The organism is Streptomyces sp. NRRL S-87, assembly GCF_000719335.1.
In the GTDB taxonomy this organism is placed as follows: domain Bacteria; phylum Actinomycetota; class Actinomycetes; order Streptomycetales; family Streptomycetaceae; genus Streptomyces.
Map to the genome: position 1 here is coordinate 1 of NZ_JOGB01000001.1, position 230686 is coordinate 230686.

Consider the following 230686-nt stretch of genomic DNA (forward strand, 5'->3'; position numbering starts at 1 on the left):
GCCCAGACCGCCGCCTACGGCCACTTCGGCCGCGAGCTGCCCGACTTCACCTGGGAGCGCACCGACCGCGTCGACGCCCTCCGCACGGCAGCCGGTCTGCGATGAAGGCGTCCATCCGCTGGGAGGACGGCGCGATCCTCACCACCGATCAGCGCGCCCTCCCGCACGAGCACCGGCCGCTGCGCCTGAGCACCGTCGACGAGGTGATCGAGGCCGTCCAGAGCCTGGCCGTCCGGGGCGCACCGGCCATCGGGCTGGTGGGGGCCCTGGGCGTGGCCCTGTCCGCCCACGCCCATCAGCACGGCGGCGCTGGCGACGGCGTCGACGAGCCGGCCGTACGGGCCGACGCGGAGCGTCTGGCGAAGGCCCGGCCCACCGCGGTCAATCTCGCCTGGGCCGTGCACCGGGTCCTCGGCCACCTGCCCCAGGGTCCGCGCGCGGTGCTCGACGCGGCGCTGGAGATGATCTCCGAGGACGTGGCGGTAAACCGGGCCATGGTGGCCCGGGCGGCGGAGCTCGTCGAGTCCCTGACGCCGGACCGGCCCCTGCGGATCCTCACGCACTGCAACACCGGCCGGTTCGCCACCGGCGCCGTGGGCACCGCCCTCGGCACGATCGTCGAACTCGCCGCCCGCGGCCGCGTCCTCGAGGTGCTGGCCGACGAGACGCGCCCGCTGCTCCAGGGGTCCCGGCTCACGGCGTGGGAGCTGGGCGAGGCCGGTGTCCCGTACCGGCTGTGCGTGGACGCGGCGGCCGCCGCGGCGATGGCGCAGGGCCTGGTCGACTGCGTGCTGGTGGGCGCGGACCGCATCGCCGCCAACGGCGACACCGCCAACAAGATCGGTACGTACGGTCTGGCCGTGGCGGCCGCCCGCCACGGCATCCCCTTCGTCGTCGTGGCCCCCGAGGCCACCAGGGACCCCGACCTCGCCGACGGCGGCGGCATCGTGATCGAGGAGCGGCCGGCGGCGGAGGTGACGTCCCTGGCCGGCCGTGCCACGGCGCCCGCGGACGCCGGGGTCTACAACCCCGCCTTCGACGTCACCCCCGCCGAACTGATCACCGCCGTCGTCACCGAGCGCGAGGTGTTCCGACCGGGTGCCGCCGGCGCCGAGCCCGGGGACGAGGCCCCGGCCCGCGAGCTGGCCACGTTCTCCCGCGTCCTGTACGAGCGGGGTTGGATGCCGGGCACCTCCGGCAACCTGTCGGTCCGCACGCCCCGGGTGCCCGGCTCGGCCCGGGACCGGGCCCTCATCACCGCCAGCGGCCTGGACAAGGGCGGGCTGACGGAGCGGGACATGGTCCCGATCGACGCCGGAACGGGTGCCCCGCTGGCCCCAGGTCCCCTGCGCGCCTCGGCGGAGGCCGCGATCCACGCCGCCGTCTACCGCGCCACCGGCGCCGGCGCCGTCATCCACGTGCACTCGCCCTACGCCACTGCGGCGGCCGTCCTCGCCGGCGTGCCGGAGCAGGGACCGGCCGAACAGGGCCGCGCCGAACAGGGCCGCGCCGGGCACGGCCCGGCCGAACAGCACCGTGCCGAGCACGGCCCGGCCGAGCTCGTCCTGGAGCGGTACGAGCTGCTCAAGGGCCTCGGGCTCGACGATCCGAGCCGCACGGCGCTCCCGGTCTTCGCCAACGACCCCGACGTCACCCGCATCGCCGCCCGCGTCCACGACCACCTCGCCGACCGGCCGGGAGCCGCACCGGCGCTGCTCATCACCGACCACGGCGTCACGGTCTGGGGCCGTGACCTGGCCCAGGCCCGCAACCGCCTGGAGTGCGTCGAGGCGATCTGCCGACTCCACCTGCTCGTCGGTCCCACGCCCCCGGCCCCCCGCACCGCCGTCCCCCACCCCACTGGAGCGACCTCATGACCCTGCTCGTCGTCATGCCGGACGACGACCCGGCCGACGTGGTCCTGCGCAGCCGCGACGCCGGGCTGATCCGTACCGAACTGGCCGCCCTGGGCATCGGTTTCGACCGCTGGCCCGTGCGCGGCGCCGTCACCCCGACGAGCACCGCCGACGAGGTCCTGGCGCTCTACCGCGGCGAGGTCGACGCCCTGTCGGCGCGCTCGGGGATGCGGGTCGTGGACGTGGCGCAGCTGCTGCCCGAGCCCGGCGCCGCCTGGGTCGAGCGCGCGGCCGCCGCCCGCAGCACCTTCCTCGCCGAGCACCGCCACGCCGAGGACGAGGTGCGGTTCTTCGCCCACGGGCGGGGCTGCTTCTACCTCCACGTGGGGGAGCGCGTGTACGCGGTGGTGTGCGAGGCCGGCGACCTCCTGTCGGTCCCGGCGGGCACCCGCCACTGGTTCGACATGGGACGGACACCGGAGTTCTGCGCCGTCCGCTTCTTCCAGGAGGCCGACGGCTGGGTGGGCGACTTCACCGGCGACCCCCTCGCCGCGGCCTTCCCCGACCTCGACGCGCTGCTGGCGGGGGAGCGGTGACCGCCGTCGCGGCGGTGGTGCTCGACATCGAGGGCACCGTCGGCTCCGCCTCACACGTGCGCGACGTGCTCTTCCCGTTCGCCCGGGAGCGCTTCGACGGGTGGTTCGCCGCACACCGGGGCACCCCCGAGTGGTCCGCCGTACTCACGGCGACGGGGTTCCCGCCCGGCGCGGGCGACCCCGGCCCGGCGGAGGCCGCGGCGGTCGCCCGGCTCACGTCCTGGACGGACGCCGACGTGAAGGCGCCGGCGCTCAAGACGCTCCAGGGGCTGATCTGGGCCGAGGGGTACGCCGCCGGCGCGCTGACCGGGCACGTGTACCCCGAGGTGCCCGGGGCCCTGCGGCGCTGGTACGCGGCGGGCCTGCCCGTGCACATCTATTCGTCCGGATCGGTCGCGGCACAGCGCGACTGGTTCGCGCACACCGCCCACGGCGACCTGACCGGGCTGCTGGCCGGCCACTTCGACCTGGAGACCGCCGGCGGCAAACGGGACCCCGACTCCTACCGGGCCATCGCCCGTGCGCTCGGCACGCCACCGGAGTCGCTCCTCTTCCTCAGCGACACGCAGGAGGAACTCGGGGCCGCCGCGGCCGCGGGCTGGCGCACGGTCGGCGTCCGGCGACCCGGCGATCCCGCGGGACCGGAGGTCCCGGGGCACACCACGATCGACTCGCTGGCCCACCCGGCACTCGGCGAGACCTGGCAGAAGGCAGGGACGGCATGAACGCGCAACAACCGCCGGTGGCGGAGATCGGAATCATCGGCGGCAGCGGCTTCTACCACCTGCTGGACGACGCCGAGCAGCAGCACGTCCCCACGCCGTACGGCGATCCCTCCGACGCCGTCTCGGTGGGAACGGTCGCCGGACGCCGCGTGGCGTTCCTCCCCCGGCACGGCAGCGGGCACGCCCTGCCGCCGCACCGGATCAACTACCGGGCGAACCTGTGGGCCCTGCGGGCGCTCGGCGTGCGCCAGGTGCTCGCCCCCTGCGCGGTCGGGTCGCTCCGGCGCGACCTCGGCCCGGGCAGCATCGTCGTACCGGACCAGCTGGTCGACCGTACGAGCGGCCGGGTCCAGACGTACCACGACCAGGGCGCCGTGCACGTCTCGTTCGCCGACCCCTACTGCGGGGACGGCCGTTCCGCCGTGCTGGAGGCCGCCGCCGACACCGGTGACGCGGTGCACGACGGCGGGACCATGGTGGTGATCGAGGGACCCCGCTTCTCGACCCGGGCGGAGTCGCAGTGGTACGCCTCGGCCGGCTGGTCGCTGGTCAACATGACGGGGCACCCCGAGGCGGTGCTCGCCCGCGAACTGGCGCTCTGCTACACCTCGGTGGCACTGGTGACCGACCTCGACGCGGGGATCGACGCCTCCGAGAGCGTGGCGCAGGAGGCCGTCTTCGAAGTGTTCGCGCGCAACTCGGAACGGCTGCGCCGGCTGATGCTCCGGACCGTCGGCCACCTGCCCGAGCACCGCTCCTGCCCGTGCGCCCGCACGCTCGACGGCATGGACCTGCCCGCCTCCGCCACGGACCGGGGGTGACCATGGACACCACCACCACTGCCGCCACCACCACCGCCGCCGCGGCCGCCGCCACCACCGCCACGCCCGGCGCCGGAGCCCCGCGCTCCCTCGTCGACGTGTTCACGGCGAGCGCCGCCGCCGGCCCCGACCGGCTCGCCGTGTCGGACGAGACGGGCCGTGCCGACTACCGGACCCTCGACGGGTGGAGCCGGCGCATCGCGCACGCGCTGCACGCCGCCGGAGTGCGCCCCGGAGACGCCGTCGCCCTGCGCATGGAGGCGGGCCGCGCAGCCGTCGCAGCCCTCCTCGGCATCCTGCGCGCGGGGGCCGCGTACGTCCCCCTCGACCTGCGCAACCCGGCCGAGCGCAACGCCTTCATCGTCGCCGACAGCGGGGTCCGCCACCTGGTCGGCGAGCGGGACCCGGACTGGGGCGCGGACCTGACGTGCACCACGGCGGCGACCGTCGACGCCCTGGCCGACGGCCCGGCGCCGACCGCGCCCGAGTCCCTACCCGCACCTTCGGGCGAGGACCTGGCCTACGTCATCTACACCTCCGGCACCACGGGGCGGCCGAAGGGGGTCCCGGTGCGCCACGCCGCCGTCGTCGCGCTGCTGGCCGCCACCCGGGACCTCTTCGCGTTCGAACGGGACGACCGCTGGCTGCTGTTCCACTCCCTCGCCTTCGACTTCTCCGTATGGGAGGTCTGGGGCCCGCTGTCCACGGGCGCGGCACTCGTGGTACCGCCGCAGTGGGTCACCCGGGCGCCGGAGGACCTCATCGGTCTGCTCGCGGACGAGCGGATCTCGGTGCTGAACCAGACCCCGACCGCCTTCACCATGCTGGCGCGGGCCCGGGAGAACGCCGACCGCCCGCTGCCCGACCTGCGCTACATCGTCTTCGGGGGCGAGAAGCTCGCGCCGCCGGTGCTGCGCGCCTGGGCGGGGTCGGTGGGGCTCGACCGCCCTCGGCTGGTGAACATGTACGGCATCACCGAGGTGACGGTCCACGCGACGTTCCACCACGTCACCCATCGCGATCTCGACGGCACGGAGTCGGTCATCGGCGCCCCCCTCGACGGCTTCGCGGTCCGGATCGCCGGCCCCGACGGCACCGAGGTGACCGAGCCCGGCGTACCCGGCGAACTCTGGCTGTCCGGACCCCAGGTGACGGCCGGCTACCTCAACCGCCCCGAACTCGACGAGGACCGCTTCCCCGTCGTCCCGGCGGGTCCCGACGGGGTCCGCCACTACCGCTCCGGAGACCTCGTCAGCCGCACCGCCGAGGGCGCGCTCGTCTACCACGGCCGGGCGGACCTCCAGGTCAAGTTGCGCGGCCACCGCGTGGAACTCGGCGACATCGAGGCGGCGGTGCGCTCCCACGCCTCCGTGCTCGACGCCGTCGCCTGGCCGCGCGAGTCGGCGGACGGCGGGCAGCGGCTGTTCTGCGTGGTCCTGGGCAAGGAGGGGGCCGAACCCGACGTCCGCGCGCTGCGCCGGCACGTCGCGGCGACGCTGCCCTCCTACATGCACCCGGCCCGCTACCAGGTGGTCCACGAGCTGCCCCGCACGGTCAACGGCAAGACCGACCGCGCCGCCCTGATGAAGGCCTGGAGCGAGAACCGTGACTGAGCCGGCACCGGCCCCCGGCGGGCCCTACCTGCGGGACGTCGAGCACGTCGCCCTGCTGGACCACGACCTCGTGCCCGGACGGCCGGGCGTCCGGGGAGCGGGCGCTCCCCTCCTGCTGCTGCACGGGTTGGAGGACGACCGGACCCAGCTGCGCTTCCTGAGCGACGCGCTGTGCCCCGAGGGCGAGTTCGCCCTGCTGCCCACGCTGCGCGACCACCCCCCGAGCCCGGCGCCGGCGTGGGGCTACTCCCCCCTCGACTACGCCGCCGACGTGCACCGCATCACCGACCGCCTCACCGCGCCCGCCCACGTCATCGGCTATTCGTACGGCGCCCTGGTCGCCCTCGTCCACGCCGTCGCGCTGGGCCCCACCCGGGTCCGCAGCGTGGTCCTGCTCGACCAGTCCCTGGAGCGGCGGCCGGCCCGGATCGAGGGCGGCGAGTGGGCCGAGTCGAGCTTCCTGAAGTGGGAGTACGACTACACGCACCTCATCGGGATGCTCACGGCGGCCGGCATCCCGGTGCTCCTGGTGATCCCCAGCGAGAGCCACGTGATCCCGCCGGCCGAGCGGGCCGCCCTGCTGGCCCGCCGGGACCCGGGCTTCTCCTGCGTCGTCATGCCCGGTGTGCACGCCGACGTGGTGCGCCCGGACGGCCCGGTCACCTCGATCATCGAAGAGTTCTACGCCCGGTACTGCCCCGTCCCGCCGAAGGAGAACGCATGACCCGCGATGCCGGTGACGACCAGACGATCCGCGGCAGGGTCCTGGACATCCACCGCTCCGTCCTGGAGGACGAATCGGTCCTCGCGGAGGACAACTTCTACGACATGGGCGGGGACAGCCTGCTGTCCCTGCAGGTGCTGGGCCGGATCGAGCGGGAACTGGGGGTGAAGGTCCCCCCGCGCACCTTCTTCACCGCCGACACCATCGCCGACGTGGCCGACCTGGTGGCGGCCGCGGCCGGGAGCGCCGCGGGCGACGGGGCACCCCGGCCCGCGGGCGGGCACGCCGGCCGGGCCTCCATGGCCCAGGAGTGGGCCCTGCTGTCGTCGCTGCGCGACCCGCAGGCCCCGATCCTCCAGTTCCACGCCGTGTTCAAGGTCTCGGGCCCGTTCGACACGCAGCGGCTGGAGGCGGCCCTGAACCGGGTCGCCGAACGCCACGGGTCCCTGCGCACCTCCTTCACGGCGGCCGACGGCGTCGCCCGGCAAGCCGTCGACCCCGGGGCCCGTGCGGACCTGGCGGTCATGGACTACCGCGGCGTGCCGGACGCCGAGGTGGACGAGTTCCTGCGCGGGTTCGTACGGGAGCCCTTCGACCGGTCCCGCGCCCCGCTCTGGCGGACCCTCGTGGTGCGCCGCGCGGAGGCGGAGGCCCTGCTGGTGTTCGTCTTCGACCACATGATCGCGGACGGCTGGTCGCTCGACACCTTCGTCGAGGACCTCTCGGCGGCCTACCGCGGCACCGAACTCCCGGACCGCACGGGGCAGTCCGGCGCCTACGCGGACTGGGCCGCCGGGCAGTGGGAGAGCTGGCAGGGCGGCAGGGCCGAGGAACTGGCGGACTACTGGCGGAGCCAGCTGTCCCCGGACCCCGCCGAGTTCGCCCTGCGGCTGCCCGGCTACCGGGGCACCGAGGGCCTGTCGAAGCCCGCGTCGCTGGTGTGGGACCTGGACCCGGCGACGGCCCGCGGGCTGCGCACCGCCTGCCAGGACCTGCGGGCCACGCCGTACTGCGTCTCGATGTCCGTGGTGAAGGCACTCGTCGCGCTGGCGACCGGGCAGGGGCGCGTGACGCTGCTGACCACCAACGCCAACCGGCTGGACGGGGCGTACCAGAGCACGGTCGGCTGGTTCGCCAACGGCGTCTTCCCGACCACCGACGTGGACCTCTCCGGCACGTTCCGGGACCTCGTCTCCGCCGTGCGCGCCAGCATCCTGGGCGCCACCGCGCACGGCGACATGCCCGCCATGTTCGTCCGCCGCCGGATCTGGCCGGAGCTGCCCCCGGGCTTCCGCAAGGACCCCGGCGTGTACTTCATGTACAACGACGTGTGGGGCGGCGGCCTGGGCTTCGGCGAGGGCGTCACGGTCTCGACGCACCACCTCACCGAGGACGCGGACTCGCCGGGCCTGCACATGTGGCTGCTGCGCGAGGGCGAGGGCCTGCGCCTGCAGGCCCTGCACTACGAGTCGGAGTACGCCCCCGAGTACGTCAAGGGGTTCGCCGGCTGCCTGGTGAAGGCGCTGGACCTGCTCACCGGGCAGCCGGACCGGCCGATGTCCGACCTGCTGGACCCCGCGGAGTTCGCCGCCGTACGCGGCTGACCCCGCGGCGGTCACCGCGCGGTGGTCACTCCGCGGCGGGCGGCTCCAGCTCGACCCGGCCGGCGAACCAGGCGGCCAGGTCCCGCATCCGTGCCGCCACCTCGCGGTCGTCCGCACCCCGGACGACCGCGAGGCCGGCCCGCAGGTGCGAGGCGTCCGTGACGTCCGGCATGACCTGGCCCGGCGCGATGTCGAAGGTCGCCCGGACGACGCCCGGCCGCGCCAGCACCTCGTCGAGCGTCGGCATGGCGCGCACCCGGCCCGCCGGGCCCGGCAGGTTCATCCCGCCGAAGACCGCGTCGCCGTGGTGCGCGGGCAGGTCGCCGATCGCCGTGGGGCGGTCGAGCACGGCGCGCGCCCACTCGTCGCGCAGGTCGACGCCGAACGCCAGCTCCACGACGTCGTCGGTGCGGCCCCCGCCCACGCGGGCCGCGCACTCGCCGAACAGGATCCGCCCGCCCGGCTCCTGGAACACCTCCAGGTGGAAGGGGCCGTCGACGTATCCGAGGGCCGCGAACGAGTCCTCGGCAAGGGAGTGGATTCCTGCGTAAAGCTCCGGATATTCGGTGGGCGGCAATGCGACGTGGGCGACGAGTCCACCCTCGTGCACCTCGATCAGGTTCTGCAGGTAGCGGGAAACGGAAAGGACCCGGATCTTACCGTCGCGGACGATTCCGTCGACCTGGAACTCGATACCGTCGATGAACTCCTCGAGGAGCCACGGGCCCTTTCCGCCGACCGTCGCCCGGTCCACGTATTCCCGGGCGGAATTCCCGTCGCGGAGCACGTAGGTGTGCCGGGCGCCGCCGCCGTCGAGGGGCTTCAGCACGCTCGGGAACGCCACCTCCCGCACGTCCAGCGCGCCGAGGTCCGCCACCACCGTGCACGCGGCGGTCGGCACCCCGGCCTCCCGGACCAGGTGCTTCTGCAGGTACTTGTCGCGCATCGCCAGGGTGCCCCGGGCCGTGGCCCGCGGCCGGCCCGCGAGCTCGGCCAGCACGGCCGCCGGGACCAGGCAGAACTCCAGAACGCTGCAGATCACGTCGTAGTCCTCGAGTGCCTGTCCGGTCCGGGCCAGGCCCGCGAGGACGCCCTCGACGTTCGACGGCTGGGGCACCACGACGGCGGCCGCGCCGGCCGCGCGGGCCGCCTCCGCGTCCGCCGGGGCCACCACGCAGGTGACGCGGGCCCCGGCCCGGCCCAGCGCGGCGACCGCGCGGGGCATCCAACCGACGTGGAGCACGGCAGGTCCGGTCTGCATACAGTTCTCCCGTAAATATGTCTCTGGTTATTCGCGCAAAATCGCAAAAAGGCGCGGGTGATCCGCCGCGAACCTAATCGCGCATACCCCGGAGCGTCCACGTGACGTAGATCACCGAAATGCCCTGGTGCACTTCGACGGCTTCCGGGTAGCGTCTGCAGCGGTGATCATTCACTGATTTCCCGCACATGGGCTCGACCTTGCAAACGGAGGACCGCGTGTCCAATGAATTCAACCCGGACTTCGGACTGACCGCCGAGGACTACGGTCGGCACCGCGCCGGTTTCCCTCCGGAGGTCATCCGCAGGCTGGCGGGGAGCGGCGTCGAGGCGGACGGACGCGACGTCCTGGACCTGGGCACCGGAACGGGGAGCCTGGCCCGGCTCTTCGCCCGGGCGGGCGCCCGGGTCACCGGCATCGACCCGGCCGCGGCCCTGCTCGACCAGGCCCGGGCCCTCGACGCGGCAGCCGGTGTCGAGATCGCCTACCACGTGGCCACGGCCGAGGCGACGGGGCTGCCCGACGCGTCCTTCGACGTCGTGGCGGCCGGGCAGTGCTGGCACTGGTTCGACGCCCCGAAGGCCGCGGCCGAGGTCCGGCGCCTGCTCCGGCCGGGCGGCCACGTCGTCATCACCCACTTCGACTGGCTCCCGCTGCCCGGCAACATGGTCGCGGCGACCGAGGACCTCATCATGAAGTACAACCCGGCCTGGTCCATGGGCGGCGGCACGGGCCTCTACCCGCGCTGGCTGACCGACCTGGCCGCGGCGGGCTTCCGGTCCATCGAGACCTTCTCCTTCGACCTGGACGTGCCCTACACGCCGGAGGCATGGACCGGACGGATCCGGGCCAGCGCGGGCGTCGGCGCGAGCCTCCCCCCGGAGGAGGTCGCCGCGTTCTCCGCCGAGCTCACCGGCATCCTGCGCGACCGCTTCCCCGGCGACGTCCTCCAGGTCCCGCACCGCGCCTGGTCGGCCGTCGCCGTCGCGCCCGTGCCGGACGGGCCCCGATGACCACCACCGTCGAGCGGCGCCCGCCGTCGGGGCCGGCCGCCGCGGGCCCCACCCTCGGCGAGCTGATCGGTGCGTTCCGGCCGGCGGGGCCGCCCGACGCGGAGACCCGCGAGCGGCGGCAGCGGCTCGCGGACTTCGTCCGCGAGATCGAGCCCCGCGTCCACCGCGCGCCGGCCGGCGACCGCGAGGCCGTCCGCGCCCTGCTCGGCTGGGACGACGCCGCCCTGCACCGCTTCGTGGACTCGCCTATGGTGGTGCACAGTTCGACGCACGTGAGCATGAACGCCTTCGCTCCCATGGTGGCGTTCCCCTGGTTCTGCCTGCGCCTGCTGACCCGGGCCACGGGCGACGCGAACGGCGGCGGGGGGACCCACCTGCGGACCCAGCTCACGCACAACAACCTGAGCGACAACCGCTGGAAGCCGCACGTGTGGTGGCGCCTGGACCGCCGCGGCCGGCTGGCCCGCACCCCGCTCTTCAGCGGTCAGCCGAAGTACCGCCACCAGGTGCTGATGGCCCTCGACGTCCCGGACGTACCGGGCGACGACCTCGCCCCGACCGACGCGCACGCGCTGCGCCTGGCCCGGCACGCCACCACGTTCGCGTACTTCGCGATGATGTACCGGATGGGCCTGGAGCGGGCGGCCGGCCTGCACGTGGCGGACGGCACCGTCGAGATCCCCGTCGACGTCATGAACGCCTTCTCGCTGCGCGAGGACGCGTTCCCCCGCTGGCACCGCGCCCTCTACGGGCAGGGGTTCCACCTCCGCCGCATCGGCGCGGACCGCCGGCTGCACCCGCTCTCCGCCGGGGAAGCGGCAGCGCTGGGCCCCGGCGACCCGCTGCGGCCCCTGACCACGCTCATCTGCCCCAACCACGTCAACGTGGGCCACGCCCACCGCATGGGGATCTCCGCGGCCATCGGCGCGGACCGGATGGCCTCGTACGAGGAGGAGATGACGGGGGTGCTCGGCCGCTTCCTCGCCGAACTCGGCGAGTCGCACACACCCCCGCAGTTCCTCGGCGTGGCCGGCCTCGACCTCGACCGGCTCCTGCCGCTCCCGGAGCGGTTGGAGGCCGAACTCGCCGCCGAGGGCGGCAGGCCGTCCCTGCCCCTGTACGCCGCCGTCCACGGCGAGCGGCTCGTCCCCTCGCTCGACGTCGCGCTCGACCACCCCACCGGCGCCCTCGCGTCGATCGTCACCAGACACGTACCGGCGCCCGCGGCCCGGCCGTGAGCCGCCCCGGGCGGACACCGCCCGGCCGCCCGCGCCCCACCCCGCCCGGGCCCCGGCCCCGCCCCGTCCTGCCCCGACCTCTGGAGAGGAACCTGATGTCACAGCACACCGATTTCGGCCTGGTCATCCGCCGCAAGGAGCTCGAGTTCACCGCCGAGGAGGGCTGCCTGGTCAGCCGGCCCGTGGGCCCGCACGTGGGCGCCGAGTTCGTCTCGGTCGACATCGTCCGGATCCCGCGGGGTGCGAGCTGGAAGCCCGCCCCGTACGCCGTCCAGGAAGTCACGGCCATCGTCTTCGACGGCCACGGCACCGCGCAGATCGACGGGGAGGGCGCCGAGGTCCGCAAGGGCTCCACCGCGTACGCGCCCGCCGGCCGCTCCGTCGCCTTCACCGCCGCCGCCGACGGCGACGCCGACGAGATGACCGTGTACTTCTGGCGGGCCCCGCTGCCGGAGGGCAGCCCCCGGGGCTCCGCGCCCCTGCTCTTCAACACCGTGTACGACGAGTCCGCCGCCATCCGCACGTTCGCCGGCACCGGCGAGATCGCGCCGGTGGACCAGGAGCGCCGGGCGTTCATGAACTTCCCGCACTGGCCCGGCAACGGCTGCGCCCACCTGTGCATCAACAGCGGCATGGCGGCCCCGGGCAACACCTTCAACATCCACGGCCACCCGGGTGCCGAGGACGCGCTCTTCGCCCTCGACGGCCGGGGCCAGTTCTTCCTGGGCGACACCTGGCTCGACATGGAGCCCGGCGACGGCGTCTACGCACGCTCCGGGGTGCTGCACGGGACGCGCAACCCCGCCGGCCCGGACGCGGCCGACCTGTTCGTCTCCGTGGGCGGACCCGTCCCGTACGACCCCGCCCTCTACCGGGCCGCCGGGCTGTCGCCCGAGGTCGTCTGACGCCCCGGCGGCCCCGCCCCCTCCCGCGCCGCGTCCGGCGCCGGGGTGCCACCCGCCGCGCCGCGCCCGTCCGCTCCGGCGCGGTCCCGTACACGTCAACCCCACAAGGAAGGCTCCGTCATGCCCGTCATCACCGTCGACTGGTGGAGTGGAAACGACCACGAGCGGCGCAGCGCCCTCATCGGCGAGATCACGGCGACGGTCTCCCGCATCGCCCACTGCCCCGCCGAGGCCGTCACCGTGATCGTCCGCGACGTGGAGCGGACCCACTGGGGCAAGGGCGGTCGGCCCGCCTCCGACGGCTGACCCGAGCGCCGCACACGCCCCCGCACAACCCCGGAAAGGTGTGACCCCATGACTGTCGCAGCAGTGCCCGGAGCCATCGTCCGTGCGGACGAGCTGCGGTTCCGCGTCCAGGACGGGTGCGAGGTGGCCACCGCGGTGGGCCCCGCGCTCGGCGCGCACATCGTCCGCCTCGACGTCGTCCGCGTCCCCGCCGGCGCGCGTTGGCGTCCCGCCGACTCGCCGGAGGAGGAGAACGTGGTCGTCGTCTTCGCCGGCCGCGGCACCGCCACCTCCGGTGCCGAACGGGCCCCGGTGGAGCGCGCCGGCACCGTGTACGCACCCACCGGCGACGCCTACACCCTGTCCGCGGAGGACGGCGGACTCGTCGCCTACGTGTGGCGCAGCCGCCTGCTGGACGGGCGCCGACCGGGCACCGCCCCCCGCCGGTTCAGCTCGCTGTGGAACCAGGAGACCCAGCTGCGCGGCTTCTCCGGCACCGGGGAGGTCGCCGCCTCCGACCGGACCGCCACGATGAACTTCCTCTTCTGGCCGGGCACCGGCACGCCCCAACTCTGCCTGCACTGCGGGGTGATGGACCCGGGCGAGTACTTCAACGTGCACGTCCACCCCGAGAGCGAGGAGGCGTTCGTCGTCATCGAGGGCACCGGACAGCTGTACCTGGCGGACCGCTGGTACGACGCCTCGCCCGGCGACGTGCTGTACGCCGCGCCCGGTGTGCCGCACGGCACCCGGCACGACGGGCAGGACCCGGACGGACCCCGGTTCGCCACCTGCGGCGGTCCGACCCCCTTCGACCCCGTGCTCTACCAGCGGGCCGGTGTCTCGGCCGAGGTGAGGTGAGGCCCGCATGTGCAGAATCTTCGGGCACTTCGACGCCCAGGTCACCCAGCACGAGTTGCGGACGGTGGCCGCCGTGCAGCGGCACGGCGGACCGGACGCGCAGACCTTCGCCACCGGCCCCGGTTGGGCCCTGGGCAACAACCGCCTGGCCGTGATGGACCCCTCCGGCGGCTCGCAGCCGTACCGACTGGGCGAGCACGTCACCATCGTGTTCAACGGCGAGATCTACAACCACGCCGAACTGCGCACCCGCCTCGCCCCCCTCGGCCACCGGTTCGCCGACACCTGCGACGGATCCGTGCTGCCCGCGCTGTACGCGGAGTTCGGCCGCGACTTCACCGAGCACCTCGACGGCATGTACTCCGTCGCCGTGGTGGACCTGCGCGCCGAGCCCACGCTGCTGCTCGCCGGCGACGAGTCGGGCATGAAGCCCCTCTACTACCACTGGGACGAGCGGACCCGGCAGTTGCGCTTCGCCTCCGAGCTGCCCGCCCTGCTGGCCTTCCCCGGGGTGCCGGCCGCGGTCTGGGAGCCGGGCCTGGACGAGTACCTGTCCACGAAGACGCCGTTCGGCGAGCAGACGATGTTCGAGGGCATCCGGGTCCTGCCGCCCGCCACCACCCTGACCGTCAGCCGCTCCCAAGGGCTGCGGACGGTCCGCCGCCGCCCGCTCGCCGGGGCCGAGTGCCCCACCGGTCCCGCGGAGGCCGCGGACCGCGTGCGCGAGCTGCTGCGCACCGAGACGGCCCGGCTGGTCCGGGCCGACGTACCGGTGTCCGTGATCACCAGCGGCGGCCTCGACTCCAGCCTGGTGTCGGCCCTGGCCGCCCGGGCCGTACCGGACCTGCACAGCTTCAACATCGCCTACACGGGGGAGTGGCCCCACGACGAACGCCACTTCGCCCGCGAGGCGGCCCTGCGCAACGGCACCCGCCACCACCAGGTGGAGATCGACCCGGCCGACTTCCCGGACCTGCTCCCGCAGGTCGTGTGGCACCTCGGCCAGCCGAACGCCGACCCGATCACGTTGTCGACGTACGCACTGTTCGGCGCGGTGCGGGAGGCCGGCTTCCGCGTCGCGCTCACCGGTGACGCCGCCGACGAGCTCTTCGGCGGCTACGACCGGATCCGCACGGCCGTGGAGGCACCCGAGGGCGGCGACTGGGTGTCCGCCTACGTCGACTCGCTGGCGGCCGTGCCGCGCGCGCTGCGCCGGAACCTGTACGCCCCCGAGTACCGCGATCTCGTCCGGGCCCGGGGATCCGCGGCGGACCGCATCGCCCGCGACCTCGCCGCGTCACGGACGCGCCGTCTGGAGACGATCACTGAGTTCGAGACCGGCTCCCGCATGCCCGCGTACCACCTGCGGCGCGTCGACCACCTCAGCATGGCCGCCTCGGTGGAGGTCCGGCTGCCCTTCTGCCAGCCCTCCCTCGTGCGGTACGCCAAGGCCCTGCCCGACGAGCTGAAGGTGTCCGGCGGCCGCGGGAAGCGGACGCTGTACGGGGCGGCGTCGGGACTGCTGCCCGATGCGGTGCTCTCCCGCCCGAAGCAGCCCTTCACCCTGCCGATCGCCGCCATGCTGGTCCCCGGAACCGCGCTGTACGGCTACGCCCGGGACCTCCTGGCTCCGGCGCGGCTGCGACGCCGGGGGATGCTCGACCCGGCGGCGGTGGACGGGCTGTTCGCCGAGCAGGCGACCCGGCCCTCGGAGCGGGCCGCGCTCGCGCTGTGGTCCCTGCTCGTCCACGAGCTGTGGCTGGAGCAGTTCATGCCGGCGCTCGGCTCGGCGGCCGGCCCGGCGGCCCTCGCGGAACCGGAGCGCGCGGCGTGAACGGGTACGTCGCGGAGGTGGCCGGTGCGCCGTGTCCGACGCTGGTCCTCGAGGTCGACGGGATCGCGGACGCGGAGCACGTGCTGCGCCCGCTGCTGACCGAGGTGCGCCGCCGGCTCGTCCGGCAGGGACACGCTGACGTCCTGAAGATCGCGCTCGTCTCGGCGTCGCGGCACCCCCTGTTCGACCTGGACTACAGGTTCGTGCAGTGCCTGCCGCAGGCCGTCGACGCCTTCGACTTCCGGGGCAGCTGCGGCCATTCGATCCTCGCCACCGTGCTGGTCGCCGGCGAGCTGCGGCTGGTACCGCGGCTGGCCCCGGGGGACCGGGTGCGGCTGCGCGTCCTCAACAACGGGGACCACATCGTGTGCGAGGTCGACGGATCCCGGCGGCTGAGCGGCGACTTCACCCTGCACTTCGTCCAGCCGCAGGGCACCCGCCTGAGCCGGCTGCTGATGACGGGCCGCCCCGTGGACGTGGTGTCCACGCCCGCCGGGACGTACGGGGTGTCGCTGGCCTCCCTCGGGAACCCGTACGTCTTCGTCGACGCGCGGGACCTGGGGATCGGGTCGCAGGCCGAGCTGTTCGGGGCCGGCGCCGCGGTCTTCGACGAGATGCAGCAGATCCGGCGGGCCGCCGCGACGCTCCTGGGGATGCCGGCCGACAGCGTCTTCCCGAAGGTCGCCGCGATCGCCTCCTACCAGAGCGGCCGGCTCGCCGTCCGCTCCATCTCGGTTCCCACCTGGCACCCGACCCTGGCACTGACGGGCACCATCTGCCTGGCGGCGGCCGCGAGCCGGCCGGGCACGGTCGCGGCGCGCTTCCTCGACGGCCGGCCGGGCGGCACCACGCGCGTCGAGATCGACACGGCGGGCGGGTCCACGGCCGCACTCGTCGACGTCGAGCGGGAACCGGCCGACGCGCTCCTGCAATGGGTGAGCGTCAGCAGGAAGCAGGCCCGGCTGCTGTCGGGCCCCCTCGACCTCGACACCGTCCGGCCCTCCGCGGCCCGCGCGGGCGCCGAGCCCCTCCCCCTGACGGCGTGACCGCCCCGTCGGTCCCCGCTGCGGCGCCCCACCCGATCCACCCCGAACGAGGACAACACATGACCGCTCCCGCCCCGTCGAACCCCGCCACCCGGGCCCCGCTGCCGGAGTTCCTGGACCCCGCCGACCGCTCCCGGCTCGCCGCCTCCGCGGCGGCCGCCGACCGCAGCGGCCGGCCCGACCTGGACGCCGTGGCAGTGCTGCGCCGGACCGGCCTGCTCGGCCTCGCCGTCCCGTACGCGTACGGCGGCGCCGGCGCCGACCCCGTGGAGCTCAACCGCCACGTCGCAGAGGTCGCCGCCCTCAACGGGTCCGCCGCGATCATGCTCTTCCAGCACTACGCGGTGAGCAGCCGCATCGTGGAACAGGGCACCCCGGACCAGCTCGCCGACCTGCTGCCCAGGCTGGCGTCCGGCGAGTGGCTGGCGGCCTCCGCGTGGAGCGAGACGGGGGCCGGCGCCGACAAGCGGAACCTCTCCACGACGGGCCGCCGGACCGAGGGCGGCGGCTGGGTGCTGGACGGCGCCAAGTCGTTCACCACCAGCGCGGGCCTGGCCGACGTCTACCTCGTGCTCGTCCGGACCGGGCAGGCGCCGGTCGCCGGAGCTGCCGGGACCGGCTACGGGGCCGCGGGGCAGACCTTCTTCCTCGTCCGCGGCGACAACCCGGGCCTGGTGCCGGACACCTCCCTGCCGCTCGCCGGCATGCGCGGGTCCGCCACCGGCTTCGTCTCGCTGCGGGACTGCCGGGTGGCCGACACCGACCGGCTCGGCCCGGCCGGCGAGGCCGCCGCGATCATCGCCCGGGTCAGGGAGAGCGGCGCGACCCTCGGCGCGGTGGCCCTCGGCCTGGCCCAGGCCGCCCTGGACTGTGCGCACGACCACGCCGTCACCCGCGGCCTGCTGGCGCACCAGGCGGTCCGGCACCGGCTGGTGGACCTCGCCACCGAGGTCGAGGCGGCGCGGGCCGCCGTCGAGCGGGCCGGCCGGCGGGACTCCGCCGACCCGGGGACCACCACCCTCCACTCCAAACTCTGCGCCACCGCCGCGGCCGACCGGGTCATGACCGGGGTCGAACAGATCCTCGGCTCCGCCGGCTACGCCGAGGCGCACCCCCTCAACCGCTACCGGCGGGACGCGCGCGCCGTCGCGCTGATGGGTCCGACCAACGATCTCTGCAGGGAGCTGGTGAGCACGTCATGGACGCGATGAACACCGCGCACGCCTCCGCACGTACCGCGGACCTGGTCGTCGAGGGGGGCCGGCTGGTCACCCCCGAGGGGGTCCGCGAGGGCACCGTCGTCATCAGGGACGGCCGGATCGACGCCCTCCTCGCGGTGGGGGAGCCGGCCCCGGCCGGCCCCCGGCTCGACGCCGTGGGCCGCTACGTCCTGCCCGGGCTGATCGACTCGCACGTGCACTTCCGCACTCCCGGCCTGGAGTACAAGGAGGACTGGGAGCACGGCAGCCGGGCCGCGATCGCGGGCGGCGTGACCACAGTCGTCGACATGCCCAACACCCGTCCGGCAGCGCTCGACGAGACCGCGGTGCGCGACAAGGCCCGCATCGTCGAAGGCCGTTCGTGGGTGGACCACCGGTTCCACATCGGCGCCGACCCCGACCGGCCCGGACTGCTCGCCTCGCTCGACCCGGCCGTGGCCACCTCCGCCAAGGTGTTCATGGCGGGCCACCACACGGCCCCGGTCGTCTTCCGCGAGGACCGGCAGCTGGCGGCGGCCTTCGAGGCGGCCGCCCTGGGCGACGTCCAGCTCGTGCTGCACGCCGAGGCGCAGCACGTCTTCGACCTGCTCGACGGCTGGCGCGGCGAACCCCGCTCGTACGCCGGCTACGAGCCGCACCGGCCGCGCACGGGCGCCATCGTCGCGGTCGCCCGTGTCATCGAGCTGGTGCGCACCCACGGCACCCGGGCCCACGTCCTGCACGCCTCCACCGCGGAGGAGGTGGACCTGCTCACCGCGGCGGCGGCCGAGGGGCTGCCGGTCACCTTCGAAGTCACCGGCCACCACCTGTCGTTCACCGATGCCGACACCTGCCGCCGCGGGCCCCGTACCCGGCTGTCGCCGGCCATCCGGGCCCAGCGGGACCAGGACCGGCTGTGGGAGGCGGTGCTGACCGGCCAGGCCGCCACGGCGGGCAGCGACCACGCCCCGCACACCGTGGAGGAGAAGAACCGCCCGCCGGCCGAGGCGCCGCCGGGGCTCCCCGGCGTCCAGGAACTCGCCGGCGCCCTCTGGACGGGCCTGATGGCCCGCGGCGCCGGGGACGACGCCGACGGCGCGGCCCGGCACCTCGCGCGGCTCATGGGATCGGGCCCCGCCGACCTGTTCCGGCTGCCGGGGAAGGGACGGCTGGCCGTGGGCGCCGACGCCGACCTGGCCCTGCTGGACCCCGACCACCGCTGGCAGTTGGCCGCGGACACGATCGAGGCGAAGTGCGGCTGGTCCGCCTACGAGGGCTGGGTGTTCACCGGGCGCGTCACGACGACCGTGAAGGCTGGCCGCCCGGTGTGGGACGCGGGCAGCGGGTTCGCCGGCACGCCGGCGGGACGCCTGCTGCCGCCCGCTCCGGCCGCCACCGGCCGGTCCCTGTCGGTGGCGGGCCGGTGACCTCCCCCGCCCTGCTGGGCCCGTCGGCCGTCGGCGCCGAGGAGTTCCGTGCCGCGATGGCCGCCCTCGCGGCCCCGGTCTGCGTGATCACCTGCCACGACCGCGACGGCGGGACGCGCGGACTGACGGCCTCCGCCGTCTGCGCGCTCTCCCTCGACCCGCCGCTGCTCCTCGTCGCCGTCGACCGGCGTTCGAGCACGCACGACGCCCTGGTCGCGGCCCCGGCCTTCGCCGTCAACGTGCTCGGCCCCGGGGACGAGGAACTGGCACTGCGCTGCGCGGGCCCCGCCGCCACCCGGTTCGCGGGGGTGCCCACGGTCCCGGGGCCGGCCCCCGGCCTGGCGGCCGCGGCGCTGCGGCTCACGTGCCGCAACCACGGCCTGCGGGACGGCGGCGACCACACCATCCTGATGGGAGAGGTCGTCGCGGCCGAGGGCGACCCGCGGCTCGCGGGCGGACTGCTCCGGCACCAACGGGGCTTCGCCCACGCCCGGCCCGCCGACCGGGGCCCGCACACTTGACAGTCGGTCATGTTCCTGACACTTGTGGGCGCTGCAGCAACCCTCACGGCACCACCCCGAAGGGAGCGACCAGCGCATGATCAGGTCTCGGAGCGCAGGACACGGCGCGGGAGACGACTACGACGTCGTCATCAGCGGAGCCAGCCTCGCCGGGAGCGCGGCGGCGGTCCTGCTCGCGCGTCGCGGCGTCCGCGTCGCGCTGCTGGAGCGCCGCTCGGACCCCGAGGCGTACAAGGTGCTGTGCACCCACTCCCTCACGGCCAACGCCTACCCGGTGCTCGACGAACTCGGCCTCGTACCCGCCCTCGAGAAGGCCGGCGCCGTCCGCAACGACGCCCGCTGGTACACCCGTTGGGGATGGATCGAGCCGCGGGCCGCGCCGGGCGGCCCCGACCTGCCGTACGCCTACAACGTGCGGCGCAGCACCCTGGACCCGATGATCCGGGACCGGGCCGCGCAGACCCCGGGCGTCGACCTCCTCCTCGGGCACAAGGTGACCGGGCTGATCCAGGAGGGCGGGCGGACCGTGGGCGTGCGCGCGTCGACACCGCAGGGCGAGCGGGAACTCCGGGCCCGCCTGGTGGTGGGCGCCGACGGCAAGGACTCGGCCGTGGCCGGGTTCGCCGGCCTGCCGGTCCGGCGGCACGAGAACGCGCGGTTCGGCTACCTCGCGCACTTCCGCGGCCTGCCGCTGCGGGGCGGGATCGGACAGACCTGGTTCCTCGAGCCCGACATGGCGTACGCGTTCCCCAACGACGACGGGGTGACGGTCCTCGCGGTGCTCCCGTCCAAGGAGCGGCTGCCGGCGTTCAAGGAGGACCTGGAGGGCAGCTTCCGCGCGTTCGTGCGCGCGCTGCCCGAGGCACCGCCCGTCGACTCCGCCGAGCGCATCTCGAAGATCATCGGGACGGTCGACTACCCGCTGCACAGCCGTCGCCCGACCGCACCGGGCGTCGCGCTCATCGGTGACGCAGCCCTGACCGGGGACCCCCTGTGGGGGGTGGGGTGCGGGTGGGCCCTGCAGTCCGCGCAGTGGCTGGCGGAGGCGGTCGCTCCCGCCGCGGCCGGGCGGGCCGACCTCGACCGGTCGCTCGCGGCGTACGCCCGGACGCACCGGCGCCGGCTGCGCGGCCACCAGTACCTGGCCGCCGACTACGCCACCGCCCGTCCCTTCAACCCCGTGGAGCGGCTCGTGTTCTCGGCCGCGGCGCGCGACGCCTCGGTGGCGCGGCACATGCACCTCTTCGCCTCCCGGCTCATCGGTCCGCTGCGCTTCCTGAACCCCCTGGTGCTGGCCAAGGCCGCGGCCGTCAACATCAGGCACCGGGGGCCTGCCGCGCCGGGGGCCTGAGCCCGGCCGGCTCCGCGCGCGGCAGGACCGAGGTGGGCCGCGCCCCCGCCGGACGCCCGGTCCGGCACCGCCTGTTCCGAAGGACGGGACGGCCGGGACGGGCGGCGGAGCCGGGACGGGCGGCCGGGCCGGCGGACCGGGTCGGCCGGCGGACCGGGTCGGCCGGCGGACCGGTTCAGAGCGGGACGAGGACGTCCTCGTGCGCGCCGTCGAGGACGAAGCCGTTGTCGAAGCGGACGCGGGCGGTGACGCGGGCGCCGCGCGCCCGGAACGCCTTCCACTCCGGCTCCAGGGCCCCGATCTCCTCCTCGAGCCTCGTCCTGCTCGCTTCGGGCATGGTGTGTCCGAAGGCCTCGAGGAGCGAGGTGAGCCGCTGGTACTCACCGACCCCGTGGCTCTCGGGCAGCCGGCCGTCGACCCGCTCGACGGTCCCCTCGGTGCCGGCCGCCAGGGAAAGGAACCCGACGACGGCCCCCGAGCCGCCCGCGACGGCGTCGGCCAGGCCGATGTCCTCCGCCAGCTTCACGCGCTGGCCCTGCGTCAAACCCATCGGTCCTTCGTCGTCCCTCGCTCGCGACCGGCCGCGGCCGGTGCGGCCGCGGGGCCCCATTATTCCCGCCGCGCCGCACACCGGAGGCCCGCGGGCCGGCCGGTGGACCACCGGGCCGTAGTCCCTGCGGACCGCCCGGCCCCGGGCAGGCCTCCCCGCACGGCGCGGGCGGCCCGTGTGATGGGGTGGCGGGCATGACCGACATCGAGACCCTCACGATCCCCGAGCACCTGCACGGCTACACCGGAGTGGCGTTCGGCGGCTACGTGGCGGGCGTACTGGCCGGGCGGGCGACCGCACGCGACGTAAGGGTGGACTTCCGGCGGCCGGTACCGACCGGGCTTCCCGTGCGACTCGCCGCGACCCCCGAGGGCGGCTGCGCCCTGACCGACGGCGACCTGCTGCTGGCCGCCGCCGTCCCCACGGGGCCGGACGGACCCGCCCTCCAGGTCCCGGAGGCGCCGTCCTGGTCCGAGGCCGAGGCCGCCGCCGAGGCCTACCGGGCGGCTCCGCCGGACGGCCAGACCGACTGCTTCGGCTGCGGCCTGGACCGCACCCCGGCGACCGGGCTGCGCCAGCACTGCGGTGCGGTGCCGGGACGGGCCCTGGTCGCCACCGCCTGGACCCCGGGGGCCGCCCTCGCCGACCCGGACGGGCTGCTGCCGCCCGAGCTGGTGTGGGGCGCGCTGGACTGCCCCGGCAACGCCGCCGGACGCCTGCTCGACGGCCGCCCGGCCGGTGCTGTCACGGCCGCGCTCGGCGCGCGGCTGCTGAGGCCGGTACGGGCCGGCGAGCGGTTGGTCTCCTTCGCGTGGCTGCTGTCCTCGGCGGAACGCAAGTACGGCGTGGGCACGGCCGTCGCCACCGCCGAGGGCGAACTCTGCGCCACCGCCGAGGCCCTGTGGGTGGTCCCGCGCACGGCGGTCTAGCGAGGGGGCCGAGCGGCCCGGGGCCGGCCCCGGGCCGCCCGGCGCTCCCGGGCCGGGCCGCGCCGGGTGGGCCGGCCCGCGCCCGCGGCCGGGAGCCCGAGGGCCGGGGAGCGGCGCCGTCAGCCCACCCGGCAGGTCGTGAACCTGTTCGACCGGACGTGCCCGAAGGACGCCGGGAGCCTCTCGATGCCGCGGCCGGGCGGCACGGTCAGCGCCCGCCCCTCGTAGTGCGGCCGGTCGTAGACCACCACGCAGCGGCCCCACCGACCGTCGGGGGTCCGCCACGTGCCGGAGCCGTTCCACACCGACAGCCCGTCGTTGAACCCGACGTACGCCGTCGTCTCCGGGTACGCCGGCATGTCTACGGCGACCAGGCTCACCACGCCGGTGTAGCCGGGCGAGGTCCATCCGCACACCCAGCCGGGGGAGCAGCGCTCCCGGACCGGGGGTGCGGGGGGAGAACCCGCTCCGGCCGCGGGAGGGAACGCGAGGACCGCCGCGGCGACCAGCACGCCGGCCAAACCCCCGCGCAGGCCGGCCCGTCCGACACCTGCGTACCGCATGACCCCATCGAAACCCCGATAGCCGGAGATCGCACGGTCGCCCCGCCCGGCCCGGCCCGGCCGGCGGGCGCGCCCCGCCCCGCCCCGGCCGCCGCGCGGCGTGCCGCTCCGGCGTCAGCCGGTCTCGGGTTCGGCCCGCCGTACGGCGTCGTGGGCGGCCAGGGCGGCGTGCAGCGTCAGCAGGTCGGCGCCCCGGGCCGCGTCCAGCCCCGTGAGCTCGGTGGCCTTGCGCAGGCGGTAGTCCACCGTGTTGGGGTGTACCTGGAGCCGGGCGGCGGCCCGCCGCCGGTCGAGGCCGCACGCGAGGAAGGTGCGCAGCGTGTCGAGCAGCTCCGGGCGCCCGGTCAGCGGGCCGAGCAGCGCGGCGAGCCCGTCCCGGGCCGGGCTCGGGCGGCTCAGTTGGTACTCCAGCAGCACGTCGTCGAGCAGGTACAGCCCGGGCCCCCGGCCGGACCCCTCCGCGACCCGCCGCACTTCGCCGACCAGCCGGGCGGCCTCCGCGACGTCCTCCGGCGCGGCCGCGGCGGCCGCCACCTGCAGCTCGGCGCCGCAGATCAGGCCGAGCTGCTCGACGAGCCGGGTGAGCCGCTCCCGGTCGGCCGCGCCGAAGTCGCCCGCCGTGGTCCCGTACGGGACCAGGACCAGCCCGCCGTCGCCGGACAGCACGGACAGCGGCACCCCGGTCGTCTGGCGCTGCAGTTCGTTGCGCAGCCGTCGGATCTTGCGGCGCGCGGCGACGGAGTGGTTCACGCCGGGCAGCAGCTCGTCCGGGTGCGGCCCGACGGCCATGCTCAGGACGACGTACGAGGCGGGCAGCCGGATGCCGGCGCGGTCGGCCGCGGCCTGCGGGTTGCCGCCCTCCAGCAGCCGGGACAGCAGGGCCTGCCGGGCGACCTGCTCGTCGCCGAGGGCCGTCTGCCGCTCCTGGACGTACCCCGCCGCGACCGCGCAGCTGACCAGCCGGAGGTAGCCCAGCAGCCGGTGCTGCACCAGCAACACGTCCGGCAGGTCGCCCGGTTCGGCCGTCGCGAGGACCCGGGCCGCGCACTCCTCCGCCCCGTGGTGGTAGGCGCCGACCACGGCCTCCAGCGGTACGCCCTCGTCGGCGCGCCGGGCCGACGACTCGCTGATGCGGGCCAGTTCGGCCTCCTCGGGCAGCTCGCCGTGGCGCAGCACCCTGATGAACGCCCTGATGCCGCGGTCCACTTCCTTGGTGACCTCGCCGCGCAGCTGCTCCGAGGGGAGCGCACCGTAGGCGGGCAGCATCTCGACGAGCCGGGCCGTCACCGCGGGTGCCAGGTCCGGTGCAGCGGCCAGGAGCCGCTTGTGGACCGGGATGCCGCCGAACTGCGGTCCCGCGTCGGGCTCCGCCGGTTTGGGTGCGGTCACAATCCACCTCGCGAATCTCTGTGGTGCGCCCCGGAGACACGGCCTCGTGCCGGCCGCATCCTGGTTTCCAGCACGTTACCTACCAGTTGGTAACACGTTCGCCCGGTGGATCACCAGACGCGGACGGATCCCGACCGCCCCTCCACCGGACCTCACCCACCCCCACCCCCACCCCCACCCCACCCCCACCTCGATCCCTCCGCGACCGCGCCGCGCGCCGCCACCGGATGCCGTGCGCGCATCCCACCCGCCCCGGCGCGGCACGGGCGACCGGACCCGTGCCACCCGACCGCTCTCCCGCCACGCCACGCCCCGCACGGCGCCGCCGCCCGGCGCCGGCTCCCGCACGTCCCGCCACCCCACCCACGATTCGGGGGAGTCATGCCCAGAAACGCCGCTCGTCTCCTGGCCACCGCCGTCGTCGTCGCGATGGCCGCCACCGCCGCCCCGGCGGCCACGGCCGCCCCCTCGACCGCCGCGGCCACCGCCCCCGCCGGCGCGAGCGACCCGTTCTACGCCTACACCGGCAGCGAGCCGCTCGCCTCGTTCGCCCCGGGCGCCGTGCTGAAGACGCGGACGCTGAAGTACCACCTCGTGGGTCTGCCCACGCCGCTCAAGGCGATCCAGCTGCTCTACCGCACCACCGACGCCCAGGGCCGTCCGTCCGCCAACGTGACCACGGTGGTGCCGAGTCCGACCGGCCGTCACGACAAGGCGGTGTCGTACCAGTCGTTCTACGATTCGCTCGACCCCGAGGACGGCCCGTCGCGCGCCATCGCCGGCAACGTCTCGCTGGGCGGCGCCATCGCGAACGCCGAGTCCGTGTTCGTGGTGCCGCTCCTGCTGGCGGGCTACGACCTCGTCATCCCGGACACCGAGGGCCAGTCCGCCGACTTCGCGGCCGGCCCGGAGTACGGGACCAACACGCTGGACTCGATCCGCGCCGCGACCGCGTCCGCCGGGACCGGCCTGGACTCCGACACCCGGTTCGGCCTGCTGGGGTACTCCGGCGGTGCCATCGCCACCAACTGGGCGGCCGCCCTCGCCCCCGACTACGCACCCGAGGTCAACCGCAGGCTGGTGGGCTTCGCCGAGGGCGGCCTCCTCGTGGACCCGGCGCACAACCTCAAGTACGTGGACGGCTCCGTCGTGTGGACGGGCGTCATCCCCATGGCGCTCATCGGCGTCTCCCGCTCCTTCGGCATCGACCTCGAGCCGTACCTGAACTCCTACGGCGCGGAGGTGTACCACAAGCTGGAGAAGGGCTCGATCGTCGACGCGTTGGGCCGCTACCCCGGGCTGACGTGGAAGAAGCTGGCGAAGCCGCAGTACGCCGACCCGAACTCGGTGCCCGCCTTCGTCGAGGCGGTCAACAAGGTCAACCTCGGCTCGGCGCCCACCCCGACCGTGCCCGGATTCATCGCGCAGGGCAACGGCGGCGTGTGGGAAGGGACCTTCAGCAACCGCCCGGGCATCGGCACCGGTGACGGGGTCATGGTCGCCGGGGACGTGCGGACCCTCGCCCGGCAGTACTGCTCGACCGGCAACGGGTCGATCGAGTACCGGCAGTTCGACCTGCTCAGCCACGTCGGGGTGCCCGTCGTCTGGGCGCCCGCCGCGCTGGGCTGGCTCGGCGACCGCTTCGCGGGCCGCGCGGCCCCCTCCGACTGCGGCCGCATCCCCGCGGGCAACTCCCTGGCCCCCGAGGTCCCCGCACCGACGTCCTGACGCCCCCTCGCCCCCGCCGCCCCGCCCGTCCGGGGTCCCGCCGCGCCCCTTCCGCGGCGGGACCCCGGACCACGCGCACCTCCGGGTCGCCCGTGCGGGGGATCTTGGAACAGGAGGGGGGCGATCTATGATTCCTCGCGCAAGCGCACGGTGGTCGTGCGGGTACGCAGGGTGAAGGGTGGCGTGGCGTGAGCCTGCTGGACATGAAGCTGGACCGGTCGTTCGACGTCTTCGACTCGGACCGCGACGGGCGGGTGGAGCGGTCGGACGTGCTGGCCGTCTCGGACCAGCTCGCGGAGTCGCAGGGCCTGGCGCCGGACGCGGTGGCCGAGCTCCGGGGCTCGCTGGCCGAGCTCTGGGACGCGGTCTTCCAGAAGATGGACCGCGACGACGACGGGGCCGTGGACCGGCAGGAGTTCCGGGCGGCCTTCCGGGCCCGGATCGTCACCGACCAGAACCGCATCTGGGACCGGATCAGGAACCTGAGCAACGCCTGGACCGAGATCGGCGACCGCGACGGCGACGGGATGCTGAGCCGCGACGAGTACACGTCCCTGCTGCACGGCATGTTCCGGCTGCCCCGCCAGGCCTTCGACGACTCGTTCACCGCGCTGGACCGCGACGGCGACGGCCGGTTGAGCCGTGACGAGATCAGCTCCGCGATGAAGGAGTACTACACCAGCCAGGACCACGCGGCCCGCGGCAACCAGTTCTTCGGGCGGCTCTGACGGACGCGACGGCTCCGGTGGATCCCGGCGGGCGGTGCCGGGCCGCCCCGCGGACCGCCGGAGCCGTCGCACCTCGACAGCCACGGAATGATCTCCGAGTCGTTGACCGGTGGGGGGACATCACCGATCGACACACCTTGGAGGGACCTCTCATGGCCGAGACCGCGCTGCCGGTGATCCTTCTCGCGGATCCCGATCCGCTCCGCCGACACGAGACAGCCGAGCTGGTGCAGCACTGGTACCGGGCGTCCTTCCGCGTCCTGCAGGTCGGCGGGGCGGCCGAGGCGGACCGGGTGCTGCGGTCGATGGCCGAGGCGGACGTGCCCGTCGCCGCGGTGGTCGCGGACCAGGATCCCGGACCGTACGCCGCCGGCCTCCCCGCCACGCGCTGGCTGCCGCTCACCGGAGACCCCGCCGCCCGGGACGCCGGCGGGCCCGGCGCGGCTCCGGCCGAGCGCCTCCGGGCCGACCTCGACGACACCCTCTGCACCTGGAACGCCGAGCGCCGCGGCGGCCTGCCCACCGCCGAGGTCCGCGGCTCCCGCTTCTCGCCGGCCGCCTACGCGGTCCGCGACTTCCTCGGCCGCAGCGGCGTCATCTTCCGCTGGGTGCCCGAGGAGGCCGGGCAGGACGCGCCGGTGACCGTCCGGCTCGGCGACGGCACCGAACTCGTCGACCCCCCGATCAGTGAAGTGGCCGACCGGCTCGGCCTCATCCGGCCCGCCGAGCACGAGCACTACGACGTCGCGGTGATCGGCGGCGGCCCCGGCGGGCTGTCCACCGCCGTGTACGCCGCCGCGGAGGGCATGAGCGTGGTCGTCATCGAGGACGACGCGCCCGGCGGCCAGGCGGGTTCGACCTCCAGGATCGAGAACTACCTCGGCTTCCCCGTCGGGCTCAGCGGCGGCGACCTGGCCCAGCGCGCGCTCCAGCAGGCCCGCCGGGCCCGCGTCGAGTGGCAGCCCACCCGGGTGGCCACGCGGCTGCTCCCGACGGGCACGGGCGACCACACGGTCGAGTTCGTCAAGGCCGGCACGGACGAGAAGGCCTCGGTCTCGGCGGCGGCCGTGGTGGTGGCCACCGGCGTGGAGTGGAACCGCCTCGCGAGCCCGGGCGTCGACCGGCTGCTCAACTCCGGCGTCTACTACGGCGCGTGCCTGGCCGACGCGCCCTCGGCGGCCGGTGAGGACGTCTACATGGTGGGCGCCGGCAACTCCGCCGGGCAGGCCGCCCTCTACTTCGCCCGCTACGCCCGCTCCGTCACCCTGCTGGTCCGGGGCACCGACCTCGGCGCCTCCATGTCGAGTTACCTGGTCCGGCGCATCGAGCGGACGCCCGGCCTGCGCGTCCTGCTCGGCACCGAGGTGGCCGAGTGCCTGGGCGGAACCACGCTCACCGGGCTCCGGCTGCGCGACCGCGCCGGGGACGAGCGCACCGTCCCTGCGCAGTGCCTGTACGTCCTGATCGGCGGACGCCCCTCGACCGACTGGCTCGGCGGTGTCCTCGAGCTCGACGACCGGGGATACGTGCTGACCGGCAGCGGGGGCGGGCCCGAGGCCCGGGCGATGGAGACGAGCCTCCCGGGCGTCTTCGCGGTCGGGGACGTGCGGTCGGGATCGGTCAAGCGGGTCGGCGCCGCGGTGGGCGAGGGTGCCGCCGTGGCCCACAGCCTGGTCGAATACCGCCGGCAGCACCCCGGGCGCTTCCGCGACACCGGAGCCGTCGCGGCGTTCTGAGCGACGGCGACGGCGACGGCGACGTACGGCGGACCTCCTCCAGGCCCGTTCGCCGTACGTCCCGGCGGGTGCGGACGGGGTGCGCAGGGGTGTGGACGGGGTAACGAGGGGCGCGGACGGGGCGAGGTGGTGCGAGCAGGCTCTTTACCGTCTCTTCCCGGCCAAGCGCAAGAGTTTCAGCGAGAGAATCTGTGGCGTTGGCGTAGGCTGGCCGGTTGTTCTCCGCCGAGCCGGAACAAACCGGGCATACCCGGTCTCCGTCGGCGGGCCGGATCCGTCCGGGAACGAGACGCGAGGGGCAATGGCAGCCACACCTGAGCGCACGGAGCCGACCGGGCCCGACCACGGCGTTCCGCCGGGCGAGAGCCCCGGCGGGACGCCCGACGAGCCGTCCAAGGCGGCCCGGTTCACCGCCGGTCCACCCGCCCCGCCCCGCACCCTCCTCGACGTCCTGGACGACTCCGTCCGGGCCCACCCCGACGAGCTCGCCCTCGACGACGGCTCCCACCGGCTGACCTACCGGGCACTGGCCGCCGAGATCGAGCGCCGGCGGCGGGCACTGGCGGCCGCGGGGGTGCGGCCCGGCGACCGGGTCGGCGTCCGCGTGCCGTCCGGCACCAACGAGCTGTACACGTCGGTCCTGGCCGTCCTCGCCGCCGGGGCCGCCTACGTGCCCGTGGACGCGGAGGACCCGGACGAGCGGGCCGAGCTGGTCTTCGGCGAGGCCGGGGTGCGGGCGGTGCTGGGCGCCGACCGCCGGATCGAGCTCCTCGCCCCCGGAACCGGGACACCGGCCCCGCAGGCGCGGGCCGGGGCGCGCCCCGCCGGGACCCGGGCCGCGGGAGGGGGGCAGCCGGCCGCGGCGGCCACTCGCCCCCGCCCGGACCACGACGCGTGGATCATCTTCACCTCAGGGTCCACCGGCAAGCCCAAGGGCGTGGCCGTCACCCACCGCAGTGCCGCCGCGTTCGTGGACGCCGAGGCGGCGCTCTTCCTCACCGACGACCCGATCGGCCCAGGGGACCGGGTGATGGCCGGGCTGTCCGTCGCGTTCGACGCCTCCTGCGAGGAGATGTGGCTCGCCTGGCGGCACGGCGCGTGCCTGGTGCCCGTACCCCGGTCCCAGGTGCGCAGCGGCGCCGACCTCGGACCGTGGCTGGTCGAGCAGGAGATCACCGTGGTCTCCACCGTCCCCACCCTCGCCGCCCTCTGGGAGCCGGAAGCCCTCGACGACGTCCGGCTGCTGATCTTCGGCGGCGAGGCCTGCCCGCCCGAGCTGGCGGCCCGGCTGGTCACCGAAGGGCGGGAGGTCTGGAACACGTACGGCCCGACCGAGGCCACGGTCGTCGCCTGCGCCGCCCTCATGACCGGCGAGGAGCCGGTCCGCATCGGGCTGCCGCTGAACGGCTGGGAGCTGGCCGTGGTCGACGAGTCCGGCGAACCGGTCCCGATGGGCGGCAGCGGCCAGCTGGTGATCGGCGGCGTCGGTCTGGCCCGCTACCTCGACCCGGGGAAGGACACGGAGAAGTACGCCCCGCTGGAGTCCCTCGGCTGGGCGCGCGCCTACCGCAGCGGCGACCTGGTCCGCGCGGAGCCCGAAGGGCTCGTCTTCCTCGGCCGCGGCGACGAGCAGGTCAAACTGGGCGGCCGGCGCATCGAACTGGGCGAGGTGGACGCCGCGCTCCAGGCCCTCCCCGGCGTCGCCGGCGCGGCCTCCGCCGTCCGCACCGCCCGCAGCGGCAACCAGCTGCTCGTCGGCTACCTCGTCACCCAGGACGGTTGGGACCGCGCCGCGGCCCTGGCGCGGCTGCGCGCCGAGCTGCCCGCGGCCCTGGTCCCGCTGCTGGCCCCGGTGGACCACCTGCCGACCCGCACCTCGGGCAAGGTGGACCGGGACGCGCTGCCCTGGCCCCTGCCCGACCTGGAGGCCGCTGGCCCCGCCGAGCAGCTGTCCGGCACCGAGGCCTGGCTCGCCGAGCAGTGGCGCGAGACCCTCGGCGTGGCCGTCACCGGCGCTGGCGACGACTTCTTCGCGATCGGCGGCAACAGCCTCGCCGCCGCCCGGCTGACCACCCGGCTGCGCACCCGCTACCCCAGCGCGGCCGTGCTCGACGTCTACCAGCAGCCGACCCTGCGCAAGCTGGCCCGGCGGCTGGAGAAGTCCGCCCACGGCGGCGAGGCCGCCCGGAGCGTGGCGCCGGTACCGGTCCGCGCCAGGATCGTGCAGGCGCTGCTGCTGCCGCCGCTGTTCACGCTGGTCGGCCTGCGCTGGAGCGTGGCGCTGCTGGCCCTGGGCAACGTACTTCACCAGGTCGGGTCGTACCCGTGGGCGCCGACCGCCCCCTGGTGGCTGGTGGCCGCCGGGGCCCTGGTCTTCTTCAGCCCGCCCGGCCGCCTCGCCCTGGCCGCCGGCGGCGCCCGGCTGCTGATGCGCGGCGTGGCCGCCGGCCGCTACCCGCGCGGCGGCGGCGTCCACCTGCGCCTGTGGACCGCCGAGCGGCTGGCCGAGTGCGTGGGCGCCACCTCGCTCACCGGCGCCTGGCTGGAGCGCTACGCCCGCGCCCTCGGCGCCAGGATCGGCCGCGACGTCGACCTGCACGCGCTGCCGCCGGTCACCGGCCTGCTCAAACTCGGCCGCGGCTGCGCCGTCGAGTCCGAGGTCGACCTCAGCGGCCACTGGCTCGACGGGGACCGGCTGGAGATCGGCCCGGTCAAGGTGGGCGCGGGCGCCGTCGTCGGCACCCGCAGCGTCCTGTTCCCCGGCGCCCGCGTCGGCAAGGGGGCCGAGGTGGCCCCCGGTTCGGCCGTGGTCGGCCAGATCCCGACCGGCCAGCGCTGGGCCGGGGCGCCCGCCGCCAAGCTCGGCAAGGCCAAGCGCAACTGGCCGCGCGAGCGCCCGCCGCGCGCCGTGCACTGGCGCGCCATGTACGGCGTGACCGGCGTCTGCCTGACCCTCCTGCCCCTGCTCGCCGCGGTACCGGCGCTGCTGGTGGCGGGCCTGTTCGTGCCCCCGGGGGCGGGACCCGGCCCGGCGCTGCGCGGGGCGCTGCTCGCGGTGGCGCCCGCCGCGCTCGCCTTCGGGTTCGCGTACGCCCTGCTCGTGCTCGCGGCCGTCCGGCTGCTCAGCATCGGCCTGCACACCGGCAGCCACCCCACCCACGGCCGGGTCGGCTGGCAGGCCTGGACGGTCACCCAGCTGATGGACCTGGCCCGGGGCACCCTCTTCCCGCTGTACGCCGGGCTGATCACCCCGGTCTGGCTGCGGCTGCTCGGCATGCGGATCGGTCCCGGCGCGGAGGTGTCCACCGTGCTGGCGCTGCCGAGCCTCACCACCGTGGGCGAGGGCGCCTTCCTCGCCGACGACACCCTCACCGCGCCCTACGAGCTCGGCGGCGGCTGGATGCGGATCGGCCGTTCCGAGATCGGCCGCCGGGCCTTCCTCGGGAACTCCGGGATGACCGCCCCCGGCCGCAGGGTGCCCGACGACGGCCTGGTCGGCGTCCTGTCGGCCGCGCCGAAGAAGGCCAAGAAGGGCAGCTCCTACCTGGGCCTGCCACCGGTCCGGCTGCCCCGCTCCGCCGCGGCCGCGGACAGCAGCCGCACCTACCACCCGCCCGCCCGGCTGCTGTGGGCCCGGGGCCTGGTGGAGCTGTGCCGGCTCGTGCCCGTGTTCTGCTCGGTGGCCCTGGCCGCCCTGACCGCGGCGGCGCTCTGCGCGCTGATGACGGCCGGCGGCGGCCCCGGTGGACCCGGCAGCCCCGACGGACCCGGCGGGGCGGGCGTTCCCGGCGGCGCCGGCGGGGCGGGCGGGCCGGGCGTCGTGGGCGGCGCGCTGCTGTCGGGCCTGGTCCTGATCGGCTCCGGCGTGGTCGCCTGCCTGGTCGCGGTGGCCGCGAAATGGCTCCTGGTCGGCCGGCACCGGACCGGCGAGCACCCGCTGTGGAGCGGTTTCGTGTGGCGCAACGAGCTGGCCGACACCTTCGTCGAGGTGCTGGCCGTGCCGTGGCTGATCGGGGCGGTACCTGGCACCCTGGTGATGTCCCTGTGGCTGCGCGGGCTCGGCGCCCGCGTCGGCCGGGGCGTGTGGTGCGAGAGCTACTGGCTTCCGGAGACGGACCTGGTGGCGCTGGGCGACGGGGCCAGCGTGAACCGCGGCTGCGTCGTACAGACCCACCTCTTCCACGATCGGATCTTGCGGACGGATACTGTGACCCTCGGTGCGGGCGCCACGCTGGGACCCGGCGGGATCGTGCTGCCCGGGAGCACGGTGGGGGCACGCAGCACCCTCGGCCCCGCCTCCCTCGTGATGGCCGGGGAATCCGTCCCGGCCGACACCCGCTGGCTGGGCAACCCGATCGAGGTCTGGCGGCCTTGACGGACAGCACGGGCGCGGCGCAGGGAGGGACGGCGGCAATGGGCGGCCAGAGCAGGACCGGCGGCCAGAGCAAGGCCGGCAGCCAGCGTGCGGCGGTGGCGGCGGACCCGTACTTCCCGGACAACGGCGACGCCCGCTACCGGGTGAACCGCTACGAGCTGGCCCTGGAGTACCGACCCGGCCCCAACCGCCTGGCGGGCACCGCCCGGCTCAGCGCCATAGCGGGCCGGGCCCCGCTCCCCGAGTTCTTCCTCAACCTCGCCGAGTTCAAGATCGGCCGGGTCCTGGTCGACGGCCGGGCCCCGCACTACGTGCACCGCGGCGGCCGGCTCCGGATCCGCCCCGCCAAGCCGCTGCCCGCCGGCGCCGCGTTCACGGTGGAGGTGCACTGGTCGGGCAACCCCCGGCCGGTGCGCAGCCCGTGGGGCGGCCTCGGCTGGGAGGAACTGACCGACGGCGCGCTGGTGGCCAGCCAGCCCGTCGGCGCCCCCTCCTGGTACCCCTGCAACGACCGGCCCGCGGACAAGGCCTCGTACCAGATCTCGGTCAACACCCCCTCGCCGTACACCGTGGTGGCCGGCGGTCGGCTGCTGACCCGGACCACCAGGGCGAGCACCACCACGTGGGTGTACGAGCAGCCCGCACCCACCTCCAGCTACCTCGTCGGGCTGTCGGTGGGCATGTACCAGACCGTGCTGCTCGGCGACCCCGGTCTCGGCGGCGTCCCGCAGAGCGCGCACGTCCCGACCCACCTGCTGCCGAAGTTCTCCCGGGACTTCGCACGGCAGCCGGCCATGATGCAGCTGTTCGAGCGACTGTTCGGTCCCTACCCCTTCGGGGAGTACGCGGTGGTCGTCGCCGACGAGGAACTCGACGTGCCGGTGGAGGCCCAGGGCATGTCCCATTTCGGGACCAACCACGTCGACGGGGTACGGGGATCGGAGCGCCTGATCGCCCACGAGCTGGCCCACCAGTGGTTCGGCAACAGCGTCACCATCGCCGACTGGCGGCACATCTGGCTGAACGAGGGCTTCGCGAAGTACGCCGAATGGCTCTGGTCCGAGGCCACCGGCGGCCGCACCGCACACGCGCACGCCGCCGCGGCGCACCGCCTGCTGTCCGCCCGGCCGCAGGACCTGCGGCTGGCGGACCCGGGCCGCAAGCTGATGTTCGACGACCGCCTCTACCAGCGGGGCGGCCTGTCCGTGCACGCGGTCCGGTGCGCCCTGGGCGACGACGCGTTCTTCCCGATGCTGCGCGACTGGGCCACCGTGAACCGCCACGGCGTGGTCACCACCGCGGGCTTCGCCGCGCACGTGGCCCGCCACGCGACCGGTCCGGTCGACGAGCTGCTGGACGCCTGGCTCCAGTACCCGGCGCTGCCACCGCTGCCCGCCCCACCGGTCCCGGCCCGGCCGCTGCAGCCGCCCGCCGGCGGCCCGACGGGCTGGGGCCGCCTCCCCGTCTGACGCATCGTGCGGACCGGGCCCGGGCCGGTGACGGGTCGTGCGGACCGGGCCGGGCCAGGGACGTCGTGCGGACCGGGCCGGGCCTGGCCCGGTCGTCCGTCCGGGAACGTACGCCTTCCGCCGGATCCGGGCTCGCGTGTGGGTGATCGTGGAGCCACCGACCGGTGCGGCGCCGCACGCCGGCCGGGGCGGTGATCGAGGGTGAGGGCCCTGACTCCCCGCGCCGCCCCGTCTCGGAGGACCCATGCCGTTCACCCGCCGGACCGTCGTACGAGCCGGAGGCGCCGCCGCGGCCGCGCTGGCCGTCGGGAACGCCGTCCCGGCCGAAGCGGCCCCCGCGGTGGCCGCCACCACCCCCACCGCCCCGGTCCCGAAGGCCGCCGGGCAGGAACTGCCGCTGCGCACGGACACCACCACGCAGGGCGACATCCTCGCGGGCTTCCGCAAGGACCAGGCCTGCCTGTTCCTCATCCGGTTCGGCGCCGTCGACGCCGCCCGCGGCTGGCTCCGCGCACTCCTGCCCGAGCTGTCCAGCACCGAGCAGGTGGCGCAGTTCAACACGCGGTTCAGCCGGGCGCGCCGGCTGCGCAGCGGCGCCGACCCCACCACCATGTCCGCGCTCTGGACCGGCCTCAGCCTCACGCACGCAGGATTGGGCCACCTCGCCCAGGCCGACCCGTTCCCGGCCGTCCCGCCGGGAGGGACCGCGGAGGCCTTCCGGGACGGCCCCGGGGCACGGGCCGAACGGCTCGGCGACACCGGCACCAGCGCCCCCGGGTCCTGGCTCTTCGGTGCGGCCGCGGACGCCGTCCACGCCGTGCTCACCCTCGCGTCCGACAAGCCCGACGTGCTCGCCCAGGTCGCCGCCCGCCACCGGGACGCCCTCCAGGGCGCGGGTGCCGAGGTGGTGTTCCGGCAGGACGCGGCGACCCTGCCCGGCGCCCTGCGCGGGCACGAGCACTTCGGGTTCCTCGACGCCATCAGCCAGCCCGGCGTACGCGGCTTCCACCCCGCGGACGCGACCGGCACGGGAGTGGAGGGCAAACCCGGCACCCGGCTCCTGCCCGCCGGTGAGTTCATCGTCGGGCAGGAGCGGGTGGGGCAGCGCCCGGCCGGGCTGCCCGCCTGGGCCACCGGAGGGTCCTTCCAGGTGGTGCGGCGGCTGGCGCAGGACGTCCCCGGATGGTGGTCACAGGCCCGCGAACTCCTCAAGCAGCTGCAGAAGTCGGGCGCGGCGCCCGCCGACGCGGACACCCGCTGGCTCGCCGCCCGCTTCGTCGGACGCTGGCCCAGCGGGGCCCCCGTCGCCACCTGCCCGATGGCGGAGAAGCCCGTGCCGCCCGGTACCGACGCCGGGAACGACTTCGACTTCCACGACGACCCCGAGGGCCGGACCACACCCCTCTTCGCCCACATCCGGAAGACCAGCCCGCGCGGTGGATTCGTCACGACCCCCGGCCGCCCGCCCCTGGCCGCTTCCGCACTGGACACCCGGCGCATCATCCGGCGCGGCATCCCGTACGGCCCCGCGCACCGCGAGGACTCCTCGCCCGTCCCCCGGGGTCTGGTCTTCGTCAGCTACCAGGCCGACCTCGTCGAGCAGTTCGAGTTCATCGCCCGGCAGTGGAGCAACAACGAGGACTTCCCGCCCGGCCGGCACCCGCAGCCGGGCGCCGACACCGTCATCGGGACCTCCTCCCCGGTGGCCTTCGAATCCGCCTCGCCCAGCGGCGGCCGGGCCACCACCCTCGACTTCCAGCGCTTCGTGCGCACCGAGGGCGCCCTGTACGCCTTCACCCCGTCCATCCCGACCCTCCGGGCCCTGGCCGGCGGTTCGCTCGACACCGCCATCGAGGTCCATCCCGGTACGGTGCTGCGGCCCGGAGACACCCTGGACGCGGGTGCGGTCCGGCTGCGCCTCGAGGACGACGGCGACCTGGTGCTCCTGGCGGCGGACGGGCGCACCCTGTGGAGCGCCGGGACGGCCGGCTCCGGCGCCGACGCGCTGTTCGCCGCCGACGGCGAACTCACCGTGCGCGACGCGGCCGGCAAGCCCCTCTGGTCCTCCCGCACCGCGGGCGCTCCCGGCGCCCGCCTCCTCGTCCGCCCGTCGGGGGACGCCGTCGTCCTCAGGGACGGCCGCGCGGTGTGGAGCGCCCCGACACCGTCGTGAACGGGCACGGGGCGCGACCACGCGGTCGTGCCGCCGCACACGGCGGTCAGCACACGGCGGTCAGGCCGAGGCTTCCTGGAAACGGTGGACCGCGATGCTCACTGGGCCGTGACGCGGCCGTCGCGGAGCTCGAGGACGCGGTCCGCGAGGTCGAGGAGCTGCGGGTCGTGGGTGGCGACGAGGGCCGTCACTCCCTCGCTGCGGACCGCGGAGCGGAGCAGTTCCATGACGGACAGGCCCGTGCCGGCGTCCAGTTGGCCGGTGGGCTCGTCGGCGATGAGGAGCGACGGGCGGTTGGCCAGCGCCCGGGCGATGGCGACCCGCTGCTGCTGGCCGCCGGAGAGTTCCGTGGGCCGCTGGTCGGCGTGGTCGGCCAGCCCCACGAGGGCCAGGAGCAGGGCCACCCGTTCGTCGCGCTCGGCCGGGTCGGTACGGCGCAGTCGCAGCGGGATGCCGACGTTCTCGGCGGCCGTGAGGATCGGGATGAGCCCGAAGTCCTGGAAGACGAAGCCGATGCGGTCGCGTCGGAGCTCCAGCAGTTCCTCGGCGCCCAGCTCCGCCAGGTCGGTGCCGTCCACGACGACGCGCCCGCGGTCGGGGGAGTCCAGGCCGCCGACCAGGTTCAGCAGGGTCGTCTTGCCGGCGCCCGAGCGGCCCCTCACGGCCACCAGCTCGCCCCGGGCGACCTCGAACGCAGCGCCCGTGAGCGCGTGCACCGCCGCGGCCCCGCTGCCGTACGTGCGGTGGAGGTCGGTGACCGCGACCATCGCGCCCGGCGCCCCGTCCGTCGTGTTGCTCCGCTCCGTCATCGGTCCGCCCCCGTGCATCCCCGTACGTGATCGTCGCGGCCCAGTATGGGCAGGCGGAACATGTCCGGGCAATGACGGACCGATGTACAACTCCTGTTGTCTGCCTGGCGATCCGCGCCTATTTATGGACGATTCCTGTTTGCAGCAACATCATTTCTTGATAGAAAACTGAACGAGCCGGCACCCACGACCGTCGGCCGGGGGGCGGGTCGACAGTGACGGGGTTCGTTTTCCTGCGCGCACGCGCGCACCGGCTCCTGCTCACCTGCGCGCTGCTCACCGTCCTCCTCACCACCGCCGTGCTCGCGGCCCTGGCCGCGTTCACCGGCTCCGTCGGGGACACCGCGCTGCGCGAGAGCCTGCGCGGCCCCGCCGCCGGCCAGGCCGCCCTCGTCGTCAGCGCCGACGTACCGCCGGAGCGCCGCGACGCCGCCCGGGCCGCCGTCGAGCGCGCGGCCCGACGGACCTTCGACGGACTGCCGGTGACGGTCCGTGCGCTGAGCTCCTCCGGCCCGTACGAGCTCCCGCGCGCCCTGCAGCCGGCCGCGGCCCGCTCCGGGAACCCGGACCTCACCCAGTTCGCCGCCCTCGACCCCACCCGGGTCCGCCTCGTCGCCGGAGCCCTGCCCGGCCCGCCGGCGGCCGCGTCGGGCGGGCGGCCGGCCGAGATCCCGGCCGCCCTCCCGCAGACCGCCGCCCGCCGCCTGGGCCTCGCCCCCGGCACCCGGCTCCGCCTCACCGACCGCGTCACCGGGGCCCCGCTCACCGTGCGCATCACCGGCACCTACCAGGCCCGCGACACCGGCGACCCGTACTGGCAGCTCGACCCGCTCGCCGGACGCGCCGTGCGCACGTTGGAGTTCACCACGTACGGCCCCCTGCTCGCCGATCCCGCGGCCCTCGCCCCGGGCCGCACCTCCACCGGGCCCAGCGGCTGGCTCGCCACCGCCGACTACCGCACCCTCACCACCGGCCGCATCGGCTCCCTGCGCGCGGCAGCCGCCCGCGGGCCCGAAGCCCTCCGCAAGGAGCCGGACTTCGCGTCCGGCGCCACCGTCCGCACCGCCCTGCCCGCCGTTCTCGACCGGACCGAGCGGGCCCTCGTCGTCGCCCGCTCCACCCTCCTCATCGTCTCCCTCCAGCTCGTCCTGCTCGCCGGCTACGCCCTGCTGCTCGTGGCCCGTCTGCTCAGCACCCAGCGGGCCGGCGAGACCGGCCTGCTGCGCGCCCGCGGCGCCGCCCGTTCCCGGATCGCCGGCCTCGCCGTCACCGAGGCCCTGCTCCTCGCCGCGCCCGCCGCACTGATCGCCCCGCTGCTGTCCGGCCCGCTCACCCGCCTGATCGGCGGCTACGCCCGGACCGGCGGGCCCGAGCGGACCGGTGGGGCCCTCGGCACCGCCCCGACCGCCTCCGTCTGGCTGGTGGCCGCCGCCGCGGCCCTGTGCTGCGCGGCGGCCGTCGTCTCGCCCGCCCTGGCCGCCGCGGCGGACGGCGCGGTGCGCCTGCGCGCCGGCCGGGACGGCACGCTGCCCGCCCCGCTGCGGGCCGGCGCCGACGTCGGCCTCGTGGTGATCGCGGCCGTGGCCTACTGGCAGCTCGACCGCCGGACCGGCCCGGCCGGCACCGCCGCGGCCGGCTCCGGGCTCGGCGTCGACCCGCTGCTGGTCGCCGCCCCCGCCCTCGCGCTGCTCGCCGGCACCGTCCTGACCCTCCGCCTGCTGCCCCCGCTGGCGCGGCTCGCCGAACGCCGCGCGGCCCGCTCCCGCGGCCTCGGGCCCGCCCTGGCCGGCTGGCACCTGGCCCGCCGGCCGCTGCGCGGCGCCGGCCCCGTGCTGCTGCTCGTCCTGGCCACTGCCACGGGCACCCTCGCCGTCGGCCAGGGCGCCTCCTGGGACCGCTCCCAGCGCGACCAGGCCGACTTCGCCGCCGGAGCGGCCGTCCGCGTCCTCGACGGCCGTCCGGGCGGCCCCGGCCAGGCCGGTGTCTACGCCGCCTGGCCCGGCGTACGCCGCGCCGCGCCCGCGCACCGCACCACCGCCGACCTCTCCGGCGGCCGCACGGCAGCCGTCCTCGCCCTCGGCACCGGCGACGCGGACGAAGGGCTCCTGCTGCGGCCGGACCTCGCCGACGAACCGGCCCGGGACCTGCTGGCCGCCCTCACCCCACCGCGGCGCACCGCCGCACCGGAGATCCGCCTCCCCGGCGACGCCGCCACCCTGGCGCTGGACCTGCGCCTGACCACCACCCCGGCGCGCCGGACGGCCCCACCGGGGGACGGCCCCGACCCCACCCGTCCGCCCGTGCTCACCGTGCTGGCCGAGGACCGCTACGGCCTCCCGTACGAGCTCTCCGCAGGCCCCCTGCCCGCCGACGCCCGCCCGCACCGGCTCCTCGTCGACCTCGACCGCACCGCCACCGGCGCCCGCCACGCACCCGCCGGCCCCCTGCGCCTCACCGGCCTCCTGCTGAGCGGCTCCCGCCCCGGCGGGCCGCCGTTCACGGACGGGACCGGACCGCGGCCGGCCGCACCCGAGCGGCACCGGCTGGAGCTCACCGGCCTGTCCACCGGCACCGCCGGCGGCACCCTGCGCGGCCTCGTGCCACCGGCCGGTGTCGGCTGGCAGGCGGAGATCGCCGCACCGCGCGACGGCGACCTGATCGCGCCCGGACAGCCCGCCGCGACCGGATCGCTGCCGCTCGTCCTCGGGTACGACACCGGACAGGTCGTCGACGCCGACGACGCCTACACCGTCCGGCTGCGCACCCTCCGGCCCGCCCCGGCCGAGCCGCTGCCCGCCGTCGCCACGGACGCCTTCCTCACGGCCGCCGCCGCCCGCCCGGGCGACCGCCTCGACCTCACGCTGGCCGGCGAGCGGCTGACCGTACGCATCGTGGAGTCCGTCCGCGCACTGCCCACGACCGGCACGCCCGCCACCGGCGGCCCGGCGACCGGCGCCCCGTCCGAGGCGCCACGGGCCGACGGCGGCGGCCTCCTGCTCGACCTGCGCACCGTCAACGAGGTCCTGACCCAGCGGGGGAGGGGCACCCTCGCCCCCACCGAGTGGTGGCTGAGCACCGACCGCCCCACCGCCGTGGCCGCCGCCCTGCGCGCCCGCCCCGACGCCGGCGCCGCCGACGACGTGCTGGTACGCGACGAACGGGCCGCCGCGCTCCTCGGCGACCCGCTCGGCCGCGGACCGCGCGCCGCCCTGCTCGCCGTGACCGCCGCGGCCGCCGCGCTCGCCGCCGTGGGATTCGCCGTCAGCGCCGCCGGCTCCCTGCGCGAGCAGTCCGCCGAACTCGCCGTGCTGCGCGCCCTCGGCGCCTCCCGGCGCAGACTCGCCGCACTCGCGGCCGCCGAACACGGCCTGCTCGCCCTCGTCGGCGTCCTCGCCGGCCTCGGCATCGGGACCGTGCTCACCCGGGCCGTCGTCCCGCTCCTCGTCCTGACCGCACGCGCCGAACGCCCGCTGCCGCCGGTCCTCGTCGAACTGCCCGGGACCCACCTGGCGCTGCTCCTCGCCGCGGTCGCCGCCGTTCCGCTGCTGACCGCCGCCGCCCTCGCGCTCCGGCACGCCGGCCCCGCCCCCTCCCTCCGCAACCAGGGGGACAGCTGACATGAACCGCCCCACCGCCACCGCCACGCCCACCGACGACCGGCCCGCCGCGACCACCCCGGCCCCCCGGACCCGCCGCACCCGCACCCCCGCGCCGTGGGTGCGCACCCGGCTGCGCACCTCGCCCGCAGCCGCCCTCGCCCTGGGCGCCCTCGTCCTCGTCACCGCCTTCCTGGCCGCCGCGCTCCCGCGCTCCGTCGACGCGTACGAGACGCGGGCCCTGCGCCACGCCCTCGCGCACACCCCGCCCGCCGCCACCGTCGTCGAACTCACCGCCGCCCGGCCCGGCCTGGAGATGCCCCAGGCCGAGCGGGAGCGGGCCCTTCTCCCCGCCCCGCTCGCCGCCGTCCACCGCCGCGCCCTGGCCACCCTGCCCGCTCCCCTGCGCGCCGAGCGCGCCCAGTCGGCGTACGGCGTACGGACCACCGAACCGCTCGTCGGCACGGACCCGTGGCTGCCCCGCCCGGACGTCCACCCGCCCACCTTCACCCTGGCCGCCCAGTCCGGACTCGCGCAGCACGCCACCGTCCGCAGCGGCCGGCTGCCCGCCGCCCACGGCACCGTCACGGCCGCCACCCGGCAGGTCGAGGCCGCCGCCAGTACCGACACCGCCGCCGCCCTGCACCTGCGCCCCGGCTCCGTCGTCCACCTCACCGGCCGCTCCGGCGGCGAACCGCTCGCCGTGACGATCACCGGCATCGTGGCACCGGTCGCGCCGGACGGCCCGTACTGGAGCGCCGCGCCCGAACTGCGCACGCCCGGGCGCGCGTTCAAGAGGTCCGGCGTCATCCCCGCCCCCTACTGGCACGGCGCCCTGCTGCTGGCCCCCGACGCCGCGCCCGCCCTGCTCGGCACCCCGGGCAAGCCCGAGCCGTACTGGCACTTCGCCCCCGCCACCGACGGGCTGACCACCCGTGACACCCCGGCCCTGCTCAGCCGCACCGCCTCCCTCGAAGGCGGCCCCGACCTGCTGAAGCTGCGTGCCGTCGCCGGGAACACCGCCACCGTCCGCACCGACCTGGAGACCGTCCTCACCGGCCAGGTCACCGCCCGCCGGGCCATCGCGGACCTCGTCGCCGTGGCCGCCGTCGGCAGCGCCGCCGTCGCCGCCGTCGTCCTCGCCATGGCCGGCAGCCTGGTCGCCGCCCGCCGGCGCGACGAACTCGCCCTCCTGCGCGCCCGCGGAGCGTCCCTGACCGGCATCGGACTCCGGCTGCTCGGCGAGTCCGCGGTCATCGCCCTGCCGGCCGCCGCACTCGGCCTGCCGGCCGCCCTGCTGCTGGTCGACGGGACCGCCCGGACCCCGGCGTTCCTCGCCGCGCTCGCAGTGGCCCTGCTCGCCTGCGTGGTCCTGCCGTTGCCCGCCGTACTGGCCCACCGCCGGCCCCGGGTCCACGGGGAGCGCGACGACCTCGCCACCACCCGCCCGGGCCGGGCCCGCACCGTCGCCGAGCTGACCCTCCTGGTCCTGGCGGCCGGCGCCCTGCAGACCCTGCGCGGCCAGGCCCCCGGGGCGGGCGGCCCCTCGGCCGCCGCCGCCCCCGTGCTCGTCGCCCTCGCCGCCGCGCTCGTACTGGTCCGGCTCTACCCCCTTCCGCTGCGCTGGGCCGCCCGGCCCGCGAGGCGGCTGCGCGGCACCGTCGGATTCCTCGCCCTGGCCCGCGCCGGCCGGGCACCGGCGGCCGGCGTCCTGCCCCTGCTCGCGCTGCTGGTGGCCCTGACCACCGCGGCGCTCGGCGGATCGGTGCTGGCCGGGGTGACCCACGCGCGCGAGCGCGCCGCGCTGCTGGCCGTCGGAGCCGATGTACGGATCACCACGCCGGGCGACCTCCGGCCGCTGCCCGCCGGGACGCTGCCCGCGGTACGACGGGTGCCCGGAGTACAGGAGGCGACCGCCGTACGCGTGGACCGGGCCGCCGCAGTCCCGTCGCAGGGCACCGGCGGACGCCGGACCCTGACGCTGATCGGCGCCGAACCCGGACCCTACGCCCGGCTGGCCGCCCACACGGGACTGGGAGCCTTCCCCGCCACCGCGCTCGGACGGTCCGGCCGCGTGCTCGACGCCGTCGCCTCCCCGGGCCTCGCCGACCGGCTCGGCCGCGGGCCCGTGCGCGTCACCACCCTGGGCGGGGAGGTGACCGTGCGCGTGGCGGCCGTACGGGAGGAGACCCCGGCGGCACCCCGCGGCGAGTTCCTCCTCGTCGACACCGCCGGGCTGCCCGCCACCGGAGCGACCACCCTGCTGGCCACCGCACCCGGTGCGGACGCCGCCGCCCTGCGCGCCGCGGCCGGCCCCCTGCCCGTCCAACTGCGCAGCGCCGCCCGGGCCCCCCTCACCGACACGCCCCTCCAGCAGGGCGCGGAACGCGTCTACGCCGTGGCCACCGCGGCCGGCGCCGGCTACGCCGCGGTCGCCCTCCTCCTCGCGCTGCTGCGCTCGGCCCCCGAACGGGCCGCCCTGCTGCTGCGGCTGCGCACCCTGGGCCTGACCGGACGTCAGGGGCGGGCACTGCTCCTGCTGGAGGCCCTGCCGCAGACCCTGCTCGCCGCCGGCGGCGGCATCCTCACCGCCTGGGCCACGATCCGGCTGGCGGGTCCAGGGATCGACCTGACCCGGCTGGCGCTGACGGCCGCACCCGGCACCGCCCCGGCCGACTCGCCCGTCCCGCCAGTCCCGCCCGTCTCGGCCGTCCTGGCCGTCGACGCCGGGTCGCTGGCACTGCCGGCGCTCGGCGTCGTGGTGCTGACGGCCGGCGTGGCCGCCGCACAGGCCTGGTGGTCGGACCGACGGCGCCCCTCCACGAAGCACGGACCGGGAGACACACGATGACGGACACGAAGGCACCGGACGTCCGAACGGACACCCCGGCCCATACCCCGGCGGATGCCCGGCCCACCCTGGCGGAACTCGAACGCCGCGCCGCCGCCCGCCGCGACCGCCCCTCGTACGGGCACGACGCGCTGATCGCCTGCGACCGGCTCGTCCGGATCTTCACGACCGACGGGGTCGAGGTACAGGCCCTCCAGGGCCTCGACCTGCTGGTCCGCGAGGGCGAGCTGATGGCCCTGGTCGGCGCCTCCGGCAGCGGCAAGTCCACCCTCATGAACATCCTCGCCGGGCTGGACGTCCCGACCGCGGGCGCGGCGCGGGTGGCCGGCCGGGACCTGCTCGCCATGACCGCGAAGGACCGCCTCGACTACCGGCGGAACGTGGTCGGGTTCGTGTGGCAGCAGACCTCCCGCAACCTCCTGCCGTACCTGACGGCCGCCCAGAACGTGGCCCTTCCCATGCGGTTGCGCGGCCGCGGGCGCCGCCGTGCGCAGGCGGACCGGGCGCGGGAGCTGCTGTCGATGCTCGGCGTGGCCGAGTGCGCCGACCACCACCCCCGGCAGCTCTCCGGCGGCCAGCAGCAGCGGGTGGCCGTCGCCGTGGCGCTGGCCAACTCCCCGTCGGTGCTGCTCGCGGACGAACCCACCGGTGAACTCGACTCCGCCACCGCGGAGCAGGTGTTCGCCGCCTTCCGCCGGGCCAACGAGGAGTTGGGTACGACCATCGTGATCGTCACGCACGACCAGGCCGTCGCCTCGGAGGTGCGCCGTACGGTGGCCATCCGCGACGGCCGCACCTCCTCCGAGGTGCTGCGCCGCACGGAGGTCGACGCGGACGGCCGGGAGTCGCTGGTGTCCCGCGAGTACGCCACCCTGGACCGCGCCGGCCGCCTCCAACTGCCCGCCGAGTACACGGCGGCACTCGGCATGGAGCACCGCGTCCTCGTCGAACTCGAACCCGACCACATTGCGGTCCGTCCTGATGCTGGGGAGTGAGGGGGCTGCTGCCGTGACCGGGCGGTAGCTGCTGGGGGGTGGGGGCGGCAAGGCGCTGTGCGCGGGTGCGCAGGTCCGGGCGGTTGCAGGGGCGGCCGGCTCGTGGTGGCGCGTGCCCGGTCGTACGGTGGAAGGAGCAGGAGGCGCGCGCCCCGCCCATCCCGCGGCGGTGTCCGTCTCGCCACAGGCCGCGCACCGCCCTGCGGCCGTGTGCTGCGGCCGCCTCGGGGGCCGGGTGCCGTGAGTGGCTCCACGATCACCCCGTCGAGGGGGAACCTTCATGCTTACCACGAACCACCGGATCCGACGCGTGTGCGCGGCGGCCTGCGCGACCCCGCTGCTCGTGCTGGGCGTCGCAGCCACCGCGGGCGCCGCCCAGGTCACCGCGACCCCGGCCGCCACGGGCGCCGTCCAGGCGTCTTCGCCGGGGGAGATCCTCGACCTGGTCAACGCTGAACGGGCAAAGGCGAATTGCGAACCACTGAAGGTGGACGCGAAGCTCCAGCAGGCGGCCCAGGCGCACGCCGACGACATGGCGAAGAACAACATCACCGGGCACACCGGCTCGGACGGCTCCACATCCCTGTCCCGGATGCAGGCGGCCGGCTACGACCCCCAGGGACCCTCGGCCGAGAACGTCTCCTGGGGCTTCTCGGACTCCAAGGGCCACGTGGACGGCTGGATGAAGAGCACCAAGGGCCACCGTGAGACCATCCTGAACTGCACGTACAAGGAGACCGGAGTCGGCGTGAGCGGCGACTACGCCGTCCAGCTCTTCGCCGTAAAGTCCCAGTAGCCGTAGGTTCGTCGACCCGGGCGGTGCACGTCGGCGCGACCGGGCGTACGCCGGCCCCGACGGGCGGCGCCCGACTCCGTCACCGCGCGTGCGCGACCGTTGCGCCGCCGCCCGTACGCCCACACCGTCGCCGCGCGGTTCCGGCACCGCCGGGCCCGGGACCGCACGCCGAAGCGGGCAGGACCGGAATCGCGGGCCACGGCAGGAGGCAACGCCACGACCACGGAAACCGCACGACCACGGAACCGGCACGACCACGGGGCGCGGCCCGGCGCAGCCCCCGGAAAGCAGGTGCGTCCCATGCGCACGACGAACCGTATCGCCGGCCTCCTCGCCGGCCTGGCCCTGGCGCTCGGCGGCGCGGCGTTCACGGCCCCCACCGCCCACGCGGACCTCGACAGCTGCATCAGCCAGGTCGAGCGCGAGCAGCACGGCGAGGTCTCGGACGCCGTCCGGATGGCCTGCTACCTCGGCCTGACCGGCAACCAGAGCGAGTGCGTGTCCGGCCTGACCGCCGTCGGCGTCTCCTCGGCCACCGCGTCGAGCTCCTGCAAGGTCGCCACCCAGTAGGACCCGGCCGCCCCCATGGAGAGCAGGTGCGTCCCATGCGCACGTCGACCCGAATCGCCGGTGCCCTCACCGGACTGACCCTCGCCCTCGGCGGCGCGGCGCTCGCCGCGCCCACCGCCCGGGCGGACATCCCCGCGTGCACCCAGATGGTCGTACAGGCCGGCGTGCAGGTCACCGACGCCGTCACGGCGGCGTGCCACCGCGGCGTGGTCGGTGACCTCCAGACCTGCATCGACGGCCTGACCGCCGCCGGAGTCCCGGGCGGCGCCGCGGGCGGCGCCTGCCGGGTCGCGGCCCTCGAGCCGCGGTAGGCCGGCCCCGTGCCCCCGACGGCGGCTGCCGTCCGGGGGCACGTGTCGGCCGTCGGCCGTCGGAGGACCCGGTGGGCAGCCCGGAGACGAGGAGTCCGCGGGCCGCCGAGCCGGCGGAAAATCCGCGGACCGGGCCGGGACCCGCCCGCTACGCTCGGGCCCCACCCCTCACCACGGCCCGGTCCGACGGAGGCACCGATGACGCACGCACCCGCGCGGACCCCGCTGCCCGCACACCCCGAACGGCTCGAGCGGGGGCACCCGTTCCGCCAGTGGAAGACCTGGCGCATCCCCGGCACGGAGCTCACCCTGACCGGGTACTCGCGCGCCAACGACAAGACCTTCTTCCACGTCCCGGAGCTGCGCTGCGCCCTCGACGCGGGACTCGCGGAGGGCCGGCAGCCCGAGCACGTCTTCCTCACGCACACCCACCACGACCACGCCAAGGACCTCGACTACCTGGCGGCGCGGCCCGGTGGCGTCGACGTCCGCCTGCCGGCCGCAGCCCTGCCGTACGCGCAGGCCTTCCTCCAGGCCTCGGCCGAGCTCAACCACGGACCGGCCTACGACCCAGCCCTGGCCGCGGGCTGCCGGCTGCACGGGGTGCGCGGGGGTGACGAGTTCACCTTCGGGCGCCGCGGGCACCACGTGCGCGTGGTGGACTGCGCCCACAAGGTGCCGTGCGTGGGCTACGCGTTCTCGGAACGCCGTACGGCACTGCTGCCCGAGTACGAGGAACTGCGCCGCACCCTCGCGGCACAGGGCCGGGGCGGCGAGTTCGGGCGCCTCGTGGCCCGCCGCCGCGCCGCCGGCGCCACGGTCGAACACGAGGTGCGCAAGCCCCTGTTCGCGTTCCTCGGCGACACCCACGTGAGCGTCTTCGAGGACAACCCGTGGCTCTTCGAGTACCCCGTGGTCGTCACCGAGTGCACCTACCTGGACGACGCCGAGGCGGAGCGGGCCGACCGCGTCGGGCACACCGTCTGGAGCCGCCTGCGGCCCGTCGTCGAGGCCCACCCGGACACGCTGTTCGTCCTCACCCACTTCAGCCTGCGCCACTCGGACCGGGACGTCCTCGACTTCTTCCGCGACGCGCGGCCCGCCAACGTCATGCCCTGGGTCCACCCGGAGGGCCACCTCCCCGAACAGCACCAGCACGGCACCGCCCGCGGATGACCGCCCCGGGCCGGCGCTACGACGCGGACGCCCCCGGGACCGCGCCGTCGCCCGTCGGCCAGACGACGGTGACCGGCAGGTACGCGGCACGGGCCGCCGCCACCGTGTGGGCCGTCCCCCCTGCCCGGCCGGGCAGGCCGTTCCAGACGGCGACGAGCAGGTCCGCGCGGCCGAGCAGCACACGGTTGGCCGCCGCGTACGCGACCGCCGACGCCTGCCGGAACGGCATGACCTTCGTCTCCGACGCCGCGGCGAGCAGCCGGTCGAAGTCGGGGCGCCCCTGGGGAGCGACCATCCGCTCGCGGTAGTCGGCGGAGGGCACGACCGCGACGAGCCGGCCGCCCGCCGCGAGCACGGCGTCGGCGAACAGGGTGTCCGCCCCGGCGGCCAGGCAGGAGATGCCGGTCAGGTCCTCGGCCGGGTGGTCGCCGAGCAGCCGGTCGAGCCGGGCCCTGATCCACGCGCGGTCCCCTTCGGGGATGCGGATGTGCCCCGTCACGGCGATCGTCGTCATCGGTTTCCTCGACTGCCTTCCTGAAGCCCGGTCGGGCCCGCCGTCATCGGCGACGGCTCGTCCCGGGGGTGGCCGTGCGGGACCGTACCCGCGGGCGGGAGGACGAGGGTGAACACCGCACCCCCCTCCGGCCCGTGGCCCAGGGCGCCGAGGGTGCCGCCCAGCCGCGTCGCCAGACGGTGCGCGATGGCCAGCCCCAGCCCGCTGCCGACCGGCCGCTCGCCACGGTAGCGCGCGTACAGCGCACCCCGCTCGAAGGCGACGGTGACGTCGTCCTCGGTCAGCCCCGGACCGCCGTCGCGGACCTCGACCCGCGCGCCGCCGCCCGGCAGCGCGGCGAGCGCCAGCACCACCGGCGCCCCCGCCGGGGTGAGGCGCAGGGCGTTCGCCAGCAGGCAGTCGGCCAGCTGCCGGACCCGGAAGCCGTCCGTCCGTGCGGTGAGCGGGCCCCCGGCCGCGGGCGGCTCCCAGCGGAACTCCACCTCGTGCCGCGCACAGCGCTCCCGCCACGACCCGGCGGCCTGCTCCAGGAGGGCGACGAGGTCCGTCTCGGCGGGCTCGAAACGGAACTCGTCGGCCTCCAGGCGGGCCAGGTCGAGCAGGTCCGACAGGAAGCGGTCCAGCCGGCGCGCCTCGGCGTCCAGCACCCTGCCGGTCTCCGGCACCCGCTCGACCGGGATCACCCCGTCGGCCAGGGCCTCCGCGTAGCCGCGCATCGTCGTCAACGGGGTGCGGATCTCGTGCGAGACGGACAGCAGGAACTCCCGCTGCCGCGCCTCGCTGCGGACCAGCGCCCGCTCCAGGACGGCCATGGCCTCGGCGAGTTCGACGACCTCGGCCGGGCCGGTAGCCGCCGGGCGGCCGCCTGGAGCCGGCCCCGCGCCCGGCCTCCCGCCCGGCCCCCCGGACGGCTGCGCGCCCCCGCCGGGGCGCGCGACGGCGTCGGGTCCGACGTCCTGCGCCGCGCCCGGTCCGGCGTACCCGCCCGGGTCCGCGATCCCGCGGCGGCCGGCGGCCAGCCGTCTGGCGGACGCCGCCGCGCGGACCAGCGGACGGCTGATCCGGCGGGCCAGCAGCAGTCCGGCGACGACCGCCCCCGCCAGGCCCGCGCACAGGGGCAGCAGCAGGTTCCGGCGGATCCGGGCGGTGGCCGCGTCCACCTCCGCCATCGGCTTGGCGAGCACCACACCGCCCGCCCCGTGAACCCGCCCCTCCAGGACGACGGGCCGGCCGTCCAGCGTGCCGGTGGCGGACAGCGGCTCGCGGGCCAGCAGCACGTCCCGCTGGGCGTTCGACACCGCGGCCGCGGCCGGGCCGTGGAGCGTACCGGACGGGTCCAGGACGGCCAGGCGCACCCCGTTGGAGCCGGCGATCAGCTGCCCGCCCTCGACCAGCAGCCCCGACAGCCGCGGGACCCGGCTGAGCACCGTGGCCTGCCGGCCGAGCTGCTCGCGCTCCTGGGCCTCGGCGCCGGAGCGCGCGGTGTACCAGGCGGCCGCCCCGGTCAGCAGGACGGCGACCAGCGCGATCAGGCCCGCGAGCAGGACCAGTTCGCGGGCCAGGGTGCCCCGGCCGGACCGTGTCGCGCTCATGCGGCGCCGTTGCCGGTCGCGCTGTACCCGACGCCCCGCACGGTCCGGATCGGGCTCGCGGCGCCGAGCTTCCCGCGGATCTGGGACACGTACACGTCGACCACCCGCGGGTCCCGGTGGGCGGCGTCGCCCCAGACCCGCTCCAGCAGCTGGGCGCGGGTGAAGACCCGGTCGCGGTGCTCGAGGAGGTGCGCGAGCAGGCTCAGCTCCAGGGCGGTGAACTCCACCGGTACGCCGTCGACGTGCACCGTGTGCCGGTCCACGTCGACCCGCACCCGGCCCAGCTCGTAGGCGCCTCGACCGGCGGCCGGGCGCGCCCCGCGGCGCAGCACGGCGTTCACGCGGGCCACCAGCTCGCCCGGCGAGAACGGCTTGGTCAGGTAGTCGTCCGCGCCGAGCTCCAGGCCGAGGATCCGGTCCGCCTCGTCACCGCGTGCCGTGACCAGCAGGACCGGTGTCCAGTCGCCCCGCTCGCGCAGCCGGCGGCACAGCGTCACCCCGTCCATGCCGGGCAGCCCGACGTCCAGGACGACCGCCGCCGGCGCGAGCCGGGCCACCGCCTCGAAACCCGCGGTCCCGTCCTGCGCGATCTCCGTCCGGTAGCCGTCCCGCTCCAGGTACAGCCGCTGCAGCGCGGCGATGTTGGCGTCGTCCTCCACGATGAGGACGAGTCCCTTGCGGGGGTTCATCGACGACTCCATGACGTGCGCGCGGAGCCGGGCCGCGGGTGCGAGGGGTGACGCGGCCATGCTAGCCAGCCGCCCGCCGGGGCCGGCGGGCGCCGGTGCGCCGCACGGCGCGGCCTTACAGAGCCCTAACAATCCGCTCACCTCGCCCGGGCAATCACCGGCCATGATCGATCCCGGCGCCGCCACCCCCCCAGTCCGACCCGTCGTCGACCCACGCGAGGATGTCCCGATGCAACGTACGAACCAGCCGATCCCGTCCGGCGCCGTGCCGGACGGACTGCTCCACCGGGCCGGCCGCGGCTGCGCCCGCCGTCCCTGGTTCGTGGTCGCGGTCTGGCTGGTGGCCCTGCTCGCGGCCGTCGGCGCCGACCGGGCCTGGGGCGGGGACTACGAGGACGACTTCACGCTCCCCGGGACCTCCGTGCAGACCGGCTCCGACCTGCTGGACGCCCACGGCGGGGCCGCCGCCCGGGGCGTACCCGCCCAGGTCGTGCTGTCGGCCGGCCGCGCCGGCGACCGGCTCGCCGCGCACGGGGAGGCCGTGCGGGCGGCCGGGCAGCGGCTGGCGGCCCTGCCCGAGGTCATCTCCGTGGCCGACCCGCTGGCGACCCCCGGCGCGGTCACCGCGGACGGCCGCACCGGCTACTACACCGTGCGGTTCGCCTCGAACCCCATCCGGTTCGACAAGGCCTACGTGGAACGGGTCGACGGGGCGGTCGCACCGCTGCGCGCGGACGGGGTCACCGTCGAGTACGGCGGGCCCCTCGGCCGGCTCGCCGCCCCCACCGGTGCCGACCGGGCCTCCGAGGCCATCGGCGTCATCACCGCCGTCATCGTCCTGCTGCTGGGCTTCGGCAGCGTGGCCGCGGCCGCGTTCCCGCTGGTCAGCGCGATCGTCGGGCTGATCATCGGCCTGGCCGGGCTCGGGCTGCTGGCCGCCGGCCTCGACTTCGCCGCCGTCTCGCCGACCCTCGCGGTGATGATGGGCCTCGGCGTGGGCCTGGACTACTCGCTGTTCCTGGTGACCCGGCACCGCAAGCTGCTCCACTCCGTGCCCGACCCGGCCGAGGCCGCCGGCCGCGCCGTCGCCACCAGCGGCCGTGCCGTGCTGGTCGCCGCCCTGACGGTGACGGCCGCCCTGGCCGGCCTCTTCGCCTCCGGTGTCGGCTTCATCGGGATGCTCGGCGTCGCGGCCGGCGTCACCGTCCTGACCGGCGCGCTCGCCGCGCTCACCCTGACCCCCGCCCTGCTGGGCCTGGCCGGCCGGCGCATCGACCGACTGCGCGTGCGCACCCCCGTCGACGAGCCGGACGCGGACGCGTACGGCGCCGGCCGCCGGGACACGTCCGGGGACCGGACCGGGCCCGCGACGAGGACCGGGACCGCAACCACGACCCCGACCACGACCACGACCCCCACCACGACCACGACCGGCACCGGGACCGGGGAGGCGGCCGTGGACGGTCCGCCAGGCCAGGACGTGTGGCAGCGCTGGGCCGCGGTCGTGGGCCGCCGCCCCTGGACCTTCCTGCTGCTCGGCACCGCGCTGCTCGCGCTGCTCGCCGTACCCGCCGCCGGGATGCGGCTCGGCCACGTCGACGCCGGCGCCTCGCCCACCACCGCCACCGAGCGCCGCGCCTACGACCTGGTCGCCGACGGCTTCGGCCCCGGCGCGAACGGGACGGCCACCGTCGTCGTCACCCTCGACAAGAACGGCACCACCCCCGACGCGCGGACCCGCCTCGCGAAGGACCTCCACCAGGCGCTCACCCACACGCCCGGGGTCGCCTCGGCCACCCCGCCCGTGCCCACCGCGGACGGCGCCCTGCTCGTCTCCACCGTGACGCCCGCCGGCGCCCCGCAGGACCGGGCCACCGCCGACCTGCTGCACCGGCTGACGGACCGGACCCTCCCCGACGCCCTCGACCCGTACCACGCCACCGGGTACGTCACGGGGCAGACCGCGGCCCAGCAGACCTTCCGGGACGTGCTCGCCGACCGTCTCCCGCTGGTCGTCGGCCTGGTCGTCGCGGCGGCGTTCGTCCTCCTGCTGGCCGTGTTCCGCAGCCCGCTGGTCGCGCTCAAGGCGGCGCTGCTCAACCTGCTGTCGATCGCCGCCTCGTACGGGGTCGTCGTCGCGGTCTTCCAGTGGGGCTGGGGCTCGTCGCTGCTGGGCCTGGACGAGACGGTGCCCGTCGAGTCCTACGTGCCGACGATGATGTTCGCGATCGTCTTCGGACTCTCCATGGACTACGAGGTGTTCCTGCTGTCCCGGATCCGGGAGTACTGGCTGGCCGGCCGGGACAACCAGGCCGCCGTCGCCGCCGGACTGGCCTCCACCGCCCGGGTCATCACCTGTGCCGCGCTCATCATGACCAGCGTCTTCCTCGCGTTCCTGCTCTCGGAGAACCCGGTGGTCAAGATGCTCGCGCTGGGTCTCGGCGTCAGCGTCGTCCTCGACGCCACCGTGGTCCGACTGCTCCTGGTCCCGACGACGATGAACCTGCTCGGCCGCGCCAACTGGTGGATCCCGGCCTGGCTGGACCGCCTGCTGCCGCACCTCGATCCGGAGGGCGGCCCCCCGCCCGCCGACCCCGCCGTCGGACCGGCACCGGCGGCCACGGACACCAAGGCAGGACGCGAAGGCCGGGAGTCCCTCCACGACCGACGAGCCGGCGCGGACGGACCCGGGGCGCCGGACCCGGCCGCCACTGCCCACCCGATACCGGAGGTACGCCCATGAGCCCCACCACCCCCACCACACCCGCGACCGCCGGCCCCCGGCCGGGCGGAGCCTCCGCCCGGGTCGCGCCCGACCGCCCGCCGCGCTCCCGGCTCCGACGCCGGCGCGCCCGACTCCTCGGCGGCCTCCTCGGCGCCGTGGTGCTGGCGGGCACCGCCGAGTACGCCGCGACCGCGGTCGTCGAGGACCGGGTCGAGGACGCCCTCCGACCGCGCCTGGGGGCGACCCACGCGGACCTGTCGGGATCCGGCCTGCTCGCCCTGCTCCGCGGCCGCGCCGACGGCGTCACCGTCACCGGGGACCACGCCATGATCGGCCCGGTCACCGGCGCCTCCGTCGACCTCCGCCTGGACGGCATCGACGTCCACCGGGGTGCGCACGACGCCGCTGCGGTCGACTCCGTCCACGGCCGCATCACGGTGCCCACCGGCGCGGTCCGCTCCTGGCTCGCGTCCGCGAGCCCCGCCCTGGCACCCACCGACGTGGCCACCGACCCGGCCGCCGGCACCCTCCGCCTGGGCCTCGGCCCCGGCGGCGCCGTCACGGTGACGCTCCGCCCCGAACTGCACGACGGCCGCTTCCGGTTCGCCCTGGTCGGGGCGACCGTCATGGGTGCTCCGGCCCCCGAGCGCCTCACCCGCCTCATCGAGGACCGCCTCGCTGCCGCTCCGGCGACGCCCGGGGCCGGGACGGTGACCCCGCTCCCAGGACTGGCACCCACCTCCGTACGCGTCACGCCCCGGGGCATCGAGGTCGCCCTGGACGGCACCCCCACCGCCGAACCGGGCCCCTCAACGGGCCCTTGACCGGACCCGCACACCACGCGGCGGCCGGCACCCACCCTCCACCCCCCCACCACCTCACCTCCCGCGCCAAATCCCCAGATACGCCTCGCGGTAGCCGGGCGGGTCCCAGGACGTGGCCCCGCCGCTGTTCGCGGCCGTCACCACGTGGACGGGCGCCACGTACCCGCTCGCCGGCCGGCCCGCGAACGCGCGGTTGAACTCGTCCACGATCTGCCAGCCCTGCTGGGTCAGCGGCTCCGGCACGGTGGCCGCCTGGTACTGCCGGCTGTTGATGCGCTGGAAGGCGGACGGGTCGCCGTCGCCCGCGCCGATGTTGAACGGCGGCCCCGCCCCGGGCAGTCCGGCGGCCCGCAGCGCGGGGGCCGCGTCCGCGAAGTACAGGTCGTTGATCGCCACGGAGTACGTCCAGCGGCGCCCGAACCGGGACACCAGCGAGGACACCTGCTGCGGGGTGCGCTGGGTCGCGTCCGGGATGGGAATGTTCTCCGTCGCCAGCAGCCGCACCCCGCCACAGCGGGCCAACTGCCGTTTGATCAGATCGGACTTGCGGTGGGCGAACGGGATCGAGTCGTCGGTGAAGACGACCACCCCGGCGGATCCGCGGGACCGGGCGACGACCCAGTCCGCACTGATCCGAGCCACGTCCGCCACCTCCGTGGTGATGTTGGTGAACAGCTTCGGCCGCGTGCTCGGTCCCGGGGTGCTGACGGAGTGCCAGCCGATCAGCGGGATGCCCGCGGCCGTGGCGCGTGCGGTCTGCTGGGCCGTCAGCAGGGGGTCGAACCCGCCCAGCGCGATGCCCGAGGGCCTCAGCGTCACGGCCTGGCTGAGCGCTGCCTGGATGCCGGCCGGGGTGCCCTGGCCGTCGATGACCCGCACCCGCCAGCCGATGGCGGCCGCACCCTGCCGCAGCCCCTGGGCGACACCGGCGACACCGGGGTTGGTCATGGTCTGGGCGACGTAGACGAGGGTCTTGTCCGGTACCGCCGCCGGCCCGGTGGTGGGGCCGGTCCAGGACGTGTCGGTACGTTCCGCCCGCGCGACGGCCGCCGTCGCCGCCGCGAGCGCGGCGGGGCAGCCGGTGGCCGTGGCCGTGGCCGGGGCGGAGGCCGGCGGGGACCCGCCGGTGCAGCCCGCGACGAGGCCGGCGGCGGCCGTCCACAGGACCACGGCGGCGCGGACGGCGGTGCGCTTCGGGTACACGGTGCTCGCTCCTGACGTGGGGTGCGGGGACTGGGCGGGGGCCGGGGGCACGGGGTGCGGCCGTGAGCCGCAGCGCGACGGCGGCGGTGGGGAAGGTGCCGCCGCCCGCTCTACGGGGGTGCGTCCCGCGGCGGAGCTTCCTGCGGTGGTGGTCCTCCACGCCCGGAAGTCCCCGCGCCCCCGGACCTCCTCCCACCCCCGGAAGTCCCCCCGCCCGCCGCTCCCGCCCCGCCGCCCTCCCCGGACGTCCCCCCACCCGGCCCCGCCCGGGTCCGCAGCCGCCGCCGGGCGGCGTAGCCGGACAGCCCGACGGCCAGCAGCAGGGTGCAGCCGTTGAACAGCGGAGTGGCCCAGAACTCGGCGCCGAGCTGGCCGATTCCGGCGAGGCCGACGGCGAGCACGCCGACGGCCACGAGGGTGCCGAGCGCGTTGGCCCGCCCGGGATGGACCGTCGTCGAGCCGAGCAGGGCGCCGACGAACGCCGGCAGCAAGTAGTCCAGCCCCACGCTCGGATTGCCGATCTGCTGCTGCGCCGCCAGCAGCACCCCCGCGATCCCCACGAACAGGCCCGATCCGGCGAAGGCGTAGACGGAGTACCGGCGGGTCGGGATGCCGAGCATGCGGGCGGCCCGCGGGTTGGAGCCCACGACGTACAGGTACCGGCCGATCGGCAGCCGCTCCAGCACCACCCACAGCACGGCGACGGCGGCCAGGACGTAGAAGGCGGGCACCGGCAGGCCGAGGAACCGGGCGTCGTACAGGTCGGTGAAGCCGGCCGGCAGGCCGTCCGGGCCGGGCACGATCCGGCCGCCGTCCGTCAGCCGGCCGGTGACGGCGTACATGATGCTGCCGGTGCCGAGCGTGGCGATCAGGGAGTCGATCCGGGCGAATTCGACGACCGCCCCGTTCAGGGCCCCGGCGAGCACTCCGCCCACGACGACGACGGCGCAGGCGAGCGGCCACGGCACCCCCTCCTCGACGATCAGGTGCATCACCAGGACGTGGGCCAGCCCCAGTCCGTAGCCGATGGACAGGTCGAACCTGCCCGAGGCGATGGGGATCGTCGCGCCGAGCGCGAGCAGCGCCGGGACGGACTGGTTGGAGAGGATCGAGGACACGTTGTCCCGGGTGGGGAAGGTGTCCGGCAGAGCCAGGGAGAAGGCCACGAACAGCAGCGCGGCCAGTCCCGCCAGGCCGTACCTGCCGATCGGGTGCCCGCGCGCGGACCAGCGCGTCACGGGGTCGTCGGGCTTCCGGTGATCGCGGGCAGGGCGGAGGCGGCGTGGGTGAGTGCGGCCGGTGTCAGGCCGGCGCCGGAGAGTTCGGCGGTGACCGATCCGCGCACGAACACCAGGGCGCGGTGGCAGAGGTCCGCGACCTCCTCGAAGTCCGTGGACACCAGCAGGACCGCCAGCCCGTCGGCGGCGGCCCCGTCGAGGATCCGGTGGACGGCCGCCTTGGCGCCGACGTCCACGCTCGCGGTCGGCTCCTCCAGCACCAGCAGCCGCAGCCGCCCGCGCAGCCACCGGCCGACGACGACCCGCTGCTGGTGCCCGCCGGACAGGGTGGCCAGCGGGGCCTCGGTGTCGCGCGGGCGCACCCCGAACCGTTCGACCAGGGCGGCGGCCTCGCGCCGTTCACCCCGCGGGCCCAGCCAGTGCCAGGCCGGCACACCGGCCGCTCGGGGGTTGGCGAGGAGGTTCTCCCGCACCGTCAGGTCCGGGGCGCAGCCCTCCTCTTGACGGTTGGCGGCCACCAGGGCGACGCCCCGGGCGACCGCCGCCGACACGCTGCGCGGCCGGTACGGCCGGCCGTCGAGCAGCGCGCGCCCGCCGAGCAGGGGCAGGGCGCCGGCCACGGCGCGTCCCAGGTGCATGTGGCCGGCGCCGGTCAGGCCCACCAGACCGAGGATCTCGCCGGGCGCGAGGGCCAGGCCGACCGGGGCGGTGCGCTCCGTCGTCACGGCGTCGAGGCGCAGTACGGGCGGCCGGCCGGCGCGCACCGGGGCGGCGGGGCCGGTGCCGGCGCGCACCGGGGCGGCCGGGCCGCGGCCGGTCGGCGCGGCACCCGCGATGTCCGCGACCAGCCGGGCGGGGCCGTACCCGGCCAGCGGGCCGCGGCTGACCACGGCGCCGTCCCGCAGGACGGCGAACGCGTCCGCGACCCGGTACACCTCGTCGAGCCGGTGGCTGACGTACAGCACGCCGTGGCCCCGGTCGCGCAGCCCGTGCAGGGCGTCGAACAACCGGGCGCAGTCCGCGGCCGGGAGCGTGGCCGTCGGCTCGTCGAGGACGAACAGCTCCGCCCGGCGGGCCAGGGCCCGGGCGATGGCGACCAGGGACCGCTCGGCGGGCGGGAGGTCGGCGATCCGGGCGCCGGGGTCCAGGTGCCCGGCCACGGCCCGCAGGGCCTCGTCGCACCGCTCGCGCGTCCGGCGCCAGGAGATCAGCCCGCGCCGGCGCGGGTAGCCGGTGCCCAGCGCGATGTTCTCGGCGACCGACATCCACTCCACCAGGGCGAAGTCCTGGTGGATGAAGGACATCGCCCGGGAGGCCGCCGGCGATCCCAGCGGGTGTCCGGCCACCGTCACTGCGCCCGCGTCGGCCCGGTGCACCCCGGCGAGCACCTTGATGAGCGTGGACTTGCCCGCGCCGTTGGGGCCGAGGAGGGCGAACGCGCTGCCCCGGTGCAGGTCGAGGTCGACCGCGTCGAGGGCGACGGTCCCGCCGAACCGCTTGCCGAGGCCGCGGATCCGTACGAGCGGCTGCGCGCCAGCCGGGGGCGGGCGGTCCGTCGGGGTGACGGACGTGTCATGGGCGTCGGGCACGGACGTCTCCGGAGGCGACCTCGGGCCTCCCGCACGGGAGGATGGGGGCAAAGGGGATGCTACTGGGCGCCAGGCGAGATTCCCGTTCTTTACGGACATCGTCTTGGCGGACACGGCGGTGAAGGGCACTCCATGACGGGCACTTGCTCACGGCACCTCATGATGGCCACGGTCTGGAAGGGCATTCCACGGCGGGAACGTCATGGCGGGAGCTTCCTGACGGGTCGGCGGGCGTCGTCACCGGCGGACGTCACGCGGCGTCCAGGGCGCATTCGGCCCAGATGACCTTGCCCTGCGGGGTGTAGCGGGTGCCCCACGACTGGGCGAGCTGCGCGACCAGGAAGAGGCCGCGTCCGCCCTCGTCGGTGCTCGCGGACCGGCGCAGGTGCGGGGCGGTACTGCTGCCGTCGGACACCTCGCAGACCAGGGTGCGGTCGAGGACCAGGCGCACCTGGATCGGCTCGTTGCCGTACCGGATCGCGTTCGTGGCCAGCTCGCTCAGCATCAGCTCGGCGGCGAACGAGAGTTCCTCCAGGCCCCATTCGGCCAGTCGGCGGGTGACGGCGGCGCGGACCTCGCCGACCCGCGCCGGGTCGGCGGGCAGGTCCCAGGAGGCGATCCGGTCGGCGGGCACGGCGTGGGTGCGGGCGACCAGCAGGGCGATGTCGTCGGCCGGGTGCTCGGGTGCGAGCGCCTCCATGACCGCCCCGCAGGTCTCCTCGGGCGTCCGGTCCGGGTGGCCCAGGACGGTGCGCAGCTGGTCGAGGGCGACGTCGATGTCGCGGTGGCGGTCCTCGACGAGTCCGTCGGTGTAGAGGACCAGCGTGCTGTCGGCGGGCAGCACGAACTCCGCCGTCTCGAACGGCAGGCCGCCCAGGCCGAGCGGCGGACCGGCGGGCAGGTCGGGGAAGGTGACGCTGCCGTCGGGACGGACGACGGCCGGCGGGAGGTGGCCGGCCCGCGCCATGGTGCACTGCCGGGTGGTGGGGTCGTAGACGGCGTACAGGCAGGTGGCGCCGACGATCCCGGTGCTGCCGTCGGCCTCGTCCCCGCCCTCCTCCCGGTCCAGGCGCACCAGCAGGTTGTCGAGGTGCGTGAGCAGCTCGTCGGGGGCGAGCTCGAGTTCGGCGAAGTTCCGCGCGGCCGTCCGCAGCCGTCCCATGGTCGCCGCCGCGTGCAGGCCGTGGCCGACGACGTCGCCCACGAGGAGCGCGACGCGGGTGCCCGACAGCGGGATCACGTCGAACCAGTCGCCGCCCACGCCGGACTCGGCGGGCAGGTACCGGTGGGCGACCTCGACCGCGCCCAGTTCGGGCAGGCCGCGCGGGAGGAGGCTGCGCTGCAGGGCGAGGGCCAGGGTGTGCTCGCGGGTGTAGCAGCGGGCGTTGTCGATGGACAGGGCGGCGCGGGCCGCGAGCTCCTGCGCCAGCCGGCTGTCGTCCTCCCCGTACGGGGCCGGGTCCTGCGAGCGGTAGAAGCTCACGACACCCAGCAGTACGCCGCGGGCGAAGAGCGGGACGGCGATGAGCGAGTGCACACCGTGGTCCAGGACCTGCTGCGAGCGCTCGGGGCTCTGGGCGAACCAGCCGGCCGCGGCCGCCAGTTCGGGCTCGAGGACGGCCCGTCCGCTGCTCAGGGCGCGCATGTGGACGGTCCCGGTGTGGAAGTCCAGGGCCTCGCCGACGGGGAAGAACGGGCAGTCGTCGCGGATGCCGTGCACCACCGTGCGGTGCAGGCCGGTCCCGGGCTCGCCGGCCTCGTCGCCGCGCAGCACGGCCTCGGGCAGGTCGACGGTGACGTAGTCGGCCAGGCCCGGCACCGCCAGCTCGGCCAGCTCCCAGGCGGTGCGGTCCACGTCCAGGGTGGTGCCGATCCGGGTGCTGGCCTCGGCCAGCAGCTCCAGGCGCCGCCGTGCCTCGATGGCGTACCGGCCGACCGCCGGCTCTCCCACCAGCACCAGGCCGCGGACAGTGGACCCGGAGTCGGACCCGGAGCCGGACCCGGGGTCGGATCCAGAGCCGGACCCAGGGCCGGACCCCGACCTGGACCCGGGGTCGGCGCCGGGCGGGTCCGGGAGGGCTGCCCCGGCGTCGGCGGGCGGTGCGGCGGCCACGTGCGGTGCGGCGGCCGCGTGCGGCACCGCGGTCGCGGGCAGTGCGTCGCCGGACGTCGAAGCGGCCGGCGCGACGGCGGGCGGTCCGGGGCGCGAGACCGCGAGGCGGTGGACCGCCGGGTTGTCGCTGCTGAGCAGGGCCTCGACGACCACGCCCGACACGCCGGACGGGCTGGTGACGGGGTGGCTCAGCAGGGTGGCCTCGCGGCCGTGCGGGAGGGCCACTCCCACCGCGCCCCGCCGGGCCGTGGAGATCAGCTCGGTCGCCTTCTCCTTGAGGATCGCCCGGTCGTGCGGATCCAGCTCCAGGTCCACGAGGTGGTGGTCGGGATCCTCGGACCGCCCGGGGCCGGCCATCCGGTCCGGGCCGAGCAGGTGCGCCGCGCCGGCCCCGTTCGCCACGGGCGCGCCCGGGCGGACGTACCGCTCGGCGTCGAGGTACGCGTGCAGCAGCGCGCGTTCGCGCGCCGAGCTCTGCTCCACCAGCCGGTGCTCGATCGCCGCCGCCGCCCGCTGCAGCAGGTCCGACAGGGCCGGGCGCTCGTAGGCGTACGGGTAGCCGAAGCACAGGACGCCCAGGATGTGCCCGCTGAGCTGGTCGCGGATGGGGACGGCGCAGCAGGCGTTCGCCTGGCCGCGCTCGGCGAAGTGCTCGGCCCCGTAGACCCGGATGAGGCGCCGCTCGGCCAGGGCGAGCCCGATGCCGTTGGTCCCGGCGTACCGCTCGGCGAAGACGAAGCCCGGCACGCTCTGGACCGGTGGCAGGCTCCGGGCGAGGGAGGGCTCGCCGAAGCGGCGCTCCAGTACGGTGCCCGCGGCGTCGGCGACCGAGATGTTCATCCGGCTGCCCGAGAACCGGGACTCCAGATGGTCGAGCACGGGCCGGGCGGCCCGGACGAGCCGGCCGTCGCGGTCGAAGTCGTCCCGGTAGGGCAGCTCGGCACCGTCCGGGGACAGCCCCAGCAGCCGGCAGCGCTGCCACGAGTCGAGGATGGAACCCCGCACCCCCGTCGCGACCGGTTCGCCCACCAGGAACCGTTCACGGGAGCGTGCGGGGCCGATCCGGTCTCCCGTGACGCCCATCTGCATCACTTCCCCTGGGCGGTGTGCCCCTCGAGGATGTCCTGGTCCGTGTGGTGTCGTTGAAAGCAGTGCGTTTTGAGTATATTCCGGGTGATTTACGGGTTCACAGGACGGCGACCGGATTGACCGGCGACCCCGTCCCGCCGGGGACGACGAGCGGGGCCACGACGATCATGAACTCGTAGCGCCCCGCCACGGCGCACGCGGCGGACAGTTCCTCCAGGTCCAGGTTGTCCAGCAGCGGCACCCCCATGGCCGCCACCGCCAGGGCGTGCACGGGGGAGTGCACCCCCTCCACGGGTGACGGCCGTACGTCGCTGTCCCCGTCCGCGCCGAGCAGGCCGATCCCGCGCTCGCCCAGCAGCGGCATCGCGTCCACGGCGAAGCCCGCGCTCGCCGTGCCGACGTCCCACGGGCCCAGCGCGCGCCGCCGCCGGAACCGGCCCGTGCGCAGCAGCACGGCGCAGCCCTCGTCGACGGCGGCGCCGAGCGCCCGCTCGGCCGCCACCACGTCCGCCGCCCCCACCGCCCGGCCCGGCTCCAGCCAGTCGGTCCCGAGGACGGCCGGGAGGTCGAGGAGCACGCCCTTGGCGACCAGCGGGCCGAGGGCCGCCACCGAGCCGAACCGGACGCCGTCGGCGCCCACGCAGGCGCGGGCCGGCCGCCCGTCGTAGAGCCGCCCCCGGTAGGCGACGTGCGCCAGCGCGTCGAGGTGGGTGACGGCCTTGCCGTGGTAGTCGGCGCCCAGGAAGTCCTTGTGGGTGGCCGGTTCCGGGGGCTCCACGTCGCCGAGGTCGGACATGTAGTGCAGGGCGGGCCGGGGGTTGTCCGGCCCGGGCCGGGTGTTCCAGGGGAGTCCCAGGGGCACCGCCGTACCGTCGCGGACCAGGCCGGCGGCCCGCCGGACGCGCTCCGGGGTCGCCAGGTTCCACGCGCCCCGGTCGGCGTGGCTCCACCGGCCCCACGTGCGCACGGACGCGAAGAGGGCGTCGAACTCGACGCGGGAGGTCCGCCGGGCCTCCGGCGGATCGGTGCTCTCGGTCATGCGGGCCTCCGGACTCGGCACGGCGCGGTCGGGGCGGCCGCGCCGTGCCCGCATCCCTACCCGGTCCCGGGCGCGGGCGGACGGTACCGGGGACCCCGTGCCCCGATCGGTGCCCGGGCCGGCCCCCCTCGGTCCCCGGGCCGGTGCTGCGGCCGTGCCCCGGGCCGGTGCCGCGATCGTGCCCCGATGAGTGGCGGCCGTACGCCCGTACGAGGCAGGCTGTAGTCATGAGAGCGGCCCTGCGCTCGCCTTCGGGACCGGGAGCCGGCGGCCACCACCAGGTCCTCTTCGTCCTCGCGGAGTGCGTGCCCTTCGCGATCGCGCTGCTGGTGCTCGTCATCGAGCTCACGCCGGCCCATGTCATCTACACCGGCCCCCTGCTCGTGGCGACTCCGGCCCTCGCGGCGGTCACGATGGGCCCCGGAGGCACCCTCGCGGCGGCGGGCGTGGCGGTCGCCGTCAGCGTGGTCACCGCCACCCACAACAACGCCTGGGGCGGCCAGCAGGTCTACACGAACTTCCTCGCCCTGTTCCTCGTGTCCACCGCCGGCTACCTGACCAGCCGCGCCGCCCGGACCCGCCGGGACAGCGAGCTCAACCAGGTGCGCCGGATCGCCACCGCCGCGCAGGAGGTCCTGCTGCGCCCGGTGCCGGCCAGGCTGGGCCCGGTCCGTGCGGCCAGCCTGTACCTCGCGGCCGAGACCGGGGCGCAGATCGGCGGCGACCTGTACGACGCGGTCCAGACCCGGTACGGCGTGCGGCTGATCGTCGGGGACGTACGGGGCAAGGGCCTGCCCGCGGTCCGGGCCGCGGCCGTCGTGCTGGGCGCGTTCCGGGAGGCCGTGCACTACGAGGAGGACCTGGTGGAGGTGGTCAACCACTGCGGAGCGGCCCTGCGGCGGGACGCCGCCCTCGCGAGCGCCGGCGGCGAGGACGCGTACCAGGAGGCCTTCGTGACCGCGCTCGTCGCCCAGATCCCCGACGGCCCGGACATCGAGCTCGTCAACCGGGGCCATCCGGCGCCGCTGCTGCTGCGCAACGGGGCGGTGCGGTCCCTGCAGCCCAGCAGCCCGCTGCCGCCGCTCGGCCTGGAGGAGTTCATCACCGGCCCGCCGGGCCGGATGGACAGCTACCCCTTCGCCCCGGGCGACCGGCTGCTGCTGCACACGGACGGCGTCGTCGAAGCCCGCGACCGCGACCGGGGCTTCTTCGACCTTCCCGAGGCCATGGCGACGATGCACGGCCACACCCGCACGGCGTTCCTGGAAGCCCTGCGGCAGGCCCTGCTCCACCACACCCAGGGCTCGCTGGCGGACGACGTGGCCCTCGTCCTCGTCGACCGCGTGGCGGCCGGGGAGCGCCGGGAGGACGGCCACGGGCACGGGCGGGACGCCTCCTGAGCGTGTCGGAGCCCCTCCCGAGGGCTGTCCGGAGCCCTGCTACCGGCGCGGGCGCAGGCCCAGGGCCAGCAGCAGCCCCGCGCCCGCGACGGCGGCACCGGCGGTGAACCCGGCGCCCATCGCGTCCGCGGGGACGGTGTACCCCGACGAGGCCGTGGCCAGCAGCGCGATGCCCAGGCAGCCGCCCACCGCCTGGAGGGCGCCGAGGACGCTGCCGGCCTGCCCCAGCTCGTCCGGGCGCAGCCCCGAGGTGGCCAGGACGGTCGCCGGGACGGCGCAGAAGGCCGTGCCCGCGCCCAGCAGCACCAGTGACGGCAGCACGGCGGAGGCGTAGTCGCCGGCCGGCTCCAGGAACGCCAGCCACAGGTTCTCCACCACCAGCGCGAGGGCCCCCAGCACCATCACCCGCTTCGCGCCGACGGCCCGCTCCGCGTGCACCGCCAGCCCGGCCGCACCGGCCGTCGCCAGCGGCAGCGGCAGCAGGGCGACCGCCGCGGCCAGTGCGGACCAGCCGCGCTCCTGCTGGAAGAACGGGCCGAGGTCGACGTACGCGCCGACCAGCGCCCCGGGCAGCAGCAGCATGCTCGCGAAGGCCAGCACCCGGTCCCGGTCCCGGAACAGGCCCGGCCGCACGATCGGCCCCTCCGTCCGCCGCCGCACCCCGACGAGCACGGCGAGCAGCACCGACCCGGCCGCGACCGGGCCCGCCACCGGGGCGTCGCCCCACGGGCGCTCCGCCGCCCGCCACAGCCCGTACACCAGCGCGGCGGCGCCCACCGCGGACAGGACCGCACCGGCCCCGTCGAAGCGGCCCGGCACGCGCCGGGGCCCGGCCGGCACGCGCCGCGCGAGCAGGACCACGGCCAGCCCCGTCGGTACGTCCAGCAGCCCCACCCACCGTCCGGAGCCCGCCGACGTCGGTGCGGCCGCGGCCAGCAGCAGCCCGCCGGCCGTCGACGCGGCGCCCACCGCCGTGCACACGGCGATCGCCCGCCTGCGGGCCGGGCCATCCGCGAAGGTCGCGAGCAGGAGCGCGAACCCGTTGGCGGTGGCGAAGGCCGCGCCCGCACCCTCCGCGGCGCGCAGCGCGACCAGCAGCTCGCCACCGGGTACGAACGCCCGTACGGCGGCCGCGGCCGTGAACACGTACACACCCGCGACGAAGACCCGGTGCCGGCCGAGGACGTCCCCGGCCCGGCCGCCGAGCAGCAGCAGACCGCCGAAGGCCAGCAGGCAGGCGCCCACGGCCCAGGACGCGGACGGGGCGGACTGGTCCAGGCCGGCCCGGATCCCGGGCCGGGCCAGGTGCGTGACCGGGGCGTCGAGCCGGACCATCGCGGTGCACCCGGCGACGACGGCCAGTGCGAGCCCGGGCCGCGCCCGGCGCCCGGCCGCGGCGGGTGCGGCGGACGCGGAGGACGGCTCGGGGACCCCGCCGGGTGCGGCGGTCGGCCCGGAGGGCAAGGCGGTTCCGGTGGACGCGGCGGGACGGGCCGCCACGCGTTCGGACACGGGCGCGGACATGTCCTGGCTCCCGAAGGGGTCGTGGCACGGATGCGGTGGATCGGGCGGGCGGTCCGACAGCGGCCACGGAGGACGGACCGTCGGACCGTCGGACGGCCCGAAGCACCGACCGGCGGAAGGGCGGGTCGGCCGCCACGCTCTCAGGTCCCGCCTGAATTCCGGTCGAGCCTCGGCGCGCCGCGGCCGCGGGGCGCGCGGGGGCGGCGGGGCCGGCGGGGCCGGCGGGGCGCGCGGGGCGGCGGAGCTGGCGGGGCGCGCGGGGCCGGTCGGGCCCTTCGGGTCCGGCCGCGGCGCGTCCGGCCGTGAGCGCCACCGGCATCGGGTCCGCGGGCCGGTCGGTGCCGTCGGGCGCGCCGGGGCCGGAACGGCCGCCGCCCCGTCGCGCCGCCGCATCGGCGGCTGGCGGCTCGACGGGGTTCGGGCGGGCGGCCGTGGGGGCGGCCGCCCGGAGGGGTGGACCGAGGAACGGCCGAGCCGGACCGGCGGTCCGGTGGCCGCCGGTGCCGCCGGTCGGGTTACCGGCCGGTCATGCGGGCGACGGTCTTGACGAGCTGGCGGCGGCTCAGCAGGCGCCCCGCGTAGGCCGACACGCGGTTGGCGGCGCCCGAGATCACGCTCGGCGGGGGGTTGCGGCGGTCCAGGGCGCGCAGTGCCGTCCGCACGACCTGCTCCGCGGTCTGCATCGGCGCCACGCCGGCCGCGTCCTCGGTGCCGATGACGTCGAAGAACTCCGTCCTCGTCGCGCCCGGCGACAGCGCGAGGACGCGGAGCCCGGTGCCCCGCGACTCCTGCCACAGCGCCTCGGTGAAGCTGAGCACGAAGGCCTTGGAGGCACCGTAGACGGCCATGTGGGGGATGGGCTGGTAGGCCGCCATGCTCGCCACGTTGACCAGCACGCCCTCGCCGCGCTCCCGCAGGCCGCCGATGAAGGCCCGGCTGATGTCGACCACGGCCGCCACGTCGAGGCCGATCTCCTCGCGCAGCCGCTCGGGATCCTCCTCGTGGAAGGGGCCGAAGGTGCCGAAGCCCGCGTTGTTGATGACGCTGGAGAGCGTGATGCCGCGCCGCTCCACCTCGGCCGCCAGCAGTGCGCCGGAGCCGGCCACCGCCAGGTCCATGGCGATCGGCTCGGCCTTGACGCCGTACGTCGCCGACAGTTCCGCCGCCAGGGCGTCCAGGCGCTCGGCGCGCCGGGCCACGAGCACCAGGTCCGAGCCGCGGGCGGCCAGCCTGCGCGCGAACTCCGTGCCCAGGCCCGCGCTGGCGCCGGTGATGAGGGTGGTCCGGCCCCGGTAGTCGACCGCGTTCACAGTGGCTCCTGCCCATGAGGTGAGATCGCGTGGATCGCGAGCCATCACTGTATGCCTGGTTGGCAGTGACTGCCAACCAGGCAGCAGGATGCAGCTTGGCGGCCCGCCTATATGCTGACCGGATGGGGACCACCGCACCGCAGCCGACGACCACCGCCCCGACCCTGTGGGACCGCTCCCGGCAGGCCGTGGTCGCGAGCATCCACGACACCGCCATGCGGCTCTTCGACGAGCAGGGCTACGAGGCCACGACCATCGCCCAGATCGCCAAGGAGGCGGGGATCTCGCAGCGTTCGCTCTTCCGGTACTTCGGTACGAAGGAGGACATCGTCTGCGGTGAGCAGGACGGTTTCGGGGAGGTGCTGCGGGAGACGGTCGAGGCCCAGCCCGCCGAGGCCACGGCGTGGCAGGCCCTCCGGGCGGGGCTCGTCGCGATCATGGACGCGCACGGCTCGCCCGAGCAGGTGCTGCGGATCATGGGCCTCATCTTCGGCACGCCCTCGCTGCGCGCCCGGTACGTGCAGAAGCGCCTCCTGTGGCACGAGGAGGTGCTGCCCGCGGTGCTGGCGCGGATGCCCGCCGGGGCGGCGGACCCGGAGCTGCGCGCCGAAGCCGTCCTGGCCACCGTGTTCGCCTGCGCCGACGCCGCCACCGAGGCCTGGATCCGGGCCGGCGGCCAGGGCGACCCCGCGGCCCTCTACGACGAGGCCGTCGCCGCGGTCCGCGGCTGACGCCCGCCGTCCGGGACTGTCGGAAACCGTGCCCGACGCACCGGATCCGGCACCGCGCGCCCCGACAGGACCTAGGGTGACCGGATGAAGGTAGCCGTGCTCGTGCTCGACGGCGCGTTCGACTCCGGGGTGTCCGGGATCCTCGACGTGCTCCACTCCGCCAATGCGCTGGGACCCCGGCTGGCCGGGGCGACGCCTCCGCGGTTCGACGTCCGCACCGTCGGCGTCCGGCGCCGGGTGCGCACCGGCCTGGGCCACCGCGTCGACACCGAGAGCGCCACGGAGGCCGAGGACGCGGACGTCGTCGTCGTACCGGCCCTCATGGAGCGGCACCCCGACGGCCTGCTGGAGGTGGTCGGGTCCGCCGCGCACCGGAGCGCCCGCCGGCTGCTCGCCGAGGCGCGGGAACGGCGCACCCCGCTCGCCACGTCCTGCACCGGTACCTTCCTGCTGGCCGAGGCCGGCGTCCTGGACGGGCTCCGGGCCACCACCAGCTGGTGGCTGGCGCCGGTGTTCCGGGAGCGCTACCCCCGGGTCACGGTCGACGAGAGCCGCATGGTCACCACCAGCGACGGCGTCACCACCGCCGGCGCGGCCTTCAGCCACCTCGACCTGGCCCTGGCGATCGTACGGATGCGCAGCCCCGCCCTTGCCGACCTGGTGCGCCGCTACCTGGTGGTGGACGAGCGCGCCTCGCAGGCCGCGTACACCATCCCGAGCGCACTGGCCCGCCACGACCCGCTGGTCTCGGCGTTCGAGGAGTGGGTGCGGGCCCGGATCGGCGAGCCGCTGTCGATCGCGGAGGCCGCCCGGGCGCTCGGGGTCAGCGAACGCACGCTCCAGCGCGCCGTCACCCGGACCCTGGGGTGCGCCCCCATCCGGCTCGTGCAGGACCTGCGGGTGGAGCAGGCCGAGCACCTGCTGCGCACGACGTCACTGCCGCTGGCGGCGGTGGCCCGCCGCGTCGGCTACGAGGGGCCGGGACCGCTGCGCGCCCTGCTGCGCGACCGCCGCGGGCTGGGCGCACGCCACCTGCGGGCCTGACACGGCGGGCCCGCCGCGCGGGGCGCCCTACCGCGCCGCCACCCCGTCCGTCACCCGGTCCCCGCCGCGGTCCGTCACCCGGTCCCCGCCGCGGTCCGCCGAGCCGGCCCCCGTCCCGGCCTCCGTCCCGGCTTCCCGGGCCCGCAGCAGCTCCTGGCGCCCGCCCTCCTTGAACCAGCGGTGCGCGGTGCACGAACCGGGCTTGCGCGCCTCGTCCGCCAGCATCTTGACCGTGCCCCTGCAGACCACCTCCTTGAGCTTCGCGGCGGTCCGGCCGCCGAGGAAGAGGCCCTTGGCGTTGTCCTCCTTCGTCGAGAACTGGAAGACCGCGGACCGGCGCCCCAGGCTCATGCACTGGCCGACGAACCCCACCCTGAGCGTCTGGGGCCGCTCACCCGCGATGCGGCTGAGCACGGTGTCGGCGGCCTGGGCACCCAGCGGGCCCGCGGCCTGGCAGCTCATCCGCAGCGGCAGCTGCGACGGGGCCGCGGAATCCCCGGCCGCGACGATCCGCTCGTCGTCCACGCTCGTCAGCGTCTCGTCCGTGACCAGGCGGCCCAGCGTGTCGGTGGTCAGCCCGCTGCGGGCGGCCAGGTCCGGTACGCCGAACCCGGCAGTCCAGACCGTCACCGAGCTCGGCAGCGTACGACCGTCGGCCAGCGTCACGCTCCCGGCCGCCACGGCCGCCACCTTCGTCCCGGGCCCCTCGACCACGGTCACACCGAGCGCGGCCAGCCGCCGGGACACCGCGCGCCGCCCCTTCGGGTGCAGGTACGGGCCCAGTTCCCCGCCGCAGACCAGGGTCACCGCGCGGCCCTCCTCCGCGAGCTCCGCGGCGGTCTCGATGCCGGTCGGCCCGGCTCCCACCACGGCCACCGGGGCCCCGGCGGGGGCGGCGGTGACGAGCGGACGCAGTCGCAGCGCCTCCTCCAGGCTCGCGATCGGGTGGGCGAACTCCGCCGCCCCGGGCACGCGCGGGTCCGCGCTGCCGCTGCCCACCGCGTAGACCAGGTGGTCGTAGCCGAGCGCGTCGCCGCCGGCGAGCGTCACGCGGCGCGCGGCCGCGTCGATGCGGGTCGCGGTGTCGACCACGAGCCGGACGCTCCCGGCCAGCACCTCCCGGTAGTCGACCACGGCGGCGTGGGACCCGCCCACGAGCTGGTGCAGGCGGATCCGCTCGACGAAGGTCGGGCGCGGGTTGACCAGGGTCACGGCGACGTCGGCGCGCCGCGTCAGGCGGTTGGCGGCCATCACACCGGCGTACCCGCCGCCGACCACGACCACGCGGATGTTCTCGTTCACGGTGCCTCCTCCGGCTCCAGGGGTTCGCCATGAAGACACCGCGGCCCCGCGTTCTGTGACACGACGTGATCCGGATCACGCGGACGCCGCCTCCGGGCCGGGAGCGCGGCCCGCCGGTCGGGGACGGGAGCGGGGACGGGGGACGGGGACGGGGGCGGACTTGTACAACCGGCCTCCGGCACCGCACTGTTGGCCGGTATTCGTTCCTACGGTCGGTCAGGAGTCCCGGCTTGTCCTCGCACACCTCCGAACCTGCTCCCGCCCACGTCGTCGCGCCCGCCGGCGGCTGCCCGCACGCCCTGAACGCCGAGCTGCGGGCCCGGGGGCCCGTCGCGGACATCGTCCTGCCCGGCGGGGTGCCCGCGGCGGTCGTCCTGGGGCACGACGCGCTCAAGGAGTTCCTCTCCCACCCCGACGTGGCCAAGGACGCCCGCCACTGCCCGGCCCTGAACGACGGCACGATCCCCGCGGACTGGCCGCTGCGCGTCTTCGCCAACGCCCAGGGCATGCACACCGCCGACGGCGCCGACCACCGACGACTGCGCTCGCTCGTCGGCAACGCCTTCACCGCCCGCCAGGTGGAGCGGCTGCGCCCGCGCGTCGAGGAGCTGACCGCAGGCCTCCTCGACGACCTCGGCCGGGCCGCCGCCGAGGACCCGGAGGGCGTCGCGGACCTGCGCACCCACTTCGCGCTCCCGCTCCCGATGAGCGTCATCTGCGAGCTGCTCGGCGTGGACCCCGAACACCGCGGCCGCCTGCACGACCTCACGTACACGGTCATCATCGCCACCGACACCACCCCGGCGGAGGTGACGGCCGCCGTGCGCGAGCTCGTCGAACTGCTCGGCACGATCGCGGCCGCCCGCCGGGCGGCCCCCGGCGACGACCTGACCAGTGCGCTGATAGCCGCCCGCGAGGACGGCGGCGACCGGCTCAGCGAGGCCGAACTCATCGGCACGATGCGCCTGATGCTGGTCGCCGGCCACGAGACCACCCTCAACCTGATCGGCAACGCCGTACGGGCCCTGTGCACCCACCGCGACCAGCTGGCGCTGGTCCTGGAGGGAAAGGCCACCTGGTCGGACGTGGTGGACGAGACGCTCCGCTGGGACGGCCCGGTCAGCTGGTTCCCCTTCCGCTACCCCACCCGCGACCTGTCCCTCGGCGGCACCGTGATCCCGCGGGGCACCCCGGTCCTCGCCGGCTACACCGCCGCCGGGCGCGACGCGGCCTTCCACGGCCCGGACGCCGACCGCTTCGACGTCACCCGGCCCGGTGCGGCCCGGCACCTCTCCTTCGGCCAGGGCGCGCACTACTGCGTGGGCGCCCCGCTCGCCCGCCTCGAGGCCACGATCGCCCTCGAACGGCTCTTCACCCGCTTCCCGGACCTCGACCTCGCCGTCCCCGAGGCCGAACTGCCCCACCAGCGCAGCTTCATCGGCAACAGCGTCGAGACGCTCCCGGTCCGCCCGGTCCGCCCGGTCCGCCCGGTCCGCCTGGTCCGCCCGGTCCGGGCCTGACGCGCGCCTCCCCGACGATCCCGGCGCCCCCACGGCCCGCCGCGGCCCGGACGCACGCGTCCGACCCGCCGCGGCGGGTCGGACCCCTCCGCGGGCGGAAAGGGGCTGAACACGTGCTTTCACCCCCGCCGGCGTGCGTGGCTCCCCGGCCACCGCGGCGGCACGGGCCATATTCGGGCAGCGGGACCCGGGAACGGGACCCGGCACCGGTCCCGGAGCCAGGCCCGGGACCGAGCCCCGGAAGCCGGCCCGAAGGGAGTCGCGGCGCGTGCAGCCGAAGAAGACGAGCGAGCGGGCCGCCCAGCGGCTGGGCCGGGCCGCGGGGCGGACCGTCTCGTACGCGGACGCCCGGCTGCCGGTGCTGGAGGCGGCCCGCACCGGCCTGCGCAAGGCCTTCCCCGACCACTGGTCCTTCCTCCTCGGCGAGATCGCCCTCTACAGCCTGGTCGTCCTCCTCCTCACCGGCACCTGGCTGACCCTCTTCTTCAGCCCCAGCCTCGACCACACGACCTACACCGGCTCCTACGCCCCGCTGAGCGGCCTGCGCGTCTCCGAGGCGTACGCCTCCACCCTGCGGATCTCCTTCGACGTACGCGGCGGCCTCCTCATCCGGCAGATCCACCACTGGGCCGCGCTCGTCTTCGTCAGCGCCATCGCGGTGCACCTGCTGCGCGTCTACCTCACCGGAGCCTTCCGCCGCCCGCGCGAGCTGAACTGGGCCGTCGGCGTCACCATGTTCGTCCTGGCCCTGCTGGAGGGGTTCGCCGGCTACTCGCTGCCGGACGACCTGCTCTCGGGCACCGGGCTCCGCACCGCCCAGGGCATCGTGCTGTCGCTGCCGGTGGTGGGCACGTACGCCTCGTTCCTCGTCTTCGGCGGCGAGTTTCCGGGCCACGACATCGTCCCCCGCCTCTACCCCGTGCACATCCTGCTCGTGCCCGGCCTGCTGCTCGGACTGGTCACGCTGCACCTGCTGCTGGTCGTGCACCTCAAGCACACCCAGTGGGCCGCGCCCGGCCGCACCGGCGCCAACGCCGTCGGCCAGCCCTTCCACCCCCGCTACACGGCCAAGTCGGCGGGCCTGTTCTTCATGGTGGCGGGCGTCCTCGCGGCCCTCGGCGCCCTGGCCCAGATCAACCCGGTCTGGAACTACGGTCCGTACAGTGCCGACGTCGACTCCACCGACGCCCAGCCGGACTGGTACGTGGGCTTCCTGGAGGGAGCGCTGCGCCTCATGCCCGGGATCGAGACCCGGCTGTGGGGCCACACCCTCTCGTGGAACCCGCTGGTACCGGCCGTGATCCTGCCGGGCCTGCTCTTCACGGGCCTGTACGCGTACCCGTTCTTCGAACGCTGGATCACCGGCGAGCGCGGTGAGCGGCACCTGTGCGACCGGCCCCGCCACCGGCCCGCCCGGACCGCGCTCGCGGTGGCGGTGCTCACGGCCTACGCGGTGCTGCTGGTGGCGGGGGCGCAGGACGTGTTCGCCTACGTGACGGGCGTTCCGGTGCGGGGGATCACGTGGACCCTGCGCGTCGCGGTCCTGGTGCTGCCGCCGGCCGCGTTCCGGGTCACCCGGCGCCTCTGCCTCGCCCTGCAGGTCCGCGACAACGAACTGCTCACCGAGGGCGAGGAGACGGGCGAGGTGTACCAGACCGCGGACGGCGGCTTCCACGGGGTGCACGCGCCGCTGCCGCCCGGGGAGCGGTACGTCCGCGCGGTGTACGAGCTGCCCGCGCCCCGCCCGCTGCCCGCCGTCGCCCGCTGGCCCGGGACGCCGTGGCGGGTACGGGCCGTCGCCCGGCTCCGGACTGCGCTGAGCCACTGGTACTACGGCGACCGGCAGCCCCCGCCCCTCTCGCGGGCGACCCGGGACGCGGTGGCGGCCGTACTGGCCGGGCCGGACGTCGGGCCGGGCGCGGGGACGGACGTCGGGCCGGGCGGCCGGGACGCGGGGTGGGCGGCGGGTCGGGACGCGGGGCCCGGGGACGGGACCCCGCCTCAGTCCTCGGACGCGTAGTCGGAACCGGCGAACACGAACCCGTACACACCCGGTACCAGCAGACCGAAACCGATCAGCACCAGCCACAGCCCGATCACCGTGCCCAGCCCCATGAGCCCGGTGCCGGCGGCCGCCGTCACGGGGGCGAAGCTGCGGGCGGGGAACGAGAAGCGGCGCCCGGCCGCCGCGGCCACCTCCGCCTCCGCGTCGTCCTCGGGCCGCGGCCCGCCCTTGCCGGCCTGCCGCCACAGGAAGGCCGCGACGAGCCCGGCCATCAGCAGCGAGACCATCAGGGCGGCCACGCCCGCGGGGTCGTGGGCGTAGGCGGCGTACACCCCGCCCGTCGCGGCGAAGAAGAGGGCGACTCCGGTGAACAGCCAGGCCTCGGCCCTCATGGTCCCGTCACCTCCGGGTGGTGCAGGTCGAAGGCGGGCGAGTCGGAGCGGATGCGCGGCAGGGCGTGGAAGTTGTGCCGGGGCGGCGGGCAGCTGGTGGCCCACTCCAGGGACCGGCCCCAGCCCCACGGGTCCTCGACGGTCACCCGCTCGCCGTACCGCGCGGTGCGCCACACGTTGTACAGGAACGGCAGCGTCGACAGCCCGAGCAGGAACGCCCCCAGGCTGGACAGGGAGTTCAGCAGGGTGAAGCCGTCGGCCGCGAGGTAGTCGGCGTACCGGCGCGGCATGCCCCTCTCGCCCAGCCAGTGCTGGACGAGGAAGGTCAGCTGGAAGCCGGTGAAGAGCGTCCAGAAGTGGATCCTGCCGAGCCGTTCGTCGAGCATGCGGCCGGTGAACTTGGGCCACCAGAAGTAGAAGCCGGCGAAGGTCGCGAAGACGATCGTGCCGAAGAGCACGTAGTGCAGGTGGGCCACCACGAAGTAGCTGTCGGTGAAGGCGAAGTCCATCGGGGGCGAGGCCACGACCACGCCCGTCAGGCCCCCGAGCAGGAACGTCACCAGGAAGCCGATGCTCCACAGCATGGGTGTCTCGAACGACAGCGAGCCGCGCCACATCGTGCCGATCCAGTTGAAGAACTTCACCCCGGTCGGCACCGCGATCAGGAAGGACAGCAGCGAGAAGAACGGCAGCAGCACGGCCCCGGTGGCGAACATGTGGTGGGCCCAGACGGTGGCCGACAGGCCCGTGATGGCCATGGTCGCCCCGATCAGCGCCACGTACCCGAAGACCGGCTTGCGGCTGAAGACCGGGACGATCTCGCTGATCACCCCGAAGAACGGCAGTGCCACGATGTACACCTCCGGATGGCCGAAGAACCAGAACAGGTGCTGCCACAGGATCGCGCCGCCGTACTGCGGGTCGTAGACGTGCGCCCCCAGCTTGCGGTCCGCCTCCAGCGCGAGCAGCGCCGCCGCGAGCACGGGGAAGGCGAGCAGTGCCAGGACGGAGGTGAACAGCACGTTCCAGGTGAACACCGGCATCCGGAACAGCGTCATCCCCGGCGCCCGCAGGCAGACGATCGTGGTGACGAAGTTGACCGAGCCGAGGATGGTGCTCAGCCCCGACACGGCCAGGCCCATCACCCACAGGTCCGCCCCGATCCCGGGGGAGTGCTGCGCGCTGTTGAGGGGCGCGTACGCGAACCAGCCGAAGGCTGCGGCCCCGTCGGCCGTGAGGAAGCCGGCGACCACGGTGAGGCCGCCGAACAGGTAGACCCAGTAGGTGAAAGCGTTCAGGCGGGGGAACGCCACGTCCGGGGCGCCGATCTGGAGCGGCATCACGGCATTGGCGAAGCCGGTGAAGGTGGGGGTGGCGAACAGCAGCATCATGACCGTGCCGTGCACCGTGAAGAGCTGGTTGTACTGCTGCGCGGAGACGAGCTGCAGGCCGGGGCGGGCCAGCTCCGCGCGCATGAGCAGGGCGAGCAGGCCGCCGAAGAGGAAGAACGCGAAGGACGTGACGAGGTACAGGTAGCCGATCGTCTTGTGGTCGGTGGTGCCCAGCACCTCCAGCAGACGCCGTCCCGCGGTGACCCGCCGGGCGCCGGCACGGGCCGCCGCCTCCGCCGCGTCCGGTGCCGGGGTGTTGTCCACCGGCGTGTTCTCGACCGACACCATCGGGGCCTCCACGAAGTGCGCTGCGACCGGGCCGGCGGCCGCATCCGTCCACCCTGGCAGCCGCACGGCGGCGGGCCGGGCAGGCGTACCGGTGCGGCGTCCGGGTTGCCCGCAACGGGTCTGGTGGCGCGGCCGGGCCGACGACGTGCACGTGGGCCTCCCGAGGCGCGGCCGGTCGCGGGCGTTCACCCGTTCGGGCGCGGGCCGCCCGGGACGCGAGGGCGGCCGGAAGGCGCTGCTGGCGGGTCCGACCGGGGGGCCCCGGCCGGCTGCGGGGCGGCCCGGTGGGGTGCGATCTCCGGCCGGGTGCTCTTGCCTGGCACTGAAGCGACACGACGGGAGGTTGGGCCATGTTCGAGATGCGGATCGGGCCGGGACCGGACGCCGCGCTGGTGTGGCACGTCCTGCCGCGGGACGGCGGCGGTGGCGGACGCACCCTGTGCGGCACGCGAACCGTGCCGGGCGACCCCGCCGGCACCGAGGCGTACTGCGACCGGTGCCTGGCGGTCGTGGCCGCCCACATGAGCACGCCGCACACCGCGCCGGGCGCCGAGCCCGCCGCCACCGGCCGGTGAAGGGCACATGCCGCTGACCCACCGGACGGCGGGCGACGGGGTGCTGGTCATCCGTCTGCTCCCCGCGCTGGCCCTGCGCCACCGGGCCGCCGCGACCCTGGCCATCGACGAGCTCCTCGCCAGCCACCGGCCGCGCCGTCTGGTGGTGGAGATCCCCAGCCTCCTCACACCGGCGGCCACGAGCGTGGTCCTGCGCGCCCAGCACAGCTGCCGGGCACGTGCGGCGTCCCTGGCGGTCGTCTCGACCGCCGTCGAGGTGCGGCGCCTGCTCCGGCAGTCCCTCGCCGCCGGCGGCCTCACGGTGTACGCCTCCGTCACCCAGGCGGTCCACGCGGTCGAGGTGCTCCCCTCCTGATTCCCGATCCGGCCGCCCCGCCGCGGCGCGGGGCGTCGTCCCGTCCGGGCCGCCGCCGCGGCCGGGCGGGGGTCGGCCGCACGGGGCGCCCGCTCACGTGGCACCCTCGAAAGATGGGGAGTGATGCGGACGCCCCGGGTGAGGTCGCCGGTCCGGAGGTGCTTGCCCTGGCGAAGGTGGTGGCCAGGCTCCGGGCCGAGGTCGTGGACCTGGAGGGCATGGCCTCGATGGCCGCCGTCCTCGAACGGGCCAAGGGCGTGCTGATGGCCCAGGAGGGGGTGGCGGCGGACACGGCGTACGAGCTGCTCCGCGACCGCGCCGAGGCGGGCCGGCGGACCCTGGTGGAGGAGTGCTGGATCACGCTGGGCCGTGCCGGGCCCCGCTCCCGGCCCCGACGCGCGGAACGGCCGGCGGACGCGGAGCCGGCCCCGTCGTCCCGGGAGTCCGCGGGGCCCGCGGAGTCCCCGGAGCCCGGCCGGGCCCCGCTGCCCGGGACCACCGCGGCCCCCGCGGCCGAGTCCCCCTTCAGCGCCCGCCGCTACCTCCTGTGCGACGACGACCAGGGCGACGGCGGGGCCGCTCGGCAGGCACTGCCGGCCCGGATCGCTGCCGGCCTGACCGTCGCCCGGACCCCCGGCGACGTGGCCGGACTGCTGCGCGCGGTGCTCGCGGACACCGAGCACGTGGACGTGGTCCTGGTCTACGCCGTGTCCGCGGCCGGCAGCCTGGAACTGGCCGGGTGCGCCGGCCTGGCCCCCGAACTGGCCGAGCAGTGGAGCCGGATCCCGCCGCTCGTCGGGACCGCCCCGCTGGACGCAGTGGCGGACGGGCAGGCGGTGTGGCTGGAGGACCCCGAGCAGGAAGCCGCCCGCTACCTGCCGATCGGCGGCCCGCCCCGACGCTGGCCGACGCGTGCCTGGATCCCCGTACCCGGCGTGCGGCCCCGCACGGTCGTCGGCCTCCTCAGGACCCGGGACACCCCCTTCGACCCCCGCACCCGCACCCTGCTGCGGCGGGCCGTCCGACTGTGCGCAGGCCCCCTCCAGCAGGGCGGTCACGCCACCGGCGACCTCGTCCACGAGGACCTCAGCGGGATCCAGCGGATCTTCGACGCCCTGCCCGGGCCCGCGACCCTCCTCACCCCCCTGCGCAACGGGGACGGCGAGGTGGAGGACTACCGGATCGACGCGGCCGCACCGGAGTCCGTCGACGTGGCCGGCCGTCGCGGCAGGGAGCTCGTGGGCCTGCGGATCCTGGAGACCTATCCCACCGTGGCCGGCTCCGCCCTCTGGGCCGGCTACCTCGACACCCTCGCCACCGGCAGGGTCTACGAGGGCGAGCCCTTCGTCTACCAGGAGGTCCTGGCGGGCGTACCGCACGAGTCCACCTACTCCGTCCGGGCCTCCCGGCTCGGCGAGCGCCTCGTGGTGTCCTGGGTCCGGCACGACACCAGCGAGCGCGAGGCCCGCCGGCTCGCCGACATGCAGCGCCTGGGCAACCTGGGCTGGGCGAGCTGGAACCTGGCCACCGACACCATCACCTGGTCCGAGCAGGTGTACGCCGTCTTCGACCGCGACCCCGCGCGCGGGCCCATGCCCCTGGAAGAGCTCCCCGTCCACCTGCTGCCCGACGACGTGCCGCGGCTGGGGGCCGCCGTGGAGCGGCTGCTCGGCCATGGCGAACCGATCGACCAGCCCTTCCGCATCAGGACGGCGGACGGCATCCGGCACCTGCGGATCGTCGCCGAGGCACGCACCGACGCCGACGGGACGCCCGCCGAGGTGCACGGCTTCTTCCAGGACCTCTCCGCGCAGCGGGACGCCGAGATCGCCCTGCGCGAGAGCGAACGCGCCAACCTCCTCCAGCGGGGCATGCTCCAGGCCGAACGCGCCCTCGCCGCCCGCCTGCAGGAGACCCTGCTCCCGACCCCCGAGCAGTCGCTGGAGCTCGCGGACCTGCGCGTCGACGTGGCGTACGTGCCGGCCGAGACCGGGGTCAACGTCGGCGGCGACTGGTACAGCGCGATCGAACTGCCCGACGGCGACGCCCTGTTCGTGGTCGGGGACGTGGCCGGCCACGGCCTGGCGGCCGTCGGCACCATGGCGCAGCTGAGGTTCACCACCAAGGGCATGGCCGTCACGGGGTCGGCGCTCCCGCACGTGCTGACCCGGCTCAACGCCCTCCTCCTGCACACCGCGCGCGAGGGGCAGGGCGCCACCGCGACCATGGTCATGGCCCGCTACCGGCCCGCGGACCACCGCCTGTTCTGGGTGCGGGCCGGGCACCTCCCGCCCCTCCTGGTGCGCGGCGGCACGGCACGGTTCCTGCCGCAGCCCGAGGGCAGCCTGCTCGGCGCCGACCGCGGTGCCGCGTACAGGGAGGCCGTCATCGACCTGGAGCCCGGGGACCACCTCCTGCTCTACACCGACGGCCTCGTGGAGGACCCGGGCGAGGACATCGAGGACGGGCTCGCCCGGCTCGCCGACCGCACCCTCCGGCTGCTGCGCGAGGGCCGGGACGACAGCCTCGCCCGCACCCTGGCCGCCCTGCGCCCCCGGCATCGCGACGACATCTGCGCGCTCGACATCCACTTCCCTCCCTCCGGCGACCGCTGATCCCGCGCACGCGCCGCCGCCACCGACGCCACTGGAGCCACCGCCCGCACCACCTTCCCCTCACCCTCACCTGCTTCTGAGGACGGCCTCGACCGCGGCCTCGACCGCGACGGGTTCAGGGACGCTCAGCCGCCCGGCAGGGCCTTGCGGAGCGCCGCGTCCAGCGCCTCGGCCAGTTCGGCCGAGGTCGGTGGGGCGGTGCCCCGCAGGCGCGCCAGCTGGGCGGTGAAGGTCTGGGTGAACGCGCCGTACAGCGGGGTGCGCGGGCGCTGGACGGCACGGCGCAGGGCCGGCAGCAGGATCTCGCGCGCGTAGGCGGGCCGGCCGTTGGCGTCCCTCGGCATCCGGTCGGTGCGCTCGCCGGCCGGCGCCGTGGCGGCCCCGGCCGGCTGCCGTGCCACCTGGCACCGCAGACCGTCGTCGGTGTACGCGGACACCCGCGTCGCCGCGAACCCCGCGTCGAGCAGGCAGCGTTCGCTCTCCCGGCCGGTGAGGAACCGGATGAGCCGGCCCGCCGCCTCCGCCCGCTGCGAGGCGCGCGTGACGGCCAGGTTCTGCCCGCCCAGCACGGCCCGGCCGGGCAGCGGGGCGACGCCGAGCCGCTGCGGGGACAGGGACTGGTGGAGCGTGCGGTAGGCGTACGGCCAGTGGCGCAGGAACCCGGTGCGCCCGGCGGCGAAGTCCGTCAGCGAGTCGGTCTCGTCGGACTGCGCGGCCGCCGGCAGCGTGTACGAGGCCTGCGTGCGGGTCCGGAACTCCTCGATCCCGACCCGCAGTCGGTCGGCCGTGCCGGTGTACCGGCCCGCGGCGTCCGTGAGGGCCGCGACGTCGGTCACGGACGCGATCGCCTCGACGCCGTTGACGGTCAGGCCCTCGTACGAGGCGTCGAGCTGCGCGGTCCAGCCCTTCTCGTAGGCCGCGGGCAGCCGGTCGCCGGCCCGGCCGAGGGCCTCGATGAGGTCCAGGACCCCGGGCCAGCTGGTGTTCCCGCCGACGTCCGGATGCGTCACGCCGGCGGCCTCGAGGTAGTCGCGGCGGTAGAAGAGCAACCCGACGTCGCTGTTGAACGGCGCGGCGTACACCTTGCCGTCCCACTCCGCGGTGGCGGCCACGGACGGGACCACGTCGTCGTCCACCAGGCCGGCGGGCAGCTGGCGCACCAGCCCGGCGGCGGCGAACTCCGGCACCCAGGTCACGTCCAGGTTGACCACGTCGTACTCGGCGCTGCCGGACTGCAGCGCGCCGAGCAGCTGGCTGCGCTGCTGGTCCGCGGAGCCGGGCAGCTCCACCAGCCGGGCCTGGTAGCCGGACCCGTGCGCGTGCTCCTGCTTGTTCCACTCGTCGATCAGCTGCTGCCGGACGCCGCCCTTGCCGGTCACGTCGCGGCCACTGGCCAGCACGATCTCGCCCGGTGTCTCCACCACCCCCGGGGCCTGCCCGGCCTTCCCGCTCCCGGCCCCGCCGCCGTCGCACCCCGCGGCGAGCAGCACCGCCAGGGGTACGGCCACCAGCGCGGCCCGCACCCGGTGGGGGAGGCCCGCGCGCCCCCGCTCCGCCCGCGTGCCCCTGCGTCCGGGCGCGTGGCTCATGGTCCGTCCTCCGTTCCCGTCCGGTGCCCCACGTCCCCCGTCACCCGTTCCCGTCCGGGGCTTCACGCGCCGTCCCCCGTTCCGGTCCGGGCGACCTCGTCACGCAGCCGGGCGACGAGGTCGGTCTTCGTGTCCAGGCAGCTGCCGCCGCTCGCCTCGGCCACCGCCGCGTCCGGCCTGCCCGGGTCGCAGCCGCCGGCGTCCAGGGCGGCCATCACCACCGGGATCCGCTTCTCCCGCGCCGACCCGAGCAGGGCGTCCAGCCGCCCCGGCTGCGTGAGCCCGTCGTTGTCCTCGTCGTCGGTCAGGTAGACGATCAGCCGCGGGCGGCCCGCCCCGCGCCGCGCCATCGCGTCCAGGGCGTCGCGCAGGGCCCCGTACGGATCGGCCTCGGCGTCCCTGACGAGGGCGGCGCCGCGGACGGTCCGCTGGGCCGCCGCGCGCGGGTGCGTACCGAAGGGCAGCAGGTCGGTGTGGGAGGGACCACCACCCTGCCGGGTGGCCACCGACCAGACGCCGTACTCGTCGCCCCCGCCGAGCCCGGCGAGGGCCTGCGCCACGATGCCGGGCGCCCCGCCCGGACCCTCCCACAGGTCCCCCATGGAGCCGGACGAGTCGAGCAGGAACAGCACCCGGCCGGGCCCGTTGGCCTCGCGGTAGCCGGTCAGCGCGGCCGTCATGGCCGCCTCCCGGGCCCGCGGCGCCGGCTCCCCGGGGTCGTTCAGCGCCCCGAACCCGTTGAACCCCTGCCCGGAGCCGGGATCGAGGGGCAGCCGCCTGCCGGAACCGCTGCGGAAGCCGTCCTTCCCGAACTCGGCGAGCCCGTCCCGGACCGCCGGCGCCGAGGCGGTGCCGCTGCCCGTCCCGTACGTCGCCGGGGTGCCCGAGGCCCCCGCCCCGCCGGTCAGCCAGTCGTGGAACCGGGCCACGGCCGCGTCCCGCGCCGGCCCGTCCAGGTCCGCGTCGCGCCAGCGCACGCGCACGAACACCGGCTCCAGTCCGGGCACGTCCTCGGGGTACTCGGCCATCCGCGCGGCCCGGGTCGTGGAGTGGCAGCCCACGCCCGTCCTCAGCAGGAACTCCGGCACCAGGGCGGCGGTGCGGTCGTCCACGGCGTCGTCATCCGGCAGCGCGCACAGCAGGTCGGCGGCGGTGCGCGCGGGCGGCCCGGGCTGCGCCACACCGCGTTCGGCGCCGGCCGGGTCCTGGAGCTTCGGACCGTACAGGCCGACCGTCGCCAGCAGCGCGGAGTCGGTGGTCTCCGGGTCGGAGCGGCGCACCCCGGCCCGCCGTTCGCGCGTGCGGAGGGCCTCGGTCAGGTCGGCCAGTCGCCCCACCCGCCCCTCGAGCCGCGCGGCGGCCAGGTCCTGCGGTACGGCCAGGACGACGGGCGAGTACGCGAACGGCTCCGGGTCGGCCTCCAGTTCGACGTAGGACCGTCCGGTGGGGGCGGGCCGGGCCCGGTCCACGCTCGCGCGCGTGGCCGGGATCCAGATGTCCGGCTGGGGGCCCACGTCGCGCTGCGGGTTGTCCTCGCCCACCGGCCGCTGCCACGGGTCGGACTGGCGGGCGAACGCCGTCACCGCGGCGGCGGCCCCGGCGCTGTAGACGGTGATGCCGCTGCGCCGGCAGCCCTCGTCCGTGCTGTTCGCGGGGGAGGCGAGGTAGGCCTCGGCGGCCCTGCGGACGGTCGGCTCGAGGTCCGGGTCGGTGAGCAGCCGGAGCTCGAGCGCCGGGCCGCAGTGCGGCCGGTCCCCGTCGCTGGTGAGGGCCAGTCCGGCGGCGGCCATCCCGGCGAGCGCGGCGGGGACCCCGACGACGGCCGCCAGCCGGCGCCCGGTCAGGGGCGCGAGCCGGGCCAGGGCGCGGGCGCGCCACCGGCCGCCGGCCGATGCGGCACCGGGGCCGGCCGCCGACGTACCGTGGCCGGCCGCCGACGTACCGGGGCCGGCCGCCGCCGCGCCCGGGCGGGTCGACACGGCCGGGGCACCGGGCGCCTTCGCGCGGCCCGTCCGCGGGGCCGGTGGCCGTCGGGCGGCGAGCAGCACGTCGGCGCCCGAGGTGGCGGCCCGGCCCTGCGGCTCCCACGGCTCGGGCGGCTCGCGCAGGGTGGTGTGGTGCGCGGTCATGTGGGCCCTGAGCCCGTCCGCCAGACCGGCGAAGCCGACCTCGGCGCTCCCGGCGCCACCCTCGTCCGGGTCCCGCCCGTCTGCGGGCCCGCTCGCTGCGGCCCCCTCGCCCGCGTCCCGCCCGCCGCCCGGGGCTCCGCCCGCAGCGGACCCCGCCACCGGGCCCGGACCGCCGCCGTCGGGTAACCCCTCGCGCAGCAGCCGTACGAGCTGCGCCGTGAACGGCGTGGCGGAGCGGCCGTCGCCGGCGTCCACGCGGTTGTTGGCCTGGACGCCCATCAGCAGTGAGGTGCGCTGCCGCTGGGCGGCGCCGAGCCCGTCCCAGGCCGCCGAGGCGTTGCCGGCGTAACAGCAGTCGAGGATGACGACCACCTGCTCGGCCCGCGAGCCGGCCAGCACGGCCAGCACGCTCCTCCAGGGCGCGGCGCCGCGGAACACCGACTCGGCACCCGGCACGATCGTCGCCCGCCGCATCAGCAGCCAGAGCTCGTCGCCGGTGCTCGGTACGGCGCCGTGGCCGGAGAAGTAGAGCAGCAGCAGGCCCTCGGCCGCGTCGACCGCGGTGTCCAGCTGCCGGTCGAACTCGTCCACCGTGCGCGGCCGGGAGACGATGATCTCGTCCTCCGCGAACACCCCGCCCTCGCGCAGGGCCTGCTCCAGCCCGTCCAGGTTGTGCTCGACGCCCGGGAGGTCGCCAGGGACCCCGACGGGGTGGTCGGGCAGCGTGAAGTCGTACTTCGGGACACCGACGAGCAGCGCCCGGTTCACCTTGCCGCGCGGGTCGAAGCGCGCCACCGGACTATCTCCCGTCGTCGGCCGGCTCGACCTCGACCTCGGGTGGCTCGCCGCGCTCGACCGCACGGCGGTTCTCCCGCCACGCCCGCACGCCGCTCTTCACCTGTTCGTAGACCTCGTCGAACAGCTTGGGAGCGGCGGCCCCGACCAGCACCAGGACGATGTCCGTCCCGGTCCCCATCGGGTGGGCCGACCCGTCCTCCGCGCCGGTGCGCTCCTGGATCTCCAGCGTCCCGCCGGCCGTGAGCGCCGCCAGCTTCTGCTCCCGCTCGAGCCACGCCTTCAGCGCCCCGACGTCGCTCTCGCTCGCGCCCCGGACCAGGCGCACCCGGACAGCCGTGTTCGTCAAAGTCTCCCCCTCTGACTCAACTCCCCATCATGGCACGGAGCTTGTGCTTGGGGGACCCGTCCGGGAATCCGGGACCGGGTACGGTCCGCACACGTGCGCCCGCGGGCGCCTCCCGCCGCACCCGACCGCCCCGCCCCGCGGCCCGCTACGACCCCCGCCGTTCCAGCACCCGCTGTTCGGCCTCCTCCACCTCGAAGCGCGCCGCCGGATCGTCGCCCGCGCGCCGTACGGACCCCGTACCAGGGCGAGGTAGAAGAGGGCCGGGGCGCACGGGGTCCAGCTCTCGGCGGGCTGGTCGGCGAGGAAGCCGAGCACGGAGTCGGGGTCGGCCGGCACGAAGGCGAACCGGTCGTGCTCCCACTTGTCGCCCACCCCGCGCGTCCAGCGCAGCCGCAGGGCCGCCTCGTCCAGATCCGGGAGCACGGCGCGGAAGAACGCCGCCCACTGGTTGTTGCGCAGGTCGAGGCCGAAGCCGAGGAGCTCCAGGTCGAGGGCGTCGGAGCGGTGCACCGCGAGCTCTTCGTACAGGGCGCGGCGGGCGACCGCGTACAGGCTGATCGGGCCGCCGTCGGCCGGCAGGTCGTGGTCGCGGGTCAGCCCCTCGTTCGCCGACGAGTTCCAGCGGGACCGGTTGGGGCCCACGACCGCGGCGCTGCGGTGCGAGAACAGCATCTCGGTCTGGAGGGCGACGGACACCTGCGCCGCCCCGGGAACCTGGGTCCTCGAGGTCACGGCCGACCACCCCGCCGCCCGCTGCCGCGAGGTCGTCACCGCCCTCGCCCCCTGACGCCTGCGCGCCGCGGCGGTCCTCAGCGGTGCTCGGGTCCGGGGCGTCGTAGCGGCAGCCGGCGTCAGCGGTGCTCGGGGTTCGGGGCGTCGTAGCGGCAGCCGGCGTCCCATTCGGAGCGCCGGTTGCCGTGGGCGGGAAAGCCGCCGGAGCGCTTCAGCAGGGCGGCCATGTGCATGAGGTTCCACGTCATGAACGTCGTGTTGCGGTTGGTGAAGTCGTTCTCCGGACCGCCCGAGCCCGGGTCCAGGTACGAGGGCCCGGGCCCGGCGGGGCCGACCCAGCCGGCGTCCGCCTGCGGCGGCACGGTGTAGCCGAGGTGCTGGAGGCTGTAGAGGACGTTCATGGCGCAGTGCTTCACCCCGTCCTCGTTGCCGGTGATGAGACAGCCGCCGGCCCGCCCGTAGTAGGCGTACTGGCCCTGCTCGTTGAGCAGGCTGGAGCAGCTGTACAGGCGCTCGACGACCCGCTTCATGACCGAGCTGTTGTCGCCGAGCCAGATCGGTCCGCACAGGACCAGGATGTCCGCGTCCATCACCCGCGAGTACAGCACCGGCCAGAGGTCCGAGGCGGCGCCGTGCTCGGTCATGTCCGGGTAGACGCCCGGGGCCAGGTCGTGGTCCACGGCGCGGATCACGTCGGTGGCGACGCCGCGGTCGGCCATGATGGCGCGGCTCTTGTCGATCAGGCCCTGGGTGTTGCTGACCTCGGGCGAGGGCTTCAGCGTGCAGTTGACGAACAGCGCCCGCAGGTCGTCGAAACGGTACGCGTCAGCGGCGGCGGCACTCGTGGCGGCACTCGTGGCGGCGGTCATGGCGCCCACCCTTGCGGGTGCCCGCCCTTGGCCCCCTGCGCCCCGCTGGGGCACCCGCCGCACGACACCCGATCAGCGGCCGCAAGATCCTCCGACCGCCGGATCGGCTAGATTGGCGCCACGTGACGACGCTGCCGCGGCCGACCGGCCGCATATTCGACGCCCTGGAGTCCACCGCCGTGCGCGACACGGCCGAACTGCGCGACCTGTACGAGGCCCCCAGCGAGCTGGTACGGCGCAAGGAGGTGGACCAGATCCACGAGGTCGCCCGCGCGTTCATCGGACGTTCCTCGCTCGTGTTCATCGCCACCGCCGGCGCCGACGGCCGCTGCGACGTGACACCGCGCGGCGGGCCGGCCGGTTTCGTGTCCGTCCTGGACGAGCACACCCTCGTGATCCCGGACGCCACCGGCAACAAGCGGCTGGACACGGGGCACAACGTCGTGGAGACCGGCCGGGCCGGGCTGATCTTCATCGTGCCCGGCCGGGCCGCCACCCTCCGCGTCAACGGCCGGGCCTGCGTCAGCGCCGACCCGCGCCTGCTGCAGCAGCTCACCCCGGTGGGCAAGCCGCCCCGCAGCGCGATCGTCGTCGAGGTGGAGGAGGCCTACCAGCACTGCCCCAAGGCCTTCCTGCGCAGCGGGGCCTGGAAGCCCGAGGAGTGGCTCGCGGAGGACGCCGTGCCCAGTTCCGCCGAGATCACCCTCGCCCACCTCGACCTGCCGGGGCTGACGCTCGACCAGGTCCGCGAGCACGAGCGCGAGTCCCTCCTGCACCGCTACGAGTGAGGCGTCCGTCCCCCGCCGTCCGCTCCACGTCGACACCGGTGCCGGTCGAGTAGGGAGCGGTCCGCCGGTACCGGTGCCGGTCGAGTAGGGAGCGGTCCGCCCCCGAGCGCCCCCGTCAGGCTCCCGGCGCGGGACGGGCCACCAGGAGTTCGCCCACCGCGTCCGACAGCACCGCCCGGGCCGGTTCCGGCAGGCCGGCGTCGGTGACGAAGAGGTCGACCCGCTTCAGCGCGGCGAACCCGCTCAGCCCCACCACGCCCCACTTGGTGTGGTCGGCGACCACCGCCACCCGCCGGGCGGCGGCGATCAGCGCCCGGTTGGTCTGCGCCTCGGCCAGGTTGGGGGTGGTGAGCCCGGCGTGCTCGTCGACCCCGTGCGCCCCCAGCACCAGCAGGTCCACGTGGAGCGAGCCCAGCACCAGGTCGGCCAGCGGGCCGACGAGCGCGGCGGACGGCGTGGGGGAGCCACCGGTGAGCAGCAGGGTCGGCGCCCCGTCGGGGCCGTGCTCCCGGGCGGCGGCCCGTACCAGGTCGGCCACCGGCAGGGAGTTGGTCACCAGGGTCAGGCGCGGCACGGCCAGCAGTCGGGCAGCCACCGCGTGTGCGGTGGTGCCGGCCGAGACGGCGACCACGCTGCCCGGCTCGACGAGCCCGGCGGCGATGTCGGCGATGGCGGCCTTCGCGGCGGCCTCCCGGTCGGACTTGGCGTCGAAGCCGGGCTCCTCGCCCCGGGCCGCGCCGACGGCGACGGCTCCGCCGTACACCTTCTCCAGGGCGCCCTGGGCGGCCAGGGCGTCCAGGTCTCGGCGGATCGTCATGTCCGAGACGCCGAGTCGACCGACGAGCTCGGCGACGCGTACGGCGCCGTCGCGCCGGACGGCTTCGAGGATCAACGCACGTCTCTGCGGGGCCAGTTGCACCTCGACAACTTAGCACGCGGGTTCGGTCGGTTCTGTTGATTCATGATGGATCCTGTTTACTGTTGGTGGGTGCAGAAGACGATCGCGAAGCTCGCGGACGGCCGCGAGCTGCTCTACTTCGACCGTGACGGCAGCCCGCCGCGTGCGGACGTGCCCGACCCGCGCCCCCTCGACCCGGTCGGGAGCCGCCCCGAACTCCGCCTCGACGCGGCCACCGGCGACTGGGTCGCCGTCGCCGCCCACCGCCAGGACCGCACCCACCGCCCGCCCGCCGACGCCTGCCCCCTCTGTCCTTCCCGGGACGGGAGGCCGACCGAGATCCCGGCCGCCGACTACGAGGTGGCCGTCTTCGAGAACCGCTTCCCGTCCCTCGCCGGCGCGGCCGGCCGCTGCGAGGTGGTCTGCTTCACCCCCGACCACGACGCCGGGTTCGCCGACCTCACCGCCGAGCGGGCCCGGCTGGTGCTGGACGCCTGGACCGAGCGGACCGCCGCTCTCTCGGCCCGGCCCGGCACCGCCCAGGTGTACGTGTTCGAGAACCGCGGCGCCGAGATCGGCGTGACCCTCGCCCACCCGCACGGGCAGATCTACGCCCTGCCGTACGTCCCGCCGCGCACCGCCAAGATGACGGCCGCCGCGGCGGCGCACCGGGCCGCCACCGGCCGGAACCTCTTCGAGGACCTCCTCGCCGAGGCCCGGGGCGCCCGCGAGCGGCTGGTGGCCGCGGGCGAGCACTGGACCGCCTTCGTGCCCTACGCCGCCCGCTGGCCCTACGAGGTCCACCTCCACCCGCACCGGCGGGTGCCGGACCTGACCGCGCTGACCGAGGCCGAACGGGCCGAGTTCCCGCGTCTGTACCTCGACCTGCTGCGCCGCTTCGACCGGCTCTTCGGACTCGCCGAACCGACCCCGTACGTCTCCGCCTGGCACCAGGCGCCCGTCCGGGGCGGTGGCGAACTGGCCCTGCACCTGGAACTGTTCACCGTCCGCCGGGCCGCCGGGAAGCTGAAGTACCTGGCGGGCACCGAGGCGGGCATGGAGGCCTTCATGAACGACGTGGCACCCGAGACGGCCGCCCGCCGGCTGCGGGAGGCGCTGTGACGGCCGCACCGCGGCACGGCGTGTCGAAGGGGCCGGTGGGCGGTGCGGTGGGTCGTCGGGAAGGCGGTCGGACGGACGGCGGCGCGGCCGCCGTCGTCGGGGCGTTCGCCGACCGGTACGGGGAGCGGCCCGACGGGGTCTGGGCGGCCCCCGGCCGGGTCAACCTGATCGGCGAGCACACCGACTACAACGACGGCTTCTGCCTGCCGATGGCCCTGCCGGTGGCCGCCCGCGTCGCCGCCCGCCGCCGCCCCGACGGCCTGCTGCGCCTGCACAGCGCCCAGGCGGGCGGCGCCGGCACCGAACTCGGCACGGCCGCACTCGCCCCCGGGACCGTGCCGGGCTGGGCCCGCTACCCGGCCGGTGTCGTCTGGGCCCTGAAAGAGGCGGGCCATCGCGTCGGAGGCGCCGACGTGTACGTCGACAGCACTGTCCCGACCGGAGCCGGCCTGTCCTCCTCCGCCGCCCTGTCCTGCGCGGTCGCCGCGGCCTACGACGGGCTGTACGGACTGGACCTGCCCGGCCCGGAGACGGCGCGGCTCGCGCAGCGGGCCGAGCACGTCTTCGCCGGCGTGCCCTGCGGGATCATGGACCAGATGGCCTCGGTCTGCGCCACCCCGGGCGCGGCCCTCCACCTCGACACCCGCACCCTCGTCCATCGACCGGTCCCCTTCGACCCGACCGTGCACGGACTGGGCCTGCTGGTCCTCGACACCCGCGTCGCCCACGACCTCGCCGACGGTGCGTACGCGGCCCTGCGGGCAGGCTGCGAACGCGCCGCCGCCCTGCTGGGCCTGCCCGCCCTGCGCGACCTCCCGGCGGCTGGCCTGCCGGCCGCCCTGACCCGGCTGCCGCCCGAACTCGCCCCGCTGGTGCGACACGTGGTCACCGAGAACGCCCGGGTCGCCGAGGCCGTCGCCCTCCTCGACGCGGGGGACGTCCCGGCCCTGGGGCCCGTCCTGACCGCCGGGCACGCCTCGCTGCGCGACGACTACCGGGTGTCCTGCGCGGAAACGGACCTCGCCGTCGACACCGCGCTGGCGGCGGGCGCGCTCGGGGCCCGTATGACCGGCGGCGGCTTCGGCGGCTGCGTCATCGCCCTCGTCCCCGCCGACCGGTCCACCGCGGTCACCGCAGCGGTCACCACCGCCTTCCGCGCCGCCGGCCACGCCCCGCCCGCCGTCCTCCCGGGCGATCCGTCGGCGGGGGCCCGCCGGGTGTGGTGAGGGGCGGTGCGGGGGTGCTTGGGCCGGGCGGTGCGGCCAGGTGCGGTGCGGCGGGGCGAGCTCCGCCTGGTTTTGGTCCGACCGGCTGGATGTGCCGGTGGTTCGTGCCGGGGTGCTCCGTGCGGCGGCGGAGGCGAGGTTATGAAAGGAATCGAACGGAATCGGATGGAAGTTCGCTGTCCGGCCATTTCCGAACATCTACCCCAGGAGTCGCACGATGCGCCCCATCAGAGCGGCCTGCCTCGGCACGGCCACGCTGGTCACCCTCCTCACCTGCACGCCCGTCGCGGCCGCCGCGACGGACACCGGTTCCGCCCAGGTCAGGGGCAAAGCGCGGATCATCACAGTCCAGGCCGAGGTGCAGCAGCTGACCCGCTTCCCCGTCACCCCCGGCAGCGTCACGCAGGGCGATTGGGTCGTCGTCCGCTCGGACCTCTTCGACGAGGCGCACAACAAGGTCGGCGAGACCCACGGCACCTGCACCACCACCCGGGGCGGCGCCGATGAAGCGGAGCAGTGCGTCGTGACCTACACCCTCCCGGGCGGCCAGCTCACCGTGCAGGGGATGTACTTCAACTACCTCGACCAGGGTCCCTTCGACAACGCGATCACCGGTGGCACCGGGAAGTACGAGAAGGCGCGCGGCTCGGTCCACGCCGAGACGATCGCCACGACCCCCAAGGTCGTGAGGCGCTTCACGATCCGCCTCGTCTGACGGACCCGACGTCCACCGGACTCCGGAATCCGGCCTGCTTCCCTCGCGTCGCGGCATCGGAGACGGTCGGAGTTGCGGTCGACCGCTGCGGGCCGCCCCGTGGTGCTGCGGACCCGGGTTCCGGGCGCCGGGTGTCAGGGGTCCGTACGGACGGGGGCAAGCGGCGTCAAGGTCGTGTCAGGGAGGCGTCCGGTGGCCCGGAGGCCGGGGATAGCGTCGTCGTACGCCCCGGAACGCCTCCCCGCCTCCGGGGCGGCAGTCCGCCCCGGTGGCGACCTCGGAGGGTCCCATGTGCCTGTTCCAGTACGACGACGAGTCCGAACCCGAGGAGCCGGTCCCGGCCGGATCCCTGATCGTGCCCGTCCGGCCGGGAGCGGAGGTGCTGGTCCGCATGTTCCGCACCCCGCTGGGCGCCCGAACCGCCGTCGGCTTCACCAGCCCCGAACGGCTGGCCGCCGTACTCGGCCCGCACCACCCCTGGATCCGACTGTCCGAGTCCGTGCTGCGCGCACTCGCCGAGCCCCTCGGCGCGGCGGCGCTCACCGTCGACCCCACCCTCACCGCCCCCGCCGTCCGCACCGCCCCGGTGCCCGCCCCCTGCCGGGACGCGGGACCCGCTCTCCGGACGGCCTGAGGGACCCCTTGTGACCACCACCGTGGACCTCGAAGCCGGCGTTCCGGCGCCCGCCGACGACCTCTCCGTCCGGCCCGCCTCCACCACTCGGCTCCCGCGCCGCGAACGTCCGGACGGCTGAACCGCAGGCCGCGACGGCCGGGCCACGCGGTTCGCGGGTGGACGCCCGGCACGGAGCGCCCGGCACGGCCCGGGGTCAGTCGGCCCGCCAGACCGTCGTCACGTTGCAGAACTCGCGGATCCCGTGCCCGGACAGCTCCCGTCCGTAGCCCGAGCGCTTCACCCCGCCGAAGGGCAGCGCGGGGTGGGAGGCGGTCATGCCGTTGACGTACACGCCGCCGGCCTGGAGGTCCCGTACGCAGCGGGCAACGTCGGAGTCCTCCCGGGTCCAGAGGTTGGAACTCAGCCCGAAGGGCGTGTGGTTGGCCCGCTCCACCGCCTCGTCGAGGCTGCCGACCCGGTAGAGCGTGGCCACCGGCCCGAACGTCTCCTCCTGGTCGACGCGCATCCGGTCGGTGACGCCGGCGAGCACCGTGGGCTCGTAGAACCAGCCCTGCTCCAGGCCCGGCGGCCGCCTTCCGCCGCACAGCACGGCCGCACCGTGCCGGACGGCGTCGTCGACCAGCTCCTCCAGGTCGGCCCGGCCCTGCTCGGTGGCCAGCGGCCCCACGTCGGTGCCGTCCACCATCGGGTCGCCGACCGTCAGCGCGGCCATGCCGGCACTGAACCGCTCGGCGAACTCGTCGTACACGTCCGCGTGCACGATGAACCGCTTGGCCGCGATGCACGACTGGCCGTTGTTCTGCACGCGCGCGGTCACCGCGGTCGCCGCCGCCCGCTCGACGTCGGCCGACGGCATCACGACGAACGGATCGCTGCCGCCGAGTTCCAGAACCGTCTTCTTGATCTCGTCCCCGGCCACCGCGGCCACCGCGCGCCCGGCCGGCTCGCTCCCCGTCAGGGTCGCCGCCGCGACCCGCCGGTCGCGCAGGACGCCCTCCACCGCGCCCGAGCCGATCAGCAGGGTCTGGAAGCAGCCGCGCGGATACCCGGCCCGCTCGAACAGCTCACCCAGGTACAAGGCCGTCTGGGGCACGTTCGACGCGTGCTTGAGCAGCCCCACGTTGCCCGCCATCAGGGCGGGCGCGGCGAACCGGATCACCTGCCAGAGCGGGAAGTTCCACGGCATCACCGCGAGGACCACCCCGAGGGGCCGGTAGTGCGCCCGGACCGTCGTCGCCCCGCTGTCGCGGACGTCCGCCTCCGCGGGCCGCTCGTCCGCCAGCAGTTCCTCGGCGTGCGCGGCGTACCAGCGCATCGCCTTCGCGCACTTGGCCGCCTCCGCCCGGGCGGCGGCCAGCGGTTTGCCCATCTCGGTCGTCATCAGCTGTGCGACGGCCTCCAGGTCCGCGTCCAGGACCTCGGCCGCCCGGTTCAGCAGCGCGGACCGCTCGGCGAAGCCGGTCGTGCGGTACGTCGCGAACGTCGCGGCGGCCTCGGCCAGGCAGCGTTCGATCCCGGCCGCGTCGAGGGCCTCGAAGGTGCGCAGCGTCTCACCCGTCGCGGGGTTCACGGTGGCAATGGGCATGGTCGCCTCCTCCTCGGGCGGCGGCCGCGGTGGCACGACGCGCCTCGCCCCCTCGACCCTGCCCGCTGCGGCACGGGCCCGCAACGCGGTGCCTCCGGGCGGCCGAGACCCGTCCCACCGCAGGGCGTAGGACCAGGGGAGGGGCGGGTACGGCGGCCGGGTGAGCCGGGTCGCGTCATGATCGGGCACGTGGCACCATGCCCCGTCTGCTGGTGGCGGCCCCTGGCCGCCGGCGGATCGCGCGCAGCGGTCCGGTCCGGCTCCGTCCCACCTTCCCGTGCGGAGGAAACCACCTTGCCTGCTTCCCGCTGCGTGCCCGCGGCCCTCGTCGTGGCTGCCGTCACCGCCTCCTGTCTGATGCCGGGCGTACCGGCCTTCGCCGACTCCCAGGGCGGTCTGCGGCTCTCCCAGCCGTACGTGCCGTCCATCGCCCCCGGCCGCAGCGGGGCCGTGGAGATCCTGGCGGTCGCCTCCGCAGAGTCCCCCGGTGCCGGCTCCATCCGGATCACGGCGCCGGAGCACACCACCTTCCCCGAGGCCGGCTTCCGCTGGAACGGGCAGCGCGGCAGCATGCCGTGCGACCGGTCGGCGGACGCCCGCCGGCTCGTCTGCGGGGCCGGCACCCGGGCGGGCTTCGTCTTCCCGGAGGACGAGCAGGTCCGGATGGCGGTGACCGTCCGGGTGGACGCGGACGCACCCGAGGGCACCACGCTCGGCGGCGGCGAGTGGGCCGCGGGCCGGGACGCGACGCTCTACGCGGTCGCCACTCCGGTCACCGGCCCCAAGGGCGAGCGTGGCGAGGGCAAGGACGGCCCGAAGGGCAAGCTCCAGGCCCGCGTGGTGGGGACCGACCGGCTCAACGTCCGCTCCGGCCCCGGCACCCGGTACGGCAAGACGGCCGTCGTCAAGGGCGGTGCCGTCGTCGGCGTCCTGTGCAAGGTGAACGGCGAGACCGTGGGCGGCAACGCCGTCTGGTACGAACTCGCCGACGGTCGCGGCTGGATCGCCGCCCGCTACGCGGAGAACGTGAACAAGGTCCCGTACTGCGCCTGACCCCGCGTCACACCTCCGAAGGCCCCGCGGCCCACCGGCCGCGGGGCCTTCCCCGTGCCGCGGCGCGGCCCGGCGCCCGTACGCGCCCCCCCGCACGCCCGACGGCCGGATCGCCGGTCCTCCCCGCCGGCCGACATGGGCATGTGTCCCGAATTGCCGTGTAAATCCATCAGGTTGTCGGCCAAACCGCGCCCGACCAGGCAACCTCGGCACCCCCGCCGCCGTCCTCCCGGGTCGAGGGGGGCCGCGGAGCAGACCGCCGGGGCGCCCCGCCACGACCGAGGATGAGGAAGAGCACTTTGATACGTGTCACACGCGTGGTGACCGCGGCCGCGGCGGTCGTCGCCCTGGCCGCGGCGACGCCGGGCCTGGCGCACGCGCTGCCGGCCGCCGGGTCCGCCCCCGCGGCCACGGGGGGAAGCACCGACGGACACCTGCCCGCGGGCTGGGAGTTCACCGGCGCCGGTGACGGCCGCCAGCTGGTGTGGACCTCGCGCGAGCGGGTCCCCATGGGCGACGCCCGGGTCGAGTTCTACGCCGGCGACCGGCTCGTCGGCCGCCCCGCCGCCGATCCGGACGGCCGTACCTTCCGCCTCCGCCTCGACGGCGCCCGCGTCGGCGACCCGGCCGGCCTGCGGGTGCTGGCCGGCGGCCGCCGCCTCGACGCCGCCGCGCCGGTGCCCGGCGGCCAGTCCCAGTCCCAGTCCCTGCCCGGCCTCGAGGCCGCGGCCCGGGCGGAGCGCCTGCCGGCCAACCCGGTCGACCCGGGCGTGCCCGGCCACTACCGCACCGCCAAGGGCGAGTACACCCTCCCCGGTGTCCGCCTCCCCGGGTTCAAGGCCCCGGTCGAGATGCGCGGCGTCGTGGTCGGCCCGGTCGACGCCCCCGGCAAGCGGCCCGTCGCGCTGTTCCTGCACGGCCGCCACGGCACCTGCTACAAGCCCGGCGGCGGTGAGGACGACGTCACCGGCGACTGGCCCTGCAAGCCCGGCACCCTCCCGATCCCGAGCCACCTGGGCTACCTCAAGGACCAGCAGCTCCTGGCCTCCCAGGGCTACGTGACGGTCTCCATCTCCGCCAACGGCATCAACGGCCAGGACTGGGCGGCCGAGGACGGCGGCGCCCAGGCCCGCTCCTCCCTCGTCCGGCTGCACCTGGCCCGCTGGGCCGACTGGGCCGCCAAGCGGTCCACCGCCCCCGCCGCCGTTCGCGCCACCGACCCCGCCGACCTCTCGCGCGTCATGCTCGTCGGCCACTCCCGGGGCGGCGAGGGCGTCAACCGCGCCGCCATGGACAGCCTGTACACGGCGCCCGCCGACCAGGACGGCTACCACGGCAAGGTCCGCTGGACCATCCGCGGCAACGTCCTCATCGGCCCCACCATCTTCGGCCAGAACCCCGTTCCGGACGTGCCGTCGATGACGATCCTGCCGGGCTGCGACGGCGACGTCTCCGACCTCCAGGGCCAGATCGTGGCGGACGGCACGCGCGGCATCAGCCGCGGCGCCGCGCTGCACAGCTCCGTCTACGTGGTCGGCGCCAACCACAACTTCTTCAACAGCGAGTGGACCCCGGGCCTGGCCAAGGCCCCGGCCCAGGACGACTTCTTCTCCGACCAGGGCGCCGTCGACCCCGTCTGCTCGCCCGGCAAGAAGACCCGCCTGACCGCCGCGCAGCAGCACACCGCCGGCGCGTCCTACATCGCCGCCGCCGCCCGCCTGTTCGTGGCCGGCGACGACAAGGTCCGCCCGCTCCTCGACGGCACCGGCCGCCGCGCTCCCTCGGCCGGCCCGGCCCGCGTGCTCACCAGCGCCGTCGGCGGCAACCGGAGCCCGTTCGTCGTGCCCGGCCCGGACCGCACCACCGTCTCCGGCACCGGCGTCCGGCTGTGCGGCCAGACCGACCCGAACGCGTCCCGCGCCTGCCTGCGCCGCGACAAGCCCGGCCAGTCCCCGCACTTCGCCGGCTGGGAGGCCGGTCCGGAGCCGGAGCGCCAGGCCGTCGCGCTGAAGTGGACGGCGCCCGGCGCCGCCGCGACCGTACGCCCGTCCCGACCGGCCTCCCTCGCCACCGCCGAGGACCTCGCGCTGCGGCTCTTCGTCCCGCCGAACACCTCCGGCACCCAGCTCGACGTCGCCGTCACCGACGCCGCGGGCAAGCGCGCCGACCTGGGTCGGATCACGGTCGACGGCCTGCCCGGCTCGGACCGCACCGCCTCCTACTGGGCCAAGGAGGTGCGCGTCCCGATGACCGCCGCGAAGCGCGCCGGCCTCGACCTCAAGAACGTCGCCTCCCTCCGCCTGACCCCGCGCAGCCGCGCCGGCCAGGTCTGGCTGATGGACGCCTGGGGCTGGCGCCCCGGCACCCCGCAGGTCCTCCCGGCCCAGCTGCCGCGGGTGGACGTCGGCCGGCTGACGGTCAAGGAGGGCGACTCGGGCGTGCGGACGTACCGCATGCCCGTGACGGTCACCGGTCCGGCCCGCAGCGCCGGCCTGGTCCGCTACTACGTCCCCACGGCCGACAACGGCGGGTTCACCGGCAAGACCGTGGCCGTGCGCCCGGGCACCCGGACCATCGACGTCAAGGTCGAGGTGCGCGGCAACGACCGCTGGGGCCACGGTTTCTCCCGCGACATGGTGGTCAAGGCCCTCAGCGGCGCGGTCGTCGGCTCCCACCGGGGCGGCGTGACGGCGGAGAACGACGACCCGATGCCGACCGTGAAGGTCACCCCCGTGGCCGACAAGGTCACCGAGGGCAAGGCGCTGACCTGGCGCGTGACCCTCTCCGAGGCGGCCGACGAGCAGATCTACAGCCAGTTCGACCTGCTGCCGGTCACCCGGGGCGCCGAACTGTCCACCATGGACGTGGACAAGGCGTGGCTGAAGGGCATCTGGGGCGACGTGCGGTCCCCGGAGCGCCCGCTGTCGAAGGTCGTCGAGGGCGCGTCCGTCCCCGTCGAGATCCTGCCGGGCAAGATGTCCGTCGACATCACGATCCCCACGGCCAAGGACGGCAAGGCCGAGTCGGCCGAGCTCGTCCGCGGTCGGCTGGCCTGGTACGACGAGAACTGGCAGCCGCACTACGCACCGACCGTCACCGGCACGGTCCGCGACGCCTCCTGAGGCGCGCCGACCGGTAGGACACCTGGTGCCGGGCCCCGCGCGAGCGGGTGCCCGGCACCTGTCGTTCCCGGCGAGGCCACCCTGCGGTAGAGTCACGCGACGTGATCAACGATACGAAAATCGTGACGCCGCGTCACGGTGCGGGCGGGGCCGGTCGATGACGGTCCTGATCGTGGACGCCGCCAACGTGATCGGCTCCGTGCCCGACGGCTGGTGGCGCGACCGGCGGGGCGCCGCGGAGCGGCTGCGCGACCGGCTCGCCGCCCGGGAGGGCGACGAGGAGGTCGTCCTGGTCGTCGAGGGCGCCGCCCGGGGGGTCGCCTCCGTGCCCGGCGTGCGCGTCGAGTCCGCCCCGGGCAGCGGGGACGACCGCATCGTCGAGCTGGTCGCCGAACTGGCCGGCCGGCCCTGCGTCGTCGTCACCGCCGACCGCGAACTGCGCGAACGGGTTCGGGCGTACGGGGCGGAGTGCGCGGGGCCCCGCTCCGTACGCTGACCGGTCCCGGTCCCGGTCCCGGACCCACCCCCACCCCCACCCCCACCCGGTCCTGTTCCGGTCCCGTTCCGGTGCCGTTCCGTCCTCCGACCGACCCCGGTCCCGCGCCGTCCGCGGCGTGCCGTCGGTCCGACCGCCGACCGTGACATTCGTACTGCCCGGGACCGTACATGCGGCTCTGCCGCCCGCCCTGTCACCGACCGTAGCGTTCATGTCATGACGCAGACCACCGACCCGGACCCCGACCCCGGCACCGCGGTCCACCTCGCGGGAGCCGTGAAGTCCTGCGGCCCCCTACGCGCGGTGGCCGGCCGGACCCTGCTGTTCGGGACCTACGCGGTGCTCTCGTACCGTCGGTCGTCGAGGAAGGTGTGACGGAATGAAGACCAAGTCGCGTCGAGAGGCCAAGGCCGAGCGGAAGGCGGACTGGGCGGCCCGCAAGGCCGAGTGGCGGGCCGCCGGCGAGCCCCGCGAGATCGGGCCGCCCAACGGCTTCGCCCTGCTGCCCTGGCTCCTGATGGGCATGGGCGCCATCTCCAACATCGTGCAGGGCAAGACCCCCGACCCGTGGATCGGCGTCCTGGGGCTGCTGGTCTTCAACTCGCTGTACGTCGGCGTGGTGTTCCGCGCCTTCGACAAGAAGGCCCGCGAGGCGGCCGCCACCCGCTGGGCGCTGGTCGTGATGGGCGCGGTCACCTGCGCCCTGGCCGTGGCCTACGGCGGCAACTGGCTGCTGTTCTTCCCGCTGTTGGGCCTGGCCACCGGCGCCGTGCTCCGCGGCCGGCAGCTCGCCCTCGCCGTCGGCGGGCTCAGCGTCCTGGCCGGGGCGATCAGCGCGTACCGGTCCGGGTGGGACGGCATGGGCATCGGCTACGGGACCTTCGTCTCCGGCATGGTGACCGCGGCCATCCTCGCCCTGTCCGAGACCGTCCGCGAACTGCGCGAGACCCGGCAGGAGCTGGCCCGCGCGGCGGTCGAGCAGGAGCGGCTGCGGTTCTCCCGCGACCTGCACGACCTGCTCGGCCACACCCTCTCCGTCATCGTGGTGAAGTCCGAGGCGGCCCGCCGCATCGCCCCGCGCGACCTCGACGCCGCCCTCGCCCAGGTCTGCGACATCGAGGCGGTCGGTCGGCAGGCCCTCGCCGAGATCCGCGAGGCCGTCACGGGCTACCGCGAAGGCAGCCTCGCCACCGAACTCGACCGGGCGCGCGACGTGCTCGCGGCGGCCGGCATCGAGCCCGTCGTGCGCCAGTCCGGCCCCCCGCTGCCGCCCGCGGCCGAGGCCCTGCTGGCCTGGGTGGTACGGGAGGGAGCCACCAACGCCGTTCGCCACAGCCGCGCCGCGACCTGCACGATCGAGGTCCGTACGAGCGGGGAGCGGACGGTCCTGATGATCACCGACGACGGGGTGGGCGTAGGCTCGGGCACACCGGGCAGCGGGCTCAGGGGCCTGACCGAGCGCCTCATGGCGGCCGGCGGCACCCTGACCAGCGGCCCGGGGCCGGCCGCAGCCGGCTTCCGGGTCACCGCCGAACTGCCGGCGGAGACCGACGCTGAGGCGGCACCGGGAGCCACCGGGCCGGAACCGGGGGAGCGCCGCCGCGCCGGGCGCCACTGAACGGGGAGACCATGATCAAAGTCCTGCTCGCCGAGGACCAGGGCATGATGCGCGGCGCCCTCGCGCTGCTGCTCGGCCTGGAGGCGGACATCGAGGTGGTCGCGCAGGTCGCGGCCGGCGACCGGATCGTCGAGGCCGCGCTCGACGCGCGGCCGGACATCGCCCTCCTCGACATCGAACTCCCGGGCCGCAGCGGTCTGGACGCCGCCGCCGACCTGCGCGAGCGCTGCCCGGACTGCAGGGTGCTCATCCTCACCACCTTCGGCCGGCCCGGCTACCTGCGCCGCGCGATGGAGGCGGGGGCCGCCGGGTTCCTGGTCAAGGACGGGCCGGTGGAGGAACTGGCCGCCGCGATCCGCCGGGTCCTGGCCGGGGAGAAGGTGATCGACCCGGCGCTGGCCGCCGCCGCGCTCAGCGCGGGGCCCAGCCCGCTCACCGCCCGGGAGCGGGACGTCCTGAGCGCGGCCGTGGACGGCGCGACCGTCGCCGACATCGCGGCCCGCCTCCACCTGTCCCCGGCTACCGTACGCAACTACCTGTCCTCGGCCATCGGCAAGACCGGCACCCGCAACCGCATGGAAGCCGTCCGCGCCGCCCGCCGCCAGGGCTGGCTCTGACCCGCCGCCGGCGGGCCGCACCGGGCAGCACCGCGGGAGGCGGGCACCGGGCGCGGCGGACGGCGGCCCCCGGGCGGTGTCAGGCGCCGTACACGGAGGCCACGTTGTCCCGCGCCGGGTGGGTACGGCCGGCCGGGCCCGCGGCGAAGGCGCGCAGGAGGTTCTCGGTGACGCGGCGGGTGAAGGCGCCGGCCCGGGCGTCCAGTCCGTGGTTCGCCCGGCTGCGGCCGTCACCGGCGGCGTCGAGGGCCTCCACCCAGCGCATCGTGCCGGTGGCGAACACACCTGCCCCGCTGGGCACCGTGTAGTAGGCCGTGTCCTGGTGGCTGGGTCGGCCGTCGCAGACCACGGGGGAGTGCGCCAGGACCTCCAGCGGGCGCGGGGTCGGGTAGGCCGTGTTCACCTTGTCGTACTCCACGCCGACGAGGTGGGGGAAGCTGTCGCCCGCCTTCACCCCCGTGCCCTCGAACAACCAGTGGTCGGGGTGGGTGACGACGTAGGGCGCGTCCACCGGGTACCCGTCGTAGATCACGCCCAGCAGCGCGCTCTCCGGGTCCGCCCCGGGCGCCGACCGGAAGTCCACCGTCGCCGCCTGCCCGCGCCGGAAGCCGGGGTCCCGCTCGTACGCCGTCTTGTAGCAGACCACCGTGCGGTCCGGTCCGAGCTCGCTCGGCTCCAGCCGGATCCGCCGGAAGCAGCAGTTGGCGCCCAGGACGGCGAGGTTGGTGCCGGCGTCCCGGGCGGCCGCGACGTGCGCGCGCTGCTCGTTCGACCAGTACTCGTCGTGCCCGGGGGAGAGCACCGCCCGGGCACCGGCCAGCGCCCGGCGCTCCCGGGCCAGGTCGATGCCCGTGGTGTAGGCCAGGGGGATGCCCAGGCGTTCGGCGAGGGCGATCAGCGGTGCCTCGTACACGAGGAAGAGCCCCGCCCCGTCGTCGTACTCGTACGGACGGTCGAAGGTGACGGCGAGCGAGCGGCTGGCGTACCGCCCGTCCGGGCCGTTGTAACTGCTGTGCCCGCCCCAGAGGTTGTACGCCTGCCAGGTCGCGACCGCGTTCACGAGGACGGTCCGCCCCTCGGTGCGCTTCGAGCGCACGGTCACCGGCACGTACCGCTGCCCGGCACCGCCCTGCGCGTCCAGCCGCAGCAGGTAGCTGCCCGCCGGCCAGCCGGCGGTGTCGACCGTCGTCGTGCGCGACCAGCGGGTGCGCACCGTCCGGGTCCCGGCCTCGACGGACGGCTCCGGCTGGCGGGTGCCGGCGAGCGCGCCCGAGCGCCACACGAGCCGGGCCCGGGCGCCGCGGTACCAGCCCATCCGGTACGCGGACACGGTGAAACGCGGAGCGGTCGTGGAGACGTGCAGTCCGAAGCGCTCGCCCGGCAGGACGCTGACCCGGTCCGCGAAGCCCTCGACGGCCCGCGCGGGACCGGGCCGGGTGATGCGCCAGGAGGCGTCTCCCGGGCGGGCGTTCTCCCGTACGACGTCCAGGTCCGCGGCCCCTTCGGACGTGCCGCGCGCCGCCGGACGGCGCGGTGCCAGGGCCGCGTGCGGGTCGGCCCCGCCGCCGTCGGGCCCGCCGCCGTCGGGCCCGCAGCCGGCCGTGGCCAGACCACCGGCCCCCACCGCGGCCGCCAGGGCCAGGAAGCGGCGGCGGTCCTCCGGACGCGTCCCGCCGTCCCGGCGGACCGCGGGGTCCGGGCTCGTCCCGCGGTCCGGGCGTATCCCGCGGTCCGGGCTCGTCCCGCGGTCCGGGCTCGTCCCGCGGTCCGGGCGTGTCGAACCGCCCGGGTGCAGCCCGCCGTCGGGGCGTATGTCGTCGTCCGGGCGTATGTCGTCGTTCCCCACGCACGCAGGCTACGGGACGCCCGGAACGGCACCGACCGGGCCTCCCACGGCTCCGGGCGGACCGCCCGCCGAACCGGCGGTGAACTCTGCGACGCCAGCCGCGCAACCGTTCGGAAGGCGCTCGCACCCGGGGTTCCGGAACCCCCGCCGAACCATCGTGAGCGTCACCCACGACATGCAGCAGGCCGCCCGGGTCACGGACCGGTGCGCCTCTTCCTGGCCGAGCAGGGCACCCCGGGCCGGATCGTCGAGCACGGCCCCGACCGAGGTGATGTTCGAACGCCCCCAGGACCCAGGGACCGCGGACTACGTCAACGGCCGCTTCGGGTAGCCGCCCCGCGTGGGCCTCAGAGCGGCACCACGTCGAGGAGTGGCGGCGCCACCGCCCACGGCAGCGGGGCGTCCTCCGCCGCGAGTGCGGCGGCGATGCGCAGGGCGCCCAGCAGCGGCGGCCCGTCCGCCGGGTGCCACCGTGCGCCGGGCAGCGCCGCGCCCGTGCGGCGGCGTACGGAGTCGGCCAGGCCCGGCAGCGCGAACAGGCCCCCGGTGAGGGCGAGGCAGGGGTCCGCCAGCCCGGTCGCGGCCGCCACCGCGCTGGCCGAGATCTCCTCGGCGGCCCGGTCCACGATCGCGGCCGCCGCCGGATCGCCCGCCGCGGCCGCCCGCCCCACCTCGGGTGCGAAGCCCGCCAGCAGCGCCGCCCGGTCCGGGCGCGGTTGGAGCGTGCCGGGCAGTCCGGTCACCGGGCCGAAGCGGTCCACCGCGGCCCCGTGGAGGACCGCGGAGCCGCCCGGCCGGCCGTCGTGGTGCCGCAGCGCGGCCTCCAGGCCCGCCCGGCCGATCCACGCGCCGCCACCGCAGTCGCCCAGCAACTGCCCCCAGCCGTCGGCCCGGTGCCAGCCCGTCCCCGGCCGGCAGCCGAGGGCGACCAGGCCGGTGCCGCCCGCGACGGTCACCCCGGCGCGGGTGCCGAGCGCCCCGGCGTACGCGGTGACCGCGTCGCTCGCCAGGGCGAGCCGCCGGGCGCCCGTGGTCCGGGCCAGCGGCCCGGGCAGCCGGGCGGCGAGGTCGCGGCCCAGCAGAGCCATGCCGGTGGCGCCCACCGCCACGGCCACCACGGCGGGGCCGCCCGCCCGGGCCAGCAGGCCCTCGAGGGCGGGCAGGACGGTGGCCAGCAGGCCCCCGGCGTCGTGCCCGGCGGCCGTGACACGGGCCGGGGCTTCGAGCTCCGTGCCGTCGGCCGGTTCCGGGTGCCCGGCCCGCCCGAGACGGGCCAGGGCCACCCGCACGCCGGTGCCGCCGACGTCGATCCCGGCGATCCAGGGCTCCTCGGCCATCGGGTGCGCTCCTTCGCTTTCCGGACAGGTTGGCGGTGTGAGGCCGACCATAGCGCGCGGCGAGGACCGTAAATCTTCCTTGTCTACGCGCGATGATCGGAAGATATTCCCGCGCAGGGCCGTGGGGGTCGACGCCTCCGAAAGATCAACTTTGTTGTTGCGCAGGCAACTTATGACTACATGTCCTGATCGCAGCCCACCGCCCCCCGCCGTTTTCCGGAGGTCGGTTACCCCCTGGTACTCATCGCTCTGCCGGGTGCGGAGAGGGGATCGCGCCCGGCTCTCCGGCCGACCACCGGACCACCGACCACCACCACACCAGGGGGACACCCATGTCCGAACTCACCCGCCGCCGCGCCGTCGGCGCCACCGTCGGAGCCGTCGCCGCGGCCGCCGTCGGAGCCGGAGTCGCCCGGGCGGCCACCGCCCCCCGCCCGACCGCCCCCGTCGGCCGCGCCGCCCACAACGGCCACGGCGGCCACACCGGCCACGGTTCGCTGCCCGCCTTCGACGAGGTCTTCCAGGGTCGCCGCATCCAGGGGGCCCCCGCGACCGGCGGCCACCACGCCGAGCACGGCGCCGGCTACGCCGTCCGCATCGACGGCCGTGAACTGCACATCATGCGCAACGCCGACGGTACGTGGATCTCCGTCGTCAACCACTACGAGACGTACGCCGACCCGCGGGCGCTGGCCCGCGCGGCCGTCGTCGAGCTCCAGGGCGCCCAGCTCGTCCCCATGGTCTGACGGGCCCGGGCCCGGGCCCAGGCCCCTGCCTCGGGCTCCGGCCTCGGGCCCCCGGCCCCGCCGGCCACCGCCCCGCGGTCCGGCACCCGCACGCCCGCACGCACCGCCCGCACGCACCGGCCGTACGACCGGCACCACCCGCACCACGCCGCGACAGGAAGATCCACGTGACCATACGCAAGAACCAGGCCAGCCTGACCGCCGACGAGAAGAAGCGTTTCGTCAACGCGCTCCTCGAACTCAAGCGCAACGGCACCTACGACACCTTCGTCACCACCCACAACGGCTTCATCATGAGCGACACCGACAGCGGTGAGCGCGTCGGCCACCGCTCCCCGTCCTTCCTCCCCTGGCACCGCCGCTTCCTGCTGCAGTTCGAGCAGGCCCTGCAGGCCGTGGACCCCTCCGTGGCCCTCCCGTACTGGGACTGGACCACCGACCGCGACGCCCGCTCCTCCCTCTGGGCCCCCGACTTCCTCGGCGGCACCGGCCGGTCCCGCGACGGTCAGGTCATGGACGGCCCGTTCGCCTCCTCCGCGGGCAACTGGAACATCAACGTCCGTGTGGACGGCCGCGGATACCTGCGCCGGGCCCTCGGCGCCTCCGTGGCCCAGCTGCCCACCCGCGCCGAGGTCGACAGCGTGCTGGCCATGACGACGTACGACACGGCCCCGTGGAACAGCGCCTCCAACGGCTTCCGCAACCACCTGGAGGGCTGGCGCGGCGTCAACCTGCACAACCGCGTGCACGTCTGGGTGGGCGGCCAGATGGCCACCGGCACCTCCCCGAACGACCCGGTGTTCTGGATGCACCACGCCTTCATCGACAAGCTCTGGGCCGACTGGCAGAAGCGCCACCCGAACTCCCCGTACCTGCCCGCCGCCGGCACCCCGGACGTCGTCGACCTGCACGACACGATGCGCCCCTGGAACGACGTGACCCCGGCGGACATGCTCGACCACACCCGCCACTACACCTTCGACACCGCCTGATCCGCCGCTCCGGGCCCTGACCCGCCGCATCGGCTCCGATCCCGCCGCTCCGGCGCTCGCTCCGCCCCGCCCGGCCGCACCGGTCGCCGCCTCACCCCCGTCGGTGGCGGCCGGTGCACGTACGGTGCGTGCGGTTCCCGCCAGCGGGCCGGAAGCGCCCTGGCGCGCCGGTACCCGCGGGCGGTTGACTCCGGGGCCATGAGACGACAGAGGATCACGAGCATGCTGAGCGGGCTCGCGCTGACCGCGGGGGCCCTGCTCGGTGGGGCCGGGACCGCGGCGGCGGACGGGCCGCCCGCGGAGTTCGGCACCGACTGGCACGACCCGGTCACCGCCGCCCCGCCCGTCGCCCGCCCCGCCGGCCCCTCGTGCCGGGTCACCCTCGCCGCGGCGCAGTTCCGCGACTTCACGCCGTACGAGGGCAGCTACACGCCGCCCGCCGCCTGCGGTCCCGGCGACTGGAGCGCCGTCGTGCTGCGCCTGGACGGGCAGGTCAAGGGCCGCCAGTACGACCGCCTCGGCCACCTCAGCGTCGGTGGCGTCGAGATCCTGCGGACCTCCACCCCCGAGCCCTCGCCCGACGGCATCACCTGGTCGGTCGAGAAGGACGTCACCCGCTACCGCGACACCCTCCGGCGGCCGCAGCCGGTCGAGATGCTCATCGGCAACGTCGTCGACGACACCTACACCGGCGTCATCGACGTCACGGTCACGCTGGACTTCTACCCGGCCCGCGCCGGTACCGGCGGGACGGGCGGCCCCGGGCGCCGGACCCCCGCCCGCGGGGTCCCCGACCGGGTGCTCCCGCTCGGCCCGGGCACCGTCACCACGCCCCGCAACACCGAGCGGGTGCTCGCCGAGGTGTACGCCACCGGATCCGGCGGCGGCTGCGAGGAGTTCTGGTACCTCACCGTCCCCGACGGCGCGCCGTACTCCTGCAAGGCGACCGACGGCCCGTACCGCGAGGTGCAGGTCTCGGTGGACGGCCGCCTCGCCGGCATCGCCGCGCCTTTCCCGCACGTGTGGACCGGCGGCTGGTCCAACCCGTTCCTCTGGTACGTCGTACCGGCGCCGCGCGCCTTCGACGTCCAGCCCGTCGTCTACGACCTGACCCCGTTCGCCGCCCTCCTGAACGACGGCCGCCCGCACGCCGTCACGGTCTCCGTCGCCGGCGTCCCCGCCGGCCAGTCGGGCTGGAGCACCCCCGCCAACCTGCTGCTGTGGCAGGACGAGGGCCGACGCGTGGTCACCGGCGCCCTGACCCGCGCCGAGGCGGGCCCGCTCACCGGCTCCTCCGTGCACACCCCCGGCACCCCGCACCGCCTCGACACCCGCGGCGGCCACCGCCTCACCACCTCCGGCTACCTGGACACCTCGCACGGCCGCGTCACCACCACGGTCACCCGGACCCTCGCCCACACCTCCGTGCACCGCTGGACCGAGGACGAGAACCAGGACGCCCTCGCCGCGACCTGGACCGACCGGGAGAGCGTCACCACGGGGCGCACCACCACGCGCACGGACCGCACCTACACCCTCGACGGCGCCGTCACCCTCGGCGCGGACGGCCGGCTGCGCACCGTGATCACCATGGGCGACCGCGCCGACGGCACGGTGCTGCGCGACGGCCGCCGACTGGCGTGGTCGCGCCTGGACGACCGGTACACGGGCGACGCGTCGTACACCTCCGGCGTCCCCCGCGACCAGCGGCACGCCGTCGGCACCAGCACCGAGCGCTACCGGCTCACCGGTCCGACGGGCTGCTACGACCGTGAGATCGGCACCGAGCAGGGCGTGCTGACGGTGGATCGGCACAACTGCTGACCCCTCCGCAGAACCGTTGCGGCACCCCCTCCGTCCCAGAGCAGTGAAGGAAGTGACGGAGGGGGAGCGCGCACGATGTGGCAGGGCATGTCGACGGACCTACTGCCGGCGACGGACCGGTTCGAGTGGTTCACGGACCTGGTCGCACGGGAGTTGATACCCGTGGGCCTGCGCAGTCAGGAGCCGGTCGCCTTCCAGGCCGAGGCCGCCGCCCTCGACCTGGGCGCCGTACGGGTGTCCCGGTTCTCGCACACCGCCCTGGTCTCGCGCCGCACCCCCGCCCACATCCGGCGCGGCGACCCCGAGCAGTACCAGCTGGCCCTGGTCAGCCGGAACCCCATGTGGATCAACCAGAACCGGGGCGAGTCCGGGCTGCTCGACGGCGACCTCGTGCTCTGGGACAGCTCCCGCCCCCAGGAGGCCGGCGCGATGGAGGGCGCCCGCCGGTCGTACTCGATCATCCTCCAGATGCCGCGCACCGCCCTGCCGCTGCCCGGCGACAAGGTGGACCGACTGCTGGCGCACCGGATCTCCGGCCGCCACGGCATGGGCGCGCTGCTGGCGGACTTCATGAACTCCCTGACCCGGCACGCCCCCGACTGCGGCCCGGCCGAGCTGGGCCGGCTCGGCACGGTGGCCGTGGACCTCGCCGCCGCCTGCCTCGCCCAGCAGCTGGACGCGGCCGACGAGCTGCCCCCCGAGACCCGCAACCAGGCCCTGCTCCAGCGGATCGACGCCTTCATCGACCACCACCTCGCCGACCCCGACCTCGACCCCCCGGCCATCGCGGCCCGGCACAACATCTCCGTCCGGACCCTGCACCAGCTCTTCCGCGACCGGGCGCGGCGCGAGCCCGGAGGTCCGGGCAGCGAGAGCGTGGCGGCCGCCGTGCGCGGCCGCCGGCTGGAGCGCTGCCGCGCCGACCTGGCCCGCCCCGAACTCGCCGACCGCCCCGTGTACGCGATCGCCGCCCGCTGGGGCCTGCCCAACGCCGCCGCCTTCAGCCGCTCCTTCCGCGCCGCGTACGGGCAGACGCCCAGCGAGTTCCGTGCGCTGAACGTCAAGGAATCCTGCGCGCTGCGCACAACGTCGGCCCCGCCGCCTTCCTAGTGTGGTGATCACGCCGGACGGAGCCCACCGACCGGTGACCCACGGAGGACGGAGGATCCATGTCAGACCACGCCAGCGCCGACCGCGCCAGCGGTGGCACGGCCGGCACGGCCGGCACCGACGGCACCGACGGCACCGAGATCCGCCCCTTCCGCATCGACGTCCCGCAGGACGCCCTCGACGACCTGCGCGAGCGGCTCGCCCGCACCCGGTGGCCGGACGCCGCGCCCGACGAGGGCTGGGCGTACGGCGTCCCGCTCGACCACGTCCGGCAGCTCGCCGAGTACTGGGGCGGGGCGTACGACTGGCGGGCCCACGAGGCGAGGCTGAACGCGTTCCCGCAGTTCATCACCGAGGTCGACGGCGCCGACGTGCATTTCCTGCACGTCCGTTCGCCCGAGCCGGACGCGCTGCCGCTGGTGCTCACGCACGGCTGGCCCGGCTCCTTCGCGGAGTTCGCCGACATGATCGGCCCGCTCGCCGACCCCCGCGCGCACGGCGCGGACCCCGCGGACGCCTTCCACGTCGTCGTCCCCTCCATCCCCGGCTACACCTTCTCGGGCCCGACCCGCGACCGCGGCTGGAGCTCGCGCCGGGTGGCCGCCGCATGGGACACCCTGATGCGGCGCCTGGGCTACGAGCGGTACGGCGCCCACGGCGGGGACGCCGGCGCGCTGGTGGGCCGCCAGCTCGGCCTGCTCCACCCCAAGGGGCTGGTCGGCACGCACGTACTGCAGCTCTTCTCCTTCCCCTCCGGTGACCCGGCGGAGATGGCGGGCCTCAGCGAGGACGACATGGCGCGCCTCGCGGTCCTCGCGAACTTCCAGGACAAGGCGGGCTTCTCCGCCATCCAGTCCACCCGTCCGCAGACCCTCGCCTACGCGCTGACCGACTCGCCCGTCGGCCAACTCGCCTGGAACGAGCTCATCATGGGCATGGGGGAGGGCAACGGCCTGACCGCCGACCAGATCCTCACCCACGTCACGCTGTACTGGCTGACCGCCACGGCCGGCTCCGCCGCCCGCCAGTACTACGAGGACGCCCACGACGCCGGCGCCCTCGAGGGCCCCAACACGGCGCCGACGGGCGTGGCCGTCTTCGCGGGGGATTTCCTGTCCATCCGCCCCTTCGCCGAGCGCGACAACACCGACATCGTCCACTGGGCGGAGTACGACCGCGGCGGCCACTTCGCCGCCATGGAGGTGCCGGACGTGCTCACCGAGGACATCCGCACCTTCTTCCGCGCCCTGAGGTGACCCCACGAGGACGTCCTGAGGTGACCTCCCACGGGGGTGGGGGTCATCCGGGAAACCCGCGGACGCGGGTCCGGCCCGATCGCCGGATCCGCGTCGCGCCGGACCCGTGACCGCGTACGGCCCGCCCACGGGGGTGCGGGCCGCACGCGGCTCACGCGTGCCCGGCCGCCGGCGAGGGCAGGCCCGTGAGCCGGGGCGACATGGGTGACACCGACGCTCCGGGCCTCATGCGTGCCCGGCCGCCGCCGGGTTCTCGAACTGCGTGCGGTGCAGCTCCGCGTACCGGCCGTCCCGCGCCAGCAGCTCCGCGTGGGTGCCCCGTTCGACGATCCGGCCGTCCTCCACGACGAGGATCAGGTCCGCGGCGCGCACCGTCGACAGCCGGTGCGCGATCACCACCGCCGTGCGCCCTTCCAGGGCCTCCGCGAGCGCCTCCTGCACGGCCGCCTCCGAAGTGGAGTCCAGGTGCGCCGTGGCCTCGTCGAGGATCACCACCCGCTGCCGGGCCAGCAGCAGCCGGGCGATCGTCAGGCGCTGCCGCTCACCGCCCGACAGCCGGTACCCCCGCTCGCCCACGACCGTGTCGAGCCCCTCGGGCAGCGCGGCCACCAGCCCGTCCAGCCGGGACCGGCGCAGCACCTCCCACAGCTCCTCCTCGGTGGCCTCCGGACGGGCCAGCAGCAGGTTCGCCCGGACGGTGTCGTGGAAGAGGTGCCCGTCCTGGGTCACCATGCCGAGCGTGTCGCGGATCGACTCCGCCGTCAGGTCGCGCACGTCCACCCCGCCGATCCGCACGCTGCCCGCGTCGGCGTCGTACAGCCGCGGCAGCAGTTGCGCGATGGTGGACTTGCCGGCCCCCGAGGAGCCCACCAGCGCCACCATGCGGCCGGGTTCGGCGCGGAACGAGATCTCGTGCAGCACCTCGGTGCCGCCCCGGCCGTCGAGCACCGCCACCTCCTCCAGCGAGGCCAGGGAGACCTTGTCGGCGGCCGGGTAGCCGAAGCTCACGCCGTCGAACTCGACGGAGACCGGCCCCTCCGGGACGGTGCGCGCGTCCGGCCCGTACGCGACGAGCGGCTCCAGGTCCAGCACCTCGAAGACCCGCTCGAAGCTGACCAGCGCGCTCATCACGTCCACCCGCGCCCCCGCGAGCGCGGTCAGCGGGGCGTACAGCCGCGTCAGCAGCAGGGCCAGCGCGACAACCGCGCCGGGCTCCAGGCTGCCGCGCAGCGCGTAGTACCCGCCGAGCCCGTAGACCAGCGCGAGCGCGAGGGCGGAGACCAGGGTGAGCGCGGTGATGAACGCGGACTGCGCCATCGCGGTCCGCACGCCGATGTCGCGCACCCGGCGGGCCCGGTCGGCGAACTCGGCCGACTCCTCGGCGGGCCGTCCGAACAGCTTCACCAGCGTCGCGCCGGGGGCCGAGAACCGCTCGGTCATCCGGGTGCCCATGGCCGCGTTCAGGTCCGCCGCCTCGTGCTGCAGCCGCGCCATCCGCCGGCCCATCCGACGGGCGGGCAGCACGAACACCGGCAGCAGGAGCAGCGCGAGCAGGGTGATCTGCCAGGAGATGCCCAGCATGACCGTGAGGGTGAGGACCAGGGTGACGACGTTGCTCACCACGCCCGAGAGGGTGTTGCTGAAGGCCCGCTGCGCGCCGATCACGTCGTTGTTCAGGCGGCTGACGAGCGCGCCGGTGCGGGTCCGGGTGAAGAAGGCCACCGGCATGCGCTGGACGTGGTCGAAGACGGCCGTGCGCAGGTCGAGGATGAGCCCCTCGCCGAGGTTGGCGGACAGCCAGCGGCCCACCAGGCCCAGCCCCGCCTCCGCGACGGCGATGACGGCGATGAGTACGGCGAGCGCGGTCACGTGACCCGGGTCGGACCCGCCGACGATCGCGTCGACCACCCGCCCGGCGAGCACGGGAGTCGCCACCGCGAGGAGTGCGGACGCCACGCTGATCAGCAGGTACAGGCCGATCCTGCGCCGGTGCGGGCGGGCGAAGGTGCCGATGCGGCGCAGCACGGCGCGGTCGAAGGGCCGCCGCTCGGTCCGCTCGTTCATGGCGCTGTGCAGCGAGCGCCAGGCTGTGGTCTCCATGTCCATGGTCCGACGCTACGGCGCCCGCCCGGCCGGCGGAATCGGCCGTGCGCCCCGTCGCGGGGCGTCCGGAGTCCTAGGCCGCAGGTCGGTCCCGGGCCGCAGGTCGGTCCGGGGTGAGGTGCGGGTCGGTCCGGGTCGCAGGTCGGAGCCCGCCGGCCCCGGGGAGGGGCCGGCGGGCGCAGGAGCTCCCTCGGTCGGCCTACGGCTTGATCTTGCCGAGCGGGTCGCATTCCTGTTCGTGCTGGGCGGGGATCTCGCCGCAGATGGTGATGGTCTCCCACGTCTCCGTGGGCGACACCGCCAGCATGCGGGTGTACGTGTCGTGCTCCATGCGGATCTCGGCCGTGTCGGAGTTATCGCGCTTGTCCCGGATGGTGACCCGGTCGCCGATGTTGCCGCCCTCGATGCGGCCCCACACCGCCTGGCACGCGGGGCTGTAGCGGAGCTGGATGCTCATGCCCCGCAGGAACGTCCGCCGGACCGTCTTGGCGTCCCACTGGCAGTCCTCGGCCTGCGGTTCCCGCCGCCAGCAGGTGTCGCTCTTGCAGCCCGGCTTGGCTGCCCCGCCCGCGTTGGTGACCTTCTGGGCGCTGTCGCCCGCGTCGGCCGCCGCGTCGCCCCCGCCCCCACCGGGGGTGTCCGGTGCGTGGGAGGCCGTGGAGCCCCCCTTGGCGGAGTCCTTGCCGGCCTCCTTGCCGCTGCCGCCCAGGGCGAGCACGGTGAACAGACTGCCCAGGAGGGCGCCGGCCACCACGCACACCAGGAGCGGTACGGCCCCCCGCCAGCCGCCCGGCAGCCACCGCGCGAGGCGGGGAGCGGCGGGCGCCGCCGCGGCACGGGACTCCGGCGCCCCCTGCGCGCCGCCGCCCGGGCCGTGCTCCCCGTCCGCGGCCGCCGGGGTCCCGGCTGCCGCGGCGGTCCCCGACGCCGTCCCCGAGGCAGTCGCCGACGGGGACGCGCCGGGCGTGGCGGACTGGGCGGACAGGGCGGTCGTGACCGGTGTGCCGGTTGTGCTGGTTGCGCCGGACGTCCCGGTCGCGCCGGACGTGCCGGATCGCCTGGCCGAGGGCGAGGTGCCCTGTGCGTCCGGCACGCGTGCCGTGGTCGGCGTACCGGGCGCACCCGACGTCCCCGAGGTCCCCGGCCCCCCGGACATCGGTCCGGCGGCCTGCGGAATCGATTCCTCGGATGCGCTCGCCTCACGTGCCACGACGAGTTCGAGCAACGTCAGCAGCGGTGCCGGGTCCGCCCCGGCGGCCGTCGCGAACTCCTCGACGGCCACCCGGGTGGGCACCTGCTTGCCGTTGAGGAACCGCTCCCACGAGGAGCGGCTGTAGTGCGTCTTGTCCGCAAGCCGGTTGTAACTCAGCTGCGACGCCTCCTTGATGCGTCGCATCTCGGCGAAGAGGTCACCTCTGGAAGAGTCGTCTCCGTCGGCTATCCCTGCTCCCTGCGTCATCAGGTGGCCCCCTTGTGGTTCTCTGCTGTCGCGCGGTCGGCGTTGCGCGCAGCCGAGCCCCAATTATGAGCCAACTTTGAGCGTGCTCATGACGAGGGTCCCCCCGCGGCAGCAGGCCCGGATCAGGCGAGCAGCCGGCTCCAGGTGCGCGCGTCCACCACGCCGTCCGCGGGCAGGCCACGGGCCGTCTGGAAGGCCTTGACCTGTCCTTCGGTACCGGGTCCGAAGAGGCCGTCCACGTCGGCCGGGAAGCCGAGCGTCGTCAGCCGGTTCTGGACCGCCTTGACCGCCGCGCCGGCGCCGCCGCGGGAGACCGGCGCGCACAGCTGGAGCCAGGTCTGGTTGCCCGCCCAGCCGTCGACGGTCGCGGTGACGAACTTCTGGAAGGCGGTCACCGCGGCCTCGGTACCGGGCCCGAAGGCCCCGTCCACGGTGATCGTCGAACCGCGCTGCACCAGCAGGTACTGCAGCACCCGCACCCGCTCGCCCGAGTCGCCGTTGTGCAGCAGCGGCCACACCGGGGCGGTCGGGTCGCCGCCGATCAGCGCCGCGACGTCGGAGCGCAGCTTGGGCAGGAGGGCGTAGAGGCGGTCGCCGGGGCACAGGGTGCTGTTGAAGTCGCGGTGCCCGTAGATCTGGTAGGGGCGCAGCCCGTACTGCCGGCAGATGTACGCGCACAGGCCCACCAGGGCCTCGTACTGCTCGCCCCGCGGCTCCTCGGTCAGGTACGTGCCCTCGTTCTCGATGCCGACGGCGATGGTGTTCTGGCCGGTGCAGTGCGCCGACTCGACCATCTGCGTGCCGGAGCGCAGCCCCGCGAGGCTGCCGTGCCGGCCCTCGGTGATGTACGCGCCCCGGCTGATGGTGAAGTTCTGACCGGTGTCGATCCAGCCCCAGGTGTCCATCTGGTGCGTCTGCATGGCGCGGGCGAGGGCGACGGAACGTCCCTGCGAGTAGTCCGTGACGTTGTCCGTCCCCGTGTGGTGGACGATGATCTTCTGCGGGCCGGTGGCCAGCACCTTGATCGGGCTCTTGGACGGCCGGGCGCCCCAGGTGTCGCAGTCGGTGATCTGCGGTTCGTCCGCGGAGGTCCCCGGTTCGCCCGCGGCGTGGGCCGTGCCGGCCGTGCCGGGCAGACCGACGGCGGTGAGCGCGCCGAGCGCGAGGGCACCGGTGAGGAGGGTGCGGCGGCGCGGGGTCGGGTGCGGGTGTGCGTGCTCGTGCGGGCGGCTCGGCGTGGGCGACGTGGGCGACGTGGGCGACTTGGGCGACGGCATGAGAGGTCCGTTCGGGTCGTGGCGGCGGGGTCGGGAGAGGCCTGGGCCGGGACCGGACGCGCACCGGCACTGCCGTGTTCCAGGGTCCGGTACGGATGCGTGACGGCGTATCACCCGCTGGATGGCATACGGGTGATCCGCCGTCGCGACCGCTGGCAGATGTCCGGCACCCCCGTGACCGGACAGCCTTCCGACGGTCCTGAACGCTAGAGATCGAACCGGGGCGCCTTCAAGCGCGGCAGGCCCCCGGGACGTCCCGTGGCGTCCCAAGGGACCTCGTGGGACACCGTGGGACGGCCCCCGCACCGACTCCCGCGGAACGCTCCCGCCCCGCGCCGACGCGGCTGCCGACACCGTCGTGGCCGCAGGTCACGCCCCGTGGCGGGGGCCGCGGACGGCACGCGCATCCGGGACGCCCCCGGGACGCCCGGGACGCCGGGACGCCCGCCCGCGCACCTAGTGTCGAGACGACGCCCCCCGTACACCCCGCACTCCGGTGGTGCCGGAGCAGCACTGCCGCACGGCACGGCGGGCACAGCAAGATGAGCAAGGATCCGTCATGCCCCCACCCCGCCGCCGCCGTTCCGGCTTCCACGCCCTCGCGCTGACCGCCGTGCTTCTGGCGGCCGGCTGCTCGGCGGCCCCGGAGGGCGCGGTCCCGTACGCGGCCCCGGCCGCCCCGCCCCAGGCCGTCGCGCCGGACGGGCGGCCCGCGGACCCCCGCTCGTCGGACGGCGGGTGGCTGGAGGGGCGGGGGTCGGACGGGTGGCGGTCGGAGGGGCTGGGGCCGGACGGCCGGTGGCCGGATTCCCCGGGGCCGTACGCGGGTCCGGACCCGGCGGCGAGTGCGGCCGCGGCGGCCGGCTCCGCCCCCGACACCTCAGGCTGGACGCTGCCCCTGCTGGCGTACCAGCCGACCGACGCCGAGCGCCGCCTCCTCGTCCGCGCCGAACACACGCTCACGCGCACCTGCATGGCGGACTTCGGCTTCGACTGGCAGCCCCCGGCCGACCTGCCCGTCGTCGGGCCGCGCAACGTCATGGACTGGCGGTACGGCAGTCATGACGCCGAGCTCGCCGCCACCCGGGGCTTCCAGCCGGACGCCGCCGAGCAGGCACGCTACGCGGCGGCCCTGCGCGCCGAGGACGCCCGGCCTCCCCTGGCGCCGGAGGCCCGGATCGCCCTCGACGGCGTGGTGGCGCTCGGTGGGGTGGGGGCCGGGGCCGGGGCTGGTGGTGAGTCAGGTGCTGGGTCTGGGTCTGGGTCTGGTGCAGGGGGTGGTGTGGGTCAGGGTGAGGGTGTTGGTGTCGGTTCGACCCGTGCCGCGGCACCCCACGTGGTCCCGGCCGGGCGGCTGCGCGGCATGCCGGTCCCGGTCGGGGGCTGCCGCGGCGAGGCCCGGGTCCGGCTCGGCACGAGCACGTACGGGAGCTCCGCGCTGGTCGCCGAACTCCTCGCCCGCTCCCTGCGCGAGGCGGCCGAGACCCCGGCGGTGCGGGCCGTCTTCGCCCGCTGGTCGGCCTGCATGCGGGCCGCGGGCCATGCCTACCGAGACCCGCTGGCGCTCCGCGAGGACCCGGCCCTCTTCGGCGCCGGGGCGGCCGGCGGGGGCGGTGCGCACGTGGTCACCGCACGGGAGACCGCGACCGCTCTGGCCGACATCCGGTGCCGGGGTGCCCTGCGGGTCGCCGAGTCCTGGCACGCGGCCGAACGCTCGGTACAGCAGCGCTACATCGCCGTGGGCCGGGTCTACCTGGCGGCCGAGCGCCGGGCCCTCGACGACGCCCTGCGCACCGCCCGGGCGGTGGACGCCCACCCGCGCACGTACGTGGCGGCCGGGGCGGGCCCGGGGCGACTGCTTCCGGCCGCGGCGGAATGATCGGGACGGGTCGCGGCGCGGGCGTCGTGTCCGCGCCGGGCGGCTGCTAGCTTCGAAGATCCGGTCGGATCTGACAAAGGCGGTTGTACTGTGACGCACCACGTACGAGGTGTCATCGCGCGGTCCAAGGGCGCACCGGTGGAGACCACCACGATCGTGGTCCCCGACCCCGGCCCCGGAGAGGCCCTGGTCAAGGTTCAGGCGTGCGGTGTGTGCCACACCGACCTGCACTACCGCGAGGGGGGCATCAACGACGAGTTCCCCTTCCTCCTCGGCCACGAGGCCGCGGGTGTCGTCGAGGCCGTCGGCCCCGACGTCACCTCCGTCGCCCCCGGCGACTTCGTCGTCCTGAACTGGCGGGCCGTGTGCGGCAACTGCCGCGCGTGCAAGCGCGGCCGCCCCTGGTACTGCTTCGCCACCCACAACGCGACCCAGCCCATGACCCTCGAGGACGGCACCCCGCTCTCCCCGGCCCTGGGCATCGGCGCCTTCGCCGAGAAGACCCTGGTGGCCGCCGGGCAGTGCACCAAGGTCGACCCGGCCGCCTCGCCGGCCGCCGCCGGCCTGCTGGGCTGCGGCGTCATGGCCGGCCTCGGCGCCGCCATCAACACCGGTGGCGTGGGCCGCGGCGACTCGGTCGCCGTCATCGGCTGCGGCGGTGTGGGCAACGCGGCGGTGGCCGGCGCCCGCCTGGCCGGCGCGGCGAAGATCATCGCGGTGGACCTCGACGACCGCAAGCTCGAGCTCGCCCGCGGCCTGGGTGCCACCCACACGGTCAACGGCGGCTCCGAGGACGTCGTCAAGGCCGTCCAGGCCCTCACCGACGGCTTCGGCGCCGACGTCGTCATCGACGCGGTCGGCCGCCCCGAGACCTACCGGCAGGCGTTCTACGCCCGCGACCTGGCCGGCACGGTCGTGCTGGTCGGCGTACCCACCCCGGAGATGCGGCTCGAACTGCCCCTGCTCGACGTCTTCGGGCGCGGCGGCGCGCTCAAGTCCTCTTGGTACGGCGACTGCCTGCCCGAGCGGGACTTCCCGGTCCTGATCGACCTCTATCTCCAGGGGCGCCTCGACCTCGACGCGTTCGTCTCCGAGACCATCGCCGTCGAGGAGGTCGAGGAGGCCTTCGCGCGGATGGAGCGCGGGGAAGTGCTGCGGTCCGTGGTGCAGTTCTGAGCCTCTGCGTTTCTGAGCTTCTGAGTTTCTGGATTTCTGCGCTTCTGCGCCTGGGGTTCGGGCTTTTACCTACCCCTCTGCCTACCTCCCTCCGTACGGGGTGCCGGGTCCTCGTTCCTCCCTCCGGCACCCCGGTACGAGTACCGCCGCCGAAAGAGCCCCCTCATGACCAGCAGCTACCGCCAGCCCGGCGTCGTCCTGACCGACCACCACTTCACCGTGCCGCTCGACCACGACGACCCGGGCGGGGAGACGATCGAGCTGTTCGCCCGCGAGGTGACCGCCTCCGGGAAGGACCCCGCCGGGCTGCCGTGGCTGCTCTACCTGGAAGGCGGCCCGGGCTTCGGCGCCCGCCGCTTCACCGGTCGCCAGGCCTGGATCGGCCGGGCCGTCCAGGAGTACCGGGTCCTGCTCCTGGACCAGCGCGGCACCGGGCGTTCCACGCCCGCCAACCGCCAGACCCTGCCGCTGCGCGGCACGCCGGCGCAACAGGCGCACTACCTCGGACACTTCCGCGCCGACTCCATCGTGCGTGACTGCGAAGCCGTCCGCCCGCGGCTGACGGGCGGCGCCCCCTGGACCGTCCTCGGCCAGAGCTTCGGCGGCTTCTGCACCACCCACTACCTCTCCAGCGCCCCCGAGGGGCTGGAGGCCGCCCTCATCACCGGCGGCCTGCCCTCCCTGGACGCCACCGCCGACGAGGTCTACCGCGCGGCCTATCCCCGGATCGGGCGCAAGAACCTCGACCACTACGCCCGCTACCCCATGGACATCGCACGGGCCCGGCGCGTCCACGAGTACCTCCACGAACACGGCCTCACGCTGCCCAGCGGGCGCCGGCTCACCCCGGAGGCCTTCCAGTCGCTCGGCCTCGTGCTGGGAACCGGCGACGGCAGCCACCAGCTGCACTACCTCCTGGAGGGCGCCTTCGTGCGCACCCCCGGCGGGTACGAACCGTCGGACGCGTTCCTCGAGGGCGTAGAGGCCGCCCTGTCGTTCGCCGGCCATCCCCTCTACGCCCTGCTGCACGAGGCGATCTACGCCCAGGACCCGGCCCGGGCCACCGGATGGGCGGCCGAGCGGGTGCGCGCGGAGTTCCCCGAGTTCGACGCGGCCAAGGCGCTGGCCGGGGACGGGCCGGTCCTGTTCACCGGGGAGACCGTGCACCCCTGGCACTTCGAGTCCGACCCGGCGCTCGTCCCGCTGCGCGAGACCGCCCACCTGCTCGCCGAGCGCACCGGCTGGCGGCCCCTCTACGACCGGTCGCGGTTGGCGGCCAACGAGGTGCCGGTCGCCGCTGCCGTCTACCACGACGACATGTACGTCGACACCGCCCACTCCCTGGACACCGCCCGTGCCATCCGCGGTCTGCGCACCTGGGTCACGGACGAGTACGAGCACGACGGCGTCCGCGCCGGCGGGCCCGTGGTCCTGGACCGGCTGCTGGGGTTGGTGCGGGGAGAGCTCTGAGGGGGTTGAAGGCTGAGGAGCAAGGCTCGGGGGCGAGGGGCGCTTTGAGGGGGATATGGTGTCTGAGGTCCTCACCCGGGCTGTTTGTACGCTTTCCATGAGTACTTGTCGGCGCTTCGGGGGCCCAAGTTCATGATGTCACTGAAGTAGTCCGTGTAGCCGATGGACGGGCTGAATACCACTTCTGGGTAGACTCGAAGGACCATTCCATCCGGGATGAGTGCAGAACCGAGCGGCACCTGGGGGTGCGTTTCCTCCTGGGGAAAGTTCTCCGGCCCGACGACCCGAGCGGCGCCAGTCATTTGCGGACCTTCGTAAATGACGATCTTTCTGATCTCGGGCGGAGGGTCAGCCGCTTTGTAGACGACGGCCGAACTCGCTCTCCTCGCCCACCCGCCGAGGTCCGGGACATCTTGACTGATGTCCAGATGGCCACCCTGGAAGTGCCAGTGCTCATAGAGGCGCACTACCAAACCTGAGGGCACCTTGACGGAACAGACTGCGTCGTTTCCGATACTCAGATCCGATGCGTCATAGGACCCTTCGGCGAGGAACTGGCCCAGGCCGAGGAAGTTCTTGTCCGCGAAGAGGATGACACGATCGCCGGATTCGATGCCAGGCATGCCGATGCTCCAAGCGTGGGATGGGCACCGCTCGCAAAGACGGTCAGGGCTTTTTCGACTACTGCTCTACTGCACCGCCGCCGGCTCGGTTCCGCCTCGCGGGCCCTCTGGCAGGAAGCCCTCCATCGCAGGATACGTTGCGGGTTCTCCGATGTCGATTTATGCGGTCCCGGCCTGGGGTGGGCACCTCGTTCAGTGGCGGGTAACTCGGATGAGGAAGGGGGTACTTCGGTCGTCGGACAAATTGACGGGAGATGGCCTCCAACTGATCGTTTCAGGTTTCCGTCCTGCGGAGACGCTGGCGGCTCATGGAACAATCCCTGCAGCCACGGGCTCAGGGGGGCGACGCTGTATGGAACGGGTGGGGGCTGCACGGGAGCTCGTGCTTGGTTACGTCGAGGCTCTGAAGGCGGTTGACGAGGCCATGAAGGCCGCGATCCCGTCGCTTGAGCGACTCGCAGATGTCCTCGGCCTGGTCCGCTCGCGCCGAATCGTCAGCCGGAGTGGGCACGGAGCCGTTTGAACTGGTGCAGCCAGGCGAAGGCGCGCTCGACCACCCGGCGCACCTCGTCCAGTCCGGAGCCGTGGGCGACGCCGCGTCGCGCGATCAGCGGCTTGATGCCCCGCTTCCACAGCAGGCGGGGGATGCCGGCGGCGCCGTTCGGGAGGCGGCGGCAGAAGGGGGCCACCCGCTCCCGCAGGTCGTCCGGAACAAGATCAGCACGCACCCGGACACGCTGCCGACCAAGATCGGCGAGTGCAGGACCCGCGGCTCAACTCATTCTGAAACGATCAGTAAGGCTCGACGAACGGGCGGGTCAGGTGCGGGGTTCCCAGGAGGGCGCCGCGGCGGCGGGCGCGGGCCAGGAGCTCCTCGCGCGAGCGGCGGGCGAGGGCGGGGTCGACCTCGTGTACGTACGGGACGCCGGGGCTCACCAGTTGGACGGCGTGGACCAGCAGGTCGCCCGTCAGGACCAGCTCCCGTTCGCCACCGGTGACGACCACCGACTGGTGGCCCGGCGTGTGGCCGGGGGTGGGGACGAGGGTGACGTGGCGGCCGATCCGGTGTTCGCCCTCGACCTCCCGCAGGACGCCGGCCCGGCGCAGCGGGTCGACGACGCGGACGGCGGCCGGGGCGTCCGGGGGCAGCGGGGCGGTCTCGGCGCGCTGGAGGACGTACTCGGCCTCGGTGAACCAGGGGGCCCCGTCCGGGCCCACCGCCCAGCCCACGTGGTCGCCGTGAAGGTGCGTCAGTACCACCGTGTCGACGTCGGACGGGGAGATCGCGGCCTCCGCGAGGAGCTCGGGCAGGCGTCCCGGGACGGGTGCCCAGTCGGCGGCGGGCGCGTCCGCCGGGCCGACGCCGGCGTCCACCAGGGTCACGCGGCCGCCCGGGCGCACGACCGCGAAGCAGCGGAACTCCAGGAGCCAGGAGTCCGCCGGGCCGAAGGCCTCCGGGTCGGCCGCGTGCGCCAGTGCCCAGTCCTCCTCCGTGGCCTCCGGGAAGGCCTTCCGCGCCGTGTCGAAGAACGTTCCCGCGGCATCGGCCAGTGCCACCACCCCCGGTGCACCGGACCGTGCGGCCGTCTCCGCACGCGTGCGTGAATCCGCCACTGCGCAACCCCCGTCGCTCGGCCGGCCGCCACGTGCCGGCGGCCGGTGGGGCGCACCGGGGGGCGCGGACCTGCGTCAACGCCGGCCCCGGTGCGTCCGTTTCGCCTATTGTGCCGATCATGACGGAGCAGCTGAAGCCCATGCCCACCGACTGGACCCGTGCCCTGGCCGTCGTGGCCCACCCCGACGACCTCGAGTACGGCTGTGCGGCCGCGATCGCCGACTGGACGGACGGCGGACGCGAGGTGGTCTACGTCCTCGCCACCCGCGGGGAGGCCGGCATGGACACCCTCGAGCCCGCCGCCTGCGGCCCGCTGCGCGAGGCCGAGCAGCGCGCCAGCGCCGCGGTGGTCGGCGTGCGCACGGTCGAGTTCCTCGACCACCGGGACGGCGTCATCGAGTACGGTCCGGACCTGCGCCGCGACATCGCCGCGGCGATCCGCCGGCACCGGCCCGAGCTCGTGATCACCCTCAACCACCGTGACACCTGGGGCAGCGGGCCCGGTGCGTTCTGGAACACGCCCGACCACCAGGCCGTCGGCCGGGCGGTCCTCGACGCGGCCGGCGACGCCGGCAACCGCTGGATCTTCCCCGAGCTCACCGAGCAGGGACTGGAGCCGTGGGGCGGCGTCCGGTGGGTCGCCGTGGCGGGCTCCTCCTCGCCCACGCACGCCGCCGACGCCGGCCCGGGCCTTGAGCGTTCGGTACGGTCGCTGCTCGAGCACCGCGCGTACATCGAGGCGCTCACCGACGAGCACCCGGAGACGTACTGCCGGAACTTCCTGACCGGCAACGCGCAGGCCGTGGCCGAGCGCTTCGGCGGCCGCCCCGCCGTCTCGTTCGAACTCTTCGGCCGCTGACCGGTTCAGTTCCCAGGCCCCACCCCCTAACCTGACGCGTCGTCATGTCAGTGCGCGGGGGAGGGGAGCGCGGCCGTGATCGACACGACCGGCACGGACATCGCCGAGGGTGAGGAGCGCATCCGCCTGGAGGTCGCCGACGGCCTCGCGGTCCTCACCCTCTGCCGCCCCGAGAAGCTCAACGGCTGGAGCTGGGAGTCCACCCGCCAGCTCGGGCTGCTGGCGGACCGCATCCGCTTCGACGGGTCGGTCCGCGCGGTCCTGCTGTGCGCCGAAGGCAGGGCCTTCTGCGCGGGCATCGACGTGACCGCGCCCGGCGGCGCGATCACCGGTGACTCGGCGGCCGCCCGCACCCGCAACTACTACGAGGGCATCCGCTGGGTGCACGAGCGCTTCGCCGTGCTCGCCCGGCTGCCGCAGCCGGTGGTCGCCGCCGTGCAGGGCTACTGCCTGGGCTTCGGGTTCGAGCTCGCGCTCATGGCGGACGTACGGGTGGCCGCGGACAACGCGGTGTTCGCCCTGCCCGAGGCCCGGCTCGGCGTGGCGGTGGACGCGGGCGGCGACCTGCGCGTCGCCCGCGAGGCGGGCGCCGGCTGGGCCAAGTACCTCGCGCTGACCGGCCGCCGCATCGACGCGGCCACCGCGGAGCGCCTCGGCCTCCTCCAGCTCGTCGTGCCCGAGGACGAACTGGCGGAGGCGGCACGGGCGTTGGCGGCCGAGATTGCCGCCAACGCCCCGCTGGCCGTCCAGGCGGTCAAGCGGAACGTCGACGCCTTCGCCGACGCGCAGCTGCCCGCGGCCCTCGAGCGCACGGCCATGAACGCGGCCCTCACCCTCACCTCCGACGACTGCCGCGAGGGCTACACGGCCGGCGCCGCCCGCCGCCCCCCGCACTTCCACGGCCGCTGACCGACGCCCCGGACGGGTGCCGGGCCGGCTCGGTCAGCGCGGGCTGAGGAGGCAGAACTCGTTGCCTTCCGGGTCGGCCAGGACCGTCCAGTGGATGGCGGACTGGTCGATGCCGGGGTCGGTGGCGCCCAGGGCGCGCAGCCGGGCGGCCTCTGCTGCCGGGTCGTCACCGGGGTAGGGGCGGACGTCGAGGTGGACGCGGTTCCACCCGCTCTTGGTGTCGGGGGTGCGGACGAACTCCAGGTAGGGGCCGACGCCCTTGGCGGAGCGCATGGTCGCGTGGTCGTCGGTGACCTCGTGCACCGTCCAGTCCATCGCCCCGCCCCAGAAACGGGCCATCTCCCGTGGGTCGGTGCAGTCGACCACCACCGCGGCGATCGGCCCGGTGTCCCCGTAGACCGGGCGGGGCTCCAGGACGCAGAACTCGTTGCCCTCCGGGTCGGCCATGACCGTCCAGGGGACGTCGCCCTGGCCCACGTCGGCGAGCGTCGCGCCGAGGTCCTTCAGGCGTGCGACCAGCTCCTCCTGATGGGCGGCCGAGGTGGTGGCCAGGTCGATGTGCACCCGGTTCTTCGCCGTCTTGGGCTCCGGGCGGGCGATGACGTCGATGCAGACGGCCGCGGGGTCGGGGTAGGCGAAACCCACGGGTTCGAGGTTGGTCACGCCGGGCCCCTCGCTGTCGACCCCCCACCCGAGTGCCTCAGCCCAGAACCGGCCGAGCGCGGAGTCGTCATGCGCCTTCATGTTGATCTGCACGAGTCGTGTTGCCATGTCGAAGATCATAGGAGCTTCCGCCCGGCCCGGACCGATCCTCTCCGACCCCCTGTCCCGGAGCGGTCCCACCGCCTCGGAGGTCGTTTCGTCGGGAGTCCTCAGGGGGTGAAGGGTCCGCGGCCCAGTTGGGTGCGGACCGGGACCACGTCGGGGTTGACCAGGGCCCGGCGCTGCCAGTTCGCGCCGTCCACGACGAGGGTGTGGCCGGTGATGAAGCGGGCGTAGGGGGAGGCCAGGAAGGTGGCGGCCCAGCCGAGTTCGCGGGGCGCGCCCACGCGCAGCGCGGGCTGGCGGGCGTCCGGGGCCGCGGCCGCACCCGCGGCAGCGAGGCCGGAGCGGATGTCCGGGGTCATGTCCGGGTGCGGGACGAGGCCCGGGACCAGGCCGTTGACCTGGATGCCGTACGGGCCCCACTCCACGGCGAGCGTCTCGACCAGGCTCTTGACCCCGGCCTTGGCGGCCGCGCTGTGCGCGAAGCCGGGGCCGCCCGTCCAGGCGTACGAGGCGCCGATGTTGACGATCGAGGCGGGCGTGCCGCCGGAGAGGTGGCGGCGGCCGAACTCGCGGCTCGTGAACCAGGTGCCGGTGAGGGTGACGTCCACCACCGCCCGCCAGGCGTTCGGCGACATGTCCTCGGCCGGCACGGGGAAGTTGGCGGCCGCGTTGTTGACCAGCACGTCCGGCCGGCCGGAGGCGGCCTCCGCCGCGTCGAAGACCTCGGCGATCCGCTCCGGGTCGCGGATGTCGCAGACCGCCGCCGTGACCCGGCCGCCGCCGACGGCGGCCAGTTCGTCGCGGGCGGCCGCCAGCCGGTCGGCCCGCCGGCCGGCGATGACGAGGTCCGCGCCCAGCCGGGCGAACTCGGCGGCGATCGCCTTGCCGAGCCCCGTGCCGCCACCGGTGACCAGCACGACCCGGCCCTCGTAGGTGCCGGGCGGCAGCGCGCTGGCCCCGAGCGGCGGCGGCCCGGGCAGGCCGGTCAGGGCCGGTCCGGCGGTCCGGGCGGCCGGTGTCCGGCCGGCCGCCCGCCCGGCGGCCGGGGAACCGGCCCCGGGCCGGTGGGGTCTGCCGGGCCCGGCGGCCGGGTCGGGCGGCTCGGCGGCGGGGTCCGTGGGCTGCGTACGCTCCATGCGCGCATCGATAGCGCGCCGGGGCTCGGATCGCCAGTCCCACGACCGGGGCGTCCGCGCTACGGCAGGTACGCCTGCTTGGTCGCGCAGGTCCACACCACGGACTGGCGCACGCCCTTCGCGTCCACCGCGGAGCCGCCGGCCCGGTCGTCGTCCGTGACCGCCTCCGCCGCACTGGCTCCGTCGGGCGCCAGCCGCGGCAGCGCGCGCACCGGGCCGGAGCCCGCCCACAGCTGCGCCTGGTCCGGCCGGGTCGGGTTGTCCGGGTGGTACTTGGCGGTGCCGACGGCCACGTCCGTGGTCCGGCTGATGGCCTCGAACGTGCCGTAGGGGAACGTGCCCAGCAGGCCCGGGGAGCCGCCCGGCTCCTCGTACGGGGCGTCCCACACCATCGGCCGGTACTCGTACCAGGGTCCGTGGAACCAGTGGCCCACGACCCGGCCGCTCTCGTCGATGTCCTGGACGTACGGCATGTTGAGGCTGTTGCCGACCGGCTCCAGGGTCTTGGCGGGCCCGCCGTCGGCCGGCCAGACGACCGGGTACCACCTGTCCACCTGCTCGCCCGTCTCGGGGACCTCGTAGATCTCCTCGGCCGTGCCGAGCACGTCGCCCCGGTCGTTGATCGCGGTCACGTAGGTGACGTGGGCCTCCGGCCTGCTCCCCGGCGGCAGTGCGAGCCGGCGGACCACCGCGCCGTCGCGCCAGACCAGGCCCCCCCGGCCGTGGTCCTCGTCCATGACGACGTATCCGGAGTCGTTGACGTCCATCTCGCGCCAGCCGGCCGACTCGCCCTCCGGCAGGGTGGTCACGGCCGCGTCCCCGATGCGGTAGCTGAACGCGCGTGACGTGGAGGCGGCCTCGTCGCGGTAGGTGCCGACCATCAGGCCGCTGCTGTTGACCGCCAGCACCTCGCCCCGGGTCCTGCCGGCCGGCAGCGGGACGGCGTGGACCCGGCTCCCCTTCCAGTACACGGGCCGACCCGCGGACTGGCCGACGGCCACGTCGCCGGCGCCGAGGTCCCGGACGCCGTCGTCGTCGTGGTCCCGCGGGTCCGCCGGCCCGAGCGCTCCCAGGACCTTCAGCTGCGGCTTGCAGCCGGCCGTGGCGGCGGCCGGACCCGCTGCGGACATCAGGCCGGCCACGGCCGCAGCGGCCGCGCAGACGGCAAGGCTCTTCCTCACGTGGTGTCCCCCCATGGATCACGGTGTCGTGTGGGGAACATGATGCACGCCGTGCGGACGTTCGGGGGCGGAACGGGACATACCACTTGAAGACCTTGGCTGGTTCGCAGACCTCGGGAGTGGTTCCCCTGGAGGCAAGCGACCGCTTAGTATGCGGTCCGAGCACGGTCCGTCGACGGCGGCTGGAGGCCCCCGATGAAGGCATGGCAGGTACACACCCACGGCGAGCCGCGAGCCGTCATGCGGCTCGACGAGGTACCCGAACCCCGGCCCGGCGACGGGGAGGTGCTGCTGCGGGTCCGCGCCGCCGCCGTCAACTTCCCCGACGCGCTCCTGTGCCGCGGGGAGTACCAGATCCGGCCCCCGCTGCCCTTCACCCCGGGCGTCGAGATCTGCGCGGAGACCGAGGACGGGCGCCGGGTCATCGCCAACCCGGGCCTCCCGTACGGCGGTTTCGCCGAGTACGCCGTCGCCCGCGCCGACGCCCTGCTGCCCGCGCCCGCGGTCCTGGACGACGCCCAGGCGGCCGCCCTCCACATCGGCTACCAGACCGGCTGGTTCGGCCTGCACCGCAGGGCCCGCCTCCAGTCCGGCGAGACGCTCCTGGTGCACGCGGCGGCGGGCGGGGTCGGCAGCGCCGCCGTCCAACTGGGCAAGGCGGCCGGCGCCACGGTCATCGGCGTCGTGGGCGGCAAGGCCAAGGCCGCGGCCGCCGAGGCGCTCGGCTGCGACCTCGTGATCGACCGGACGTCCGAGGACCTCGTCGCCCGCGTCAAGGAGTTCACCGGCGGACGCGGCGCCGACGTCGTCTACGACGCGGTCGGCGGGGCCGCGTACACCGCCTCCGCCAAGTGCGTGGCCTTCGAGGGGCGCATCCTGGTCGTCGGCTTCGCCAGCGGGACCGTCCCGGCCCCCGCCCTCAACCACGCCCTCATCAAGAACTACGCGATCGTCGGCCTGCACTGGGGCCTGTACGCGCAACGGGATCCGGCGGCCGTCCTGGCCTGCCACGAGGAGCTGACCCGGCTCGCCGCCGAAGGCGCCGTCTCCCCCCTGGTCAGCGAGCGCCTCCCGCTCGACGCGGCCGCCGACGCCGTCCAGCGCGTCGCCGACGGCACCACCACGGGCCGGCTGGCGATCCTCCCCACCGGTGGTGCCCGATGACCACCGCCGCCGAACTCGACGACCGCGTACGGGACTTCCTGGCCGCCCACCCCCCGGCCGGGACCGAGCGCACCGCCTTCCTCCGCGCCCGCTTCGACGCCGGACTCGCCTGGGTCCACTACCCCGAGGGCCTCGGCGGCCTCGGCGCCCCCCGCACCCTCCAGGCCGGCGTCGACGCGGCCCTCGAAGCCGCCGGCGCCCCCGACAACGACCCCCGCCGCATCGGCATCGGTCTCGGCATGGCCGCGCCCACGATCCTCGCGTACGGCACCGAGGAGCAGAAGCGGCGCTTCCTGCGCCCGCTGTGGACCGGCGAGGAGGTGTGGTGCCAGCTCTTCAGCGAGCCCGGCGCCGGCTCCGACCTCGCCGCCCTCGGCACCCGCGCCGTCCGCGACGGCGAGGACTGGATCGTCACCGGCCAGAAGGTCTGGACGTCCAGCGCCCACCTCGCCCGCTGGGCCATCCTCGTCGCCCGCACCGACCCCGACCTCCCCAAGCACCGGGGCATCACCTACTTCCTGTGCGACATGACCGATCCCGGCGTGGAGGTCCGGCCGCTCCGGCAGCTCACCGGCGAGGCCGAGTTCAACGAGGTGTTCCTCACCGGCGTGCGCATCCCCGACGCCCACCGCCTCGGGGCCGTCGGCCAGGGCTGGGAGGTCGCCCGCACCACCCTGATGAACGAGCGGGTCTCCATCGGCGGCATGCGGCTGCCCCGGGAGGGCGGCATGATCGGCCCGGTGGCCGCCACCTGGCGCGCCCGCCCCGAACTGCGCAACCACGCCCTCCACCAGCGCCTGCTGGAACTCTGGGTCGAGGCCGAGGTGGCCCGCATCACCGGCGAACGACTGCGCCAGCAACTGGCCGCCGGCCAGCCGGGCCCCGAGGGCTCCGGCATGAAGCTCGCCTTCGCCCGCCTCAACCAGGAGATCAGCGGCCTGGAGGTGGAACTCCTCGCCGAGGAGGGCCTGGCGTACGACGACTGGACGATGCGCCGCCCCGAACTCGTCGACTTCACCGGCCGCGACGCCGGTTACCGCTACCTGCGCTCCAAGGGGAACTCGATCGAGGGCGGCACCAGCGAGATCCTCCTCAACATCGTCGCCGAACGCGTCCTGGGCCTGCCGCCCGAGCCCCGCGACGACAAGGACCTCCCCTGGAAGGACCTGGCCCGATGACGGACCTGCTCTACTCCGACACCGAGGACGACCTGCGCGCCGCCGTACGGTCCCTGCTCGCCGACCGCACCACCCCCGCCGCCACCCTCGAGCGCGCCGAGGCCGGGCACCCGCACGACCCCGACCTGTGGCGCACCCTCGCCGGCACCGGGGCCGTCGGACTGCTCGTGCCCGAGAAGCTCGGCGGACAGGGCGCGGGACCCCGCGAGGCCGGGGTGGTCCTGGAGGAGCTCGGCCGGGCCGCCGTCCACCTCCCCTACCTCACCTGCGCCGTCCTCGCCGCCGAGACCCTGCTCGGCTGCGACACCGCCCTCCCCGCCGTCTCCCGGCTGCTCGGCGAACTCGCCTCCGGCGCCGCGGTGGCGGTCCCGGCCTGGCCGCTGACGCTGGCTCCGGGCGCGCCGTGGCACCCGACCGTGCGCGACACCTGCGGGGGCCGGGACGCGGGCGACGGCGACGGCTCCGGCGGCGGCCGGCTCACCGGGACCGTCACCGCCGTCGCGGACGCCGTCGGCGCCGACGTGCTGCTGGTCCCGGCCGACACCGGGCTCTACGCCGTCCCCGCCGACCAGGTCCGGATCGGCCCGCAGGTCCCCCTCGACCTCACCCGCCCGCTCGCCACCGTCACCCTGGACGGGGCGCACGGGGAACGGCTCGCCGACGCCGACACCGCTCCCGCCGTGCTGCAGCGGGCGCTCCTCACGGGCGCCGGGCTGCTCGCCTCCGAACAGCTCGGCCTCGCCGACTGGTGCCTGACCGAGACCGTCGGGTACGTCCGCACCCGCCACCAGTTCAACCGCCCCGTCGGCTCGTTCCAGGCCCTCAAGCACCGGCTCGCCCAGCTGTGGCTGGAGGTCGCCCAGGCCCGGGCGGCCGCCCGCAACGCCGCCGGCACCCTCGCCACCGGGGCCGCGGACGAGGTCCCGCTCGCGGTGTCGCTGGCCCAGGCCTACTGCTCGCCGGTGGCCGTCCGGGCCGCCGAGGAGTGCGTACAGCTGCACGGCGGCATCGGCATGACCTGGGAGCACCCCGCGCACCTGTACCTCAAGAGGTCCAAGGCCGACTCGCTGGCCCTGGGAACCGCCGGGCACCACCGGGACCGCATCGCGGAACTGGCGGCACTCCCCGCGCCCTGACCGGGCCGGCCCCGCACACCCCCTGCGGGCGGGCCAGCCCCGCACACCCCCTGCGGGCGGGCCAGCCCCGCACACCCCCTGCGGGCGGGCCGTCGCCGGCCCGCCCGCGGACCCACGATCTTCGACGAGGGCGTGCCCCAGCCCGCCCCGGAGCGTTAGACCGTCAGAGGCGGTTGACGGTCCGCGGAGCCGAGGGAGCACACGATGAGCGCCACCAGCGGGAACATCGGAACCGGGGGACCCGCCACCGGGTCCCGCGGCACCGTCGTCGGCCGACGGCTGGCGCTGCGCACGGCGTTCACGGCGGCCGTGCTCACCGCCACCGCGGCCGCCCTGGCCCCGCTGGTGCGGGCCGGCCGGTCCGCCCGGCGCCGCACCGCCGAGCCGCCCGTACCGCTCTTCGAGGAGACGTACCGCGGGCGGCACATCGCCGCGGTCCGACTGCCCGCGCGCAGCTCGGACGGCACGCACGCCGGGGGCGCCGCGGACGCCGTGGACATCCGCATCGACGGCCGGCCGCTGCCCGTGATGCGGCGCGCCGACGGCAGCTGGCTCAGCGGGATCAACCACTACGAGTCCTTCGCGACCCCCCGGGACCTCGCACGCGCCGCCGTCGACGAGCTCGGCACGGCCCGGCTGGCGGCGAACCCGGCGCACCACGGCTGATCCCCGCAACCAAGGCTGAAAGGGCCCCGACCCCGTGTACACCCGCCAGAACCAGAGGAACCTCACCCGCGCGCAGAAGAAGCGCTTCACGTCCGCGTTGATCGAACTCAAGCGCGACGGCACGTACGACGACTTCGTCCGCACGCACAACCGCTGGTTCGTGCCGGACGGCGCGAGCCGGCGGCGCGTGGGCCACATGACCCCCTCGTTCTTCCCCTGGCACCGCTCCTACCTGCTGCAGTTCGAGAAGGCACTGCGCGCCGTCGACCCCGGCGTCACCCTCCCGTACTGGGACTGGACCACCGACCGCAGCCCCGTCGGCTCGCTGTGGGCCGACGACTTCCTCGGCGGCACCGGCCGCGACGGCGACCGCCAGGTCACCACCGGCCCGTTCGCGTACGACCGCGGCAACTGGGCCGTCACCGTCGGTATGACCGACGGCGTTGCCCTCACCCGCAACCTCGGGCGCCCCGACCGGCCGATCGAACTGCCCACCGCGGCCGAGCTGGATTGGGCCCTGGACGACCCGGTGTACGACACGGCGCCCTGGGACTCCACCGCCGCCCAGGGCGGCTTCCGCAACAAGCTGGAGGGCTGGGCAGCGCCGCGCAGCGAGCGCTGGCGCAACCACAACAAGGTCCACCAGTGGATCGGCGGCCACATGACGGGCGGCACCGCCCCGAACGACCCCGCCTTCTGGCTCCACCACGCCTTCGTGGACCTCCTGTGGGACCGCTGGCAGCAGCGCCACCCGGAGTCCGGGTACCTGCCGGCCCGCAGGCTGGAGCGCGGCGACCCGCAGTACGGGCGGGTGCTCAGCCTGGACGAGCCGATGCCGCCCTGGGGCGTCACCCCGCGCGAGATGCTCGGCCACCAGGACACGTACCGGTACGAGTAGCCCGGCCCCGTCCCGGCCCCGTTCCCGGGGCCGGGGCGGGGGCGGGGGCGGGAGGCAACGGAACGGGCCCCCACCGCACCGCGGTGGGGGCCCGCTCCGCGGGGGGACCGGCATCAGCCGCCGTAGCCGCCCTCGACGTCGTCGTGACCGCCACCGTTGACGCAGGTGTTGCCGAAGGCGGGGTTCAGGAGACCGATCACGTTCACGGAGTTGCCGCAGACGTTGACGGGCACGTGGATCGGAACCTGGACGACGTTGCCGGAGCCGACACCGGGGGAACCGACCGCGGCGCCGTGCGCTCCGGAGTCCGCGGCGGCCATGCCCGCGCCGGCGGCCAGAACGGAACCGGCGGCAGCGGTGATGGCCGCCGCCTTCGCGATACGCGACATCGATATCTCCTTGAGATTCTTGAAGCACCGCAAGATCTGCGGCGATGACATGCCGTACAACGCCGCGGCCGCCCTGGGGTCACGGCCACTGGCCCTACCTGGTGACGCCGAATTCCACGGACCCGAAGCCGAAGGACGTCGGCGCGCTGCCGCCCGCCGGGACCCGGCCCAGGACAGCACCGGTGCAGCCCGGCCCCCGGTAGAGCACGGCCTCGCGGGCCGTGTGGTTGACCACGCCCGTGCCGGGCGCGCCCACCGCCTCGACGCAGCCGGCCGGGCGGCTGGCGGCGTGCACCTGGTCGTCGGTGCCGACGTACTGGAACTCCGGGCCGCCGGCCGCCGCGGCCGAACCGGTGCCGGCCGCCGCGGCCGCCAGAAGGAGTACCGGCGCCGCCGCGGCCCGGAGAGTGCCGTTGATACGCATGAAAGCCTCGCGGTGTGGGTCGGGGTGGGGCGGACGCCCCGTCCGGCTCAACCCGTGCCACCGGTGTGGGTCACGCCACGTCACCCTCACGGGCAACCCGACGCGGCATTTCTCCCTCTTCACGTCCGGGCGCCGTCACTCTGCGCCGAGCGAGACAAGAGAGAAGGAACGTGGCACTCACCTCCAAGACCCTGCTCTGCATCCTGATGGCGGGCACCCTCGTGGTGAGCGTCCTGATCCTGTGGCTCTGGCCGCGCGCCGCGCGGCCGGGCCCGGCGGGGTGGGCCGCCCGGCTGGGCATGCTCGCGGTGGCGCAGCTGTGCCTGCTGTCGGTGCTGCTGGTCGCGGCGAACCGTTCCTTCGGCTTCTACTCCTCATGGGACGAGCTGCTGGGCCGCTCCTCCACCGTCCAGGCGCTGGAGGCGGCGCCCGCGGGCGGGAAGCTGCCGCCGGCCCTCACGGTCAAGGGACCGCGGTCCATCGGCCTCAAGGGCCCCGCGCCGGTGGCCGGGCAGGTCGAGGAGGTCGCGATCCGGGGCCGGCTCACGGGTCTGTCCATGACCGGCTACGTGTACCTGCCCCCGCAGTACTTCCAGGCCGCTTACCGCACCCGGACGTTCCCGGTCGTGGTCGCGATCACCGGCCAGCCCGGCATATCGAAGAACCTGATCACCCAGCTGAAGGTCCCGCAGGCGGTGTCCGAGGCCGTGATGGCCAAGACCGTCCGGCCCACCATCTACGTCCTCGTACGGCCCTCCGTCGTGCCCGGCCGGGACACCAACTGCACCGACGTGCCCGGCGGCCCGCAGGCGCTGACCTTCTTCAACCAGGACCTGCCGGCGGCCGTCAGCGAGCACTACCGCACCACCGACACCCCCGGCAGCTGGGGCGCCGTCGGCAACTCCACCGGCGGCTACTGCGCGCTCAAGCTGCCCATGACCAACCCCGCCCGCTACGGGGCCGGGGCCGGCCTGTCCGCCGACTACTTCGCCCGCAAGGATCGCGACACCGGCGACCTCTACGACGGCAGCAGGAAGCTCCAGAACGAGAACGACCTCACCTGGCGCCTGAGGCACCGGCCCGCGCCGCCGGTCTCCCTGCTCGTCAGCTCCAGCAAGCAGGGCGAGCCGAACTACCGGCCCACGCTGGAGTTCGCCGCCGCCGCCAAGGCGCCCACCCGGGTCGCCAAGCTGATCCGCGAGGAGGGCGGGCACAACTTCCAGACCTGGCGCGAGGAGTACCCCGAGGTGATCCGCTGGCTCGACGCGCAGCTCCGCGACCGCGCGGCCCCGACCCCGGCCCCCTGACCGCCGCCGCCCCCGCCGGGCGGGGTCACGCACCCCCTGAGAGGATGGCCGTCCGGCCGCTCCACCGGCAGGCGGACGGCGACGCACGAGGACGAAGGACCCCGGCATGGACACGAGGAACGCGGCCGACGCCGTCGCCGCCGTGACGGCCACGACCCGGCAGGGGGCGGTCCGCGGCACGCGTGAACACGGCGTCGCCGTCTTCCGCGGGATCCCGTACGCCGCCCCGCCCGTCGGCGCCCTGCGGTTCGCCGCCCCCGCCCCGCCCGCGCCCTGGGACGGGGTCCGGGACGCCACCGCCTTCGGCCCCACCGCCCCCAAGCCCCCGTACGAGGAGCCCTTCGCCACCCTGCTGGACGACCCCGTCGTCCCGGGCGAGGACTGCCTGAACCTCAACGTGTGGACCCCCGAGCCCGGGCCCGGCGCCCGGCTGCCGGTCATGGTGTGGATCCACGGCGGCGCCCTGACCCGCGGCTCCTCCGCGGTCCCGGTGTACGACGGGTCGGCCTTCGCCCGCGACGGCGTCGTCCTGGTGTCCCTCAACTACCGGCTCGGGGTGGCCGGCTACGGGCTGTTCCCCGACGCCGTGCCCAACCGGGGCCTGCTCGACCAGATCGCCGCGCTGGAATGGGTCAGGGACAACATCGCCGGCTTCGGCGGCGACCCCGACCGGGTGACCGTCTTCGGCGAGTCCGCGGGCGCCATCAGCACCGGCGTGCTGCTCGCCTCGCCCCGGGCCGCCGGCCTGTTCCGGCAGGCGGTGCTGCAGAGCGGCGCCCCCGAGGCACTGCCGCGACCGCACGTACGGACGATGGTCCGCCGGATGGCCGCCCGGCTGAAGGTGCCCGCCACCGCGGCCGCCTTCGCCGCGCTCCCGCCGCAGGCGCTGCTCGCGGCCCAGACCGTCGTGCAGCGGCGTTCGAGCCCGCTGCTCGGCGGGCCCGCGTTCGGCATCGTCGAGGACGGCGACGCGGTGCCCGGGGACCCCCTGGAACGGCTCGTCACCGGGCGGGCGGCCGCCGACGTCCCGCTCCTGATGGGCTGGACGAGCGAGGAGTACCGGCTCTGGGTGGCCCCCACCGGCCTGCTCCGCCACATGGACCGCCTCGGTCCCGTGACGCTCGCCTTCGGTGCCCTGCGCGGCCGTGCCACACCGGCGGAGATACGTTCCGCCCGCGCGGCCCGCCCCGGCGCCGCGGCCGGCGAGGTGGTCGGCCAACTGCTCACCGACCGCCTCCTGCGCGACCCGCTGCGCCGCCTCGCCGCCGCCCCCCGACGGGCCACCGCCCACCTCTACGAGTTCGCCTGGCCCTCGGCGGTCCCCGGCCTCGGCAGCTGCCACGCCCTGGAGCTCGGCTTCGTCTTCGACACCCTCGCCATGCCCGGCGCCACCTCGCTCACCGGCCCCGGCGCCCCCCAGCCCCTCGCCGACGCCATGCACGCGGCCTGGACCTCCTTCGCCACCACCGGCACCCCCGGTTGGGCCCCCTGGCACCGCTCCGGTTCCCCCCACCGCTTCACCCACCCGGCGTAGCGCGGGATCGGACCGGACCGGGCCGGGCGGGTCGAGGGCGGAGCGCCGTAGCGGGCCGGCCACCCCGGGAGACGCCGCCCACCGCGGTCCCGTGGTCAGCCGATCCACGCGGGGGCGAGGGCGGAGTCCATCAGCCGCTTCGCGACGCCCGAGCCGTCCGCCGGCACCGCGTACAGGTCCGCCCCGAAGTCCCCGGGCAGCGCGTACGCGACGGTGTGCGCGTCGGTCCACACGGCCTGGTCGTCGACGTTGCGGGTCTCGGCGAGCGGCCGGTCGGTCAGGTCGGCCAGGTCCAGCACGTACAGCCGCCACGGGGCGTCGGCGGGCAGTCCGGGCACCCGCTTCTTGAAGGCGATCCGGGTCTCGTCGGGTGACAGGGACGGGCACTCCACGTTGGCGCGCAGGGTGGTGACGGTACGGGTGGCCAGGTCGCCCCGGACCAGGTACGTCCGCCCCTTCGTGCCGAGCGTGGCGTAGAAGTGCCGGTCGTCGCGGCTGAAGGTGACGCCCCAGAAGTTCGCGTCCGCCGAGCGGTACCGCTCGCCGTCCTTGATGACGGTGAAGTCCTCGAGGGTCGGCTCCAGCTTCCCGGTCCGGGTGTCGAGGACCGAGGCGCGGGTGGAGAAGTCCGTACCGGCGTAACTGTCACCGCCGACGAAGACCGTCCAGGCGACGTACCGGCCGCTGGGGGAGACCCGGGCCCGGGTGGGGATGCCGGCCAGCGGGTGGTGCGAGCGCTCCTTCAGGTGCGCGTCCAGCACCACCGCCCGGTAGGTGTCCTGGACCGCGCCCCGGACGGCCTGCAGGCAGACGCCGGTCCCGGCGGCGGCGTGGAAGCGCAGGCAGCGCACCCCGGAGGCGGTCCGCCGGCCGCCGGGCGTGGCGGCGGGTACGGTCGCCAGCTCGTCCCGGCGCGGCCCCCAGGCCATGTTGCGGAACACGATCCGGCGCCGCCCGTCCGCGACCAGGGAGAACCGGCCGGCCCGTACGTCGGGGCCGCCGGCCTGCGCCCGGTTCCGGTCGTCCGCCCGCTCGCCGGCCCGCCACACCGCGGCCCCGGCGACGCAGCCGAGGGCGAGGACGGCGGCCAGCAGGATCAGCAGCCGGTTGCGGTGGGTCATGCGGGGGTCCTTCCTGGAGCGGCGGCGTCGGGGACGGGGGAGGGTTCGGGGCCGGAGGGCGCCAGGCGGGCGGCGAGGAGGAGGCACAGGGCCAGTCCGGTCGCCGCGGCGAGCAGCGCCGGGCGTTCCCCCCACGCGCTCCAGGCGGCGCCGAAGGCCAGGGAGCACACGAACCGGGCGAGCGCCTGGCCCGTCTGTACGACGGCCAGTCCGCCCGCGCGCAGCCCTTCGGGCACGACGCCGGCCGCAGCCGCCATCAGCACGCCGTCGGTGGCGGCGTAGAACAGCCCGTGCAGGAGCAGGACGGTGTACGGGAGCACGGGGCCCCGCCAGCCGGAGAGCAGCAGCCCGTACGCCAGCAGCAGCGCGACGTGCCCGCCGAGGAACACCCGCCACCGTCCGATCCGGTCGGCGAGCCGGCCCAGCGGCAGGGCCAGCAGGAAGAACGCCCCCGCGGTGCCGAGCGGCAGCAGCGCGAACCAGCGGTCGGCGAGGCCGGTGCGGTGCTGGAGCAGCAGGAAGACGAAGGCGTCGCTGACGGTGGTCAGGCCCAGCAGCAGGGCGCAGAGGCTGATCCGGCGCAGGTCGCGGCGGCGCAGCAGCCCGAAGGAGGCGCGCAGCGAGGCCCGTTCACGCTCCGGCGGGTGCGCCGGGGCGCCGGCGGCCGTGGCCGCGGCGGCGGCGCGGCCGGGTACGAACAGGACGAGGACCAGCACCCCGAGCGCGGCCACGCAGGCGCTGACCGTGAACACGGCGTCGTACCCCTCGGCGGCCCGGCGCAGGATCACGAAGGCGACCAGGGGGCCGATCAGGGCGCCCGCGGTGTCCATGGCGCGGTGGACGCCGAAGGCCCGGCCGCGTTCGGCGGGTTCGCTGGCCAGGGAGATGAGCGCGTCCCGGGGCGCGGTGCGCAAGCCCTTGCCGGTCCGGTCGAGGGCCAGCACGGCGCCGATGCCGGGCAGCGTGTGCGCGAGCAGGAGCAGCGGCTTGGCGAGGGCGGAGAGCCCGTAGCCGAGGCCGGCGACGGCCTTGTGGCCGCCGGAGCGGTCGGCCAGGTGGCCGCCGGTGAGCCGGACGAGGGCGCTGACCCCGTTGTAGAGGCCGTCGAGCAGACCGAACCCGAGCGGGGAGAGGCCGAGGCCGGCGACGAGGTAGAGCGGCAGCACGGCCGTCACCATCTCCGAGGAGACGTCGGTGACGAGGGAGACCGTGCCGAGGGCGAGCACCGTGGGGGCGACGGCGGCGCGCCGCCCGGGGCGGGAGTCCCGGGCGGCGGCCGTGGGCGTCGTCACGGGCTGCGCGGGGGTGCCGCGGCTGTCCGCAACGTACATGGTCAGGAGGCCCAGATCCCCGTGATGTCCTTGGCGGTGGCGGCGTTGCCGGCGTGGGCCGTCAGACCCGCCAGGCCCTCGACGGTGCGCAGCACGTCGTAGTGGTTGTACGTGGTCGACGTGGTCGAGCCCGGGGTCACCGGCTGGCCGTACAGGACGGTCGGGATGCGGTTGCCGGCCAGGCGGTTGTCCTCGTCGAAGGTGACGATCAGCAGGCTGTTGTGGGTCTTGGCCCAGTCGGCGTACGCCTTGAGGTTGTTCTGCACCCAGGTGTCACCGGTGCCGACCGAGCAGTCGTGCATGTCGTTGCACAGGTCCGGCACGACGAAGGAGACCTTCGGCAGGGTGGTGAAGTCGGTCGGGAACTGGCTCATCGTCTTCGCGGTGCTGGTGGGCACGTTGGAGAACGCGAACCAGGGGTTGTGCTTGCGGGCGTAGCGGCCGCTGGAGCAGGTGGTGGAGCCCTGGCTGGGCAGGCCCTCGTTGTAGCTGCCCCAGCTCTTGCCGGCGGCGATCAGCTCGGAGGCCAGGTTGGCGGCGGAGCTGAAGCCGGGGGTGTAGCAGCTGTCGCTGGTCACGCCCTGGTTGCCGCCCGAGAACAGCTGGAGGTAGTTGGGCTGGCTCGGGTGCGTGATGCCGTACGACTGCGAGAGGCTGGCACCGCCCGTCCTGAGCGAGTTGATGTAGGGGGCGCTCGAGCTGCCGATCACCTGGCTGTAGGCGTGGTTCTCGAACACGGCGACCACGATGTGGTCGGGCTGGGGCAGGGCCGCGGCGTGTGCGTCCTGCGTGCCGCCCAGGCCGGTCCAGATCCCCGCGGCGGCGAGGCTGAGGCCGAAGGCCGAGGCGAGGGCGGTGACACTGCGGCGGGGCCGGGAGAGCGATATGCCGAGCACGGCATGACCTCCGTCAGACATGGTGTGGGGTTGGCGGCGCGACGTAAAGGTAGGGGCGGCGGGTCCACCGGTCGGCACGGTACGGGTGAAGATCAGGAAAACGGTCGGTGCGGGTCCGGTGGGGACGGGGCCGCCCGTGTGCCGCCGGAACCGTACCGGCCGCCGTGCGCGCAGGCCAGAGACCTGCCATACCTCCTGGGAATGGCTCGGTGGGCCCTGGTGATTGGGCCGTGCGGGCGGCATATCCGGGCGGCCTCCCGGGAGGTGGCGGGGCATCAGCCCGGTGCACGGCCTCTGCGGCCCGGCGGCCGACGTGACACGCGTGGCACACCCCGTATCGCGCACGTCGGCGCCGGGTTCTCCGACCAGGCCGGCGACCACGACCCGCAGGTGGTCCGGCCGGCCCCGGAGCGGCCGCGGGGCGGCGCGGGGCGGCACGGGGCGCGGCCGTGCGCCACCCGCGGAAGCAGTCGTTCCGTCCCATGCGCCCGCCGTCACGCGCAAGCCGGTACCAGGTCAAGAAACGGTAAAGGAAGCAACGTATCCGGTCGGATTGTCATCTTCACGGCCGGATGACAGTTCGCCCCCGAGGGGCATCACCAGTCGGAGCATCGCGATGTCCTACGGACCCAACGGGTCGAACACCCCCGCCCAGGGCCACGGCCGCCAGGGGAACCCCGAGGGGTACCCGGAGCACGGCGACCACCCGCCGCACCAGGCCCCCGGCCAGGTGTACGGGCAGCAGCCCCACGGCGGCCAGGGGCGCCAAGGGCAGGGCCAGGCCTACGAAGGGCATGCCCACGAAGGGCAGGCGTACGAAGGCCAGGCGTACGGCGGCGGGCCCCAGGGCGCGCCGGCGTACGGGGCCCGGCCGCCCGGTGGCCCGGGCCGCGGGCAGCAGTCGTACGGCGACCAGGGCACGATGCACCTGCGCGGCGTCGGCCAGGGCCCGGGCGGCCCCGGCGCCGTGCCGCCGGTCGCCGACCAGGGGACCGTGCACCTGCGCGCCGGCGACCCCGCCCGGGCCCAGGGCTACGCCCAGCGGCCCCACCCCGGCGCCCCGCAGCAGGCCGGGCACGGCGGCGCGGCCCCCCGCGACTACCCCGGGTACGCCGCGCCGCGGGCGCCGTACGAGGACCGGGCCCCCTACGGATCCCCGGCCGCGCACGAGGCCCGGGCGTCCTACGGCTCGCACGCCCCGGCCCAGGCCCCCGCGCAGGCCCCGTACGAGCCCCCCTTCACCTACGACCAGGGCCGCCCGTACCGCCCCGCGCCCGACCGGGCGGCCTCCGGAGGCCCGCACGGCCACGCCGCCGACGGATACGACCGGGGGCGTCCGTACGACGCCGACAGCGCGTACGACGCCGGCCGCGGCCACGACGGCGGTCGCGGCCGCGACGACGACCGCGGGCACGACGACGAGCCGCCCCGCCGCCGCTCCCGCGCCCGCCGCTGGCTGATCGGCTCCGCCGTGGTCGCGGTGCTCGGCGTCGGCGCCTGGCAGACCATGAGCTACTACGAGATACCCCCCTTCACCGACAAGGGCGACCCGGTCTCCTTCGACCAGACGCCCTCCGGGGGCGACTCCGGCTCCGACGCCGGCGGCGCGTCCAAGGCCAAGCCGGCCGACTCCAAGACCCTCATGCCGACCGGCCCGAAGGCCGCGTTCAAGGTCGCCAACACCCTCGACGACGGCACGAAGATCGGCGTGGTGACGTACGAGGGCAGGAAGTCGGGCTTCACCGGCAAGGTCTGGGTCTGGGCCCCCAAGGAGTACTCGGACCCGAAGTACGCCAAGAGCGGCTTCCCGGTGCTGATCGCGCTGCCGGGCGGCGCCGGCTACCCCATGAACTACTGGATGGGCACCGACCTCAAACTCCAGTCGAGCATCACCCAGTGGTACCAGGAGGGCAAGAGCAAGCCCTTCCTGCTGGCGATGCCCGTGCAGAACCCGCAGCCGGACACCGACGGCACCTACTGGGACGGCAGCGACATCCCCGGCCAGCCCAAGATGGGCACCTGGCTGACCGAGGACGTCCCGCAGCTGATGAAGGAGAACTTCCGCACCATCAAGTCCCGTGACGGATGGGCGTTCATGGGCTCCTCCACCGGCGGGTTCAACGGCCTCAAGGCCGTGCTGCAGAAGCCCGACCAGTTCAAGGCCGTGGTCGCCTCCGGCCCGGACGTCGTCCCGGACTCGCGGCTGTGGAAGGGCCACGAGAAGGAGAAGCAGGAGAACAACCCGCAGGTCCTCGCGCAGCGCCTGATCGACCGCAAGGGCCCGGACGTCTACCTCGCCTTCCAGGTCGGCACGAACGAGAGCAACCCCAGGACCCTGCCCGACGTGCAGAAGTTCATCGCCACGTACGGCAAGGGCCCGATCCACACCAGCCTGCGGATCATCCAGGGCGGCAAGCACAACGCGGCGACCTACGTCCCCAACATGGGCGAGGGGCCGATCCAGTTCATCAGCGAGCACATGGAGGGCCCCACGCCCTCCTCGTGACCCCCGGACCGCCGCCGCGCCCGCCGCCCGCCTCCCTCCCCCCGGAGCGCGGCGGGCCGGCGGCCCGCACCACCCGCACCCGGGGGCCGGGGAGGATCCGCAGGGCCCCCGGGTGTCCGAGAACGGACGTTCGATCCTATGATCGGCTGCCATGACTGAATCCGGTTGCTGGTCGGTCGCGGGCGTCGACCTGCACGTCGACCTCGACGCGGCGGGCGGCCGGCGGGCGGCCCTCGAACACGGCCTGCGCGACGCCATCCGCACCGGCCGGCTGCTCTCCCGGGCCCGGCTGCCCTCGACCCGCCGCCTCGCCGCCGAACTCGGCCTCTCCCGCGGCACCGTGCAGGCCGCCTACGACCAGCTGACCGCCGAGGGATACCTGACCGCCCGGCGCGGCGCCGGCACGGTCGTCGCCGCCCCGCTCGCCGGGACCGGCCGGGCCCCCGCCCCGGAGGGCCGCGGCCCCGCGGCCCCCGCCCACGACCTGCGCCCCGGCAACCCCGACGTCTCCACCTTCCCCGTCGCCGCCTGGCTGCGCGCCGTCCGCCGCTCGCTGGGCTCCGCCGCCCCCGAGACGTACGGCTACGGCGACCCGCGCGGCCGCATCGAACTGCGCACCGCCCTCACCGAGTACCTCGGCCGCACCCGGGGCGTGGTGGCCCACCCCGGCCGGATCGTCATCACCTCCGGCTACGTCCAGGCGCTGGCCCTGCTCGCCCGCCTGGTGGCGGAGCGGGGCGGCCGGACCGTCGCCATGGAGGACCCGGGCCTCGGCTTCCACCGGGAGGTGGTGCGCCGCCGCGGCCTGGAGGTCGTACCGCTGCCCGTCGACGGGCGGGGCGCGCGCTGTGCGGAGCTCGGCGCGGCCGACGCGGCCGTGGTCACCCCGGCCCACCAGTACCCGACCGGCGTGCCGCTGCACCCGGCCCGGCGGCGCGAGCTCACCGAATGGGCCGGGGCCCGCGGCGCCTTGGTGGTGGAGGACGACTACGACGGCGAGTTCCGGTACGACCGCCAGCCGATCGGTGCCCTCCAGGGCACCGCACCCGCGCAGGTGGCCTACCTGGGCACGGTCTCGAAGTCCCTGGCCCCGGCCCTGCGCCTGGCCTGGATGGTGCTGCCCGAGGAGCTCGTCGACCCCGTCGTCGACCTCAAGCTGCACGCGGACCACCACACGGAGACCCTCGGCCAGCTCGCCCTCGCCGAGATGATCACCGGTCACGCCTACGACCGCCACATCCGGGCCGCCCGGATGCGCTACCGGCGCCGCCGTGACCAGCTCGTGGCCCGGCTGGGCGCCGCCGGCCGCGTCCAGGGCATCGCGGCGGGCCTGCACGCCCTCGTGATGCTGCCCGAGGGCGGCCCGGTGGAGGCGGACCTGCACGCCCGGGCCGCCGCGGCGGGCCTCGCCCTCGGCTGGCTCGACGACCACTGGCAGGCCCCGCACGCAACCGCCCCGGACCGCCGCCAGGGCCTGGTCGTCGGCTACGGCACTCCGCGCGAACGCGACTGGCCGGCCGCGCTCGACGCACTCGCGGACCTGCTCGACGGGGCCGGGTAGCGGAGCGGCGGGCGCCCGGCCCGGCGGGACGCCGGGTCGGGCGGGAAGTGGCCCGGTCGCACGGGTCGCGAATGGACCTGGGGGCCGGGCCACCGGGTCCGTAGGGTCGAAGTACCGGTCGAGCGGGGGCGGTTGGCGCCCGCCGCCCCCGCCGCTGGCGCCCGGCGCCCCCGCCGGCGCCCCCGGCCCGGTGACCCGACCGCCCCGCCCCGCTGCCCCCGGAGATGCCCCCCCCCGATGAGGATCCTGCCCCCGCCCGGCCCCGCCCGGCTGCTGATCGCCGCCCAGCTGGGCAGCTCCGTCGGCGACGGCGCGTACTACGTGACCTCCGCCCTCTACTTCACGACCGTCGTCGGCCTGTCGCCCGCGCAGATCGGCCTGGGCCTGGCACTCGGCTGGGCGGTCGGATCGCTGGCCGGGGTCCCGCTCGGCGCCCTCGCCGACCGGCGGGGGCCGCGCGGCACCTCGGTGCTGCTCGCCCTGGCCACCGCCGCGGCCGTCGGGTCCTTCCTCCTCGCCCGCTCCTACGCCGCGTTCGCCGTGGCCGCCGTGGCGTACGCGACCGCCCAGTGCGGCCTGGCCGCTGCCCGGCAGGCCCTGCTGGCCGCGCTGGTGGACCGGGCCGGACGGACCGGTGTACTGGCCCGGTTGCAGGCGACCGGGAACGCGGGGCTGGCCGTGGGCGCGGCCCTCGGCGGACTGGCCCTGCACGCGGGCACCCGCGGCGCGTACCTGGGGGTGTTCGCGCTGGACGCGCTGGCGTTCCTGCTGTGCGCGCTGCTGCTGCACCGGCTGCCGGTCGCGTCGGCCGGCGGAGCGCCGGCGGCCGACCCGGCGGGGACCGCGACCGGGGTGCGGAACGCGACCGCGGCGCCGGCCGGACCGCGGATCGCGGTGCTCCGGGACCGCCCGTACACGGTCCTGACCCTGCTCAACGCGGTGCTCCTGCTGCGGATGCCGCTGCTCACCCTCGCGCTGCCGCTGTGGATCGTCCGGCGCACCGACGCCCCCGGCTGGCTGGTCTCGGGGCTGTTCGTGCTCAACACCCTGGCGGTGACGCTCTTCCAGGTGCGCACGGCCCGCGCGGTGACCGACCGGACCACCGCGGTCCGGGCCGTGCGCAGCTCGGGCCGGCTCATGCTGGCCGCCTGCCTGGTGTACGCCGTCTCGGCCGCGGGGCTGCCGGGCTGGGGCGCGGCGGCCGTGCTGGTCGCCGGCTCCGTACTCCACGTGGTCGGCGAGATGCGCCACTCCGCGGGCTCGTGGCAGCTCGCCTTCGACCTGGCGCCCGCCGACCTGATGGGGCAGTACCAAGGCTTCTTCGGCACCGGCCTCGCGCTGGCGCGCACCCTCGGGCCACTGGTGCTGACCTCCCTGCTGCTGGTGTGGGGGATCCCGGGCTGGGTGCTCCTCGGTGGCGTCTTCGCCGCGGCCGGCTGGGCCGTGGGCCCGGTCGCCCGCTGGGCGGCGGGCGGCGCTGCCGACGGCGGACCGGCCGTGGGGGCGCGGGCCGGGCGGGTGCTCGTCCCCGGCCCTGCTACGCCGGCGGGGGCACGGCCTTCTCGGCCGCCCGGCTGACCCGCTCCCAGCCGGCCCAGGTCGCCCTGCGGCGCTCGGCGACGTCGAAGGCGAGGTCGTACGCCGTGCTCCCGAGGAGCAGTCGCAGCGGCGGCTCCTCGGCGTCGACCAGTGCGAGCAGCGCCTCGGCGGCCAGCCGTGGCTCGCTGTCGACCGAGCCCTCCGCCCACTGCCGCTCCAGTTCGGCCCGGAGCGGGGCGTAGGCCGCCAGCGGCGTGGTCGTGCGCATCGAGGTGTAGAGGTCGGTCCAGTAGCCGCCCGGCTGGACGATGCTGACCTTGACGCCGAACGCGGCCCCCTCCATCGCCAGGGCCTCGCTCATGCCCTCCAGGGCGAACTTGCTCGCGCTGTACAGGCCGGTGGACGGGAAGCCCGCCAACCCGCCGATGCTGGAGATCTGGACGACGTGGCCGCCGCCCCGGGCGCGCAGTACGGGCATGGCCGCCTGGCTGACCCACAGCGCGCCGAAGAAGTTCACGTCCATCTGCGCGCGCGCCTCTGCCTCCGTGAACTCCTCGACCATGCCCGCCGAGAGCGTGCCGGCGTTGTTGACCACGACGTCGAGCCGGCCGAAGTGCTCGGCGGCCGCGGCGACCGCCGCGAACGCGGCGGCGCGGTCGGTGACGTCCGCGGTCAGCGGCAGGACGCGGCCGGGGTGGGCCGCGGCCAGTTCGTCGAGCGCGGCGGTCGTACGGGCGACGGCCGCCACCCGGTCGCCGGCGGCGAGCGCCGCCTCGGCGAACGCGCGCCCCAGGCCCCGGCTGGCCCCGGTGACGAACCAGGTGCGAGATCCGCCCGTGGCGGGCGCGGCAGCAGCGGCGGCGGCCGCGGCTGCGGTCGAAGGCGCGGTGGTGGTCATGTGGATCCCCCTTTACGGAATGAGAGACGAGACGATCCGTCTCGCATTGACGGGCGTCATCGTGCCACGGCGTTCCGCACCATGCAAGACGGACCGTCTCGTCTCCGGTGTTGATAGGGTGCCCGCATGACGACGCCGCAGCCCAAGGCCCCGAACGCCGCCCGGCGCAACCAGGCCTCCCGCCGGGCGATCCTGACCGCCGCCTTCGACCTCGCCGGAGAGCTCGGCTACGGCAAGCTCAGCATCGAGGCCATCGCCGCCCGCGCCGGGGTGGGCAAGCAGACCATCTACCGCTGGTGGCCCAGCAAGGGCGCGGTGCTCTTCGACGCGTTCCTCATGCTCAGCGAGGGCGGGGAGGAAGACGGAGAGCCCGCCGGCCTCCCGGACACCGGGGACCTGGCGGCCGACCTCAAGACCGTCCTGCGCGCGACGCTGGCCGAGCTCGCCGACCCCCGCATCGCCGAACCCATGCGCGCGCTCACCATCGAGGTGGCGGGCGACCCGGACCTCGCCGCCCGGTACGCCGAGAGCCTCGACGAACCCGTCCGCGAGATCAAGCGCCGCCGCCTGCGGGCCGCCCGGGACGCCGGCCAGCTCGCCGCCGACGTCGACCTCGACGTCGCCATCGACGGCATCTGGGGCCCGCTGCTGAACCGCTGGCTGCTGCGGACCGGACCGCTGACGCCCGCGTACACCGACGCGCTGGTCGACACCGCGCTCCGCGGCCTGCGCCCCGCCTGACCCGCCCCCGCGGCGTGTGCGGCCCGGGGCCGGCGGGTACGCGCGAGGGGTGACCCGGGGGGCCCGTGCTGCGGAAGGAAGCCAGACCATGGACGTCGAAACGCCGGTGCGGGCCCCCGCGGCCGCCACCGCGGGACTGCCGCGCGGCCGGGGTGCGCTCTCGGGCGCCGTACGGACCGCGCTGCTCGCCGGTGAGCCCCGCGAGCTGCCCGGCGAGGCCGAGGTGGCGGCCGCGGACCCGTACGGCGAGGACCTCCAGCTCGCCCTCCACCTCTGCTACGAGCCGCACTACCGCGGTTTCCCCGGGGTGGCGGACGCCGCGGAGTGGGACCCGGGACTGCTCGGTTTCCGGCTGCTGCTCGAACGCCGCTTCCTCGACGCGCTGCGGGCCGACGTGAGGGCCGAGGACCGGGTCGACCGGGCCCTGCGGGAGATCCTGTCCGAGCCCGCGGACGCGTACGGCGTCTCGCACTACCTGCGCGACGAGGGCGGGCCGACCCAGCTGCGCGAGTACGCAGCCCTGCGCTCGGTGCACCAGCTCCGCGAGTCCGACCCCTACGCCTGGGTCCTGCCGAGGCTGCGCGGGCGCGCCAAGGCCGGCATGGCGGCGGTGCTGTACGACGAGTTCGGCGGCGGCCGCGCCGAGCGCGTGCACGCCGAACTGTGGGCCGGCCTGATGACCGACCTCGGGCTCGACCCCTCCTACGGCCGCTACGTCCCCGCGGCGGGCGCGGCCACCCTCGCCGCCGCGAACCTCATGTCCCTCTTCGGCCTGCACCGTTCGCTGCGCGGCGCGCTGGTCGGCCACGTCGCGACCGTGGAGGTCACCTCCTCGCCGGCCGCGGCCAGGATGGTCGTGGCCCTGCGGCGGGCCGGCGCCGGGCCCGCGGCCCTGCTGTTCTACGAGGAGCACGTCGAGGCCGACGCGGTGCACGAGCAGCTCGTGCGGCGCGAGGTGGTCGGCGGACTCCTCGCCGAGGAACCGGAGTTGGAGGCGGACGTGGCCTTCGGCATCGCCGCCACCGTCCAACTGGCGGAGTGGGAGGCCGACCGGCTGCTCACGGCCTGGCGGTCCGGCCGCTCGGCGCTGCGGGTACCGCTGGAGGAGTGAGCCCCGGAGGGAAGGTGGGGGAGTGAGCCCCGGAGGCGGTACGGAGCGGGGCGACCACCGCGTGGTGGTCGCCCCGCTCCGCCGGGTCCCGGCCGCCGCCGGTGGGACGGGCGCGGTCAGCGGCGGACCCGGCCGCGGTGGCTCGTGTCGCAGAAGGGGTAGCGCAGGCTGCGCCGGCAGGCGCACAGCGCCACGACCGGCCGGTCGGAGCGGCGTACCGTGCCGTCCGGCAGGACGACCTCCACCGGGCCCTCGATGAGCACCGGCCCGCCGAGGACCGCGGTCGCCCGCGGGACGGGGGCCGATCGGGAGGGGGGTCCGGGGGCCTCGCCTCGCGAGGGGGGTTCGGCGGCCTCGCCGCCGCTCCCGCGTCGGTGGTCGCTCCGACCCCCGCGCCGGGCGTCGACCCGACCCCCGTCCCCGTCCTCGGCTCCGGACCGGCCGTCGACCCCGCTGCGGGGCCCGGCCTCCGGGGAGTCGGGCAGGCGTTCGGCTTCGGCGCACACGGCAGGTCACCGTCCTCGGTCGTACGTCTCGTCTCGTCGCCGCGCCTGCCCGGTTCCGGCCCCGCCATGCGCGCCCCGGCCGGGGCGGCGCCGGTTCCGCGGGCGCGCGCAGGGTAGACGCGCGCCATGACCAGTGCCCTGCCGCAGCCCCCCGAGGTGCCCGTGCCGACCATGGGCGTGGAGGAGGAGTTCTTCCTCGTCGATCCCCGCACCCGGGCACCCGTACCGCGCGCCCCCGAAGTGATCCGGACCCTGGAGCCCACCCTCGGCGACCAGGTCCAGGCCGAGTTCTACCGCTGCCAACTGGAGCTGTGCACCACGCCCACCGCCTCGCGCACCGACCTGCGCGACCAGTTGACGGCGCTGCGTGCCGCCGGCGCCGACGCGGCCCGCGCCGCCGGCTGCCGGCTCGTGGCCTCCGGCACGGCCGTCGTCCCGCCGCCCGCGCCGGTCCCGGTCACCGACACCCCCCGCTACCGGCGGATGGCCCGCCGGTTCCGAGGGCTCGTGGACGGACGCCTCGGGGTGGTCTGCGGCTGCCACGTGCACGTCGGCACCGCCGACCGCGCCCAGGCCCTGGCCCTGGCGAACCTGCTGCGCCCCGACCTCCCCGCCCTCCAGGCCCTGCTGTCCAACTCCCCGTACGACGCCGGCCGGGAGAGCGGGTTCGCGGGCCGGCGCTCGGTCGTGTTCGGGCGCTGGCCGACGGTCGGACCGCCGCCGCTGCTCGACGTGGACGCGTACGAGCACACCGCGGCGGAGCTGGTCGCCTCGGGGACCGTCATGGACCGGCGGATGATCTACTGGTTCGCCCGGCCCTCCGAACACGTACCGACCCTCGAGGTCCGGGTGGCGGACGCCAACGCCGACGTCGACATGACCGTGCTGCTCGCCCTGCTCGTACGCGGCCTGTGCCTGACGGCTCTGCTGGACGGGGCGGAGGCGGCGGAGCAGCCGCCCGTCACGGAGCAGCGGCTGCTCGGGGCCCACCGGTACGCCGCCCGGTACGGCCTGCTCGGCGAGGCGCTGGACCCGCGCACCGGGGCCCGGATGCCGGCGGCCGAACGCATCGCGGACCTGTTCCGGCGCGCCGCCCCGGGACTGGTCGCCGCGGGCGACCTCGGCGAGGCGGGCCGGCTGCTGGAGAGGGCGTTGGACCGGGGCGACGGCGCGACGCGCCAGCGGGCCGTCTACCAGCGCCGCCACCGGCTGCGCGAGGTCGTCGACGCGCTCGTCGTCGCGACCGCCGCCACCTGAGGCATGCCGGAGCCGGGAGCGGGTAGCGGCGCGGCACCGGCCCCGACCACGAGACGGAGGAGACCGTGCCCAGAGGATCCAGCCCCAAGCGGGAACGGCAGTACGAGCACATCAAAGAGAGCGCGATGGACCGCGGCGAGAGCAGGAAGCGCGCCGAGGAGATCGCCGCCCGGACGGTGAACAAGGAACGGGCCCGCGCCGGTGAGTCCGAGACCGCGAGCAAGACCTCCCTCCAGGACATGTCCTCCTCCAGGCGGGGCGGACAGCGCTCGCACAGCGGCGCCCAGGGGCCCACGTACGACCAGCTCTACGAGGAGGCCAAGCGGCGCAACCTGCACGGCCGCTCGCAGATGAACAAGGCCGAGCTGAAGCAGAAGCTCGGCAAGTGACCGGCTGGGGTCGACCCGGGCAGCGACCGACGGAGGGGCCCCGACATCGGGGCCCCTCCGTCAGCTCCGTCAGCCGTCCCCGTCCCCCAGGTGGTAGACCGCGAAGGCCCGGTCGATGACCGGCATCGCGACGTTGCGGACCCGCACCCCGCCGGCCGTCAGACCGTGCTCGGTGCCCCGGTGGGCGTGCCCGTGCACGACGAGGTCCGCCCCCGCCTCGTCGACCGCCTCCGCCAGCAGGTACGTGCCGAGGAAGGGGTAGATCTCCAGCGGTTCGCCGACCAGGGTGTCCGGCACCGGCGAGAAGTGGGTGAGCGCGATCCGGGTCCGGCAGCCCGCGTCCGCCAGCTCGCGCAGCGCCCGGAACAGGCCCTGCGCCGAGTCCCGGGCGTGCCGTACGAACGCCTTCATCTCCGGTTCGCCGAACTCGCCCGCACTGCGTCCCGCGAAGCCGCCGCAGAAGCCCTTGGCGCCCGCCACGCCGACCTTCCGGCCGTCGAGGTCGAGCAGCACGCTCTCGCCCTCCAGCACGCTGACCCCGGCGTCCTTCAGGATGCGCGTCACCGCGTCCGGCTCGTCGCTCTGGTAGTCGTGGTTGCCCAGCACGGCCACCACCGGAACCGGCAGCTCGGCGACCTCCGCGGCGACGACCCGGGCCTCGACGGCCGTGCCGTGCCGGGTGAGGTCACCCGCGAGCAGCAGGACGTCGGCGTGCCGGGGGAGCGTCTCGAAAGCGGGGCGCAGCAGGCCCTGGCCGTCCGGCCCGAGATGGATGTCGCCGACCGCGGCGACCCGGATCACGGGAGCACCTCCGGACGGTCCGGCGGGTCCGCGCGGGTGACGACGAGGTCGGTCAGCAGCGGCACGCCCGCCAGTTCGGCCTCGGCGATGACCCGCACGCGCTCCCGGCACTCGATCGTGGCCACGCTGCCGGTCAGCACCACGGTGTCGCCGCGCAGGTCGATGCCGATGCCGAGCTCGGCGGTCTCGCTGTCGGCGAGGCGCCGCCGCAGGTGCTCGACGCGGTACTCCACGGGCTCCTTCATCGGTCCTCCTCGTCCGCGGCCCGGCCCCCCGTCGCCCGGCCCTCCGTCGTTCTGCCGTCCGGGGTGATGACGTCGAGGCGTTCCAAGAGGAAGAGGAACGCGTCCGGCATGGGGGCGCGGCCGTGACGGCGGCGCAGGTACCCCCAGTCGATGCGCTCGCGCAGCAGCCGGGCCATCGGGAGCAGGTCGCCGAAGTCGCAGTAGTGCTCGGACAGGGCGGCGAGCCGGCTGTCCATCAGGTCGGTGGGGGCGAGGACCGGCATCCACACCGAGTCCACGGGGCGGGTCTCCGCCCGCTCCAGCAGGTCCAGGTCGACCGGCCGTCGGGCCAGCTCGAAGATCAGGTCGATCTCCTCGCCGGCCGCGCTGCCCTTGAGCAGCCAGTCCTCCGGGGCCTGCCGCATCGCGATGCCGCCGTGCTCCAGAGCGGCGACCACGTCGTCCGAGTCCTCGCGCCGCACGCAGAAGTCGGTGTCGTGCTGGAAGCGCGCGGGGACGCCGTGGGCGTACGCCGCGACGCTGCCGGCCAGCGCGAACGGCCGCCCGGAGGCCTTGAGCAGCGAGGCCACGCGCTTGGTGGTCTCCAGGATGGCCTGGGTGTGGTCATGGGGGAGGGCGTCCCGCCCGCCGTCGGCGGCGGGTGCCGACCGGTCTCGGTCCGTCACCCCGGGCGTGTGCCCTGACCCGCCCCGAACATTCGGGGCCGGGCCCCGCGTCACGTTCGGACACCCGCCGGGCCCGGGGCGTCGGCCAAGGCCTCCGCCGCCGTCCGCAGGTCCGCCACCAGGCCGCCGTACACCGCGTCCCGGTCCGCGGCCCGCAGGACGGCGGACGGGTGCACGGTGGCCAGGCCCCGGCCGTGCGGTGGGACGCCGTCGAACTCGGGCAGCGGCACCAGCAGGCCGCGTCGCTCGCCCACCCGGAAGCCCGGCCCCCACAGCGCCCGCCCGGCCGTGGCGCCCAGGGCCACCACCAGGTCCGGGTCGACCAGCCGGAGTTCGGCCTCCAGCCACGGGCGGCAGGCGGACAGCTCGCGCAGGCTCGGCGCCTTGTGGATGCGCCGCTTGCCGCCTCCCGGGGCCGGCACGTACTTGAAGTGCTTGACGGCGTTGGTCACGTACGCCGCCTCGTCGTCCAGTCCCGCGTCGGCCAGCGCCCGGTGCAGCAGCTGCCCCGCCGGGCCGACGAACGGCTTCCCCTGGCGGTCCTCCTGGTCGCCGGGCTGCTCGCCGACCAGCACGAGCCGGGCGTGCGGGTCCCCGGCGCCGAAGACGGTGCCCGTCGTGCCCTCGTACAGCGGGCAGCCCCGGCATCCGGCGGCCGCGCGCCGGTGCGCCGGGATGCCACCGCGCCCCGGCAGGAAGGGCCCCGCGTCGTACGGGGTGTCGGCTTTCGTGCCCATCGACCCGCTCCTTCCGCTCGCCCCCCTTCGCGTCTGCACCGGCGGCGGGGAGGGGAAACGGGTGGCAGGGTGGGGGTAGGCGACGGCGAAGGGAGCCCATCGTGAGCAGCACCGAGGTGACGGTCGTACTCAGCGACTGCGACGAGGACGACGCGCGGGTCGTGCTCTCCACCCTGGAGGAGACGTTCACGCCGGAGCGTGCGGTGGCGGCACGCGGGGCGGCGCCCGCCCGGCCCGGCGGAGCGACGACGGTCTGGGCGTCGGTGTTCGACGTGGGGCATCCGCGCGAGCGGGCGGCGGCGGCCGGCCCGGTGACCCTGGAGCACCCCGTCAGCGTCGAGGCGCAGGGCGGCTACCAGGCGGTGGACCGGCTGCTGGCGGAGCTGGGGACGGTGTTCGAGATCGAGGCGGCGGGCACGGCCGCCGGCGACCAGGAGAAGGACGTGCACCTGCGCATCCGCGGGCGCTGAACCACCGGCGCCACCGGGCGGCCCGTCACGAGCGCGCCGGCGGCCGGGAGCCGGAGCGCGGCTCCTGCCGGCCCAGGGTCGCCGCCCACCGCCGGCACCAGGCGACGACGAGCTTCAGCAGGCACCCCAGCGTCAGCGCCCACATCGCGGCGAAGGCCCAGATCAGGGCCGGTTCCGGGGCCGATACGGCCAGGACGAACAGGGCCACCGAGGCGGCGCCGAGCAGCCAGGCGACGGCGCCGAGCCGGTGGCGCCGGAGCGTGTGCCAGGGGCCGGAGCAGCGGTGCATCCGCATCGTGCGCAACCGGTGGTCCAGCCGGGGGTCCTGACCGCGCAGCCCCTGCTCGATCTCCGTGAGGACCGTCCGCTCGTCCTCCGGGACGTCCGAGCCGTCCATGGCGGCACCTCCTCCCGCGCTGCCGGCCGGTCCCGTCCGGCCGTCCGGCTCCTGGACGGCGCCTACCCCGCGGTGCCGGTGCCAGTCGCCCCCGGCCCGCCGGCGCCGGGGGCCGGATGCCGGTGCAGGGTGATGAGCAGCCGCCAGACCTCGCCCGCCAGGTCCTGCGGTGTCCCCTCGACCGCCCCGTGGAGCCAGTCGGCCAGTACGGCGCGGAAGGTGCCGCTCACCGCCGAGGCGATGAGCTCCGGGGAGTGGCCGCCGGCCAGGGCCCGTTCGGCGCGGCTGCGCTCGCGCAGCTCGCGGTGCAGCGCCTCGCCGAGCGGCCCGGTGCCGCCGGGTGCCAGCAGGGTGCGGTGGAGGTCGGCGTGGCGCGCCACGCCCTCGAGGAAGTCGGTCAGCGGTGCCGGCGGCCGGGCGGGGTCGGGGACGCCCCGCCAGGCGTGCAGCGCCTCCACCGCGTCCCGTGCGATGCCGGCGCAGGTGTCGACGGCGAGGGCCGGTACGTCGGCGTAGTGGAGGTAGAAGGTGGCCCGGCCGACGCCGGCCCGCCGGACCACGGCGGCCACCGTGATCTCGCCGAGCGGCCGCTGCGCGCACTCCTCGAGGAGGGCCTCGCCCAGCTTCCGCCGGGTCCTGGCGGCCCGCGGGTCGGCGTCGGGGCTCACCCGGCCGCCACCACGGCCGCCAGCGCCAGGGCGCCGGGCAGGGCCTGGACGAAGAGGATCCGGCGGTTGGCCGTCAGCCCCCCGTAGAGGCCGGCGACCACGACGCAGCACAGGAAGAACACCCGGACCCGGTAGCCGGTCGGGTCGGACTCCCACAGTCCCCAGGCCAGACCGGCGGCCAGGAAGCCGTTGTACAGGCCCTGGTTGGCGGCCAGTGTCGCGGTGGCCCGGGCCATCTCGGGGTCGTAGCCGGACAGGGCGCGGCCGCGCGGGCCCTCCCACAGGAACATCTCCAGAACCAGGACGTAGGCATGGAAGAGGGCGACCAGTGCCACGAGGACGCTCGCAATAATGGACATGTGTCCAGAATATCTGGACACATGTCCAGAAGCTAGCGCGGGTTCCGGACCGGCGACCGATGAGTTTGCGCCCCGGAGGGAGTCGGTACACCTAGGACGCACTTCAGCGAGGAGGCAGTCATGTCCAGCGACGGCAGTGACGGATTCACCACGTGCCTGTGGTTCGACGGCCGGGCCGAGGAGGCCGCGAACTTCTACCTCTCGGTGTTCAAGGACGCGAAGCTCGGGACGATCGCCCGGTACACGGAGGCCGGCCCGGGACCCGAGGGCGAGGTGATGGTCGTGGAGTTCGAGCTCAACGGCCAGAAGTTCGTCGGGCTCAACGGCGGGCCGGAGTTCCGGTTCAACGAGGCCGTGTCGTTCCAGATCCGCTGCAAGGACCAGGACGAGGCCGACTACTACTGGGACCGGCTGACCGACGGCGGTCAGGGCGTGGCCTGCGGCTGGCTCAAGGACCGGTTCGGAGTGTCGTGGCAGGTCTTCCCGAGCGCGCTCCTCGACCTGGTCGGGGGCCCGGACCCGGAGGGGGCCGCCCGGGCCACCCGCGCCATGCTCGGCATGGTGAAGATCGACCTGGCTGCCGTGGAGCGCGCCTACGCGGGCGAGTAGCCCCGGTACGCCGCCACCGGGCGCGCGGGCCGTCACTCCTCGGGGTGGCGCGCCCGGGCGCCCGACCGGGTCCGGCCGGCGGCCGGCATCCGCTCGGGGTGGCGCCGCAGGTACTCGCCCTCGAGCTCCGACATCCGCTGGGTGTGCGTGCGCAGGGCGTCGTCCGAGCCGTGCAGCAGGGTCTCGTGGCGGGTGCGGTGGATGGCTTCCAGCTCCTTCAGCAGGCGGTCCTCCGCCAGCTCCTCGGGGGCCACCCCGCCGTCGTGCTCGGCCATGTCTCGCTCCTCGGTGCAGAGGATCGTTCCTCCACATCAGCGTAGATCCCGGCACACTGATCCGCCGGACACCCACCACCACCCCCGGACGGCCCGATGAGCACCCTCGACACCCCGGCCCCGCCGCCCGCCCCGGCCCCCGAGGCCGAACGGCACGCCGGCTGGCTCGAACTCTTCTTCGATCTCGTGTTCGTCGCCTTCGTCGCCCAGCTCTCGCGCTCCCTGCACGGCGACCCGAGCTGGCACGACTTCGGCGTCTTCCTCGCCCTCTACTTCCCGCCCTGGTGGATGTGGGCCAACCTCACCGTCTCCGCCAACCTCTTCCAGGACGACAGCCCGCGGCGCCGGCTGGCCATGCTCGCCGCGATGCTCTGCCTCGCCGTGATGGCCGCCGCCGTCCCCGAGGCCACCGGCGACCGCGGCACCGCGTACGCCCTCGGCTACGCGGGCACCCGGCTCGTCCTGCTCGCCCTGTGGTGGCCGGCCACCCGCTACCCGGCCCCGCACGCCCTGCCCCGCTGGCGGCCGCTCACGTACTGCCTGCTCTTCGCGGTGCTGTGGGCGGGCGCCGCCTTCGTTCCCGCGCCCTGGCGCTACCCCGTATGGGCTGCGCTGCTGGCCGCCGAGATGCTCCTGCTGCTCACGGCGCGCGGGCGCGGCGTACCCGCCCGGGTGCACACGGGGCACCTCGTCGAGCGGGTCGGCCTCTTCGTGATCATCGTGCTCGGCGAGTCCGTCCTGGGCCTGATCACCGCCACCGACGACACGTGGACGGCGTCCGCCGCCCTGGTGGCGCTGCTCGGGTTCCTGCTGCTGGCCGCGCTGTGGTGGTCGTACTTCGACTTCGCCACCACCGCCGCGGAGATCAACTTCGCCTCCGCCACCCCGGGGCAGGCCTACCTCCTGGCCCGGGACGTCGGCGGCTTCCTGCACTTCTTCGTCACCGCCGCCGTCATCTCGATGGCCGCCGGCCTCTCCACCGCCGTCGGGGAATCCGGCCACGACCACCTGCCGCGCGGCGCGGTCTGGGCCCTCGCCGGCGGCCTCGCGCTCTACCACGCGGCGCACGGTGCGATCGCCCTGCGCTTCGGCAGCTCCCTGGCGCGCACCGCGACCTGGGCGCTGCCCGGCATCGCCGTCCCGCTCCTGGTGGTGGTCGTCGCGGACGCGCTGCCGCCGTGGGCGGTCGTCCTGCTGCTCGCCGCCGAGGCCGTCGGACACCTGGTGTACGCCAAGCGCCTCGCGCGCCGCGCGCTGCCGCCCGCGGCGGCCTGAGCGGGGTCCGGCCTGAGCGGGGTCCCCCGGGAGGCGCCCCCCGAACGGTCGCCTCCCGGGGAGGTCTCAGTGCTCGCGCAGGCCCCACGGGGAGCCGTACTCGGTGAGCAGGTCGAGGAACGGCCGCGGCGGGAACGCCTCGGGGCCGAGGACGCCCGTGCCCGTCCAGCCGCCGGAGGCCACCAGCTCCAGCGCCACCACCGGGTTCACGGCCGTCTGCCAGACCACGGCCTGGGAGCCGTACTCCCGCATCGACCACTGGTTGTCGACCACGTGGTACAGGTACACCTCGCGCGGGGCGCCGTCCTTGACGCCCTTGACCCAGGTGCCCGCGCAGGTCTTGCCCGTCATCCGGTCCCCGAGGCCCGCCGGATCGGGCAGGCAGGCGGCCACCACGTCGCGGGGCGAGACCCGCACCGCGCCCGCCCCGCCCGGCACGGTCACCGGGGCGGTGCTGTCCAGGCCGAGCGCGTGCAGGGCCTTGAGCTTGCCGATGAAGTCGTCGCCGAGCCCGTACTTGAAGGTGACGCGCTTGGCCGGCACCCACCGCGGGATCAGCAGCACCTCCTCGTGCTCGACGTTCACGCACTCCACCGGGCCGATGCCCTCGGGGAAGTCGAACACCTCCGCCTCGCTGAACGGCGGGGTGGTGAACCAGCCGCGGCCCTCCTCGTACACCACCGGCGGGTTCAGGCACTCCTCGATGGTGGTCCAGATGCTGAAGGAGGGCGCGAACTCGTACCCCTCGACGGACAGGTTTGCACCGTCGCGAATGCCGATCTCCTCGATCTCGTCGAACAGTTCGTCCGCCGCGTACCGGGCGAACACGTCCGACAGCCCGGGCTCCACGCCTATCCCGACGAGCGCGAGCCGGCCGGCCCGCTCCCACCGCTCGGCCTGCTCGAACTGGGCGTCGCCCAGCTTGACCCCGCACTCCTCGTACGGGCGGTCCGGGTGCGGGTAGGACAGGGACATCGCCATGTCGAGGTAGTGCGCGCCGGCCTCCAGGGCAGCCTCGAACAGCGGCATCACGAACCGCGGGTCGGTCGCGTTGAGCAGCACCCCGCAGTCGTGCTCGGCCAGCAGCCGCACGACCGCGGCCCGGTCAGAGGCGTCGACCCGGCAGGCGCTGAACCGCTTCTCGTCCGCCCCCAGCGCGGCCACCGCGGCCTCCGCCCGCCCCTGGTCGTAGTCGGCGACGACCATGTGCTCGAAGAACGCCCGACGGGCCGCGATCTTGGTGATCGCGGTTCCCACGCCGCCCGCCCCGACCAGCAGAACACGCATGACAGAACCCTCTTTCCGGGAGGCGCCTCGCCCCTTGCGGCACGATCAAACGCGCTGGCCCGCGATAAGGTCAATGGCGTTGGCATAAGGATCGGCCCCCCGGCGGGGCAGGAGGAGGGCGTCGCGATGGCGAAGCAGGTGGTACCGGAGCCGGCGCGCAGGCGCCGCCGCCCCACGAAGCAGGGCACCGTCCTGTCCGAGCGGCTGATCGTCGAGACCGCGCTGCGGATGCTGCGCGAACACGGCAGCGACGGACTGAGCGCCCGCCGCCTCGGCGCCGCCCTCGGCGCCGACCCCAGCACCCTCTACCGCTACTTCGCCGGCATGGACGACCTGACCCGGGCCATCGGCGAGGAGCTCACCGGCCGCGCGCTGGAGGGCTGGGCGGCCACCGGTGACTGGCGGGCCGACCTCCGCGCCCTCGGCCTGCGCATCCACGGCGCCTACCTCGCCCACCCGCAGGCCGCGGTCCTCACCGCCAGCCGCGTCACCGGCAGGCCGCGCGAGATCGCCGCGGACGAGGCGATCCTGGGCGTGCTGCGCACCGCGGGCTTCCCCGATCCGGCCGCCGTACGGACCTACCACGCGTTCGTCGACCAGAGCCTGGCCTTCGCGGCGCTGGACGCGGGCTCGCTCGCACTGGCCGCCGAGACGCGCGCCGCGGACGAGGAGATGTGGGAGACGACGTACGCCCGACTGCCCGCGGACCGCTACCCGCACCTGGCGGCCACGGCCGGGCTGCTGGCCGCCCGGATGAAGGACAGCGCGTACCCGGTGGCGCTGGAGATGCTCCTGGAGAGTGCGGAAGCCCAGCTCACGGCCGCCGGGAGGAACGACCCGACCGGCCGGTAACGCTCTACACTCGCGCGGGTGACGCAGGCACAGGGGGAGGCGCGGTACCGCCGGGAGGAACTGGCGGAAGCCGCCGGGGTGAAGGAGCGCAACCTGCGCTACTACCAGGAGCGCGGCCTGCTGCCGCCACCCCGCCGCGAAGGCCGGATCGCCTGGTACTCCGAGGACCACCTGGTCCGGCTGCGGCTCATCGACGACCTGCTGGGCCGGGGCTACAGCGTCAACGCCATCGCCGAACTCCTCGGTGCCTGGGAGCGCGGCGGCGGTCTCGCCCAACTCCTCGGGCTGGAACGCGCCATGACCCGCGACTGGTCCCGCGAGGACCCGGTGACCATGCCGCGGGCCCGACTGCGCGAGCTCTTCGGCCCCGGCGGCACCTCCGAGGACTCCCGGCGGGCCGCCGAGCTGGGCTACCTCTCGGTCGACGGGGACGACGTCACCCACCGCAGCGCGCGGCTGCTGGAGGCCGCGCTGATCCTGGCGCGGCAGGGCGTACCGGTCGCCGAGGTCCTGGACGAGGGGGAGTTCCTGCAGCGTGCGGCCGCCGAAGTGGCCGACCGGTTCGTGGGGTTGTTCCGGCGGCACGTGATCGGCGAGGGCGGCCTGGAACGGCTGTCCGCCGACCGGCTGGGGGAGGTCGCCGAGGCGGTGGCGGCCCTGCGCCCGGTGGTCGGGGAGGTGGTGACCACCGAGTTCGCCCGGGCGATGGCGGCGCGCGTCAACGCGGAACTGGAGCTGCTGCTGGGGCCGATGGGCGGTCCTGAGGCGGGGTCCGAGTAGGCCGAAAACCACCGTTGCAGCAACCTTGCCAACGGCCATTGGCACTCATACGTTCAACTCGTCGGTAACAACCCCGACATCCTCCGCACGGCACGTTCACCTCACTGACAAGGGGACATGTCACCATGCAGGAAGCCCAGTTACCACCCGGCCCCGACGCCGGGTCGGCCGCCGGCCCCGGGCCCGACGCCCCGGCCGGGACCGTCGGCAAGGTCGGCTGGAGACGCTTCGCCGTCCTGACCGTACCCGCCCTCGCCGTCACCGCCGGCCTCGCCATCGCCCTGGCCAACGGCGCGCTCGCCGCGTCGTTCGCCGTCTCCGGACAGCAGTTCAAGGTCTCCGCCGACAGCCTCACCGGCACCGGCTTCGCCCAGTACGGCGGCATCGACACCAACGCCCGCGAGGACCTCCTCCCGGTGGCCGTCACCGCCATCAAGAAGGCCGAACTGCACAACCTGTGCCAGTCGGTGGTCACCACCCTGCCGGTCATCGGGGACATCTCCCTCAACCTCACCGCCGGCAAGAAGACCCCGGTGCAGGCCACCGACCTCTTCGTGGACGCCACCCAGCTCTCCGGCGACGCCCTCTTCCACAACATCGAGATCGGCCGCGACGCCTCCACGATGGACAAGGGCCCCGACGGCGCGCAGGGCATGCAGGACCTCTTCGGCCAGCAGGCCGACGACGTCTCCATCACCCACCTCCACCAGACGGCCTGGGCCACCAACGCCGGCACCTTCTCGCTGAGCGGCCTCAGCATGTCCGTCTCCAAGGGCAAGAAGGAATGCTTCTGACCCCGTCCGGCGCCTCCGCCCCAGCCGTCCCGTCCCCACCGGTCCGCGCGGTGCGCGCGTGGCGCCGCTGGCGCCGCAGCCGCCCCTTCTGGGGCGGCCTGCTCACGGTCCTGGCGGGCCTGGAGATCTGCGCGATCCCCCTCGCCCCGCTGAAGGTCATGCTCCACCAGGGGGTTGCGGGCATCCCGTCCGTCCTGATGGGGCTCATCATGATCGTCATGGGCCTGGCGGGCTGGTTCGCGCCCCACCACCGCTCCCTGGCCGGCATCGTGACCACGCTGCTCGCCTGCGCCGCCCTCGTCCTGTCGAACCTGGGCGGCTTCCTGATCGGAACCGTCCTCGGCATCGTCGGCGGCGGTCTGATGTTCGCCTGGCGCCCGCTCCCCACGGCCGCGCCCGCTCCCCCACCTCCCCAAGGAGACCCCTCATGACCACCGGCACCCGCAGTCGTACCGCCCTCCGAACCACCCTCGCGTTAGGGGCGGCCGCGGGCCTGGCCCTCGCCACCCCCGTGGTGGCCGGCGCCACCGCCCAGGGCCCGCTGGCCGGCTCCACCACGGTCACCCCCGCCGGACACGCCTTCAAGGCCGCGCTCACCGGCAAGGCCACGCTCAAGGCCGGCTCCGTCACGGTGACCTGCTCCGCCTCCGTCTCCACCGGCTCCGTCCCGGCCGCCCCCGGCAACCACAACGCCGCCGGCCCGGTGAGCAACACCATCTCGGCGCCCACCTTCACCTCCTGCACCACCAGCATCCCGGGCGTCTCCGCGACCGTGACCACCAGCGGGACCTGGGCGGTCTCGATGCAGAACGGCGCACCGATCGTGGGCTCCATGACGGTGCCCACCGGCGGCCTGGTCGTACGCACCAGCGGCCTCGCCAGCTGTACGGTCACCGCCGCGCCCACCGCCCCCGCCGCAGCCACCGGCACCTGGACCAACGGCGCCCCGCCCGCGCTCGCCTTCGCCGGCGCCGCCGTGCCGGTCAAGGTCGTCGGCGGCTTCGGCTGCCCGACGAGCGCCACCACGTCCAGCTTCACGGCCACCTACCTGGTGACCGACACGACCGACCCGGCCCAGCAGATCACCGTCACCGGCTGACCCCCCGGTTCCGCCCACCCCGCTGTCCGGCCCCCGGGCCGGACAGCGGCATACTGGCTGCCCGTGAGCGCGATCCTCGACCGACTGGCCGCCGTCGGCCCCTACTTCGCACTGGCCCACGGCACGCCCCCGGCGGACTCCGGCCTGCGGCCCCTCACCGAGCTGTACGGCGAGCTACTCGCCCCGTACGTCGCCGAGGTGGCCCGCCGCATGGGCACCCGTGACCTCCGCGTCGCCGCCTCCACCGCACACCTCGGCCTGGCCTCGCGGCTGTGCTCCCTCGCCCTCGGCTCCGCCGCGCTCGGCGGCCGCGTCCTCGACCTCCCGCCCGACCGCCTCCTCTGGCGCCACCCGCCCGGCGAGTCGCTGCAGCTCTGGCTTCCGGAAACCGCCCTGCGCCACGAGCCGCCCCCGCGGGCACTGGCCGCCACCGTGCTGGAGGCCAACCTCGGCGTGCTGGACCCGGCCCTGCGCGCCGGGTACGGGCTCTCCCCGCAGATCCTGCGCGGCAACGCGGCCTCCGCCCTCGTCGGCGCCCTGCGCGTGCTCATGAACCGGGCGCCCGGGGCCCCGTACCCGCCCGGCGGCACCGTCGGGGAACTCCTCGGCGACGACGGCCCGCTGGCCGGCACGGCGGCCCTCTTCGTCCACGACGACGAGCTCGGCACCGCCTTCGTCCGCCGCAGCTGCTGCCTCTACTACCGGGCGCCCGGCGGCGGGCTCTGCGGGGACTGCGTCCTGCGGACCCGCAGGTCCGAGCGGGTCTGAGCCGTCCGCACCGGGGGCTGTCGATCATCGGCTGACCGTCTCGGGCCGGGCCGGACCAAAAGGTTCCGGCCCAGCGTACTGATTTTCGGCATGTTCCGATGGAAATTGCCAGAACACCCCATCGGGCCGTGGACGTTGAGTAGCGTCTGAGTCGCCGCCCGTACGCATCCGTCATCGCGCACGGTCGGCGGGGAGGGGAGCCCGCGTGCCCGGAATCGATGAGTGTCTGCTGCAAGCCATGGCGGTGCCGGGTGCCCGCGGTGCCGCCCTGGTCGACTGGAGCAGTGGCCTCGCACTGGGCACCATAGGCGAGTCGCCCGTCGGCGACCATGAAACCACCGCTGCCGAGACCGCCGAACTGGCGCGCGCGGCAGCCGAGTACGAGACCTTCTCGGCGCCCGGGCCGCCCCCGGCCGCCCCGCGCGTCGCCCGGGCCGCGCTCGGCCCCGGCCCCAGCGCACGCGCCGCGATCGGACCGGCCGCGTCCGCGCTCGTACCGGCCTTCGTCCCCGGCGTGCCGCCCAAGCCCGTCGGCCCGCCGCCCCCGCCCCCGCCGTTCCAGGGCGGGAACAGGGCCCCCGCCGCGCCCGCGGCCGACCACGCCCCACCCGTGGAGGACGTCATCGTCACCACCCGCAGCGGTTACCACGTCCTGCGCTTCGTCGAGACCAGCTTCGACAGCAGTGTCTTCCTCCACCTGTGGCTGGACCGCGACACGGGCAACCTCGCCCTCGCCCGGATCCGACTCCGCGACCTCGCCGGGCGGCTGGTCCTGGGATGAGTACGCACACCGCCGCCATGACCGCCTCCCCCCTGCTGCACCGCCTCGCCGAGGAGCGCGCCACGGGCGCCCTCATGCGCGACCACGGCACCCTCTTCCTCGAGGACGGACGCGTCGTGCACGCCGAGAGCCCCGCCACCCCCGGCATCGACGTCCTGCTCACCGCCGGCGGCCGGCTCGCCCCCGAGGGCTGGCAGGAGGCCGTCAACCGGGCCGGAGCCCGCCGCGCCGTGGGCCGCTTCCTCGTCGAGAGCGGCCGTCTCGCCGACGGCGAACTGGAGATCTGCCACCTCGGAGCCGTCTTCGACGCGGCCTTCTTCGCCCTTGCCCCCAGCAGCGGCCCCTCCCGGTTCCGACGCGGCGCCACCCACTGGATGGGACCGGTCCGCTCCGTCTCCGCCGACGCCGTCGAGCGCGAGACCGTCCGGCGCCGGGAGCTGCTGGACACCGTCTGGCCGTACCCCGCCCTCGACACGGCGCCCGTGGTCCCGCGGCCCGCCGCACCCGGCCAGAGCGTCACCCCGCGCCAGCGGGCGCTGCTCGCCTCGGCCGACGGCAACCGGACCCCGGCCGCGCTCGCCTGGCTGCTGGGCCGCCCCGCGTTCCACACCCTCCTGGAGGTGCGCAGGCTGGCCGCCATGGGCCTGGTGCAGACCCCGTACGAACCCCCGCCACCCGCTCCCTCGACCCTGCCCGGATGGGTAACGCAGGTCGCCTCCCCGGACGTCGCCCTGCTCCGTCGGCTCCGTGACGCCTTGGAGGCAACCCTGTGACCGTCCCCTCGCCCGGCACCCGCGGCCAGGCCCCGTGTTCGCCGTCATGAGGCTCCCGATGCGACAGCGCACCGAGAGGAGACAGCATGAAAGGAAGCAGTTGATGACGGCAGAGCCCGAAGTCCTCGGTGAACTAAGGAGGTTGCGGGCCCGCCTGCCGCAGCTGACCGGAGCCCTCGCCGCCAGCGTGGACGGCCTCGTCCTCGCCCAGGAGACCCCGGCCATCGAACCCGAGGGCGTCGCGGCGCTGACCGCCGCCGCGCTCGGGGTGGCCCAGCGGCTGACCGATGCCACCGGCCAGGGCGACTTCCGGGAGCTCCTGGTCCGCGGCGCCGACGGGTACGTCGCCACCTACGCGGCAGGCGGCCAGGCCGTCCTCACGCTGCTCGCCGAGCCGCGGATCAACGTCGGCCGCCTCCACCTGGAGGCCCGCCGCTCCAGCGCCCGCATAGGCGAGCTGGTCGACCGGGCCCTCACCCGCCGCGAGTCCTGAGCCGCGGCGGCCGCGCCGGGCCGCCCTGCCCGACGCCCCCTCCACGACACCGTTCCCTCATCCAACGATGGTCCGACAGAAGGAAGTGCACGACTCATGGCGAACACCGAGACCGCCCTCAAGGAAGCCACCACAGTCATCGACGGCGCGATCGGCGCCGCGCTCGTCGACTACACCAGCGGCATGGCCCTGGGAACCATCGGCGGCGGCAAGGACCTCGACCTCAACGTCGCCGCCGCCGGCAACACCGACGTGGTCCGCGCCAAGGTCCGGACGATGGAGATGCTGGGCCTCAAGGACGACATCGAGGACATCCTGATCACCCTCGGCGGCCAGTACCACCTGATCCGGCTCCTCAAGGGCCGCGGCACCGACGGGCTGTTCCTCTACCTGGCGCTGGACAAGCAGCGGGCCAACCTCGCGATGGCCCGCCACCAGCTCAGGAAGATCGAGAACGAACTGGACGTCTGACCCGGCCGCCCGAACGCGCCCCACGCACGGGTGCCCCCGCCTCTCGATGCGGGGGCACCCGTGCGTCCGGACCCGTCCGGACCCGTCCGGAGCCGTTCCGGCCGTTCGACCCGTTCGACCCGTTCGACCCGTTCGACCCGTCCACGTGGGCGCGGCGGCTGCGGGGCCCGGGGCCCGTGTCCTAGCGCGCGCCGAACACCTGGGTCCAGTACGGGCCGCCCGAGGAGTGGATGCCGATGCCTATCTCCTTGAAGGAGCAGTTGAGGATGTTCGCCCGGTGACCCGAGCTGTTCATCCAGGACTCCATCACCTGCGAGGCCGTCCGCTGACCCATCGCGATGTTCTCGCCGTACGTCGACCACCGGTAGCCGGCGGCCGTGACGCGCTCGCCCGGGCCGTCGCCGTCCGGGTTGGTGTGGTCGAAGAAGTTGCGCGCCGCCATGTCGTCCGAGTGCCCCTGCGCGGCCCGCATCAGCTTGGAGTTGGCGGTCAGCGCACTGCAACCCGCCTTGGCGCGCTCGGCGTTGACGAGGTCGATCACCTTCTGCGCGGTGGAGCCCACCGAACCGGAGCCGCCGCCCGTGGACCTGGTCGGACGCGGCTTCGCCGTGGGGGAGGGCGCGCGCCGGGTGGGCGCCTTCGACGGCGTCGCCTTGGGCGTCGGGCTCTTGCTCGGCGTCGGGCTGGCGCTCGGCGTCGGCGAGGCCGAGGCGGACGGGGAGGCCGGCTCGGAGGGCGGGGCGGGCTCGGACGAGGTGGCGAGCGAGGTCGCCGGGGCGGCGGCCGCCCGGGTGGAGTCCACCACCTCCGCGTCCCCGTCCGGTCCGGTCACGAAGTAGAACGTGCCGCCGGCCACGGCCACCACGGCGATGCCGGCCGCCACGGCCGAACGGCGCCGGCCGCGCGCCTGCCGGCGCCGGGCCCCGCGCCCGCCGGAGCCGCCGGGGGCGTGGGTCTCGTACCCCGCCACGGCCTGGGTCTCGTACCCGTCGGGGGTCGGGGTCCCGTAGGTACTGATCGGCTGGGTCTCGTACGCGTCCAGGGGCCGGCCCTGGTACGCGCCCGGGGCGCCGGGCGCGCCGCCGTACGGGCCCCCGCCGGTCCCGTACGTGCCCCCGCCGGTCCCGTACGCGCCGCCGTCCGTCCCGTACGGGCCGCCCGAGTACGGCGGCTGCGGCGCGGCCGCGGCGGTGAGCCCGAAGCCCGCCCCGTGCCGCACGCCCGCCAGCAGCGCCGCGGCCGGGGGCACCAGCAGCAGGCCGGCCAGCAGTCCCTCGGCCGGCATCAGGCCGGACCACAGGCCGGCGCAGTGCGCGCAGGACCGGGCGTGCCGGGCTATGCGCTTGCGCCACAGCGCCGACGGGCGCCCGTCCCACAGGCCGATCTCGCCGCGCAGCTGGGGGCAGAGCGGGTTCTCCGACAGGGCCCGGACCACCACGCGCGCGGTCTCCAGCTGGGCCTTCATCCGCTGGACCCGGACCGCGGTGTGCTGCGGGGACAGCTCCAGGGCCGCCGCCACCTCGTGCCGGGTCAGCTCGCCCGCGCACTCCAGCCACCACAGCGACAGCAACGCGCTGTCCTCGGGTTCCATCCAACGGGTGGCCTCCGCGGTCTCGCGCCGCTGGCCCGAGAGGTTCAGCTGCATCACGGTGAGGTCCACGAAGTCCGCGCCCGGGTCGGCGAGGTCGCGGGCCTCGTCGAGGGGGCCGGAGCCGAAGCCGGGCTGGGCCCCCTGCTGCACCTGCCAGTGGCTGCGGATGCCGTTCATGGCGATCGCCACGAGCCAGGACCGGAAGCTGTCGGGGGAGCGGAGGGCGGACAGCCCGTCGAGGGCGCGCAGCATGGTCTCCTGCACGACGTCGTCGACGTCGTGGTGGCCGTTCATCGCCCGGCCGACGATGTTGTAGACCAGCGGCAGGTAGGCGGCGATCAGCTCGTCCTGTGCCTTCAGGTCACCGTTCTGTGCCGCGATGACCAGTTCCGTGCCGTGCTGTTCTCTCATGTCCCGTTCCACCCTGCCTGTCCCGGACGTTGTCGATGCCCAACATCTGGGAGACGGCTGGCCACCGGCCCGATAACAGGAATGACGAAACTTTCTTCCGACCGGGCGGCGGACACGGTACCCCGGGATTCGGCGCGCCACAGCGCCCGGGCCCCGCGTGGGGCGGGGCCCGGGGACGTCCCGTGGGGGGAATCAGGGCGTCAGGGAGCTACCTGACGCGGTTCGGGGACGGGGCTCCCGGCCGCGGCCGGGCGGGGGGCGTCGGCCGGGTCGCCGTGGCCGTCGTCCACCAGCGTCGTCTCGTCGAACGGAAGCCGCCCGGCCAGCACCTCGGCCGCCCGCGCCCGGTCGAACTCCTTGGTCCACGTACCGACCAGGACCGTGGCCACCGCGTTGCCGGCGAAGTTCGTCAGCGCCCGGGCCTCGCTCATGAACCGGTCGATGCCCACGATCAGCCCGACCCCGTCCACCAGCTCCGGCCGGTGCGACTGCAGACCACCGGCCAGGGTGGCCAGGCCCGCGCCGGTCACGCCCGCCGCGCCCTTCGAGGCGATCACCATGAAGACCAGCAGCGACACCTGCTCGCCGAGCTCCAGCGGGGTGCCCATCGCCTCGGCCACGAACAGCGAGGCCATGGTGAGGTAGATCGCAGTGCCGTCGAGGTTGAAGGAGTAGCCGGTCGGCACCGTGATTCCGGTCACGGGCTTCGAGACGCCGAGGTGCTCCATCTTCGCGATCAGCCGCGGCAGCGCCGACTCCGACGAGGAGGTGGAGAGGATCAGCAGGAACTCGCGGCCCAGGTACTTCAGCAGCGCGACCACGCTGATCCCCGCCACCACCCGCAGCAGCGTCCCGAGCACCACGAAGACGAACAGCACGCACGTCGTGTAGAAGCCGATCATGATGACGGCGAGGGACTTCAGCGCATCGAGCCCGGTCGCGCCGACCACGGCCGCCATCGCCCCGAACGCGCCCACCGGCGCCGCCCACATGATCATCGACAGCACCCGGAAGACCAGCTTCTGTACGTGCCCGATGCCGCGCAGCACCGGCTCGCCCGCGCTCCCCATCGCCTGCAGCGCGAACCCGCACAGCAGCGCCACCAGCAGCGTCTGCAGCACCTCGCCGCCCGTGAAGGCGGACACCAGCGTGGTCGGGATGATGCCCAGCAGGAACTCCTGCGTGGACTCGGCCCCGCCCGTCTTCGCCTGCGCCTCGCCGGCGCTGCGCACCGCCTCCGTCAGGTGCAGGCCGCTGCCCGGCTCCAGCAGGTTGCCCACCAGCAGGCCGATCCCGAGCGCCACCGTCGACATCACCAGGAAGTAGCCCAGTGCCAGCCCGCCCACGGCCCCGACCTTGGCGGCCTTGCGGACCGACCCCACGCCCAGCACGATCGTGCAGAAGATGATCGGCGAGATCATCATCTTGATCAGGTTCACGAAGCCGGTCCCGATCGGCTTCAGCTCGACCGCCACCCCGGGCGCGGCCAGCCCGACCGCGATGCCCAGCAGCACGGCGGCGATCACCGCCAGGTAGAGGTAGTGGGTCCGGTCCCGCCGGGCTCTGCCCGGGCCGGTGGTGTCGGTGGTGTCCCGCTCGACGGCCACGGTGGCTCCTTCAGTCGTTTCGTTCGCCCGGACACCGTCCCGGGTGCCGGGGACCCGCCCCGCCGGACGCGGGTGTGCGGCTCGCGGCCGGGGAGGGGGTCCCGGCGACTATCCACCGGCGCTGTGACCGCGGTCACCCTTGCGTTCATTTCGTTCACGCGTCGGGGCAGACTGACGACCGTGTTCCGCATCCCCCGCCCGCGCCCCCGCAGCCTGGCCGGCCAGCTCTTCGCCATGCAGGCCGTGCTGGTCGCCGTGGTCGTGGCCGGGTGCGCGGTCTTCGGGTACGCCACCGCCCGCTCCCAGGCCGAGGAGTCGGCCCGCCTCCAGGCGCAGGCCGTGGCCCGGGCGGTCGCCGACGCCCCCTCCGTGCACGCCGCCGTCCGCGGCCCCGACCCGTCCGCGGCCCTCCAGCCGTACGCCGAGCGGGTCCGCGCCGACTCCGGCGTCGACTTCGTCACGATCATGGACCCGGCGGGCGTCCGCTGGACCCACCGCGACCCGCGGCGCATCGGCGAGCGGTTCCTCGGCAACACCGCCGCCGCACTGCACGGCCGTACCTTCAGCGAGACCTACACCGGCACCCTCGGACCCTCGATCCGGGTCGTGACCCCCATCCAGGACGGGGGCCGGATCACCGGCCTGGTCGCGGCCGGCATCACGGTGGAGGCCATCGGGGACCGGCTCGCCCGCCAGCTCGCCGTCCTCGCCTGGGTCGCGGCCGGCGCCCTCGCCCTGGGCGCCCTCGGCACGTACGTCGTCAACGCCCGGCTGCGCCGGCACACCCACGGCATGAACGCCGCCGAGCTCAGCCGCATGTACGACTACCACGAGGCGACCCTGCACGCCGTGCGCGAGGGCCTGCTCATGCTCGACGGCCAGCGCCGCGTCTCCCTCGTCAACGACGGCGCCCGCGACCTGCTCGCCCTCGGCCGGGCCGACGTCCGCGGCCGCAACGTCGCCGAACTCGGCCTGCCCGCCCCGCTCACCGGGGCGCTGCTCGCCGCCGAACCGCGGGTCGACGAGGTCCACCTCACCGGGGAGCGGGTGCTGGTGGTCAACACCTCGCCCGTCACCAGCGGTGGCCGCCGCGGCACCGTCGTCACCCTCCGGGACCACACCGACCTCCAGGCCCTGGCCGGGGAACTCGACCACGAACGCGGCTTCACCCAGGCCCTGCGCTCCCAGGCGCACGAGGCGGCCAACCGCCTCCACACCGTCGTCTCCCTCATCGAACTCGGCCGCACCCGGGAGGCGGTGGACTTCGCCACCGCCGAGCTCGAACTCGCCCAGTCCCTCACCGACCAGGTCGTCACCGCCGTGGACGAGCCGGTGCTGGCCGCCCTGCTCCTGGGCAAGGCGGCCCAGGCGCACGAGCGGGGCGTCGAGCTCGTGGTCGCCGCCGGCACCGGCGTGGCCGCCGGCGCCCTGCCCGCCTCGCTGCCCGTCCGGGACCTCGTCACCGTGCTCGGCAACCTCGTCGACAACGCGGTCGACGCGGTGACCGGCACCCCCGGCGCCCGCGTCACCGTCACCGCCCGCACCCTGCACGACCCCGCCGAGCTGCGACTCACCGTGGCCGACAACGGCCCCGGGGTCCCCGACGGCGCCGAGGTCTTCCAGGCCGGCTGGTCCGGCAAGGGCCCCGGGCGCGGGCTCGGGCTGGCCCTGGTCCGGCAGACCGTACGGCGGCACGGCGGGACCGTCGCGGCCGGCCGCGGCGTGCACGGCGGCGCCGAGTTCACCGTACGGCTGCCCCTGCGGGAAGGAGCGCCCGCGTGACCGGGCCGGACATCCGGGTCCTGGTCGTCGAGGACGACCCCGTCGCGGCCGACGCCCACGCCCTGTACGTCGGCCGGGTCCCGGGCTTCGCCGTGGCCGGGGTCTGCCACTCGGCCGCCGCCGCCCGCCGGGAACTCGACCGCACCCCCGTCGACCTGCTCCTCCTCGACCTCTACCTGCCCGACGGGCACGGCCTCGGGCTGGCCCGCGCGCTGCGCGCGACCGGCCACCCCGCGGACGTCATGGTGGTGACCTCGGCCCGGGACCTGGCCGTGGTCCGCGAGAGCGTCTCGCTCGGCGTGGTGCAGTACGTCCTCAAGCCCTTCGCCTTCACCACCCTGCGCGACCGCCTCCTGCGCTACGCGGAGTACCGCACGGCCGCCGCCGGCGAGGCCAGCGGCCAGGACGAGGTCGACCGGGCCCTGTCCGCCCTGCGCGCCCCGCAGCCCGCGGCCCTGCCCAAGGGGCTCAGCGCCCCCACCCTGGAGCGGGTCACCGCCCTGCTGCGGGCCGCCGCCGACGGCCTCACCGCCGCCGCCCTCGCCGAGGGCGCGGGCATCTCGCGGATCACCGCCCGCCGCTACCTGGAACACCTCGTCGACACCGAGCGGGCCGGCCGCAGCCCCCAGTACGGCCAGGTCGGCCGCCCCGAGTTGCACTACCGGTGGCTCCCGACGCGCTGACCCGGCCGGATCTCCCGTTGGCCGACGTCGCCCGGGGGTAGCGTTGGCAGTAGCAACCTGTTCCTGCCCGACGGGGGTGACAGTCGTGCCGACGACGAGCCAGGACGTGTTCGGCACGCCCTGCTGGATCAGCCTCACGGCGCGTGATCTGGAGGCGGCCCAGCACTTCTACGGCGCGGTCCTGGGGTGGCACTTCCGCCAGGGCCAGATGGGCGACGCGTTCAGCGTCGCCTTCCTCGACGGGGCGCCCGTCGCGGGGATCGGCGCGCTGGCCGAGAGCTTCGCGGTCTCCGTCGCGTGGATCCCGTACTTCGCCGTCGCCGACGCCGACGCGACCGCCGCACGGATTCGCGAGCGCACCGGGACCGTGGCCGTCGGCCCGCTCTCCTTCGGGCTCGGCCGGGCCGCCCTGGCCGCCGATCCGCACGGCGCGATCTTCGGGATCTGGCAGGGCCGGGTGATCCGCGACTGGGCCGTCGGCCACAGCCGCGCCCCCGCCGGCCTGGAGCTCTACACCCGGGACGCCTTCGCCGCGGCGATCTTCTACGGCGAGGTGCTGGGCTGGGCGAACGAGCAGAACGGCTGCTGCACGGTGAGCTACGAGGACGACCAGGTCGTCCTCTCGCACGCCGGGCAGCCGGTGGCCCGGCTGCGCGGCGGGGCCATCGAGGAGACCCCCGACCCGCAGGTGCGACCCCGCTGGCACGTGCACTTCCGGGTCCCCGACCTCGACGAGGCGGTCAACACCGCCACCCTGCTCGGCGGCACCGCGGTGACTCCCGTCCAGGCCGACGCGACCCACCGCTGGATCACCCTGCGAGACCCCGACGGCGGGCTCTTCACGGTGACCACGATGGTGACGGAGCGGGCCGAGGACCCCGACGGGGACCCGGGGGCGGAGCCGGCAGCGGCACCCATGGCTTAGCGGTCATGCGCCCCGCCGGGGCCTCCTGACCTGTGTCAGGAGGCCCTAGCGCCCGGGGCCGGGTCGCGGGCCTACAGAACCGCCGCTGACATGTTGACGACGACTCTCTGGTCGCTGTCTTCGAAGACACCCAAATCAATCGGGGCATTCGTGATTCCCTGGAACGGAATCCTGATGTCCCTGGAATTGCCGAGATCGTCGTCTCCGAAGTCGTCGTCCTCCTTCAGGTGGCCAGTGATCTGCAGGAATTCATCCTTGAAGATCATCAGCCGGACGGAATTCTCCACGATGAACGCCGTGCCCTCCACGATGTCCTGGGCGTCGCCCTCCGACCGGTCGAAGAGGTTGAACGAACCCAGCGGGACGAGTTCACCGGTGTCCTGCCTGAAATTGAGGCGCGTCACATCGAAGCGACCGTATATCTCCAGCGAGTTCCCGGGGTCGTCCCCCGTGTTGTCGTTGAAAATGTTGTGCAGCGTCACGACGACGGTCTTCGCGTCGTTGTAGTGCGGAAGCACGAAGGGGAAGCTGTCCTGCGGGGAGTGCCCGGCCGGGCTGCCGGGGCACGGGCCCCTGTGGGCAGGGTCGCCGTCCCAGAACATGGCCATGCAGTGTTCGCAGAAGCGCCATCCGTCCTGGGCGTTCGGTGTGGCCGGGACGTGATGCGGAAGGCTGAAGTCGAACGAGCCGGCCCCGTCGTGACCGCCCCCGGCCGGGCACACCCCCTTCCGGTCGGGCAGTCCGTCCCAGAACAGCTCGAGGCACTTCTTGCAGAACGCCCAGTGCCTCTGCACCGTCTGGCTCTCGGGCTCATCGAACGGCAGGTTGAATTCGAATCCGTTCGCAAAGTGGACGCCGTCGCTGCCTGCCCGACACACCCCCTTCCAGGGAAGTGCGTTCCAGAACATCGACGCGCAGTTGCCGCAGAAGCGCCACTTGTCTTGAGTACCCATGGTGTCCACCTTTGGTCACGCCCCCGCCAGGCGAGGGCTGTATCGGTCATGCCCGAAGTTTCGGAAGTTCGGGAAATTGGTTGCGCGACCGGGTCCGTTCTCCCGGCCGCTGCACCATTAGAGCCAGACGTCGGAATCGGCGTCAGGTCCCGTCAAGCCGGGACTTGACGTCCCGCTCGCCTTTCCGGTCCCCCGTGAAGTGGTGGCCCCGCCCTGCATGATCCACACGGGTTGGTGGGCGGTCCGATTGCGCCACGGCCGGGCACGTCGTGGTGCGGCTGCGGGCCAAGATCCTCATGCTGGGGGCGTGGAGATCAGCGTCCGGCCCGCGCGGGCCCGCACCGTCCCCGTCCTGCCCCACGGTCCCGGTTGGTGGTACGAGCCGGAGTTCACCGGGCAGCGCACGCTGCTGCACCGCGACCGGGACGGCGTGCACCTCTACGGGCCCACGGGGCGGAACGTCACTGCTGCGTGGCCCGACCTCGCGCGGGCCGCTGCTGCGCTGCCGGTCGGTGCCCTCCTCGACGGCGTGGCCGTGATCTGGCGCGACGGCTGCCTCGATCCGGGCGCGGTGCACGCCCGGGCGGGCGCGGGCGTGCTCGACGCGGCCGAGCTGGCCCGGTCGCGGCCCGCGGCGTACGCCGCCTTCGACCTGCTCGGCCACCCCCGTCACGGCGACGTGCGCGACCGCGGCTACGCGGCGCGCCGGGCCCTGCTGCTCGGGCTGCTGGAGGAGATCGGGCCGCCGCTGCAGGCCGTGCCGGCCACCGACGACCACGAGACCGCGCTCCTCTGGTACGACGCCCTGCGCGAGCAGGGCGTCGACGGGGTCCTGGCCAAGGCCGCGGCCGACCCGTACCGGGTGGGGGAGGAGGCCTGGCAGCGCGTGCGGCACCGGGAGACCGTCGAGCTCCCGGTCGTCGGCTACACCGGGGCGGCGGCCCGGCCCAAGGCCCTCGTGGTCCGGCTGCCCGACGGCCGGCACGTGCCGACCGAGCCGTTGGGCGACCCGCAGCGCGAGCAGGCCGTGCGCTTCCTCATGTCCGCGGGCCCGGCCGGTCGGGAGGACGCCGATGACGGTCGGCCGTACGCCGCCACCGCGGAGGGGCTGGCGGTCACGGCCCGCACGGGGCCGTCGCGGCACGCGGCCGTGCACGTCGTGGCCGTCCGCATCCTGTGAGCGGGTCTGTGACGGCGTAGTCTGGAAGTGGACTCGGGGCCCGTACGCCTGCCAGGAGGCGGTTGGCATGGCTGGAATACTGCGCCGGAGTTTCGACTCCCCTGACGAGACGCGCCCGTTCGAGGACGGCAGCGGCAGGCTCGACGTGCTGAACACGGACGGCGGCGCGGTGGGACGCGCGGTGTTCGAACCGGGGTGGCAGTGGTCGAAGCACATCAAGCCCCTTGCGGGAACCGACAGTTGTCAGTCGGCACACACCGGATACATGGTCAGCGGCCGGATGAAGGTCATCATGGACGACGGCGAGGAGGCCGAGTTCGGGCCGGGCGACTTCATGAGGGTCGAGCCGGGCCATGACGCCTACGTGATCGGCGACGAGGCCGTCGTCGCCCTGGACTGGACCGGCTTCGGCGACTACGCGAAGAAGGCCTGAACGCACCGGGACGGGCGCCCGGTGGCCGGGCGCCCGTCGCGGTGCTGCCGCCTAGAAGGTCAGGTTCCAGGCGTCGATCCTCCCGGTGTCCTGGGACGCGACGTCCTGGACCCGCAGCTTCCACGTGCCGTTGGCGACCTCCGAAGAGGCGTTCACGGTGTAGGTCTTGAGCACGTTGTCCGTGCCGTCGCTGTTCGGGAAGTCCTCGAGCAGGTACACCGAGCCGTCCGGCGCCACCAGGGAGACGACCAGGTCGCCGCGGTAGGTGTGCTTGATGTCCACGCCCACCTTGAGGGTGGTCGGGGCGTTGCCCGTGACGCCCGAGACGGTGATCCGGCTCTCCACCGTGGTGTTGTCGTTGATGGTGACGTCACCGGTGTTCTCGAAGTACTTGCCGGTCGGCGGGACGGTGCCGCCCACCGCCTTCAGCGCGTCCACCTGGCCCTCGCCGAAGAAGCCGTTCTTCGCGGTGGTACCGGTGCACCGACTGTCCGACGGGCAGGCGGTGTCGTTGGCCTGGGTGGACAGCGCGGCGCGGATGTCGGCCGGCGTGAACGTCGGGTTGGCGCCGGCGATCAGCGCCGCGACGCCCGCGACGTGCGGCGAGGCCATCGAGGTGCCGCTCTTGCTGCCGTACTTGCCGCCCGGGAGGGTGGAGTACACGCCGCTGGCGCCGTCGCCGCCCGGGGCGGAGACGTCGATGACGTCACGGCCGAAGTTGGAGTACGAGGCCTTGACGTTGCCGCTGCCCATCGCCGACACCGTGACGACGCCCGGGAGTTCGGTCGGGATGTCGAGGCAGGCGTTGCTGATGGTGCGGGTCACCGGGGTCGAGTCGTTGGGGCTCTCGGTGTCGGTGGTCTTGTTCGCCAGGTCGATGTTGGAGTTGCCGGCCGCGGCGACCTGGAGCGAGCCCTTGCTCTCGGCGTAGGCCTGGGCGCGCCGGACGCCCTCGATGATGGCGGCCTGGTCGAGGTTGTCCGGGCAGTTGAACTGCCACGGGTCCGTGTAGTAGCTGTTGTTGGTGACCTTGAAGCCGTGGTCGCCCGCCCACATGAAGCCGCAGACGGTGTTCTCGGCGAAGAACAGCGTCGAGCCCGGCTCGGCGATGCGGACCGAGGCGAGCTTCACGCCCGGGGCCACCCCGATGACGCCCTTGCCGTTCTTGGCGGCCGCGATGGTGCCGGCCACGTGGGTGCCGTGGGTGTCCACGTCGCGCCACGCACCGGTGCGGGTGTCGGGCTTGCCGTAGGCGCAGGAGGCGGAGTCGGCCGCGTCGAAGTTCGGCGCGATGTCCTGGTGCAGGTCGTCGACACCGGTGTCCAGGACGCCCACCTTGACCGTGGGGGAGCCGGTGGAGACCGCCCACGCCTGGTCGGCCTTGATCTGGGTCATGTCCCAGCGGTTCGACTCGGTCAGCGTGGTCGCGGACTGCGACGGGGTGGTCGGCAGCGCCGGGTTGTAGGCGTCGGCCGGGACGTCGGAGGTACGGGTCGCACCCACCTGCTGGACGCCGGCGACGGAGCGCATCGACGAGGCGAAGGACGCCGAGGTCGAGTGCGCGAGGACCACACCGATCTGGTCGTAGTAGTTGAACACCGTACCGCCGGCGTTCGTCACCGCCGTGCGGACGGCGGAGGTGTCGCCCGGCGCGGTGATGACCAGGTACGCGCGGGTGCCCGCGGCCCAGGCCGAAGCGGCCTTCGCACCGGCGGCGGACGTGGGGGCGGAGGTGGACATCGCCTTGTGGGGGCGGGGCGTGTCCGAGGCCTGGGCGGCGTGGGCGAGCCCCGCGGGGCTCACGAACGCGGCGGTGGCGCCGAGCACGGCGGCGGCCGCGGCGGTGCGCCGCAGCCGTCGGGATATGTGGGGAGTCAATGCGTCCTCCAGGGGCCCGTCGGCGCTGGTGGCGCCGGTCGGACCGGATCAATGACGGGGTGGACGCAAGATGTCACGTACATGCCCAGTTAGGGAAGTGGGTTGTTTTCCAGGCGACTTCCGGCCACCCTGGCGGGCTGGCCAGTGCTCCCCTCGCCGTCCCACCGCCAGGTCGGCACTCCCGGATCTTGCCGGACGCCGCCGGGCGGGCTCGGGCCGGAAGGGGCGGCCTACTCCGGGCGGGCTCCCTCCGGGGCCCCCGGTTCGGGCAGGGCGGAGTGCACACGCAGCAGCAGGGCCTGGAGCTGGGTCCGTTCCGCGTCCGTGAGCGGGGCCAGCACCCGCTCCTGCACCTCCAGCGCCTCCTCCCGCAGTTCCGCGAGGGCCGCCCGGCCCGGACCGGTGAGGGTCACCACGATCCGGCGCCGGTCCGAGGGGTCGCGTTCGCGTCCCACCTGCCCGAGCCGGCCCAGTTCCTCCAGCACCTTGGCAGTGTCGCTCGGGTGGATCGCCAGCCGCTGCGCGAGGTCGCGCTGCGCGTGCGGCCCGAAGTCCGCCAGTGCGGCCAGTACGGCCATGTGCCACAGCCGCAGCCCGCGCGCGGCCAGGCGGACCCCCAGCAGGCCGCGTGCCCGTTTGCCGGTGCGGGAGAGCAGATAGGTCGTCAGATCCGTGAGGCTCGGGGGTGATTCGTGCATGGCGGGAGTGTAGTAGAAGGTAGGGTCGAACCAATCATTGGTCAGCACCTACGAATTGTGCGCAGTCCCGCGCGCCCGCCCGAACGCCTCCGACCACGACTGGAGTGACCCGTGGACGCCCTGCACCCCCGCCTGCTGGTGGACCGCTTCCCCGAGAGCTTCCGCTTCTACGACGCCCTGCTCCCCGAACTCCTCGGCGCCACCCGGACCCGCGGCACCGCCGAAGGCCCCTACGCCTCCTGGGACCTCGGCACCGAGGGGCTGATCGCCCTCTTCGACCGTGCGGCGATGGCCGCGTCCATGGCGGTGGAACCGCCGCCCGCCGGGGGCGCACTGCTGGTCAGCCGGGTCGCGGACGTGGCCGACGCCTTCGCCCGGTGCGTGGCCCGGGGGGCGACCGAGGTGGGCCCGCCCACCCCGCGGCCGGCCTGGGGGCCGACGATGCGCACCGCGCACGTCCGCGACCCGGAGGGCAACCTCTGGGAGCTGCAGTCCTACTGAGAGGCGTGCGTTCCGGTCCCGATCGTGGTTCCGGTTCCGGTTCCGCTTGTCGTGTCGGTGTCGGTGTCGGTGCCGGTTCGGGTCGGCTCCGCGGGCGTCAGCAGCCGCTCGCGGAGCCGCTCGACCACCTCGTCCGCGACCCCGAGGTGCCCGGCGACGTACGCCGCCACCGAGCCGTACTCCGCCGCCAGATCGGCGAGGAAGAGCCGGATCACCTCCTCGGGTGCCCGTCCGTACGCCGGCCAGCGCAGGGTCCGGCCGGGGTTGGCCGCCCGCCAGTCGGCCCGCAGCCGCTCCGTGGCCAGCTCGGTGAGGGCGAAGTCCGCCGCCACGTCGTCCTCGGACACACCGAGCAGGACGAGCACGAGCGCGGCCAGCAGCCCGGTGCGGTCCTTGCCCGACGCGCAGTGGAAGACCTGCGGGGCGTCGGCCGCCGCGATCACCTCAAGCGCCGCCCGCAGCTCCGCGGAGCCGTCCAGGGCCACCTCCGCGTACCGGTCGGCCAGGTAGCGCCACGGGTCCAGCTCCGGATCGATCTCGGCCTGGTCGTACGGCCGGTGCTCGACGCTCAGGTTGAGGTACCGCAGGCCGAGGTCCTCGGGCACGCGGCCGCGCGCCTCGACCTCCCACGGATAGCGCAGGTCGATCACGGTCGAGACGCCGAGCTCCAGGAAGCGCTTCCGGTCCGCCTCCGCCCCGTGCAGCTTGGCCAGGGAGTCCGACCGGTACAGGCGGCCCCAGCGCACCGTCCGCCCGTCGGCGGTGCGGTAGCCGCCCAGGTCACGGAAGTTGTGCAGCCGCTCGAATTCCACGTGTCTGATCATCTGCCCACCCTAGGGTCGGGCCGTCGCGTTGCCGAAGGAGTTTGCCGGTCCCTCCCCGGCCCACATGCGGGAACGCACGAGTATGGGCGTCGGGCACATAGGGGCGCGTGTCCCGCGCGCCTACCGTCGGGCCATGACGAACGCACCCACCCCCGGCGCCCGCTCCGTCCCGTCCGGCGGTACCGGTCCGGCCGCCCCCGGCCCTGCGGCCGCCCCCGGCCCTCCGGTCGGCCGCCCCGCCCCGGCCGAGGGGCCGGGCCGGACCGACCGTACGCATCCCGCCGACGGCACGGGTCCCGCCGACGGCACGGATCCCGCCGACCGTACGGGTCCCGCCGACCGTACGGGCCTGGACGACCGTACGGGCCGGCGCGACCGTACGGGCCTGGCCGGCAGCACGGCGCTGGTCACCGGCGGCGGCAGCGGCATCGGACGGGCCTGTGCGGTGGCGCTGGCGGCCGCCGGAGCCCGCGTGCACGTGGTCGACATCGACGCCGCGGCGGCCAAGGCCGTCGCCGGGGCCGTCGGCGGCACCGCCCACGCCGCCGACCTCGCCGACCCGGCCGCCATCGAGGCGCTGCCCGCGGACGTCGACGTCCTCGTGAACAACGCTGGCCTCCAGCACGTGGCCCCGCTGCACGCGTTCCCGCCCGAGCGGTTCGCGCGGATCCAGCAGGTGATGGTCACCGCACCGTTCCTGCTGATGCGGCGGTGCCTGCCCCACATGTACGACCGCGGGTGGGGCAGGGTCGTCAACATCTCCAGCGTCCACGGCCTGCGGGCCAGCGCGTTCAAGTCGGCGTACGTCGCCGCCAAGCACGCCCTCGAGGGACTCAGCAAGGTGCTCGCGGTCGAGGCCGCCCCCCACGGCGTGACCAGCAACTGCGTGAGCCCCGGCTACGTCCGTACGCCCCTGGTCGAGGGCCAGATCCGGGACCAGGCCGCCGCCCACGGGCTGTCGCCCGACGCCGTCGTCGACGACGTGCTGCTGGCCCGCTCCCCGCTCAAGCGCCTGATCGAGCCCGAGGAGGTGGCGGCCGCGGTCCTCTGGCTCTGCGGCCCCCACACCACCTACGTCACGGGTACCTCCCTGCCCCTCGACGGGGGCTGGACCGCGTCGTGACCCCCGTGCCCGGCCGCGCCCCGCCCGCCTGTGCCCGCCCGCCCCGTGCCCGCCCGCCCCGCGGCGGCCGGGGGGCCCTACGGGCGGACCGGCCGCGTCCGTCCCCGCGTGCTCACCGCCGGACGGCGACCAGGATCTCCCGCGCGCCCAGCGCCAGGAGTTCGGCCGCCAGCGCCCCGCCGAGCTTCTCGGGGGCGTCGACCGGCCCGGACCCGGAGGCGGTGACCTGCCGGGAGCCGTCCACCGCGGTGACCGCCGCCGACAGCACGAGGTCGCCCTCGGGCCCGATCCGCCCCCAGGCCCCCACCGGCACCGAGCACCCGCCGTGCAGTTCGGCCAGCAGGGCGCGCTCCGCCCGCACGCACGCGTCGACGCCCACGTCTCCCGTCCCGGCCAGCAGCGCCTCGACCGGACTGCCCGCGCGGACCTGGACGCCCAGCGCGCCCTGCCCGGGGGACGGCGGGAAGACCGACGGGTCGAGCACCTGCCGCCGGCCCGACGGGGGCAGCATGCCCAGCCGGTTCAATCCGGCCGAGGCCAGCACGACGGCGTGCATCCCGCCCCGACCCACGTGCCGGAGCCGCGTCGGCACGTTGCCGCGGATCGGCACGACGTCCAGGTCCGGGCGCAGGTGCAGGAGCTGCGCGATGCGCCGCGGCGCGCCCGTACCCACCCGGGCGCCCTCCGGCAGGCCGTCCAGGGTCGCGCCGCACAGCACGTCCGCCACGTCCTGCCGGGGCCCGGGCGTGGTCAGCAGCCTCGTGCCGGCCGCCAGGGTGGTCGGCAGGTCCTTCAGCGAGTGGACGACGACGTCCACGTCGCCCTCGACGAGCGCGCGCTCCTGGTCGGAGGAGAAGGCCGACCCGCCCGCCGTCCGCGCGACCTCGGCCAACGTCGAGGTGGTCCGGTCCCGGTCCCCGCCCTCGGTCAGCAGCCGCCGTTTGATCCGTACGCCCGGAAGGCGCGGCTCGACCAGCGCCAGCCACTCCCTGGCCTGCTGCTTCGCCAGTGCGCTGGCCCGCGAACCTACCGTGATCACATCCATGCCGGTCAACTCCTCGCCGAGTACCGGGTGTTGACCTGGATCCTACGGGCCCCGGAACCATGCGGATTCCGACAGATTGTCACCAAGCGGCGGACCGGCCGCCCCTGGTGCGCCGGCCCCCGCGCGGAGGTGCCGGCGCACGCGCAACGCACGGCGGCGCTCCCCGCGCGGCCGGCCGGTGCGGACCCGTCGGTCAGCCCTGACGGCCCACCGCGAAGGTGGAGCAGGCCGACCCCTCGGCGATGACCGCGCCGTTGATGACGGTGGGCCGGGCCTCCGTGACGGTCGCCTCCAGGTCGACGGTCAGGTAGCCCGGCGGCTGGACGATCCACCGGTCGCCGCGCAGCACCAGGTGCCCGTCCTCGTACGACCCGACCATGGTGAACGAGCCCGACGGCACGGTCGGGTTGTCCGGGTGCGCGGAGAACGCGAACACGGCGCGCAGCCCGTCCCCGCCCGCGCTGTTGATGGTGAGGTCGAGGGAGGTCAGGCCCTGGGTGCACCGGTAGGCACCCCGCCACACGCCGACCACCGCGGCCGTGCCCCCGTCCGACGGCGAGGGACCCGTCTGCCCGCCGGAGGACGAACCGCCCGGGTCATCAGGGCCGTCGCCGGAGGGCGACGGCCCGGGGTCGGGACTGCCGCCGTTGCGCGCGTCGGTCCGCCCCGTGCCGGTCCCGCTGCTCGTTCCGGTACCCGTGCCCGCCCCAGCGGTGGTCCCCGAGCCCGACCCGTCCCAGGCCCGCGGCAGGAGCCACGCCAGGAGGCCGATCACCACGGCCGCGACCGCCGCGCCGCCGACGGCCAGGGCGGTACGCCCGCCCGCCCCCGACCGCGGCGCGTTCGGGTGCCGGTGCGGCACCGGCTGCTCCGGGAAGGTGGGCGGCAGCGGGGGGACGTCCACGGGCGGCGGCCCGAAACCGCCGGGGCCGGGCGTCGGTGCCGGGTGCTGCGGCGCCCGGTGCTGCGGAGGCTGGTGCTGGGGGTGCTGGGGGTGCTGGGGGTGCTGGGGGTGCTGGTGGGGCTGTGGCGCCCGCGGCGCGGGCGGTTGGTGCGGCGGGGGCGGCTGCCGGTCCGGCCCGGGCTGCTCCGGCGCGGCCTCCGTGGCGGCAGCGGGATCGACGCCGCCCCGCCCGGGGGCGTGCGGGTCGACCGTCGTCGGGGTCCGCGGGTCGACCGTGGTCGGGACCGTCCCGTCGGGGCGTACGGCGCCCTCCGCGAACAGCACGGCGGCCAGGGCCGAGGGCAACCACCGCACTCCCGCCGTGGCCTCGGTCTCGCCCGAGAGCTCGTCCAGCAGCTGCGACACGGTGGGACGTGCCGCCGGGTCCTTGGCCAGGCAGCGGCCGACCACGTCGCGCAGCCGGGCGGGCAGGGCGGCGAGGTCCGGCTCGTGGTGCACCACCCGGTACATCAGCTGGGAGACCGTGCCGGCGCCGAACGGGCCCGTACCGGTGGCGGTGAAGGTCAGCAGTGCCCCCAGCGCGAACACGTCGGTGGCCGCGGTGACCGGCTCCCCGGTCAGCTGCTCCGGAGCCATGAACCCCGGTGTCCCCACCATGAATCCGGTGCGGGTGAGATCGGTCGCCCCGTCGGCGACGACCGAGATGCCGAAGTCGATGACGCGCGGACCGTCGGCGGAGAGCAGCACGTTGGCCGGCTTGAGGTCCCGGTGGACGACGTCCTGCGCGTGGATGGCCTCCAGGGCCTCGGCCACTCCGGCGGCCAGCGCGAGCACGGACTGCTCGGGCCAGGGGCCGTGTGCCCGTACCGCGTCGTTCAGGGAGGGGCCGGACACGTACGCGGTCGCCAGCCAGGGCGGGTTGCCGTCCGGGTCGGCGTCGATGAGCCCGGCCGTGAACACCCCGTTGACCTGCCGCGCGGCGGTGACCTCGCGGACGAAGCGGCGCCGGAACCCGGCGTCCTCCGCGAGCTCCGGCCGCACCACCTTGACGGCGACGGACCGGCCGCCCCGCGAGCGCCCGAGGTACACGGTCCCCATGCCGCCGCCGCCCAGCCGCCCGGTGATCCGGTACGGGCCGACCTGCACGGGATCCCCGGTCCGCAGTGCCTCCGGTTCGCGCTTCACGCAGCCCCCCTCCCGGGCCGGCCGAAGGAGGGCCACGGCCCGCCGTAGTGCCGTCATCATGGCAGTGCCGCGCGGGAGCGGGGGGCGGATTCCGGCCGTACCGCGTCACGGGTACGACGCCCACGCCCCGGCCTGCCGCGCCCGGCCCCGTTCCGGCCCTGCCAGGGCGAAAGATACAGGCCAACCGGAACCGTTGGCGCCGTTTCTCGTCGGCCCGACGGCGGGGCCTATCCGCGGGATCCAGGCGAAAGCACGCCGGTCACCAGCGCACCGCATGGCGTGCCCCGTGCGGATCACGACGAACAGCCGCTCCACGCCTCGTCGTTCGGTGCGGCCGTGACGCGCCCCGGCGTCCGAGCCGGCGTCAGGTGCCGTCCACGAGCCGCTGGAGACCGGGCGCGTACAGGTCGGCCAGCCGGTCGGCGCTCGTCCGCGCGCTGGCCCCGTCCGGCCGGTGCAGGCTCAGGGTGGCGCCCAGCCCCAGCAGCTGGCCGGCGATGAGCTCGGCCCGCAGGCCCGCGTCCGGTCCCGAAAGGGTGGCGGCCAGCCGATCGGTGACCTGCTCGCGGAAACGCGCCCGCAGCAGGGTGCGTTCGTCCTCGATGCCGAGGGAGAACACCACCCGCAGCAGCGGGTCCCCGCGCAGCCGGTCCCGCAGTTCCACCATCGTCAGGACCAGGTGCCGTCCGAGCTCCGGCGGCGGGGCGGCGAACAGTTCGTCGGCGGCCGGGCCGAAGTCGGCGACCGTGTTGAACAGGGCCTCCTTGCTGCCGAACCGCTTCACGATCAGTGACGGGCTCACCCCGGCGGCCGCCGCGATGCCGCGCATGGTGACCTCGGCGTACGGGCGCAGCGCGAACGCCCGGCGCGCGGCCCGCACGATGGCGTCCCGCCCGCTCCCGGCGCCCGCCCCGTCGCCCGGACCGCCGTCTTCGGTGAACGCCGCCGAGGCGGGTCCGTCGGTGGTGCTCATGCGCTCTCCCGGGCGGCGGTCACGGAGGCTGACCCCGTGACCGTACCGTCCTTCGCGGACCGGCGCGGGGCACCGCGTCCGGGCCGGTCCGACGGCAGGAACGCCGCGGCGACGAGCGCGGCGAGCGCCGTGCCGCCGGCGATCAGGAAGACCAGCAGGTACGCGTGCAGGGTCGGGGCGGTGCGGCCGCCGGCCACGAACGTCACGTGGGCCAGCACGGTGGCGACCACGGCGCTGCAGCAGGCCTGCCCGACGGAACGCATCAGGGTGTTCAGGCCGTTGGCCGCGGCCGTCTCGCTCACCGGCACGGCCCGCATGACGAGGGCGGGCAGCGCGGAGTACGCGATCGCCGTGCCGGAGGAGACCACGGTGGCACCGGCCACGATGAGCCACAGGCTGTGGCTGGTGAAGAAGCGCACCACGTAGCCGACCGCCATGACGGCGGCGGCGAGCGCGAGGGCGGTGCGGGGACCGTACGCGGCGGAGATCCGTGCGGAGACGGGGGAGAGGGCCACCATCGCCAGCCCGCCGGGCAGCAGGCACAGGCCGCTCACCACGATGGAGGCGCCCAGTCCGTACCCCGTGCTCGTCGGCTCCTGCACCATCTGGCCCGTGACGAGGGAGTTCGCGTAGAAGGCGAACCCGACCAGCAGGGCCGCCAGGTTGGTCAGCAGCACGGCGGGCCGGGCGGAGACCCGCAGGTCGACGATGGGGGAGCGGGTGCGCAGTTCGAACCGGCCCCACAGCAGGCCCACCACCACGGACGCGCCGAGCAGGCCGAGCGTGCGGCCGGACGTCCAGCCCCAGTCCGCGCCTCGGGTGACGGCGAGCAGCAGCCCGACGAGGCAGCCGGTCAGGCCGAGGGTCCCCGGGAGGTCGAAACGGCCGGGGGAGCGCACGGGGGACTCCGGCACGATCCGCAGCACCAGGAGCAGGTCGAGCAGCCCGAGGGCGGCCGAGGCCCAGAACATGGTGTGCCAGTCGAAGTTCTCCATGACCAGCGCGGCCACCGGCAGGCCGATCGCCGCCCCGATGCCGAGGGTCGAGCTCATGAGCGCGATCGAGGGCAGGACCCGGTCGGCGGGCAGCTCGTCGCGGATGATGCTGATGCCCAGCGGGATCACCGCGAGGGCCGCGCCCTGCAGGGCCCGGCCGGTGATCAGCACGCCGATGTCGGAGCTGACCGCGCACAGGACGGAACCCAGTGTCAGGACACCGAGCGAGGCCAGCAGCACCCGGCGCTTGCCGTACATGTCGCCGACGCGGCCGAGGACCGGGGTGAAGACCGCACCGGTGAGGAGGGTGACGGTCACCAGCCAGCCGGCGGCGCCGGGGCTCGCGCCGGTCAGGTCGGGGACGTGCGGGAGCAGCGGGACCACGAGGGTCTGCATGACGGCGACGACCATGCCGCAGAAGGCGAGGACAGGCACGACGTACCGGGACTGCGGGGCGGCCGCACCGGCGGCGGGCATCGCGGCGGACATGCTGCTCCAGGGGGAGGGAGGGGAGCGGGGACCCGAGGGGTGCACAGCTGTTCACCTCCCAGGGTAAACGACTGTGCACCCCGGTGGCCGGTGGCCGGTGGCCGGTGGACGGTGCCGTCGGCCGTCAGAGGTCGGCGGCGTGGTCGGGGACGTAGGTCTGGAGGTCGCGCGGGGGCCGCTCGTAGCCCGTGGCCCGCGGGCGTTCCGGCAGGTCGAGCACCGGCGGCGGCACCTCGTGGTACGGCACCGAGTCGAGCAGGTGGGCGATCATGTTCAGCCGGGCCCGGCGCTTGTCGTCGCTCTCCACCACGAACCAGGGCGCCTCGACGACGTCGGTGTGGACCAGCATCTCGTCCTTGGCCCGGGAGTACGCCTCCCAGCGGGTGATCGACTCCAGGTCCATGGGCGACAGCTTCCAGCGCCGGAGCGGGTCGTCCAGGCGGCGCTTGAAGCGTGCCTGCTGCTCGGCGTCGCTCACCGAGAACCAGTACTTCCGCAGCAGGATCCCGTCCTCCACCAGCATCCGCTCGAAGACGGGGCACTGCCGGAGGAAGCGCTGGTGCTCCTCCTTGGTGCAGAAGCCCATCACGTGCTCCACGCCGGCCCGGTTGTACCAGGAACGGTCGAACAGCACGATCTCCCCGGCGGCCGGGAGGTGCTCGACGTACCGCTGGAAGTACCACTGCGTGCGCTCGCGCTCGGTGGGCTTGGGCAGGGCCGCGATCCGCGCCACCCGGGGGTTGAGGAACTCCGTGACGCGCTTGATGGTGCTGCCCTTGCCCGCCGCGTCGCGGCCCTCGAAGACCACCACCAGCCGGGCCCCCTCCGCCCGCACCCACTCCTGCAGCTTGACCAACTCGATCTGCAGTGAACGCAGTTCCCTCTCGTACACCTCCCGCGGCAACCTCGCCGCCTTCTTGCCGGCCATACCGCCTCCGCCCTCGGGTGGCTGACGCGACGCCCTCGTCCCGAGCCGGGGAAGGGCGGGGCGTCACCTCCGTGATCTCTGACGGCAACAGTACGCCCGAGGGGTCCTCCCGTCCGCGGGCGCGGGGCCGCTCCTTCGGGTCGGCGCGCCCGCGGACGGCAGCCGGCCGGCGCTCGCCGCAGGCATCACCGACCGGCCGACCGACCGGGCGGGGCAGCAAATAGACTGGTGGGGTGAGTGAGAACCTGCCTTCCTGTCCCGAATGCTCCAGCGCGTACACCTACGAGATGGGCGCCCTGCTGGTCTGCCCCGAGTGCGGCCACGAATGGAGCCGCACGTCCGCCGGCACCGATGCCACCTCCGAGGAGCACGTCATCAAGGACTCGGTCGGCAACGTGCTCGCCGACGGCGACACCGTGACGGTCGTGAAGGGCCTCAAGGTCAAGGGCCACCCGACCGGGATCAAGGCCGGAACGAAGGTGCGCAACATCCGCCTCGTCGACGGGGTCGACGGCCACGACATCGACTGCAAGATCGACGGGTTCGGCCACATGCAGCTGAAGTCCAGCGTGGTCAGGAAGGGCTGAACGCCCTGAACGCCCCCGCCGGAGCGGGTCCCGCCCCGCCGGAGCGGGTCCGCGACGCTGTTCCGCGGCCGCTGGGCCGCGCACCGGGGGGCGTGCCGGGGGTGTGGTGCCGGGGGTGGTGCCGGCGCGGCAGGACGCCGTAGGAGCTAGTCGAGCGGGTCCGTGCCCGCCACCCGGTGCGCCTCCAGCTCCGGATCGGCGAGCAGGTCCGCGACCAGGGCCTCCGGCCCGCCCACGTAGGTGCTCTTCAGGTCGGTGTCGCCGCCCACGCACCAGGCACGGTCCCCGGGCCACCACAGGTCCGGGAGTTCCGCGTACGGGTCGAGCGACTGGGGCGAGGTGACGTCCGCCAGCGTCCCGGCCAGCAGCACCTTGTCGCGGTGCGGGGTCGCGAAACGCGGCACCGCGCCCCAGTCCCGGTGCCCGTAGCCGTCCCACAGTGCGTACCAGCACCGGTCGGCGGCGGCGGTGTGCCGGGTCAGGACGCGGACGAGGGCCCGGGCCACGTCCGGAGGCGTCGGCCCCTCGCCCGGCCACTCGTCCCAGACGCCCGGCAGGGACAGCCCACCGTACGACTCGTCCCGGGAGACCCCGAGAAGCTCGTGCCAGCGCGTACCGCCGTCCGGACTGCGCCCGTACGCGGCCCCGACGACCTCCCAGCGCACCGGCCGCTCGCCGAGGTGCGCCGGGTGCAGGATGCGTGCGTACGCGGGGAAGCCGGGGGCGGACACCCCGGCCACGGTGCCGAAGTCCCCCTGCCCCGGGCGTCGTCGGGTCAGCCAGTCCGCGGGGGAGAGGTCGTCCGTCTGGACGCGCAGACGGCCGTAGCGGCCCGGTCCGGGCACGCGGTGCGTCGATCCGTACATGGTCACCCGCCCAGTCTGCCCTCCGCCGGCGCCGGCCCGGCGCCGAACGACGCACCTGACCGGCCGGCGTCAGACCATGCTGGTCAGGGGTCGTCCCGCTGCCCGCCCGCCCGGTGGTGCGTGCGCGGCGCACGCCCCGGCGTCCGGGTGACGTTGTGGCACGGGCCCGGCGTCGCTCGGCGGTTCCCGTGCGCGGGGGGCCCTGCGTACGCTTGCGTACGGGACCATGAACAGTGCGAGGAAGGGCTCCTGGAGCGCGCGGGCGACGTGGGGGCTGCCGGCCGCGACCGCGGCGGTCTGCGGCGTACTGGCCCTGCCCACCGCGGCGGCCGCGGACGACGGCCTGTCGATCACCGGCGCGGAGGCGGCGCAGGTCGAGCTGGACGCCTCCGGGGGCCGACCCCACCGCATGCACGGCCCGCTGCGCGTCGTGCTCGTCAACTCCGGCGCGACCGCCGTCGCGCCGGTGCCGGCCGTGTACCTGGACGCACAAGGCGACGACGACGACGGCACCTGCACGGCGAAGGGTGCCGCCGGAGCCTCCGCAGCGGGCGGTCCCCTGACGGTCCCCGCACGCGGGGCCGCGGCGGCGGCGTTCGACATCACCGTGCCCGAGGAGTGCGCCGGCCGTGAGGGCACCCTGGTCCTCACCGCTCGCGGCGCGCCGCCGGCCGTCGCCGTCACCCCGGCGACGATGCGCTTCACCCTCGTCAAGGGCCAGGAGGAAGAGCCCGGCTACACGGCGGGGCTGTTGACCGCGGCCGCCCTCGCCGCCGTGACCACCCTCCTGATGCTCGTGCCCGCAGAGGGGTTCGGCCAGCCGCGCCCCGACTGGTGGAAGAGCCCCATGGACGGCATCGACTCACCGTGGTCGGTCAAGGACAGCTGGCTGACGAACATCACGGCGCTGGGCGCGGTGCTGGGCACGGTGCTCACCACCACCGGCTTCCTCGACGACTGGCTGCCCGGCGTGTCGCTCGGGCGCTTCCTCGGTATGAACCTCCTGTACGCGGGGCTGATCCTCTTCGCCCCGATCGTCTACTCCGCCTCGTGCCACTGGGGCTGGCCCGAGCGGCGGAACGCCGCGGGGGCGACCGTACGCGCGTTCGTCCCCGTCGCCCGCGGGTGGGGTCTGGTCACCGCCGCCCTCGCCACGCTGTTCGGCGTCTACGGACAGCTCGCGACGATCGTGGTCCTGACGATCGCGGCCGACGCCACCCAGCCCACGAAGTGGAGCCTCTACCTCCTCCTCGGCATCGCCGCCGCCTTCGTCGCCCTGTACTCCCTGCGCTTCGTCCGCGGAGCCCTGGCCGATCCACCCGTGGCCGCCCCGCACGCTGTTCCCACGAGCCGGTCGGGCACCTTGTAGGCCCTGGGTCGCCCGGGCCCGGCCCGGCCCGGCCCCGCCCGGCACGCGGGGCGGGACGGGACGGGCTGGGCGGGCGCCGCGCGGTGCGCTGCGTCGACGCGCTAGGCGTCGTAGGTGCCGAGGAGAGGCGGGGTCAGGCTCCGACCCTGCGCTTGTTGTAGACGTCGAAGCCGACGGCCGCCAGCAGCACCAGGCCCTTGATCACCTGCTGGTAGTCGGTGCCCACACCCACCAGCGACATGCCGTTGTTCAGCACGCCCAGCACCAGACCGCCGGTGAGCGCGCCGAGGACGGTTCCCACACCGCCGCTCGCGGAGGCGCCGCCGATGAACGCGGCGGCGATCGCCTCCAGCTCGAAGTTGATGCCGGCCTGCGGCGTACCGGCGTTGAGCCGCGCGGCGAAGACCAGCCCTGCCAGGGCCGCCAGGACGCCCATGTTCACGAAGGCGAGGAAGACGACCCGCTTGCTCTTCACCCCGGACAGCCTCGCCGCCGCCTCGTTGCCGCCGATGGCGTAGGTGTGCCGGCCGAGGACCGAGTTGCGCATCACGTACCCGAAGCCGACCAGCAGGACGCCGAGGATCAGCAGGACGATCGGCACCCCGTGATAGCTGGCCAGCAGCATCGTGAAGGTCACCACGGCCGCGGTGATCGCGCCGAGCTTCACCAGGAACAGTCCGCCCGGGAGCGGCTCCAGGCCGTACGAGACGGCCCGCCGCCGTCCGCGCACCTCCTGCAGGATCGCCACGGCCAGCACCGACAGACCCAGCAGGAGCGTGAGGTTGTGGTAGTCGGTGTGCGGGCCGACCGCGGGCAGGAAGCCGCTGCTGATGCTCTGGAAGCCCTTGGGGAACGGCGCCACCGACTGGCCCTGCAGGAGGATCTGGGTCCCGCCGCGGAACAGCAGCATGCCGGCCAGCGTGACGATGAACGAGGGGATCCCGAGGTAGGCGATCCAGAACCCCTGCCAGGCTCCGGCGAGGGCCCCGATCAGCAGCGCGGCCACCAGCGCCACGGGCCACGGCGTCTCGTGCTCGACCATCATCACCGCCGCGGCCGCCCCGACGAAGGCGGCGAGCGACCCGACCGACAGGTCGATGTGCCCGGCGATGATGACGATCATCATGCCGATGGCCAGGATGAGGACGTAGCCGTTCTGCTGGATCAGGTTGGTGATGTTGAGCGGCTGGAGCAGGATGCCGTCCGTCCAGAACTGGAACAGCAGCACGATCAGCGCCAGCGCGACCAGCATCCCGTACTGGCGCAGGTTGCCGCGCAGCGCGCGGGCCAGTACGGCACCGGCCGGCGAGCGCCGGCCCGGTGGCGGGGCGGCGGGCGCGGTCTTCGGGGTGGTCTCGATCTGGGCCATGCCTCACACCTGCTTGTCGGGGTACGCCGCGCTCATGGTCATGAGGCGCATGAGGGATTCCTGGGTGGCCTCGGCGCGGGTCACCTCACCGGTGATCCGGCCTTCGGCCATGGTGTAGATCCGGTCGCACAGGCCCAGGAGCTCGGGAAGCTCGGAGGAGATGACGAGCACGGCCTTTCCCCGGGCGGCGAGTTCGGCGATGACGGTGTAGATCTCCGCCTTGGCGCCGACGTCGATGCCCCGGGTGGGTTCGTCGAGGATCAGCACCTCCGGGTCGGCGAAGATCCACTTGCTGAGGACGACCTTCTGCTGGTTGCCGCCGCTGAGCTTGCCGGTCTCCGCGAAGACCGAGGGGGCCTTGATCCCCATCGTCTGCCGGAACGATTCGGCGATCCGCGCCTCCTCGTGCCGGTCGACCCAGCCCCGCCGGGCGACCTTGCCGAGGGCGCTCAGCGAGATGTTCCGGCTGATGTCGTCGTGGAGGTTGAGGCCGAGCTGCTTGCGGTCCTCGGTCACGTACGCGATGCCGTGCCCGATCGCCTCCGGCACCGTCCTGGTACGGATCTCCCGGCCGTGCAACCGCACCCGCCCGCCGGTCCGCCGCCCGTACGAGCGGCCGAAGACGCTCATGGCCAGCTCGGTGCGGCCGGCGCCCATGAGGCCGGCGATGCCGACGACCTCGCCGCGACGGACGTTGAGCGAGGCGCCGTCGACCACCTTGCGCCGGTGGTCGATCGGGTGCCGGACGCTCCAGTCGTCGATCTCGAAGGCGACGTCGCCGATCTGCGGCGCGCGGTCGGGGTAGCGGTGTTCCAGGTCGCGGCCGACCATGCCGCGGATGATCCGTTCCTCCGAGACGCCCTCGGGGCCGATCGCGAGGGTCTCGATGGTCCGTCCGTCGCGCAGGATGGTGACGGCGTCGGCGACCCGGGCGATCTCGTTGAGCTTGTGCGAGATGAGGATGCAGGAGATGCCCTGGGCCCTGAGCTCGAGGATCAGGTCGAGCAGCTTGCGGCTGTCCTCGTCGTTCAGGGCAGCCGTCGGCTCGTCCAGGATGAGCAGCTTGACCTTCTTGGCGAGGGCCTTGGCGATCTCGACCAACTGCTGTTTGCCCACGCCGAGATCGGCGATCCTGGTGTGCGGGCTCTCGTCGAGTCCGACCTGCCGCATCAGTGCGGCGGCGTGGGTCAGCGTCCGGTGCCAGCTGATGAGACCGCGAGTGGCGTGCTCGTTGCCGAGGAAGATGTTCTCGGCGATGGACAGGTAGGGCACCAGCGCGAGTTCCTGGTGGATGATGACGACGCCGCGCTGCTCGCTGGCCCGGATGTCCCGGAACCGGCAGGGCTCGCCCTCGAAGTGGATCTCGCCTTCGTAGCTGCCGTGCGGGTGGACCCCGCTGAGCACCTTCATCAGCGTGGACTTGCCGGCGCCGTTCTCCCCGCAGACGGCGTGCACCTCCCCCGCGCCGACGGTCAGGTTGACCTCGGAGAGGGCCTTGACACCGGGAAACGTCTTGCTGATCGACCGCATTTCGAGGACGGGTCGGGTCATGGTTGCGCATCCGTATCGTCGGGGCGGTGCGGGGGTGGGCGGTCTTCCGGACGTCGCACCGCCGGGCTTTTGCGGCGTCGCCGGACCTTCGGCCGGGGCCCGTGGGCTACTTGAGCTGGTCCGCGGTGTACTGGCCGCTGTCGACCAGGACCTTGCGGTAGTTCTCCTTGTCGACGCTGACCGGCTGGAGCAGCTGCGCCGGTACGGTCTTGACGCCGTTGTGGTACTGGCGCGTGTCGTTGACCTCGGGCTTGCCGCCGGTCAGCAGCGCGTCGCCCATCTGGACCGCGGCCTTGGCCAGTTGGCGGGTGTCCTTGTAGACGGTCTGGGTCTGCTCGCCCGCGATGATCGACTTCACCGAGGCCAGCTCCCCGTCCTGCCCCGTGACGACGGGCAGGGGCTGGCCGGAGCCGTAGCCGACGCCCTTCAGCGAGGAGATGATGCCGATCGAGATGCCGTCGTACGGCGAGAGCACGGCGTCGACGCGGGCGCCGGTGTACGACTTGCTCAGCAGGTTGTCCATCCGGGACTGGGCGAGACCGCCGTCCCAGCGCAGCGTGGCGATCTGGCTGAGGGAGGTCTGCCCGCTGCGCACCACGAGCTTCTTGTCGGCGATGTACGGCTTGAGGACGCTCATCGCGCCGTTGTAGAAGAACGCGGAGTTGTTGTCGTCCGGTGAGCCGGCGAACAGCTCGACGTTGAAGGGGCCCTTGCCGGACTTGAGGCCGAGCTTGTCGACGATGTAACTGCCCTGGAGGACACCGACCTTGTAGTTGTCGAAGGTCGCGTAGTAGTCGACGTTCGCGGTGCCGCGGATCAGCCGGTCGTAGGAGATGACGCGGATGTGGGCGTCGGCGGCCTTCTGCAGCACGTTGGTGAGCGAGGAGCCGTCGATGGCGGCGATCACCAGCAGCTTGGCCCCCTTGGTGATCATGTTCTCCACCTGGGAGACCTGGTTCTCCACGACGTTGTCGCCGTACTGGAGGTCGGTCCTGTAGCCCTTGGCCTGGAACTCCCTGACCATGTTGTTGCCGTCGTTGATCCAGCGCTCCGACGACTTGGTCGGCATCGCGATGCCGACCAGGCCGCCTTTGCCGTCCGGCCCGGCTGCGCCGGCGCCCGCTCCGTTGGCACTCTGGCCGCAGGCTGCCAGCGACAGCACCAGGCCCGCGGTGGCAAGGCCCGCTGAAAGCTTCCGCACAGTTCCTCCAGTGATGTTCCGCGACCGGCTCGGTGCGACCCGACCGGGCGACCGGAAGCGGTCGGGCGGGGCCGGGGGAGCGGTCTTCTCGCGCTGCGCGAAGTCGGGTTGGGGCGGCTCCGGCCTGGCGTTACCTGAGTGTTAACGCTCACAACTGAGTCGTCAAGGGTCTGTGCGGATCACTCTCGGGTCGAGGGTGTCGTGCGCGCCCTTGACCGCGTGCGGATAGCTCCGAGAGCCCCGGCGATCCTTTGACAGGTCGGATTGTTAGCGCTCACAATCCCCTCATGAGAGGCGAAGTGACGGTGACCCAGGAGACTGCCGCAAGGCTCCCGGACGGGCGGCGCATCAGCCGCTGGACGTTCGGCTCCCCGGCGGGCGTGACGGCGGAGGTGCTCAGTCTGGGAGCCCGCCTGCAGGCCCTGCACGCGCCGGACCGGGACGGGCGGCGTGCCAACGTCGTCCTGGGCTGCGAGGGCACCGCGGAGCTGTTCGGGGAGGCCGCCTACTTCGGCGCGACGGTCGGCCGCTACGCCAATCGCATCGCGGGCGGAAGCCTGCCGCTCGACGGTACGACGCACCGGCTGGAGACCCAGCGGGGCGGTCACACCCTGCACGGCGGACCGGACGGCTTCGCCACGCGCCTCTGGGACGGTTCGCCGGTCCGCGCGGGCAGCCGGGCCGGCGTCCGGTTCCGCATCGAAAGCCCCGACGGCGACCAGGGGTTCCCGGGCGCCCTCACGGCCGAGGTCACCTACCTGCTCGGCCCCGACGGCGAACTCTCCCTCACCTACGGCGCGACCACGGACGCCCCGACGGTCGTCAACCTCACCAACCACATGTACCTCAACCTGGCCGGCGAGGGCTGCGGGACGGTGCTCGGCCACCTGCTGCGGGTCGAGGCCGCCCGGTACACCCCCGTGGACGCGGAACTGATCCCGCTCGGCCCGGCCGAGTCCGTCACCGGTACGCCGTTCGACCTCCGCGAGGCCCGGACGATCGGTGACCGCATCACCGAGGCCCACCCGCAGATCCGCCGGGCCGGCGACGGCTTCGACCACAACTGGGTGCTCGACGGCACCGGACTGAGGCGGGCCGCCGTCCTGGGCGATCCTGCCAGCGGCCGCCGCGTCGAATGCCTGACGACGGAGCCGGGGCTCCAGGTCTACACCGGAAACCACTTCGACGGCTCGCTGACCGGCCGCTCCGGGCGCCCGTACGTCGCGTACGCGGGCATCGCGCTGGAGACCCAGCACTTCCCGGACGCGCCCAACCGGCCCGGGTATCCCTCCACCCGGCTGCGCCCGGGGGAGCAGTACCGCTCGACGACGCTGTACCGCTTCACGGCCGAGTAGGGACGGCGGCCCGCACGACGGGGCCCGCACGGCGGGGCGCCGGTCGCCCGGGGCCCGGCGGCCCGCCCGGCCGGGCACGAGGCGGGGCGCGCCCGGTCGAGGCGGGGCGCGGCCCGCCCGACTCGTGGCACCCCGGCTCAGCGGGCGCCGAGGAGGTGTTCGAGGGCGAGCTGGTCCAGGTGCTCGAAGGCCATGCCGCGACGGGCGGCGGCATCCACGTCGAAGTCCTCGAAGGCGGACCGGTCGGCCAGCAGCCCGGCCAGGCCGTCCTCGGCGGTGCGGAGGGCGAGTTCGGGCAGTCCGGAGGCGGTCAGCGCGGCCTGCACCTCCGGATCGGACCGGAAGGAGCGGGAACGCTCGGCCAGGAGCAGGTAGTTGCGCATGCAGGCGGCAGCCGAGGTCCAGACCCCGGCGGGGTCCTCGGTGCGCGGCGGCTTGAAGTCGAAGTGGCGGGGGCCGTCGTACCCGGCCGACTCCAGCAGGTCGACCAGCCAGAAGGCCTGGCGCAGGTCTCCCGCGCCGAAACGCAGGTCCTGGTCGTACTTGATGCCGCTCTGCCCGTTGAGGTCGATGTGGAACAGCTTGCCGTGCCACAGGGCCTGGGCGATGCCGTGCGGGAAGTTCAGCCCGGCCATCTGCTCGTGCCCGACCTCCGGGTTGAGGCCGACCCGCTCGGGCCGGTCCAACGCGTCGATGAAGGCCAGGGCGTGGCCGACGGTGGGCAGCAGGATGTCGCCGCGCGGCTCGTTCGGCTTGGGCTCGATCGCGAAGCGCAGGTCGTAGCCCTGGCTCTCGACGTACTCGCCCAGCAGGTCGAACGCCTCCTTCAACCGGTCGAGGGCGGTGCGCACGTCCTTGGCCGCCCCCGACTCCGCGCCCTCGCGGCCGCCCCAGGCCACGTAGACCGAGGCGCCGAGTTCCACGGCCAGGTCGATGTTGCGGATCGTCTTGCGCAGCGCGTACCGGCGGACGCCCCGGTCGTTGGCGGTGAAGGCGCCGTCCTTGAAGACCGGGTGGGTGAAGAGGTTGGTGGTGGCCATCGGCACCTTCAACCCGGCCGTGTCGAGCGCGCTGCGGAAGCGCTTGACCGCCTGCTCGCGCGCGGCGTCGCCGGCGGCGAAGGGGATCAGGTCGTCGTCGTGGAACGTGACGCCGTAGGCGCCGAGCTCGGCCAGCCGGTGCACGCTCTCGACCGGGTCGAGGGCGGCTCGGGTGGCGTCGCCGAAGGGGTCCCGCCCCTGCCAGCCGACGGTCCACAGGCCGAACGTGAACCTGTGCGCGGGGGAGGGGACGAGCGGGTTGCCGGTCATGTGCGCTCCGGATCGGGCCGAGGTCTATTTGTAATGTCGAAAAACAAATTAGTATGCCGAGACGCAAGAAGGAACCCCCACCGGAGGAATCCATGTCCGCACAGCGTGTCGTGATCGGTGTCGACAGCTCGACCCAGTCCACGAAGGCACTCGCCGTCGACCTGGAGACCGGCACTGTCCTGGGCGAGGGCCGCGCCGCCCACGCCGTCAGCGCGGGGCCCGGACGCGAGAGCGACCCGGAACAGTGGTGGCGGGCGCTCGCCGAGGCCACCGCGGGAACCGGGTGGGCGGATCGTGCCGCCGCCTGCTCGATCGCCGGCCAGCAGCACGGCCTGGTCACCCTCGACGCGGCCGGCCGGCCGGTCCGCCCGGCACTGCTGTGGAACGACGTCCGCTCCGCGCCGCAGGCCACCGCACTCGCGGCCGCCTTCGGCACGGCAGAGCTCGCCCGCCGCACCGGCAGCGTCCCGACGGCCGCCTTCACCTCCGCCAAATGGGCCTGGCTCCGTGCGCACGACCCCGCCGCCGCCGACCGCGTCGCCGCGGTGCGGCTTCCCCACGACTTCCTGACGGAGCGGCTCACCGGTGAGGCGGTGACCGACCGCGGCGACGCCTCGGGAACCGGCTGGTGGGGCCCGGACGGCTACGACCAGGAGGTCCTCGCCCGGATCGGACTCGACTCCGGGCTGCTGCCCCAGGTCCTCCCGCCGGGCGCCCGGGCGGGCCTCGTACGCGCCGGTACGCCCCTGCGCCAGGGCACGCCGGTGGCCGCCGGGACCGGGGACAACATGGCCGCCGCCCTCGGACTGGGCCTGCCCCCCGGGCGCCCGGCGCTGAGCCTCGGCACCTCCGGCACCGTCTACGCCGTCGGCCGTACGCGGCCCGCCGACCCGAGCGGAACGGTGGCCGGCTTCGCCGACGCCCTCGGCGGCTGGTTGCCCCTCGCCTGCACGCTCAACTGCACCCTCGCCGTCGACCGCGTCGCCGCCCTCGCCGGCCGCGACCGCGAAGCCGTCGAAGGAGGCGGCACGGTGGTGGTCCTCCCCTACCTGGACGGCGAGCGCACCCCCGACCTCCCGGGCGCCTCCGGCCTGGTCCACGGTCTGCGCCACGACACCACACCGGGACAGCTGCTCCAGGCCGCCTACGACGGCGCCGCCCACGCCCTGCTCACGGCCCTGGACGGCGTCCTGCGCGCCGGCGGCGAGACCCCCGCCCCTGACGAACCCCTGGTGCTGATCGGCGGCGGAGCCCGCGGCCCGGCCTGGCAGCGGACCGTCCTGCGGCTCTCCGGCCGGGCCGTCCGGGTGCCCGCCGCCAGGGAGCTGGTCGCCCTCGGAGCCGCCGCCCAGGCCGCCGCACTGCTCACCGGGGAGCCCGCGGACGCCGTCGCCCGGCGCTGGCGGACCGCCGAGGGCCCGCTACTGGATCCCGTACCCCGTGACGACGACGCGCTCGAACGGATCACCAGTACGCTGCGGCGGGCGAGGGCCCTGCAGGAGGTTCCGCCGGAAGGACGATAGGAAGGCCGGGTCGATGACCGTGATCGGCAGGGCGGGCGGGAGCGGGGAGACCGCGCCCGCCTCGCAGCAGGGGATGCGCCGGAGGAACCTCGCGGCGGTGGCCGGCGCGGTCGCCGCGCACGGCCCGCTCTCCCGGGCGGACGTCGCCGGACACACGGGCCTGACCAGGCCGGCCGTCTCCTCCCTGGTCGACGAGCTCATCGGCCGCGGCGCACTGACCGAGACGGAGACGGCACCCACCGGACGCGTCGGTCGACCCGGGCGGGCGCTGGCCCTCAGCGACCGGGGTCCCGCCGGCCTCGGCCTGGAGATAGGCGTCACCCACCTCGCCGCATGCGTCGTGGACCTGCGCGGTGAACCCCGCGTGTGGCGTCGGGCGGAGCGGGCCAACGCGGGCCGGCCGGCCGGGCAGGTACTGGCGGAGGCCGCCGTGCTGGCCGCCGACGCGGAGTCCGAGGCCGCCGCGCTCGGCCTGCGTGTCGAGGGCCGCGTCCTGGCCGTGCCGGGAGTGGTGCCGAACACCCCGGGCGGACTGGTCGCGAACGCCCCCAACCTCGGCTGGCAGGCCGTCCGCCCCGCCGACCACTGGCCCGACCACGACACCGTGCCCGTGCCGGAGAACGAAGCCAACCTCGGGGCGCTCGCCGAGCAGCGGCAGCAGGGACACCCCGCCGAAACCTTCGTCCACGTCTCTGCCGAGGCCGGAATCGGCGCCGCACTGGTCATCGACGGGCAGCTGTTCCGGGGTTCCCGTGGCTTCGCGGGGGAACTCGGCCACCTGCCCGTCCACCCCGAGGGAGCCCCGTGCCCCTGCGGTGCACGCGGCTGCCTGGAGCAGTACGCGGGCGAAGCGGCCGTACTGCGCGAGGCGGGTCTTCCCGGCACCGGCGACCCGGTGGCCCTGCTGGCCGAGCGGGCAGCCGCCGGGGACGCGTCGACCCTGCGCGCCCTGGACCGCGCCGGTCGGGCCCTGGGCCTCGCCCTCGCCTCGGCGGTGAACCTCGTCGACCCGGACGGCCTCGTCCTGGGCGGCGCCTACGCCGAACTCGCCGAGTGGCTCCTCCCGCCGCTGCGCGCCGAACTCACCGCCCGGGTCACGGTCCGGCCCTGGACCCCGGAGGCGGTACGCCCCTCCGCCCTGGGCCGGCGCGGACCGGTACTGGGCGCGGCATGGTCCACCGTCCAGCAGATCATCGCCGACCCCACCCGCCTGCCCCTCCGTTAGGCGGAGCGCGGCGGCCGTCCGCGGTGCGCGGGTCCCCCCGCCGCTCGGCGGGGGAGGCCTGCGGGCCTCCCCGGCTACCGCGGGGAGGTGCCCCCAGCGGCTCCCCCGCACCCCGCGGACGGCGCGTGCAGCTCTCCCGTCCGGGCCACCCGCGAATACCAGCGCGCGCTCGACTTGGGGGTGCGCTCCAGGGTGGCGTAGTCGACGTGCACGGCGCCGAACCGCTTCGCGTAGCCGTACGCCCACTCGAAGTTGTCGAGCAGCGACCACAGGAAGTAGCCGCGCACGTCCGCCCCGTCCGTGATCGCCCGGTGCACGGCGGCGAGGTGCGCGTGGACGTAGGCGGCGCGCTGCGGGTCGTGGACCGTGCCGTCCGGCCCCATCTCGTCCTCGTACGCGGCGCCGTTCTCGCTGATGACGAGCGGCAGGCCGGGATACCGGGCGGTGATGCGGGTGAGCAGGTCGTAGAGCGCGCCCGGGTCGACCGGCCAGCCCATCGCGGTGCGCTCGCCCGGGGCACGGTGGAAGGCGACCTCGTCCGCGCCCGGCCAGGGGGAGTGCTCGCTGTTGCCGTGGCCGTCGTCCTGCGGCCGTGCGGCCCCCGTCGCCACGTGCGAAACCACCGTCGGCGTGTAGTAGTTGACGGCCAGCAGGTCCAGCGGCTGGTGGATCGCCGCGGTGTCGCCGTCCCTGACGAAGCCCCAGTCGGTCAGGTGCGCGGTGTCGGCGAGCAGGTCCTCGGGGTAGGCGCCCTCCAGCATCGGGCCCAGCCAGATCCGGTTGCCCACGGCGTCGATGCGCCGCGCCGCGTCCCGGTCCCGGTCCGAAGGGCTCAACGGGCGGACCTCGTGGAGGTTGAGCGAGACCGCCAGCTGGGCGTCCGCGGGCAGGGCGGACCGCAGCGCCCGGACGGCGAGGCCGTGGCCGAGGTTGAGGTGGTGGGCGGCGCGGAGCGCGGCGACCGGGTGGGTGCGGCCCGGGGCGTGGACGCCGGAGCCGTAGCCGAGGAACGCGCTGCACCACGGCTCGTTGAGCGTGATCCAGCGCGTGACCCGGTCTCCGAGGGCGTCGGCGACGAGGGCCGCGTACTCGGCGAACCGCTCGGCGGTCGAACGCTCCGGCCAGCCTCCCGCGTCCTCCAGCTCCTGGGGCAGGTCCCAGTGGTAGAGGGTCAGGGCGGGCTCGATGCCGGCGGCGAGCAGCTCGTCCAGGAGCCGCCGGTAGAAGTCCAGGCCCTTCTGGACGGCGGGTCCGCGGCCGGTCGGCTGCACGCGTGACCAGGAGACGGAGAACCGGTAGGCGTTCAGGCCGAGTTCGGACATGAGCCGGACGTCCTCGGCGTACCGGTGGTAGTGGTCCACCGCCACGTCCCCGGTATGGCCCTCGAAGACCTTGCCGGGCGTGTGCGAGAAGGTGTCCCAGATGGACGGGGTCCGGCCGTCCTCGCGGGCGGCGCCCTCGATCTGGTACGCGGCCGTGGCGGTGCCCCACAGGAAGTCGGGCGGGAAGGTGCGGGTGGCGGTGAGTGGCCGGGTCTCGGACGCGGTCATAGGAGAGCGCTCCCAACGCAGGTTCGGATAGAGGGGTGCCGGGCGCATGCGTGCCGGACGGAGAGCCCGCACCGGAAGGGACACGGTGCCGGGGGCGGGACGCGAACGGGCCGACCGGGTCGGTTCCGTACCCGATGCTGACGGTGCCTCAGTTCTTGACGGCGCCGGCGGTGATGCCGCCCACGATGTGCTTGCCGAGTACGGCGAACACCAGGAGCAGCGGCAGCGTGGATATGAGCGCGCCGGTCAGTACGACGGCCTGGTCGACGGTGTGGTCGCCCGCGCCGAGGCCGGCCAGGGCGACCTGGAGCGTGGGGTTGCCGTCGGGGGTCAGTGCGATGAACGGCCAGAAGAAGTCGTTCCAGGCCTGGACGAAGACGAGCATCCCGAGAACCGCCATCGCGGGGCGGGCCACGGGGAACACCACGTGCCAGACGATGCGCAGGCTGTGCGCCCCGTCCACCCTGGCCGCCTCCACGAGTTCCACGGGGAGCGCCTCGACGAGGTACTGGCGCATGAAGAACACGCCGAAGGCGGCGACCAGCGAGGGCAGGACGACCGACTGGAGCTGGTCCACCCAGCCGAGGTCGGTGATGATCTGGTAGAGCGGGATCACGCTGAGCTGCGGCGGGACCGTCATGGTGGCCACCACGAGCGCCAGCAGGGCGTTGCGTCCCCTGAAGGGCAGCTTGGCGAAGGCGAAGCCGGCCAGGGTGGAGAACAGCACGGTGGACAGGGACACGAGCCCCGCCACGATCGTCGTGTTGACCAGCGCCTCGCCCATGTCGACCTGGTTCCAGGCGAAGGAGAGGTTGTCGAGGAGCCTGGTTCCGGGCAGGAGCGGGGCCGGGGCCTCGACCACGCGCTCGCCCGGGTGGGAGGCGGCGACGAGGTTCCAGTACAGCGGGAAGAGCGAGACGAGGGCGGCCAGGCCGAGCAGGACGTAGGCCAGCGGTCCGGCGTGGTGCTGGCGGCCGGCCGACGGGCGCAGCCGCCCGGGGCGCGGCGCCGCGGCGGGGCGCGTCGTGTCGGGTGTGCGGGCCATGGGGTCAGCTCCCCGCCTTCGTGCGTGGGTCGCGGCCGCGGCCGCGGCCGTGGCCGCGGTTGCGGTTGCGGTTCGAGCGGGTGATCAGGGCCTGGATCCCGCCGACGACCAGGAGGAGCAGCAGCATGACCCAGGCGATGGCGGAGGCCTGGCCCAGCGCGCCGGTGACCCAGCCCTTCTCGTACATGAGCAGGCTCAGGGTCTGGAACTGGTTCCCGCTGCCACCGCTGATGCCGACGCTGCCGCCGTAGAGCATCGGCTCGCCGAAGAGCTGGGTCGCGCCGATCGTGGAGACGACGACCGTGAAGAGGATCGTCGGCCGGATGGAGGGGATGGTGACGCTGAGGAACTGCCGCAGGCGCGACGCCCCGTCCAGCGCGGCAGCCTCGTACAGGTCCTGCGGTACGGCCTGCATCGCCGCCAGGTAGATGAGCGCGTTGTAGCCCGTCCAACGCCACGTCACGATCACCGAAATCGCGATCTGCGCGGGCCACTTGGAGGACTCCCAGGCGACCGGCTCGAAGCCCAGCCGGCCGAGGGCGGTGTTGATCAGGCCGTAGTCGGTGTTGAAGAGCTGGGCGAAGACGAGCGTCGCGGCCGCGATCGAGGTGGCGTAGGGGGCGAGGACCGCCACGCGGAAGAATCCCCGGCCGCGGAGTCGGTAGTTGAGCAGATGGGCCAGGCCGAGCGCCATCAGCAGCTGGGGGACGGTCGAGATCACCCCGATGGTGAAGGTGTTGGCGAGCGCGTTCCAGAAGAACTCGCTGGTCGCCAGTGCGCTGTAGTTCCCCAGGCCCCTCCACTGTGCGCTGCCGCCCAGTTCGACCCGGTGGAGCGAGAGCCAGCCCGTGTAGATCAGGGGGAAGAGGCCGAAGGCCGCGAAGGTGAGGAAGAAGGGGGCGACGAAGACGTACGGGACCGCCTTCAGGTCGAGGCGGTAGAGCGTGCTGCGCCAACCGCTCCGGCCGGCGGGCCGCTGCCTGTGGGAGCCGGGGCCGGCGCTGGAGCCCCGGGCTTGTGCGGCGGGCGGCGCGGAGCCGTCGCCCGCCGCCCGTACGGAGGTGGCCACGGGGGCTTCCTTCCAGGTCGATGGGTGCGGTGGTGCGGTGGTGTGGTGGTGCAGTGGTGCAGTGGTGCGGGGGTGCAGTGGTGCCGACGGTCGACGGCCCGCTCCACCCGCGGGAGGCGGCGGGCGGGGCGGGCCGTCGCGCTCCCCGTTACTGGTCGATCTTGTCGTCGACCAGCTTCTTGACGTTCTCCCAGGCTTTCGCCGGGTCGGTGCCGCGCTGCTCGATGTCGAGGATGCCGTTGTCGGTCAGGAAGGTCTTGACCTGGCCGTCCCAGCGGCTGATCGGGGCGGGCGTGATGCCGGTCGCGGCCTGCGAGTAGATCCTGCCGACCGGGGTGTCGCCGAAGTACGGCAGCTTGGCGTCCTGGACCGCCGGGGAGGCGAGGGTGTCCTTGGAGGAGGGGATGTTGCCGTTCACCGCGAAGACCTTGGCGTGCTGGGCCGGGGCGGTCAGCCACGCGGCGAGCTCGGCCGCCTCCTTGGCGTGCTTGCCCGCCTTCGGCACGGCGAGGAAGGAGCCGCCCCAGTTCCCGGCGACGGGCGGCGCGGCGATGTCCCACTTCCCCTGGTTCTGCGGGCCCGCCTGGTCCTTGATGATGCCCGTCATCCAGCTCGGGCAGGCGACGGTGGCGAACTTGGAGTTCTTGAAGGCCGCGTTCCAGGTGCCCTTCTCGTCGAACTGGCGGAGCTTGGCGGTCAGTCCGCCCTTGGCGGCGGTGACCGCTGTGTCCCAGGCCTTCTTCACGCCCGGGCTGTCCTCGTAGGCCAACTCGCCCTTGGCGTCGGCGTACTGGACGGCCTCGCTGGAGATCACGGCGTTGAACAGGCCGCTCGCGGAGTCGTGGAAGGCGGTCCCGGCCGGGGCGTTCTTCTTGTACGTCTCACCGGCCGCGATGAACTTCTTCCAGTCGCCCGCCCAGAGCGCGGAGACCTGGGCGCGGTCGGTCGGCAGCTTGGCCCGGGCGAAGAGGGCCTTGTTGTAGCAGATGGCCATCGGGCCGATGTCCGTGCCGAGGCCGATGACCTTGCCGTCGGCCGTGGTGGCCTGCTTGACTTTCCAGTCGAGGAACGCGCCGAGGTCCGCGCCGCCCGTCCTGCCCAGGTCGACCCACTTGTCCGCCATCGCGGGGCCGGTCGCCTCGGCGATGTACCCCACTTCGAGGGCCTGGATGTCCGCGAGGCCGCTGTTGCGGGAGAGCCGCAGCTTGAGCGTGTCCCAGTACTTCTGGCCGTCCGCGACGTTCGACTCCTCGATCCTGATGTTCGGGTGGCTCTTCGTGTACTCGGCGTAGAGCTTGGCCCCGGTGGCGTCGTCGTATCCGAAGGAGCCGAAGGTGCCGATCCGCAGCGTGATCTGCCGGCCGCCGGCCGCGCCGCCGCCCTTGCCGTCGTCGCTGTCACCGGCGCAGCCGGTGAGCAGTGCGGCACCGGTCGACACGACGGCAACCGCGGCGACCAGGTTGCCCGCGGTGCGGCGCCCGGGTCCGCGTCCGCGTCTGCTGCTGGAAGTACGCATTCCACTCTCCTCGTCCAAGGTGCTGCTCGTCGTGCGCCATGGGGACCGGGGGCTTGTTCGCGGCTCGGCCAGGGGCCCGTCCGGACCTGATGCGGAAGCGGGTGTCCTCCCATGAATGGGAGCGCTCCCACGTCGATGCCGGAAGGTTGCTGCCTGGCGGGTGCAAGTGTCAAGGGACGGGCGCGAATTCGTCGTGCGGGGGCCTTTGGCGTGCCACGAACCCTTTTCGGGTGCAGCCTGCGGCCGGGGATGCGCGGGCGTTGGCGCGGCCGGGGAATCGAGCGTACTGTGGGAGCGCTCCCACCAGGTTCTTCCGCGTACCGTGTGTCGCGCGCCGCGGTGGGGTCCATCATCTTGCCTGATGCGCGGACCGGCCGGCCGGGCCGGTGCGGAGTGCGATGCGCGAGGGGAGTTCGAGGGTCGTGAGCGGACGGCAGAACGGCAGGCCCACCCTGGAGGAGGTGGCGGCCCTGGCCGGCGTCGGCCGGGGCACGGTGTCGCGGGTGATCAACGGGTCGCCGAGGGTGAGCGAGCACGCCAGGGACGCGGTCGCCCGCGCCATCGCCGAGCTGGGCTACGTGCCCAACCAGGCGGCCAGGGCCCTGGCCGGCAGCCGGACCGGCGCGGTGGCCCTCGTGATCCCGGAGACCGAGGCCAGGGTGTTCTCGGAACCGTACTTCCTCGACCTGATCCGCGGGGTCAGCGCCGAACTCGCCGAGGCGGACAAGCAGCTGCTGCTCACCCTGGTCCGCACCGAGGCGGAGCGCCGGCGCTTCGAGCACTACCTGGCCGCCCAGCGGGTCGACGGCGTACTGCTGGCATCCGTCCACGGCGACGACCCGCTGCCCGACCGGATCGCGGAGCTGGGGTTGCCGGTCGTCATGAACGGCCGCCGCTCCGAGGCCGAGCCCGTCGCCTACGTGGACTCCGACAACATCGGCGCCGGCCGGGCGGCGGTGGCCCACCTCGCGGGGCGGGGCCGGAGCCGGATCGCCACCATCAGCGGCCCGCTGGACATGTACGTGGCCCGCGCCCGCCTGGGCGGCTACCGCGCAGGTCTCGCCGAGGCCGGCATCGCCCCCGACGAGTCGCTGGTCGCGACCGCGGACTTCACCGAGGAGGGCGGCCGGCGGGCGATGCGCGAGCTCCTGGCGCGCGCACCCGGCCTGGACGCGGTCTTCGCCGCCTCCGACGTGATGGCCGCCGGGGCGCGCGGGGTGCTGCGGGAGGCCGGGCGGCGGGTCCCCGAGGACGTCGCCCTCGTCGGGGTGGACGACTCGGTGGTGGCCCGTCTGATGGATCCGCCCCTGACGAGCGTGCGGCAGCCGATCGAGGAGATGGGCCGCACGATGACCCGGCTGCTGCTCCGCAAGCTGGAGGCGGATCCCGGAGCCGCTCCGGCGGCGGGTGACGAGCAGCGGCGGGTCCTCCCCACGGAGCTGGTCGTGCGGGATTCGTCCTGAGCGGAGGAGCTCCGAGCCGGTTCCGGTTGCCGCCGGGGCCTGCGGCGCCGGCAGCAGCGCGAGCACGTGCCCCTGGGAGTGCGTGCTCTCCGCGGCCGCCGAAGCGCCGCAGGTGCCCGGTCGCTCCGCGACGGACACCGGGTCGCACCCCCGGCACGGCCCGCAGCCGTACGGGGCCCGGACGGTTCCGTACGGCTGCGGATCGTTCACCGGCGGTGGGTCACAGGGCCGGGTGGGCGTTCTTCATGAGCTCCTGGAACTGGGCGGAGAACCACTGTCCCGCGAGCGGCGCGTCGGGCAGCGCGCCCGACATGCTGTTGCCGTTGCGTACGTTCCCCGTGTACGTGGGGTCGCACATCCGGTCGAAGCCCTTGCCCTCGTTGTTCGGGATCTCCTTGCTGGCGCCGTCCGACTCGCCCGGCGGCTTCATCCACACGTACGCGTCGATGCCCGCGGCGGGGGCGGCCTGGGGCCGTTCGCCGAGTCCGGCACCCGACTGGTTGCACCAGTTGCCCAGGTGGATGCGACGGTCGTAGCGGCCGCCGTTGACGTACGTGTCCACGCTGGTCAGCGCGCCGGGGCCGGTGGGCCGGGCGGTGCCGCCCCAGCCGTTGCGCGAGGTGTCGACCAGCATGCCGAGGTTCGCGTCGAAGCCCAGGGACACCAGCTTGGCCCGCATCGCCTGGGCGTACGACAGCTCGTCCGTGTAGCGGTTCCAGTCGACCCACTTCGACTGGCGTACCGAGGTGCCGTTGACGGAGTCCTCGATCGTGAAGTGGTCCTCCTTGAGGGCGCTGTAGTTGGCCGTGTTCACGATGAAGCCGTGCACGTTGGAGAGCGTGGAGCCCTCGGCCGTGGCCGCCTGCCTGAACATCTCCGCGGAGGCGCCGAAGTTGTCGTCCCAGCCGAGCCAGCCGTGGTGGCCCGCGTCGACGTAGTTGTAGACGTTGGGGATCGCGCCCAGCTTCCTGAGGGCGTAGCCGACGCCCTTGACGTAGTTGCCGTTGGTCTTCATGGCATCGCAGTTCGGGGTGGCCGTCGGGCGCCCGGCGACGTTGGTGACCAGGTTCGGCAGCGAGTCGATCTCGACGGCCGTGACGATCCGCAGCCCCGCGTACTTGGGGTCGGCGAGGATCGCGGCGATCGGGTCGATGAACTGCGTCCTGTACTTGTCGATCTCGGTCGGCCCCAGTTCGCCGTTGGAGGCGAGCGCGGAGCAGTCCCGGCCCGGCAGGTCGTAGATGACCAGCTGGACGACGAGTTCGCCGCTGCCCTTCTGCGCCAGGGCGGCGTTCAGGTGGTCGCGCAGCCCCATCGTGGTGCTCGTGCCGTTGACCAGGGCGATGCGGTCGAGCCAGATGCCGGTGGGCTGGTTGGCGACCCTGCTGCCGCCCGGTTCGGCGGCGGCGTGGGCGGACCACTCGGGGTTCACGTACACCTTGGCGCCGGCGTAGGGGTTGTCGACCTTGCCGCCGGGCGTCGGCGGTGAGGTCGGCGGCGTCGTGGGCGGCGTGGTCGGGGGAGTGGTCGGGTCCGTGGCGCCGTTGCAGGTGACGCCGTTGAGCTTGAAGACCGCGGGGACGGAGTTCGTTCCGGTGTGCGAGCCGTTGAAGCCGAAGGACGTCGAACCGCCCGTGGCCAGCGACCCGTTGTAGGACATGTTCTTCGCGGAGACGGCGGCCCCGGACTGGGTGACGGTGGCGTTCCAGCCCTGGGTGACCTGCTGGCCGTTCGCGTAGGACCACTCCACGGTCCAGGAGGCGACCGGGTCACCGGTGTTGGTGACGAACACGTTCGCGCCGAACCCGTTGTTCCACTGGTTGGTGATCTGGTACTCGACCTTGCAGCCCGCGGCGGCGGCGCCGGCGGACGTACCGAAGACGGTGGCGGTGGCGCCGGCGGCCGTGACGAGACTCAGGGCTGCCAGTAACGCGGTGCGGGGGGTGCTGCGGCTCATGTCGGGGGTGCCTCTCGGTAGGTTGCGCCCTGACGGCGCGCCGACTGGTGGAACCGCTCCCACTGGCTGGGGCCAGACCGTAGCGCCAACCGGGGCCAAGGAAAAGAGGGGCTGCGTAAATTCCTCGCGCAGCCTTTGGGCTCTCCCCGCGTCTTGACGTCGCTACCTCGCTTCTGCACAGTGGGAGCGCTCCCACTGGCCGGAGCTCGTGCGCCATCGTTCTTCCGTCTCCCTGTCTCCCAGAGCCGCGAGGAGAACCGTCCGCATGTCCGCACATCCGCCACCCCGGCCGCCTTTCCGGCGCAGGCTGCTGACCGCATCGGCCGCGGCCGTCGCGCTCTGCCTCCCCCTCGGTCTCACGGCAGTGGGCGCCACGACCGCCGCGGCCGCGGCCGTCCAGTGCAGCGTCGACTACAAGACCAACGACTGGGGCTCGGGCTTCACCGCCGAGCTGATCCTCACCAACCGGTCCGCGACCGCACTCGACGGCTGGACCCTGACCTACGACTTCGCCGGCAACCAGCAGCTGACCAACGGCTGGAACGGCACCTGGACCCAGTCCGGCAAGAGCGTCCGCGTCGCGGCGCCGGACTGGAACAGGACCGTCGCGGCCGGCGCGGCCGTCACCACCGGCGCCCAGTTCTCCTACAGCGGGACGAACGCCGCCCCCACCTCCTTCGCCGTCAACGGCAACGCGTGCACCGGAGCCCACCAGCCCCCCGGTCGCCGTCCTGACCAGCCCCACCGCAGGCGCCGTCTACACCGCGGGCACCCCCGTCCCGCTCGCCGCCACCGCCGCCGCGGCCGACGGCGCCTCCGTCGCCAAGGTCGAGTTCTACAGCGACACCACGCTCCTGGGCACGGACACCACCGCGCCCTTCACCCTGGATGCGGGCGGCCTCGCCGCCGGCGCCCACTCCCTCTACGCCAAGGCCTACGACGGCCTCGGCGCCTCCGCCGAGTCGGCTCCCGTCGGCATCACGGTCGCCGCCGGCCCCGCGCTCGTCGCCGGCCCCGCACAGCTCTCCGTACGCCGCGGGGGGACCGGCACCTTCGAGCTGAAGCTGTCCAGGCAGCCGACCGCCGACGTGACGGTGGGCGTCGCACGCACCTCGGGCAACACCGACCTCACGGCGACGCCCGCCTCGCTCACCTTCACCCCGGCGAACTGGAACACCGCCCAGAAGGTGACGGTCACCGCCGGGTCCACCGGCAGCGGCTCCGCCGTCTTCACCGCGACCGCCCCGGGCCACACCAAGGCCGAGGTCACCGTCGCCGAGCTGGCCGCCGACTCGACGTACCAGGCCCGCTTCCTCGACCTCCACGGGAAGATCACCAACCCGGCGAACGGCTACTTCTCGCCCGAGGGCATCCCGTACCACTCCGTCGAGACGCTGATCGTGGAGGCCCCGGACCACGGGCACGAGACGACCTCGGAGGCGTACAGCTACCTGATCTGGCTGCAGGCCATGTACGGGAAGGTCACCGGGGACTGGAGCAAGTTCAACGGCGCGTGGGAGACCATGGAGAAGTTCATGATCCCCACCCATGCCGACCAGCCGACGACCGGCTCGTACAACGCCTCCAAGCCCGCCACCTACGCCCCCGAGCACGACCTCCCCTCGCAGTACCCGGCCAGGCTCGACGGGACGGTCGGCGCCGGCGCGGACCCGATCGCCGGCGAGCTGAAGAGCGCGTACGGCACGGACGACATCTACGGCATGCACTGGCTCCAGGACGTCGACAACGTCTACGGCTACGGCAACGAGCCCGGAAAGTGCTCCGCCGGACCGACCGCGACCGGACCCTCGTACATCAACACCTTCCAGCGCGGACCCCAGGAATCGGTCTGGGAGACCGTGCCGCACCCCACCTGCGACAACTTCACCTACGGCGGCAGGAACGGCTACCTCGACCTCTTCACCGGGGACTCCTCCTACGCCAGGCAGTGGAGGTTCACCGACGCCCCGGACGCCGACGCGCGCGCCGTCCAGGCCGCCTACTGGGCCGACGTCTGGGCCAAGGAGCAGGGCAGGGGAACCCAGGTCGGCGCGACCGTCGCCAAGGCCGCCAGGATGGGCGACTACCTGCGGTACTCCATGTTCGACAAGTACTTCAAGAAGGCCGGGAACTGCGTGGGCCCGACGGTCTGCCCCGCCGGCACCGGCAAGGACAGCGCGCACTACCTGATGTCCTGGTACTACGCCTGGGGCGGCGCCGCCGACACCACGGCCGGCTGGTCCTGGCGGATCGGCTCCAGCCACGCGCACAGCGGCTACCAGAACCCCCTCGCCGCCTACGCGCTCAGCCAGTACGCCCCGCTGAAGCCGAAGTCGGCGACGGGCGCCACGGACTGGGCGACCAGCCTCGACCGGCAGCTGGAGTTCTACCGGTGGCTCCAGTCCGACGAGGGCGCCATCGCGGGCGGCGCCACCAACAGCTGGCAGGGGCGCTACGCGCAGCCGCCGGCCGGCACCCCGACCTTCCACGGCCTCTTCTACGACGAGAAGCCGGTCTACCACGACCCGCCGTCCAACCAGTGGTTCGGCTTCCAGGCATGGTCCATGGAGCGGGTCGCCGAGCTCTACCGGCAGACGGGTGACACCCGCGCGAAGGCGCTGCTCGACAAGTGGGTCGGCTGGGCCCTGTCGAAGACCACGGTCAACCCCGACGGCACCTACCGCATCCCCGCCACGCTCACGTGGTCCGGCGCCCCCGACACCTGGAACGCGTCGGCGCCCGGTGCCAACGCGGGCCTGCACGTCACCGTCGCCGACTACACCGACGACGTCGGCGTGGCCGCCGCCTACGCCAAGACCCTGACCTACTACGCCGCGAAGTCCCAGAACGCCGAGGCCAAGCGGGTCGCCAAGGCCCTCCTCGACGGCATGTGGGCCCACCACCAGGATCCGCTGGGCGTCAGCGTCCCGGAGACGCGGACCGACTACAACCGGTTCAAGGACCCGGTGTACGTGCCCGGCGCGTGGACCGGCAGGATGCCGAACGGCGACCCGGTGGACTCCGCGTCCACCTTCGCCTCGATCCGCACCTTCTACCAGGACGACCCGGCCTGGCCGAAGGTCGAGGCGTACCTCGCGGGCGGCGCCGCGCCCGTCTTCACGTACCACCGGTTCTGGGCCCAGGCGGACGTCGCCCTGGCCATGGGCGCGTACGCGGAGCTGCTGGAGTAGCCGCCCGCCCCGCCCGCAGAACGGCCCCGGGTACGACGAGGCCGGGCGGTCCGCGAGGACCTGCCCGGCCCCGTAGCGGTTCAGAGGCCCGGTGCCAGCCGGTAGTACGCCTGGTTCCAGCGGAGATCGCGCCGGAACTGCTTCGGGGTGGTGGTCTCGTCGATGAGGGCGAGTTCCACGCGGAGCATCTCCGCCAGGTCGTCGAGGTGGTCGGAGGTGAGGGCGGTACTGAGGACGGTGTGGTGCGGTCCGCCGGCCGTCAGCCAGGATTCGGTGGAGGTCCGCAGGCCCGGGCGGGGCCGCCAGACGGCTCGGGCGACGGGCAGGGCGGGCAGCGGCCGGGGGGGTGCCACGACGTCGATGTCGTTGGCGACCAGGCGGAAGCGGTCGCCCAGGTCGGCGAGGCCGACCACCACCGCCGGACCGGGGGCGGCGTCGAACACCAGGCGCACCGGGTCTTCCCGCCCGCCGATGCCGAGGGGATGGACCTCGCACCTCGGCCTGGCGGAGGCGATGGTGGGACAGACCTCCAGCATGTGCGCGCCGAGGATGAGCTCGTTGCCGGGCGTCAGGTCGTAGGTGTAGTCCTCCATGAAGGAGGTGCCGCCCGGGAGGCCGGCGGCGGCGACCTTGAGGGCGCGCAGCAGGACGGCGGTCTTCCAGTCGCCCTCTCCTCCGAAGCCGTATCCCTGGGCCATGAGCCGCTGGACCGCGATGCCGGGCAGCTGCCGCAGCCCGCCGAGGTCCTCGAAGTTGGTGGTGAAGGCCCCGAAGCCGCCCGTTTCGAGGAAGCTCCGCAGGCCGGCTTCGATGCGGGCCGCGTAACGCAGGGCGTCGTGCCGGTCACCGCCCGGCCGGAGTTCCGGCGCCAGGTCGTACAGGTCCTGGTACGCCTCGACGAGGGAGGCCACCTCGGTCTCGGCCGCGCTGTCGACGACCTCCACCAGGTCGTTGACGCCGTAGGTGTTGACGGAGACGCCGAAGCGCAGCTGGGCCTCGACCTTGTCGCCCTCGGTGACGGCCACGTCGCGCATGTTGTCGCCGAAGCGGGCGACCCTGAGGGTGGCCAGTTCGGATCGGGCGGCGGCCGCCCGCGCCCAGACCGCGACGCGTGCGCCCGTCACCGGATCGGTGACGTGGCCGGCCACGGTCTTGCGGGGGACGCCGAGGCGGGCCTGGATGTGCCCGAACTCGCGGTCTCCGTGGGCGGCCTGGTTGAGGTTCATGAAGTCCATGTCGATGGTGTCCCAGGGCAGGGACACGTTCGACTGGGTGTGGAGGTGCAGCAACGGCTTGCGCAGCGCGTCCAGTCCGGCGATCCACATCTTGGCCGGCGAGAAGGTGTGCATCCAGGCGATGAGCCCGGTGCACCGGTCGTCGGCGTTCGCTTCGAGGCACACCCGGCGGATGGCGTCGGCACCGGTCAGTACCGGCTTCCACACCACCCGCGCGGGAATGGCGGGGGTGTCGGCCAGCAGGGCGGCGATCTGCTGCGACTGGTCGGCGACCTGCTTCAGCGTCTCCTCCCCGTACAGGCCCTGGCTTCCGGTGAGGAACCAGATTTCCCGGGCGGGGGATGTTCGGCTGGACACATGGACTCCTGAAGGTGACGTGCCGCCGCGGCGGGCGGGTGGGCAAGCGGTGGGGAAGTGCGGGGTCAGCCCGCGGTGCGGGCCGTGTCGCGGATGCTCCTCAGGCGGTGCAGCAGGTCGCTGCCACCGAAGTGGTCGTGCAGGAGCCGGTACTCGGCGAAGAGGGCGTCGTAGGCGTCGGCCCGGGACGCGTCGGGCGTGTACACGGCAGGCAGTCGCCGGCCCATGGCCGCGGTGGCCGTGCGCACGTCAGGGTGCGCGCCCGCGGCCACGGCCGCGTGGATGGCCGACCCGAGGGCGGGTCCCTGGCCGGACGCGGCCAGGGAGACGGGGCGGCGCAGCACGTCGGAGTAGATCTGCATCAGCAGTTCGTTCTTGGCGAGTCCGCCGGCGACGATGAACTCGTGCACCGGTACGCCGCCCTTCTCGAGGGCCTCCACGATGACGCGGGTGCCGAAGGCGGTCGCTTCCAGCAGCGCGCGGTAGACGTCCTCGGGCCGGGTCGTCAGGGTGAGCCCCACGACGACTCCGGAGAGGCGGTGGTCGACGAGGAGGGAGCGGTTGCCGTTCAGCCAGTCGAGGGCGACCAGTCCGTGGCCGCCGACCGGCTGCCGGGCGGCCTTCCGGGTCAGCAGGGTGTGCAGGTCCTCGCCGCGGTCGGCGGCCTCGGCGAGGTAGTCCGGTGGGACGCCCTGGTCCAGTACCCAGGCGAAGATGTCGCCGACCGCGCTCTGGCCGGCCTCGTAGCCGTAGGTTCCCTCGACGATCCCGCCGTGGACGACGCCGCAGATGCCGGGGACGTCGGCGAGGACGGAAGCGTTCACGACGTGGCAGGTGGAGGTGCCCATGATGGCGAGCAGTTGCCCGTCCTCCACCGCCTGGGCCGCCGCAGCGGTGACATGGGCGTCGACGTTGCCGGCCGCCACGGCGATGCCGGGGCGCAGTCCCGTCCAAGCCGCCGCCTCCGTGCTGAGCGAGCCCACGCGTGAGCCCAGCGCCGAGAGGGGGAGTTCGAGGCGGGTGCGCGCGAAGTCGGCGAACCGGGGGTCCAGCGCGGCCAGGTACTCCTCGCTCGGGTAGGCGCCGTCCTGGTGGATGCCCTTGTATCCGGCCGTGCAGGCGTTGCGGGACTCGGTTCCGGTGAGCTGCCACACGATCCAGTCCGCGGCCTCGATCCAGCGCGCGCAGGTCTCGTAGACGAGCGGGTCCTCCTCCAGGACCTGGAGGGCCTTCGCGAACTGCCACTCGGCGGAGATCCGGCCGCCGTAGCGGGTGATCCACTCCTCCCCGCGGGCGTGGGCGAGTTCGGTGATGCGGTCGGCATGCGACTGGGCCGCGTGGTGCTTCCACAGCTTGGGCCACGCGTGCGGCCGTCCGGCGAGCTCCGTCTCGGCGAGGGGAGTCCCGTCGGCCAGCGTGGGCAGGACGGTGCACGCGGTGAAGTCGGTGGCGATGCCGATCACCGCGGCAGGATCGACTCCGGACGCCGCCACGGCTTCCGGGACGGCGTGACGCAGTACGTCCCGCCAGTCCTGCGGGTGTTGCAGGGCCCAGTCCGGGGGCAGCGCCGCACCGCCGTGCGGCAGGTGCCGGTCGATGACGCCGTGCCGGTAGGCGTGGACCGCCGCGGCCAGCTCCTGGCCGTCGCGGACCCGCACCACCAAGGCGCGGCCCGACAGCGTGCCGAAGTCGACGCCGACCGTGTACTGCTCCGGTTCCTCGGAGTGCGGGGTGGGCGCGGAGGGATGGGGTGACGTCAACAGCGTGCCTTTCGAAGGAGCCGTCTGCGGACGGCGGGCGGTGGAGAGTTCGGCGCCCTGGCAGTGTGAGCGCTAACAATGTGGCGAGGCAAGAGGGGGTGGTAACGGACAGGTAACGCATGCAAGGGGGTTGAGAACCCTGCTTGTTAGCGCTCACAATGCGTCGGCGTCCCCGGTCAAGGGCTCTTCCGTACCCGGGCTCTTCCGTACCCCCTCGAAAGGACACCCGCCATGGCTCGCAGAACAGCCCTCGTCCTCACCGCCGCCCTTCTCGCCTCCGCGGCGTTGACCGCCTGCTCGACCCAGGGCCCCGACACCGGCTCCGCCCCGGGAACCAGGAAGGGATCCGGCAAGGCGATCACGCTCGGCTTCGCCCAGGTCGGCGCCGAGAGCGGTTGGCGCACCGCCAACACCAGGTCCGTCCAGGAGGCCGCGAAGAAGGCCGGGATCACCCTCAAGTTCTCCGACGCGCAGCAGAAGCAGGAGAACCAGATCAAGGCGATCCGCACCTTCATCCAGCAGAAGGTCGACGTCATCGCCTTCTCGCCGGTCGTGGAGTCCGGCTGGGACACGGTGCTGAAGGAGGCCCGGGACGCGGGTATCCCGGTCATCCTCACCGACCGCGCCGTGGACACCAAGGACACGACCCTCTACAAGACCTTCCTGGGCTCGGACTTCGTCAAGGAGGGCAAGTCCGCGGGCGAGTGGCTGACCAGTGCGTACGCCGGCAAGCCGGGCCCGGTCAACATCGTCGAACTGCAGGGCACCACGGGCTCCGCCCCCGCGAACGACCGCAAGGCCGGCTTCGCCGACGTCATCAAGGGCGACGCCAAGTTCAAGATCGTGGCCTCCCAGTCGGGCGACTTCACCCGCGCCAAGGGCAAGGAGGTCATGCAGGCGTTCCTGAAGTCCCAGAAGGACATCGACGTCCTCTACGCCCACAACGACGACATGGCCCTCGGCGCCATCCAGGCCATAGAGGAGTCGGGCAGGAAGCCCGGCACGGACATCAAGGTGATCTCGGTGGACGGGATCAAGGACGCCTTCGTCGCGATGACCGAGGGCAAGATCAACGTCGTGGTGGAGTGCAACCCGCTGCTCGGCGACCAGCTGATGGAGCTGACCAAGAAGGTCGCGGCCGGGCAGAGCGTGCCGCCCCGGGTCGAGACCCGGGAGGGCGTCTTCCCGCAGGACAAGGCCGCGGCCGCGCTGCCCTCCCGGAACTACTGAAACGGCCGGTTCCGGCGCGGAAGGAGGGTCCGGCCCCGGTTCCTCCTCCGCCCGCGGGAGGAGGGTCCGGCCCCGGTTCCTCCTCCGCCGTCCGGAGCCCGCTCCAGCCCCCACCCATGAGAGGAAGGCGGATGGCATCCCCGTCCACCCCGCGGCCCACGGACGCCGGCGGCCCGCGGCCGGTCCTGGAGGCCCAGGGCATCCGCAAGCAGTTCCCGGGCGTGCTCGCCCTCGACGGAGTCGGCCTGCGGCTCTTCCCCGGTGAGGTGCACGCCCTGATGGGCGAGAACGGTGCCGGGAAGTCCACCTTGATCAAGGTGCTCACCGGTGTGCACCCCGCCGACGGCGGCACCATCCTCGTCGACGGCCGGCCCCACGCCTTCGGGGACCCGCTCCAGGCGCAGCAGGCCGGGATCAGCACCGTCTACCAGGAGGTCAACCTCTGCCCGAACATCTCGGTCGCCGAGAACATCCTCATCGGGCGCGAACCGCGCCGCTTCGGCCTCGTCCACTGGTCCGCGATGCGCCGGAGGGCGGCCGAGCTGCTGACGGAACTGGACCTCGACCTGGACGTCACCGGTCTGCTCGGTTCGCACTCCCTCGCGGTGCAGCAACTGGTCGCCATCGTCCGGGCGGTGGACGTGTCGGCGAAGGTGCTCGTCCTGGACGAACCCACCTCCAGCCTGGATCGCGAGGAGGTCGCCCAGCTCTTCACGCTGGTGCGGCGCCTGCGTGACCGCGGGGCGGCCATCCTGTTCGTCACGCACTTCCTCGACCAGGTGTTCGATCTCTGCGACCGCGTCACCGTCCTGCGCAACGGCCGCCTGGAGGGCGAGTACCCCATCGGCGAACTCACCCCGGTGACGCTCGTTCAGCGCATGATCGGCGGAGAACTGGCCACCCTCGACCAGTTGTCCGTCCGGGCCCACGAGGAAGCGGCCGGACGGGTGACCGGCGGGCCGTTCCTCCGGGCGCGGGCGCTCACCCGCACCGGCTCGATCGATCCGTACGACCTCGACATCCACGCCGGCGAGGTCATCGGACTGGCCGGCCTCCTGGGTTCGGGCCGCACCGAAGTGGCGCGCCTGCTGTTCGGCGCGGACGGCGCGGACGCCGGCGACGTGAGCATCGAGGGCAGGAAGGTGCTCCTGCGCACCCCCCGCCACGCCATCGCCCACGGCATCGCGTTCTGTTCCGAGAACCGCAAGTCCGAGGGCCTGGTGGGTGAACTCACGGTCCGCGAGAACATCACCCTCGCGCTGCAGGCCGCCCGCGGCTGGACCAGGCCGCTGACCCGCACGAAGCAGGACGAACTGGCACGGCACTGGATCGAAACCCTGGACATCCGCCCCGCCGACCCCGAAGCGCAGGTACGCCACCTCAGCGGAGGCAACCAGCAGAAGGTCGTCCTCGCGCGTTGGCTGCTGACCGCACCCCGGCTCCTGATCCTCGACGAACCCACCCGCGGCATCGACATCGGGGCCAAGGCGGAGATCCAGAAACTCGTGGCCCGCCTGGCCGGCGAAGGGACCGCCGTGCTGTTCATCTCGGCGGAACTCGAAGAGGTCCTGCGCCTGAGCCACCGCATCGCCGTGCTCCGCGACCACCGCATGGTGGCCACGCTCACGAACGACGACACCGTCACTCCCGAACGCATCCTCACGACCATCGCCACCGGAGCGGACTCATGACCACCCAGCCTGCCAAGCCCGAGCCGGCCGGCGGAATCGGGAGACGACTGGCCGGCCACCGCCTGCTGTGGCCCACGCTCGTCCTGCTCGTGCTGCTCCTCGGCAACCTCGCGTTCGACCACGACTTCTTCTCCGTCCGCGTACGCGACGACCACCTCTACGGCAGCCTCGTCGACATCCTCCAGTTCGGCGCGCCGCTCACCCTCGTGGCGCTCGGCATGACCCTCGTCATCGCCACCCGGGGCATCGACCTCTCCGTGGGGTCCACCGTCGCCATCGCCGGCGCCGTCGCCTGCGGGCACATCTCCACCGCCGCGGAGCCCGGCAGCGTCGCCACGGTGCTCACGGCCGTGGCCCTCGCGCTCGGCGTGGCGCTCGCCCTGGGTCTCGCCAACGGCTTCCTGGTGTCCGGGCTGGGAGTGCAGCCCATCGTGGCCACCTTGATCCTCATGGTGGCGGGACGCGGCGTCGCCCAGCTGATCACCGGCGGCCAGATCACCACGGTGACCAGCGCCCCCTACAAGATGATCGGCGGCGGCTACTGGCTGACCTTCCCGTTCGCGGTCCTCCTGGCCGGCGCCCTCGTCGCGCTCACCGGCTTCGTCGCCCGTCGCAGCGCCCTCGGCCTGCTCATCGAGTCCGTGGGCGGCAACCCCGCCGCCAGCCGGCTCGTCGGCATCCGCGCCGGCGGCCTGCTCGCCCTGGTCTACGTCTTCAGCGCGCTGTGTGCCGCCGTCGCGGGACTGATGATCAGCTCCAACGTCTCCAGCGCCGACGGCAACAACGCGGGCCTGTGGATCGAACTCGACGCGATCCTCGCCGTCGTCGTCGGCGGCACCGCCCTGACCGGAGGACGCTTCTCCCTCGGCGGCACCGTCCTGGGCGCCCTGATCATCCAGACCCTGTCCACCACCGTCTACACCCTCGGCGTCCCGCCCGAGACCACCCTCGTCTTCAAGGCCTTCGTCGTCATCGCCGTCTGCCTCGTGCAGTCCCCGGTCTTCCGGGCCAAGGTCCTGCGCCGCCGCAGGACTCCCCGATCCCACACCACGGCGGGCGCCGCCCCGCAGCAGCAGGAGGTACGCGCATGAGCACCGGCATCGCGAGCGCCGCCGCGCACCTCGGTCACCCCTTCGCGACCGTGTCCCCGCGCACCCGCACCCGTATCCCGCTGATCGTGACGGCCGTCCTGCTGGTCGTCATGTTCGGCGTCGGGTCGGTGCGCTACGAGGGCTTCCTCTCGGGGCAGGTCGTGCTGAACCTGCTGATCGACAACGGATTCCTCCTGGTCGTCGCCGTCGGGGCGACCTTCGTCATCCTCACCGGCGGCATCGACCTCTCCGTCGGCTCGATGGTGGCCCTGTCGACCACGCTCACCGCCTGGCTGGTCGAGTCGCACGGCTGGCCCCTGGCCGCCGTCGTCCCGCTGGTCCTGCTGGTCGGCGCCGCGAGCGGGACGCTGATGGGCTGGATCATCCACACCTTCGAGATCCAGCCGTTCATCGTCACCCTGGCCGGCATGTTCCTCGCCCGCGGGCTCTGCTACACGATCAGCACCGGATCCATCACGATCAGCGATCCCACCACGGTGTCGATCGCGCAGACCCGACTGTACGGCCCGGGAGGACTCTTCGTCTCGATCCCGGTGGTCATCGCCCTGGCCATGCTGGTGACCGCCTTCGTCGTGCTGCACCACACGCGCTTCGGGCGCAACGTGTACGCGCTGGGAGGCAGCGAGTCCTCCGCACGCCTGATGGGTCTTCCGGTGGGCTCCACCAAGATCGCCGTGTACGCCGTCAGCGGCCTGTGCTCCGCACTCGGCGGCCTGCTGCTGACCTTCTACATGCTCTCCGGCTACGCCCTCCACGCCATGGGCATGGAACTCGACGCGATCGCCGCCACCGTGATCGGCGGCACGCTGCTGACCGGAGGCTCCGGCTTCGTCCTGGGCACCGCTCTCGGCGTGCTCGTCCTCGGCATGATCCAGACGGTCGTCACCTTCGAGGGAACGCTCAGCTCCTGGTGGACCCGGATCGTCATCGGCGCCCTGCTGCTCGTGTTCATCGTGCTGCAACGCCTGATGAGCGGCCGCCGCCCCGCCGCCGACTGACTCCGGCTCGGGCTCGGGCTCCGCTCCGGAGCCCGAGACCCCTCGCGGTCCGGGGCCCCGCCGTCCCCGAGGCCCCGCGCGCCGCTCCGGTAGGGCGGTGGGCCGTCGCGCCGTCGCGCGCGGGGGGTGGGGGTCATTCGCCGGGTGGGGCGACCCTGCGGGCCGTACTGGCGCGCACGATGAGCTCGGGCGCCACCACCAGGTGGGTCGACTCCTCGGCCCGGCCTTCGATGTGGTCCAGGAGCAGGCCGATGCTGTCGCGGCCCAGTGAGGCGAAGTCCTGACGGATCGTCGTCAGCGGGGGTGGGAAGAACTCCGCCTCGGGGATGTCGTCGAAGCCGGCCACGGCCACGTCCTCCGGCGTGCGCAGGCCCGCTTCCCGCAAGGCCCTCAGGACGCCGAGGGCCATCTGGTCGTTGGCGACGAACACCGCGGTGAGGCCCGCGCCCCGGCCTCGTGACGCCCGTACCCGCCCCGCGAGCTGCTGGCCGGCCTGGTATCCCGACAGCGGACTCCAGTCGCCGCGCAGCAGCGGTGGCACCTCGGCGCCGGCATCGCGCAGCGCTTCCTCCCAGCCCTGCGTGCGGGCCTCGCTCTCGAGCCAGTCGGCAGGGCCTGCGACGTGCCACACGGTGGAGTGGCCCGAGGCGAGGAGGTGTTCCGTGATCAGGCGGGCGCCGAGGTTCTGGTCCAGGGACACCCCCGGCAGGTCCAGGGTGTGGCCCCCTTCGACGGTGACCACCGGGCACGGTGCTTCCAATGCCGCCAGGGCCCGCACGGCGGCGCGCTGGGGAGTGACGGCGACGATCCCCTCCACGCCCCATCCGGCGAGGTGCTGCATGGCCTCGGCGAGAGCCGTCTGCGTGGCGGTCCGGAGCGTGACGGCCGACGTCAGGTACCCCCGGTCCCGAGCCGCCTCCTGGACTCCCGCCACGGTGCTGGCGGGCCCGTGCAGGGTGGTGTTCACCGCGATGACGCCCAGGGTGTGGGTCCGGCGGGTGGCCAGGGCCCGGGCCGCCGAGTTGCGGCGGTACCCCAGCTGCTCGATGACCTGGGTCACCGCGGCCCGGGTCTTGGCGCTGACGTTCGGGTGGTCGCTGAGCACCCGTGAAACGGTCTGGTGGGACACGCCGGCGACGCGCGCGACGTCCGTCATCGTGGGCGCGCGCGAGACGTCTGGGAGCTGGGTCAACGCTCTTCCTTTCCTCATCGAGCGGCCTTCCCTCAAGGTATCGAACCACCCGCGGTCGGTACACGTCGCGGAGCTGACCGGAGGTTGTCGACCAGATATGGATGTTGGCGTTCACATTATGCAGCGTTGACTGCAGGGTGTGGACAGGAATCCGTCTCTTAGGCCTTGAGATCTGTGCTTGTTAGCGCTCACAATTCCACGGGGGTCAGGGACCGCCGGGCCCTGTCGGAGAGACGGAGAGAATGCAGTGAGCGAGACCAGCCTCAAGGACCTCCGTCGCGAGGTGCTCGCGGCCAACCTGCGCATCCCGGAGGCCGGCCTGGCCACCCTCACCTGGGGAAACGTCAGCGGAGTGGATCGAGACGCCGGTGTCTTCGTCATCAAGCCGTCCGGGGTCTCCTACGCCGACCTCACCGAGGAGGACCTGGTGGTGGTGGCGCTGGAGGACGGGCGGGTCGTGGACGGGCACCTCAGGCCGTCCACCGACACCGAGACCCACCGGTGCCTCTACCGCGCCTTCCCCTCCATCGGTGGCATCACCCACACGCACTCGGCGCACGCCGTCGCCTTCGCCCAGGCGCGCCGCCCGATCCCCGTGCTCGGTACGACGCACGCCGACACCTTCAACGGCCCCGTGCCCGTGACGGCGGACCTCACCGCCGAGCAGTGCGCGCAGGACTACGAGTACAACACCGGGCAGGTGATCGTCGCCCGGCTGGACGGGGACCCCCGTCGGGCCGAGGAGGTCCCCGGAGCGCTCGTCTCGCGGCACGGCCCCTTCACCTGGGGTGCCACCGCGAAGGCCGCGCTGGAGAACGCCGTCGTCTGCGAGGCCGTGGCGGAGATGGCGCTGCACACGCTGGTGCTGGGGTCCCGCCTCGGGGGCACCTCGGAGCCGCCGGGGCATCTGCTGGAGCGGCACTTCACCCGCAAGCACGGGCCGGACGCCTATTACGGCAACGTCCCGCACGCCCGGGGCGTCTGAGGCCGGGGCCGGCGGGCCGGGCGCGCAGCGCCGTGCCGGTCGACTACCCGTAGCGCCGTCGGTCAACTCCCCCTGCAACCGCGGGTCTTGACGGGGCCATTCGAGGGCTGGCTTGATGGGAGCGCTCCCACATCTATCTCCAGCCCACCAAGGAAGGCTCCACCCGTGCCTCCTGTCACCTCCACCCGCAGCGTGCCGCGTCGCGCGGCAGCCGTGCTCACCGGCCTGACGCTGGCCGTCGGCGCCCTGTCCACGAACGCCCTGACCGTTCCGGTCGCGGCCGCCGGCCCCGTGACCGCCGCCGGCACATCCATCCGGGTCAACCAGCTCGGCTACCTACCCGACGGCCCGAAGCGGGCCACCGTGGTCAGCCCTGCGACCACCCCGGTCGCCTGGCAACTGCGGGACGGCTCGGGCGCGGTGGCCGCCTCCGGCACCACCACCGTGCACGGCTCCGACCAGGCCTCCGGCGAGTCCACGCACCTGGTGGACTTCGGCGCGTACGCCGGCACCGGCACCGGCTTCACCCTGGTCGTCGACGGCCGGAGCAGCCACCCCTTCGACGTCTCCGCCGCCCTGTACGACGGACTGCGCGCCGACAGCATGTCGTTCTTCTACCAGCAGCGCAGCGGCATCGCGATCGACGCCGCCCTGGCCGGCGGCGCCGCCTATGCCCGCCCGGCCGGCCACCTGGGCGTGGCCCCCAACAAGGGTGACACCAGCGTCCCCTGTCAGGCCGGCGTATGCGACTACCGGCTCGACGTGCGCGGCGGCTGGTACGACGCGGGCGACCACGGCAAGTACGTGGTCAACGGCGGCATATCCGTCTGGGAGATGGTCAACTCCTTCGAGCGGGCGCACCGTTCGGGCGGCGACGCAGCCCTCGGGGACGCGACGCTGCGCGTGCCGGAGCGTGGCAACGGCCTGCCGGACGTGCTGGACGAGGCCCGTTGGGAGCTGGAGTTCCTGTTGCGGATGCAGGTTCCGGCCGGGAAGCCGATGGCCGGAATGGCCTTCCACAAGGTGCACGACGCCCAGTGGACCGCCCTGCCCACCCGGCCCGAACTCGACCCCGAACAGCGCGAGCTGCACAAGCCGTCGACGGCCGCGACGCTGAACCTGGCGGCCTCGGCCGCGCAGTGCGCCCGGGTGTACGCGCCGTACGACGCCGCGTTCGCCGCGCGCTGCCTGGACGCGGCCCGCCGCGCCTGGACGGCCGCCAGGGCGAACCCGAACGTGCTCGCCCCGGCGTCCGACAGCACCGGCGGCGGTGCGTACGAGGACGCGGACGTCTCCGACGAGTTCTACTGGGCGGCGGCCGAACTCCTGGCCACCACCGGCGAGTCGCAGTACCGGGACGCCGTCACCTCCTCCGCCCACCACACCGAGCCCGTCGACGCGTTCTACTGGGGCGGCACCGCGACGCTCGGTCGCATCACCCTCGCCACCGTCCCCGGCGTGGCCCTGCCCGCCGACGACGTGGCCCGGCTGCGCGGTCTGCTGACCACGGCCGCCGACGGCCACCTGTCCGCCATGGCCGGCCAGGGCTACGCGGTGCCGCTCCCCGCCACCGGGTACGTCTGGGGCTCCAACAGCTCGGTCGCCAACAACGCGATGGTGCTGGCCGTGGCGTACGAGCTCACCGGTCAGCAGCGGTACCGGACGGGAGCGCTGGAGTCCCTGGACTACCTGCTGGGCCGCAACGCACTCGACCTCTCCTACGTCACCGGCTACGGCGAGCGCCACGCCCAGAACCAGCACCACCGGTTCTGGGCGCACCAGAACGACGCCTCGCTGCCGCACCCGCCGGCCGGTTCCCTCGCGGGCGGCCCGAACGCGGGGCTGGAGGACCCGGTGGCCAGGGAGAAGCTCCAGGGCTGCGCGCCGGCGGCGTGCTACGTGGACGACATCGGCTCCTATTCCACGAACGAGGTGGCCGTCAACTGGAACGCCTCGCTGGCCTGGCTGTCGGCCTTCGCGGCCGAGCGGCGCGGCGCCCCTGCGGTGCCCGCGGTGCAGGTGGCACCGGTGGCCGTGACCGTCCCGGAGGGCGGTTCGGCGCCGGTGGACGTGCGGCTCTCGGCCGCGCCCGCGCAGAACGTCACGGTGGCGGTGGCCCGGACGTCCGGGGACGAGGACCTGTCGGCGGCCGCGACGCTGGTGTTCACCCCGGCGAACTGGGCGACGGTGCAAAGGGTTGCGGTCTCTGCCGCGCAGGATGCCGACGCGTTGGCGGGCAGTGCGACCTTCGCGGTCGGCGGCCCCGGCGTGCAGAGCGCGTCGTTCACGGCGGCGGAGGCGGACGACGACGCGCCAGCGGCCTCCTGCACGGTGGCGTACCGGATCGACAACGCCTGGGGCAACGGCTTCACGGCGACGGTGACCGTGCGGAACACCGGAACCGCGGCGGTCTCCGGCTGGGCCCTGGGCTGGAGCTTCGCGGGTGACCAGCGGATCGGCAACGCCTGGAACGCCACGGTGACCCAGTCGGGCAGCGCGGTCACCGCCCGGGACGCCGGCTGGAACGGCACGCTGGCCCCCGGCGGCAGCGCGAGCTTCGGCTTCCAGGCGACGTACTCGGGCACCAACGCGGTCCCGGCGCGCTACACGCTCAACGGAGCACCCTGCTCCTGAACGCCCGCCCGAGAACGCTCTGCCCGCCGCCCCTCGGGGACGGCGGGCAGAGCGCGTTCCAGGGGCACTGATCAGTTCACGTACGGGTCCAGCGCTGGTTGCCGTCGCTCGAGCAGGAATAGAGCTGGATCAGGGTGCCGTTGGCGGTGCCGTTGCCGACGGCGTCGAGGCAGAGGCCGGACTGGACCCCGACGACGGAGCCGTCGGAGTTCAGGCGCCACTTCTGGTTGGCGCCGCCCCAGCAGCTGTAGATCTGGACCTTGGCGCCGTTGCCGGTGCCGGCGGCGTCCAGGCACTTGGTGCCGTAGACCCGGAACTCGCCCTCGGGGGTGTACGTCCACTGCTGGTTGGTGCCGTTGTTGCAGTCCCACAGGGTGACCTGGGTACCGTCGGCCGTGCCGGCACCGGGTACGTCCACGCAGCGGCCCGAACCGACGCCCTTGATCTGCCCCTGGCCGGGCGACGGGGGCATCGAGGAGCCGGCGTTGAGGGCGCTCAGCACGGAGCCGTAGGCGGGCTTCTTGTTGCCGCTGCCGTCGAACAGCAGGGGCGACTGGTCCGATCGCCAGGAGTCCGTGTCGCGCACACCCCAGACGGTGATGCCCAGGCAGCGCCGGACGGCCAGGCAGTCGTCCGTCACGTTGGCGTAGGTCGTGGCCGAGGCGCCCTGGATGTCGAGCTCGGTGACGGCCACGTCGACGCCGAGGGCGGCGAAGCTCTGCAGGGTGGTGCGGAAGTTGCTGTGGTACGGGCTGTCGTTGTTGAAGTGGGACTGGAAGCCGACGCAGTCGATCGGCACGCCGCGCTGCTTGAAGTCCCGGACCATGGCGTACACCGCCTGGGTCTTGGCCCAGGTCCAGTTCTCGATGTTGTAGTCGTTGTAGCAGAGCTTGGCGGCCGGGTCGGCGGCGCGGGCGGTGCGGAAGGCGGCCTCGATCCAGTCGTTGCCGGTGCGCTGCAGGTTGGAGTCGCGGCGGGCGCCCGAACTGCCGTCGGCGAAGGCTTCGTTGACCACGTCCCACTGGACGAGCTTGCCCTTGTAGTGGCCCATCACCCCGTTGATGTGGTTGACCATCGCCTGGCGCAGCCGGCTGCCGCTGAGGTTCTGCATCCAGCCGGGCTGCTGGGAGTGCCAGGCCAGGGTGTGGCCGCGTACCTGCTTGCCGTTCTGTACCGCCCAGTTGTAGACGCGGTCGCCGGCGGCGAAGCTGAACCGGCCCTGCTGGGGCTCGGTGGCGTCGATCTTCATCTCGTTCTCGGGCGTCACCGAGTTGAACTCGCGGCCCGCGATCGTCGTGTACGCCGAGTCGCCCAGCCGGCCCGAGGCGATGGCGGCGCCGAAGTACCGGCCGCTCTGCGCTGCCGCGCGGCCGAGCGTGCTTTCCGCGGCGTGCGAGGTCACCGGCGCGGCCAGCGCTGCGGCGGTACCGAGGAGGGCGACGGCCAGGGCCGCGCGGAGTCCGCCGGTCCTCCGGCGGACGGGGGTGCGGGGAGTGGCGTGTGAGCCCATGAAAGAACCTCCAGGACGTTGGATCACGGAAGGATCGGAGCGTTGCGGGTGGATCCGCGTGGGCGACGCAAACCAGGGGGTGGAGAGGAGTCGGTCAGCGCAGGACCGTGTTGAACTCCAGTGCGGGATCGGCGTTCCGGACGAGGGACGCGGCCTGCTCCGGCCACCACACCCCGGCCGCGGGATCGACGATGCCGTACTCCGGGTCGATGGTCCCGCCGGGGACGCTGCGGTTGCACTGGCCGTCGGACTGGCCGACGGTCTTGATCCACAGGTAGGCGTCGACCAGCGGGACGCGGGTGTCGGCGGTCGGCCGGTCGCCGATGCCGCGACCGGGGGCGTTGCACCAGGTCTGCGGGTCGCCGCTGTACTTGCCCGCCGGCGGCGTCCAGGCGCCCCGGCCGTTGCGGCTGGTGTCGACGACGAGGTGGACGAGCTCCTCCGTGGGCGGGGTGCCGACGTTCTGCCGGAACCACCGGTCGGTCCAGTGCCAGGTGGACGGATCGTCCACGGACACGGAGTTGCCGGTCTGCCCGTCGTTGGGTGCCGCGGGGGAGTAGTACTGGCTCGCGCACCACTCGGGGTGCCCCCGGCCCCGGTCCGGCCCCTTGGTGGCGAACCACAGGCACTGGGAGACCCAGGTGCCGTAATGCGTGGACAGACCGGTGGCCAGGTAGTTGGAGACGTTGAGGGAGAGGCCCCGGGTACGGGTGACACCGGCCTGGAGCAGCCGCCGCGTGATGTCGCCGACACTGCGCCAGTGGCTGTTGCCGGCATCCAGGTACACGACGCTGTTCGGCTGACGCGCCAGGGCGTCGACCGCGTGGTTGAGGTCGGCCATGCGCCCGGTGGTGAGGGCGCCGGTGGGGTCGCTGTCGGGACCGCAGTCGGAGGGGAGGTTGGCCAACCCGTCGGGTTCGAGGACGACGACGGCCTTGCTGCTGCCGAGTCCTCGGGCGAAGGCGCTGATCCAGGCCTGGTACGCGGCGTCCGACTGCGCCCCTCCCGAGGAGTACTGGGAGCAGTCGCGCAGCGGGATGTTGTAGGCCACCAGGACGGGGACGGTCCGGGTCCGCCCGGCACGGCGCACGAGATCGCGTACGCGGGACTCGACCTGCGCGGGGGTGCCGTCGGTGAACCAGGCGGCCTCCGGCCAACTGGCCAGCTTCGCCATGGCCGTGGCGCCCTCGAAGTCCCCGTGGAGGAGATCGGAGACTGCCTGGTGGGCCGCGTCGCCGTCGGGACCGACGGAGAAGCGGGTGTTCGCGGGAAGCGTGTGGGAGGCCGGCACGGAGCTCGCCTCGGCGGGGACCGGGGCGGCGGCGCCCAGCAGCAGCACGAGTGCGCTCGCTGCCAGGGCCCGGCGGTGCAGGGGTGTGCGCACGGGGTTTCCTCCGGTGGGGGTCCGTCCTGCGGTGAGCGGGTTCAGTAGCCGTAGATCATCTTGTAGGCGACCTCGGGCAGGAACTGCCCGGCCGAGGAGCCGGCACCGACGCCGCAGTTGCCGTCGGACTCGCCGGGGAGCTTGATCCACAGCAGCATCTCGGCGCCGCCTCCGCCGCGCTGGCTCGGGGTACCGATCCGGCGGCCCGCGGGGTTGCACCACTGCCCGTTGGAGCCGTTGCCGTTGCGGCTGGTGTCGACGACGAACGGCTTCGTGTAGCCGTAGGAGCCGAGGGCGGAGTTGACCGCGTTGCCGTAGGCGGTGTTCTGGTCCGTGGTGAAGTAGTTGGAGACGTTCAGCACGAAACCGCGGGCCCCGCCGACGCCGGCGGCGGCCAGCTGCTGTGCCATGGTCGAGGCTCCGATCCAGCCGGGGTTCCCCGCGTCGAGGTAGACCCAGGTGTGGGGGGCCTTGGCCTGGAACTGGGCGATCGCGTTCTTCAACATGGCGTTGCGTTCGGCGATCTGAGCGGCCGTCATACAGCTCTCGTGGCCGAGCGCGTCGGGTTCGAGGACGACGACGGCCGGGCGGTTGCCGATGCCCGAGGCGAAGGCGGCGATCCAGGCGTCGTACGCGGCGCGGCTGCCGGCGCCGCCGCCGGAGTGGCCGGCGCAGACGTCCCGGTTGGGGATGTTGTACGCGACCAGGACCGGCAACTTGTCGAGGGAGTCCGCACGGCCGACGTACGCGCCGGTGGCCGCGCCGATGTCGCCGCTCCAGTTGCCGAACCAACGGGCGGCCGGGGTGCGGCCGATGGACGTCCGGATCGCCGCCGCCCGCCCGTCGCCCGGGTTCGCGTCGCTCCACCGCAGGGCGGAGTTGTCGGGGTCGGTGTAGAAGCCGCTGGTCATGGTGGTCGGGTCGGCCGCGTACGCCGCACCGGCGCCGATCAGGGCGAGACCGGTGCCGAGGACGCCGGCCAGCAGAGCCGACACGGCTCGCAAGGAGGTGCGCATGGTGGATCTTCCTCCGGGAGGTGGGGAAGTGTGGAAGCGCTTCCAGTTTGGGGGAGGGTCGGATCGCGCTGTTGGGATGATTGGGTTCGTTACGAGCGTGTGTCAATAGGTTGAACGCGAAACAGTCCCGGCCCACTTGATGGCGCCACAAGTTGGAAGCGCTGCCGGAACGAGACCGAGGACGGGGCCCCTGTGCAGGTCCGGAGCCGGTGCGGGGCATGGAATCATGGCCGCTGTTCGCCGTCCGCGTGAGCACGAGGAGCAGGTCGCCATGGAGCCGTCGCCCAAGCGCATGCCGACTCTCGACGAGGTGGCCGCACGAGCCGGGGTGTCGCGCACGGCGGCCTCCCGGGTGATCAACAACGCCCCGCACGTGAGCCGCGCCAAGCGGGAGGCGGTCCAACGCGCGGTGCGCGAGCTGTCTTTCGTGCCGAATCCGGCTGCGCAGGCCCTGGCGACCCGCAAGGTCGGAGCGGTGGTGCTGGCCCTCTCCAGCGACGAGCCGGGGCTGTTCGCCGACCCGTTCTTCGCGGAGGTCGTCGTCGGCGTCAGCGCGGCGCTGGAGCCGACCGAACTCGAACTGGTCCTGCTGCTGGCCAACACCCCGCGCGGCCGGGAGAGGTTCGAGCGGTTGCTGCGCTCCCGCCGGGCCGACGGCGTCATGCTGATGGCACTGCGCGGTGACGACCCCCTGGGGCGCCTGTGCGAGGAGGTCGCTCTCCCCGTCGTCTTCGGCGGTCGCCCGCTCTCCGGGGAGCCGACGTGGTACGTGGACGCCGACAACCGGGGCGGTGCCCGGCTGGCTGCCGAGCACTTCGCGCGGACCGGGCGCCGGCGCCCCGTCATGATCACCGGACAGGTGGACGCCGGGGCCTCGGTCGCGCGGGAGCAGGGGTTCACCGACGGTCTGACCCTGTCCGGCCTGTCGCTGCTCGGGGTCGAGCCCGGGCAGTTCACCGAGGACGGCGGCGCCGGGGCGATGGAGCGGCTGCTCCGAGCGCGCCCCGACGCGGTCTTCGCCGCCTCCGACGCCATGGCCATCGGCGCTCTGCGCACCTTGCGGGAACGCGGGCTCCGGGTGCCCGAGGACGTCGCGGTGATCGGCTTCGACGACCTGGCCAGCGCCCGGCACACCAGCCCGCCGCTGACCACGGTCCATCAGCCGGTCCGGGCGCTGGGGCAGGAGATGGCCCGGATGCTGGTCAGCGCCATCGAAGGACACCGCCCCAGCCCGTTGATCCTCCCGACCCGCCTGACCGTGCGCGAGTCCGCCCCCGATCTGCCCACGCCGGCCTGATCGGCGGGCGGGGCCCCGGACCGACACCGGCATCACAGGTCACGGGCGCCCGCGTCCCGGTGGTTCCCGCCCGCACGGGTACGCGAGGGCGAACCAGGGGAAGTGCGCCTGGTTGGTGGAAGGGCGGCCGTCGGAGGTGGCGTAGAGGCCGAGCTGGACGCTGGTGAACAGCGGGGTGAGGAAGGCGGCTTCGACGGTGGCCAGGTCCCGCCAGGTGCCGTCGCGCGCCGCGTGGGCGAAGGTGTGGGTGAAGCCCCGGATGCGGGCTCCCAGGAGCACGGGACCCGGCGGGACGGGAACGCCGGCCAGGACCTCGGACCCGCGGCGGAGGGTGAGTCCTGCCGTCGTGCGGAGGAGGACGAGATGGGCGTCGTCGTCGAGGACCACGGCGAGGCCCGCCTGTTCGCCCGGCGCGGCGGGGGTGAAGTGCAGTTCGGTGGAGACGTCGCAGTCGGGATGTTCCTGGGGGCGGGCCAGCAGGGACGGGGTGGTGCGTTCGCCCAGGCGCTCGGGGCGGAGCCGCAGGCGTAGTCCGTCGCCGGTGGTCCAGAACCGCGAGGGCGGGGTGCGCAGGGTGCTCCAGTCGGGGGAGAGGGTGGCGAAGCCGTCGTGGACGGGGCGGCGAGGGGCGGTGTGGACGACGGGGGAGAAGACCGGCCAGCCCTCGTCCCAGGTGACCCGGCTGAGGAAGGTCTCGCGGCCGATGGCGGAGCCCGGTCGGACGCCCAGAAGGACGGCCCGCCAGTCCCCGTGCGGGGTCAGGACGAGGTCGGCGTGCCCCGTGCAGGTGACGGGGCCGGTTGCGGGTGGGAGTACCGGGTTGCCGGGTGCGCCCTCGTACGGGCCGGTCACCTGGTCGGCGCGGGCGGCCACCACGCTGTGGTCCACGTCCGTACCGCCCTCGGCGGTGAGCAGGAGGTAGCTGCCGTCGACCTTGTAGAGGTGCGGGGCTTCCGACCACCGGGCGCCCGGGTGGCTCCCCCGCCACAGGACGTGCTCGGGTCCCGTGAGCCGTCGTTCGCGGGGGAGGTACTCGCGCATCCAGATCTCGGTGCGTCCGGCGGCCTCGTCCACCACGCGGGCGGCCGTGAACCAGGCCCGGCCGTCGCCGTCGCCCCGCCCGTCGTCGAAGAACAGCGACGGGTCGAAGCCCTCGCCGTCCAGCCAGTGCGGTCGCGACCAGGGCCCCGCGGGATCGGCCGCCGTGACGACGAAATGGCCGGGGCCGTCCATCAGCGTGCAGACGAGGTGGAAGACGCCGTCGTGGTAGCGGATCGTCGGTGCGAACAGGCCCCGCGAGGGCGCGCACCCGGCGAGGTCGAGCGCGGCCGCCCGGTCGAGGGCGGAGCCGATGCGCCGCCAGTTCACGAGATCGCGGCTGTGGAACACGGGAAGGCCCGGGAACCACTCGAAGCTGGACGTCACCAGGTAGTAGTCCGCCCCCGCCCGGCAGACGGACGGGTCGGGCCGGAAGCCCGGCAGCACGGGATCGCCGAGGAAGCCGGTCATGGCAGCGGGACGGTCTCGACCGGCACGGACAGCACACGGTCGGCCGCCGGGTGGCGCACCGGTCCCCGGAGCGTGAAGGTGCCCCGGAGCGGAAGATCGCCGCTGGAGCGTCCGACGGCCACGCGGATCTCCCCGGGCTCCACTCTCCTGCGCAGGTCGAGCCCGGTGAAGGAAGTCCGGTCGGCATGGACGGAGAAGGCGACCCGGGCGGCCGCGCCCGGTGGCAGTTCCACCCTGGCGAATCCCGCGAGCCACCGCTGCGGCCGGACGACGGACGCCACGGGGTCCGAGAGGTACAGCTGCACCACCTCGGTCCCGGCCACGTCGCCGACGTTGCGTACGGTGGCCGACACGGCGACGGACCCGTCCGTCGCGGCGACGGGATCCACCGCGAGGTCCGAGAAGGTGAAGCGGGTCCAGCTCAGCCCGTGTCCGAAGGGGAACAGCGGGGTCGGGTCCACCGAGCTCCAGTCGGTGCGCCCGCCGAGCCTGGCGTGCAGGTACGTGCCGGGCTGCCCGCCGCCCCGGCGGGGGATCGAGACGGGCAGCCGCCCGGACGGTTCCGCGGCCCCGCTGATGATCCGGGCCAGCGCCGTCCCGCCCTCCTCGCCGGGGAAGAAGGCCTGCACCACGGCCGCTGCGCGCTCGGCCAACGTGCCGAGCGCGTAGGGCCGTCCGGAGACGAGGAGCAGCACGGTCGGCACCCCGGAGTCCAGCACGGCGGAGGCGAGCGCGGCCTGGTCGCCGGGCAGATCGAGGGTCTCGGCGTCGCAGCCCTCGCCGGAGGTGCCCCGGCCGAACATGCCGGCCCGGTCCCCGAGCACCAGCACGTTCACGTCCGGATCGTCCGTCGTGACCGTGAACCCGGCGGCGGTGAGCGCCTGGCCGAGCGTCGGGATCTCCAGCCCGGGATCGCCCGGCGGCGCGACGTGGTTGGGGAAGGAGTAGCAGCCGAGGAAGGCACGGGGGTCGTCGGCGTAGGGCCCGCTGACCGCCACCCGGCACGGCTCCAGCGGCAGGGTGCCGTCGTTGGCGAGCAGCACGGTGGACCGTTCGGCCAGGAGCCTGGCCAGTTCCCGGTTGTCCGGCGGGTCGAGGTCGACGGGCTCGGCCTTGACGGGTTCCCAGTCGGGGTCGAGCAGGCCGAGTTCGGCCTTCTGCCGCAGGACCCGTTCCGCGGCCCGGTCGACGAGCTCCGCGGAGAGGCTTCCCGACCGCACGAGTTCGGTGAGCGGCTCGCCGTAGCAGCGGGCCGTGGGCAGTTCGACGTCGATTCCGGCGGTCAGCGCCAGCGCACCGGCCGCGCCGCGCGATCCGGCGACGCCGTGCCGGGTCTCCAGGAAGGAGACGGCGTAGTAGTCGGCGACGACCACACCGCTGAAACCGAGCTCGCCCCTGAGCAGCCCGGTCAGCAGCCGTTCGTCGGCTGCCACCGGGACGCCGTCCACGTCGGTGTAGCTGTTCATCACCGATCGGGCGCCTCCCTCGCGCAGGGCCCGTACGAAGGGCTCGACCAGCACGTCGCTGAATTCGCGCGGCCCCGAGGCGACGGGCGCCATGTTCCGGCCGCCGCGCGAGGCCGAGTACCCGGCGAAGTGCTTGAGCGTCGCCACGATCCCGGCGCCCTCCAAGCCCTGCACGTAGGCGGTGCCGATCGCTCCGACGAGGTAGGGGTCCTCGCCGATGCACTCCTCGGTCCTGCCCCACCGGTAGTCGCGGACCACGTCGAGGACCGGAGCCAGCCCCTGGTGGACGCCGACCCGCCGCATCCCCGTCCCGATGGCGGCGGCCATCCGGCGCACGAGCCCGGGATCGAAGGACGCGCCCCAGGCCAGGGGCGCGGGGAAGACCGTCGCCCCCGCGGTCATGAACCCGGTCAGGCACTCCTCGTGCGCGAGGGCCGGAATCCCGAACCGGCCGGATCCGGTGACCTGGCGCTGGAGCGAGGCGAGCCGCTCCATCCCGGCTTCCGCGGTGACCGGAGCGGTGCCGAAGATCCGGGTGAGCTGGCCGAGCCCGTGGCCCACGATGTCGTCGAGACCGGGCGCGGACTCGCCGGAGTCGTCCTCGATCGGCGCCACCGGCGTCCCCGGATCCGAGGGCAGCGCCCAGAACCCGGTGAGCTGGGCCGCCTTCTCCTCCAGGGACATCCGCTCCAGCAGATCGGCGACCCGTACGGACACGGGCAGGAGGGGGTCGCGCCAGGGCTCGGTCAAGGAGTCCTCCTAGGGACGGGGTGGGGCGGTGGAGAGCCGGACCTTGAGTTCGGTCGAGAGCTCCATCCGGGGGCTGACCAGGGGCTGGCCGTCCAGGAGCTGGAAGAGCGTGCGGGCGGCGAGCTGGCCCATCTCCTCCAGCGGCTGGCGCACCGTCGTCAGCGGCGGAGACAGCCATCCGCACATAGGCAGGTCGTCGAACCCGATGACGCTGAGGTCCTGCGGGACCCTCAACCCGGCCTGCCGGGCTGCCTCGTAGACGCCCATCGCCTGCTGGTCGCTGCCGGCGAAGACGGCGGTCGGCGGCTCGGGGAGGGCGAGCAGTTCCCGGGCCCGCCGGAACCCGCCCTCGTGCTGGAAGTCGCCGAACCGGATCAGCTCGCGGTCGACCTCGATGCCGGCCCGCTCCAGCGCGGCCCGGTACCCGTCGATGCGGGCCTGGCTGCAGAGCATCTCCTTGCGCCCGCCGATCGCGGCGATCCGGCGGTGCCCCAGCTCCAGCAGGTGCTCGGTGGCGGCGAGGCCGCCCGCCCAGTTGGTCGCGCCGATGCTCGGCACACCATGGCCCGGCAGGTCGATCGGGTCGATGACGACCAGCGCCACCCCCGCCCGTTCCACCTGGGTGCGCTGTGCCTGGGTGACGGAGGCGGTGACGAGGATGACGCCGTCGCTGTGGTGCAGGACCGGCAGTTGGGCCCAGCTCGACGGCGTGGCCTCGCCCGGCGGGAGGAGGGACACGACGGTGCCCACGCCCCGCCGGGCGCACTCGGCCTCGACGCCGCGCAGTATCTCCACCGCCCACGCGCTGTCCAGTCCGCCGATGATCAGATCGACCAGGCCGGACCTGCGCGCTCGTCCCTGCCGGCCGGGGGGCAGGTAGTTGTGGGTGCGCAGCAGGCCCTCGATCCTCTCGCGCGTCGCGGGCGCGACATCGGAGCGGCCGTTGATCACCTTGGAGACGGTGGCCTGGGAGACCCCCGCCTCCGCGGCGATGACGGCCAGGGTCGGACGCTGCTCACTCAACTTCGCTCCTCTGCGCGGACGCCTTGGACCGGCGACACATATCGCAAACTTTCGAAGAGTTTCCGGTCGGTGCGAGCGGGTTGTCAAGCTCCAAGTGGGCGTCCATTGCATGCAATTCGGCGGCAGGGGTTGACCGGCAGGCCCCGCGTTCCTAGTTTGTGGCAGCACGAATTCGAGAAAGTTACGAAATGTTTTCGGAGTCGAACCGGCATCCCCCACCCCGGAGGTCCCATGGGCAGCACACCCCCGACCCGACGTAGCTTCCTGGCTCTCTCGGGCCTGACCGCTCTGTCCGCCTCGCTGACCGCGGCCTGCGGAGGCGGGGACCCGGGCCCGGGATCTGCGGCCGGCGGCAAGGTGGCCTTCGCGTGGTGGAACATCGCCACCACGGAGCCCGGCAAGTCCCTGTTCCCGCAGATCTCCTCGGCGTTCACGGCTGCTCACCCGGACATCACCGTCAAGACCACCTCGTTGGAGAACGAGGCGTTCAAGTCCAAGCTGACGGCCGCCACTTCGTCGGGCAGGCTGCCGGAC

The 230686-nt window shown here is 74.7% G+C and carries 190 protein-coding genes and 4 pseudogenes (1 of these 194 cut by a window edge); 112 read left to right on the top strand and 82 right to left on the bottom strand.

Features of this window, described 5'->3' with window-relative positions; genetic code table 11:
* The first annotated feature begins 101 nt into the window (after positions 1–101).
* Genes mtnA through IF43_RS0100040 form a run of 7 tightly spaced genes read left to right on the top strand, consistent with a single transcriptional unit; the run spans position 102 to position 7939 of the window.
* Entirely contained in the window at positions 102–1877 is a 1776-nt protein-coding gene (mtnA, locus tag IF43_RS0100010) for an S-methyl-5-thioribose-1-phosphate isomerase (protein ID WP_030192315.1), read from the top strand.
* Positions 1874–2452 carry an acireductone dioxygenase gene (locus IF43_RS0100015; protein WP_030192317.1) on the top strand — a complete coding sequence of 193 codons (579 nt, stop codon included), beginning with the start codon at positions 1874–1876 and terminating at the stop codon, positions 2450–2452. The genes mtnA and IF43_RS0100015 overlap by 4 nt, the downstream gene beginning before the upstream one ends.
* Positions 2449–3177, top strand: a complete 729-nt coding sequence (gene mtnC / locus IF43_RS0100020; protein WP_030192319.1) for an acireductone synthase — start codon at positions 2449–2451, stop codon at positions 3175–3177. The genes IF43_RS0100015 and mtnC overlap by 4 nt, the downstream gene beginning before the upstream one ends.
* On the top strand, positions 3174–3998 hold the full coding sequence (locus tag IF43_RS0100025) for an S-methyl-5'-thioadenosine phosphorylase (protein ID WP_030192321.1): 825 nt from the start codon (positions 3174–3176) through the stop codon (positions 3996–3998). The genes mtnC and IF43_RS0100025 overlap by 4 nt, the downstream gene beginning before the upstream one ends.
* Positions 3999–4000: 2 nt before the next feature.
* On the top strand, positions 4001–5611 hold the full coding sequence (locus IF43_RS0100030) for an amino acid adenylation domain-containing protein (RefSeq protein WP_030192323.1): 1611 nt from the start codon (positions 4001–4003) through the stop codon (positions 5609–5611).
* Entirely contained in the window at positions 5604–6335 is a 732-nt protein-coding gene (locus IF43_RS37700; RefSeq protein ID WP_030192325.1) for an alpha/beta fold hydrolase, read from the top strand. Before IF43_RS0100030 ends, IF43_RS37700 begins: the two co-directional genes overlap by 8 nt.
* Positions 6332–7939 carry a condensation domain-containing protein gene (locus IF43_RS0100040; RefSeq protein ID WP_030192327.1) on the top strand — a complete coding sequence of 536 codons (1608 nt, stop codon included), beginning with the start codon at positions 6332–6334 and terminating at the stop codon, positions 7937–7939. The genes IF43_RS37700 and IF43_RS0100040 overlap by 4 nt, the downstream gene beginning before the upstream one ends.
* 25 nt (positions 7940–7964) lie before the next feature.
* On the opposite strand, the gene IF43_RS0100045 is transcribed toward IF43_RS0100040, so the two are convergent.
* A complete protein-coding gene (locus IF43_RS0100045) occupies positions 7965–9200 on the bottom strand; it encodes an ATP-grasp domain-containing protein (RefSeq protein ID WP_051794424.1) in 1236 nt (411 codons plus the stop codon).
* 218 nt (positions 9201–9418) lie between these two features.
* Here IF43_RS0100045 and IF43_RS0100050 point away from each other — a divergent pair, with 218 nt between their 5' ends.
* The 11 genes from IF43_RS0100050 (at position 9419) to IF43_RS0100100 (ending at position 20880) form a co-directional block, all read left to right on the top strand.
* Positions 9419–10213, top strand: a complete 795-nt coding sequence (locus IF43_RS0100050; protein WP_030192329.1) for a class I SAM-dependent methyltransferase — start codon at positions 9419–9421, stop codon at positions 10211–10213.
* A complete protein-coding gene (locus IF43_RS0100055; protein WP_030192331.1) occupies positions 10210–11451 on the top strand; it encodes a hypothetical protein in 1242 nt (413 codons plus the stop codon). The genes IF43_RS0100050 and IF43_RS0100055 overlap by 4 nt, the downstream gene beginning before the upstream one ends.
* Positions 11452–11546: 95 nt before the next feature.
* Entirely contained in the window at positions 11547–12356 is an 810-nt protein-coding gene (locus tag IF43_RS0100060) for a cupin domain-containing protein (RefSeq protein ID WP_030192333.1), read from the top strand.
* A gap of 120 nt (positions 12357–12476) precedes the next feature.
* Positions 12477–12662 carry a tautomerase family protein gene (locus IF43_RS0100065; RefSeq protein WP_030192335.1) on the top strand — a complete coding sequence of 62 codons (186 nt, stop codon included), beginning with the start codon at positions 12477–12479 and terminating at the stop codon, positions 12660–12662.
* Between the two features lie 48 nt (positions 12663–12710).
* Positions 12711–13502 carry a cupin domain-containing protein gene (locus tag IF43_RS0100070; protein ID WP_030192337.1) on the top strand — a complete coding sequence of 264 codons (792 nt, stop codon included), beginning with the start codon at positions 12711–12713 and terminating at the stop codon, positions 13500–13502.
* A 7-nt stretch (positions 13503–13509) separates the two neighbouring features.
* Positions 13510–15336, top strand: coding sequence for an asparagine synthase (glutamine-hydrolyzing) (gene asnB, locus IF43_RS0100075; protein WP_037887066.1), 1827 nt, complete (start codon positions 13510–13512; stop codon positions 15334–15336).
* Positions 15333–16382, top strand: coding sequence for a PrpF domain-containing protein (locus IF43_RS0100080; protein WP_037887067.1), 1050 nt, complete (start codon positions 15333–15335; stop codon positions 16380–16382). Before asnB ends, IF43_RS0100080 begins: the two co-directional genes overlap by 4 nt.
* Before the next feature lie 59 nt (positions 16383–16441).
* On the top strand, positions 16442–17593 hold the full coding sequence (locus IF43_RS0100085; RefSeq protein ID WP_078909810.1) for an acyl-CoA dehydrogenase family protein: 1152 nt from the start codon (positions 16442–16444) through the stop codon (positions 17591–17593).
* Positions 17581–19008: a dihydroorotase family protein gene (locus IF43_RS0100090; RefSeq protein ID WP_030192346.1), complete on the top strand. Its 1428-nt coding sequence runs from the start codon at positions 17581–17583 to the stop codon at positions 19006–19008. Before IF43_RS0100085 ends, IF43_RS0100090 begins: the two co-directional genes overlap by 13 nt.
* Positions 19005–19529: a flavin reductase family protein gene (locus tag IF43_RS0100095; protein WP_051794428.1), complete on the top strand. Its 525-nt coding sequence runs from the start codon at positions 19005–19007 to the stop codon at positions 19527–19529. Before IF43_RS0100090 ends, IF43_RS0100095 begins: the two co-directional genes overlap by 4 nt.
* 76 nt (positions 19530–19605) lie before the next feature.
* Complete coding sequence (locus IF43_RS0100100; protein ID WP_030192350.1) at positions 19606–20880, top strand: NAD(P)/FAD-dependent oxidoreductase; 1275 nt, start codon at positions 19606–19608, stop codon at positions 20878–20880.
* A gap of 175 nt (positions 20881–21055) precedes the next feature.
* Here IF43_RS0100100 and IF43_RS0100105 read toward each other — a convergent pair whose 3' ends face one another.
* On the bottom strand, positions 21056–21430 hold the full coding sequence (locus IF43_RS0100105; RefSeq protein ID WP_030192352.1) for a hypothetical protein: 375 nt from the start codon (positions 21428–21430) through the stop codon (positions 21056–21058).
* 194 nt (positions 21431–21624) lie between these two features.
* Between IF43_RS0100105 and IF43_RS41375 the strand changes: the two genes are divergently transcribed.
* Positions 21625–22359: a PaaI family thioesterase gene (locus tag IF43_RS41375; protein ID WP_030192354.1), complete on the top strand. Its 735-nt coding sequence runs from the start codon at positions 21625–21627 to the stop codon at positions 22357–22359.
* Between the two features lie 119 nt (positions 22360–22478).
* Here IF43_RS41375 and IF43_RS0100115 read toward each other — a convergent pair whose 3' ends face one another.
* Positions 22479–22922, bottom strand: a complete 444-nt coding sequence (locus IF43_RS0100115; RefSeq protein ID WP_107048357.1) for a peptidase inhibitor family I36 protein — start codon at positions 22920–22922, stop codon at positions 22479–22481.
* Positions 22923–23036: 114 nt separating this feature from the next.
* Positions 23037–24311, bottom strand: a complete 1275-nt coding sequence (locus tag IF43_RS0100120; protein WP_030192358.1) for a CdaR family transcriptional regulator — start codon at positions 24309–24311, stop codon at positions 23037–23039.
* A gap of 381 nt (positions 24312–24692) precedes the next feature.
* On the opposite strand from IF43_RS0100120, the gene IF43_RS0100125 reads away from it, so the two are divergent.
* The 6 genes from IF43_RS0100125 (at position 24693) to IF43_RS0100150 (ending at position 36520) form a co-directional block, all read left to right on the top strand.
* On the top strand, positions 24693–26039 hold the full coding sequence (locus IF43_RS0100125; protein ID WP_030192360.1) for a lipase family protein: 1347 nt from the start codon (positions 24693–24695) through the stop codon (positions 26037–26039).
* A 188-nt stretch (positions 26040–26227) separates the two neighbouring features.
* Entirely contained in the window at positions 26228–26767 is a 540-nt protein-coding gene (locus IF43_RS0100130) for an EF-hand domain-containing protein (RefSeq protein WP_030192361.1), read from the top strand.
* Positions 26768–26919: 152 nt separating this feature from the next.
* Positions 26920–28503, top strand: coding sequence for an NAD(P)/FAD-dependent oxidoreductase (locus IF43_RS35910; RefSeq protein ID WP_051794430.1), 1584 nt, complete (start codon positions 26920–26922; stop codon positions 28501–28503).
* 301 nt (positions 28504–28804) lie between these two features.
* Positions 28805–32878, top strand: coding sequence for a Pls/PosA family non-ribosomal peptide synthetase (locus IF43_RS0100140; protein ID WP_030192363.1), 4074 nt, complete (start codon positions 28805–28807; stop codon positions 32876–32878).
* A 38-nt stretch (positions 32879–32916) separates the two neighbouring features.
* Complete coding sequence (locus IF43_RS0100145; RefSeq protein WP_078909811.1) at positions 32917–34347, top strand: M1 family metallopeptidase; 1431 nt, start codon at positions 32917–32919, stop codon at positions 34345–34347.
* Positions 34348–34591: 244 nt separating this feature from the next.
* Entirely contained in the window at positions 34592–36520 is a 1929-nt protein-coding gene (locus IF43_RS0100150) for a Dyp-type peroxidase (protein WP_051794431.1), read from the top strand.
* Positions 36521–36618: 98 nt separating this feature from the next.
* On the opposite strand, the gene IF43_RS0100155 is transcribed toward IF43_RS0100150, so the two are convergent.
* Complete coding sequence (locus IF43_RS0100155; RefSeq protein ID WP_030192369.1) at positions 36619–37329, bottom strand: ABC transporter ATP-binding protein; 711 nt, start codon at positions 37327–37329, stop codon at positions 36619–36621.
* 215 nt (positions 37330–37544) lie between these two features.
* Here IF43_RS0100155 and IF43_RS0100160 point away from each other — a divergent pair, with 215 nt between their 5' ends.
* From IF43_RS0100160 to IF43_RS0100190, 7 genes are all read left to right on the top strand, one after another.
* On the top strand, positions 37545–40946 hold the full coding sequence (locus IF43_RS0100160; protein ID WP_030192371.1) for an FtsX-like permease family protein: 3402 nt from the start codon (positions 37545–37547) through the stop codon (positions 40944–40946).
* Between the two features lies 1 nt (position 40947).
* Positions 40948–43776, top strand: coding sequence for an FtsX-like permease family protein (locus IF43_RS0100165; protein WP_107048359.1), 2829 nt, complete (start codon positions 40948–40950; stop codon positions 43774–43776).
* On the top strand, positions 43773–44771 hold the full coding sequence (locus IF43_RS0100170; protein WP_030192375.1) for an ABC transporter ATP-binding protein: 999 nt from the start codon (positions 43773–43775) through the stop codon (positions 44769–44771). Before IF43_RS0100165 ends, IF43_RS0100170 begins: the two co-directional genes overlap by 4 nt.
* Positions 44772–45051: 280 nt before the next feature.
* Entirely contained in the window at positions 45052–45567 is a 516-nt protein-coding gene (locus IF43_RS0100175) for a CAP domain-containing protein (protein ID WP_030192378.1), read from the top strand.
* 300 nt (positions 45568–45867) lie between these two features.
* Positions 45868–46137: a hypothetical protein gene (locus IF43_RS0100180; RefSeq protein ID WP_030192380.1), complete on the top strand. Its 270-nt coding sequence runs from the start codon at positions 45868–45870 to the stop codon at positions 46135–46137.
* A gap of 35 nt (positions 46138–46172) precedes the next feature.
* Entirely contained in the window at positions 46173–46448 is a 276-nt protein-coding gene (locus IF43_RS0100185) for a hypothetical protein (RefSeq protein ID WP_030192382.1), read from the top strand.
* 198 nt (positions 46449–46646) lie between these two features.
* Positions 46647–47624 (top strand): MBL fold metallo-hydrolase, encoded by a 978-nt coding sequence (locus tag IF43_RS0100190; RefSeq protein ID WP_030192385.1) that lies wholly within the window; start codon positions 46647–46649, stop codon positions 47622–47624.
* Between the two features lie 16 nt (positions 47625–47640).
* Here the strand turns inward: IF43_RS0100190 and IF43_RS0100195 are convergent, their stop codons facing one another.
* Genes IF43_RS0100195 through IF43_RS0100205 form a run of 3 tightly spaced genes read right to left on the bottom strand, consistent with a single transcriptional unit; the run spans position 47641 to position 50419 of the window.
* On the bottom strand, positions 47641–48138 hold the full coding sequence (locus IF43_RS0100195; RefSeq protein ID WP_030192389.1) for a hypothetical protein: 498 nt from the start codon (positions 48136–48138) through the stop codon (positions 47641–47643).
* Positions 48135–49730, bottom strand: a complete 1596-nt coding sequence (locus IF43_RS0100200; protein WP_063753248.1) for a HAMP domain-containing sensor histidine kinase — start codon at positions 49728–49730, stop codon at positions 48135–48137. Before IF43_RS0100200 ends, IF43_RS0100195 begins: the two co-directional genes overlap by 4 nt.
* On the bottom strand, positions 49727–50419 hold the full coding sequence (locus tag IF43_RS0100205) for a response regulator transcription factor (protein ID WP_030192393.1): 693 nt from the start codon (positions 50417–50419) through the stop codon (positions 49727–49729). The genes IF43_RS0100200 and IF43_RS0100205 overlap by 4 nt, the downstream gene beginning before the upstream one ends.
* A 229-nt stretch (positions 50420–50648) precedes the next feature.
* On the opposite strand from IF43_RS0100205, the gene IF43_RS42310 reads away from it, so the two are divergent.
* A complete protein-coding gene (locus tag IF43_RS42310; RefSeq protein ID WP_063753249.1) occupies positions 50649–53162 on the top strand; it encodes an MMPL family transporter in 2514 nt (837 codons plus the stop codon).
* The gene (locus tag IF43_RS0100220; protein WP_030192396.1) at positions 53159–53968 is read left to right on the top strand and encodes a DUF2993 domain-containing protein; all 810 of its coding nucleotides are present in this window, start codon (positions 53159–53161) and stop codon (positions 53966–53968) included. Before IF43_RS42310 ends, IF43_RS0100220 begins: the two co-directional genes overlap by 4 nt.
* 54 nt (positions 53969–54022) lie before the next feature.
* On the opposite strand, the gene IF43_RS0100225 is transcribed toward IF43_RS0100220, so the two are convergent.
* From IF43_RS0100225 to IF43_RS0100245, 5 genes are all read right to left on the bottom strand, one after another.
* On the bottom strand, positions 54023–55171 hold the full coding sequence (locus IF43_RS0100225; RefSeq protein ID WP_030192398.1) for a substrate-binding domain-containing protein: 1149 nt from the start codon (positions 55169–55171) through the stop codon (positions 54023–54025).
* 110 nt (positions 55172–55281) lie between these two features.
* A complete protein-coding gene (locus IF43_RS0100230) occupies positions 55282–56409 on the bottom strand; it encodes an ABC transporter permease (RefSeq protein WP_078909813.1) in 1128 nt (375 codons plus the stop codon).
* Positions 56406–57998 (bottom strand): sugar ABC transporter ATP-binding protein, encoded by a 1593-nt coding sequence (locus tag IF43_RS0100235; protein ID WP_030192404.1) that lies wholly within the window; start codon positions 57996–57998, stop codon positions 56406–56408. The genes IF43_RS0100230 and IF43_RS0100235 overlap by 4 nt, the downstream gene beginning before the upstream one ends.
* 250 nt (positions 57999–58248) lie before the next feature.
* Complete coding sequence (locus IF43_RS0100240; protein WP_030192407.1) at positions 58249–61194, bottom strand: SpoIIE family protein phosphatase; 2946 nt, start codon at positions 61192–61194, stop codon at positions 58249–58251.
* A gap of 103 nt (positions 61195–61297) precedes the next feature.
* A complete protein-coding gene (locus IF43_RS0100245) occupies positions 61298–62239 on the bottom strand; it encodes a cyclase family protein (protein WP_030192410.1) in 942 nt (313 codons plus the stop codon).
* A gap of 227 nt (positions 62240–62466) precedes the next feature.
* Here IF43_RS0100245 and IF43_RS0100250 point away from each other — a divergent pair, with 227 nt between their 5' ends.
* On the top strand, positions 62467–63639 hold the full coding sequence (locus tag IF43_RS0100250) for a PP2C family protein-serine/threonine phosphatase (protein WP_037887068.1): 1173 nt from the start codon (positions 62467–62469) through the stop codon (positions 63637–63639).
* 39 nt (positions 63640–63678) lie between these two features.
* Here the strand turns inward: IF43_RS0100250 and IF43_RS0100255 are convergent, their stop codons facing one another.
* Both IF43_RS0100255 and IF43_RS0100260 read right to left on the bottom strand, forming a co-directional pair.
* Positions 63679–65163, bottom strand: a complete 1485-nt coding sequence (locus tag IF43_RS0100255) for an MFS transporter (protein WP_051794435.1) — start codon at positions 65161–65163, stop codon at positions 63679–63681.
* Positions 65164–65678: 515 nt separating this feature from the next.
* Positions 65679–66473, bottom strand: a complete 795-nt coding sequence (locus tag IF43_RS0100260; RefSeq protein ID WP_030192414.1) for an SDR family oxidoreductase — start codon at positions 66471–66473, stop codon at positions 65679–65681.
* A 122-nt stretch (positions 66474–66595) separates the two neighbouring features.
* Here IF43_RS0100260 and IF43_RS0100265 point away from each other — a divergent pair, with 122 nt between their 5' ends.
* Together IF43_RS0100265 and IF43_RS0100270 are read left to right on the top strand one after the other, a co-directional pair.
* A complete protein-coding gene (locus tag IF43_RS0100265; RefSeq protein WP_051794439.1) occupies positions 66596–67204 on the top strand; it encodes a TetR/AcrR family transcriptional regulator in 609 nt (202 codons plus the stop codon).
* A gap of 84 nt (positions 67205–67288) precedes the next feature.
* On the top strand, positions 67289–68248 hold the full coding sequence (locus IF43_RS0100270) for a GlxA family transcriptional regulator (RefSeq protein WP_030192416.1): 960 nt from the start codon (positions 67289–67291) through the stop codon (positions 68246–68248).
* Positions 68249–68275: 27 nt separating this feature from the next.
* On the opposite strand, the gene IF43_RS0100275 is transcribed toward IF43_RS0100270, so the two are convergent.
* Positions 68276–69550, bottom strand: a complete 1275-nt coding sequence (locus IF43_RS0100275; protein WP_078909815.1) for an NAD(P)/FAD-dependent oxidoreductase — start codon at positions 69548–69550, stop codon at positions 68276–68278.
* A gap of 230 nt (positions 69551–69780) precedes the next feature.
* Here IF43_RS0100275 and IF43_RS0100280 point away from each other — a divergent pair, with 230 nt between their 5' ends.
* Both IF43_RS0100280 and IF43_RS0100285 read left to right on the top strand, forming a co-directional pair.
* The gene (locus IF43_RS0100280) at positions 69781–71070 is read left to right on the top strand and encodes a cytochrome P450 (RefSeq protein ID WP_051794441.1); all 1290 of its coding nucleotides are present in this window, start codon (positions 69781–69783) and stop codon (positions 71068–71070) included.
* 268 nt (positions 71071–71338) lie between these two features.
* The gene (locus tag IF43_RS0100285) at positions 71339–73090 is read left to right on the top strand and encodes a cytochrome bc complex cytochrome b subunit (protein WP_107048362.1); all 1752 of its coding nucleotides are present in this window, start codon (positions 71339–71341) and stop codon (positions 73088–73090) included.
* Here IF43_RS0100285 and IF43_RS0100290 read toward each other — a convergent pair.
* Both IF43_RS0100290 and ctaD read right to left on the bottom strand, forming a co-directional pair.
* Positions 73072–73467, bottom strand: a complete 396-nt coding sequence (locus IF43_RS0100290) for a cytochrome c oxidase subunit 4 (RefSeq protein ID WP_030192421.1) — start codon at positions 73465–73467, stop codon at positions 73072–73074. The two genes, IF43_RS0100285 and IF43_RS0100290, sit on opposite strands and share 19 nt — an antisense overlap.
* A gap of 5 nt (positions 73468–73472) precedes the next feature.
* A pseudogene (ctaD, locus tag IF43_RS0100295) lies at positions 73473–75146 on the bottom strand (cytochrome c oxidase subunit I); the annotation flags it as partial.
* Positions 75147–75496: 350 nt separating this feature from the next.
* On the opposite strand from ctaD, the gene IF43_RS0100300 reads away from it, so the two are divergent.
* The 3 genes from IF43_RS0100300 to IF43_RS0100310 all read left to right on the top strand — a co-directional run bounded on the left by IF43_RS0100300 (position 75497) and on the right by IF43_RS0100310 (position 78691).
* Positions 75497–75721 (top strand): hypothetical protein, encoded by a 225-nt coding sequence (locus IF43_RS0100300; RefSeq protein WP_030192424.1) that lies wholly within the window; start codon positions 75497–75499, stop codon positions 75719–75721.
* Positions 75722–75728: 7 nt separating this feature from the next.
* A complete protein-coding gene (locus IF43_RS0100305; protein WP_030192426.1) occupies positions 75729–76076 on the top strand; it encodes a hypothetical protein in 348 nt (115 codons plus the stop codon).
* Positions 76077–76189: 113 nt separating this feature from the next.
* Positions 76190–78691, top strand: coding sequence for a SpoIIE family protein phosphatase (locus IF43_RS0100310; RefSeq protein ID WP_030192429.1), 2502 nt, complete (start codon positions 76190–76192; stop codon positions 78689–78691).
* Positions 78692–78816: 125 nt separating this feature from the next.
* On the opposite strand, the gene IF43_RS0100315 is transcribed toward IF43_RS0100310, so the two are convergent.
* The 5 genes from IF43_RS0100315 to IF43_RS0100335 all read right to left on the bottom strand — a co-directional run bounded on the left by IF43_RS0100315 (position 78817) and on the right by IF43_RS0100335 (position 85154).
* Positions 78817–80280 (bottom strand): extracellular solute-binding protein, encoded by a 1464-nt coding sequence (locus tag IF43_RS0100315; RefSeq protein WP_037887069.1) that lies wholly within the window; start codon positions 80278–80280, stop codon positions 78817–78819.
* Positions 80281–80342: 62 nt separating this feature from the next.
* Entirely contained in the window at positions 80343–83204 is a 2862-nt protein-coding gene (locus IF43_RS35920; protein WP_037887070.1) for a caspase family protein, read from the bottom strand.
* A gap of 4 nt (positions 83205–83208) precedes the next feature.
* Complete coding sequence (locus tag IF43_RS0100325; RefSeq protein ID WP_030192437.1) at positions 83209–83553, bottom strand: hypothetical protein; 345 nt, start codon at positions 83551–83553, stop codon at positions 83209–83211.
* A 27-nt stretch (positions 83554–83580) separates the two neighbouring features.
* Positions 83581–84285: a hypothetical protein gene (locus tag IF43_RS35925; protein ID WP_234331903.1), complete on the bottom strand. Its 705-nt coding sequence runs from the start codon at positions 84283–84285 to the stop codon at positions 83581–83583.
* A 119-nt stretch (positions 84286–84404) separates the two neighbouring features.
* A complete protein-coding gene (locus tag IF43_RS0100335; RefSeq protein WP_030192440.1) occupies positions 84405–85154 on the bottom strand; it encodes a flavodoxin family protein in 750 nt (249 codons plus the stop codon).
* Positions 85155–85276: 122 nt separating this feature from the next.
* On the opposite strand from IF43_RS0100335, the gene IF43_RS0100340 reads away from it, so the two are divergent.
* The gene (locus IF43_RS0100340) at positions 85277–85942 is read left to right on the top strand and encodes an MSMEG_1061 family FMN-dependent PPOX-type flavoprotein (protein ID WP_030192443.1); all 666 of its coding nucleotides are present in this window, start codon (positions 85277–85279) and stop codon (positions 85940–85942) included.
* 115 nt (positions 85943–86057) lie between these two features.
* Here the strand turns inward: IF43_RS0100340 and IF43_RS0100345 are convergent, their stop codons facing one another.
* Positions 86058–86834 (bottom strand): DeoR/GlpR family DNA-binding transcription regulator, encoded by a 777-nt coding sequence (locus IF43_RS0100345; protein WP_234331904.1) that lies wholly within the window; start codon positions 86832–86834, stop codon positions 86058–86060.
* Between the two features lie 96 nt (positions 86835–86930).
* Between IF43_RS0100345 and galT the strand changes: the two genes are divergently transcribed.
* From galT to IF43_RS0100365, 4 genes are all read left to right on the top strand, one after another.
* A complete protein-coding gene (gene galT, locus IF43_RS0100350; RefSeq protein WP_030192447.1) occupies positions 86931–87962 on the top strand; it encodes a galactose-1-phosphate uridylyltransferase in 1032 nt (343 codons plus the stop codon).
* On the top strand, positions 87959–89188 hold the full coding sequence (gene galK / locus IF43_RS0100355) for a galactokinase (RefSeq protein WP_078909816.1): 1230 nt from the start codon (positions 87959–87961) through the stop codon (positions 89186–89188). The genes galT and galK overlap by 4 nt, the downstream gene beginning before the upstream one ends.
* Before the next feature lie 217 nt (positions 89189–89405).
* Entirely contained in the window at positions 89406–89903 is a 498-nt protein-coding gene (locus IF43_RS0100360; protein WP_030192452.1) for a hypothetical protein, read from the top strand.
* A gap of 289 nt (positions 89904–90192) precedes the next feature.
* On the top strand, positions 90193–90537 hold the full coding sequence (locus IF43_RS0100365; RefSeq protein ID WP_051794444.1) for an SAV_915 family protein: 345 nt from the start codon (positions 90193–90195) through the stop codon (positions 90535–90537).
* Positions 90538–90733: 196 nt separating this feature from the next.
* Here IF43_RS0100365 and IF43_RS0100375 read toward each other — a convergent pair whose 3' ends face one another.
* Entirely contained in the window at positions 90734–92125 is a 1392-nt protein-coding gene (locus IF43_RS0100375) for an NADP-dependent succinic semialdehyde dehydrogenase (RefSeq protein ID WP_030192456.1), read from the bottom strand.
* A 294-nt stretch (positions 92126–92419) separates the two neighbouring features.
* Here IF43_RS0100375 and IF43_RS37705 point away from each other — a divergent pair, with 294 nt between their 5' ends.
* The 6 genes from IF43_RS37705 (at position 92420) to IF43_RS0100405 (ending at position 99031) form a co-directional block, all read left to right on the top strand.
* Entirely contained in the window at positions 92420–93178 is a 759-nt protein-coding gene (locus IF43_RS37705) for an SH3 domain-containing protein (RefSeq protein ID WP_158939121.1), read from the top strand.
* A 284-nt stretch (positions 93179–93462) separates the two neighbouring features.
* The gene (locus IF43_RS0100385; RefSeq protein ID WP_107048364.1) at positions 93463–96300 is read left to right on the top strand and encodes a S9 family peptidase; all 2838 of its coding nucleotides are present in this window, start codon (positions 93463–93465) and stop codon (positions 96298–96300) included.
* Between the two features lie 157 nt (positions 96301–96457).
* A complete protein-coding gene (locus IF43_RS0100390) occupies positions 96458–96796 on the top strand; it encodes a hypothetical protein (RefSeq protein ID WP_030192463.1) in 339 nt (112 codons plus the stop codon).
* Positions 96797–97012: 216 nt separating this feature from the next.
* Positions 97013–97171, top strand: coding sequence for a hypothetical protein (locus IF43_RS41380; RefSeq protein WP_158939123.1), 159 nt, complete (start codon positions 97013–97015; stop codon positions 97169–97171).
* A 4-nt stretch (positions 97172–97175) separates the two neighbouring features.
* Complete coding sequence (locus IF43_RS0100400) at positions 97176–98414, top strand: sensor histidine kinase (RefSeq protein WP_037887073.1); 1239 nt, start codon at positions 97176–97178, stop codon at positions 98412–98414.
* Positions 98415–98425: 11 nt separating this feature from the next.
* Positions 98426–99031: a response regulator transcription factor gene (locus IF43_RS0100405; protein WP_030192467.1), complete on the top strand. Its 606-nt coding sequence runs from the start codon at positions 98426–98428 to the stop codon at positions 99029–99031.
* Positions 99032–99110: 79 nt separating this feature from the next.
* Here IF43_RS0100405 and IF43_RS0100410 read toward each other — a convergent pair whose 3' ends face one another.
* Both IF43_RS0100410 and IF43_RS0100420 read right to left on the bottom strand, forming a co-directional pair.
* On the bottom strand, positions 99111–100877 hold the full coding sequence (locus IF43_RS0100410; RefSeq protein ID WP_234331905.1) for a N,N-dimethylformamidase beta subunit family domain-containing protein: 1767 nt from the start codon (positions 100875–100877) through the stop codon (positions 99111–99113).
* A 347-nt stretch (positions 100878–101224) separates the two neighbouring features.
* Positions 101225–102214 (bottom strand): BadF/BadG/BcrA/BcrD ATPase family protein, encoded by a 990-nt coding sequence (locus tag IF43_RS0100420; protein ID WP_030192474.1) that lies wholly within the window; start codon positions 102212–102214, stop codon positions 101225–101227.
* Positions 102215–102546: 332 nt separating this feature from the next.
* On the opposite strand from IF43_RS0100420, the gene IF43_RS0100425 reads away from it, so the two are divergent.
* From IF43_RS0100425 to IF43_RS0100445, 5 genes are all read left to right on the top strand, one after another.
* Positions 102547–102960, top strand: a complete 414-nt coding sequence (locus tag IF43_RS0100425; protein ID WP_030192475.1) for a tyrosinase cofactor — start codon at positions 102547–102549, stop codon at positions 102958–102960.
* A gap of 167 nt (positions 102961–103127) precedes the next feature.
* On the top strand, positions 103128–103952 hold the full coding sequence (locus IF43_RS0100430) for a tyrosinase family protein (protein ID WP_030192477.1): 825 nt from the start codon (positions 103128–103130) through the stop codon (positions 103950–103952).
* Between the two features lie 198 nt (positions 103953–104150).
* Positions 104151–105776, top strand: a complete 1626-nt coding sequence (locus IF43_RS0100435) for a peptide-N4-asparagine amidase (protein ID WP_030192479.1) — start codon at positions 104151–104153, stop codon at positions 105774–105776.
* 87 nt (positions 105777–105863) lie between these two features.
* Complete coding sequence (locus IF43_RS0100440; RefSeq protein WP_063753253.1) at positions 105864–106886, top strand: helix-turn-helix domain-containing protein; 1023 nt, start codon at positions 105864–105866, stop codon at positions 106884–106886.
* Between the two features lie 140 nt (positions 106887–107026).
* Entirely contained in the window at positions 107027–108142 is a 1116-nt protein-coding gene (locus tag IF43_RS0100445) for an epoxide hydrolase family protein (RefSeq protein ID WP_030192484.1), read from the top strand.
* Positions 108143–108367: 225 nt separating this feature from the next.
* On the opposite strand, the gene IF43_RS0100450 is transcribed toward IF43_RS0100445, so the two are convergent.
* The 3 genes from IF43_RS0100450 to IF43_RS0100460 form a co-directional block, all read right to left on the bottom strand.
* A complete protein-coding gene (locus IF43_RS0100450) occupies positions 108368–110248 on the bottom strand; it encodes an ABC transporter ATP-binding protein (RefSeq protein ID WP_030192486.1) in 1881 nt (626 codons plus the stop codon).
* Positions 110249–110444: 196 nt separating this feature from the next.
* Positions 110445–111704 (bottom strand): DUF2690 domain-containing protein, encoded by a 1260-nt coding sequence (locus IF43_RS37710; RefSeq protein ID WP_078909818.1) that lies wholly within the window; start codon positions 111702–111704, stop codon positions 110445–110447.
* Positions 111705–111826: 122 nt separating this feature from the next.
* Positions 111827–112981: an N-acetylmuramoyl-L-alanine amidase gene (locus IF43_RS0100460; protein ID WP_078909819.1), complete on the bottom strand. Its 1155-nt coding sequence runs from the start codon at positions 112979–112981 to the stop codon at positions 111827–111829.
* A 559-nt stretch (positions 112982–113540) separates the two neighbouring features.
* Between IF43_RS0100460 and IF43_RS0100465 the strand changes: the two genes are divergently transcribed.
* The 3 genes from IF43_RS0100465 (at position 113541) to IF43_RS0100475 (ending at position 117506) form a co-directional block, all read left to right on the top strand.
* Positions 113541–114860, top strand: a complete 1320-nt coding sequence (locus IF43_RS0100465) for a hypothetical protein (RefSeq protein ID WP_030192491.1) — start codon at positions 113541–113543, stop codon at positions 114858–114860.
* A gap of 90 nt (positions 114861–114950) precedes the next feature.
* Positions 114951–116036 carry an S-(hydroxymethyl)mycothiol dehydrogenase gene (locus tag IF43_RS0100470; protein WP_030192493.1) on the top strand — a complete coding sequence of 362 codons (1086 nt, stop codon included), beginning with the start codon at positions 114951–114953 and terminating at the stop codon, positions 116034–116036.
* A 165-nt stretch (positions 116037–116201) separates the two neighbouring features.
* Positions 116202–117506, top strand: coding sequence for an alpha/beta fold hydrolase (locus IF43_RS0100475; RefSeq protein ID WP_030192496.1), 1305 nt, complete (start codon positions 116202–116204; stop codon positions 117504–117506).
* Between the two features lie 71 nt (positions 117507–117577).
* Here the strand turns inward: IF43_RS0100475 and IF43_RS0100480 are convergent, their stop codons facing one another.
* The 3 genes and pseudogenes from IF43_RS0100480 to IF43_RS0100490 form a co-directional block, all read right to left on the bottom strand.
* Positions 117578–118129, bottom strand: a complete 552-nt coding sequence (locus tag IF43_RS0100480; protein ID WP_030192499.1) for a hypothetical protein — start codon at positions 118127–118129, stop codon at positions 117578–117580.
* Positions 118130–118638: 509 nt separating this feature from the next.
* Positions 118639–118755 (bottom strand): annotated as a pseudogene (locus IF43_RS40280) (IS5/IS1182 family transposase); the annotation flags it as partial.
* 166 nt (positions 118756–118921) lie between these two features.
* Complete coding sequence (locus tag IF43_RS0100490; RefSeq protein ID WP_234331906.1) at positions 118922–119686, bottom strand: MBL fold metallo-hydrolase; 765 nt, start codon at positions 119684–119686, stop codon at positions 118922–118924.
* Between the two features lie 176 nt (positions 119687–119862).
* On the opposite strand from IF43_RS0100490, the gene IF43_RS0100495 reads away from it, so the two are divergent.
* Both IF43_RS0100495 and IF43_RS0100500 read left to right on the top strand, forming a co-directional pair.
* Complete coding sequence (locus tag IF43_RS0100495) at positions 119863–120603, top strand: PIG-L deacetylase family protein (protein ID WP_030192505.1); 741 nt, start codon at positions 119863–119865, stop codon at positions 120601–120603.
* Positions 120604–120678: 75 nt separating this feature from the next.
* Positions 120679–121512, top strand: a complete 834-nt coding sequence (locus IF43_RS0100500; protein ID WP_030192507.1) for an enoyl-CoA hydratase/isomerase family protein — start codon at positions 120679–120681, stop codon at positions 121510–121512.
* A 33-nt stretch (positions 121513–121545) separates the two neighbouring features.
* Here the strand turns inward: IF43_RS0100500 and IF43_RS0100505 are convergent, their stop codons facing one another.
* The 3 genes from IF43_RS0100505 to IF43_RS0100515 all read right to left on the bottom strand — a co-directional run bounded on the left by IF43_RS0100505 (position 121546) and on the right by IF43_RS0100515 (position 124597).
* Entirely contained in the window at positions 121546–122283 is a 738-nt protein-coding gene (locus IF43_RS0100505; RefSeq protein WP_030192509.1) for a VOC family protein, read from the bottom strand.
* A 101-nt stretch (positions 122284–122384) separates the two neighbouring features.
* Complete coding sequence (locus tag IF43_RS0100510; RefSeq protein ID WP_078909821.1) at positions 122385–123416, bottom strand: SDR family oxidoreductase; 1032 nt, start codon at positions 123414–123416, stop codon at positions 122385–122387.
* Positions 123417–123475: 59 nt separating this feature from the next.
* Positions 123476–124597 carry a hypothetical protein gene (locus tag IF43_RS0100515; RefSeq protein WP_158939125.1) on the bottom strand — a complete coding sequence of 374 codons (1122 nt, stop codon included), beginning with the start codon at positions 124595–124597 and terminating at the stop codon, positions 123476–123478.
* Positions 124598–124792: 195 nt separating this feature from the next.
* Between IF43_RS0100515 and IF43_RS0100520 the strand changes: the two genes are divergently transcribed.
* The 5 genes from IF43_RS0100520 (at position 124793) to IF43_RS0100540 (ending at position 129639) form a co-directional block, all read left to right on the top strand.
* The gene (locus IF43_RS0100520; RefSeq protein ID WP_030192515.1) at positions 124793–125761 is read left to right on the top strand and encodes an NADPH:quinone oxidoreductase family protein; all 969 of its coding nucleotides are present in this window, start codon (positions 124793–124795) and stop codon (positions 125759–125761) included.
* On the top strand, positions 125758–126939 hold the full coding sequence (locus tag IF43_RS0100525) for an acyl-CoA dehydrogenase family protein (protein ID WP_030192517.1): 1182 nt from the start codon (positions 125758–125760) through the stop codon (positions 126937–126939). Before IF43_RS0100520 ends, IF43_RS0100525 begins: the two co-directional genes overlap by 4 nt.
* The gene (locus IF43_RS0100530; protein WP_030192519.1) at positions 126936–128075 is read left to right on the top strand and encodes an acyl-CoA dehydrogenase family protein; all 1140 of its coding nucleotides are present in this window, start codon (positions 126936–126938) and stop codon (positions 128073–128075) included. The genes IF43_RS0100525 and IF43_RS0100530 overlap by 4 nt, the downstream gene beginning before the upstream one ends.
* A 204-nt stretch (positions 128076–128279) precedes the next feature.
* Positions 128280–128741 (top strand): tyrosinase family oxidase copper chaperone, encoded by a 462-nt coding sequence (locus IF43_RS0100535; RefSeq protein ID WP_030192521.1) that lies wholly within the window; start codon positions 128280–128282, stop codon positions 128739–128741.
* 34 nt (positions 128742–128775) lie between these two features.
* Positions 128776–129639, top strand: a complete 864-nt coding sequence (locus tag IF43_RS0100540) for a tyrosinase family protein (protein WP_030192523.1) — start codon at positions 128776–128778, stop codon at positions 129637–129639.
* A 113-nt stretch (positions 129640–129752) separates the two neighbouring features.
* Here the strand turns inward: IF43_RS0100540 and IF43_RS0100545 are convergent, their stop codons facing one another.
* Both IF43_RS0100545 and IF43_RS0100550 read right to left on the bottom strand, forming a co-directional pair.
* Positions 129753–130028 (bottom strand): chaplin, encoded by a 276-nt coding sequence (locus IF43_RS0100545; RefSeq protein ID WP_030192525.1) that lies wholly within the window; start codon positions 130026–130028, stop codon positions 129753–129755.
* A 94-nt stretch (positions 130029–130122) separates the two neighbouring features.
* On the bottom strand, positions 130123–130452 hold the full coding sequence (locus IF43_RS0100550) for a hypothetical protein (RefSeq protein ID WP_030192527.1): 330 nt from the start codon (positions 130450–130452) through the stop codon (positions 130123–130125).
* A gap of 170 nt (positions 130453–130622) precedes the next feature.
* Here IF43_RS0100550 and IF43_RS0100555 point away from each other — a divergent pair, with 170 nt between their 5' ends.
* Together IF43_RS0100555 and IF43_RS0100560 are read left to right on the top strand one after the other, a co-directional pair.
* The gene (locus IF43_RS0100555) at positions 130623–131759 is read left to right on the top strand and encodes an esterase family protein (RefSeq protein WP_030192529.1); all 1137 of its coding nucleotides are present in this window, start codon (positions 130623–130625) and stop codon (positions 131757–131759) included.
* A 106-nt stretch (positions 131760–131865) separates the two neighbouring features.
* A complete protein-coding gene (locus tag IF43_RS0100560) occupies positions 131866–133293 on the top strand; it encodes a carboxylesterase/lipase family protein (RefSeq protein WP_078909822.1) in 1428 nt (475 codons plus the stop codon).
* A gap of 95 nt (positions 133294–133388) precedes the next feature.
* On the opposite strand, the gene IF43_RS0100565 is transcribed toward IF43_RS0100560, so the two are convergent.
* The 3 genes from IF43_RS0100565 to IF43_RS0100575 are packed head-to-tail and all read right to left on the bottom strand — an operon-like array spanning position 133389 to position 136641.
* Positions 133389–134414, bottom strand: coding sequence for a hypothetical protein (locus IF43_RS0100565; protein ID WP_030192534.1), 1026 nt, complete (start codon positions 134412–134414; stop codon positions 133389–133391).
* On the bottom strand, positions 134411–135745 hold the full coding sequence (locus IF43_RS0100570) for an MFS transporter (RefSeq protein WP_199922646.1): 1335 nt from the start codon (positions 135743–135745) through the stop codon (positions 134411–134413). The genes IF43_RS0100565 and IF43_RS0100570 overlap by 4 nt, the downstream gene beginning before the upstream one ends.
* 2 nt (positions 135746–135747) lie before the next feature.
* Positions 135748–136641 carry an alkaline phosphatase family protein gene (locus IF43_RS0100575; RefSeq protein WP_030192540.1) on the bottom strand — a complete coding sequence of 298 codons (894 nt, stop codon included), beginning with the start codon at positions 136639–136641 and terminating at the stop codon, positions 135748–135750.
* Between the two features lie 616 nt (positions 136642–137257).
* Between IF43_RS0100575 and IF43_RS43650 the strand changes: the two genes are divergently transcribed.
* The 3 genes from IF43_RS43650 to IF43_RS0100590 all read left to right on the top strand — a co-directional run bounded on the left by IF43_RS43650 (position 137258) and on the right by IF43_RS0100590 (position 142286).
* Entirely contained in the window at positions 137258–139147 is a 1890-nt protein-coding gene (locus IF43_RS43650; RefSeq protein WP_324605076.1) for an alpha/beta hydrolase-fold protein, read from the top strand.
* A gap of 151 nt (positions 139148–139298) precedes the next feature.
* On the top strand, positions 139299–140708 hold the full coding sequence (locus IF43_RS0100585; RefSeq protein ID WP_030192544.1) for a PLP-dependent aminotransferase family protein: 1410 nt from the start codon (positions 139299–139301) through the stop codon (positions 140706–140708).
* Between the two features lie 237 nt (positions 140709–140945).
* Entirely contained in the window at positions 140946–142286 is a 1341-nt protein-coding gene (locus IF43_RS0100590) for an MFS transporter (protein WP_051794450.1), read from the top strand.
* Here IF43_RS0100590 and IF43_RS0100595 read toward each other — a convergent pair.
* A complete protein-coding gene (locus IF43_RS0100595; protein ID WP_030192547.1) occupies positions 142246–143145 on the bottom strand; it encodes an SDR family NAD(P)-dependent oxidoreductase in 900 nt (299 codons plus the stop codon). The genes IF43_RS0100590 and IF43_RS0100595 overlap by 41 nt on opposite strands.
* A 126-nt stretch (positions 143146–143271) precedes the next feature.
* Here IF43_RS0100595 and IF43_RS0100600 point away from each other — a divergent pair, with 126 nt between their 5' ends.
* Together IF43_RS0100600 and IF43_RS0100605 are read left to right on the top strand one after the other, a co-directional pair.
* The gene (locus tag IF43_RS0100600; protein WP_030192548.1) at positions 143272–143886 is read left to right on the top strand and encodes a TetR/AcrR family transcriptional regulator; all 615 of its coding nucleotides are present in this window, start codon (positions 143272–143274) and stop codon (positions 143884–143886) included.
* An 88-nt stretch (positions 143887–143974) separates the two neighbouring features.
* On the top strand, positions 143975–144997 hold the full coding sequence (locus IF43_RS0100605; RefSeq protein ID WP_051794453.1) for an iron-containing redox enzyme family protein: 1023 nt from the start codon (positions 143975–143977) through the stop codon (positions 144995–144997).
* A gap of 116 nt (positions 144998–145113) precedes the next feature.
* Here IF43_RS0100605 and IF43_RS38640 read toward each other — a convergent pair whose 3' ends face one another.
* Positions 145114–145260, bottom strand: coding sequence for a CDGSH iron-sulfur domain-containing protein (locus IF43_RS38640; RefSeq protein WP_063753254.1), 147 nt, complete (start codon positions 145258–145260; stop codon positions 145114–145116).
* Between the two features lie 369 nt (positions 145261–145629).
* On the opposite strand from IF43_RS38640, the gene IF43_RS0100615 reads away from it, so the two are divergent.
* Both IF43_RS0100615 and IF43_RS0100620 read left to right on the top strand, forming a co-directional pair.
* Entirely contained in the window at positions 145630–146760 is a 1131-nt protein-coding gene (locus tag IF43_RS0100615; RefSeq protein WP_063753250.1) for a glutamate--cysteine ligase, read from the top strand.
* Between the two features lie 65 nt (positions 146761–146825).
* Entirely contained in the window at positions 146826–147149 is a 324-nt protein-coding gene (locus IF43_RS0100620) for a hypothetical protein (protein ID WP_030192561.1), read from the top strand.
* A gap of 69 nt (positions 147150–147218) precedes the next feature.
* Here the strand turns inward: IF43_RS0100620 and IF43_RS0100625 are convergent, their stop codons facing one another.
* The 4 genes from IF43_RS0100625 to IF43_RS0100640 are packed head-to-tail and all read right to left on the bottom strand — an operon-like array spanning position 147219 to position 149597.
* Complete coding sequence (locus IF43_RS0100625; protein WP_030192563.1) at positions 147219–147950, bottom strand: metallophosphoesterase; 732 nt, start codon at positions 147948–147950, stop codon at positions 147219–147221.
* Positions 147947–148195, bottom strand: a complete 249-nt coding sequence (locus IF43_RS0100630; protein ID WP_030192565.1) for a hypothetical protein — start codon at positions 148193–148195, stop codon at positions 147947–147949. Before IF43_RS0100630 ends, IF43_RS0100625 begins: the two co-directional genes overlap by 4 nt.
* On the bottom strand, positions 148192–148860 hold the full coding sequence (locus IF43_RS0100635; RefSeq protein ID WP_051794458.1) for a nucleotidyltransferase family protein: 669 nt from the start codon (positions 148858–148860) through the stop codon (positions 148192–148194). The genes IF43_RS0100630 and IF43_RS0100635 overlap by 4 nt, the downstream gene beginning before the upstream one ends.
* Positions 148861–148910: 50 nt before the next feature.
* Positions 148911–149597 carry a UdgX family uracil-DNA binding protein gene (locus IF43_RS0100640; RefSeq protein ID WP_030192569.1) on the bottom strand — a complete coding sequence of 229 codons (687 nt, stop codon included), beginning with the start codon at positions 149595–149597 and terminating at the stop codon, positions 148911–148913.
* A gap of 101 nt (positions 149598–149698) precedes the next feature.
* Between IF43_RS0100640 and IF43_RS0100645 the strand changes: the two genes are divergently transcribed.
* Complete coding sequence (locus IF43_RS0100645) at positions 149699–150067, top strand: hypothetical protein (RefSeq protein ID WP_234331907.1); 369 nt, start codon at positions 149699–149701, stop codon at positions 150065–150067.
* Between the two features lie 25 nt (positions 150068–150092).
* On the opposite strand, the gene IF43_RS0100650 is transcribed toward IF43_RS0100645, so the two are convergent.
* From IF43_RS0100650 to IF43_RS0100660, 3 genes are all read right to left on the bottom strand, one after another.
* Entirely contained in the window at positions 150093–150464 is a 372-nt protein-coding gene (locus IF43_RS0100650; protein ID WP_051794460.1) for a DUF3040 domain-containing protein, read from the bottom strand.
* A 62-nt stretch (positions 150465–150526) separates the two neighbouring features.
* Positions 150527–151132 (bottom strand): TetR/AcrR family transcriptional regulator, encoded by a 606-nt coding sequence (locus tag IF43_RS0100655; RefSeq protein WP_051794462.1) that lies wholly within the window; start codon positions 151130–151132, stop codon positions 150527–150529.
* The gene (locus IF43_RS0100660; protein WP_030192574.1) at positions 151129–151491 is read right to left on the bottom strand and encodes a DUF1304 domain-containing protein; all 363 of its coding nucleotides are present in this window, start codon (positions 151489–151491) and stop codon (positions 151129–151131) included. Before IF43_RS0100660 ends, IF43_RS0100655 begins: the two co-directional genes overlap by 4 nt.
* A 120-nt stretch (positions 151492–151611) precedes the next feature.
* Here IF43_RS0100660 and IF43_RS0100665 point away from each other — a divergent pair, with 120 nt between their 5' ends.
* Positions 151612–152100, top strand: a complete 489-nt coding sequence (locus IF43_RS0100665) for a VOC family protein (protein ID WP_030192575.1) — start codon at positions 151612–151614, stop codon at positions 152098–152100.
* Positions 152101–152132: 32 nt separating this feature from the next.
* On the opposite strand, the gene IF43_RS0100670 is transcribed toward IF43_RS0100665, so the two are convergent.
* Positions 152133–152375 carry a DUF6158 family protein gene (locus IF43_RS0100670; RefSeq protein ID WP_030192576.1) on the bottom strand — a complete coding sequence of 81 codons (243 nt, stop codon included), beginning with the start codon at positions 152373–152375 and terminating at the stop codon, positions 152133–152135.
* Positions 152376–152471: 96 nt separating this feature from the next.
* On the opposite strand from IF43_RS0100670, the gene IF43_RS37720 reads away from it, so the two are divergent.
* Positions 152472–153650 (top strand): low temperature requirement protein A, encoded by a 1179-nt coding sequence (locus IF43_RS37720; RefSeq protein ID WP_051794464.1) that lies wholly within the window; start codon positions 152472–152474, stop codon positions 153648–153650.
* Between the two features lie 66 nt (positions 153651–153716).
* Here the strand turns inward: IF43_RS37720 and IF43_RS0100680 are convergent, their stop codons facing one another.
* Positions 153717–154937 (bottom strand): saccharopine dehydrogenase family protein, encoded by a 1221-nt coding sequence (locus tag IF43_RS0100680; RefSeq protein WP_030192578.1) that lies wholly within the window; start codon positions 154935–154937, stop codon positions 153717–153719.
* Positions 154938–155063: 126 nt separating this feature from the next.
* Between IF43_RS0100680 and IF43_RS0100685 the strand changes: the two genes are divergently transcribed.
* From IF43_RS0100685 to IF43_RS0100730, 10 genes and pseudogenes are all read left to right on the top strand, one after another.
* On the top strand, positions 155064–155789 hold the full coding sequence (locus IF43_RS0100685; RefSeq protein ID WP_030192579.1) for a TetR/AcrR family transcriptional regulator: 726 nt from the start codon (positions 155064–155066) through the stop codon (positions 155787–155789).
* 18 nt (positions 155790–155807) lie between these two features.
* Positions 155808–156569, top strand: coding sequence for a MerR family transcriptional regulator (locus tag IF43_RS0100690; protein ID WP_037887077.1), 762 nt, complete (start codon positions 155808–155810; stop codon positions 156567–156569).
* Positions 156570–156694: 125 nt separating this feature from the next.
* Positions 156695–157363: a DUF6230 family protein gene (locus IF43_RS0100695; protein WP_234331908.1), complete on the top strand. Its 669-nt coding sequence runs from the start codon at positions 156695–156697 to the stop codon at positions 157361–157363.
* A complete protein-coding gene (locus IF43_RS35935; protein WP_234331909.1) occupies positions 157354–157794 on the top strand; it encodes a DUF6114 domain-containing protein in 441 nt (146 codons plus the stop codon). Before IF43_RS0100695 ends, IF43_RS35935 begins: the two co-directional genes overlap by 10 nt.
* On the top strand, positions 157791–158462 hold the full coding sequence (locus IF43_RS0100705; protein ID WP_030192582.1) for a hypothetical protein: 672 nt from the start codon (positions 157791–157793) through the stop codon (positions 158460–158462). Before IF43_RS35935 ends, IF43_RS0100705 begins: the two co-directional genes overlap by 4 nt.
* Positions 158463–158519: 57 nt before the next feature.
* Entirely contained in the window at positions 158520–159230 is a 711-nt protein-coding gene (locus tag IF43_RS0100710; RefSeq protein ID WP_030192583.1) for a (2Fe-2S)-binding protein, read from the top strand.
* Positions 159231–159435: 205 nt separating this feature from the next.
* Positions 159436–159627 (top strand): annotated as a pseudogene (locus tag IF43_RS42315) (hypothetical protein); the annotation flags it as partial.
* A gap of 380 nt (positions 159628–160007) precedes the next feature.
* Complete coding sequence (locus IF43_RS0100720; RefSeq protein WP_030192585.1) at positions 160008–160784, top strand: hypothetical protein; 777 nt, start codon at positions 160008–160010, stop codon at positions 160782–160784.
* Positions 160785–160830: 46 nt separating this feature from the next.
* Positions 160831–161277 carry a roadblock/LC7 domain-containing protein gene (locus IF43_RS0100725; protein ID WP_078909835.1) on the top strand — a complete coding sequence of 149 codons (447 nt, stop codon included), beginning with the start codon at positions 160831–160833 and terminating at the stop codon, positions 161275–161277.
* A 96-nt stretch (positions 161278–161373) separates the two neighbouring features.
* A complete protein-coding gene (locus IF43_RS0100730; RefSeq protein ID WP_030192587.1) occupies positions 161374–161748 on the top strand; it encodes a hypothetical protein in 375 nt (124 codons plus the stop codon).
* A 181-nt stretch (positions 161749–161929) separates the two neighbouring features.
* Here IF43_RS0100730 and IF43_RS0100735 read toward each other — a convergent pair whose 3' ends face one another.
* Positions 161930–163750 carry a sigma-70 family RNA polymerase sigma factor gene (locus tag IF43_RS0100735; protein WP_030192588.1) on the bottom strand — a complete coding sequence of 607 codons (1821 nt, stop codon included), beginning with the start codon at positions 163748–163750 and terminating at the stop codon, positions 161930–161932.
* A gap of 200 nt (positions 163751–163950) precedes the next feature.
* Positions 163951–165357, bottom strand: coding sequence for a cation:dicarboxylate symporter family transporter (locus IF43_RS41965; protein ID WP_051794466.1), 1407 nt, complete (start codon positions 165355–165357; stop codon positions 163951–163953).
* A gap of 234 nt (positions 165358–165591) precedes the next feature.
* On the opposite strand from IF43_RS41965, the gene IF43_RS41970 reads away from it, so the two are divergent.
* The 3 genes from IF43_RS41970 (at position 165592) to IF43_RS0100755 (ending at position 168747) form a co-directional block, all read left to right on the top strand.
* Positions 165592–167139 carry an ATP-binding protein gene (locus tag IF43_RS41970; protein WP_051794501.1) on the top strand — a complete coding sequence of 516 codons (1548 nt, stop codon included), beginning with the start codon at positions 165592–165594 and terminating at the stop codon, positions 167137–167139.
* Entirely contained in the window at positions 167136–167822 is a 687-nt protein-coding gene (locus tag IF43_RS0100750; protein ID WP_030192591.1) for a response regulator, read from the top strand. Before IF43_RS41970 ends, IF43_RS0100750 begins: the two co-directional genes overlap by 4 nt.
* 85 nt (positions 167823–167907) lie before the next feature.
* On the top strand, positions 167908–168747 hold the full coding sequence (locus IF43_RS0100755) for a VOC family protein (protein WP_051794468.1): 840 nt from the start codon (positions 167908–167910) through the stop codon (positions 168745–168747).
* A gap of 71 nt (positions 168748–168818) precedes the next feature.
* Here IF43_RS0100755 and IF43_RS37725 read toward each other — a convergent pair whose 3' ends face one another.
* On the bottom strand, positions 168819–169700 hold the full coding sequence (locus IF43_RS37725; protein WP_051794470.1) for a hypothetical protein: 882 nt from the start codon (positions 169698–169700) through the stop codon (positions 168819–168821).
* A gap of 307 nt (positions 169701–170007) precedes the next feature.
* Between IF43_RS37725 and IF43_RS0100765 the strand changes: the two genes are divergently transcribed.
* Together IF43_RS0100765 and IF43_RS0100770 are read left to right on the top strand one after the other, a co-directional pair.
* Positions 170008–170880, top strand: a complete 873-nt coding sequence (locus IF43_RS0100765; RefSeq protein WP_051794472.1) for a hypothetical protein — start codon at positions 170008–170010, stop codon at positions 170878–170880.
* A gap of 67 nt (positions 170881–170947) precedes the next feature.
* A complete protein-coding gene (locus IF43_RS0100770; protein ID WP_030192599.1) occupies positions 170948–171313 on the top strand; it encodes a cupin domain-containing protein in 366 nt (121 codons plus the stop codon).
* A gap of 51 nt (positions 171314–171364) precedes the next feature.
* On the opposite strand, the gene IF43_RS0100775 is transcribed toward IF43_RS0100770, so the two are convergent.
* Together IF43_RS0100775 and IF43_RS0100780 are read right to left on the bottom strand one after the other, a co-directional pair.
* Positions 171365–173053 (bottom strand): S8 family serine peptidase, encoded by a 1689-nt coding sequence (locus IF43_RS0100775; protein ID WP_107048370.1) that lies wholly within the window; start codon positions 173051–173053, stop codon positions 171365–171367.
* Between the two features lie 368 nt (positions 173054–173421).
* Entirely contained in the window at positions 173422–173889 is a 468-nt protein-coding gene (locus IF43_RS0100780; RefSeq protein ID WP_030192603.1) for a MarR family winged helix-turn-helix transcriptional regulator, read from the bottom strand.
* 111 nt (positions 173890–174000) lie between these two features.
* Here IF43_RS0100780 and IF43_RS0100785 point away from each other — a divergent pair, with 111 nt between their 5' ends.
* Positions 174001–174390 (top strand): VOC family protein, encoded by a 390-nt coding sequence (locus tag IF43_RS0100785; RefSeq protein ID WP_030192605.1) that lies wholly within the window; start codon positions 174001–174003, stop codon positions 174388–174390.
* On the opposite strand, the gene IF43_RS0100790 is transcribed toward IF43_RS0100785, so the two are convergent.
* Positions 174384–175214, bottom strand: a complete 831-nt coding sequence (locus tag IF43_RS0100790; RefSeq protein ID WP_078909825.1) for a tyrosine-protein phosphatase — start codon at positions 175212–175214, stop codon at positions 174384–174386. The two genes, IF43_RS0100785 and IF43_RS0100790, sit on opposite strands and share 7 nt — an antisense overlap.
* 349 nt (positions 175215–175563) lie before the next feature.
* Here IF43_RS0100790 and IF43_RS0100795 point away from each other — a divergent pair, with 349 nt between their 5' ends.
* Positions 175564–176337 carry a 3-hydroxybutyrate dehydrogenase gene (locus IF43_RS0100795; protein WP_030192608.1) on the top strand — a complete coding sequence of 258 codons (774 nt, stop codon included), beginning with the start codon at positions 175564–175566 and terminating at the stop codon, positions 176335–176337.
* A gap of 112 nt (positions 176338–176449) precedes the next feature.
* Here the strand turns inward: IF43_RS0100795 and hemC are convergent, their stop codons facing one another.
* The 5 genes from hemC to ppk2 form a co-directional block, all read right to left on the bottom strand.
* Complete coding sequence (hemC, locus tag IF43_RS0100800; protein ID WP_030192610.1) at positions 176450–177382, bottom strand: hydroxymethylbilane synthase; 933 nt, start codon at positions 177380–177382, stop codon at positions 176450–176452.
* 193 nt (positions 177383–177575) lie between these two features.
* A complete protein-coding gene (locus tag IF43_RS41975) occupies positions 177576–179471 on the bottom strand; it encodes a serine/threonine-protein kinase (RefSeq protein WP_051794474.1) in 1896 nt (631 codons plus the stop codon).
* A gap of 364 nt (positions 179472–179835) precedes the next feature.
* Positions 179836–180444, bottom strand: a complete 609-nt coding sequence (locus IF43_RS0100810; RefSeq protein ID WP_030192614.1) for a TetR family transcriptional regulator — start codon at positions 180442–180444, stop codon at positions 179836–179838.
* The gene (locus IF43_RS0100815; protein ID WP_030192616.1) at positions 180441–181928 is read right to left on the bottom strand and encodes an MFS transporter; all 1488 of its coding nucleotides are present in this window, start codon (positions 181926–181928) and stop codon (positions 180441–180443) included. The genes IF43_RS0100810 and IF43_RS0100815 overlap by 4 nt, the downstream gene beginning before the upstream one ends.
* A 124-nt stretch (positions 181929–182052) precedes the next feature.
* Entirely contained in the window at positions 182053–182856 is an 804-nt protein-coding gene (gene ppk2 / locus IF43_RS0100820) for a polyphosphate kinase 2 (protein ID WP_030192617.1), read from the bottom strand.
* 233 nt (positions 182857–183089) lie between these two features.
* Here ppk2 and IF43_RS0100825 point away from each other — a divergent pair, with 233 nt between their 5' ends.
* Positions 183090–183443: a zinc ribbon domain-containing protein YjdM gene (locus IF43_RS0100825; RefSeq protein ID WP_030192619.1), complete on the top strand. Its 354-nt coding sequence runs from the start codon at positions 183090–183092 to the stop codon at positions 183441–183443.
* 146 nt (positions 183444–183589) lie between these two features.
* Here IF43_RS0100825 and IF43_RS0100830 read toward each other — a convergent pair whose 3' ends face one another.
* Entirely contained in the window at positions 183590–184309 is a 720-nt protein-coding gene (locus IF43_RS0100830; protein WP_030192621.1) for a hypothetical protein, read from the bottom strand.
* A gap of 226 nt (positions 184310–184535) precedes the next feature.
* Here IF43_RS0100830 and IF43_RS0100835 point away from each other — a divergent pair, with 226 nt between their 5' ends.
* Positions 184536–185678 carry a hypothetical protein gene (locus IF43_RS0100835; RefSeq protein WP_030192623.1) on the top strand — a complete coding sequence of 381 codons (1143 nt, stop codon included), beginning with the start codon at positions 184536–184538 and terminating at the stop codon, positions 185676–185678.
* A 133-nt stretch (positions 185679–185811) separates the two neighbouring features.
* Here IF43_RS0100835 and mmsB read toward each other — a convergent pair whose 3' ends face one another.
* From mmsB to chvE, 3 genes are all read right to left on the bottom strand, one after another.
* The gene (gene mmsB, locus IF43_RS0100840) at positions 185812–187047 is read right to left on the bottom strand and encodes a multiple monosaccharide ABC transporter permease (protein ID WP_030192625.1); all 1236 of its coding nucleotides are present in this window, start codon (positions 187045–187047) and stop codon (positions 185812–185814) included.
* A gap of 3 nt (positions 187048–187050) precedes the next feature.
* Positions 187051–188598, bottom strand: a complete 1548-nt coding sequence (gene mmsA / locus IF43_RS0100845) for a multiple monosaccharide ABC transporter ATP-binding protein (RefSeq protein WP_030192627.1) — start codon at positions 188596–188598, stop codon at positions 187051–187053.
* 106 nt (positions 188599–188704) lie between these two features.
* The gene (chvE, locus tag IF43_RS0100850; protein ID WP_030192629.1) at positions 188705–189799 is read right to left on the bottom strand and encodes a multiple monosaccharide ABC transporter substrate-binding protein; all 1095 of its coding nucleotides are present in this window, start codon (positions 189797–189799) and stop codon (positions 188705–188707) included.
* Between the two features lie 287 nt (positions 189800–190086).
* On the opposite strand from chvE, the gene IF43_RS0100855 reads away from it, so the two are divergent.
* Complete coding sequence (locus tag IF43_RS0100855) at positions 190087–191154, top strand: aldose epimerase family protein (RefSeq protein ID WP_030192631.1); 1068 nt, start codon at positions 190087–190089, stop codon at positions 191152–191154.
* A gap of 137 nt (positions 191155–191291) precedes the next feature.
* On the opposite strand, the gene xylA is transcribed toward IF43_RS0100855, so the two are convergent.
* Positions 191292–192464 carry a xylose isomerase gene (gene xylA / locus IF43_RS0100860; RefSeq protein ID WP_030192634.1) on the bottom strand — a complete coding sequence of 391 codons (1173 nt, stop codon included), beginning with the start codon at positions 192462–192464 and terminating at the stop codon, positions 191292–191294.
* 92 nt (positions 192465–192556) lie between these two features.
* On the opposite strand from xylA, the gene xylB reads away from it, so the two are divergent.
* Positions 192557–193987 carry a xylulokinase gene (xylB, locus tag IF43_RS0100865; RefSeq protein ID WP_030192636.1) on the top strand — a complete coding sequence of 477 codons (1431 nt, stop codon included), beginning with the start codon at positions 192557–192559 and terminating at the stop codon, positions 193985–193987.
* Positions 193988–194000: 13 nt separating this feature from the next.
* Positions 194001–195212, top strand: coding sequence for an ROK family protein (locus IF43_RS0100870; RefSeq protein ID WP_030192638.1), 1212 nt, complete (start codon positions 194001–194003; stop codon positions 195210–195212).
* A 74-nt stretch (positions 195213–195286) separates the two neighbouring features.
* Here IF43_RS0100870 and IF43_RS0100875 read toward each other — a convergent pair whose 3' ends face one another.
* The 4 genes from IF43_RS0100875 to IF43_RS0100890 form a co-directional block, all read right to left on the bottom strand.
* On the bottom strand, positions 195287–196762 hold the full coding sequence (locus IF43_RS0100875) for a GH1 family beta-glucosidase (RefSeq protein WP_051794476.1): 1476 nt from the start codon (positions 196760–196762) through the stop codon (positions 195287–195289).
* Positions 196763–196910: 148 nt separating this feature from the next.
* Positions 196911–197807, bottom strand: a complete 897-nt coding sequence (locus tag IF43_RS0100880) for a carbohydrate ABC transporter permease (RefSeq protein ID WP_030192641.1) — start codon at positions 197805–197807, stop codon at positions 196911–196913.
* A 4-nt stretch (positions 197808–197811) separates the two neighbouring features.
* Complete coding sequence (locus tag IF43_RS0100885) at positions 197812–198876, bottom strand: carbohydrate ABC transporter permease (RefSeq protein WP_051794478.1); 1065 nt, start codon at positions 198874–198876, stop codon at positions 197812–197814.
* Positions 198877–199024: 148 nt separating this feature from the next.
* Positions 199025–200392, bottom strand: coding sequence for an ABC transporter substrate-binding protein (locus tag IF43_RS0100890; RefSeq protein WP_030192646.1), 1368 nt, complete (start codon positions 200390–200392; stop codon positions 199025–199027).
* Between the two features lie 398 nt (positions 200393–200790).
* Between IF43_RS0100890 and IF43_RS0100895 the strand changes: the two genes are divergently transcribed.
* The gene (locus IF43_RS0100895) at positions 200791–201855 is read left to right on the top strand and encodes a LacI family DNA-binding transcriptional regulator (protein ID WP_030192648.1); all 1065 of its coding nucleotides are present in this window, start codon (positions 200791–200793) and stop codon (positions 201853–201855) included.
* Positions 201856–202075: 220 nt separating this feature from the next.
* Here IF43_RS0100895 and IF43_RS0100900 read toward each other — a convergent pair whose 3' ends face one another.
* The gene (locus tag IF43_RS0100900) at positions 202076–203812 is read right to left on the bottom strand and encodes a glycoside hydrolase family 6 protein (RefSeq protein ID WP_030192650.1); all 1737 of its coding nucleotides are present in this window, start codon (positions 203810–203812) and stop codon (positions 202076–202078) included.
* A 265-nt stretch (positions 203813–204077) separates the two neighbouring features.
* Here IF43_RS0100900 and IF43_RS35945 point away from each other — a divergent pair.
* Positions 204078–207003: pseudogene (locus tag IF43_RS35945) on the top strand (glycoside hydrolase family 48 protein).
* A gap of 80 nt (positions 207004–207083) precedes the next feature.
* Here the strand turns inward: IF43_RS35945 and araA are convergent.
* Entirely contained in the window at positions 207084–208595 is a 1512-nt protein-coding gene (gene araA / locus IF43_RS0100910) for an L-arabinose isomerase (protein ID WP_030192652.1), read from the bottom strand.
* Positions 208596–208660: 65 nt separating this feature from the next.
* Entirely contained in the window at positions 208661–210355 is a 1695-nt protein-coding gene (araB, locus tag IF43_RS0100915; protein ID WP_030192655.1) for a ribulokinase, read from the bottom strand.
* A 231-nt stretch (positions 210356–210586) separates the two neighbouring features.
* Between araB and IF43_RS0100920 the strand changes: the two genes are divergently transcribed.
* From IF43_RS0100920 to yjfF, 4 genes are all read left to right on the top strand, one after another.
* Entirely contained in the window at positions 210587–211585 is a 999-nt protein-coding gene (locus IF43_RS0100920; protein WP_030192656.1) for an ABC transporter substrate-binding protein, read from the top strand.
* A 131-nt stretch (positions 211586–211716) separates the two neighbouring features.
* Positions 211717–213276: a sugar ABC transporter ATP-binding protein gene (locus tag IF43_RS0100925; RefSeq protein ID WP_030192658.1), complete on the top strand. Its 1560-nt coding sequence runs from the start codon at positions 211717–211719 to the stop codon at positions 213274–213276.
* Positions 213273–214367, top strand: coding sequence for an ABC transporter permease (locus IF43_RS0100930; RefSeq protein WP_030192660.1), 1095 nt, complete (start codon positions 213273–213275; stop codon positions 214365–214367). Before IF43_RS0100925 ends, IF43_RS0100930 begins: the two co-directional genes overlap by 4 nt.
* Entirely contained in the window at positions 214364–215386 is a 1023-nt protein-coding gene (gene yjfF, locus IF43_RS0100935) for a galactofuranose ABC transporter, permease protein YjfF (protein WP_078909828.1), read from the top strand. Before IF43_RS0100930 ends, yjfF begins: the two co-directional genes overlap by 4 nt.
* Positions 215387–215519: 133 nt before the next feature.
* On the opposite strand, the gene IF43_RS0100940 is transcribed toward yjfF, so the two are convergent.
* Entirely contained in the window at positions 215520–216578 is a 1059-nt protein-coding gene (locus IF43_RS0100940) for a LacI family DNA-binding transcriptional regulator (RefSeq protein ID WP_030192664.1), read from the bottom strand.
* 247 nt (positions 216579–216825) lie between these two features.
* Here IF43_RS0100940 and araD point away from each other — a divergent pair, with 247 nt between their 5' ends.
* A complete protein-coding gene (gene araD / locus IF43_RS0100945) occupies positions 216826–217563 on the top strand; it encodes an L-ribulose-5-phosphate 4-epimerase AraD (RefSeq protein WP_030192667.1) in 738 nt (245 codons plus the stop codon).
* Positions 217564–217728: 165 nt separating this feature from the next.
* The gene (locus IF43_RS0100950; RefSeq protein ID WP_030192668.1) at positions 217729–220197 is read left to right on the top strand and encodes a glycoside hydrolase family 9 protein; all 2469 of its coding nucleotides are present in this window, start codon (positions 217729–217731) and stop codon (positions 220195–220197) included.
* A gap of 76 nt (positions 220198–220273) precedes the next feature.
* Here IF43_RS0100950 and IF43_RS0100955 read toward each other — a convergent pair whose 3' ends face one another.
* The 3 genes from IF43_RS0100955 to IF43_RS0100965 all read right to left on the bottom strand — a co-directional run bounded on the left by IF43_RS0100955 (position 220274) and on the right by IF43_RS0100965 (position 224107).
* Positions 220274–221707: an endo-1,4-beta-xylanase gene (locus IF43_RS0100955; protein WP_030192672.1), complete on the bottom strand. Its 1434-nt coding sequence runs from the start codon at positions 221705–221707 to the stop codon at positions 220274–220276.
* A gap of 94 nt (positions 221708–221801) precedes the next feature.
* On the bottom strand, positions 221802–223091 hold the full coding sequence (locus IF43_RS0100960) for a glycoside hydrolase family 6 protein (RefSeq protein ID WP_030192673.1): 1290 nt from the start codon (positions 223089–223091) through the stop codon (positions 221802–221804).
* 41 nt (positions 223092–223132) lie between these two features.
* On the bottom strand, positions 223133–224107 hold the full coding sequence (locus IF43_RS0100965; protein ID WP_030192674.1) for a glycoside hydrolase family 6 protein: 975 nt from the start codon (positions 224105–224107) through the stop codon (positions 223133–223135).
* A gap of 226 nt (positions 224108–224333) precedes the next feature.
* Between IF43_RS0100965 and IF43_RS0100970 the strand changes: the two genes are divergently transcribed.
* The gene (locus tag IF43_RS0100970; RefSeq protein ID WP_234331910.1) at positions 224334–225404 is read left to right on the top strand and encodes a LacI family DNA-binding transcriptional regulator; all 1071 of its coding nucleotides are present in this window, start codon (positions 224334–224336) and stop codon (positions 225402–225404) included.
* Positions 225405–225443: 39 nt separating this feature from the next.
* Here IF43_RS0100970 and IF43_RS0100975 read toward each other — a convergent pair whose 3' ends face one another.
* The 3 genes from IF43_RS0100975 to IF43_RS0100985 are packed head-to-tail and all read right to left on the bottom strand — an operon-like array spanning position 225444 to position 230152.
* Positions 225444–226913, bottom strand: a complete 1470-nt coding sequence (locus IF43_RS0100975) for a glycoside hydrolase family 43 protein (RefSeq protein WP_030192676.1) — start codon at positions 226911–226913, stop codon at positions 225444–225446.
* Positions 226910–229129, bottom strand: coding sequence for a glycoside hydrolase family 3 N-terminal domain-containing protein (locus IF43_RS0100980; protein ID WP_030192677.1), 2220 nt, complete (start codon positions 229127–229129; stop codon positions 226910–226912). Before IF43_RS0100980 ends, IF43_RS0100975 begins: the two co-directional genes overlap by 4 nt.
* Before the next feature lie 9 nt (positions 229130–229138).
* Positions 229139–230152: a LacI family DNA-binding transcriptional regulator gene (locus IF43_RS0100985; RefSeq protein ID WP_030192679.1), complete on the bottom strand. Its 1014-nt coding sequence runs from the start codon at positions 230150–230152 to the stop codon at positions 229139–229141.
* A 231-nt stretch (positions 230153–230383) separates the two neighbouring features.
* On the opposite strand from IF43_RS0100985, the gene IF43_RS0100990 reads away from it, so the two are divergent.
* Positions 230384–230686: the 5' portion of an extracellular solute-binding protein gene (locus IF43_RS0100990; protein WP_030192681.1), read on the top strand. It continues 990 nt past the right edge of the window; only the first 303 of its 1293 coding nucleotides appear in the window; its start codon is at positions 230384–230386; its stop codon lies beyond the right edge, outside the window.

Coding starts and splice junctions, on each gene's coding strand:
- mtnA (WP_030192315.1), top strand. CDS start 102: ATGAAGGCGTCCATCCGCTGGGAGGACGGCGCGATCCTCACCACCGAT.
- IF43_RS0100015 (WP_030192317.1), top strand. CDS start 1,874: ATGACCCTGCTCGTCGTCATGCCGGACGACGACCCGGCCGACGTGGTC.
- IF43_RS0100025 (WP_030192321.1), top strand. CDS start 3,174: ATGAACGCGCAACAACCGCCGGTGGCGGAGATCGGAATCATCGGCGGC.
- IF43_RS0100030 (WP_030192323.1), top strand. CDS start 4,001: ATGGACACCACCACCACTGCCGCCACCACCACCGCCGCCGCGGCCGCC.
- IF43_RS0100040 (WP_030192327.1), top strand. CDS start 6,332: ATGACCCGCGATGCCGGTGACGACCAGACGATCCGCGGCAGGGTCCTG.
- IF43_RS0100045 (WP_051794424.1), bottom strand. CDS start 9,200: ATGCAGACCGGACCTGCCGTGCTCCACGTCGGTTGGATGCCCCGCGCG.
- IF43_RS0100055 (WP_030192331.1), top strand. CDS start 10,210: ATGACCACCACCGTCGAGCGGCGCCCGCCGTCGGGGCCGGCCGCCGCG.
- IF43_RS0100060 (WP_030192333.1), top strand. CDS start 11,547: ATGTCACAGCACACCGATTTCGGCCTGGTCATCCGCCGCAAGGAGCTC.
- IF43_RS0100065 (WP_030192335.1), top strand. CDS start 12,477: ATGCCCGTCATCACCGTCGACTGGTGGAGTGGAAACGACCACGAGCGG.
- IF43_RS0100070 (WP_030192337.1), top strand. CDS start 12,711: ATGACTGTCGCAGCAGTGCCCGGAGCCATCGTCCGTGCGGACGAGCTG.
- asnB (WP_037887066.1), top strand. CDS start 13,510: ATGTGCAGAATCTTCGGGCACTTCGACGCCCAGGTCACCCAGCACGAG.
- IF43_RS0100085 (WP_078909810.1), top strand. CDS start 16,442: ATGACCGCTCCCGCCCCGTCGAACCCCGCCACCCGGGCCCCGCTGCCG.
- IF43_RS0100090 (WP_030192346.1), top strand. CDS start 17,581: ATGGACGCGATGAACACCGCGCACGCCTCCGCACGTACCGCGGACCTG.
- IF43_RS0100100 (WP_030192350.1), top strand. CDS start 19,606: ATGATCAGGTCTCGGAGCGCAGGACACGGCGCGGGAGACGACTACGAC.
- IF43_RS0100105 (WP_030192352.1), bottom strand. CDS start 21,430: ATGGGTTTGACGCAGGGCCAGCGCGTGAAGCTGGCGGAGGACATCGGC.
- IF43_RS41375 (WP_030192354.1), top strand. CDS start 21,625: ATGACCGACATCGAGACCCTCACGATCCCCGAGCACCTGCACGGCTAC.
- IF43_RS0100115 (WP_107048357.1), bottom strand. CDS start 22,922: ATGCGGTACGCAGGTGTCGGACGGGCCGGCCTGCGCGGGGGTTTGGCC.
- IF43_RS0100125 (WP_030192360.1), top strand. CDS start 24,693: ATGCCCAGAAACGCCGCTCGTCTCCTGGCCACCGCCGTCGTCGTCGCG.
- IF43_RS35910 (WP_051794430.1), top strand. CDS start 26,920: ATGGCCGAGACCGCGCTGCCGGTGATCCTTCTCGCGGATCCCGATCCG.
- IF43_RS0100140 (WP_030192363.1), top strand. CDS start 28,805: ATGGCAGCCACACCTGAGCGCACGGAGCCGACCGGGCCCGACCACGGC.
- IF43_RS0100145 (WP_078909811.1), top strand. CDS start 32,917: ATGGGCGGCCAGAGCAGGACCGGCGGCCAGAGCAAGGCCGGCAGCCAG.
- IF43_RS0100150 (WP_051794431.1), top strand. CDS start 34,592: ATGCCGTTCACCCGCCGGACCGTCGTACGAGCCGGAGGCGCCGCCGCG.
- IF43_RS0100155 (WP_030192369.1), bottom strand. CDS start 37,329: ATGACGGAGCGGAGCAACACGACGGACGGGGCGCCGGGCGCGATGGTC.
- IF43_RS0100165 (WP_107048359.1), top strand. CDS start 40,948: ATGAACCGCCCCACCGCCACCGCCACGCCCACCGACGACCGGCCCGCC.
- IF43_RS0100170 (WP_030192375.1), top strand. CDS start 43,773: ATGACGGACACGAAGGCACCGGACGTCCGAACGGACACCCCGGCCCAT.
- IF43_RS0100175 (WP_030192378.1), top strand. CDS start 45,052: ATGCTTACCACGAACCACCGGATCCGACGCGTGTGCGCGGCGGCCTGC.
- IF43_RS0100180 (WP_030192380.1), top strand. CDS start 45,868: ATGCGCACGACGAACCGTATCGCCGGCCTCCTCGCCGGCCTGGCCCTG.
- IF43_RS0100185 (WP_030192382.1), top strand. CDS start 46,173: ATGCGCACGTCGACCCGAATCGCCGGTGCCCTCACCGGACTGACCCTC.
- IF43_RS0100190 (WP_030192385.1), top strand. CDS start 46,647: ATGACGCACGCACCCGCGCGGACCCCGCTGCCCGCACACCCCGAACGG.
- IF43_RS0100195 (WP_030192389.1), bottom strand. CDS start 48,138: ATGACGACGATCGCCGTGACGGGGCACATCCGCATCCCCGAAGGGGAC.
- IF43_RS0100200 (WP_063753248.1), bottom strand. CDS start 49,730: ATGAGCGCGACACGGTCCGGCCGGGGCACCCTGGCCCGCGAACTGGTC.
- IF43_RS0100205 (WP_030192393.1), bottom strand. CDS start 50,419: ATGAACCCCCGCAAGGGACTCGTCCTCATCGTGGAGGACGACGCCAAC.
- IF43_RS42310 (WP_063753249.1), top strand. CDS start 50,649: ATGCAACGTACGAACCAGCCGATCCCGTCCGGCGCCGTGCCGGACGGA.
- IF43_RS0100220 (WP_030192396.1), top strand. CDS start 53,159: ATGAGCCCCACCACCCCCACCACACCCGCGACCGCCGGCCCCCGGCCG.
- IF43_RS0100240 (WP_030192407.1), bottom strand. CDS start 61,194: ATGGGCGTCACGGGAGACCGGATCGGCCCCGCACGCTCCCGTGAACGG.
- IF43_RS0100245 (WP_030192410.1), bottom strand. CDS start 62,239: ATGACCGAGAGCACCGATCCGCCGGAGGCCCGGCGGACCTCCCGCGTC.
- IF43_RS0100250 (WP_037887068.1), top strand. CDS start 62,467: ATGAGAGCGGCCCTGCGCTCGCCTTCGGGACCGGGAGCCGGCGGCCAC.
- IF43_RS0100255 (WP_051794435.1), bottom strand. CDS start 65,163: ATGTCCGCGCCCGTGTCCGAACGCGTGGCGGCCCGTCCCGCCGCGTCC.
- IF43_RS0100265 (WP_051794439.1), top strand. CDS start 66,596: ATGGGGACCACCGCACCGCAGCCGACGACCACCGCCCCGACCCTGTGG.
- IF43_RS0100270 (WP_030192416.1), top strand. CDS start 67,289: ATGAAGGTAGCCGTGCTCGTGCTCGACGGCGCGTTCGACTCCGGGGTG.
- IF43_RS0100290 (WP_030192421.1), bottom strand. CDS start 73,467: ATGAGGGCCGAGGCCTGGCTGTTCACCGGAGTCGCCCTCTTCTTCGCC.
- IF43_RS0100300 (WP_030192424.1), top strand. CDS start 75,497: ATGTTCGAGATGCGGATCGGGCCGGGACCGGACGCCGCGCTGGTGTGG.
- IF43_RS0100305 (WP_030192426.1), top strand. CDS start 75,729: ATGCCGCTGACCCACCGGACGGCGGGCGACGGGGTGCTGGTCATCCGT.
- IF43_RS0100310 (WP_030192429.1), top strand. CDS start 76,190: ATGGGGAGTGATGCGGACGCCCCGGGTGAGGTCGCCGGTCCGGAGGTG.
- IF43_RS0100315 (WP_037887069.1), bottom strand. CDS start 80,280: ATGAGCCACGCGCCCGGACGCAGGGGCACGCGGGCGGAGCGGGGGCGC.
- IF43_RS0100335 (WP_030192440.1), bottom strand. CDS start 85,154: ATGACCGCCGCCACGAGTGCCGCCACGAGTGCCGCCGCCGCTGACGCG.
- IF43_RS0100360 (WP_030192452.1), top strand. CDS start 89,406: ATGCGCCCCATCAGAGCGGCCTGCCTCGGCACGGCCACGCTGGTCACC.
- IF43_RS0100365 (WP_051794444.1), top strand. CDS start 90,193: ATGTGCCTGTTCCAGTACGACGACGAGTCCGAACCCGAGGAGCCGGTC.
- IF43_RS0100375 (WP_030192456.1), bottom strand. CDS start 92,125: ATGCCCATTGCCACCGTGAACCCCGCGACGGGTGAGACGCTGCGCACC.
- IF43_RS0100385 (WP_107048364.1), top strand. CDS start 93,463: ATGAGGAAGAGCACTTTGATACGTGTCACACGCGTGGTGACCGCGGCC.
- IF43_RS0100390 (WP_030192463.1), top strand. CDS start 96,458: ATGACGGTCCTGATCGTGGACGCCGCCAACGTGATCGGCTCCGTGCCC.
- IF43_RS41380 (WP_158939123.1), top strand. CDS start 97,013: ATGACGCAGACCACCGACCCGGACCCCGACCCCGGCACCGCGGTCCAC.
- IF43_RS0100400 (WP_037887073.1), top strand. CDS start 97,176: ATGAAGACCAAGTCGCGTCGAGAGGCCAAGGCCGAGCGGAAGGCGGAC.
- IF43_RS0100405 (WP_030192467.1), top strand. CDS start 98,426: ATGATCAAAGTCCTGCTCGCCGAGGACCAGGGCATGATGCGCGGCGCC.
- IF43_RS0100420 (WP_030192474.1), bottom strand. CDS start 102,214: ATGGCCGAGGAGCCCTGGATCGCCGGGATCGACGTCGGCGGCACCGGC.
- IF43_RS0100425 (WP_030192475.1), top strand. CDS start 102,547: ATGTCCGAACTCACCCGCCGCCGCGCCGTCGGCGCCACCGTCGGAGCC.
- IF43_RS0100435 (WP_030192479.1), top strand. CDS start 104,151: ATGAGACGACAGAGGATCACGAGCATGCTGAGCGGGCTCGCGCTGACC.
- IF43_RS0100440 (WP_063753253.1), top strand. CDS start 105,864: ATGTCGACGGACCTACTGCCGGCGACGGACCGGTTCGAGTGGTTCACG.
- IF43_RS0100450 (WP_030192486.1), bottom strand. CDS start 110,248: ATGGACATGGAGACCACAGCCTGGCGCTCGCTGCACAGCGCCATGAAC.
- IF43_RS37710 (WP_078909818.1), bottom strand. CDS start 111,704: ATGACGCAGGGAGCAGGGATAGCCGACGGAGACGACTCTTCCAGAGGT.
- IF43_RS0100460 (WP_078909819.1), bottom strand. CDS start 112,981: ATGCCGTCGCCCAAGTCGCCCACGTCGCCCACGTCGCCCACGCCGAGC.
- IF43_RS0100465 (WP_030192491.1), top strand. CDS start 113,541: ATGCCCCCACCCCGCCGCCGCCGTTCCGGCTTCCACGCCCTCGCGCTG.
- IF43_RS0100475 (WP_030192496.1), top strand. CDS start 116,202: ATGACCAGCAGCTACCGCCAGCCCGGCGTCGTCCTGACCGACCACCAC.
- IF43_RS0100480 (WP_030192499.1), bottom strand. CDS start 118,129: ATGCCTGGCATCGAATCCGGCGATCGTGTCATCCTCTTCGCGGACAAG.
- IF43_RS0100495 (WP_030192505.1), top strand. CDS start 119,863: ATGACGGAGCAGCTGAAGCCCATGCCCACCGACTGGACCCGTGCCCTG.
- IF43_RS0100505 (WP_030192509.1), bottom strand. CDS start 122,283: ATGGCAACACGACTCGTGCAGATCAACATGAAGGCGCATGACGACTCC.
- IF43_RS0100510 (WP_078909821.1), bottom strand. CDS start 123,416: ATGGAGCGTACGCAGCCCACGGACCCCGCCGCCGAGCCGCCCGACCCG.
- IF43_RS0100520 (WP_030192515.1), top strand. CDS start 124,793: ATGAAGGCATGGCAGGTACACACCCACGGCGAGCCGCGAGCCGTCATG.
- IF43_RS0100525 (WP_030192517.1), top strand. CDS start 125,758: ATGACCACCGCCGCCGAACTCGACGACCGCGTACGGGACTTCCTGGCC.
- IF43_RS0100530 (WP_030192519.1), top strand. CDS start 126,936: ATGACGGACCTGCTCTACTCCGACACCGAGGACGACCTGCGCGCCGCC.
- IF43_RS0100535 (WP_030192521.1), top strand. CDS start 128,280: ATGAGCGCCACCAGCGGGAACATCGGAACCGGGGGACCCGCCACCGGG.
- IF43_RS0100545 (WP_030192525.1), bottom strand. CDS start 130,028: ATGTCGCGTATCGCGAAGGCGGCGGCCATCACCGCTGCCGCCGGTTCC.
- IF43_RS0100550 (WP_030192527.1), bottom strand. CDS start 130,452: ATGCGTATCAACGGCACTCTCCGGGCCGCGGCGGCGCCGGTACTCCTT.
- IF43_RS0100560 (WP_078909822.1), top strand. CDS start 131,866: ATGGACACGAGGAACGCGGCCGACGCCGTCGCCGCCGTGACGGCCACG.
- IF43_RS0100565 (WP_030192534.1), bottom strand. CDS start 134,414: ATGACCCACCGCAACCGGCTGCTGATCCTGCTGGCCGCCGTCCTCGCC.
- IF43_RS0100570 (WP_199922646.1), bottom strand. CDS start 135,745: ATGTACGTTGCGGACAGCCGCGGCACCCCCGCGCAGCCCGTGACGACG.
- IF43_RS43650 (WP_324605076.1), top strand. CDS start 137,258: ATGTCCTACGGACCCAACGGGTCGAACACCCCCGCCCAGGGCCACGGC.
- IF43_RS0100585 (WP_030192544.1), top strand. CDS start 139,299: ATGACTGAATCCGGTTGCTGGTCGGTCGCGGGCGTCGACCTGCACGTC.
- IF43_RS0100590 (WP_051794450.1), top strand. CDS start 140,946: ATGAGGATCCTGCCCCCGCCCGGCCCCGCCCGGCTGCTGATCGCCGCC.
- IF43_RS0100595 (WP_030192547.1), bottom strand. CDS start 143,145: ATGACCACCACCGCGCCTTCGACCGCAGCCGCGGCCGCCGCCGCTGCT.
- IF43_RS0100600 (WP_030192548.1), top strand. CDS start 143,272: ATGACGACGCCGCAGCCCAAGGCCCCGAACGCCGCCCGGCGCAACCAG.
- IF43_RS0100605 (WP_051794453.1), top strand. CDS start 143,975: ATGGACGTCGAAACGCCGGTGCGGGCCCCCGCGGCCGCCACCGCGGGA.
- IF43_RS0100615 (WP_063753250.1), top strand. CDS start 145,630: ATGACCAGTGCCCTGCCGCAGCCCCCCGAGGTGCCCGTGCCGACCATG.
- IF43_RS0100630 (WP_030192565.1), bottom strand. CDS start 148,195: ATGAAGGAGCCCGTGGAGTACCGCGTCGAGCACCTGCGGCGGCGCCTC.
- IF43_RS0100640 (WP_030192569.1), bottom strand. CDS start 149,597: ATGGGCACGAAAGCCGACACCCCGTACGACGCGGGGCCCTTCCTGCCG.
- IF43_RS0100650 (WP_051794460.1), bottom strand. CDS start 150,464: ATGGACGGCTCGGACGTCCCGGAGGACGAGCGGACGGTCCTCACGGAG.
- IF43_RS0100660 (WP_030192574.1), bottom strand. CDS start 151,491: ATGTCCATTATTGCGAGCGTCCTCGTGGCACTGGTCGCCCTCTTCCAT.
- IF43_RS0100665 (WP_030192575.1), top strand. CDS start 151,612: ATGTCCAGCGACGGCAGTGACGGATTCACCACGTGCCTGTGGTTCGAC.
- IF43_RS0100670 (WP_030192576.1), bottom strand. CDS start 152,375: ATGGCCGAGCACGACGGCGGGGTGGCCCCCGAGGAGCTGGCGGAGGAC.
- IF43_RS37720 (WP_051794464.1), top strand. CDS start 152,472: ATGAGCACCCTCGACACCCCGGCCCCGCCGCCCGCCCCGGCCCCCGAG.
- IF43_RS0100680 (WP_030192578.1), bottom strand. CDS start 154,937: ATGCGTGTTCTGCTGGTCGGGGCGGGCGGCGTGGGAACCGCGATCACC.
- IF43_RS0100685 (WP_030192579.1), top strand. CDS start 155,064: ATGGCGAAGCAGGTGGTACCGGAGCCGGCGCGCAGGCGCCGCCGCCCC.
- IF43_RS0100695 (WP_234331908.1), top strand. CDS start 156,695: ATGCAGGAAGCCCAGTTACCACCCGGCCCCGACGCCGGGTCGGCCGCC.
- IF43_RS35935 (WP_234331909.1), top strand. CDS start 157,354: ATGCTTCTGACCCCGTCCGGCGCCTCCGCCCCAGCCGTCCCGTCCCCA.
- IF43_RS0100705 (WP_030192582.1), top strand. CDS start 157,791: ATGACCACCGGCACCCGCAGTCGTACCGCCCTCCGAACCACCCTCGCG.
- IF43_RS0100720 (WP_030192585.1), top strand. CDS start 160,008: ATGAGTACGCACACCGCCGCCATGACCGCCTCCCCCCTGCTGCACCGC.
- IF43_RS0100725 (WP_078909835.1), top strand. CDS start 160,831: ATGAGGCTCCCGATGCGACAGCGCACCGAGAGGAGACAGCATGAAAGG.
- IF43_RS0100730 (WP_030192587.1), top strand. CDS start 161,374: ATGGCGAACACCGAGACCGCCCTCAAGGAAGCCACCACAGTCATCGAC.
- IF43_RS0100735 (WP_030192588.1), bottom strand. CDS start 163,750: ATGAGAGAACAGCACGGCACGGAACTGGTCATCGCGGCACAGAACGGT.
- IF43_RS41970 (WP_051794501.1), top strand. CDS start 165,592: ATGCAGGCCGTGCTGGTCGCCGTGGTCGTGGCCGGGTGCGCGGTCTTC.
- IF43_RS37725 (WP_051794470.1), bottom strand. CDS start 169,700: ATGGGTACTCAAGACAAGTGGCGCTTCTGCGGCAACTGCGCGTCGATG.
- IF43_RS0100770 (WP_030192599.1), top strand. CDS start 170,948: ATGGCTGGAATACTGCGCCGGAGTTTCGACTCCCCTGACGAGACGCGC.
- IF43_RS0100775 (WP_107048370.1), bottom strand. CDS start 173,053: ATGTCCACCTCCGCCCCCACGTCCGCCGCCGGTGCGAAGGCCGCTTCG.
- IF43_RS0100780 (WP_030192603.1), bottom strand. CDS start 173,889: ATGCACGAATCACCCCCGAGCCTCACGGATCTGACGACCTATCTGCTC.
- IF43_RS0100790 (WP_078909825.1), bottom strand. CDS start 175,214: ATGATCAGACACGTGGAATTCGAGCGGCTGCACAACTTCCGTGACCTG.
- hemC (WP_030192610.1), bottom strand. CDS start 177,382: ATGGATGTGATCACGGTAGGTTCGCGGGCCAGCGCACTGGCGAAGCAG.
- IF43_RS0100810 (WP_030192614.1), bottom strand. CDS start 180,444: ATGAGCACCACCGACGGACCCGCCTCGGCGGCGTTCACCGAAGACGGC.
- IF43_RS0100815 (WP_030192616.1), bottom strand. CDS start 181,928: ATGTCCGCCGCGATGCCCGCCGCCGGTGCGGCCGCCCCGCAGTCCCGG.
- ppk2 (WP_030192617.1), bottom strand. CDS start 182,856: ATGGCCGGCAAGAAGGCGGCGAGGTTGCCGCGGGAGGTGTACGAGAGG.
- IF43_RS0100830 (WP_030192621.1), bottom strand. CDS start 184,309: ATGTACGGATCGACGCACCGCGTGCCCGGACCGGGCCGCTACGGCCGT.
- IF43_RS0100835 (WP_030192623.1), top strand. CDS start 184,536: ATGAACAGTGCGAGGAAGGGCTCCTGGAGCGCGCGGGCGACGTGGGGG.
- mmsB (WP_030192625.1), bottom strand. CDS start 187,047: ATGGCCCAGATCGAGACCACCCCGAAGACCGCGCCCGCCGCCCCGCCA.
- mmsA (WP_030192627.1), bottom strand. CDS start 188,598: ATGACCCGACCCGTCCTCGAAATGCGGTCGATCAGCAAGACGTTTCCC.
- IF43_RS0100855 (WP_030192631.1), top strand. CDS start 190,087: ATGAGAGGCGAAGTGACGGTGACCCAGGAGACTGCCGCAAGGCTCCCG.
- xylA (WP_030192634.1), bottom strand. CDS start 192,464: ATGACCGGCAACCCGCTCGTCCCCTCCCCCGCGCACAGGTTCACGTTC.
- xylB (WP_030192636.1), top strand. CDS start 192,557: ATGTCCGCACAGCGTGTCGTGATCGGTGTCGACAGCTCGACCCAGTCC.
- IF43_RS0100870 (WP_030192638.1), top strand. CDS start 194,001: ATGACCGTGATCGGCAGGGCGGGCGGGAGCGGGGAGACCGCGCCCGCC.
- IF43_RS0100875 (WP_051794476.1), bottom strand. CDS start 196,762: ATGACCGCGTCCGAGACCCGGCCACTCACCGCCACCCGCACCTTCCCG.
- IF43_RS0100880 (WP_030192641.1), bottom strand. CDS start 197,807: ATGGCCCGCACACCCGACACGACGCGCCCCGCCGCGGCGCCGCGCCCC.
- IF43_RS0100890 (WP_030192646.1), bottom strand. CDS start 200,392: ATGCGTACTTCCAGCAGCAGACGCGGACGCGGACCCGGGCGCCGCACC.
- IF43_RS0100895 (WP_030192648.1), top strand. CDS start 200,791: ATGCGCGAGGGGAGTTCGAGGGTCGTGAGCGGACGGCAGAACGGCAGG.
- IF43_RS0100900 (WP_030192650.1), bottom strand. CDS start 203,812: ATGAGCCGCAGCACCCCCCGCACCGCGTTACTGGCAGCCCTGAGTCTC.
- IF43_RS0100920 (WP_030192656.1), top strand. CDS start 210,587: ATGGCTCGCAGAACAGCCCTCGTCCTCACCGCCGCCCTTCTCGCCTCC.
- IF43_RS0100925 (WP_030192658.1), top strand. CDS start 211,717: ATGGCATCCCCGTCCACCCCGCGGCCCACGGACGCCGGCGGCCCGCGG.
- IF43_RS0100930 (WP_030192660.1), top strand. CDS start 213,273: ATGACCACCCAGCCTGCCAAGCCCGAGCCGGCCGGCGGAATCGGGAGA.
- yjfF (WP_078909828.1), top strand. CDS start 214,364: ATGAGCACCGGCATCGCGAGCGCCGCCGCGCACCTCGGTCACCCCTTC.
- IF43_RS0100955 (WP_030192672.1), bottom strand. CDS start 221,707: ATGGGCTCACACGCCACTCCCCGCACCCCCGTCCGCCGGAGGACCGGC.
- IF43_RS0100965 (WP_030192674.1), bottom strand. CDS start 224,107: ATGCGCACCTCCTTGCGAGCCGTGTCGGCTCTGCTGGCCGGCGTCCTC.
- IF43_RS0100970 (WP_234331910.1), top strand. CDS start 224,334: ATGGCCGCTGTTCGCCGTCCGCGTGAGCACGAGGAGCAGGTCGCCATG.
- IF43_RS0100975 (WP_030192676.1), bottom strand. CDS start 226,913: ATGACCGGCTTCCTCGGCGATCCCGTGCTGCCGGGCTTCCGGCCCGAC.